Raw genomic sequence first — 216519 nt, forward strand, 5'->3', positions numbered from 1 at the left:
GGCATCATTTGCTGTACAGCCCAGTCTTTGAAGTCGTTGGTGTAACGTTTAGACATTGCTATGCACCTTCGCCCCCTTGAATGAATGAGTCAATCTACAAGGGCGACAGGTAGCCTGACACGGAGGGCGTTTGACAAAAGTGCCTCGCCGTTAGGGCGAAACCCTAAGTGGCCGATACCGCAGAAACGGATATGTACACGGTCAAGTCAGTCCTCGGCTTCGCCGAGGGGCGCTGCGCGTCTGCCCCCTTGTGAACTGCCGCAGGCTGCGATCTTTTGATTTTGCTTTGAGGCTCCGCGAATGCGGCAGGGCAGGACACCACACAAACAAACACGGCCTCTATAAAGAGGCCGTACTCGGTAGTACTAAGACGTTATCGCAAGACAAATCTTATTTGCGGTCTTCCAGATTGGGGATGTCACGCGACTCGTAGCCGGTGTACAACTGGCGTGGGCGGCCGATCTTGTACGGGCTGGAGAGCATTTCTTTCCAGTGGGAGATCCAGCCGACGGTCCGCGCCAGGGCGAAGATTACGGTGAACATGCTGGTTGGAATGCCGATCGCCTTGAGGATGATCCCCGAGTAGAAGTCGACGTTCGGGTACAGCGAGCGCTCTATGAAGTACGGGTCGGTCAGCGCGATCTCTTCCAGGCGCATGGCCAGCTCGAGTTGCGGATCGTTGGTGATGCCCAACTCTTTCAGTACTTCGTCGCAGGTCTGCTTCATCACGGTTGCGCGTGGGTCACGGTTTTTGTAAACCCGGTGACCGAAGCCCATCAACTTGAACGGATCGTTCTTGTCTTTGGCCTTGGCGATGTACTTGTCGATGTTCGACACATCGCCAATTTCGTCGAGCATGCTCAACACCGCTTCGTTGGCGCCGCCGTGAGCCGGGCCCCAGAGTGCAGCGATACCGGCAGCGATACAGGCGAACGGGTTGGCACCCGAAGAGCCCGCCAGGCGGACGGTAGAAGTCGATGCGTTCTGCTCGTGGTCGGCATGGAGGATGAAGATCCGATCCATGGCCTTGGCGAGGACCGGGCTGATCGGTTTGATCTCGCACGGGGTGTTGAACATCATGTGCAGGAAGTTTTCCGCGTACGACAGGTCGTTGCGCGGGTACATCATGGGTTGGCCCATGGAGTACTTGTAAACCATCGCTGCCAGGGTCGGCATCTTGGCAACCAGGCGGATCGCGGAGATTTCGCGATGCTGCGGGTTCTTGATGTCCAGGGAGTCGTGGTAGAAGGCCGAGAGGGCACCGACTACACCGCACATGACGGCCATCGGGTGGGCGTCGCGACGGAAGCCGTTGAAGAAGGTCTTCAGCTGCTCGTGGACCATGGTGTGGTTCTTCACGGTGCTGACGAACTGTGCCTTCTGATCTGCGGTCGGCAGTTCGCCGTTGAGCAGCAGGTAGCAGGTCTCCAGATAGTCCGACTTCTCGGCCAGCTGTTCGATCGGGTAGCCGCGGTGCAGCAGAATGCCGTTGTCGCCATCAATATAGGTAATCTTCGACTCGCACGAGGCGGTCGACATGAAACCCGGGTCAAAGGTGAAACGGCCCGTGACCGTCAGGCCCCGAACGTCGATTACATCGGGACCAACGGTGCCGGTTAAAATGGGCAGCTCGACGGGGGCTGCGCCCTCGATGATCAACTGCGCTTTTTTGTCAGCCATGTGGCCTCCTATTTATGCTTGAAATCATCAGACAGACCCCCCACGCAGGGCCCGCACCACTATAGTGAGATAAATTTGAATGTCAATTTGCCTAAAGTCTTGCCCCAGAAGGCTTTAACCGGACTTTTTCCTCGAAATTCCCTGCCATTTACGCCTTTTATTCCACTTGCGCAATCAGCTATTAGGGGAAGGTGATTGCGTTGTCATTAGTGTCCTAACTGTCTATACTCGGCCTCCGACCGCCGGGGGCTTTTGGGCCTGCGTTATTGGGGGTCGCACTCCCTGGGTGGTGGTACCTGACCAGTGCACTCCCCACAACTTTGCCCTGATTGTTAGGGGCTCTTCAGTGTGAAAAAAAAGCCGTGAATAGCCAACGACCTGTAAACCTAGACCTAAGGACCATCAAACTCCCAGTCACTGCTTACACGTCCATTCTTCACCGCATATCCGGTGTCATCCTCTTTGTCAGCCTGGCCATCATGCTTTATGCATTGGACAAATCGCTGAGCTCAGAAGAAGGCTTCGGTCAGGTGAAAGCGTGTCTGACCAGTCCGCTAGCCAAGCTAGTGATTTGGGGCATCCTGTCCGCCTTGCTGTATCACTTGGTTGCCGGTGTGCGCCACTTGATCATGGACATGGGCATCGGTGAGACGCTGGAAGGCGGCAAGCTGGGCTCGAAAATCGTTCTCGCCGTTTCCGTGGTGATGATCGTTCTGGCAGGAGTTTGGATATGGTAACTAACGTCACGAACCTGTCGCGTTCGGGCCTCTATGACTGGATGGCACAACGTGTGTCTGCGGTCGTTCTCGCGGCTTATTTCATTTTCCTGATCGGATACGTCATTGCGCACCCAGGCCTTGGCTACGCCCAATGGCATGAACTGTTCGCAAGCAACTGGATGCGTATCTTCAGTCTGTTGGCTCTCGTTGCTCTGGGCGCTCACGCCTGGGTCGGCATGTGGACCATCGCTACCGATTACCTGACGCCAATGGCGTTCGGCAAGTCGGCGACTGCAATACGTTTCCTCTTCCAGGCAGTATGCGGCGTTGCGATGTTCGCCTACTTCGTCTGGGGCGTGCAGATTCTTTGGGGTATCTGATTCATGGCTAACACAGTTAATACGCTTTCGTTCGACGCCATTATTATTGGCGGCGGCGGTGCTGGCATGCGCGCTGCGCTGCAGCTGGCACAAGGTGGTCACAAGACTGCCGTTATCACCAAAGTTTTCCCGACTCGCTCGCACACCGTATCCGCTCAGGGTGGCATTACCTGCGCCATCGCTTCGGCCGATCCGAACGATGACTGGCGCTGGCACATGTACGATACCGTCAAGGGTTCCGACTACATCGGTGACCAGGACGCTATCGAATACATGTGTTCCGTAGGCCCGGAAGCGGTCTTCGAGCTCGAGCACATGGGCTTGCCGTTCTCCCGTACCGAGCAGGGCCGCATCTACCAGCGTCCGTTCGGCGGTCAGTCGAAAGACTTCGGTAAAGGCGGTCAGGCTGCTCGTACCTGCGCTGCTGCCGACCGTACCGGCCACGCACTGTTGCACACCCTTTATCAGGCGAACCTGAAAGCGGGCACCGTATTCCTCAACGAATACTACGCAGTCGACCTCGTGAAGAACGAAGACGGCGCATTCGTCGGCATCATCGCGATCTGCATCGAAACCGGTGAAACCTCGTACATCCGCGCCAACGCTACTGTATTGGCGACCGGCGGTGCAGGCCGTATCTACTCGTCCACCACCAATGCCCTGATCAACACCGGTGACGGCGTCGGCATGGCTCTGCGTGCTGGCGTGCCGGTACAAGACATCGAAATGTGGCAGTTCCACCCAACCGGCATCGCCGGCGCCGGTGTACTGGTTACAGAAGGCTGCCGCGGTGAAGGCGGTTACCTGATCAACAAACACGGCGAGCGTTTCATGGAGCGTTATGCTCCGAACGCCAAAGACCTTGCCGGTCGTGACGTTGTAGCCCGCTCCATGGTTAAAGAGATCATCGCCGGCAACGGTTGTGGTCCGGATGGCGACCACGTACTGCTGAAACTCGATCACCTTGGTGAAGAAGTACTGCACAGCCGTCTGCCAGGCATCTGCGAACTGTCCAAGACTTTCGCCCACGTTGACCCGGTTGTTGCTCCGGTTCCAGTGGTTCCAACCTGCCACTACATGATGGGCGGCGTTGCCACCAACATTCATGGTCAGGCGATCACTCAGGACGCCAGCGGCGTCGACCAGATCATCCCAGGTCTGTTCGCGGTCGGTGAAGTGGCTTGCGTATCGGTTCACGGTGCCAACCGTCTGGGCGGTAACTCGTTGCTCGACCTTGTGGTGTTCGGCCGTGCAGCCGGCCTGTTCTTGGAACAGACCCTGAAAGAAGGCGTTGAGTACACTCGTGCTCGCCAGTCCGACATCGACGCTGCCCTGGCACGTCTTGATGGCCTGAACTCGCGTACCGAAGGCGAAGACGTAGCGACCCTGCGTAAAGAGCTGCAAAGCTGCATGCAGAACTATTTCGGTGTATTCCGTACCGGCGAATACATGCAGAAGGGTATTGCTCAGCTGGCCGATCTGCGTGGCCGTATTGCCAACGTCAAGATCAACGATAAGAGCCAGGCGTTCAACACCGCTCGTATCGAAGCCCTGGAGCTGCAAAACCTGCTGGAAGTGGCCGAAGCTACCGCCATCGCTGCAGAGATCCGTAAAGAGTCCCGCGGCGCTCACGCCCGTGAAGACTTCGAAGATCGCGACGACGTCAACTGGTTGTGCCACACCCTGTACTTCCCTGGTGAGAAACGCGTTGCCAAGCGTGCCGTGAACTTCTCGCCAAAAACAGTCCCGACCTTTGAACCAATGATTCGGACTTATTAAGGGTGGCCGCCATGTTGCAAGTCAGTGTTTATCGCTACAACCCTGATCAGGACGCTGCGCCGTTCATGCAGGAATTTTCGGTCGATACCAACGGTAAAGACCTGATGGTGCTGGACGTGCTGGCCCTGATCAAAGAGCAGGACGAAGGTTTCTCCTATCGTCGCTCTTGCCGTGAAGGCGTCTGCGGTTCCGACGGCATGAACATCAACGGCAAAAACGCTCTGGCGTGTGTCACGCCGCTGTCTGCCGTCGTAAAAGGCAATAAGTTGATCGTTCGTCCTCTGCCAGGTTTGCCGGTTATCCGTGACCTGGTCGTCGATATGAGCATCTTCTACAAGCAGTACGAGAAAGTGAAGCCATACCTGCAGAACGACACGCCGGCTCCGGCCATCGAGCGTCTGCAGTCCCCTGAAGAGCGTGAAAAGCTCGACGGTCTGTACGAGTGCATCCTGTGCGCTTGCTGCTCGACCTCTTGCCCGTCCTTCTGGTGGAACCCGGACAAGTTCCTGGGTCCAGCTGCACTGCTGCAAGCTTATCGCTTCCTGGCAGACAGCCGTGACACCAAGACAAGCGAGCGTCTGGCTTCGCTGGATGACCCGTTCAGCGTATTCCGCTGCCGCGGGATCATGAACTGCGTCAGCGTTTGTCCGAAAGGCCTGAACCCGACTAAGGCCATCGGTCACGTGCGTAACATGCTGCTGCAAAGCGGCATTTGATTCAGTAGCTGTACCGTAGAACCGTTGTACCCGTAGATGCTGCGGCGCAGGCTTCAACCGGCGCCGTAGTTTTAACCAGAACAGCAGCTCACAAAGCTGCGGTTCTTATTTTGAAGAAATGAGACAAGCAGGGGCATCCGGGCTGGTACCCGGACTATCAGCGTGATCCTAAGTGGCTTGTTTTGGTCGCTGCACTCGGACTTCTGCAAGTTTGCTCGGTGTCTTCGCCGATGGTGTCCCCTAACCGAGGGTGACCAAGCATGCAAGAAAGCGTGATGCAGCGCATGTGGAACAGTGCCCACCTTTCAGGTGGAAACGCTGCCTATGTGGAAGAGCTTTATGAGCTCTACCTGCACGACCCTAACGCTGTGCCAGAAGAGTGGCGCACCTACTTTCAGAAGTTGCCTGCCGACGGCAACTCTGCCACTGATGTTTCGCATTCGACAATTCGCGATCATTTCGTCTTGCTGGCAAAGAACCAGCGCCGCGCCCAACCGGTTTCCGCCGGCAGCGTGAGCAGTGAGCACGAGAAGAAGCAAGTTGAAGTGCTGCGATTGATCCAGGCCTACCGTATGCGTGGCCACCAGGCAGCCCAGCTTGACCCGCTGGGACTGTGGCAGCGTCCTGCACCTGCAGACCTGTCGATCAATCATTACGGCTTGACCAATGCCGATCTTGATACGACCTTCCGTGCCGGCGACCTGTTCATCGGCAAAGAGGAAGCGAGCCTACGCGAAATTCACGAAGCGTTGCAGCAGACATATTGCCGCACCATCGGCGCTGAATTTACGCATATCACCGATTCTGAGCAGCGCCATTGGTTCCAGCAGCGTCTGGAAAGCGTGCGCGGCCGTCCGACGTACTCCGCCGACATCAAGAGCCACCTGCTCGAGCGCGTGACCGCCGGCGAAGGCCTGGAAAAATACCTGGGTACCAAATACCCGGGCACCAAGCGTTTCGGTCTGGAAGGCGGCGAAAGCCTGATTCCGATGCTCGATGAACTGATCCAGCGTTCCGGCTCCTACGGCACCAAGGAAATCGTCATCGGCATGGCCCACCGTGGCCGTCTGAACGTGCTGGTCAATACCTTCGGCAAGAACCCGCGCGAGCTGTTCGACGAGTTCGAAGGCAAGAAGAAGGTCGAGCTGGGTTCCGGTGACGTTAAGTATCACCAGGGCTTCTCGTCCAACGTGATGACCGCCGGCGGTGAAGTTCACCTGGCCATGGCGTTCAACCCGTCCCACCTGGAAATCGTTTCCCCGGTGGTCGAGGGTTCGGTTCGCGCCCGTCAGGACCGTCGTAACGACCCGACCGGTGAGAAGGTTCTGCCGATCTCCATCCACGGTGATGCTGCATTCGCAGGTCAAGGCGTGGTCATGGAAACCTTCCAGATGTCGCAGACCCGCGGTTTCAAAACCGGCGGTACCGTGCACATCGTGATCAACAACCAGGTCGGTTTCACCATCAGCAACCCGCTGGACTCGCGTTCCACCGAGTACGCCACCGACGTCGCGAAAATGATCCAGGCGCCGATCCTCCATGTGAATGGTGATGATCCGGAAGCTGTATTGTTCGTGACCCAGTTGGCTATCGACTACCGCATGCAGTTCAAGCGTGACGTGGTGATCGATCTGGTCTGCTACCGTCGTCGCGGCCACAACGAGGCCGACGAGCCAAGCGGTACCCAGCCGATCATGTATCAGCAGATCACCAAGCAGCGCACCACCCGTGAGCTGTATGCCGATCGTCTGACCCAGAGCGGTGTGCTGGACGCAGAGCGTGTGCAGTCGAAAATCGACGAATACCGCAACGCGCTGGACAATGGTCTGCATGTTGTAAAAAGCCTGGTCAAAGAGCCGAACAAAGAGCTGTTCGTGGACTGGCGTCCGTATCTGGGCCATGCCTGGACTGCGCGTCACGACACTCGCTTCGACCTCAAGACCCTGCAGGAACTGTCCGCCAAGCTGCTGGAAATTCCAGAAGGCTTCGTGGTTCAGCGTCAGGTTGCGAAAATCTACGAAGACCGTCAGAAGATGCAAGCCGGCGGCCTGCCGATCAACTGGGGTTACGCCGAAACCATGGCGTACGCGACCCTGGCGTTCGAAGGTCACCCGATTCGCATGACGGGTCAGGACATCGGTCGCGGTACGTTCTCGCACCGTCACGCTGTCTTGCACAACCAGAAAGACGCGGGTACCTACATCCCGTTGCAGAACCTGTACAACGGCCAGCCACGTTTCGACCTGTACGATTCGTTCCTGTCCGAAGAAGCCGTACTGGCGTTCGAATACGGTTACTCGACCACCACGCCTGACGCGCTGGTGATCTGGGAAGCCCAGTTCGGCGACTTCGCCAACGGTGCCCAGGTGGTTATCGACCAGTTCATCACCAGTGGCGAACACAAGTGGGGCCGTCTCTGCGGTCTGACCATGCTGTTGCCGCACGGTTACGAAGGTCAGGGGCCTGAGCACTCCTCGGCACGTCTGGAGCGTTACCTGCAACTGTGCGCCGAGCACAACATTCAGGTAGCCGTACCGACTACGCCGGCTCAAATCTATCACTTGCTGCGTCGCCAGGTCATTCGCCCGCTGCGCAAGCCATTGATCGTTCTGACTCCGAAGTCGCTGCTGCGCCACAAGCTGGCCATCTCGACCCTGGAAGATCTGGCCGAAGGTTCGTTCCAGACCGTGATCCCGGAAATCGATGCTCAAGATCCGAAAAAGGTCGAGCGCATTGTTCTGTGTAGCGGCAAGGTCTATTACGACCTGCTGGAAAAACGCCGTGCCGAAGGTCGTGACGACATCGCTATCGTGCGTCTTGAGCAGCTGTACCCATTCCCTGAGGACGACTTGAACGAAGTCCTGGCTCCGTACACCAACCTCAAACACATCGTTTGGTGTCAGGAAGAGCCGATGAACCAGGGTGCCTGGTACTGCAGCCAGCATCACATGCGTCGCATCGTTGGCAATCACGACAAGTCTCTCGTACTCGAGTACGCGGGCCGTGAAGCTTCTGCTGCACCTGCTTGTGGTTATGCATCGATGCACGCCGAGCAGCAGGAACAACTGCTGCAAGATGCCTTTACCGTTTAACGCCTTCGCGCACCTGAAACCGAATTTAAGGAACCACAGATAATGGCTATCGAGATCAAAGCCCCCACTTTCCCGGAATCGGTTGCCGATGGCACCGTTGCCACCTGGCACAAAAAACCGGGCGACGCCGTCAAACGTGACGAACTGATCGTCGACATTGAAACCGACAAAGTCGTACTGGAAGTTCTGGCCACTGCAGACGGCGTGCTGGGCGCTATCGTCAAGAACGAAGGCGACACCGTTCTGTCCGACGAAGTTCTGGGCTCCATCGGTGAAGGCGGTGGCGCTGCTGCCGCAGCTGCTCCTGCCGCAGCTCAGGCTGCTGCACCGGCCGCAGTTGGCGAAGATGATCCTGTTGCTGCACCGGCTGCTCGCAAGCTGGCTGAAGAAAACGCCATCAACATCGCTTCCGTTGCCGGTACTGGCAAAGGCGGTCGTGTAACCAAGGAAGACGTGGTGGCTGCTGTTGCAGCCAAGGCCGCTGCACCGGCTGCCGCGCCTGCCAAGGCTGCTGCCCCGGCTGCCGCTGCTCCTGTGTTCGCCGCTGGCGACCGCGTCGAGAAGCGCGTACCGATGACCCGCGTTCGCGCTACCGTGGCCAAGCGTCTGGTAGAAGCTCAGTCGAACATGGCGATGCTGACCACGTTCAACGAAGTCGACATGACCGAAGTCATGGCGCTGCGTTCGAAGTACAAGGACCTGTTCGAGAAGTCCCACAACGGCGTACGCCTGGGCTTCATGTCGTTCTTCGTGAAAGCGGCTACCGAAGCGCTGAAACGCTTCCCGGCTGTCAACGCCTCGATCGACGGTGCCGACATCGTTTACCACGGCTACGCCGACGTCGGTGTTGCCGTGTCCAGCGACCGTGGTCTGGTGGTACCGGTTCTGCGTAACGCCGAACTGATGAGCCTGGCTGAAATCGAAGGCGGCATCGCCACCTTCGGCAAGAAAGCTCGTGATGGCAAGCTGTCGATGGACGAGATGACTGGTGGTACGTTCACTATCACCAACGGTGGTACTTTCGGCTCCATGATGTCGACCCCGATCGTCAACCCGCCGCAAGCGGCTATCCTGGGTATGCACAACATCCTGCAGCGCCCGATGGCGATCAACGGTCAGGTCGTCATCCGTCCGATGATGTACCTGGCTCTGTCCTACGATCACCGTTTGATCGATGGTAAAGAAGCTGTGACGTTCCTGGTTACCATCAAAAACCTGCTGGAAGACCCGGCTCGTCTGCTGCTGGATATCTGATTTCGTTGCACGGGCCGTTCAGTGATGATCGGCCCTTCTGTAATGACTAGCTTCGTCCCACGACGGTCCCCAAAAAGGGCCGTCCGGTTTGATTCGAGAAGGAATGACACATGACTCAGAAATTCGACCTGGTAGTGATTGGCGCGGGCCCTGGTGGCTATGTAGCTGCCATTAAAGCTGCGCAACTTGGCCTCAAGACTGCCTGCATCGAGAAATATACCGACAAAGAGGGCAAGCTGGCCCTTGGCGGTACTTGCCTGAACGTCGGCTGCATCCCTTCCAAGGCGCTGCTTGACAGCTCCTGGAAATTCCACGAAGCACAAGATGGCTTCGCGATCCACGGTATCAACCATGCTGGCGTGACCATGGATGTGTCTGCCATGGTCGGCCGCAAGGCCAACATCGTCAAAGGTCTGACCTCTGGCGTTGCTACCCTGTTCAAGGCTAACGGTGTGACCTCCCTGCAGGGCCACGGCAAATTGCTGGCCGGCAAGAAAGTCGAGCTGACCAAGCCTGACGGCACTGTTGAAGTGATCGAAGCCGAGAACGTGATCCTCGCTTCGGGTTCGCGTCCGATCGACATTCCACCTGCTCCTGTTGACCAGAAAGTCATCGTCGATTCGACCGGTGCTCTGGAATTCCAATCCGTACCAAAACGTCTGGGCGTGATCGGCGCTGGCGTGATCGGTCTGGAACTGGGTTCGGTATGGTCCCGCCTGGGCGCTGAAGTAACTGTCCTGGAAGCCCTGGACACGTTCCTGATGGCTGCTGACACCGCTGTGTCCAAAGAAGCCTACAAAACCCTGACCAAACAAGGTCTGGACATCAAACTGGGCGCTCGCGTGACCGGTTCGAAAGTCACTGGCGAAGAAGTCGTGGTGAACTACACCGACTCCAATGGCGAACAAACCATCACCTTCGACAAGCTGATCGTAGCCGTTGGTCGCCGTCCGGTGACCACTGATCTGCTGGCTGCCGATAGCGGCGTGACCATCGACGAGCGTGGTTTCATCTTCGTCAACGATCAGTGCGAGACCAGCGTACCGGGTGTTTTCGCCATCGGTGACGTGGTTCGCGGCATGATGCTGGCACACAAGGCCTCGGAAGAGGGCATCATGGTTGTCGAGCGCATCAAGGGCCACAAAGCCCAGATGAACTATGACCTGATCCCTTCGGTTATTTATACTCACCCGGAAATTGCATGGGTCGGTAAAACCGAGCAGGCCTTGAAAGCTGAAGGCGTTGAAGTTAACGTCGGCACCTTCCCGTTCGCAGCCAGTGGCCGTGCCATGGCAGCCAACGACACCGGCGGTTTTGTAAAAGTCATCGCTGATGCCAAGACTGACCGCGTATTGGGCGTCCACGTGATTGGCCCGAGCGCTGCAGAACTGGTTCAGCAAGGCGCAATCGGCATGGAATTCGGCACCAGTGCCGAGGACCTGGGCATGATGGTCTTCTCCCATCCGACCCTGTCCGAAGCGTTGCACGAAGCAGCGCTGGCAGTGAATGGCGGTGCCATTCACATCGCCAACCGCAAAAAGCGTTAAGACAATAAGAAACCACGGCGGAGGGCCCGTCGTGAGCCTTGCGAGCAAGACTCACCGCGGAATATCCGCTGGACGCAGCCTTGCGTAGTTTCACCGGGTAACCGGAAGACTGCGCAAGCAGCAGTCACAGGTGGTGCGGCACTTGAACGAGTGCAGCACCGAATGCGCAGTACCTAACGAAGACGGTAAAAAGCATGAATCTTCATGAGTATCAGGGTAAGCAGCTGTTCGCTGAATACGGCCTGCCAGTATCCCAGGGTTTCGCAGTAGACACTCCGGAAGCGGCAGCAGAAGCTTGCGACAAAATCGGCGGCACCGAGTGGGTTGTCAAAGCCCAGGTTCACGCTGGTGGTCGCGGTAAAGCGGGCGGCGTCAAGCTGGTTCGCAGCAAAGAAGACGCCAAAGCATTCGCTCAACAGTGGTTGGGCAAGCGTCTGGTGACTTACCAGACTGATGCCAATGGTCAGCCAGTCACCAAGATCCTGGTTGAATCGTGCACTGATATCGCTAAAGAGCTGTACCTGGGCGCTGTCGTTGACCGTTCGAGCCGTCGCATCGTGTTCATGGCTTCCACCGAAGGTGGCGTGGACATCGAGAAAATCGCTCACGACACCCCTGAGAAAATCCTCAAGGCCACTATCGATCCACTGGTTGGCGCTCAGCCATTCCAGGGTCGCGAGCTGGCATTCCAGCTGGGTCTGGAAGGCAAGCAAGTTGCTCAGTTCGCCAAGATCTTCGTAGGTCTGGCCAAACTGTTCAAGGATCACGACCTGGCTCTGCTGGAAGTGAACCCGCTGGTGATCAAGGCTGACGGCGACCTGCACTGCCTCGACGCCAAGATCAACATCGACGCCAACGCAATGTACCGTCAGCCTAAGCTGAAGACTTTCCACGATCCGTCGCAAGACGATCCGCGCGAAGCGCACGCTGCCAAGTTCGAACTGAACTACGTAGCACTGGAAGGCAACATCGGTTGCATGGTCAACGGTGCTGGCCTGGCCATGGGCACCATGGACATCGTCAATCTGCATGGCGGCAAACCAGCCAACTTCCTCGACGTGGGCGGCGGTGCTACCAAAGAACGCGTTACCGAAGCGTTCAAGATCATCCTGTCCGACACTAACGTCGCTGCAGTATTGGTCAACATCTTCGGCGGCATCGTTCGTTGCGACATGATTGCCGAAGGCATCATCGGTGCAGTGAAAGAAGTCGGCGTGAAAATCCCGGTTGTTGTTCGCCTTGAAGGCAACAACGCTGAGCTGGGCGCTAAAGTACTGGCAGAAAGCGGTTTGAACATCATCGCGGCTACCAGCCTGACCGACGCTGCTCAACAAGTTGTCAAAGCTGCGGAGGGCAAGTAATGAGCGTCCTGATCAATAAAGACACCAAAGTTATCTGCCAGGGTATTACCGGTTCGCAAGGTAGTTTCCACACCCAGCAAGCCCTCGAATACGGCACCAAGATGGTTGGCGGCGTAACTCCAGGCAAAGGCGGCACCACTCACCTGGACCTGCCTGTTTTCAACACTGTGAAAGACGCTGTAGCAGCTACTGGTGCAACCGCCAGTGTGATCTACGTTCCAGCTCCTTTCTGCAAGGACTCCATCCTTGAAGCAGCGTTCGGCGGCATCAAGCTGATCGTTTGCATCACCGAAGGCATTCCTACCCTCGACATGCTTGATGCCAAGGTCAAGTGCGACGAGCTGGGTGTGATCCTGATCGGCCCTAACTGCCCAGGCGTGATCACTCCAGGCGAATGCAAGATCGGCATCATGCCAGGTCACATTCACTTGCCAGGCAAAGTCGGTATCGTTTCCCGTTCCGGCACCCTGACTTACGAAGCTGTGAAGCAGACTACTGACGCCGGTTTCGGTCAGTCGACTTGCGTCGGCATCGGTGGTGACCCGATCCCGGGCTCCAACTTCATCGACATCCTGAAGCTGTTCCAGGAAGACCCGAAGACCGAAGCGATCGTCATGATCGGTGAGATCGGCGGTTCGGCTGAAGAAGAAGCGGCTGCCTACATCAAGGCACACGTGACCAAGCCGGTTGTTTCCTACATCGCTGGTGTGACTGCTCCTGCGGGCAAGCGCATGGGCCATGCTGGCGCAATTATCTCTGGCGGCAAAGGCACTGCGGACGAGAAGTTCGCTGCCCTGGAAGACGCAGGCGTTAAAACCGTGCGTTCGCTGGCAGACATCGGCAAGGCTCTGTCCGAGCTGACTGGCTGGGCGATGAAGTAAGCCTCGCGCTTACCTGACGCTACACCAGGCAAAGGCCACCTTCGGGTGGCCTTTGTGCATTCTGGTGTTTGTATCTTTTGGGGCGGGGGAGTCCGAAAAGATCGCAGCCTGCGGCAGCTCCTACAGGATTTGTGTACATCCCCGATGCCAAGGGTGTATTCGGTCGGCGTAGGAGCTGCCGCAGGCCGCGATCTTTTGATCTTTTTGATATGTAAACGCGACGCAGGAATGTCGCGTATCGGATAGTTCGCACCCTAACAGTGCGTTTGTCGCGCAAATTCGTTAGGCTAGCAGCCATTTTTGCGTCTGCTTCCCATAAGGAAGCGGCGCGCTAAACGGGTCAGTCTTATACGGACCGACAGCATTTCCCTCATCCATAGGGAAATCCCTCTCTAAATTCCGATTCAGTAGTGTGGTATTTCCTTAATGAAAGTGTTGAAAGGCCAGGACATCCTGGCACTTGGATTTATGACGTTTGCCCTGTTCGTTGGGGCCGGCAATATCATCTTCCCGCCTATCGTTGGTTTGCAGTCCGGGCCTCATGTCTGGATGGCGGCGCTGGGTTTTCTGATTACCGCGGTGGGTTTGCCGGTGATCACCGTCGTCGCGCTGGCCAAGGTCGGTGGTGCGATGGACGCCCTGAGCAGTCCGATCGGTAAAGTCGCCGGTGGCCTGTTGGCTGCCGTGTGCTATCTGGCAGTCGGCCCATTGTTCGCTACACCGCGCACAGCGACCGTGTCCTTTGAAGTGGGCCTGGCGCCGTTGACCGGTGAGAGTCCGCTGGGGTTATTCCTCTACAGCTCGGTGTATTTCCTGTTGGTATTCTTCATTTCGCTGTACCCGGGCCGTCTGCTGGATACCGTTGGGCGCTTCCTGGCGCCGTTGAAGATCATCGCACTCGCTGTACTGGGCATTGCAGCCTTTGCCTTGCCGGCGGGTGATATTGGTACCGCAACCCCTGAATACGTGGCGGCACCGTTCTCCCAAGGTTTCATCAATGGTTACCTGACCATGGATACCCTTGGCGCACTGGTGTTCGGTATCGTCATTGTGAACGCCATCCGCTCTCGTGGTGTCGAGTCGCCGGCGCTGATCACCCGTTACGCGATCATTGCCGGTCTGATTGCCGGTGTGGGTCTGGCGTTGGTGTATATCAGCCTGTTCCGCCTGGGGGCGGGCAGTCACGAAGTTGCCGCTGGCGCAACCAATGGCGCGGCGGTATTGCACGCTTATGTGCAACACACCTTTGGCTCCCTGGGCAGCGGCTTCCTTGCGGTGCTGATTTCCCTGGCGTGTCTGGTGACTGCGGTCGGTCTGACCTGCGCCTGTGCCGAGTACTTCAGCCGAGTGCTGCCACTGTCCTACAAGACTTTGGTGATTATCCTGGCGGCGTTCTCGTTGCTGGTGTCCAACCTGGGCCTGACCAAGCTGATCCAGTTCTCCATCCCGGTGCTGACGGCGATCTACCCGCCCTGCATTGCCCTGGTCGCTCTGAGCTTCTGCAAGGACTTCTGGCAGGAGCAGGGGCGCATCGTTGGCCCGGTGATGCTGGTGTCGTTCCTGTTCGGTCTGATCGACGCCTTGAAAGGCGCAGGTTTGGCTGAGTGGATGCCGTCTCAGCTATCGCACTTGCCGTTAAGTGAGCAAGGTCTGGCGTGGCTGGTACCTTCAGTGTTCACGCTGGTGGTTGCGGTGATTTGTGACCGCCTGCTGGGCAAGCGCAGCGAAGCCTTGGCTTAAAGCTTCCAGGGCCCGCCACAAGCGGGCCATGAGCAACAACAGAAATGCCCTGTATCAATCGATATGGGGCATTTTTTATGGGCGGGATGCAGTGTCTTTCTCCTTGCGCTAACGTCGAAGCATTGCAAATCCTATGTGGGAGCGAGCCTGCTCGCGATAGTGGCTTTACATTCAACAGAGATGTTGACTGATCCACCGCTATCGCGAGCGGGCTCGCTCCCACAAGGTTTTCGGTGTTCCGCTCATACTTCACAGGGAATTGCATGTCGTTCGTTCACACCAATTTTATCCACATCCTCGCCGCGCTTTGGTTCGTCATTTGCTGGGGCGGTTACACCCGTTACGCGACCTGGAAGGGCCGTGATACTGCGTGTCTGGCCAGCGTGTTGCACCTGTACCGCGAAGACTGGATGCGCCGCATGCTATTGCGCGACAACCGCATCGCCGACGCCAGTGTGGTGGGTAACCTGGAGCGCAACGCGTCGTTCTTTGCCTCGAGCACACTGATCATCCTGGCCGGTATTCTCACCGTTCTGGGCGCTTCCGAGCGTGCGGTGTCGCTGTTGGCGGACATTCCGATGGTGCAACAAGCCTCTCAGGGTATGTCGGAGATCAAGCTGCTGTGCCTGGCGTTAGTCTTTGTCTACGCCTTCTTTACGTTCAGCTGGTGCATGCGTCAGTACAACTTCGCGGCGATTCTGATTGGCTCGGCACCAATGATTGGCGAGCGACACGTCTCGGAGCAAGAGCGTAAAGCTTTTGCCATGCGTGCGGCGCGGGTGATCTCTATGGCCGCCAACCAGTTCAACTTCGGCCTGCGCTCTTATTATTTCGGAATGACCATGCTGGCCTGGTTCGTCAGTCCCTGGCTGTTCATGTTGATGAGTGCCGGTGTGGTGCTGGTGTTGTATCGCCGGGAGTTTCATTCCGATGTATTGGACGTCATGGTCTATACCCCTACAGAGGCACCGTTGCCTGATGTGAGCAAGGAGATGAGTTGATGAGTACTCCGTTCTGGTGTGTGTTTATCAGCGCACTGCTGATTTTCATCGCCAAAATTCCGGTAGCCAGGGAAATGCAAGCACAGGGCGGTTATGACAACCATCTGCCACGCCATCAGCAAGCACAGCTGACCGGTTTTGGGGCTCGCGCAGTTGCAGCGCATCAGAACAGTTTTGAAGCTTTCATATTATTTGCGGTGGGGGTGTTGATGGCCCATACCACGCAGACGGCAGGATGGTTGATCGACGGCTTGGCAATCATCTTTGTGATCGCACGGATCATTTACTTAGTGTGCTATTGGGCAGACCTGGCTTGGCAGCGCAGTCTGATCTGGTTTGTTGGATTAGTGTGTTCGTTGTTATTGATGATTAGTCCGACGTTTCGCACTGTGCTGGTCTGAACATTTTTCGGACAAAGTAAAGCCCGCATCAGGCGGGCTTTATTTTTGAAGCGCGCTAAAACCGGATCAGTATTTAGGCTTTTCTGCTGGCGCGGTTTCTTCGGTGGCTGCTTTGTTGGTATCAGCCTGATCTTTGGCAGCTTCGGCGTTTTCTTTCGCTGCCTCGTTCACTTTATCCTGAGCTTCGCTCATTTTCTGTTGGGCTTGCTCAGCAGGTTGGTTAGTAGCTTGAGCTTTGTCCTCGGCTTTTTTACCGCAAGCAGCGAGACCGAGGGTAGCGGTCAACATCAAGGCAATAGCTAAAGTTTTACGCATGGGTTGTTTCTCCTTAGTGAATGGCCTTTCGAGCACAGCCCAATGGGTTAAGTTCCTTGAAATCCACAGATATATAAACTGCCTTCGTTATGGAACTTTTACGCGGGTCATTAAATTCGCCGCGGTGAGACTAACAGGAGAGTAAATCGAATGGCGCAAAACCCCATTTTTGAGCGTGCGACGCGTTTTTTGTCAGCCCTGCGCCATTGCCAGGTGCTGGGGCTCAGCGTTCACAGCGCCTCGACGGACGGCATTACGGTGATATTGCCCTACAGTCCGCACATTGTTGGAAATCCGCAAACCGGAGTGATTCATGGCGGAGCGCTGACGTCGTTGATGGACACCGCCTGCGGCATGGCGACGCTTTGTGTGTTGCCTGAGTTCGAGGTCTGTCCGACCCTGGACCTGCGCATCGACTACATGCATCCCGCCGAGCCGCATAAGGATGTCTATGGTTTTGCCCAGTGCTATCGAGTGACCACCGACGTGATATTCGCTCGCGGTTTTGCCTATCAGGATGACCCCGAACATCCGATCGCCCATGTGGTGGGGACCTTTATGCGTATGGGCAAGGGCATCAAAGGAACAAAGGGCTTTGGCGGTGCAATCAGTGGCGGCGCGGTATGACGAACGACTTCAAGGAACAATTGCAGAAGGCTCATGCGCAGGGCGATTACGCCTCGCTGCTGGAGCTGATCCCCTATGCCAAACTGATCGGTGTCGAGTGCTCACGCCTGGGGGATGAGTTGCTGTTTCGCCTTCCGGCCAACAAGGACAACATCGGTAACCCTCTATTACCAGCCATTCACGGCGGGGTCATCGCCGGTTTCATGGAGTTGGCCGCTGCGTTGCACCTGTTGGTCTTCACCGGCTCTCCCGGTGTGCCGAAGATCATCGACTTTTCCCTCGATTACCTGCGAGCGGGGCAGTTTCGCGACACCTATGCCAAATGCCAGGTCTGCCGCCAGGGGCGACGGGTGGCGAACGTTGCGATTACGGCGTGGCAGAGCACTGAGGCAGAGCCCATCTCGACAGCTCGCGCACATTTCAAGATTGAGGAAAGCCCCAGCCCTTGAAATCTAACGCTTAGCCCCCAACTTTGATGACATCCCGCCGCCAACCCTCCTGGGCGCGGCCAATGCCATCCAATTGGAGTTTGATGACGATGACCATGAGCGTGGAAACTCAAAAGGAAACCCTGGGCTTCCAGACCGAGGTAAAGCAACTGTTGCACCTCATGATCCATTCGCTGTATTCCAACAAGGAAATTTTCCTTCGCGAATTGATTTCGAACGCCTCTGACGCTGTCGACAAATTACGTTTCGAAGCGCTGTCCAAGCCTGATTTGCTGGAAGGCGGCGCCGAGCTGAAAATCCGTGTGAGCTTCGACAAAGACGCGAAAACCGTCACCCTCGAAGACAACGGCATCGGCATGAGCCGCGAAGATGCGATCACCCACCTGGGGACCATCGCCAAGTCTGGCACTGCCGATTTCATGAAACATCTCTCGGGCGATCAGAAGAAAGACTCGCACCTGATCGGTCAGTTCGGCGTCGGTTTCTACTCTGCGTTCATTGTTGCCGAGAAAGTCGACGTGTTCAGTCGTCGTGCCGGCCTCGCTGCTAGCGAAGGCGTGCATTGGTCGTCCAAGGGTGAAGGCGAATTCGAAGTCGCTACCCTCGAGAAAGCCGACCGCGGTACCCGCATCGTGCTGCACCTGAAATCCGGTGAAAACGAATTCGCTGATGGCTGGCGTCTGCGCAACATCATCAAGAAGTACTCCGACCACATCGCCTTGCCGATTGAGCTGCCGAAAGAACAGGCTGCTGCAGAAGGCGAAGAGGCGCCTGCGCTTGAATGGGAAACCGTCAACCGCGCCAGCGCGCTGTGGACCCGTCCGCGCACCGAGGTTGCGGAGGCGGAGTACCAGGAGTTCTACAAGCACGTCGCCCACGATTTCGAAAACCCGCTGAGCTGGAGTCACAACAAGGTTGAAGGCAAGCTGGAATACAGCTCGTTGCTTTATGTACCTGCCCGTGCTCCGTTCGACCTGCATCAGCGTGAAGCGCCGCGCGGCTTGAAGCTGTATGTGCAGCGCGTATTTGTCATGGATCACACTGAGTCGTTCCTGCCGCTGTACCTGCGCTTCATCAAAGGTGTGGTTGATTCCAACGACCTGTCGCTGAACGTGTCGCGGGAAATCCTGCAGAAAGACCCGATCATCGACTCCATGAAGTCAGCGCTGACCAAGCGTGTTCTCGACATGCTGGATAAGCTGGCGAAGAACGAGCCTGAGCAATACAAAGGCTTCTGGAAGAATTTCGGTCAGGTCTTGAAAGAAGGCCCGGCAGAAGACTTCGCCAACAAAGAGAAAATAGCCGGTCTGCTGCGCTTCGCCTCGACTCACGAAGAGGGCGGCGAGCAAGTGGTTGCATTGGCCGATTACCTGGCTCGCGCCAAAGAAGGTCAAGACAAGATCTACTACCTGACCGGCGAAACCTACGCGCAGGTCAAGAACAGCCCGCACCTGGAAGTCTTCCGCAAGAAAGGCATCGAAGTGCTGCTGCTGACCGACCGTATCGACGAGTGGCTGATGAGCTACCTCAGCGACTTCGACGGCAAGAGCTTTGTCGACGTGGCGCGCGGTGACCTGGACCTGGGCAAGCTGGACTCGGAAGAGGACAAGAAGGCTGCCGAAGAGGTCGCCAAGACCAAAGAGGGTCTGGTCGGGCGCATCAAAACCGCTTTGGGCGAGGCTGTCAGCGAAGTGCGGGTTTCCCACCGTCTGACCGATTCCCCGGCGATCCTGGCCATCGGTGAGCAGGACCTGGGCATGCAAATGCGTCAGATCCTTGAAGCCAGTGGCCAGAAAGTCCCGGATTCCAAGCCAATCTTCGAATTCAACCCGGCTCACCCACTGATCGATAAACTCGACAACGAGCAGAGCGAAGAGCGCTTCGGCGACCTGTCGCACATCCTCTTCGATCAGGCTGCCCTGGCAGCCGGTGACAGCTTGAAAGACCCGGCCGCCTATGTGCGCCGGTTAAATAAGCTGCTGGTTGAGCTGTCGGTTTAACACAGTTGTAAAAAGACCCGCTTCGGCGGGTTTTTTCATTCTTGAGTCTTAGGAGTCTGAAATGAGCCAAGTCACTATTCGTTCCGTGGTCTATCAGGTCGATGGCCAAACCTATGAAAGCCGTCTGGCGTTCGATGCCAGCCAAAAGGGCGTACGCCCGGGCCTGTTGATGGCGCCTAACTGGATGGGCATCGGCGCGGGGGCTGAGAAGATTGCCGAGTCCGTGGCCGCCAAAGGTTATGTAGTACTGATTGCTGACCTCTATGGTCAGACAGTTCGCCCACAAAATGGCGACGAGGCGGGCGCGGCGATGATGCCGTTGAAGAATGACCGGCCCCTGCTGCGCAAGCGGATGCAGGCGGCGTTCGAGGCGCTGCAAAGCCAAGGCGAAGCAGCCGTTGATACCTCGAAACTGGCGACCTTCGGTTTCTGCTTCGGTGGTTGCTGCTCACTGGAGCTGGCCCGCACTGGCGCGCCATTGAAAGCTGCGGTGTCGTTCCACGGTACGCTGGATACACCGAATCCGGCGGATGCCAGGAACATCAAAGGCTCGGTGCTGGTTTTGCACGGTGCCTCTGATCCGTTGGTGGCCAAAGAACAACTGCCTGCTTTCGAAGACGAGATGAATGCGGCCGGTGTCGATTGGCAACTGCTCAGCTACGGCGGTGCAGTGCATTCCTTCACTGATCCGAACGCGAATGTGCCGGGCAAGATGATGTACGACGCCAAGACCGCGAGCCGGGCTTTTATGTCGATGCACAACTTGCTGGATGAAGTGTTCAAGGGCTGATCCCCACAACTGTCAAATCTGGTTGCCAGTTCTATCGCCATCGCGAGCTTGCTCGCGATGGCGATAGAACTGGCGCCAGAGAATAGCGGGACGATCTTCAGCTCTAGAGCAGGGTCGGTTCGCTTCGCTTTACGGGCAATTCAATCCGCTCACTCTCACCCGGTACTGTCGGCCAATCCCCGGCCGCCCAGCGTGCGCGGGCCTGGTCGATCAATGCGGGGTCGCTGGCAACGAAGTTCCAGTTGATCCGGCGCGGCCCGTCCATTGGGGCGCCGCCAAACAGCACCGCATGACAATCGCTTTCAGCGAACAGGGTCATGACTTCCCCGGGAGGCAAAACCACCAGCGAGTGCACTTCAACAGGCTCGCCGTTCAGTTGTGCGTCACCGTCGAGCACATACAGTGCACGTTCTTCATGTTCATCGGGGATCAGCAACGTTGTCGCCGTTTGCAGGTGCAGTTCGGCGTACAGCGTAGGGGAGAGCACCGGCACCGGTGACTTCAGGCAAAAACCTGAACCGGCAATCATCCGGATCTTCACCCCGAGGTTGTCGCTGACCGGCAGGGTGTCGGCGGGGTAGTGGCTGTAATGGCTTGGGCCTTGTTCGTGTTCTTTTGGCGAGGCCAGCCAGATTTGCAAGCCGTGCATGCTAAAGCCGCTGGCCTTGAGTGCTTCAGGGGTGCGCTCGACGTGGGCGATGGCGCTGCCGGCAGTCATCCAGCTGACGTCACCCGCTTTCACCAGCTGATTCGAGCCAAGGCTGTCCTTGTGCTGGATTTCTCCTTCGAACAGATAGGTCAGAGTGGACAGGCCGATATGTGGATGCTGACGGATATTCATGCCTTTGCCTGCCGGATAGCGGGTTTCGAGCATGTGGTCGAAAAACACGAAAGGTCCAACGCTACGGCACTTGGCCGACGGTAGCGGGCGCAGGATCGGTTGTCCTTCGACATCCTCTTCACGCGGGCGGATCACGGTCAGTGTGTTCATGATGCATTCCAGACTCAGCGGGTTATACGACAGAGCATAACCTGCTGAGACGGCAGCTGCCGCTACTGTCTTTGCAGCGCTCACAGGGGATTGTGTCGGGTCGAAAGACTGTCTGCGAGTCGCGAGCTTTTCGGTTGGTGGTTGACTTGAACACGATGGTGGTGCGGTTTTCGGGATGAGCCTCAGCTAGGTCTGGCGATACGGCACAGGCCCCGGTTGAGGCAACCGGGGTGAGAGCAGCAACAGATCGATTTCCTCTGCGCTGACGGCTTCGCTAAAAAGGTAGCCTTGCATTTCATCACAACCGTTTTCACGCAGGAAGGTTTGCTGCTGTTCGGTTTCGACACCTTCGGCAATGATCTTGAGGTTCAGTTTGTGTCCCAACGAAATCACTGCGGTGGCGATGGCCCTGTCATTCTCGTTATCGGGGAGGTCGCGCACGAAAGACTGGTCGATCTTCAGTCGAGCGATCGGGAAAGTTTTCAACGCGGCGAGACTGGAGTAGCCGGTACCGAAGTCGTCGATCGAGAGGCGGATCCCCATCGATTGCAGTTCCTTCATCTTGATGATGGCTTGCTGAAGGTCTTGCATGATCAGGCTTTCGGTCAATTCCAGTTCAAGGTACATCGGGTCCAGTCCGGTTTCTTGCAAGGCATGCCTGACCCGGCTGATCAGATCCCTTTCGATGAATTGGCGCGCTGAAATATTCACCGACATGGTGATCGGCGGCTTGCCCGCGTCCTGCCAGGCCTTGTTCTGCTGGCATGCGGTGTGAATCACCCAGTCGCCGATGGGCACGATCAAACCGGTTTCTTCGGCCTGCGGAATGAATTTGCTCGGAGACACAATGCCGAGCGTGGGGTGATGCCAGCGGATCAGTGCTTCTACACCGATAATCTGACCCGACTGTAGATCCACCTGTGGCTGGTACAGCAGCAGGAATTCGTTATGTTTGATTGCATTTCGAAGCCCGTCTTGCATGACGAGCTTGCCCTGAACTTTGTTATTCATCTCACTGGTATAGAACTGGTAACTGTTGCGACCCAGTTCCTTGGCTCGGTACATGGCGGCGTCAGCATTGCTGAGCAAGGTATCGGTATCGTCACCGTCGGCAGGGTAGGTGGCCAAGCCTATGCTGCAGGTGACGTGGAGTGTGTGCCCGCTGAGCTGAATCGGCTCCAGGATTGCTTCCTGGATCTTGTGCAGGGCCGGAGTAATGCCGTCGAGGTTGGAAGGCTGGTCGAACAGGATGATCACAAACTCGTCACCACCCAGGCGCACCACGGTGTCGGTACGACGGACGCACTCCAGCATGCGCTGGGCGACAGTTTTCAGCAGTTCGTCTCCGGCGCTGTGCCCCAGGCTGTCGTTCACCAGCTTGAATTTATCCAGATCGAGGAACACCACCGTCACCAGGCGGCTGTAGCGCTGAGCGTAAAGTATCGCCTGTTTGAGACGGTCTTCGAGCAGAGTGCGATTGGGCAGACCGGTCAGCGCATCATGGTCGCCCATGTAGCGGATACGCCGTTCGGTGTGTTGGCGTTCTATCGCGATGCCGGCAAGGTGCGTCGCCATGTCAATCAATTGCGTTTCGGTCGAACTCGGGCTGCGCACGGTGCTGGAATACAGGGCCAATGTGCCCAATACTTTTTGCTCATGGGACAGAATCGGCGTCGACCAACAGGCGCGAAATCCATAGGGCGCAGCGATTGAGCGGTACTCCTCCCAGAGCGGATCTTGCTCGATATCCGTGACGATGACCGGTTCTCGTCGATAGACAGCGGTGCCGCATGAGCCGACTTTCGGGCCGATCGCAATCCCGTCAATGAGCTGGGTATAGGCCTTCGGCAGGCTGGGGGCGGCCCCATGCAGCAGGTGCTTGCCATCTTCGTCCAACAGCAGGACGGACACCATCATCCCCTCCAGTTGTGACTCAACCAGGTGAGCAAGGCTGTCGAGGACTTCTTCAAGCTCGGTGCTCCTCGCGATCAGCTCGAGAACATGACCTTGTCCGGCACGGATGACGGCTTCTTGCTGTAATTGGGTGTTTTGTATTGCGAGCCGCTCTTTGGCGGTACTCAACTGGGTTGTTCTGCTTTCCAGCTGATGACGATTTTTGAGGAACTGATTCACCGCACGGGCCATGTTGCCAATCTCGTCCTTCCCATGCTCCACCATCATCAATTGCGCGTCGTCGACCTGCTCCTGGCGCAGTTGCCGGCTTATTTCATTCAGACGCGCGAGTACATGGCGCCCCATGAACACTCGGCTCACAAACCAGGCGAGGACCAGGCTGGCGCCCAACATAATCAGCACCCATTGCTGGCTGCGATTGGAGGCCTCGACCAGCCGCTGCACGGCTTCGCGATAGTCTTCGGTGTAAGCACTGGATTGTGCACGGGCCACGGCGACCAGCATGCCGGCCTGATTTCTCAGTTCCTCATGAAAGCGTTGTATTACATCGTGCTGGTTGATGAGCCTCAGGCGCTGGGAGAACAGATCGGGTGTATCGAGGTACGCGTCGGGAAACTTGCTTGCGGTACGTGGCATGTGCTCATACCGGGTACGCAGCTTTTGCACGGCGTTACTGTCATTGGCCTGCGGCAGATCGTAGAGTAAAACCGCCAGTTCCAGGCTGGCCCGGGTCTGGGCGCCGGTTAATTGGGCGATGCGATCCTGCAGGGTTTGCTCGAACGTGACTTCGGTTTGCAGCAAGCTTTCTCGCAGCTGTGCCACGATGTTGGTGGTATTGCGGAACAACTGACTCGACTGGTGCATGTCAAGTATGGCCACACCATTGTTCGCGGCCGTCAGCTGCAGCACCAGTCGATCAAGCGCTTCAAGCTGTTCGACTGTCGCCGCATAGCTTGAACGCAGGGTGTCGGAAGAGCGAGTTGTCAGTAGTTGATCGGTCTGGCGTTCGATCAGCAACGTGTTCAGCAATATGTCCTGTCCATATTGCATGCGGACCAGTCGTTCATCCGTCAGCTGCCGGGTGGCGCTGTTTGACGTTCGCAAGGCGTAGACTGCCGTCGCGCCACCCGCCAGGATCAGCAGGGCCAGCGCCAAAAAAGCCAGCGTGAACTGTGCGCGTAGCGATTGCGGTAATAGCTGGCGATACAGACTTGCGAGCCGGGAAGTCACGTCCAATGTCAGGGATTCCATAGGTGGCGATAGATGTCTCGGTAACCATTGTCAGGGTCGTACTGAAAATTTTTCCCGCCGTCGAAGGCGATATTGTCGGCATTGACCAGGTGAATCGGTGCCACGAAACCGCTCACCGGCTGCCCGGCAAACAGCCGGTTCAATTCATCCACCACTTGCCAGCCATGCAGGTTGAGCGGCTCGGCGACCGTAACGGTCTGGTAGGTCTTTGCGTGTATGCGTAAAAAGGCCGAAGCGCTGCCATCGCCGGCAGACAACAGACTGATTGCGTCACTGGGTATCCCGGCGCTGGTCAGTGTGGCAATCGAGTAGTCAAAATAGATATCGTTGATGGCCAGCGTATGGGTCCAGCGCTTGCCGTAGCGCCGAAGCAGCTCCTTGGTGATCACAGGCATTTTCTCGCCACTTTCCGAGATCGCTACATCGCGTACTTCCAACAACGTGCATTCCTGGCAGGCCAGGATGACGCTCTCCATGGCTTTGGCTTTCGCCGTAGCGATGCTGTATTTGGAGTCAGTCAGAATGACGACGCCGGCATGTCCGTTTGACTGTGCGACTGCCGCCATGGCCGTGAGGCGAGCCACCTCCAGCGGGTCCGTCGTGACGTTCATGGCCACCTGTGTGCCACGAATGGGGCCGGGCTGCGCCCCTGCATGCCAGCCAACCACCGGCACACTCTGGCGGGCGAAGAGCGTCAGCGCCGCATTGTTCTCAAGGGCATCGGAGCCGCACAGAACGAGGCCATCGGGTTTCGCTGCCAGGGCATCGGCAAAGGCCTTCGCACGCCCGACGACTGATCCACCACCATCGAATATCTTCAGTGTCCAGCCCATCGCCGAAGCCGCCTCGCGGGCACCCTGTGCGACACCGACAATCCCGCCGTTACGTAAATCTTCTGCGACAAAGGCAATGCTCTTGCCCCGCTGAGCAGACGGGCCGGAAGCTGGGCCGCTCCAGCGAACGGCTTCAAGGGTGGCTTTGGAAACGATTTGCTGCGCCTGAATCACCGTAACGTTTTCGACGTCCGCTGCGATTGGCGGATTCGGTAAATTCTGGCTATATCCGGGAGCTGCCGTAAGAAGACAGAAGGCTGCAATTGAAGAACCCTTGAATATCCAGAGGCTGCGCAAGCCCTTGGGTTTATCAGCGCATGTGGTGCCTGGCCAGGAGCCGACGGCGCGATCATATTCTGGCATGGCGTCCCTTTTCGCTGAGAGTGCAGCAGCGCTGACTGTCCGCGAGGACCGTCGAGTCTGCTGTCTTCAGGTCTTGTGTGGGTAAAGTGCGCGAACTTTAGTCCTGAACATTCAGGAAAAGGGGCAGGGTCCGTGGCACAAGACAAAGGACGAAGGCCAAATAACATCGTTGACTACATCAGGCGGTTTTACAAGGTTTCAAACCGATGGACGTGAAAGTGATGTTTGTCTCAGCGGGATATACGCCAGCGCATAACCCGCTGAGACGGCACCTGCTTCTACTGGCTGAAAGCGCCTTCAGACAGAAGGGTTTCGATAGTGACTTCAGTGGTAGTCATCAACTTGTGCACCGGGCAACGATCAGCCACGCGATGCAGTTCTTCACGCTGGGCGTCGGTGAGCACACCCTTCAGGGTGAGCTTGACCTGCAGACCGTATTTGCCTTTCTGCTCCTGGCTGTTGTCGTGCTTGACTTCGACGGTGACGCCAGTCAGCGGGATGCCTTTCTTTTGCGCATAGAGCTTGAGGGTCAGGGCTTTACAGGCACCCAGCGCAGCGTCGAAGTAATCATGGGGCTCTGGCGCAGAACCCTCGCCGCCCTGGGCCTTGGGCAGGTCGGTGAAGAGTTCATGGTCGTCGATCTGGATGCTGTGACGAAAACCTTCGCTGGATTCGGTATTGACGGTAATGGTCATGGGAAACCTCATAGGCAGTGAGAAAGGTCGCGCACCAAGAGCGGATCGCGCGGCAGGAAACCGCATTCAGTTATAGAGCATCTGCTCCTTGAGGCGTTCCACTTTTTTGCGCTGAACCTGTTCGCGCAGATGTTGAGCCCGCCATGTTCTATGCAAATTCATATTGAGGCAAAGCCGCTAACCTGACGCTAAATCGCTTTGGCAAACCTGCCAACGATATCGGCTTGGACTGCGTAATAGTATGCAAGCTGTTTCAATATGCAGCGCTGAAATATTAATGGGGTATTGCGGGTAAGAAATATTTTGAGAGTAACTTTGTCCGCTGTGTGATGCGCAGGTGCGGAAGTAATCATATATCGAAAAACGAAGCGGCAATAAAGAGCTTGATGTATCCAAAGGACGACTGGTTGGGTTAAGAAATCCTACAAGCGATAAAGGCTTATAAGCTCCGTAATGATCAGTTACGAGGCGGTTGGAAATATTTGGATGGACAGTGCGCAAGTCGGTGAGCTTTACAAGGGGATTTTGGATTACTAAGATTTAAGGGGTGGGCTAAATTTAATGATGTGGGGCGGGGTATTAAGTGAGCGGTTTATACGAATCTTGATATTAGCCATTTAGTGCAGGGTCTTGTATTGATGAGTAACAGCGATTTTGGCAACGCTCTCTTGAGCAAGTACGAGGATGTCAGTGTTCTATTTCCTGGTGACAGTACTTATGCGGAAGCCAGGCAGGTCTATAATCGAATGCACGATCTTTATCCCTTAATGATAATTCGGACAATGAATCGGTCGGCCTTGAGGGAACTCGTTAATTTTGTGGCGTTCAATGACATTGAACTCGCGATCAGAGGCGGTGGACATCATATTGCTGGGTTCGGCTCTACACAAGGAGGGATACTTCTTGATTTTTCACCTTACAAAGATGTTGTGATTGATGAGGTAAAGGGGATTGCGAGCATTTCCCCAGGTGCTCGTTTAAGTGATGTGGACCTTGCACTTTGCCAAAGAGGGTATGTCATACCTACCGGCACGGTAAGTGATACAGGCATTGCTGGATTGACATTAGGTGGCGGTATTGGATGGCTTCTGGGCACGTTAGGGTTTACGTGTGAAAATTTGGTGGGGGCCGATGTGCTATTGGCGACTGGTAATATCGTCAGAGCCGAAGATCCAGGCTATGAAGATCTACTGTGGGCGCTCCGGGGCGGGGGAGGGAATTTTGGTGTTGTACTTGAATTCAGATACACCTTGTCGAAACTGCCCACTGTCTATTGCGGAACAATAGAGGTGTTCGACAGCGATATCAAAGATGTTTTCAATAACCTGATTGTTTATCTAGACAAGCATTGTCCGCCGAATCTGGTTGTTGCACCTGTGCTTCAATACTTGGGAGACAAGGGAGGATGTAGACTTTCTATTGATTTTTGCCTATGTGATTCAACCGATCTTTTGGAAATAAAGACGTTTGAGGAGTATTTGGGGTCAACGATAAAGCATGTCTTTATGACGAATGATTATGTGTCATGGCAATCGTGGTCCGACGAACGATTTTCGCAGCCGATGAGAGGGTACTGGAAGTCAGTGTGTCCTGAAGTCATGGGGGCAGATATATCGCGTTTGTTATTGGAGTGGGGGGAGGGGATGCCAGGTTCAAATTGCAATATAACTATCGAGCATTTTAACCCGTCTCGAAGGCAGCAACGACCCGGAGAGTCGGCATTTCCGCTACTGGATAAAGAGTATGGCATTCTATTTTCTGCCCGATGGACGTCTTTAAGTGACGACTCGATGTACATAGGGTGGGTTAAAGAAGCGGCAGACTCCATAATGCATGGGAGGGGATATTCTTCATATTCGAACTATACATCTGGCGAAGAAAAAAATAGTAAGTTGGTTTTTGTAAGTGATGAGGGTAGGTTGCTCACAACAAAGAAAAAATATGACCCGGCCAATATGTTTAGGCGTAATCACAATATTGCAAGGCAGCAGGATGTGTCGTGAGATCTTGATTTTGCTCGAAGCGTCACGACGCTTCGTTTCACTCTTCACTCCACTCTAGACGAACACAACTCGATTCTACATGCGCACAACTCCTAGAGAAACCTTAAAAAGAGAAAATACTAATGTGTGGAATACTCGCTGTGTACTCTCCAGTCGCCGACATACAACTCGATTACATCGAAAAAGCAATTGCAGAGCTAAATCATCGAGGGCCAGACTTTAACAGTAGTTATATTTCTGGCGATAAAAAAATCGCCCTTGGGCATACACTATTAGCGATTGCTGATACTCCTCAAAAAAGCCAACAACCTATTAAGTTTGAGCATTTGAGGATGACCTATAATGGGGAGATATATAATGTATCAGAGATAAGGCAGGATTTAATTTCAAGAGGTGCGACCTTGGCGACCACTTCTGATAGTGAAGTGCTGATCAAGGCAATATATTATTTTGGTCTGAGTTATCTGAGTAAAATAACAGGTTGCTATGCATTCGTGATTTTCGACAGCAGACTGAGTACTCTGTTTTTTGGGCGTGACCCGTATGGAGAAAAGCAACTGGTCTGGACGCAGACTAGTAGCGGGGTGGTAGCCATCAGTTCAGAGTCCAAAGCGCTCTCGCACATCCCCGGTGTCAGTTTGAATACCAATATCAAACGTGTGTGGCAAGATTTTATCTTCGGTTTTTATGCTCCTCGCGATGAAACCTATTTTGAAAATATCCATAATTCTGAACCTGGTATGATTTATGTCGTAGATTCCTACGGAAAAGTAGTTGAACACTTGAAAATCAATTCTACTGCTCAGGTCTGCTATACCGACGAGGGCCTGGTTAACGCATTGTCTTGCGCGGTTAAAAGCCAGATCCCTGATAGATTTCCGTCTGCTGTGATTTTATCTGGTGGATTGGATAGCAGTATAATCACAACCTTGCTTGATAAGCAGACCGTTAATATCAAAGCGTTCACAGCCTATTATCAAGGTACTGAGAGCGAAGATTTTTCTAGTGCAAAAAAACTGGTAAGTACTCTAAAGAATACAACATTACAGCCAGTTTGCGTCTCTCATGATGATGGGAAGAATCTGCTGTCTAAAGTTACCTACTCTTTGGAAGAACCCCTTTTAGATCAGGTTTATATCTCTCAGTACTTACTCTACAAAGCGGTGTCAGAAAAGGGGCTGCGGGTTGCACTAAACGGTCAAGCGGCAGATGAGTTTTGGTGTGGATACAACCAGCACTACGATTTTCCTGCTCAATGCGACGCGATACTTAATCATCAATGGCAGGAATATTATTTCGAGAGAGCTATTAACTCGGGACTGGGTCTGATCCTTACTGATTCTGAAATAAAAACTCTTATTGAGGAGCACCTACCAGACACGACGGATGAAGACCCATTAGAAGTACTTACACAATTTTCAATAAAAAATCACCTCCGAGCGATGCTCTGTCATGAAGATCGACTGTCCATGGCCTCATCCGTTGAAGTTCGTCTTCCCTTTTTAGATAGAAGCGTCACAAGCTTGGCCTTGAGTTTGGCCGCAAAAGAAAAAATAATTAATGGGATTGAAAAAATGCCCTTGCGAAGAGCGTTTGCCAACACGCTACCTCGTGAAATAGCGCAGCGACGTAAACTGGCTTTTCCTGACGCTCCTGCAAAAAACTATAATGAAGTATTAACGTCCCAGAGTAACACCAACTGTTTCAACGGTGTTTTTTCTCACGATGATTTTGAGCAATTCAAACTGCACGGAAAAAGTCCATGGGTAATGTTTGGAGTGAATACGTTCAATAATTCGTTCAATAGTTGAAGGTACTTTGCCGATAATTTCATTTCATGTATATCTAGTCCTTGTAGGTTTGTGTTCAATCCGTCGAATAATTATTTGATAAGAAGAGCATTGCACAACTCAATCATAAATCGCCGAACGGAGCTATAATCTTAAATGAAAACTCTACCTGATCCTAAAAATAATAATTTGACCGAGCTTGAAGTTTTTGGCTTGTCTGCCCAATACAACCTTGCGGACGGCCATAGTTATATTTCGGCTAAGACGCATTTCAATTCTGTATTGTCAGGCTTACCTGAGTTGTGGGATAACGCAGTCGAGACAACCATTCCGGAAATGGAGATACTTTTTAAAAATAAATTTTCCGAGTATTTCAACCTGAACGGTTTGAGGAAACACGAGCATTTTTCGGTTTGTCCCACCGCGTCCAATAGTATAGATATTGTCGGTGCGTGGGCGCGCTCAATGAATTACAAGATCGGACTCGTCGAGCCGACATTTGATAACCTTGCTCAATTGTTGCGGCGCAGAGAAGTAACGCTCGAGGCCATTCCTGAAATGGTATTTGCTGATTTGGACTTGCTGGAAGAAGTTGCCCAGGATAAGCAGCTTGATGCGTTGTTTATGGTCAATCCCAATAATCCGACTGGGGTTGTTATTGACGCTGTCATGATGTCGAATATTATTGAAATGTGCTATCGACACGACATTGTCTTGATACTCGATACCTCCTTCCGGTTCTGCCACCAGACCCACATAGACGAATACGCGATCCTCATTGATAAGGGGTTGTCATTTATCATTTTAGAGGACACCGGTAAGCAATGGCCGACATTAGATACCAAGGCCAGCCTACTTTCGTATAGCGCAGATTTGGCGCGTGACATCCGGAATATTTATGAGGAAGTGTACCTGTGTTGCTCAAATTTTTCATTGAGAGTGATCATTGCATTTATCGATGCGACCCTAAAAAAGGGTGGGCTTTCTTATATGCATTCGATCGTCATTAAAAATATTGAGATTGCACATTCGGAACTCGCCAATTCTTTGGTCACCATTGAGACGGCGGAGCCAGACTCCACCATGACCGTCATGTGGCTCAACATTGAGAGAACAGGATTCTCTGACCTTGAATTGACTAATTATCTTGCCAAGTATGACGTTGCGGTCTTGCCAGGGAGATATTTTTATTGGAACAGCCATCATGTCGCGGGACATAATCGCATCAGGATTGCTCTCATGAAGCCGGATGAGCAATTCGGATTTTCGATGTCGCGTTTAAAACAAGCGTTAACAGATCTTGAGGCGTTCAAGGCTTCGAAAAATGAGTGTTTAGCGGAGATTCCAGAATGAGAAAAGTTCTGGTTACTGGAGATTTTGAGATCGGAGAAGACGTATTTCCAATCGGCTTCGAACTCGTTCATATTCGAGGCCCAGTTGATGAGCAGCAAATTCTAGATGTCTTACCTGATGTGCAAGACTATATCCTGGGTGGGCCGGAATTTTTGTCTGCTCGCCTGATTGACGTCGCCGCTCGGCTAGAGAACGTAGTCGTGATGGGAACCGGTATCGCCAGCTTCGTAGACATAGAGCACGCTACAAAAAAAGGCATTCGATTAGCCAATACACCCAACATGAACTTTCAGGCAGTGACAGAGTTTACACTGGCCATGATCACTGTCTGTTTGGCAAAAGTATTTGAAAGTGTCGAGAGTGTCAAAGAGGGAACCCGGTGGATTCAAACACCCAGGCCTTCATTATCGAACTTGAGCTTTGGCTTTGTTGGCATGGGTACCATCGGTAGTGATATGGCTCATCAGCTCCACCTGCGAGGGTGTAGAAGCATGCATTACTGGTCTAGAAGCCGGAAAGTCGAGCTGGAGGCGTCATTGGATTTACGATACAGCTCTCTGGTCGATATTGCTAACACTGTTGATGTCCTATGCATTCATCTTACAAGTTGTGCCGAAACTCGCTACCTTATTGATGAGGTTTTGTTAAAAAACGCATCACCAACGCTGATGATCTTCAATATGTCCAGTCCAAAAATAATTTGTCCGATCGCACTTAAAAATTATCTCCGGTGCAACACAGAGGCGTTCTGTTTTATTGATGGCTACTACAATGAATGGGTAGATAATAAAGGGCAGCATGATGATCCACATGGCTTGCTTTCTCTGCCCGTCAGGAGTCTGGTTGTGACCTCGCACCTAGCGGCTCAGGAACAAGAAACCCTCAATATTATATTTGCTCGGGCGGCGACGCGGGTTCTTGAGTTTGCCTATGACGATGTAAAATGATGAATCGATTGCATTAGTGTACTTGCTGCTAAAAACACAAATACGAGTGCCTATTTCCAATTAATACTAAAGTCAGGGTTGCTCGTCATAAAGTTTACTTGCTGTTACAGGCTGTATACCTAGCAATAAAGGTGTCTAAATATGGCCGAAATATTCATTATCTTATTTCAACTTCACTTGCATATCCACTTTCTGTAGATTTGTTTTCGCCATAAACCGTGTCAGAAAATACAATAAAAATAATTAATCCTATTGGGGGATGTGAGTGGAGAGCTATACAGTGTAAAACCGTTATTGCTAGATGATATTGAGCATCTAACCGAAATACTTGATACCGCCGCGAAGAATTCAGGAGCAACCTTTTGTGGGCGCGTCAATAAAATTTCCTCCTCAAGGTGCAACTATTTTTTGACAATTCATATTCCTTACTTCACTTCTAGGCTGAGCGTGGGTCTTATAAACGTCATCCCAAGGATGCTGGACGTAAGGCTATTCTGAAGCAATCTTGCGTCGAAATAGATGATCGAACACCATGAAGCATGAAGTTTAGTAATGTAAAAAAGCAGGCGTGGAAACTTTTAAATATGCTCAACACCCTATTGATATAGTAGTGCTGGCCACCACAGTCAATAGGATATCGTAACCTAAGTACAGGCAGGCTTTCCAATGGCCGATTTTTATACTTCAGAAAAAATCTATGGTTCGCAGCTGGAAAACGGCAACCTAATGCCAATAAAAAAACTGACAGAACAGGCATTTAGACCTCGAACCGACAATTACAAATTGCAAAGCGAAGCGCTCCAGTTCTGGTTTAAAAACTCGGAGTTGATGGACGATTTTTTACGCAAGTCAAAAGTAGAAATTCAGAAGTTCCAGTTGTCGAAAATTAAAAAACTGGTTGACAATGCGTACACAAAAGTTCCTTTTTATCGCGAGTTTTATGGGGCCGCTGGTTACGAAGTGGGAAATATCTCAAGCTTCTCCGACTTCGAACAACTCCCTATAGTCAACAAAGTACTCCTTAACAGTTTCGACGCAAGCGGCAGAGTAGACGATCCTGCGTTTCTTGAGCTCGCTAACACCTCTCGGACATCCGGCTCAAGCGGAAAACCGTTTACAGTTTATAGCGATAATGACGATATCATCCTGGACCATCTTCAAGTGCTGCGCTTCTATAATTCATGCTTGAAAACCCCGCTGCAGGAAAACGACTGGCTCTATATGCTTCATCACTCAGGTTTGGCATTTTCGTCGCTACACGGAAAATACAGAACCTTCCAATTACCCGATTTACTCCCACACACCCCATTGGGTGAGCACTTGCTTTTCCTGCGCCCCAAGCTACTCATAACATTACCCAGTTACCTCCCTCTGATACTTCAGCATAAGGTAGAGTTGAAAATGAGTGGGGTCGAGGCGATTTTAACCAACTCTGAGACAAGTACACAGCTTGAACGTTCGTATTATTCGAAAGCGTTAGATCTCCCTATATTTGACGAGTACAGCTCTGAGGAAATAGGGATGATTGCGACGCAATGTGCCTACGGTCAGTACCATGTCGTTGAAGATGGCGTATACCTTGAGATTGTAGATGCAGACGAACATGGTTTTGGTACTGTTGTCTGTACGGATCTTAATAATGAGTTCATGCCATTGATCAGGTTTGACCATGGGGATATCGCCAGGAAAACTGCAAATCATAAACGCTGCGAATGCGGTAGTGTCTGCACATCGCTTGATGAAGTCAACGGTAGAAGGGATGACGCTTTTCGTACTCGCGAACAAAGGCTTGTTCCCAGTGCGTCTATTCTTGCTGCAGTAGATGACATACTGGTTACGCCTGCTGACAAAGCGTTAGCGACATTTCGCTTAATACAAAAAGGCCCGGAAACAATAGAGTTGCTCACGCACTATGTTAACGCACCCTACAAAGCCATGGCAGAACTATTACAGCAGTTAAAAGAGCGGCTCTCTAGCTTGTTCGGTTACCCGATTATACTTTTACATCGAGAAGTTGACGTGCTGCCAGAACATAAGTCGTATAAGCGTAAAAGCCTTGTTCGAGAGTGGGGGGCAAATTAATCATGTCACTGGTCAAGCTGGAAAGTGTTTCTGTATCGTTTAATGGAGAAGCACTTTTTTCGAACCTGAACTTGTCCATCAATAGTGGGGACAGAATAGGGATTGTCGGTGATAACGGATCCGGAAAGAGTTCGTTGCTGCGCAGTATTGCAAAACATCTGGATGAATATGAAGGCAATATTACCCATTCCAGAGGTTTGCGCTATCAGTATGTAGAGCAGGGCTTTCCCGACCAATGGAATGAATCAACAGCCTTTGAGGTTTTGGCAAGCTGCTTATCTGACCCCGTTACTGACAGTTGGAAGGCGGAGTACATATTTGAACTGTTTAGCTTTCCTAAAGACTTTCGCTCTCTGCTTGTTGGTCACTTGAGCGGGGGCTGGAAAAAAATATTGATGATTGCCAAGGCAGTTCTTCTGGAACCTGATTTGCTGTTATTGGATGAACCGACGAATCATTTGGATCAATCCCATATTACCAATCTCATTCGTCTGCTTAGAGACAGTCATGTCATATCTACGTTTGCTGTGATCAGCCACAATCGGGATTTTTTAGACTCAGTAACAAAAAGTACTTTGTTTCTTCATGATAGGTCGTCTTCTTATTTCAATGCTTCTTTTACACAGGCTAGAAAGTTACTTATAGAGCAAGAACAGGCCTCTTCAAGCGCCAGAATTGAAGCAATAAGTGAAATTCACAGATTAAAAAAAAGCGCGCAGTTTCAACGCCAGTTAGGCGTGAATAACTATAGCGATAGGGCGTTGCAAAAGGCCAAGCAAATAGAGAAGCGGATTAAGGGACTCGAGGCTGTAGTGCCAGAGAAGCATATGTCACGTAAAAAAGAAATCACTTTGGCAGTTGAAGAGTTCACCGGCAAAAAACTTATACAGATCGATGATTTGACATTGCATTCATCTGAGGGTGCCTTACTGTTTTCTATCAAATTCTTGGCGGTTAACAGAGGTGATCGATTGGTAATTTCTGGAACCAACGGTTGTGGCAAAAGTACTTTACTCAGAGCTATTCTTTCTAATACGGAGTCCAGTATCAAACTTGGCCCTTCCGTCAAGGTTGGTGTTCTTGATCAAGAGTTCTCTTTATTACCACTAAAACTTCAAATTTTGGAATTTGTTACCACCTACTTTGAATCTGACCAACAGAAAGCTATTAATAGTCTCGCTTCCTCAGGCTTTTCTTACTTGGAGTCTCAAAAAAAAATTGGACAGCTTAGCTACGGTGAACGCGCACGCCTTGCCATGTTGACACTGCGCTTAAGTAATCCAAATTTTTTGATTTTAGATGAGCCGACCAATCATTTGGATATAAGCTCTCAAGAAATGCTGGAACGTGAAATACAGCGTCTTAATCCAGCGGCGATAGTTGTTTCTCATGATGTTAGATTTATAGAAAATATTGGAACTCGTTTTTATGAAATTTCAAACGGAATGTTTAGAGACGTCACTTCTCAGAGCAACAAAATCTCCAAAGCCATTCCTTGATATTTGACTAAGAAACTATAGGCGCCTATGGACAGTTTGATTAATATAAAGTCGGTCAACAAAAACTATTGTTTGGCCAGAGAGACAGAAGGTATTGCGGCATGGTGCAAGCAATTAATAAAGCCACAATATGAGACGTTCCAGGCACTGAACTCGATAGATTTTACTGTTCAAAAAGGTGCCGCGGTCGGGTTTATTGGTCCTAACGGGGCAGGTAAGTCTAGTCTGATAAAGATTTTGTGTGGAATACAAAAGCCTTCCTCAGGCTCTGTGAGGGTTCTTGGCTACGATCCAAGCCTCCGTGAAAAAGAGTTTCTCAATCAAATTGGTGTTGTGTTTGGTCATAAGACTTCGCTGTGGTGGGATCTGCCGGTCATAACGAGTTTCGACACTTATAGAGAGATTTACAGTATTAAGGATAATGACTACCGCGAACGTCTCGCCGAACTCACTGAAGCATTGAATCTTAGTAAAGTCCTTCATAAGCCGGTGCGTAATCTTAGTTTGGGGGAACGCGTAAAGTGCGAGCTGACGTTAAATCTCTTACATTCTCCAAAGCTTATTTTTTTGGACGAGCCAACTGTCGGGCTGGATGTTACATCCAAATACGAGATACGGAAGTATTTGAATTATAAAAGAAAGGTGGATGATCTTTCCGTATTTCTTACAAGTCATGATTTGGGAGACATTGAGTCCTGCTGCGACGATGCCATTATCATCGATAAAGGCAAAATACGGTTTGATGGCTCTATGAACGAATTAAGCGCAAATTTTAAAGCCAACGTAAAGTTAACCGTCAGTGCCCAGGATGCAACCCAGAGCGAAGCCCGTCTTCTAGTGTTCAAAAAGGCCATCAAAAAATTTCAGAACATAAGTATCCTTAACGATGGATCAAATCAAACGACCTACCTTATCCCAAAGAATTATTTAGGTTCAGTTTTCGATATGTTTCAGGGTGGTGTTTATGACCTAGAGGTCTCCCCCCTGGATTTTGAGAGCAATGTCGTGAATCTTTTCAAAACATGGTCTGGTGAGTGATTCGTGAATAGTGCAGCTTATTTTAAACTCGTGCAAACGGGTTTGCTCTCGGTGTATAGAGACAGGTCCATGTTGATTACGGACCTTGTGATCGCTACCGGCGTACCCTTTTTTATACAATTTGCCATTTGGCGATTTGTCTATGAGGGGGCTAGCGCCGATACGTTACCGCAATACAGTCTGGAGGAAACGTACCTCTATTATGTTGCTGTGTTGGCGCTCAATCGCTTAAATAATACCTACGATCTTATACTCAGGGTGTCCACACATGTGCATGAAGGACAGTTAGAAGGTATTTTCATAAAGCCGATCAGCTATTTTAAATACAATCTCTTTATTTTTCTCGGCGAAAGTATTCTCTATTATGTTCCCATCCTGATCATTGCTATTTTTGTGATGCTTTCTGAAACAGCGTGGTCCGGTGTCCTGGGATTCATAATGTTGAGTCTGGTAAATTTGTTCTTTTGTTTTTTATTGGGCTTTTTGATGTCGTTGTCTACATTTTGGTTGACTCGACCTGATATGACTCTCAGCTTTCAAGTCATTCTGGCAAGCGTAATTGGTGGCACCCTTTTACCCATCGCTTATTGGCCAGCCTACCTCCAACCTTTAATGCAATATAATCCCTTTCGACTGATAATCAGTGGCCCGGCAGAATTTTTGTTGCGTCCAAGTAGTGAATTGCTTATGGAGCTTTTGTGTCTCTATGTTGTTTGGTTTTTAATAATGCTGGTGGCCTGTAAAGTTACGTTTAAATTTGCCAGCAACAGGTATTCGGGAGCGGGTGGTTAAATGCACATACTCAATTTGATTAAAAATTCGGCAAAAGAAGAGGCGAGATACAAAGCTAATTTGTTGGGCGGAATTTTGGCGCTGGTCACGCTTTACAGCCTGCAGTTCATTTTTTTTGAAGTCATAAGCTCGTTTGTTGTCACTGAAGAAAAAAATGCCAACTGGCTGCTGATTTTTTTTATGTCGTATGCATTGGGAGGTTTGCTCGTAAAGTTTTTTAGCTCAGCAATCACGGGCTTCTTCCGGGAGCTAACCCGAGGAAGGATAGATACTCTATTGGTGCGACCTGTCAATTTACTTGTGTTGATCTTGTTCAGGTGGTGTCAAGTTTATTATCTATTGGTTGCGCTTCTGTTAATTATAATCTGTGTCATCTCGAATAAAATTGATTTTCATTTGTTTTTTGTCAGTGTGGTTAATACGGGACTCTATTTGTTTGCCCTTGTAGTTGGAGTGGTTGCCAGTGTTACTTTTCTTTTGGCACTCAACTCCTTCTCTTTCATTACCCAGCGTGACTTACCTGTTGATTATATTCACTCATCCATTTTTACATTTGCGCTACTGCCTTCAACTTTTTACTCAAAGACATTGTTGTATTTTCTTGTGGCGACCTTGCCAATGATTGTATTCGCTTCTGTTGCATTAGACGCGCTTTACAATGGCATGACCCCGTTCGTTTCGGTGTTTTTTTCTGTAGTGACGGTTGCATTCTTTTTTGTAGTCAGAATTGTTTATGGTTTTTTTAACCGTTTCGACAGTATAGGAGGATGAGACTATACGGTAAGGTTTGAATCATTCGTCGATAGTTGAGGTCTTCCCTCTTTGGGTTCCAGCGTCGGTGGCTTGGCTGTTAAATCAGGTCCTGAAAACTCTTGACTCTGACAGGGCGGCCTCATGGAGTTTCACTCTCTCAAAGCGCTTTTCGCGCAGTTAACTGATAGCCTTCCCCAAAATACTTTCAGTGTGACTTGGGGAAGGGTTGTCACCAGCATCTTTGAGGTCGCGCTCAATACCGCAGAGTTTATTAATTTGGTTTAGTGCGATTTCAGTCCTCACGTCTTGCCTTTTGGGCTGCACTTTTAGCGTCTCTACGAACTTGCACCGGGTATGGGCCCATTACTTACCGTTCCTACGGTCCGCTGGCTGGCATGCACATACCAGGATCGTCGGGGGCTATTGGGGAAAACTGGAAGCATTTGATACCCAATTCAACGAGGACAGACAAGTCGCCGGTAGGCTTTCGCAATCCCAAGGGTCTGGTAGAGGCATACTTTTTCGATTTTGGCATCGGGAAGTATCATGGCAGTGGGCCTCGGAAAGAGATCTTGCGCACAGCATCGAGCTTCATCTAACGGTTTTTATTGGTAAGTGATTAATTGGTTACAATGCACAGCCAGCCCGCTATGTCTGGAATGCAAAGGGGAAATATACTTTGAGCAAGATACGGCTAGCCCATGAGGCCCTAGCCTCACAGGTTGCCGGGTAAATGTTGCTCTGCGGTTGCGTCTGGTAATGCACTGTTGCCAGATAAGCCTCGAAGAGCTCAGCTATCAAAATCGCTTAAAAAACCACATAACGTGCTGACTACGATATCGACCAGACACTGCATCAAGTACGGATCTTCCTCGCCAATGGAGAACCGCAAATGAGCAGGCATGTCGTCAGCCATGGTATTAGCTGACACTCGAGTAGTTGAAAACCCATAGCTTGTCCCTTGGGTCATGGGAATGTGATTCTCACGACAACGCTGAAGCAACATGTGAATGAACTCTTCAAGACGTGTACGATTATTGAGCTTCGCTGCCTTCATTGTGATGGTTACCACACCTCCACCGTGTTGCCAGCCAAGCTCACGCCAATTCCATGGATAAGCCACATCAAGCCGGGTAGTAAGAAAGTTATTATCCAGAAGACCTTTTGTAAAGTGTCGAGCGTTTTTGCTCAACAGTTGCGCTCTACGCAAATACATTGATCGGTCGTATTCCGGAAATTTGGTCACACCAGACTGATACATGACGCCACCGGTACTCCTTCGACTGGTTGCTAACTGTGAGCTGTATTTTTTAGGCGCTACCACTATACCCGCCATTTGCATATCCAAGCCGAACTGCAAGTATTTACTTCCGCTCTCGTAATAAAGCACCGTTGGATGGTTCTCTGCCCCGAATATTTCAAATACATCAACACCGCCAGAGACCATAGTGCCGTCTATCACGAGCCATTTGTCTTTCCAGTCGTACGGCACGATTTTGCTAGCCAGAACCTTAAAGTCCAGAATGTTTAGGTTTCTGTCATTAGCCACTGGGTCTAGGAATATAACACTGGCATTCGTAGTCTGTACCAAGGCTACCAAGTCGTCGAGCTCCCATGAGCAGGAGCGAATTAACTCGACATGGTGAAGCCGCTCTAGCTGCTCAAATGCCTCGAAGTAGATGTAAGGAGAAGTAACTACTCTGGTACCCTTCAGAAAAACGCTACCTAACAGAAAACTTTCAATAATTGTGTAGGCTGCTTGCCCGGACGATGCCAGCAGCAAGTCATTTGTTTCATTATTAAAACCCAGGCTTTGTAAGAGGTTTATTTCCACCTCTCGTAACTGTATTGACCCGTAGCGATCATAGTTTACTGCGGAGCTGCTATTTTCTTGCGGATCAAAAAACATGATGCAGCCGCTTTGATTATTACTTGCACTGCACCAAGCGAGACTGTTTCGCAAGAATGCGTACTCTTGAATCATCAAGCGGTAAGCGTGACAAGCTGATGTGTGGGGTAGTTCTTGACTTGTCAGTCTGTTTAGTCGAGTCAGTGAGTTGGACGTCCTTTCCAGCACGTAGTCAATGCTACTTTGCTCAAGCGATAGTCCTTCTGTTATCGCAAACCTCTGGTGTCGTTCAGTTTCTGCTATTAGTTTTTCGAATTTTACTGTTAATTGCTGGAGCAGATCAGGCCAGATCTGATTTTTACCTGGAGGGAGAGCTTCAATTTGGTAAAGGCGTGTTGTTTCATTTTGTGCTGTTTTATTTTCTGAAGTCTCGGCTATCAATCGGGCGTCTTGTGCTACTTGATCGGCGAATGGTCGGTATTGTTTCCGCAAACTTGCGTTCCTTACACCCATCGTTACGTTTCCTAGGAGCTGTATGTTTAGATGCATTTATTGACCCCGAAACAATGTCATGCAAGGAATATACGTTCAATAGTTATTTAATTACTTGCTGTTCAAATAGTCAGGTTCGAATGTCTTCATGCGATGGGTTGCCCAGTGCCAGCCTTGGTGCGGCGCCCAAGTCGAGGTGATGAGCGGTACGCTCTACGGTGATATCTAGTTACACACTTCCATTTGATTGGCCTCTTCGCGGAGGTAGGTCTTTTGTCATGCCATCAATCGTAAAAATACAGCAGTTAAATTTTCGAAATAAAGAATCATCTAAAATTCAGATTGGACGTATTGCTGGATGTGAGTGATGCTGATTGTGTTTCGAGTGAAACTAATTATGTATCTTCAAGGATGAAGGGTTTTTTATGGTCGACTTCAATACGCTTTTGCCAGAGATGATCGTCTCTGATATTAAAAATAGTTTAAGATTTTATTGTAAGGTGATTGGTTTCAATGTTGAGTACGAAAGGCCGGAAGATGGCTTCGCATTCATTTCATATCACGGAAGCCAACTGATGCTGGAGCAAGACCGCTTCAAAGCGTCGCCTTGGCGAGTAGAGCCTCTGGAAAAGCCCTATGGGCGGGGGATGAATCTTTCAATCGAGTGCCCTGATGTTAATGCGTTGGTGAGGACCTTGGAGAAGTCTGGATACGCGCTGCGCAAGCCGGTAGAGGAGTTCTGGTATAGGGAGGGTAAACGGCTTCAAGGCGAGAGTAATTTCCTTGTGCTGGATCCGGATGGTTATTTGCTTCGATTTGCTCAGGATTTAGGTTCTAAACCTATAGGGCGGGACGAGCTCTAACGCCTGAGCAGGACTCATCGCTTTAGCAGGAGTTGGGAGGGGGCTTACCCGGTAATTACCCGGTAAAGTGATCTTTGATTCGCCACAGATTTTAATCTGATCGCTCAATTTGGGGCTGTCGTCAGCCTTTCACCCGGCGTCATGCCCTCGTGCTCCACATCATTCATCTCACACGTTTAGTCGCGCTGGTCGCGCTGATGATGCTCAGCCATCTGGCCAGTGCGTTTCATGGTGTTCCAGGGTCATCGCCTGCTGGCACGGCAGAATACGGCTGTGCGAGGGGCTTGGGCGGAGCACCGATGTTCTCGAATAGACCGCCAGGGTCCAGGTTAATAAATGCCCAATAAAAAACGCCCCGAACCAGTCGGGGCGTTTTTATGTGGCGAGACGGCGAGGGCTTATTTACCCTGCCAGCGCTGCAGTACCAAGGTGGCGTTGGTGCCACCGAAGCCGAAGCTGTTGCTCATCACGTTGTTGAGCGTGACATTCTCGCGGGTCTTGGTCAGGATCGGCATGTCAGCGACAGCTGGGTCCAGCTCGTCGATGTTGGCCGAGCCGGCCATGAAGTTGCCTTCCATCATCAGCATGCAGTAGATCGCTTCGTGAACGCCTGCGGCGCCCAGGGAGTGACCGGACAGGCTCTTGGTGGAGCTGATGGCCGGAGCCTTGTCGCCGAACACTTCACGTACACCTTCCATCTCTTTGGCGTCGCCGACCGGAGTCGAAGTGCCGTGAGTGTTGATGTAGTCGATCGGGCCGTCGACGGTGGACATGGCCATCTGCATGCAGCGGATGGCGCCTTCGCCGCTAGGAGCGACCATGTCGTAGCCATCGGAGGTCGCGCCGTAGCCAACGATTTCCGCGTAGATCTTCGCGCCGCGGGCCAGAGCGTGTTCCAGCTCTTCCACCACGACCATGCCGCCACCGCCGGCGATGACGAAACCGTCACGCTTGGCGTCGTAGGCACGGGAAGCTTTTTCCGGGGTTTCGTTGTATTGGCTGGACAGTGCGCCCATGGCGTCGAACAGGAACGACTGGCTCCAGTGTTCTTCTTCGCCGCCGCCGGCAAAAACGATGTCCTGCTTGCCCATCTGGATCTGTTCCATGGCAGTACCGATGCAGTGAGCACTGGTGGCACAGGCAGAAGCGATGGAGTAGTTCAGGCCCTTGATCTTGAATGGTGTCGCCAGACAAGCGGAAACCGTGCTGCTCATGGTCCGCGTGACGCGGTATGGGCCGACGCGTTTGACGCCTTTTTCACGCAGGATGTCCAGCGCTTCCATCTGGTTCAGGGTCGACGCGCCGCCGGAGCCGGCAATCAGGCCGGTACGCGGGTTGGAGACTTGCTCCTCGGTCAGACCGGAGTCCGCGATGGCGTCTTTCATGGCCAGGTATGCGTAAGCCGCTGCGTGGCCGACGAAGCGATAGATCTTGCGATCGATCAGTTCTTCGAGGTTAAGGTCAATGGAGCCGGAAACCTGGCTACGCAGACCCATTTCGGCATATTCCGGGTTGAAGCGGATGCCAGGGCGACTTGCACGCAGGTTAGCGGAGACGGTCTCTTTGTCATTGCCCAGGCACGAAACGATGCCCAGACCAGTGATAACGACGCGGCGCATGCGGATAACCCTTAGAAGTTGTCAGTGGAAGTAAATACGCCAACCCGAAGGCCTTCGGCGGTGTAGATCTCACGGCCGTCGACGCTGACAGAACCATCGGCGATGGCCATGTTCAGCTTGCCGCGCATGACGCGTTTGATCTGAATGTTGTACGTAACTTTTTTGGCAGTCGGCAAGACCTGGCCGAAGAATTTTACCTCTCCTGAACCCAATGCGCGACCACGGCCTGGCAGGTCTTGCCAGCCCAGGAAGAAACCGACCAGTTGCCACATGGCATCCAGGCCCAGGCAGCCAGGCATCACCGGGTCGCCTTCGAAGTGGCACGCGAAGAACCACAGGTCTGGATTGATATCCAGCTCAGCGACCAATTCACCTTTGCCGTACTTGCCACCCTCAGCGCTGATATGGGTGATGCGATCCACCATCAACATGTTAGGGGCGGGCAGTTGCGCGTTACCTGGGCCGAACAGCTCACCGCGACTGCAGCGCAGCAGATCTTCCCGGGTAAAGGCTTTTTGTTTGGTCATGCGAGCTCCTCAATAGTCCCATGCGGCAGGGTGGGGCAAATCTTCCCGACCGATCGAAGCGTTCATGCCTCGAATCGCAGCCTACCCATAGACTATTGCGTTGTAGTGAAAGTCACAGCACAAAGGGCATGAATGTACACTTGTGCACTGAAATTATTATTCAGGCTCGTTTCAGGGCCTGTTCGGGTGCCTAAGACTGCCGCACTTTCGCATTTCACGCCAGTCGCAGATCGTCGAAACCTCCGTACTAATGCACCCAGCGCTGCAGAATTTGCTGCAGATCAGTGCGTTTGAATGGCTTGGCCAGATAATCGTTCATTCCGGCATCAAGGCAGGCTTCGCGGTCTCCCTGTAAAGCATTGGCTGTCAGGGCGATGATTGGCAAGTCGGCGCAGCCGGGCAGTTGGCGGATCTGTCGGGTGGCTTCATAGCCATCGATAAGCGGCAGTCGGCAGTCCATCAGGATCGCTTCGAATATCAGGCTCTCAGCGCTGCGAATGGCTTGTGCGCCGTCGGTGGCGACGCTGACGGTGAAGCCCAGGCTGCGCAGCATTGCCTCGATCACTGTCCGGTTGACCGGATTGTCCTCCACCAGCAACACATTGCGACCTTCGCCATGGTCGTTTCCTGACGGTAAGCGTGGTGCAAGCACTGGCAAGCTTTGCTGATACAGCGCCAACGGTATCTCCAGGGTGAAGACCGAGCCGCGGCCTTCTTCACTCTGGGCACGAAGGGTGCCGCCCATCCGTTCGGCGAGGGTGCGGGCAATTGGCAGGCCAAGCCCGGTGCCGCCATAACGTCGGGAAATCGAGCTGTCGGCCTGCTGGAACGCATTGAACATCAGGTCCAGGCTTTGCGCCGAGATGCCGATGCCGCTGTCGCGCACACTGCAGGTGAACCACAGCACTTCGTGGTCCAGAGATTGCCACTGCGGCTCAATTGTGACGCTGCCTTGATCGGTGAATTTCAGTGCATTGCCGATCAGGTTGACCAGGATCTGCCGGATCCGCGTCGGATCACCCTGAACCTGCAGCGACTCCATGCCGGCCGGGATTTTCAGCTCGAGGCTAAGGCCGCGCTGCAGCGCGCTGTGCTGGAACGCCTGGGCGCAGCTGGTGATCAGGTCGGCGAGGTTGAACGGGATATGTTCCAGTTCCAGCGCCGAACGCTCGATGCGCGAGAAGTCGAGGATGTCGTTGATTACCTTGAGCAGGTGTTCGGTGGACTCTGAGGCAAGCGCCGCGTATTCGATCTGCTCTTCGGTCATTTCGGTGGTTTCGAGCAGTTGCAGCATACCCAACACACCATTCATCGGCGTGCGCAGCTCATGGCTCATCATCGCCAGGAAGTCAGATTTGGCATTGTTGGCTTTTTCTGCTTCTTCGCGGGTCTGGATCAATTGAGCCATCGCCTGATGCTGTTCGCGACTGGCTTGCGCAAGGCCTGCGGCCAGGTTGTTGATGTGTCGCGACAGGTTGCCAAGCTCTGCATCGTCGACGATCGGCAGTGGGGTGCTGTAGTCGCCCTGTTGAATCGCCTTGACCGCATTACCCATTGCACTGATCGGCTGCGAAAGGCTTGCGGCCAGGCGGCGAGCCAGTAGAAAGGTAAACAGCAGGGCAAACAGCGCAAGAATCCCGGCCTTGAACAGGATTTCCTGCTGGCGCTGACTGAAGGCGTCATTGGACATGCCGACAATTACCCGGCCCAAGTAATCCTCCTTTGGTGTGACAGCCGGCGAACTGCCGTTCTCAAGGAAATCATTATTGAGCTGGATGCGTTGCAGGCGTACCGGTGCTTGAAACGCTTCAACCTGCTGCGATCGACTGACGGTTTCCGAGGGTTGCTCGACATACACCAGAACATTGTTGGCGCTGTCCTGCACTTCCAGAAAGCGCACATGAGGGATCGCCAGCGTGGCTTGCAACAAACTTTCGAGCACCTCGTTGTTGCCGGAAATCACGCCGTATTCGGTAGCCGGTGCCAGTTGGTTGGCGATCAACTGACCGGTGTGGTTCAGCTCCTGGCGCAAATCCTGAATCCGCACGAAGGTAAAGAAGCTGATCAGCAGCAATGTCAGCAACAAGGCAGGGCCAAGGCTGATTATTTGGGTACGGGTATTGATGTCCCAACGGCGACGGAAGGTCATGGGTGGTTTTCTCCTTCGGCCAGCCGGGTCGCGACAGACTGTTCGTCAATCGGTTCGATGCCCAGTGAGCGCGCCACTTGCGGATTGCTCAGCACTTTGAACTGTTGCGGGTACAGGGCGCGCGGCCAGCTGGCGGTCGGGCGGTCGAGCAAGGTGTCGAGAATTGCCAGCCAGTCGTTTTGGTCGCTGTAGGTGCTGGCCAGGCTGCCGGCTTTGACGAAACCGGCATTGGGGCCAATCAAGGCCAATTGCCGGGCATAGCTGCTCAGCAGCAGATTTTTCACGGTTTTCGGGTTGTACAGGTCGTTATCGTCGAGACCCAAGAGCACGTCGCTGTTTTTCAGCAGTGCCTGGAGTGGGCGGCTGTCACTGGTGTTGTCCCAGCGCTCGGCGACGATTTGCAGGCCCAGCGGTTGCGCGGCCTGGCGCAGTTCTTTCAAGAGAAATTCGCTGTGGCTGTCATAGAGCACGCCAACCCGTCGGGCTTGCGGCAGTATGCTTTGGGCCAGACGCAATTGTCGGTCCAGTGGCGGATCGCTCCACAGCAGACTGAGTCTGGCGGGCAGGGTGTTGCCCAGACGTTGCCGGGCTTGCAGTCGACTGATGCGCAGCGCCAGGGTTGCCGGTCCTTGGGCGTCTTGCAGGCGCCAGTCCAGGCTCGGCAGGTCAAGCAAGATCAGTCGTGTGCCTGGAGGCAGTTTGCTCGGGGCAGGCAGGTCAGTCAGCGAACTGAAGCGCACCGTGTCTTCGGGCCGCCGTTGGCTCAGGGCTTGGGTAAAGGACTGTACGCCGGGGCTGTCTTCGGCGCCGGTCAGCACAATCTCTGCGGCCTGGACCGCAAGGCTGGCGAGCAGGCAGATAACGGCCAGGCACACTGACTTGATCAGGTGGCCAAGGGGTGGCGTCATCCGTGACTGACGTTCATCCATGCTAGAACTCCAGCTCCGCGCTGAAGTAGAGAACATGGCGCTGGTCATACGTGTTGTCGGCAAGCGTGGTGGGTTGGGCGTCGAGCCGTTGCTGGAGTATCCCGGCCAGCTCCAGACTGGTCTTGCCTAGGGCGATGCGCTTGGCGATCCGCGTGTCTACCCGTTCAAAGCGGTAGCCGTTGAGGGCATCGTCGCCATAGTAGAAGAGCGCGCTGGACCAACCCTGACCCCAATCGCGCAGCCAGCCTGCCGAGCCACTGTTGCGTGCGGTCAGTTGCTGATCGAGGAAATTGCTCGCCTCGGCGTCGACGTAGGCATAGGTCAGGCGCAGGCGGTCCGCGGCGCTCATGCGCCAGTCGAGCTGGATTTCGCTGCCGCTGAAACGTGAGGAGTTCGAGTTGCTGGCGATGTACTGATTGTTACGCAGAGGTTCGCTGATCATTCCGGTGATTTCGTCGTTAAACAGCTTCACGTCGACCGTCAGCCCGATATCGGCAAAGAACCCGTTGTAGCCCAGTTCCCGCGAGCGCATGTGTTCTTGCTCGAGATTGCCCGGGCCGCGGGTCTTGACGAAGTACTGGGCGCTGGACTGACCGTAGGCTCTGGGACTCAGGTTAGTGACCCGATAGCTCCAGTTGACGTTGTTCTCGAACATGTCCGGTGAGCGGATGGCCTCCGAATACACCGCGCGCAGGCCGTGGCGCGGGTTGATCAGGTAATTGACTGCCACCCGCGGAGTCAGCGAACTGCCAATCAACCGAGTGTCTTCGAACATGGCACCGCCCTGAAGCAACCAGTGCTCGCTTGCTCTCCACTCAAGCTGACCAAACAATCGCCAGATCGTGTCATCAAGGGTGCCATTGAAATAGGTCTCGGAGTCTGCGCGGTCGTAACGGTAGTTCATCCCACTCACTAGCCGCAGGCTATCGGACAGGCTCAGGGTGTCCTGCAGTTCGAGGTCGTAGCGCGATTCGCGGGCGCTTTGGTCGATATCGCCGCACAGGGTTTGCCTGGCGCCACCTTTCCATTGCTCCAGAACCTGATTGGCCAGCGCCTGTTCCGCGGGTGTCCCGGGCGGTGCTCCTGTGGCGGTGTAATTCTCCATGTGCCGGGCGAGTTGTTCGGTGTAGTTCGGGTCGAGCTGCCAGAGTCGGGTCAGTTCCGGGCTGAATGAGACCTCAGCGTCGCATGCCCGCCAGTTCTGCTGGCGATCCCATTGTTGCGCCGATCCCTGGATATAAAGGCTGTGGTCCGGGTTAATGTCCAGGTTCCATCGCAACGAACTGGCATAGTCCTTGGCGATGACGTCAGAATTGTTACCGGCCGTGGTGATTCCGGAGAACACTGGACGGTAGGTATAAGGCCGCTGGTTGGTGCCGTCTTTGGCGTTCAATTGCCAATCGATGCTTTGCTGTTCGTTAAGCATCTGACTAACGGCCAGGTTAAAGCGGTTCGAGCGGCGACTGTCACGATAATCCGCGCCATTACGATCTGAATCGAAACCGTCATCTTCCTGACCGGACAGCGATACGCGCAGATCGCCGGTGTCCCAGCCGCTGCCCTGGCTGGCGTACCAGTCATTGATGCCGCGCTGGCCATGGGTAACCTTCATACGTGTGCCGTGGCTGTCGGCCGGCGAGCGAGTGATGATATTGACCACCGCCATCAGTGCATTGGCGCCATAGCTCACGGTATTGGGCCCGCGAAAGACTTCGATGCGCTCGATATCCTCCATGGCCACCGGAATATCGCTCCAGTCCACGGTCGCCAGGCCCGCGCGATACACCGAGCGGCCGTCGATCAGCACCTGCATGCGCCGCGCTTCACTGGCATTGGTGCCGTGATAGTTCACCACCGCCTGATTGCCGCTGATATTGCCGACCATCATCCCCGGCACCAGACGCAGCAGTTCGCTGATATCCCGGGCGCCGCTGGCCTTGATCAGTTCACTGTCGATTACCGTCATGCTGCCGGGAACTGCCGCCGGCGACTGTTTCAGGCGGGTAGCGGTGAGCACCTGCGGCAGCGGCTGGTTATCGAGAAACAGGTCATCGGCCAGCAGCGGATTGCTGACAATCAGCGCGAGGGCCAGTGATGAGCGAGGATTGGGAGGGCCAAAATACACGGCACAGCCTTGAGAACAAATTATTGCCGCGCATGTTAACCGAGCTGATCGGGTTTTCCAGTCACGATGCTGGCATTTTCCGTGGCGAAATGGGTCTGATACCAACATTTACCGGTATTCATCGGTGGGGCTGGCCGACAGTGGACTGCCCCGTATAATGCCCTCATCGCCACTGGTATGGATTAACGGATTGCATATGACTGAACAGCGCCCAATTGCGGTCCTGGGAGGCGGAAGTTTTGGTACCGCCGTGGCCAATTTACTGGCTGAGAACGGCCATCGCGTGCGGCAGTGGATGCGTGATCCTGAACAGGCCGAGGCCATTCGGGTGAACCGCGAGAACCCGCGTTACCTCAAGGGCATCAAGGTTCATCCTGCGGTGGAGCCTGTCACTGACCTGCTGGCGACGCTGACCGACTGCGATCTGTGTTTCGTCGCGTTGCCGTCCAGCGCATTGCGCTCGGTGTTAGCTCCCCATGCCGAGCGCCTGAGCGGCAAACTACTGGTCAGCCTGACCAAAGGCATCGAGGCGCATACCTTCAAGCTGATGAGCGAGATTCTCGAAGAAATCGCTCCGCAAGCACGAATCGGCGTGTTGTCCGGGCCGAACCTGGCTCGGGAAGTGGCCGAGCACGCGTTGACCGCCACCGTGGTCGCCAGCGAAGACGAAGAGCTCTGCCAACGGGTTCAGGCGGCGCTGCATGGCCGTACCTTCCGTGTTTACGCCAGTGCCGACCGCTTTGGGGTGGAGCTGGGCGGGGCGCTGAAAAACGTCTACGCGATCATCGCCGGCATGGCCGTGGCATTGGGCATGGGTGAAAACACCAAGAGCATGTTGATTACTCGGGCTTTGGCGGAGATGACCCGTTTCGCCGTCAGTCAGGGTGCAAATCCCATGACCTTTCTTGGCCTGGCCGGAGTTGGCGATTTGATCGTCACCTGTTCGTCACCCAAGAGCCGCAACTACCAAGTCGGCTTTGCCCTGGGGCAGGGGTTGAGTCTGGAGGAGGCGGTGACCAGTCTTGGCGAAGTTGCCGAGGGGGTGAATACTCTTAAGGTACTCAAGGTCAAAGCTCAGGAAGTGGGTGTCTACATGCCGTTGGTCGCCGGCTTGCATGCGATTTTGTTCGAAGGGCGCACGCTCAACCAGGTCATCGAGTTGTTGATGCGCGCCGAGCCGAAAACCGATGTGGATTTTATCTCCACAAGTGGTTTCAACTAAGCACGACAAGGAGCGAAACATGAACGATTCCAAGAACGAGGCCAAATACGAATCCATTTTGCTGCGTGTACTGTGGATGCTGGTGTACGTGCTGGTCTGGCAAGTTGCGCAATTCATCCTCGGCGCTGTGGTGCTGGTGCAACTCATCTACCGGCTGATCTACGGTGCGCCGAATGCCAGCCTGATGAATTTTGGCGACAGCCTGAGCCAGTTCCTGGCGCAGATCGGTCGCTTCGGCAGTTTTCACAGTGACCAGAAACCCTGGCCATTCGCCGATTGGCCGACCCCGCGCACGCCCGAAGGCGAAGCGCCGCATGCCGTACCGCCTGCACCACACCCGGTACGGGATGAGGAGCCGAAGCTATGAAGCTCTGGGTGCTGCGTCACGGTGAAGCCGAGCCCCACGCCAATAGCGATGCTGAGCGTAACCTGACCGAGAATGGCCGCAAGGAAGTGCTGAGCAGCGCTGCGCAGCTGATCGGCCAACCGATCAGCGCGATCTACGCCAGCCCTTACACTCGGGCGCAGCAGACCGCGCAATTGGTGCGTGAAGCCCTGGGCTTCGAGCCTGAGGTCCGCACCGTGAAGTGGTTGACTCCCGACAATGATCCGCCGGCGGTGGTGGATGAGCTCGACTCGTTGGATAACGTACTGCTGGTCAGCCATAACCCGCTGGTCAGCAACCTGATTGCCTATCTGCAACATGGTCACTGGCGCGAACTGCAGCGGGTGGGCACCGCCGGCCTTGCCGAGCTGGAAGGCGAATGGCCGCTGGCGGGGTTGATGACCCTTAATAGCCTCAAACATCCGTAGCAGCAGGCCGAACACATACATGTGGCGAGGGAGCTTGCTCCCGCTGGGCTGCGAAGCGGCCCTAAATCCGGTGACCGCGGTGTTTCAGGTAGACCGCATTTGCCGATTTCACGACTGCTTCGCAGCCGAGCGGGAGCAAGCTCCCTCGCCACAGGGACATCACTTCCGCCCCCTGATTTATCTGTGAAATACTCAACCAAGCAACTGCTTGGTTGACTACGCTTGCCTCCATGTAAAACAAAAGGGAGGGGGGTCGTATGTCTCGCACTTTTCGTTTGCCGCTGGACGTGTTCTACGAGCGTGAAGCTCGTCATCCCCGTCAACGTTTTCTGGTCCAGCCGCTGGGTGGCGGGCAGGTCGAAACCCTGAGTTGGTCCGATGTTGGCCATCAGGCCCGCTGTGCAGCCCACTGGCTTCGCGCACGGGAGCTGCCGCAAGGCAGCCACATCGCAATCATTTCAAAAAACTGTGCGCACTGGATTATCGCTGACCTGGCGATCTGGATGGCCGGCCATGTCTCCGTGCCGCTGTATCCCAACCTGAGCGCTGACTCGGTGTCCCAGGTACTCGAGCATTCAGAGTCGGCTTTGGTGTTTATCGGCAAGCTGGATGACTGGCCGGGCATGGCACCCGGGATCCGCGCCGATTTGCCGACCATCAGTCTGCCGCTATGTCCTGAGGGTTCATTCGATTACAGCTGGGCCGATCTGCAACACAGTTCACCCATTCAGGACGACCCGCTGCCTGCGGCCTCGCAACTGGCGACGATTATTTACACCTCGGGTACTACCGGTTTGCCCAAGGGCGTAATGCATAGCTTCGGCAATCTCGGTTTCGCCACTACCCATGGCACGCAACTCTTTGGCCTGGGGGAGGCGGATCGGCTGCTGTCCTACCTGCCGTTGTGCCATGTCGCTGAACGTATGTTCGTTGAACTGGCCTCGATCTACACGGGGCAAACGGTGTTCTTTGCCGAGAGCCTGGACACATTCCTCACCGACCTGAAGCGCGCTCGGCCTACCGCGCTGTTTGGCGTGCCGCGGATATGGACCAGGTTCCAGATGGGGGTGTACAGCAAGATGTCCGCCAAACGCCTGGATTTCCTGCTGGGCTTGCCGATCATTGGCCGGTGGGTTGGGCATAAAGTGCTCGCCGGGTTGGGGTTGGACGCCTTGCGCATTGCCTTGTCTGGTGCCGCGCCAGTGCCGCAGACCTTGCTTGAGTGGTACCAGAAGCTTGGGCTGGATGTGCTGGAGGTCTATGGCATGACCGAGAATTGTGGTTATTCCCATGTCGGTCGTGCGGGCCAACACACACCAGGTTGGATCGGTGGACCCTGCCCGGACGTCGAGGTGCGTATCGAACCGTCGGGTGAAGTGCTGGTGCGTAGCGGGGCGACCATGCTCGGTTACTTCAAGGACCCGCAGAAAACCTTTGAGACCCTCACCGAAGATGGCTTCCTGCGCACCGGCGACAAAGGCGAGCAGGACGCCGAAGGCAATCTGCGCCTGACCGGGCGGATCAAGGAAATCTTCAAGACCAGCAAAGGCAAATATGTCGCGCCGGCACCGATCGAAAACCGTCTGGCGGTCCATTCACGGATCGAGCAAGTGTGTGTGGTCGGTGACGGTTTGAGTGCGCCGCTGGGCCTGTGTGTGTTGTCGGCGGTCGGCCTTCAGGATGCCGCCAGTGCCGCTCGAAACGGCTTGCAATCCAGCCTGGAAACCTTGCTTGAAGAGGTCAACGGCATGCTCGAAAAGCATGAGCGCTTGCATCGACTGGTGGTGGTGAAAGACAGTTGGGCGGTGGAAAACGGTTTCCTGACCCCAACCTTGAAAATCAAACGCAACGTGATCGAGACTGCCTATGGTGCACGTTTCCAGGAGTGGAGCGAGCATTCTGAAACGGTGTTGTGGCAGGATTGACGCGGTATAAAACCTATGAAGGATGCAGTGATGAGTCTATGGCGTACCACTCCCCATATTGAGCAACTGAACGCGATCCAGAAAAACACCATCGGCGAAGTGCTGGATATCCGCTTCGAATCCTTTGATGAAGAGTCCCTGACAGCGAGCATGGTGATCGACCACCGCACTCATCAGCCCTATGGCTTGTTGCATGGCGGCGCCTCGGTGGTGCTGGCCGAGACCGTCGGCTCCATGGCCAGCTACTTGTGCATCGATGCCAGCAAATTCTATTGCGTGGGGCTTGAGATCAACGCCAATCACCTGCGTGGGTTGCGTAGCGGACGGGTGACGGCGGTGGCGCGAGCGATTCACATTGGTCGCACCACCCATGTCTGGGACATTCGCCTGAGCAGCGACGAAGGCAAGGCCAGTTGCATCTCCCGCCTGACCATGGCGGTGGTGCCGCTGGGAGAAACGCCTCCTGGACGCTGAAAGCTTAATAGTTTTGACCTGACTGTCATCATTCCTGGCAGTTACGGTCATTGCTGTCGGGAAGCGTCTTACGGACAATCAACGCTTGATTTCGCTTATGGATTCGCCGGTATGTCGCAGCAGGTGTTTTTCGCTCACGCCAATGGTTTCCCTTCGGCCACCTACGGCAAGTTGTTTGCCGCGTTGGCACCGGAATATGAGGTTGCCCATCTGCAGCAACACGCCCATGACCCGCGTTTCCCGGTGGACGACAACTGGCTGAACCTGGTGGATGAGTTGATTCATCACCTCGACCAGCAGCCTATGCCGGTGTGGGGTGTCGGCCATTCCTTTGGCGGTGTCCTGCACCTGCATGCGGCGTTGCGTTGCCCACACCTCTATCGTGGCGTGGTGATGCTCGATTCGCCGGTGCTGACCCGTACTGATCAGTGGGTGATACGCGCCGCCAAACGCTTCGGTTTTATCGATCGGCTGACCCCGGCCGGGCGCACCTTGGGGCGGCGCGAAGAGTTCGCCGATCTGGAAGCTGCGCGCCACTATTTTTCCGGTAAAACCCTGTTCCGCGGCTTCGACCCGGAATGCTTTGACGCTTACCTGCAACATGGCTTGCACAAGGTCGGTGATCGTCTGCGCTTGAGTTTCGATCCAGCGACGGAAATCAGCATTTACCGCGGCGTCCCGCACACCAGCCCCGGTCGCGCACGGCAGTTGAAAGTGCCGCTGGCGGTGGTCCGTGGGCGTCAGAGCCGGGTAGTGATGCGCCATCACGCACGTTCGGTCGGGCGTTTGCCCCACGGTGAGTCGCTGACCATGCCCGGTGGGCACATGTTTCCCCTTGAGCGTCCACAGGACACCGCCACGCTGCTGAAGAATCTGTTCAGCCGCTGGGAAAGCCGCAGCGAGCGAAATTGCGCATGAAAACTCCGGTTGAAGAAGTTCGTCTGAGCCTGCCGCATATCGAACTGGCCGCGCATTTGTTTGGCCCCGAAGACGGCTTACCGGTAATCGCCCTGCATGGCTGGCTGGATAACGCCAATAGCTTCGCGCGCCTGGCGCCCAAGCTCACGGGTTTGCGCATTGTGGCGCTGGACATGGCTGGGCACGGTCATTCCGGGCATCGGCCGCTGGGTGCCGGTTACGCGCTGTGGGATTATGTCTACGACGTGCTGCAAGTTGCCGAGCAGCTTGGCTGGAAGCGCTTTGCCCTGCTCGGGCACTCATTGGGCGCGATCGTTTCGCTGGTGCTGGCGGGCGCTCTGCCTGCGCGTGTGACGCATCTGGCGCTGATCGACGGGGTCATTCCTCCTACTGCAAAAGGCGACAATGCTGCCGAACGTATGGGAATGGCCCTGCAAGCGCAGCTGAATTTGCAAGACAAGCGCAAACCGGTTTACAGCACGCTGGACCGCGCCATCGAAGCGCGAATGAAAGGCTTGGTGGCGGTCAGCCGCGAAGCCGCCGAGCTGTTGGCCCAGCGCGGGCTGATGCCGGTGCCGGGGGGCTATACCTGGCGCAGCGACAGCCGTCTGACCCTGGCGTCGCCGCTGCGTCTGACTGAAGAACAGGCGATGGCCTTCGTCCAGCGCATTGATTGCCCGACCCAACTGGTAGTCGCCGAAGACGGCATGCTCGCGCAACATCCAGAAATGCTGGAGCGTCTACCCTTTAGCCGTGAACAGCTGCCCGGCGGCCATCATTTGCACCTGAATGACGAGCCCGGCGCCGCCCTTGTTGCAGACTGTTTCAATCGGTTCTTCGCCGTTCCTTGACTTGCAGCGGGCAACTGTCGAGGCTGGGCGGGTTGAAATGGGAGACAACCATGATAGATCTCTACACCGCTGCGACTCCGAATGGCCACAAGGTCTCTATCGTGCTCGAGGAACTCGGCCTGCCCTATACGGTGCATGCCTTGAGTTTCGACAAAAAGGAACAAAAGGCTCCAGGCTTTCTCAAGATCAATCCCAATGGCCGGATTCCGGCGATTGTCGATCGCGCCAATGGCGACTTTGCTGTATTTGAGTCCGGTGCAATTCTTATCTATCTGGCCGAACTGACCGGGCAGCTCATGCCTAAAGACCCCAAGGGGCGTTCGCTGGTCATGCAGTGGCTGATGTTCCAAATGGGTGGCATCGGCCCGATGCAAGGTCAGGCCAATGTGTTTTTTCGCTATTTCCCGGAAAAACTCCAGGGCGCCATCGATCGCTATCAACATGAAACCCGCCGTTTGTATGAAGTGCTGAACACCCGCCTGGAAGCCGTCGAGTTTCTGGCGGGCGATTACAGCATTGCCGACATCGCAACCTATCCGTGGGTCCGTGGCTATGAATGGTCCGGCGTTTCGGTAGACGGTTTACCCGCGTTGCAGCGCTGGATGGCAACCATGGAGGCCCGCCCTGCTGTGCAGCGCGGCTTGCTGGTCCCGCCGCGTATCGACGACGCCAATGTCATCAAAGGCGCTCAGGCCATGCTGATCCGATGAGAGTACCCATGCGTTTAACCAGTATTCTCGGTCTGTGCTGTTTTAGTCCGTTGTTGTTTGCTGCCGATGTGCCGGGCAGTCACGATTTGCCACTGGTGCCGCGTCTGGCGGATGCAAAGATCGTCGACTACCGGCCGACTACAGAGCTGGAGCGCATCTATCCTCTGGGGTCGATCCGTAAAATCAGTGGCCAACTGCGTTTCGACGGTCAGATCACTGCCCGGGGGCAAGTGACCTCGGTGACCTACGAGTTGCCACCCGAACATTCCTCCACCGAAGCTTTCACCGTTGCGCGTGAAGCCTTGCAGAAGCAAGGCGCCGAATTGTTGTTCTGGTGCCAGGCTCGCGATTGCGGGGAAAGCAGCCTGTGGGCAAACGAAGTCTTCGGCAATGCCAAGCTGTATGGCGCCGACGATCAACAGGCCTATTTACTATTGCGCCTGGCTGCGCCGCAGGACAACTCGCTGGTGGCGTTGTACAGCATCACCCGCGGCAATCGCCGGGCTTATCTGCACGTCGAGCAATTTGAAGCCAGCGCCCCCCTCGGCGAGTTGATGCCGACTTCCGCAACCTTGTTGCGCCAGCTCAAAGACACCGGCGAACTCGACTTTCCGAAGCTGACCGGTGAGCCGTTACCTGTCTGGTTGACCTTGCTGTCGCGCGGGCTGAACCTCGATACGACGATGCGCGTCAATGTTTCCGGCCCTAACGCCGAGGCCTGGCGCCAGGCGCTGATCGGGCAGGGTGTGCGAGCGGCGCGAATGGAGACCGGTAGCGCGCAAGCGACGGGGCTGCACATCGAACTACTGCGATAAGTTTCCTCAAAGCGAACGAGCCCCAAGCCGTTCGCCTACTCTTGGTTCGTTCAACTTTCACGAGATTTTTCATGGTCAATAACGATCGCCTGTTGGTGCAGATCCTGCTCCTGGTGCTGTTCGGTGCCAGTTTCTGGGTGATGGCGCCGTTCTGGTCGGCGCTGTTCTGGGGCGCAGTACTGGCTTTTGCCAGTTGGCCGCTGATGCGCCTGCTGACCCGTTGGCTCAATGGCCGCGAGTCTTTGGCCGCCGCTCTTTTGACCCTGGGCTGGATGTTGCTGGTGGCGGTTCCGCTGGTCTGGCTCGGCTTCAATCTGGCTGATCATGTGCGCGACGCAGTGGCGTTTATCAAAGATGTGCAAGTCGATGGTTTTCCTGAAGCGCCCACTTGGTTGTCGGGTGTTCCCTTTGTCGGCGAGCGACTGGTAGGGGTCTGGAACAGTATCGATCAACAGGGCGCTGCCATGATGCTCGCGGTCAAACCGTATCTGGGGCAGGTCGGCAACTGGTTGCTGGCGCGCAGCGCGCAGATCGGCGGCGGGATTCTCGAGCTGACCTTGAGCATCGTCTTCGTGTTTTTCTTCTATCGCGACGGGCCGCGACTGGCGGTGTTTGTCCATGGCTTGCTGGAACGGCTGATCGGTGATCGTGCCGGTTACTACATCGAACTGGTGGCCGGCACGGTACAGCGGGTGGTCAACGGGGTCATTGGTACGGCCGCTGCACAGGCCATCCTGGCGTTGATCGGTTTCCTGATTGCGGGTGTACCGGGCGCGCTGGTGCTGGGCATCGTCACCTTCCTGCTCAGCCTGATCCCCATGGGACCGCCGTTGGTGTGGATTCCTGCGACTGCGTGGCTGGCCTGGAAAGGCGAGTACGGCATGGCGGTGTTCCTCGGCATCTGGGGCACGCTGGTCATCAGCGGAGTGGACAACGTACTCAAGCCGTACCTGATCAGCCGCGGTGGCACCTTGCCGCTGGTCATCGTGTTGCTCGGGGTGTTTGGCGGGTTGATTGCGTTTGGCTTTATCGGCCTGTTCATCGGCCCGACCCTGCTGGCTGTGGCTTATAGCCTGTTGACCGATTGGAGTGCCAGTCAGGGGCGGGTGGACGAGAAGCGTTGATACAGGGCATTAGGGCAAGCTCCCTCGCCACATTCTGATCGACCGAACCGTCGCTGTTGCTGTCGAGTTTGGCGAACAGTTCTTTCTGGAATTGCTGACTGCGGGCGCTGTTTGTCGCGCTGGTGCTGCTGGTACTGGTATAGGTCGAGTAATTGCTGACGCTACCAATCATAGAGCTCACTCCGTTCGGATGAATAAACCAGTGGGTGCACCGGCTTATGCAGCCTCAAGGGGTAAGTTGTCCTGGGTATGTGAGTTTTGTACCGAATGGTACACATGGCAGACCTAGACTCGAGGTAAGCGCACCAATGCCGTCAGGCCACCACCCGGAGTTTCTTCCAGACTCAACTGCCCGCCCAGCCGCTGCGCCGCCTCCCGAGCGATGGTCATGCCCAGGCCGACGCCGCCGGAGTTACGGTTGCGTGAGCCCTCAAGGCGATAGAACGGCTCGAACACGGCTTCACGTTTGTCCGCGGCAATGCCCGGACCGTGGTCGATTACCTTGATAAGCACTTCTTCACGGCTGTCCTGCAGCGTGATTGCCGCATGCCCGGCGTAGCGCAGGGCATTATCCAACAGGTTGTTCAGGCATGAGCGCAGGGCCATCGGCTGTACTTGCAGCGGCGCGCAATGGCCGCTGGCCTGGACGTCAGCGCCTTGGTCCTGGGCGTTTTCGCTGAGGGATTCGACCAATGCCTGCACATCCATCCATTGCGGGGCTTCGCTGGTGCGCTGCTCGTGCAGGTAGCTGAGGGTGGCGTCGAGCATGCTGATCATGTCATCGAGATCCTGGCGCATCTGCCCTTGCAACTTGCTGTCGTCGATCTGTTCCAGACGCAGCTTGAGTCGCGACAGCGGCGTGCGCAGATCGTGGGACACCGCGCCGAGCATCCTGCCCCGTTGCTGCACCTGTTCACGAATGCGCTTTTGCATCAGATTGAAGGTGTAGGCCGCCTGACGAGCTTCCTTTGGTCCGGATTCATCCAGCGGCGGGCTGTCGAGGTCTTCGCTGAGTTGCTCCGCCGCGGCGCTCAGTCGCTGGATCGGCCGGGTCAGCAACTTGGCGCCGTACCAGGCGGCAATGATCAGGGAGATGAACTGGAATGTCAGCGGCACGATCGGGCCCCCGAACCAGGGCCGTGGCGGCCTTGGTTCGAAGCGCTCCGGCATCGGCGGGCGCTTCCCGTCGAAGGCTGCCCCTGACTCTGGAGGTGGCGGTGGTGGAGGAGGGCCGTAATGGTGAAACCAGAAGAACGCTAGGAGGTGAGCGAGCACGATAGCGATCAGCAGCACGCCAAACAGGCGGCCGAATAGCGTATCGAAGCGCAAACGCATCAGCCGATGTCTCTCGCATCGAACAGATAACCTTCACCGCGAACGGTCTTGATCAACTGCGGGGCTTTCGGGTCATCGCCGAGTTTTTGCCGCAGGCGCGAGACCAGCAAGTCGATGCTGCGATCAAATGCCTCGATGGAGCGACCGCGGGCAGCATCCAGCAGTTGCTCGCGACTGAGTACGCGCCGTGGGCGCTCGATGAACACCCAGAGCAGGCGGAACTCGGCGTTGGACAGCGGCACCACCAGGCCATCGGCGGCAATCAACTGGCGCAGCACGCTGTTCAGGCGCCAGCTATCGAAACGGATATTGGCCCGCTGCTCGCTGCGATCATCGCGCACCCGGCGCAGGATGGTCTGTATCCGCGCTACCAGCTCCCGTGGTTCGAAGGGCTTGGCCATGTAGTCATCGGCGCCCAGCTCCAGGCCGATAATGCGGTCGGTAGGTTCGCAGCGGGCGGTGAGCATCAGAATTGGAATGTCTGACTCGGCACGCAACCAGCGGCACAGCGACAAGCCATCCTCGCCCGGCAGCATCAGATCGAGCACCACCACATCGAAATGTTCTGCTTGCAGTGTCAGACGCATCGCGGCGCCGTCGGTGACACCACTGGCGTGAATATTGAAGCGTGTCAGGTAGTCGATCATCAATTCCCGGATCGGTACATCATCGTCGACGATCAGCGCGCGAATGTTCCAGCGTTTGTCTTCGCCTGGCGCTGCGGCTTTTTGATCGTCGTTGAAAGGTGCTGGGGTATTCATGCGTACGTTTGTCTGCCAGGTAGGCTGCCAACCACAAAGATGGGCCGCGAGGTTGTGGCTTCAGCATAGGCGTCCGGCCTTGAGGCTGGAAGTGCTGTAGGGGATGTTGCGGCTGGCGAGGGTAGCGTTGGCGATTGTTGCAGGCATGTCTGGAATGTATCTGTTTCGACACAATAACCGCTCACGTCAGACTGCAAGGAGTTTATCCTGAAGCAAGCGCTGCCGTTGAGGATGATTTACGATCATCGGGTCCCGCAGTGGCGCTGGTTCCGCTACAATGCGCGCCGATTTCGACTTGCCTGAGAGCACACTCATGTCCGCCTGCCAGACTCCTATCATCGTCGCCCTGGATTTCCCCACCCGTGACGCCGCACTGAAGCTGGCCGATCAACTGGACCCGAAACTGTGCCGGGTCAAAGTCGGTAAGGAGCTGTTCACCAGCTGTGCGTCGGAGATCGTCGGGACCTTGCGTGACAAGGGTTTCGAAGTATTCCTGGACTTGAAATTCCACGACATCCCGAACACCACCGCCATGGCCGTCAAGGCCGCCGCAGAAATGGGTGTGTGGATGGTCAACGTCCATTGCTCGGGCGGTTTGCGCATGATGGCGGCTTGCCGTGAAGTGCTCGACCAGCGTACCGGTCCCAAGCCGCTGTTGATCGGAGTGACCGTGCTGACCAGCATGGAGCGCGAGGACCTGGCGGGGATTGGTCTGGACATCGAGCCTCAGGAGCAAGTGTTGCGCCTGGCGGCATTGGCGGAAAAGGCCGGGATGGACGGTCTGGTCTGCTCGGCACTGGAAGCTCAGGCCTTGAAAGCTGCGCATCCGTCCCTGCAATTGGTGACCCCGGGGATTCGTCCGGCAGGCAGTGCCCAGGACGATCAGCGTCGTATCCTCACGCCGCGTCAGGCGTTGGACGCCGGTTCCGACTACCTGGTGATTGGCCGTCCGATCAGTCAGGCGGCCGATCCGGCGAAGGCGCTGGCGGCGGTAGTGGCTGAGCTGGCTTAAAAGATCGCCGGAGATCAAGTGTGGGAAAGGCCGGGCGACGCTTCGCTTGCTCGCGATGCAGGCGGCGCGGTTTGTCTGAAACACCGCGGTGATGCCATCGCGAGCAAGCCCGCTCCCACATTAGATTGTTGTCACTGCAAGGTATCGCGTTAAACCTTCAACACCAACTTGCCAAAGTTCTCGCCGCTGAACAGTTTCATCAGCGTTTCCGGGAATGTCTCCAGTCCTTCGACGATATCTTCCTTGCTCTTGAGCTGTCCCTTGGCCATCCAGCCGGCCATTTCCTGCCCGGCGGCGGCGAACTGAGCGGCATAGTCCATCACCACAAAGCCTTCCATCCGCGCGCGGTTCACCAGCAGCGACAGGTAGTTTGCTGGTCCTTTCACCGCTTCTTTGTTGTTGTACTGACTGATGGCGCCGCAGATCACCACGCGAGCTTTCATGTTCAGGCGGCTGAGCACCGCATCAAGGATATCGCCGCCCACGTTATCGAAATACACGTCGACGCCTTTCGGACATTCGCGCTTGAGACCGGCAATAACGTCTTCGCTTTTGTAATCGATGGCGCCATCGAAGCCCAGTTCGTCGATCAGGAATGTGCATTTGTCCTGACCACCGGCGATGCCGACGACGCGGCAGCCCTTAATCTTGGCGATCTGCCCGGCAATGCTGCCCACTGCACCCGCCGCACCCGAAATCACTACGGTGTCGCCGGCCTTGGGGGCGCCGACGTCCAACAGGGCGAAGTACGCGGTCATCCCGGTCATGCCCAACGCTGACAAATAGCGCGGCAGCGGGGCCAGTTTCGGATCGACTTTGTAGAAACCCCGCGGCTCGCCCAGGAAATAATCCTGTACGCCCAAGGCACCGTTGACGTAGTCGCCCACAGCAAAGCCAGGGTTGTTCGAGGCCAGGACCTTGCCAACGCCCAGCGCGCGCATCACTTCGCCAATGCCCACTGGCGGTATGTAGGACTTGCCTTCATTCATCCAGCCACGCATGGCCGGGTCCAGTGACAGGTATTCGTTCTTGACCAGGATTTGACCTGCCGCCGGTTCGCCGACCGGAACTTGCTGATAGGTGAAGGTTTCGCGGGTCGCCGGGCCCACCGGGCGTTTGGCGAGCAGAAATTGGCGATTGGTCTGGGCAGTCATGACAGGCACTCAATGATGAATGGAGCATGATTGATAGACCCTCGCGGCTGATGTCGCAAGGTTTGCTGATGCGGCGAATACGCTTCAATCCAATCGAGTGATAGTCGGCAGGGCATGGATATCACTGCAACTCATAAGTGCTCAACCGGGCTTCTGATAGTGCTGCCGCGTCTCTAGGTGCTGTGGCTAGATTGCGATAACACGCGATCACCCGAACTTCATCGAGGACATAACAATGAGCATGACGTTTTCCGGCCAGGTAGCTTTGGTCACTGGCGCGGCGGCCGGTATTGGTCGCGCAACAGCCCAGGCGTTTGCCGCTGAAGGCTTGAAAGTGGTTGTTGCGGACCTGGATGTAGCGGGAGGCGAGGGCACGGTGGAACTGATTCGCGCAGCCGGTGGCGACGCAGTTTTCGTGCGCTGCAACGTCACTCAGGAAGCCGATGTGCAGAAGCTGATGGAGCAAGCAGTGAACGCTTACGGCCGAGTTGACTACGCCTTCAACAATGCCGGGATCGAGATCGAAAAGGGCAAGCTGGCCGACGGCACCCTCGATGAGTTCGACGCCATCATGGGGGTTAACGTCAAGGGTGTGTGGCTGTGCATGAAATACCAGTTGCCGTTGATGCTCGCTCAGGGCGGTGGTGCCATCGTCAATACCGCCTCGGTGGCCGGTCTGGGTGCAGCGCCGAAGATGAGCATTTACGCCGCGTCGAAACACGCAGTGATCGGCCTGACCAAATCGGCGGCCATCGAATATGCGAAGAAGAAAGTCCGCGTGAATGCCGTTTGCCCGGCAGTGATCGACACCGACATGTTCCGCCGAGCCTATGAGGCCGATCCAAAGAAAGCCGAATTCGCCGCCGCCATGCACCCGGTCGGTCGCATCGGCACCGTCGAAGAGATCGCCAGCGCTGTGCTCTATCTGTGCAGCGACGGTGCGGCTTTCACCACCGGTCACGCCTTGGCGGTGGACGGTGGGGCAACAGCTATCTGACGGTTGGGTTCATCAGGCATAAAAAATCCGGAATCCTTAACAGATTCCGGATTTTTTTTGCTGATCAGGGATCGGCTTCAAACAAGATCAGCTGCGATCACGTTTTGGCAGGACGTCCTTGAGCTTGGCATGCATGCTGCGCAAGGTCTTTTCGGTACTGGCCCAGTCGATGCAGGCGTCGGTAATGGAAACACCGTATTGCAGCTCGGTCAGGTCTTTTGGAATCGCCTGGCAGCCCCAGTTCAGATGGCTTTCGACCATCAAGCCGATGATCGACTGGTTGCCTTCGAGGATCTGGTTGGCGACGTTCTCCATCACCAGCGGTTGCAGTGCTGGATCCTTGTTGGAGTTGGCGTGGCTGCAATCGACCATGATGTTCGGCTTGATTTTGGCCTTGTTCAGCGCTTGCTCGCAGAGCGCAACGCTGACTGAATCGTAGTTTGGTTTGCCGTTGCCACCACGAAGCACCACGTGACCGTAGGCGTTGCCCTTGGTAGTGACGATCGACACGCCGCCTTCCTGGTTGATACCCAGGAAACGGTGAGGGCTGGAAACCGACTGCAGGGCATTGATCGCCACGGTCAGGCCACCGTCGGTGCCGTTTTTGAAGCCGACTGCCGAGGACAGGCCGGAAGCCATTTCACGGTGAGTCTGGGATTCGGTGGTCCGTGCGCCGATGGCCGACCAGCTGATCAGATCCTGCAAGTACTGCGGAGAGATCGGGTCCAGGGCTTCGGTTGCGGTAGGCAGGCCCATTTCAGCCAGATCCAGCAGCAACTGACGACCGATGTGCAGACCGTCCTGAATCTTGAACGAGTCATCCAGGTACGGATCGTTGATCAAGCCTTTCCAGCCGACGGTGGTACGCGGCTTCTCAAAATACACCCGCATCACCAGATAGAGAGTGTCGGACACTTCGGCGGCGAGCGCCTTGAGGCGTTCGGCATATTCGTGCGCGGCCTTGATGTCGTGGATCGAGCAAGGCCCGATAACGACGAACAGGCGGTGGTCTGTGCCATCGAGAATGTTGCGAATCACCTCGCGGCCTTTGGTCACGGTGCGCAGGGCAGCGTCGCTCAAAGGAATATCACGCTTGAGCTGATCAGGAGTGATCAGGGTCTCGTTGGAGGCGACGTTAAGGTCATTGATCGGTAAATCAGCCATCGTGTTACTCGTCAGGTCACGGGTGCCGGCCGCCAGCGATCCCCGCGCGGCGGAGCACAGCAGATTTAAGCGCGTCGGGGAGCCGAACCTTAGCGCGTTACGCTGCTGCTCGACAATGGGCAGGCGCGGGTTTAATCCAGTGCCGGCTGTATAAATGCCTGGCGGACGGTGTCATGGGAGAACTCGTCGGCGTGCTGCTGGACCCATTCAAGGGCTAGCGCTTCGACGCCCTGCTGCTCGATCTGCGGTTCGTGCAAGCGACAGTAACGCGCCATCTGGCAGACCTGCTCGCCCATGCGCGCGCAGAACAACGTCTGTTCGTCGATAAAAGCAATCCCGACCAAATACCCTTTTTTTCGTCTTAGGCACCAGGCCACGTAACCCAGATAACAGGCATTTTCGCCGAGGCTGGGCATGCGCACTTCCAGTGCTGTCCCGCGTCGCCAGGCACGGTGATAATTGCAAGCCATGCCGCCGAGACTGATAGTGTGCAGCTGTTGGCGAGAAATACACTCGCGTTTACGTAAGGTTAACTCGACCGGAACATCATCAGGATGAGGTAGAAAACGTCTCATGAACGCGGACTCCGAGTCTCGGTTATTTGACATTGTTTCCCCCAGTATAGTGGCCGAATCAGAGCTGACTGATTTCGACGCCGATCAACAGTTATTGGCGATGAACGGCGTATCGCTGGTGATATTCACCAGCGTCGGCTGCACCAGTTGCCGGTGGGCCCGGCAGCAACTGCCCGACCTGGATCTGGTGGTCGATCGGCTGTGCTGGATCGATGCGGGAAATAACGGCGGAGTAGTCGAGCGTTATCAGGTCTTTCACTTGCCAGCGCTGTTTGTGGTGCGCGACGGCGAGTTCTATGGGGCCTTACAGTCGCGGCTGACGCGCAATGAGCTCAATGAGGGGTTGCGTCAGGCGTTGAGTCGAATTCCAGAGGAGTTGCCATGATGGGTGCAGTTGTCCAGACGCCGCGAGTCGGCATTATCGGTACCGGGGCGATTGGCGGTTTTTACGGGGTGATGCTGGCGCGTGCAGGGTTTGATGTGCACTTTCTGTTGCGCAGCGAATTTCCCGCAGTCGCCGAGCATGGTCTACAACTCAACAGCGCCGTGCACGGCGCGCTGACACTGAATCCGGTCCAGGCCTATTCCTCGGCAGCGGACATGCCGCCCTGTGACTGGTTGCTGGTGGGCGCAAAAACCACCAGCAACGCCGAACTCGCGCCGGCGATCATTAAGGCCGCGGCTTCGGGTGCCAAAGTTCTGTTGCTGCAGAACGGTCTGGATGTCGAAGACAGTTTGCGCGAACTGCTGCCCGATTCGCTGCACCTGCTGGGTGGCCTGTGCTTTATCTGCGTCCACCGCGCCGCGCCTGGGGTCATCGAACATCAGGCATTGGGTGGCGTGAACATCGGTTATCACAGCGGGCCTGCACTGACTGAAGAGCGGGCTGACGAACAGGCGCGTCGGGCGATCGTCGAGGAGGGCGCCGGGCTGTTCCGCAAGGCCGGTCTGGATTCGCAAGCCATGGCCAATCTGCAGCAGGCGCGCTGGCAAAAACTGGTCTGGAATGTACCGTATAACGGTCTATCGGTGCTTTTGGGCGCGAGCACAACGCCGCTGATGGCTGATGCCAGCAGTCGCGAGCTGATTCAGGCGTTGATGGCCGAAGTGGTGCAGGGCGCTCTGGCCTGTGGTCATACCCTGCCACCCGGCTATGCAGAACAACTGTTCAACGTGACGCAAAAAATGCCGGATTACTGGCCGAGCATGTACCACGATTATCTGCATAAACGCCCGCTGGAATTGTCGGCGATCTATGCCAGGCCTTTGGCAGCTGCCAAGGCCGCGGGTTGTGATCTACCGAAAATCGAAGCCTTGTACCAGGCATTGAGTTTTGTCGATCGGCGTAACGGCTGAGTCTGTCAGTCAGGGGAAGCAATAATGGCGAAGGGAATGAGCGACAAGCTGGTAGTGGCGATTTCCTCACGGGCGCTGTTCGATTTAAGTGAGAGCCATAAGATTTACCTGGCGCACGGCGTCGAAGCCTATCGGCAGTATCAGATCGAGCATGAGGACGAGTTCCTCGAGCCGGGCGATGCGTTTCCACTGGTAAAAAAACTCCTTAGCCTCAATGCCAGTCTCGGCCGGGCGCGAGTCGAGGTGGTGCTGGTTTCACGCAACAGCGCCGACACCGGTTTGCGAGTGTTCAACTCGATTCAGCATTACGGCCTGGACATTTCCCGCGCGGCCTTTGTCGGCGGGCGTAGCCCGTATCCCTATCTGGCGGCTTTCGGCTGCGATCTGTTTCTGTCGACCCATGCCGAGGACGTGCGCAATGCACTGGACGCCGGTTTCGCGGCAGCGACCATTCTCTCCGGTGGCGCCCGTCGTGCGGCGAGTGCCGAATTGCGTATTGCGTTCGATGGCGATGCGGTGTTGTTTTCCGACGAGTCCGAGCGCGTCTATCAATCGGGCGGCCTGGAAGCGTTTCAGGCCAGCGAGCGTGAGTCGGCCCGTGAGCCATTGCGCGGTGGTCCGTTCAAAGGCTTCCTGGCGGCTCTCAATCTGTTACAGCGAGAGTTTCCCGACGACGCCTGCCCGATTCGCACAGCGTTGGTGACAGCGCGATCGGCACCGGCTCATGAACGGGTGATTCGCACGTTGCGCGAGTGGGACATTCGCCTGGATGAATCCTTGTTTCTGGGTGGTCTGGCGAAATCCGCGTTTCTCGAAGCCTTCGCCGCCGACGTGTTTTTCGACGATCAGGCCGGTCACTGCGAGTTGGCCCGTGAGGTTGTCGCCACCGGTCACGTTCCCCACGGCATCAGCAACGAACAGAAGGTTTAAGCCCAAAGTTCAGGGTTTTGCCCAAAATGTCGAACTCGCCAAGGCACTGCTAAGCTGAATCAAATCTCCGCCATATTTGGCATTCGAGGAGGTCTTATGATCCATTCGATGCTGTATGCCACTGACCTTGGTGTGTACGCCCCTTATGTGATGCAACATGCCTTGGCGCTGGCTCGAACATTCAGTGCTGACTTGCATGTCGTTCACGCCGTTGAACCCATGGGGCTGTTTGCCGAATCGGTGCTGCAGAGCTATCTGGATGAGCAGGCCCTGAGCGATTTTCACAGTGAAGGCTTGACCACCGTGATGGCCAACATCGAGCAACGCGTGCTCGACAGCTTTCGCGAAGAGCTGGGGGAGGGGCAGCAGGATCTGGCGCTGATTCAATCGGTCAGAGTGTTTCAGGGCGACCCGTCACAAGTCATTCTCGAACAGGCGAAGAAACTCTCGGTGGATTTGTTGATCGTAGGTAGTCACAGCCATGGCGCTGGAGGGGAAACCCCTTTGGGGAGGACGGCCGCACGGGTGCTGCAGCTGTCTCAGGTGCCGGTGTATCTGGTGCCATTGTTGCAGCGTCGGCGGCATGGCGACGTCTGAGGTTGGAATCGCAACTTTTGATAAAAAGTTCTAGATTTATTCTTCAAACCATTAATATAGTTATATACCGTCGCTGATGCCCGTGGCGTCTATCTGCTTTGAGGGATACATATGAAGCTTCAACAATTGCGCTACATCTGGGAAGTGGCGCACCACGACCTCAACGTTTCGGCTACAGCCCAAAGTCTTTACACCTCGCAACCTGGTATCAGCAAACAGATCCGCCTGCTCGAGGACGAGTTGGGCGTCGAGGTTTTCGCACGCAGCGGCAAGCACCTGACGCGAGTCACTCCGGCCGGTGAGCGAATCATCACCACGGCTGGCGAGATCCTGCGCAAGGTCGAGAGCATCAAGCAGATCGCCCAGGAGTTCTCCAACGAGAAGAAGGGCACCCTGTCGATTGCCACCACTCACACCCAGGCACGTTATGCGTTGCCGCCAGTCATCAGCAGCTTCATCAAGCAATACCCGGACGTCGCCTTGCACATGCATCAGGGCTCACCGATGCAGATCGCCGAAATGGCCGCCGACGGTACCGTGGATTTTGCCATCGCCACCGAAGCACTGGAGCTGTTCGGTGATCTGGTGATGATGCCGTGCTATCGCTGGAACCGTTGTGTGGTCGTTCCTCAAGGTCACCCGCTGACCAAGCTGCCGAAGCTGACCCTGGAAACCCTGGCTGAATACCCGATCGTAACCTACGTGTTCGGCTTCACCGGTCGTTCGAAGCTCGATGAAGCCTTCAGTCATCGCGGCCTGACCCCGAAAGTGGTGTTCACTGCCGCTGACGCCGACGTGATCAAGACCTATGTTCGCCTCGGTCTGGGCGTGGGCATCGTTGCCAAAATGGCGGTCGACACCAAGCTCGACAGCGACCTGGTAGTGCTCGATGCCAGCGAATTGTTCGAGTCCAGCGTCACCAAGATCGGTTTCCGTCGTGGCACGTTCCTGCGTGGTTTCATGTGCGACTTCATCGAAAAGTTCGCCCCGCACCTGACGCGCGAAGTCATGGCCAAGGCCATCCAGTGCCACAACAAGCAAGAACTGGAAGAGCTGTTCGACGGCGTCGAGTTACCGGTTCACTAAGACCCGAGCCAACTTACTTCACCTCGGTGACAGCAAACTGTTGCCGAGTGCCCGCCACATTGATTTCGACCTCATCACCTTCGAACTTGCCTAGCAGGCTTTTGCCCAGCGGCGAGCGTGGGGTGATGACGGTAATCAGTTGCCCCACCAGGTAAACCTTCAGCCCGGCCGCATCAGGCCCCAAAAACAGCCATTGCTGATTGCCGTTGTCGTCTGCAAGACCCAGCAGCGTGCCGATCTGAATGCCTTGCTGCTCGTCATACGGACGCAGAATCAGGTTTTGGCAAAGCACCAATGCCTGTCTGATTTCTTCCACCCGCTTGGCCTGACCAGCCGCCAGATAGGAGGCCTCCAGGCCCAGGGTGTCGTACTTGTTCTCGGCGATGTTTTCTTCGTGGGTCGCGGTTTCGTAGGCGGTCTGTGCAGCGCGTTGGGCGATATCGAGATCGATTTTGAGCTTTTCGAGAATCAGGTTGTGGACGGCGTGTTTATTCATGGTCAATCGCAAAATTGCAGGACATTGGCCCGGCTCTTGTCACTGGGAGCCGTCTGGTCTTGTTGCAGCCAGAACTGGCATTTGGGGTTGGACTGATTGCGCAGATTGCTGCGGGCATTGTCCAGGCTTTGCTGCTGATCGTTCTTGCGCAGGTTTTCCTGGTATTGCTCGAACATACGGTTGGGCGCGCCCGGTTCGGCAACGGGTGGTTTCGCGAGGTACTGAACCGCCTCGGCCACCGGCGCAAACTGTTGGCTGAACAGAAACCGTGACGCCAGCCAGCAGGTCAATGCGATCGCCATAAAGCCCAGCCACAGACCCAGAACGATACTGCCGGTCAGCTGTAACGGATTAATACTGATGTGTATTGAACGACGCGGGGGTGGACGATAGGGCACGGCGGCCTCCTGGCAGGCGGTCTTGATCGGGCAGGGGGGATTGTCGCACACCCCCCAGGAAGATTAATCGGCTTCGCCTCTTCTGCACGGGAGCATTTATGCGGACAATCGACGCCTTTGCCAAACGGAGCCCGGAATGAAAGCCAGCTGGGATATTTTCTGCACGGTTGTGGATAACTACGGCGACATCGGCGTGACGTGGCGCCTGGCCCGGCAGTTAGTGGCCGAGCATCAGTGCGTGGTGCGGCTGTGGGTTGATGACCTGCGGGCCTTCGAGCACCTGTGTCCGGAAGTCGACGTCAATGCCAGTCAGCAGTGGCAGCAGGGTGTCGAGGTGTGCCACTGGTCTGCCGAGTGGCAATCGACGGCCGCCGCCGATGTGGTGATCGCAGCGTTCGCTTGCCAATTACCGACGGCGTACATGGACGCAATGACTGCACGGGAGAAACCCCCGCTGTGGATCAACCTCGACTACTTGAGTGCCGAGGAGTGGATCGTCGGCTGCCATGGCCTGCCGTCGGTGAAGTACAAGCATGTGCAGAAATATTTCTTCTTTCCAGGATTCCAGGCAGGCACGGGCGGTTTGCTGCGTGAGGCCGGGTTGCTTGAGCGACGTCGCCAGTTTCAGCAAGACCCTCAGGCCCAGCGGGATTTCCTGCAGGGACTCGGTGTCGCTCCGGCAGCTGGGGCGCAGCTGATCTCATTGTTTGCCTATGAAAATGCGGGACTGGCCGGTTGGCTCGACGTCATGGCCGCTGATTCGACACCTACCCATTTGCTGGTGCCCGAGGGGCGAATCCTCGGCGACGTAGCGCGCTGGTTGGGTGTCGACGGGTTGTCGGCGGGTGCGGTGCTGGTTCGTGATGCCTTGACGGTGCAGGTGCTGCCGTTCGTCCGACAAGACGATTACGATCGCCTGCTGTGGTGCTGCGATTTCAATGCGGTCCGCGGCGAAGACTCTTTTGTGCGGGCGCAATGGGCGGGGCGACCGTTGCTTTGGCATATCTATCAGCAGGAAGAAGATGTTCACCTGGACAAGCTCGACGCGTTTCTGGCGCTTTATACCGAGGGCCTGTCACCGCCCGCCAAGGAGGCGCTCGAGGGGCTGTGGCGGGCCTGGAATGCCGGAGATAAAATGCCTGAGCATTGGCTCGCAACGCAAAAACACTGGCCTGAGCTGACCGCACACGCCGAAGCGTGGTGTCTGGAACAAGCCTTGCAAGCTGATCTTGCTGTGACGCTGGTACAGTTTTACCGAAATTGGATATGATACGCGGCCTAGATTTTTGTAAATCCCATCCAAATTTCGGATATTCGTAATGAAAACTGGTAAAGAGCTGAAACCCGGTACTGTCATCAAGCTCGAAAACGACCCTTGGTTGGTTCAGAAAGCTGAATTCACCAAGTCCGGTCGTAACAGCGCAATCATGAAGACCAAGCTGAAAAACCTGCTGACCGGTTACAAGACCGAGATCGTTTACAGCGCCGATGACAAACTGGACGACGTAATCCTCGACCGCAAAGAAGCGACCCTGTCCTTCATCAGCGGCGACACCTACACGTTCATGGACACCACCGACTACACCATGTACGAGCTGAACGCCGAAGACATCGAAGCTGTTCTGCCATTCGTCGAAGAAGGCATGACCGATGTTTGCGAAGCCATCTTCTTCGAAGAGCGTCTGGTTTCCGTTGAGCTGCCGACCACTATCGTGCGTCAGGTTGACTACACCGAAGGTTCCGCTCGCGGCGACACTTCGGGCAAGGTGATGAAGCCTGCCAAACTGAAAAACGGTACCGAGCTGAGCGTTGCAGATTTCGTTGAAATCGGCGACTGGATCGAGATCGACACCCGTGAAGGTGGCTCCTACAAGGGTCGCGCAAAGGTTTAAGCCAAGCTTAAATCGCGAGTGTAAACCGACCAGCGCAGACTGCCTGGCGGTTCAAGAAATGCCCATATCGCAAGGTGTGGGCATTTTTTTATGCGCCGTGTTTCCAGGGGGGCAGGCAAAAAAAATCCGGAATCCTTAGCGGATTCCGGATTTTCCTGCTGCACAAGGAAGGGAGCAGCATTGAGGCCAGGAGACTGGCCTCTTTAACGCGTCAAACAGCCGAGTTAGACCAGCTTCTCGAACTCAGGGATAGCTTCGAACAAGTCCGCCACCAGGCCGTAATCAGCCACCTGGAAGATCGGCGCTTCTTCGTCCTTGTTGATCGCAACGATCACTTTGGAGTCTTTCATGCCGGCCAGGTGCTGGATCGCGCCGGAGATACCGACCGCGATGTACAGCTGTGGAGCAACGATCTTGCCGGTCTGACCGACCTGCATGTCGTTGGGTACGAAACCTGCGTCGACCGCAGCGCGGGAAGCGCCAACAGCCGCGCCCAGCTTGTCCGCCAGGGCGTACAGGTGTTTGAAGTTGTCACCGTTCTGCATGCCGCGACCGCCGGAAACGACGATTTTGGCAGCGGTCAGTTCCGGACGATCGGACTTGGCCAGTTCTTCACCGACGAAGCTCGAAGTGCCAGCATCATGAGCAGCCGCAACGGCTTCAACAGCTGCTGAGCCGCCTTCAGCGGCAACCGGGTCGAAACCGGTGGCACGCACAGTGATCACTTTCACGGCAGCCGAAGATTGCACGGTAGCAATGGCGTTACCGGCATAGATCGGACGCTTGAAGGTGTCAGCGCTTTCGACCGAGATGATTTCGGAGATCTGGTCAACGTCCAGCTGCGCAGCAACGCGCGGCAGGATGTTTTTGCCGTTGGAAGTCGCGGCAGCCAGGATATGGCTGTAGCCAGCGCCCAGTTCGGCCACCAGCGGTGCTACGTTTTCCGGCAGTTGGTGAGCGTAGGCGGCGTTGTCGGCCACCAGCACTTTAGCCACGCCAGCGATTTTCGCAGCAGCTTCAGCAACCGCACCAACGTTTTGGCCGGCCACTAGAACGTGGATGTCGCCACCGATTTTCGCGGCAGCAGCCACGGTGTTCAGCGTGGCCGGGGCCACCGCTTTGTTGTCATGTTCAGCGATTACCAAGATAGTCATGATTAGATTACCTTCGCTTCGTTTTTCAGTTTCTCGACCAGTTCAGCCACCGACTTGACCTTGATACCCGCGCTGCGTGCAGCCGGCGCTTCGACTTTCAGGGTCTTGGTGGTGGAGGCGGTGGAAACGCCCAAAGCGTCCGGAGTCAGCACTTCGAGAGGCTTCTTCTTGGCTTTCATGATGTTTGGCAGGGACGCGTAGCGCGGCTCGTTCAAACGCAGGTCGGTGGTGACGATGGCCGGCAGTTTCAGGGAAACCGTCTGCGCGCCGCCGTCGACTTCGCGAGTCACGGCAACGGTGTCGCCACTGACTTCGACTTTCGAGGCGAAGGTGCCCTGACCGTAGCCGGTCAGTGCAGCCAGCATCTGGCCGGTCTGGTTGTTGTCGCTGTCGATGGCTTGTTTGCCAAGGATCACCAACTGCGGCTGTTCCTTGTCGACCACAGCCTTGAGCAACTTGGCCACGGCCAGGGAGTTCAATTCATCAGCAGATTCGACGAGGATGGCCCGATCGGCACCCAGCGCCAGGGCGGTACGCAGCTGCTCTTGAGCAGTGGTCGGACCGATGGAGACGACGACGATTTCAGTCGCAACACCTTTCTCTTTCAGGCGTACGGCTTCTTCCACTGCGATTTCGCAGAAAGGGTTCATCGACATCTTGACGTTAGCGAGGTCGACGCCGGAGTTGTCCGCTTTGACGCGAACCTTGACGTTATAGTCGACCACTCGTTTGACAGCTACAAGAACCTTCATGGATTCCTCGTTACTCTCCGGTGAAAAGAAAGTCGCCCAGGCGAACCTGGCGATTGATGCTCATGGGCGCAAGGGCACCTCTAAAAACGCCGACATTTGAACAGATGACCGTGCTTGCGAGAGTAATGACCGTTCGTCAGTAGTGACTGGCGAGTCATTCTTTGTCGCGGCGTGTAAACTTCGCGCCAACCTGGCGCAACGCGTCACCTTGTACTGCCTTCGCCCTGTTTTTAGAGGTGCTCTTGAAACCAACAGTCAGCCTACGGCGAGCGCAAAACCGCCCGTATCTTGACCGGAACGCCTATTCGGGTCAATACGGCAAAATGGTCAGTTATGAGCCGCGCTTCATTGATTTATCTGGCTTCCAGCAAATTCAAACAAACGTTTGTATTGGACGCTGAGAGTGGTGTAGATATAATGCGCCGCTTAGAGAGAAAGGTGGATCATCCATTGTCTCCTCCTCGCATGTGCGCAGGAAATAATGGATGCGACATCAAACCTCCAATTAGAAAAAACTGTTGAGCCTTGAGTAGGAGATAGCCTGTGGAACGCGAATACATGGAATTCGACGTGGTCATCGTCGGTGCCGGCCCCGCTGGCCTGTCTGCCGCCTGCCGACTGAAGCAAAAGGCCGCCGAAGCCGGTAAAGAAATCAGCGTCTGCGTGGTCGAGAAAGGCTCCGAAGTTGGCGCTCACATTCTGTCCGGTGCCGTGTTCGAACCACGCGCCCTGAACGAACTGTTCCCGGACTGGAAGGAACTCGGTGCTCCGCTGAATACTCCGGTCACGCGTGACGACATTTTCGTTCTCAAGAACGCAGACAGCGCGCAGAAAATTCCAGACCTCTTTGTGCCCAAGACCATGCACAACGAAGGCAACTACATCATCTCCCTGGGCAACCTGTGCCGCTGGCTGGCCCAGCAGGCCGAGAACCTGGGCGTGGAAATCTACCCAGGCTTCGCTGCTCAAGAGGCGCTGTTCGACGAGAACGGCGTGGTCCGCGGGATCATCACCGGTGATCTGGGCGTCGACCGCGAAGGCCAACCGAAAGAAGGCCTGTACACCCCGGGCATGGAACTGCGTGGCAAATACACGCTGTTCGCCGAAGGTTGCCGTGGCCACATCGGCAAGCAACTGATCAAGCGCTTCAACCTCGACACTGAAGCCGACGCCCAGCACTACGGCATCGGCCTGAAGGAAATCTGGGAAATCGACCCGGCCAAGCATCAGCCAGGGCTGGTGGTCCACACCGCGGGCTGGCCGCTGGATATCATGGGCACCGAGAACACCGGTGGTTCCTTCCTTTATCACCTGGAAAACAACCAGGTGGTTGTCGGTTTGATCGTCGACCTGTCCTACAGCAACACTTACCTGTCTCCGTTCGATGAGTTCCAGCGCCTCAAGCATCACCCGGTGCTCAAGCAGTACCTGGAAGGCGGCAAGCGCATCAGCTACGGTGCTCGCGCCATCTGTAAAGGCGGCCTGAACTCGCTGCCGAAAATGGTCTTCAAGGGCGGCGCGCTGATCGGTTGCGACCTCGGCACCCTGAATTTCGCCAAGATCAAGGGCAGCCACACTGCCATGAAGTCCGGCATGCTCGCTGCCGATTCTGTGGCTGACGCGCTGTTTGCAGGTTCCGAAGGCGGCGATGAACTGAACACTTACGTTGATTCGTTCAAAGCCAGCTGGCTCTACGACGAACTGTTCGCCAGCCGTAACTTCGGCCCGGCGATCCACAAGTTTGGCGCTATCGTTGGTGGCGGTTTCAACTGGGTCGATCAAAACATCTTCGGCGGCAAACTGCCGTTCACCCTGCACGACACCAAGCCAGATTACGCGTGCCTGAAGCTGGCGGCCGATTGCAAGAAGATCGACTACCCGAAACCTGACGGAAAAATCAGCTTCGACAAACTCAGCTCGGTGTTCATCTCTGGTACCAACCATGAAGAAGAGCAGCCGTGCCACCTGAAGCTGGCCGACGCGAGCATCCCGATCAGTAAAAACCTGCCACTGTACGATGAGCCCGCTCAGCGTTACTGCCCAGCCGGCGTGTATGAAGTGATCGCCAAGGAAGACGGCGAGAAGCGCTTCCAGATCAACGCCCAGAACTGCGTGCACTGCAAGACCTGTGACATCAAGGACCCTGCGCAGAACATCACCTGGGTTGCGCCGGAAGGCGCTGGCGGTCCGACTTATCCAAATATGTAAGTCGAGTAGTTGGACATTGAGCCTCCCTGACGGGGGGCTTTTTTATTGGGGGCTGTCCAAGTTCCGGGAATTGGGCGGGATATAAATCCCGTCTTCTCTCGATCCTGTGTGAAACTCTTTCCTTAAAGCGTGTTCAACCGTTAGAGCCGGCAGGGTCTATCGAATCCCGAGGCTGGACGTACTTACATCCAAAAACGTTACCCTCCCGATATTCAGCTTTTTTGAGGATTACATCATGCGTTTAACATTGCCCGCTTTGGTTGTTGGGCTTTTGATCGCACAAGGCGCGATGGCCGCCGGCGATGGCACCGCTGCGGTTGGCGGCGGTCTTGGTGGTGCACTAGGGAATGTGATCGGCGGGCAAATGGGCGGCAGCACCGGTGCGGCAGTTGGCGCGGGTGTGGGTGGTGCCGCGGGGAGTGCTGTCGGGGCTCGCAAGGGCAGCAAGACTGAAGCTGCCATTGGCGGTGGTCTAGGTTCGGCGGGCGGATCGATCGTTGGTAACAAACTGGGTGGTTCGACCGGTTCTACCATCGGTGCCGGCCTTGGCGGTGCAGCAGGTGGTGCGGTGGGCAGCAACCTGGCCAACGATGGTGGTAGCAGTCATTCAGGTGGCAAGCGGCACGGGCACAAGCATAATCACAAATACAAACACGACTGATTTCATCGGTTGGCGTGAAAAAGCCCGGCGAAGTGCCGGGTTTTTTCATTTAAGCAGTAAAGCGGGCGTGGATTCCTGACGTATTCCGATTCGATTGGGGCTTGCCCGCGAAGACTGAGGAGCATCCGCCACATCAATCAGGACTGTACCTGGCCCTCACGGCTGCCAAAAGGTCTTCGCACCACTCAATTTACGATCCAGAAAACTCGCTGCGCTGATCAGCGCCAAATGCGTCAGCGCTTGAGGTGTATTGCCCAGGTGTCGCGCATGGCTGTCGAATTCTTCGGCGTATAGCCCAAGCGGATTGGCGTAACGCAGCAGTTGTTCGAATTCCAGGTGGGCTTTTTCCACCTGACCGGCGCGGGCCAGGCATTCGACGTACCAGAAGGAGCAGGCAGCGAAGGCACCTTCGGTACCTTGCAGGCCATCGATCTGGCTGTCGTCGTTGCGGTAGCGGTAGACCATGCCGGCGCGCACCAGGTTTTTCTCGATGGCTTGCAGGGTTGATAACCAACGTGGGTCGGTGGCGGCGACGAAGCGCACCAATGGCATCAGCAGCATAGAGCCGTCGAGACTGGTGCTGCCGATGTGCTGCACAAAATGCCCGCGCTCTTCGTTCCAGAAGTTGCTCCAGATGTCTTCGTAGATGGCTTGGCGGGTCTGGTCCCAGCGGGCGAACGGGGCGGGCAGGGAGCGTTTTGACGCCAGGCGGATGGCACGGTCGACGGCGACCCAGCACATCAACCGTGAGTGCAGGAAGTGATGCTGTTCGCCGCGCATTTCCCAGATACCGACGTCTTCTTGCTGCCAGGTTTCGCAGACTTGATCGACCACCTCCCGAGTGTGTCGCCAGCCTTCGTGGGAGATGGCTTCGCCGTATTTGTTGACCAGGTACACGGCGTCCATTAGCTCGCCGAAAATATCCAGTTGAATCTGCTCGTACGCCTGATTGCCGATGCGCACCGGTGTCGCGTTGCCGTGGCCGGACAGATGCGTCAACTCTATTTCCGGTAACTCCTGGCGGCCGTCGATGGCGTACAGAATGTTCAGCTTCATCGATTTGCCGCTGCAATCGCTGACCCGCCCGCGCAGCCAGCGCATATAGGCGTTGGCTTCGTCGGCGAAGCCCAGGCGCATGAAGGCGTAGACGGTGAAAGAGGCGTCGCGGATCCAGGTGTAGCGGTAATCCCAATTGCGCTCGCCGCCGGGAGTTTCCGGCAGGCCGAAGGTGGCGGCGGCGAGGATCGCCCCGTGCTTGCGCGAGGTCAGCAGTTTCATGGCCAGCGCCGAGCGGTTGACCATTTCCCGCCAACGGCCGCGGTAGTTGGAGCGGCCGATCCAGTCGCGCCAAAACTTCAGGGTGCGCTCCAGGTACAGGTCGCTTTGCCCGATCTGCACCCGCGTGTCGCCGATCCCTCCGAGGATGAATTCGGCGCTCTGGTCCAGTTCGAGTACGAATTCGGCGATGGCGGCGTGCTCATCGATCTGCATGGGCTGGTTAGAAACCAGACGTAAACCGGGCTGATGGGGCGCCTCGAAGCAGACATCTGCACCTTTTGCTCGCGCCTTGGTGAGCGCGCGTGCGTAATCGTGACGCACCGCGCAATGCATGCGAATGCTTGCCGTGCCGCTCACCACCCGCACCCGGCGGATCAACAATGGCAAATCATCCTCGCTGTCACCAATGGGCAGCAGGTCGGTGATCTCGACCACGGCACGCTCACTCAGCCAGCGGGTCTGCAGCACGTTGGTGTCGGGCAGGTAAATCTGTTCTCGGCGGGCATCGGGCAGATCCGGCGCCAATTGAAATATTCCTGCGGCCGGAGAGTCGAGCAGGGAACAGAAAATCGACGGGCTATCGAATTCCGGCCAGCAGAAAAAGTCGATGCTGCCCTTGTCGTTGACCAGTGCCGCGCTGCGCATGTCGCCGATGATGCCGTGGGCATCGATGGGGCTTTGCCGTTCGGTGCTTTGTCGTTCTGCATGAGAGTCAGCCATTACCACGGAGCTCCGGATAGAGGGCCTAACTAACTAGCTGACTGGTGGGAGGGGGATAGAGTTCACGGTCAGGTGGATGATTTGACCGAAACATTCCCTGTAGGGCGTCATCGATACTTTTACCTCAACCCGGGTTTGTGGCAAGTTGCAGGCCCCTGTTGAGGCTGGAACGAGATGGCAAACCCCTATCGCGAGTTGTTCAACGCCCCCGGCGCCAGAGCCTTTGTGCTGGCGGGGATGATTGCGCGGATGCCGATCTCGATGACGGGCATCGGTCTGATCACCATGCTCTCGCAGTTGCAGGGCGGCTATGGCTTGGCCGGTGCGGTGGCGGCGACGTTTGCCTTGGCCACGGCAGTGTGTGCGCCGCAGGTTTCACGGATGGTCGATCGCTATGGCCAAGGGCGGGTGCTGCCGGTTTCTGCGCTGATCGGTGGCGGGGCGTTGTTGATGGTGTTGCTCTGCACCCGGTTGCAAGCGCCGCACTGGACATTGTTTGTTTTCGCCGCGCTGGCCGGTTGCATGCCGAGCATGTCGGCGATGACTCGGGCACGCTGGACCGAGTTGTATCGCGGCCAGCCACAGCTGCAAACGGCGTTTGCGCTGGAGTCGGTGCTCGATGAAGTGTGTTTCATCATCGGCCCGCCGTTGTCGGTGGGGTTGTGCGTCGTCGCGTTTCCCGAGGCCGGTCCGCTGGCAGCGTTGCTGATGCTGGCGGTCGGCGTGACGGCGTTTGTCTTGCAGCGTGGGACCGAGCCGCCGGTGCATCCTCATGAGGCCCACGAGCGTGGCTCGATCATTCGCTCGGGGGCGATTCGTCTGCTGATGCTGCTGATGGTCGCCTTGGGCACGATTGTGGGTGTGGTCGATGTGGTCAGCGTGGCCTTTGCTCAGCAAGAAGGCCAACCCGCGGCTGCAAGCATCGTGCTGTCGATGTATGCCATCGGTTCGTGTCTGGCGGGGCTGGCCTTTGGCGCGTTGAAACTGGATATCCCATTGCCGCGGCTGTTTCTGTATGGCGGGGTGGCTACAGCGGTGACCACGCTGCCGTTGCTGCTGGCCGGCGACATCTTCGGTCTGTCGATGGCGGTGTTTGTGGCGGGGTTGTTCTTTTCCCCGACCTTGATCGTCGCGATGGCGCTGGTGGAGAACATCGTGCCACCCGCCAAGCTCACCGAAGGCCTGACCTGGCTGGTCACGGGGTTGAGCATCGGTGTGGCGATTGGAGCGGCCAGTTCGGGTTGGCTGGTGGATGCGTTCGGTGCACGCAGCGGTTTCTGGGTGTCGATTGGCGCAGGTGTCGTGGTGCTGGCGGCGGCGGTACAGAGCTATCGACGTCTGGGCAGCTAAGCCATCCACGATCGCTAATTAGAGTGCACCTTCGTCCGTTCTCTTTACAGACAATCCATTGGTTATGTCCAATGTTTGGGGTGCAGACCAGGGCGTGGGAACGATCATGAACATCGATCGTTTCCCCAACCTGAACCCTTCCTGAAGAATTTTCTGATTCACCATACGGAAACTTTCATACGGTTTACTCTCCTTGAATCGGGGCGTAAGCTTCGCGCGTTTTCATCAATTGCGGAGACCCATAGTGGGTACTTGTTCGAGTGACAGTAGTCGGCCGGTTTCAATAACCGGCACATTCTCGGCAAGATAACGCGCAGTTTCCTGTGCCGTTGTCTCGCCGAAAAGCGAGAAGCGGCATCCCGATCGCGGCCAGTCCTGGCCGGCATCCCGACGTCCCTCTCATCGACGCTGAACAGTGCGTGATGGCCGACCTTTGCGTCGTCATCGCAGCGCTACGGACGCGCCTGTCATTTATGACTGGCGGGCCAGACCTGCTTTGCCGGTAATTCGGGCAAGGCCTCGGGTCGGTCGTACCTGCTTGAAGGTTTCCCCGCGCTGACCATTAGGGGGAACAGCCATGAAACTCACCCTGTTGAAAGAACTCTTCGCCGGCTTCCTGCGGACCCGGCACTTTGTCCGACACTTCCGCCGACTAGCCCTGCTCGATGGCCTGACCGGCGCCAGCGTCAGCCGTGAAGTACCGCCAACCCTGGCGCAAACCCTGGTCGCCGCGGCCAACAACGACACGCAGGTATTGCTGGAACAACTCGGCAGCCACAGCGATGGCTTGAGCGACCTAGAGGCCGATGCGCTGCGCGAGCAATATGGTCTCAACGAGGTCGAGCACGAGCAACCGCTGCCCTGGTGGACCCACCTGTGGCACTGCTACAAAAACCCCTTCAACCTGCTGCTGACCTTACTCGCGGTCATCTCCTGGCTGACCGAGGACATGAAAGCCGCCATCGTCATTTTCTCAATGGTGGTGCTCTCGACTCTGCTGCGCTTCTGGCAGGAAACCAAGTCCAACCAGGCTGCCGACGCGCTCAAGGAAATGGTCAGCAACACCGCGACTGTCATGCGGCACGCCCCTTCGGCCGCCGATGCGGTACCGATGTTCGACAGATTTTATAGCGCTGCGCTGGAGGTCAAAAGCGCGCAGCGCATCGAGCTGCCAATCAAGCAACTGGTGCCCGGTGATCTGATCGTGCTCTCGGCTGGCGACATGATCCCCGCCGACTGCCGCGTGCTCACCGCCAAGGATCTGTTCGTCAGCCAGGCGGCGATGACCGGTGAATCGATGCCGGTGGAGAAATTCCCTCGCCAGCAGGACGCCGAGACCCGCAACCCGCTGGACCTGGAAAACATCCTGTTCATGGGCACTAACGTGGTCTCCGGCGCGGCGACGGCGGTGATTCTGACCACCGGCAACAGCACCTATTTCGGCGCCCTGGCTCAGCGGGTCAGCGCCACCGACCGTGCGCCGACCTCGTTCCAGACCGGCGTCAACAAAGTCAGCTGGTTGCTGATCCGCTTCATGTTCGTGATGGCACCGCTGGTGTTGTTTATCAACGGTTTCACCAAGGGTGACTGGATGGAAGCGCTGTTGTTCGCGCTGTCCATCGCTGTGGGCCTGACCCCGGAAATGCTGCCGATGATCGTCACCTCGACCCTGGCCAAAGGGGCGGTGTTTCTGTCGCGTAAAAAAGTCATCGTCAAACGCCTCGACGCGATCCAGAACTTCGGCGCCATGGACGTGTTGTGCACCGACAAAACCGGCACCCTGACCCAGGACAAGATCTTCCTGGCGCGGCATGTCGATGTCTGGGGTGAAGAGTCCGACGATGTGCTGGAAATGGCTTACCTCAACAGCTACTACCAGACTGGCCTGAAAAACCTGCTGGATGTGGCGGTGCTTGAGCACGTCGAAGTCTACCGTGAGCTGAAAGTCGGCACGGCGTTCCAGAAGGTCGATGAGATTCCGTTCGATTTCACCCGGCGGCGCATGTCGGTGGTGGTGGCCGAGCAGGATCAACCGCATCTACTGATCTGCAAAGGCGCGGTGGAAGAAGTGTTGACCGTGTGCAAACGCGTACGCCATGGTGAGGTCGATGAAGCGTTGACCGATGAGTTGCTGGCGCGGATTCGTCAGGTCACCGCCGAGTTCAACGAAGAGGGCCTGCGGGTGGTGGCGGTTGCCGCGCGCCCCATGCAAACCGGGCGCGACACCTACAGCCTGGCGGATGAACAGGAATTGACGCTGATCGGCTACGTGGCGTTTCTCGATCCACCGAAGGAAAGCACCGCGCCGGCCCTCAAGGCATTGGCCGCCCATGGTGTGGCAGTGAAAGTGCTGACCGGCGACAACGAACTGGTGACCGCGAAGATCTGCCGTGAAGTCGGTCTGGAGCAACAAGGCCTGCTGATGGGCAATGACATCGAGCGCATGAGCGATGCTGAACTGGCGGTTGCGGTGGAGACCACCAACGTCTTCGCCAAACTGACGCCATCCCATAAGGAGCGAATCGTTCGCTTGCTCAAAGGCAACGGGCATGTGGTCGGCTTTATGGGCGACGGGATCAACGATGCGCCGGCGCTGCGTACCGCCGACATCGGTATTTCGGTGGACAGCGCGGTGGACATCGCCAAGGAAGCGGCTGACATCATCCTCCTGGAAAAGAGCCTGATGGTGCTGGAGGAGGGCGTGCTGGAAGGCCGTCGGACCTTCGCCAATATGCTCAAGTACATCAAAATGACCGCCAGCTCGAATTTCGGCAACGTGTTCTCGGTGCTGGTGGCCAGCGCGTTTATCCCGTTCCTGCCCATGCTGCCGATGCACCTGTTGGTGCAGAACCTGCTGTACGACATCTCGCAGATCGCCATTCCGTTCGATAACGTCGATGAAGAGATGCTGAAAAAACCACAACGCTGGCAGCCGGGCGATGTCGGGCGCTTCATGCTGTTCTTTGGACCGATCAGCTCGATCTTCGACATCCTGACCTTCGCCTTAATGTGGTACGTCTTTGATGCCAACACACCGGATCACCAAACCTTGTTCCAGTCGGGCTGGTTCGTGGTCGGGCTGCTGACCCAGACGCTGATCGTGCACATGATCCGCACGCCGAAAATTCCGTTCCTGCAAAGCCGCGCGGCCATGCCACTGCTGGTAATGACCGGACTCATCATGGCCGTCGGAATCTTCCTGCCGATGGGGCCGTTGGCGCATTACTTCAAACTGCAGGCGTTGCCGTCGCTTTACTTTGTGTTCCTGCCGGTGATTCTGCTGGCGTACATGGCACTGACCCAGGCGGTGAAAGGCTTCTACATCCGCCGGTTTGGCTGGCAATAAAAATCAGAAAAGGACGATCGTTCCCACGCAGAGCGCGCGGGAACGATCAATACCTGTGTCCGTCTGGGCGATTTTCGTCAACGATCAAAAGATTCCAGCCTTTGGCAGCTCCTTGCCTCGAGACTCAGTCTTGAGGTGAACGGACATGTGTAGGGAAATGCCCTGTCTATTTGAGAAAGGTCCTACATAAAACCGGCGGTGTCTCGCATAGCCTGCTGCCCTTATGGAAGTTGGCTGGTGCAAGCCTGCTGGAACGTCATTGTCATGGTTGCCAAAAATGTTGAATAAAACGTTACGTATCTTGATCGCCGATGAGCAGTATTTTCATCGAATGAAAATCGAAAGGATGTTGAATCAGTTGGGGTATTTCCGCATCGCCCCGGCGCAGTGTGTAGAAGAGCTGTTAACCCTGGTGGAGTACGGCAGCGAGCCGTTCGATCTGGTGATGATCAGTGCATCACTGACGGCGGGAGTCGACCTCGATTTGCTGGCGTTCTGTGGGGGCAATCAGCAGATACATCATGGGTTTATCTACGATGGCCAGCACGTGCAACTCACTGCGAGCAAGGTACGCCAACCTCAGAGGGTGCAGGTAATTCAGGCGCGAATGCCGGACCTTGAGATGGTCAGGCGTTTGATGGACATGGTCGATCCACAGACTAATGGCGCCCAGGCACCTATGTTGCCGTGGTTGCGTACAGCTTGTCAGAGCCATATGGGCTAAGGGCTCAGATAGAGAGACTGTTCGAACCTTTTGTTCTCGCATGGCTCCCCCGCCGGGTTTCGGTATCAATACCTGAGACCTTCAATCGATAGCCATAGGCCATGTGGCGCCAGCCATTTCGCGCCTGAAATTTGTTCATCTCAAGATTACCGCTCGTCTGAACTGTCATTTCTGACAGGTAGCGCAATCCGATCCAGTCGTGTAACGGTATTCGCGCAGGAGCGGCGGTTGGGTCGCAGATGCACAAGGGCAAATAGCCGTTCTCGCTACCGGCATAGCCCGGCTGTTTCTATAGGAGTTCACATTATTAAAATTCTGCTTGCGGATGATCACCCGGTCATTCGAGCCGCGATCAAGATGATGCTTAAAGGGAAGTTTCGAACGGTTCTGGAGGCCTCTAACGGTGTGGAAACCGTACAAATGGCCCGTGAACAAGGCCCCGATCTCATCGTGCTGGATATCACCATGCCCAAACTGGATGGGATGGAAGTCTTGAGCAGGCTTAAGGACCTGGAGCCACCCTGTCGGACGCTGGTGTATACCGCGCTTGATCCGGTTTTCTATTCCGCCCGCTGCATGAGGAGCGGCGCTCTTGGTTTCATTTCAAAAACCAATGATCTGGAAGAGTTGAGCAAAGCGATCAATGCAGTGATGTCCGGTTATACCTACTTCCCCCGTTTGCCTTCCAGCTCTGTGCATATGGACCACCTCCAGTGCACGGAAATGCAGTTGATCGATAAATTGTCCGACCGGGAGCTGACTATTTTTCAGGCGCTCGCTCGAGGTTCAAGTAATAAAGAAATCGCCGAGTCGATGCTCTTGAGCCATAAAACCGTCAGCACCTACAAAACCCGCTTGATCGAAAAACTCAATGTGAAGTCGGCAGTCCATTTGAGGGATTTGGCCAAGCGTAATCATGTGATCTGAATGAATATTTCCCTGCGCAGAGGGCTGACAACTCTGGTTCTTTTCTGGCCGTTGTTTCTTTCGTCTGGCGCTGGCGCCGAGATACAGACCTTGCATCTGCTGGGGCGCTCCACGGTTCAGGATTACCGCGTCGAGATGGATGAAACGGACTGGCGCTGGCTGAGGGAGAAGGGTGCTTTGCGGTTGGGGGCCTCGGCGCCGGACTATGCCCCGTTCGACCTGACGCTCAATAACTATGATTTCGAAGGGATTACCGCGGACTACGCGGATCTGCTGGCCCAGTTGCTGCACACCAAGATCGAGGTGCAGCGCTATGAGTCTCGTGAGTCTGTCATTGCCGCACTGAAACGTGGGGAGCTGGATCTGTTAGGCATGGCCAACGGCTTTGAAGCCGCCGACCCGCAGTTGGCCATGTCCCGGTCTTACGCCGACGACTCGCCGACCCTGGTTACCCGTAATGGTGACAGCAACGACTTGCCGAGCGACCTTGCGGGCAAGCGCGTGGCCATGCTCGATCACTACCTGCCGCCTGAGGCTGTCCGTGACTTCTATCCCGGCGCCAGCCTGCAACTGTATCCGTCAACGCTGAGCGCCATCGGCGCGGTGGCGTTTGGTCAGGCGGACGTGTATCTCGGTGACTCCATCAGCGCCAATTATCTGATCAACAATAACTACCTGAACAATGTCCAGCTGGCGGATTTCTCCCGGATGGAGATGAATCCTTTTGCCTTCGCCATGGCCCGCGACAACCAGCGCTTGCGGCGGATTGTCGACGCGGCCCTGGCGGCGATTCCGGTCGGTGAGCGCATGACCATTCTGCGTCGTTGGAGCGCCGGCAGCACAAGCTTTACCGGCCAGCAAGGCTTGCACTTCAGTGTCAAAGAACAACGCTGGCTGGAGCAACATCCGAGGCTGAGAGTAGCGATCATCGATGACTTTGTACCCCTTTCATTTTCTGATGAAAAAGGTGAGTTTCGCGGGCTCAGCGCACAAGTTTTGGCCAAGATCAGTCTGCGCACCGGGCTGAAATTCGACGTGCTACGAGGTAGCTCGTTGAACAAACAAATCGAGAAAGTGAAAGACGGCGCAGCCGATCTTTTGGCTGTTATTACGCCTAGTGCAGAGCGCGAGGCTGAGTTGCGTTTCACTCGACCGTATCTGGTCACCCCGTTTGTGTTAGTCACCAGAACTCGCGCCGAAAGCCCCAATACGCTGGACGATATGGGCGGCAAAAGTCTGGCGCTTGTTCGCGGCAACGGGTTGCGTCAGTTTGTTTTTGCAGCGGTTCCCGACATCCGTTTCATTGATGTGGAAAACCAGGCCCAGGCGATGGAAATGGTAGCCAATGGACAGGCCGATGCCGCGCTGAGCTCTCTGATCAGTGCGCGTTACATGATTTCCCGGCGATACCGCGACCGTTTGCACATCACCAGTACAGTCGGCACAGAGCCTGCACGCATAACCTTTGCCACTCACCGTGGCGCTCTTGAACTGTATTCGATTCTGAACAAAGCCTTGTTGAGCATCCCACCGGAAGAAATGGATGAGTTGACTAATCGCTGGCGCAATGAGGCGGCAGTGGAGGAAAGTTACTGGTTGCGCAATCGTGCAGCGATCATTCAGGGTTTTGCGTTCGCCGCGGGGCTGCTATTGCTTGCATTGGGATGGATCGCCTACCAGCGCAGCCTGATTCACAAGCGTCAGCAACTGCTGCTGCAACTGCAAGAAGCCAAGGACGCGGCGGACGACGCCAATCGAGCCAAGACCACGTTTCTGGCGACCATGAGTCATGAAATCCGTACGCCGATGAACGCGTTGATCGGCATGCTCGAACTGGCCATGAAAAGGGCTGAACAGGGCGTCACTGACCGCTTTGCGATTGAGGTCGCTTCCACCGCAGCGCGTGATTTGCTGGACTTGATCGGCGACATTCTGGACATCGCCCGGATTGAATCCGGGCATCTTTCGCTGACCCCGGAGCGGGTCAATCTGCGCACGCTGGTTGAGTCTGTCGCAAGAGTCTTCGAGGGCCTGGCGCGGGACAAGCACCTGCGGTTGGTTCTGGATCTGGACCTCAAGAGTGACCGAGAGGTGCTGATTGACCCGCTGCGCTTCAAGCAGATCATTTCCAATCTGCTGAGTAATGCCATCAAGTTCACTCAGGAGGGTGAAGTGCGCTTGAAGGTGCAGATCGGGCCCGGCGCTGACCCGGGGCATCTGGCCATTCGAGTGCGGGTCGAGGACACGGGGATCGGTATCAGCGTCCAGGATCAGCAGCGCTTGTTCAGCCCCTTCACTCAGGCCGGTAACCCCGCTCAGTCTGCGCGCAGTGGCTCGGGTCTGGGATTGGTCATCAGCCGTTCGCTGTGTGAAATGATGGGTGGCCAATTGCAGTTGAACAGCGTGTTGGGCCAAGGGACACAGATCGAGGTCACGCTGCAGGTGCTGGCTTTGCAGACGCTGGCCCAACCGACACCACCTGCCACCGCTGAGCTATTGCCCACAGAGCCACTGAATATTCTGGTGGTTGACGACTACCCGGCCAATCGTCTGTTGCTGTCCCGGCAATTGAGCTATTTGGGCCACTGTACGCTGGAGGCCGTGGACGGTGAGCAGGGCCTTGAGCGGTGGCGAAATCATTCGTTCGACGTGGTCATCACCGATTGCAATATGCCGACCATGAACGGCTACGAATTGGCTGGCGCCATTCGCGATGAAGAGCAGGCCAGGGGCCTTGAGGCCTGCTTGATCCTTGGCTTTACCGCTAATGCCCAGCCGGAAGAAAAGGATCGTTGCAGGGAGGCGGGGATGGATGACTGTCTGTTCAAACCCATCAGCCTGCAAGACCTGAGCGCCCGACTGGTATCCAGGACTCCAGGCACGACGTCGATAGCGCTTGAGGAGAACACGGGGCGAACCCGCGCTGAAATTGATCTGGGCAGTCTGGAGCAATGGGTCGGCGCAGACCGGACGCTGATCAACGATTTGCTGCGTGATCTGGCCTCCAGCACTGAAGAAGATCTGGACCACTTACAGAGGTTGTACGCCACTGACGACCACATTGGTCTCAGGGATCTGGCGCACCGGATCAAGGGCGGCGCTCGGGTCGTCAATGCGCACCGCTTGATTCTGTGTTGCGAACATCTTGAAACAGCCATAGGCGAGCGCGACGCCGCTTCACTGACGCACGCGGTCGCGGCCTTGCAACACGCCATGGAACGCCTGGCCCACTATCTGGGTCAGCACTGACCACGGCGCGCGGTTGAGTGGCTCAATCCCAAATCGGCGCGATGCCTTTGGGGCTGGTCAGACGGTGGCCACGTTCAAGGGTGGCGATCAATGCCATGTCGGCCGCACTGAGGGTGAGGGCGCAGGCCTTCAGGTTGCTTTGCAGATTGGCGCGCTGGGTGGAGGACGGAATCACTGCGTAACCCGATTGCATGGCCCAGGCGAGCGTGACTTGCGCCGGGGTGGCCTGACGTTGGTCGGCGATCTGCTGGATCACCGGATCTTTCAGGACTTCGCCGTAGGCCAGCGTCATGTAGGACGTGATCTGAATACCCTGGCGTTGAGCGAACTCGACGACGGTGCGGTTTTGCAAGTAAGGGTGCAGTTCGATCTGGTTGGTGGCGATGTTATCGGCACCGACGGCTGCGATGGCTTGTTTCATCAGGTCGACGGTGAAGTTGGAAATGCCGATCTGCCGGGTCAGGCCTTGCTGTTTGGCTTCCAGCAGCGCGCCCATGAATTCGGCAACCGGTACCTTGTCTTCCGGGGACGGCCAGTGAATCAGGGTCAGGTCCAGGTAGTCGGTCTGCAGTTTGCGCAGGCTTTCCTTGAGGCTGTCGATCAACGTGTCTTTGGCGAAGTTGGCCACCCAGATCTTGCTGGTGATGAACAGCTCTTCACGGGGGATACCGCTGCCGGCGATGGCTCGGCCGACTTCGGCTTCGTTCTCGTAGATCTGTGCGGTGTCGATCACTCGGTAGCCCAACTCAAGACCGGTGCTCACCGAGTCGATGACCACCTGGCCCTGTAGACGAAAAGTACCGAGGCCGAACGCGGGAATAGGCATGCATGACTCCAAAGGTTGCAGTGGGAATAGCCACGAGTATCCCTGTCTGTACCTTTGAGAAAAACCGCCGAACCGGCAAAGCAATGTTTACCGCAAGTCATGAATGGGACTCTTTTGATTGTGCGGATTAGGCAATGTCGCTCCGGCTGAACTCTTCGCCCAGGAAATCGATCAAGGTCCGCACGGACGGCAGCAAGCCACGACGGGAGGGGAAGATCGCGTGAACAATGCCGGATTTTGGCGCCCAGTCCGGCACCAACTGAACCAATCGACCGGCGGCCAGGTCCTCGCGCACCACTACGCTGGGCAAGTGGGCGATTCCGATACCGGCCAGCACCGCGTGGCGCAGGGCGATCAAGTCGTCGGTGACCATCCGTGGGTGATGGCGAATCACCGCGCTGGCGGCATCCGGGCCGAACAGCTCCCAGTGATATTCGCGCTGCGCCGTCCCCCAATGCAGGCTCGGCAGACCGCTGAGGTCAGCGGGCGTGGCCGGTGACGACAGGCGCGCAAGAAAACCTGGACTGCCCACCAGGCATTGGGTGCTGTTGCCCAACACTTTCATCACCAGATCGCTGCTTTCCAGTGGCGGAAAACGTACCCGCAGTGCGATATCGAATCCTTCGTGAATCAGGTCGACCCGGCGATTGGTGCTTTCGATAAACAGTTCCACCAGCGGGTATTTGAGCATGTAACGGGTCAGCATCGGCCCGACCCATGAATTGAGCAGCGCCGTCGGGCAACTGATGCGCACCAGACCTTGGGGCTCGGAACGGTTGCGCTCGATGACTTCGGCCGCGCTTTCCGCTTCCACCCGCATGGCTAGACAACGCTGGTAATACTCTTGGCCGATCTCGGTCAGCGAGCAATGCCGACTGGTGCGGTGAATCAGCCGCACGCCGAGGCGTTCTTCCAACTGCGAAATACGCCGACTGAGTTTCGACTTGGGCATGTCCAAGGCACGCCCGGCAGCGGCGAAACCACCGTGTTCCACCACTTGGGTGAAGTAGTAGAGCGTATTCAGGTCTTCCACTATCGTTCTCCAAATAGAACGCTAAGGGTGATTTTTACAGTCTACCGCAGCAAAGGTGTCGGATTTAAGGTGTGTCCATGGTTTCACTCACCCACTTTCGGAGGCACACCATGAAAAACATCATCGGTATCTACACCAGCCCAAGAGCGCATTGGGTGGGCGACGGTTTTCCGGTTCGCACACTGTTTTCCTACGACAGTCTGGGCAAACACATCAGCCCGTTCCTACTGCTCGATCACGCCGGCCCTGCTGAATTCACCCCAACCACGCAACGGCGTGGTGTGGGTCAGCATCCGCACCGCGGTTTCGAAACCGTGACTATCGTTTACAAGGGCGAACTGGAACACCGTGACTCCACCGGCAGTGGCGGCAAGATCGGTCCTGGCGATGTTCAGTGGATGACCGCGGCTTCGGGGATCCTGCATGAGGAGTTCCACTCCGAGGATTTCGCCCGCAGCGGCGGCACCCTGGAAATGGTCCAGTTGTGGGTCAACCTGCCGGCCAAAGACAAAATGGCCGACGCTGGCTACCAGACCATTCTCGATGGCGATATTCCGAACCTGCCGCTCAACGACAAGGCCGGCAGCCTGAGGCTGATCGCCGGTGAGTTTGACGGCCACAAAGGACCGGCGAGAACCTTCACGCCGATCGACGTCTGGGACATTCGATTGAACGCTGGCAAGGCGCTGACGCTGGACCTGCACGAAGGTCGCAACACGGCGTTGGTGGTGCTGCGCGGTACGGTTCAGGTCAATGGTCTGGAACTGGTTCGCGAAGGGCAGCTGGCCTTGTTCGAACGCAACGGTGATCAGCTCAGTCTGGAGGCTAATAACGATGCCGTTGTGCTGCTGCTCAGCGGCGAGCCGATCGACGAACCCATCGTCGGCCACGGACCGTTCGTGATGAACACCGAGGCGGAAATCCATCAGGCCTTTGCCGACTTCCAGTCCGGTCAATTCGGCCAGATGCATCGCTGATACACAACTCCGCTCTACGCAGGAACGTAGGTCGATTCACTGGCCAGGGATGGCTGTCGCCAAAAATAAAGAGGAAACGCTCATGAACATATCCAATGCGGCCAACTTCAATGGCCTGAAACCGACCATCGATCCTAACGACAGCGCGCTGCTGTTGATCGACCACCAGAGCGGGTTGTTCCAGATCGTCAAGGATATTGACGTCCCGCAACTGCGCGCCAACGCCATCGCCCTGGCCAAAGCCGCAACCTTGTTGAAAATGCCGGTGATCACTACCGCCTCTGTGCCCCAAGGGCCGAACGGGCCGTTGATCCCGGAGATTCACCAGGAGGCACCGCACGCTCAATACGTCGCCCGCAAAGGCGAAATCAATGCCTGGGACAACCCGCAGTTTCACGCGGCGGTGAAAGCCACCGGCAAGAAAACCCTGGTGATCGCCGGCACACTGACCAGCGTCTGCCTGGCCTTTCCATCCATCGCCGCGGTGCATGAAGGCTACAAGGTATTCGCGGTGGTCGATGCCTCGGGCAACCACTCCAAACTGGCCACTGATCTGACAATTGCCCGTTTGTCTCAGGCTGGAGTGGTGCCAATCGACATCATGGCTACGCTATCTGAGCTGCAAGGTTCGTGGAACCGCCCCGACGCCGAGCAGTGGGCCGCCGTCTACGCCCAGGCCATGCCGCATTATCAATTGCTGATCGAAAGCTACCTCAAGGCTCAGCAAGTGGCGAACGAACACGAAGTGCTGGATTCCCAGCGCTAACCGAGTGCCCCACGCCGACTTTTACTCGGCATCGATAAAAAGCGAGGACTACTGCAATGACTACCTCTTACAAACGTCTGGACAAAAACAACGCCGCCGTTCTGTTGGTTGATCATCAGGCTGGTCTGCTGTCGCTGGTTCGCGATATCGAACCGGACAAATTCAAGAACAACGTGCTGGCCCTGGCTGATCTGGCCAAGTACTTCAAGCTGCCGACCATCCTCACCACCAGTTTCGAGACCGGCCCCAATGGCCCGCTGATGCCGGAGTTGAAAGCGCTGTTCCCGGAGGCGCCGTACATCGCCCGCCCTGGGCAGATCAACGCCTGGGACAACGAAGACTTCGTCAAGGCGATCAAGGCCACGGGCAAGAAGCAACTGATCATCGCCGGTGTGGTAACCGAGGTTTGTGTGGCATTCCCGGCGCTTTCGGCACTGGCTGAAGGGTTTGAAGTGTTCGTGGTCACCGATGCTTCCGGCACCTTCAATGAACTCACCCGGCAGTCGGCCTGGGATCGCATGTCGGCGTCCGGTGCGCAGCTGATGACCTGGTTCGGCCTGGCGTGCGAACTGCACCGCGACTGGCGCAACGATGTGGAAGGGCTGGCCACCTTGTTCTCCAACCACATCCCTGACTACCGTAACCTGATGACCAGCTACAACGCCCTGACCAACGGCAAATAATCTCACCGCATCATCAATGGCGACCACCAATCGCCCTCGTTGGAGCTGCCGCAGGCTGCGATCTTTTGATCTCCGGTTAAAGGGATGATCGCCAAAAGATCGCAGGCTTCGCCAGCTCCTACAATGTGTGGCATCTTCACGTTATTCGCTTGCTGGAGATGCTTGATGCCGACACTGCTCACCGATCACCCGCTGCTCTGCGCGTTGGCCCTGATCCTTATCGACATCCTGCTGTGGCGGCTGATTTCGGCCAATAGCAGCAATTGGAAGCTGGCGCTGCGGCTAGTGATTTTTTCGTTGTTCAGCGTGTTGCTGTTCAACGAAGGAATGAACCCGATGGAGCCGGCGCCGTGGCCTGAGAATGTGCCATTGCACTTGGCCGCGACCGGCCTGCAGATCGGTTGGTGGCTGTTCGGCGCGCGGACCCTGACGGTGCTGCTCGGCACTGTGATGATGCAGCGGGTCGGGCATACCGGACGTTTATTACAGGATTTGATCGGCGCGGTGATTTTCCTGATCGCGATCATTGCGGCACTGGCCTACGTGCTCGATTTGCCGGTCAAGGGTGTGTTGGCGACTTCCGGGGCGGTGGCGATCATTGTCGGTCTGGCGCTGCAAAGCACCCTCAGCGATGTGTTCTCCGGCATCGTCCTGAACGCCACCAAACCCTATCAAATCGATGACTGGATCTCGATCGACGGTACCGAAGGCCGGGTGACCGATATTGACTGGCGGGCGACGCGACTGCAAACGACTCAAGGCAGCATGGCGGTAATCCCCAACTCCCTGGCGGCAAAAGCCAAGATCATCAATTTCAGCCGGCCCCGCGACCTGTTCGGTCTGTCCGTCAGCCTGCAGATCAGCCCCCATGCCCGGCCGCAAACGGTGATCGAAGCCTTGGAGCGTGCCATGCAGGGGTGTCGGCCATTGCTCGGCAAGCCAGCACCCAATGTTGCGCTGAAAAGCTCCAGCAGCAGCGGGGCGGAATATGAAATCAGCGGGTTTGTATCGTCCATGGCTCAGAAGCGTGAGGTGCGCAATCAGCTGTTCGATCTGGCGTATCGGCACTTGAAGGCCTCGGGTGTGAGCCTGCTGTCGACAGTGGAAACCGCGACGCCGGTCAACTACTCACGGCCCCGGGCGCTGCTGGAAGGTTCGAATATTTTCTCGACCTTGCGTCAGGAGGAGAAAGACACCTTCAGCCAGAACATGACCCTGCAAACGTTCCGTGCCGGCGAGATGATCCTGGCCACCGGCGAAGTCAGCGATCATTTGTTCATTATCGAATCCGGCGTGGTTTCGGTAGCCCTGAGCCGTGCCGGCACCAAGTTCGAAGCCGGCCGCATGGGGCCAGGGGAGGTGATCGGCGAGGCCGGGATCCTCGAAGGCCAGGCTGTGATCGCTGATTTCTCGGCCAAGACCTTTTGCACCTTGTATCGCATCGAGAAGGAATACCTGAAACCTTGCCTGGATGCCCGCCGCGATATCAGTGACGCAATGAAAAGCCTGCTGGATTTCCGCCTGCACACCGCACACACCCTGACTCAGGAAGTGCCAAAAGTGGTGGAGAAAAGAAAGGGCATTTTGCAGTGGCTGCGGAGTAGGGCGTAGAGAGGTGGGTTGTTTTATTGAGGGCGTCTGATCGGGCGCCGATCACTGCCCGATTGGCATCCTCAACTTCCCAACAATTGGCTATTTGTGCAATCCACAGGCGGGGCTAACGTAGCTGCACCCCCACTTGTTATGGAGCACACCATGCAACCTCGTATCGATTTCTACACCGCTTCGCCGGATGCCTTCAAAGCCATGTTGGCGCTGGAAACCGCGGTCTCGAAACTGCCACTGGAGAAAAAACTGGTCGAGCTGGTCAAGCTGCGCGCTTCGCAGATCAACGGCTGTGCATTCTGCGTCGATATGCACACCGCTGATGCCCGCAAGGGCGGTGAAACCGAACGTCGTCTCTATGCAGTTTCGGTCTGGCGTGAAACACCGTTTTTCACCCCGCGTGAACGTGCCGCACTGGCCTGGACCGAAGCTCTGACCCGACTCTCGGAAACCCACGCGCCGGATGAAGATTACGCACTGCTGAGCGCCGAGTTCAGTGCCAGCGAAATGGTCGACCTGACCATGGCGATTTCCACGATCAATAGCTGGAACCGGCTGGCCGTGGGCTTTCGCAAGTTTCCCCAGGAATAAACCTGGCCTCAATGAGCATCGGCAGACGGCGCGGCCGGTGGTTTGACCTTGCGCATCAAGGGCACCATCACGGTGGCGATGATGAAGCAGACCATGATCACCAAAAACGCGTCGCTATAGGTTTGCGTCTGGGCCTCGCGGTAGGTCAGCAGCCATAGCTGATGCAGGCTGGCGGTGACGCCCTGGTCGCCGCTTTGGCCGAGGGCGGCTAAGTTGCCGCCCACCTGCGTCAGCCACTGGTTCATGGCTTCGTTGCTGCTGTTGAGATGCTCGGCGAGCCGGGTGAAGTGCAGGTTGGTGCGGTCATTGAGGATGGTTGCGCAGGCGGCAATGCCGATGGCGCCGCCCAGATTACGCATCAGATTGAACAGTCCCGAAGCATGCTTGAGACGCGCTGGGGCCAGCCCGCCAAGGGTCAAGGTCACGGCCGGCGGCACGGCCAGTTGCTGGGCGATACCGCGCAAGGCTTGCGGCAGTATCAATTCTCTGGCCCCCCAATCGTGGGTGATCGGGCTGAAATCCCACATCGACAAGGCAAACAGCCCAAGGCCGGTCATCATGATCCAGCGCAGGTCGATGCGGTTGGCCAGAAAGGCATACAGCGGAATCGCCATAATCTGGAACACCCCGGTGGAGAACACCGCGAGGCCGATGTCCAGCGCGCTATAGCCGCGCACCCGTCCGAGAAACAGCGGTGTCAGGTAAATGGTCGCGAACAGGCCGATCCCGGTGACAAAGGAAAAGAAACAGCCCAAGGCAAAATTGCGGTCTTTCAAGGCGCGCAGATCAACAATCGGGTTGGCCACGTGCAAGCTGCGACCGATAAAGGCCAGGCCGGCCAGCCCGGAGATCCACGCGGTGGTGAGGATGGTGCTGTCGCTGAACCAGTTCCAGCGCGGGCCTTCTTCGAGGGTGTATTCCAGGCAGCCGAGAAACAGCGCCATGAAGACCATGCTCAGGTAGTCGGCGCCCTTGAGCAGCGACAGTTCGGGCTCGTCGATTTTCACCAGCATCGGTACCGCTACCGCGACGAAAACTCCTGGTACCAGGTTGATGTAAAACAGCCAGTGCCAGGATGATATGTCGGTGATCCAGCCGCCGATCACCGGGCCCAGAGTTGGTGCCAGCGAAGCCACGGCACCGATGGTCGCCGCGGCGATCACCCGTTGTTTACCGGTGAAGAAAAAGAACGCAGTGGTGAACACCAGCGGGATCATCGAACCGCCGAGAAACCCTTGCAGCGCGCGGAAGGCAATCATGCTCTGGATGTTCCAGGCCGCGCCGCACAGCAGGCTGGCCAGGGTGAAACCGACCGCCGAGGCGCAGAACAGCCAGCGCGTGGAAAACACCCGTGAAAGCCAACCCGAGAGCGGGATGACGATGATCTCGGCGATCAAGTAGCTGGTCTGCACCCAGGCGGTTTCGTCAGTGCCGGCCGAGAGCCCGCCACCAATGTCGCGCAACGAAGCCGAGACGATCTGGATATCCAGCAGCGCAATGAACATGCCGATGCACATGGTGGCAAAGGCGAACACTTTGGTCGCGGTCGCCATGGACGAGGCATCGAAGGGCTTGGCCGGAGCGGCGAGGGCGCGACTCATGGTGCGCTGGCCTGGGCGACGGCAGCCGACGGTTCTTGACGCTCGGCTTTGGTGTCGACCGAGGCGGTCACCGAGAGGCCCGGACGCAGGTGGCCCAACACCGCGTCATCCGGATCGAGGATGATGCGCACCGGCACGCGCTGGACGATTTTGGTGAAGTTGCCCGTAGCGTTTTCCGGTGGCAACACGCTGAACTGTGAGCCGGTTGCCGGCGCCAGGCTGTCCAGATGACCGTGGAATTCGCGCCCGGGCAATACGTCGGCGTGGATGCTTACCCGCTGGCCAGGCACCATCAGCCTGAGCTGATCTTCCTTGAAATTGGCATCGACCCACAGGCCGCTGGCCGGCACCACCGACAGCAGTTGAGAGCCGGCAACGGCATAGGCGCCAACCCGCGCCCGACGGTTGCCGATCACCCCATCAATCGGTGCGCGCAACTCGGTGTAACCCAGGTTCAATCGAGCGATATCCCGCTCCGCCTGGGCTTGCATCAATGCCGCTCGGGCCTGCTGTTTCTGGGTGGCGATCACGTTGAGTTGGCGCTGGGTGGCAAGCAATTCGGCCTGGGCCCTAGCGCCGAGGGCCTGCGCGGTTTTGAAGGTGGCGTCTGCCCGTTGCGCACTTTCCACTGAGACTGCGGAGCTGCCGACCAGGCGCTTGTAGCGCGCATTGTCATCGCGCGAACGAGACATCTCCGCGCCGGTGGCATCGACCCCGGCCCGTGCCTGACTGATCACCGCTTGTTGCAGTTGTTCGGTGGCGTCGAGGTTGGCCAACAGGGCTTCTTCGGCAGCCACCGCACCCTCGGCCTTGGCCAGGCTGGCGCGGTAGTCCCGTGAATCGAGCCGAACCAGCACGTCCCCGGCATGCACCTGTTGGTTGTCGGTCACCAGCACTTCTTCGATGTAACCGGCGACTTTTGGCCCGATCACGGTGACATCGCCGCCAATGTAGGCATCGTCGGTGTCTTCGATAAAACGACCGCTGGTCCACCAATGCAGGCTGTAGAACCCGATCAACACCAGCGCGGCAGTGGTCAGAATTATCAGCATCAGACGCTTGAGCAAGGCTGGCTTGGGCGGGTTCAGTGCGGCAGCGACGCCGGGCTCTTCAACTGCAGTCATGCTGGTCATGGCAGGGCACCTATTGGATGAGACTAATATTACGCGTGTAATATGACGTATGTAATATTTAGCCGCAAGTGCCTTTTTCGGTCATTCGTCTGGTGTACTGGCTGCTGTATTCAATCCTCGAGTTGTTCAGCAGAGACCACCAACACACTGCAAGGCATCTTGTAGAGCAGGTGCTCCGCCGTACTGCCGATGAGTTTATCCAGGCCATGGGGGCTCACTTTGCCCATGACGATGACATCGACGTCATGGGCATCGGCATAACTGGTCAGGACCTTGGCTGGATTGCCCATGACCATGTGGCACTGAGCGGCCTGTATGCCGTTGCGCTCGGCCAGCGCGTTGAAGGCTTCTTCCTGAATGTCATACATGGCCTTGGCCATACTCGAGGAGAAGAAGGACGAACCTTTGGAAAAGCCGAACTCCGCCGATGTGATCGATGACAGGTCATAGGCGTACAACACCTCGACTTCGGCGTTGCAGCGCATCGCCAGTTTCACCGCTTTGCTGATGATCCGGTCATTGAAGCCCTGGTTTTGCTTATGGTGATGGAGCGGGTCAACCGCGGCGACGATCTTGCGTGGCAGGGCGTGACGGGTATTGCTCACGAAATGCAACGGTACCGTGCACTGGCGCATCAAGTGCACGTCGAGGGGCGTGAACATGATCCGCGTCAACAGTGATTCGTGCTCCAGCGCCTTGATCATCATGTCCATGGGCTGTTCTTTGAGGTGGATCAGGATTTCTTCCAGTGGGCGTTCGACCCATACCGCCTCGGTGGTCACCTCAACGCCGATTTTGCGCAGGGGTCTGGCCTGTTCCTCCAGCCATTGGCGATGTCGCTCGACGTAGCCCAAACGCAGGTGCTCCAGCGCCTGCTCATTGACCAGGCCAGCTGTCGCCAGGCCCTCGAGATAGTCAAAAGCCACAATGTGCAGCGCCGCGCCCTCGGCCTTGGCCAGTGCGGCAGCCCTGTCGAAGGCCGCGCTGTGCTGCATCAATGGCGAAGCCACCAGCATGAAGCGTTTTTGTCTGGACATGACAAACCTCCCGAACGGTAAAGACAGCGGTTCTTGCGGGCCGCGACTGGACGTCAAGTGGTGAAACTATTATCTGATCATGCCGCCAGTACCGGCAAACGGGTTGATTTGCACCAACGTCAGCGGAGGCGTCCGACGTGTGGTCGCGCTAACGTTCAGGGCGTCAGTACCAGCGCCCCTTTGACCTGTCCTTGGCGCAGGCAGGCGAGGGCGGCATTAGCATCTATCAGAGCAAAGCGGGTGACATGGGGACGAATGGGCGTATGACGAATTTCGGCGAAGAACGCCTTGCCGTCTTCGCGGGTCAGATTGGCCACCGAACGCAGTATTCGTTCACCCCACAGCAGTTGATAGGGAAAGCCCGGAATATCGCTCATATGGATACCGGCGCAAATCACACTGCCGCCCTTGATCGTCGCTGCAAGGGCCAGTGGTATCAAGGCTCCGACAGGGGCGAATATCAGCGCGGCGTCCAGAGGCTGCGGTGGCGGCTGTTCTGAAGACCCGGCCCAGGCGGCGCCCAGTTTTCTGGCGTAATCCTGGCCTTGTGTGTCGCCGGGGCGGGTGAAGGCATACACCTGCTGGCCACGTGCTAATGCGATTTGTATGACCAGATGAGCGGCGGCGCCAAAACCATAGAGACCCAGTCGCGGCGCTGTTCCCGCCATCCGCAAGGCGCGATAACCAATCAGCCCGGCACACAGCAACGGAGCGGCCTCGACAGGCGACAGCGCGGCTGGAATGGTGAGGCAAAAGCGCGCATCGGCGAGGACGTAGTCGGCATAACCTCCATCGAGCTGACATCCCGTGAACAGTGCCTGATTACACAGGTTCTCCCGTCCTTCCAGGCAAAAAGCGCAGTGTCCGCAGGCCCAGCCCAGCCAGGGGACGCCGACCCGTCTGCCTATCCAGTAAGGTGCCACTTGCGAGCCGACGGCCACGACCTGACCGACAATTTCATGCCCCGGAACCCGTGGCAGCACCGCTTGAGGCAGCTCGCCGTCGAACAGGTGCAGATCAGTACGGCAGACACCGCAGGCCAGCACCTTGATCAGCAATTGATGGGTGTCAGGTGTCGGGACTGGACGCTCTTCCAATTGCAACGGCTGACCTGGGGAATGTAAAACCATGGCGCGCATGACCATTCTCCAGAATGAGTAATACTTATTACTGTAGTTCGTGGGGGCAGACCAAATGAGAACCTTGGCGCCCGGACGTCGTCATTACGCGAATGCTCGCGCCGCCGGGGGAACATGGGCTTCCACGCGTCAATCAAACGCTATGTGGACAGGCCGGCATTGGGGTATACCGCCTGGAGGAGGTATTGAATGACTTATTATTCCTCTCAGCAAACGACCTTGCGTGACAGGACCGCTGCCGGCCAAAGCCTGGTGGAGCCGCTGCTCAAATACGCTCGAAGAGCCGATGTGATTGTCCTGGCCTTGCCTCGCGGCGGCGTACCGGTCGCCTATCAAGTCGCCACCGCTCTGGAGGTTCGCCTGGACCTGATGCTGGTCCGCAAGCTCGGCGTGCCGTCCCACCAGGAGTTCGCTATGGGCGCCATTGCCAGCGGCGGTATTCAAATAGTGAATGAGGATGCGCTACGGGCTAACCACATTGATCAACGCACACTCGAGGCCGTGGTCGCACGGGAAGGCCAGGAGTTGCTGCGTCGTGAGCGCGCTTACCGGGCAACCCGTGCGCCCATGAAGTTGCAAGACCAGGTGGTGATTCTGGTCGATGACGGGCTGGCCACAGGGGCTTCGATGATGGCAGCGGTTCATGCTGTGCGTCTGCAAAAACCGGCACGCATCATCGTCGCGGTACCGGTGGCTCCGCTTGAGACCGCAGAGGCGCTGCGCAGTGAAGTGGATGAGCTGGTTTGTCCGCTCACCCCCGAGTGGCTGATGTCGATCGGCAGTTGGTACGCGGACTTTTCCCAGACCTCGGACGACGAGGTGATTGATCTGCTGCAACGCGCCTGGCAACGCGAATCGAAGCCGGCACAGGGAACGCCTTGAGGCACATCCAATGCTAAAGCCACAGCGTCGCAAGCTTGAACTGGCGGACGTCGAGTTAGCCGCTGATTTGCGTTTGCCTGCAGCCGCAGCCGGATTGGTGGTGTTCGTCCATGGCAGCGGCAGCAGTCGTTCGAGCCCCCGTAACCAGCGGGTTGCACAGTCGCTGGCCGAGCGAGGCCTGGGCACGTTGCTGTTCGATCTACTCACGGAGCAGGAACAACATGTGGACTACCTGACCGGGGAGTTGCGCTTTGATATCGGGCTGCTCTCCAGACGGCTGGTAGGTGTGATCGACTGGATTGGGCGCAGAGCTGAATTGCAATCGTTGCGCATCGGGCTGTTCGGCGCGAGCACTGGGGCCGCAGCGGCGTTGTTGGCAGCGGCGCTGCGCCCGGACGTGGTGCACGCGGTGGTCAGCCGAGGAGGGCGGACTGACCTTGCCGGGGCAGCGTTGGCCTTGGTGAAGGCACCCACCTTACAAATCGTCGGCGATCAGGACCCGACGGTGCTCGGCCTGAACCGCCAAAGCGCACAGACCCTGCAGTGTGAACAACGGCTGGAGGTCATAACCGGTGCCACCCACCTTTTTGAAGAGCCGGGGACCCTCGAGGAAGTCGCCAGACTGGCTGGCGACTGGTTTGAGGTGCATCTGTCAGTTATGCGAGCACGGGATTAATGCCAAGGAAATCTAATGTGGGAGCGGCGGTGCGGCGATCCGACTTGCTCGCGATGGCAGCGACGCGGTACATCCGAAAAACCTCGCTGCCTGCATCGCGAGCAAGCCCGCTCCCACACTAGACCTGTGAAGTTCTGCAGATTTTAGGTATCACACACCAAACGGAAAGGTTTCGTCTTCCGGTTCCTGCTCTTGGCTTTTCGGCAGGTGCAGTGCCGTCACCGCTTGCGTCTGTTCAATCCAGACCATGGCGTCGAATTGCTCGGCCAGCACCGCCTGGAAATAGTGGCTGCTGAGCTCGCTTTCAGGTCGATAAATCACACCGATGGCCCGTTCCAGCAGCGGCTCGGACAGGGCCTGGCGCAATGCTTCTCGCTGAGGATCGCGCCAGTCGGTCAAGGACGCGGCGATGCCCGCCTTAAGGAATTGATGCTCCCAACTGTCCGCACGAGATGGCCGGATGTCCTTGATGCGCATGTCGCCATCCCAGTCATCGGCTGCCGCCACCTGGCCACGGTCGGTGCTCATGCCGATCAGCACGACGTCGCGCCCATAGGCGCTGCGGCACAGCTGACCGATATTGAACTGGCCCTTCCAGCCCATTTCCGTGGCGGCGGCATTGCCGATATGGGAGTTGTGCGCCCACACCACCGCCCTGGCTTGAGGGCCTCGATGCTCGAGCAGTGCTTGCAAGGTGTCGAACATATGCGTGTCACGCAGGTTCCAGGAGGAGGTCGAGCCTCGATAAATGGCTCGGTAGTATTGTTCCGCAGCCCGAACCACCTGGGCGTTTTGCGTGGCATTGAAGAACGCTTCGTCGTCCTGAATAAGCCCTGCCAGTTGTTCGGCCAATATGGCATTGAGCTGCTCGACCACCGCGTGCTCGCAAGGCATGACGCCGCCGCGTTCGACAAAATGGCCGTATAGCGCAGGATCATCCTGCCAGGGTGTCAGACAGCTATAGCGCTGTCGCGCTTCGTGCGCAAGCTGAGGGTCGCCCTGGTCGAGGTAGTTCAAGACCTCGCGAATGGAATTGCGCAAACTGTAAACGTCCAGCCCGCGAAACTCGACACGCAGCTCGGGCGCTTTCTGGTGGTTGTGCTGATGAAGCCAGTGGGCGAAAGCTCTGACATCGGTATTGCGCCACATCCAGGTCGGGAATCGGCTGAAAATGTGACGTTTCCAGGCCGAAGGCGCCAGCCCGCGGACATAACGGTCAACGTGGCCCGCATCCGGCCAGTCCGCTTCGACGGCAACAATAGTGAACCCATGCTGCTCAATCAGCCGTTGAGTGATGGCCGCCCGGGTTCGGTAGAAGTCGCTGGTACCATGGCTGGCCTCACCGATCATCACCACACGAGCATCGGCGTAACGGTCGAACATCTCGCCGAAGGCCTCGCCATTCAACGGTGGCAGCGCCTCAGCATACTGGCGTAACAAGGGGGCAATGGAGGCCTGAGCACCGTTGGCTTGTGAGCCGGAAAGTTTCTTCAAGAAGTTCATGCGCGTCACTCCGATGAGAGTGGGTTGCCCGACGTGGAGGGCTCAGGCGTAAGGGGCATCAACGCGGGGAACTCTTCAGGCGTCAGGGTTTCCTTTTCCAGCAGCAGTTTGGCGCCGGCATCCAGATCGGCCCGGCGACTCGCAAGCAATGCCTTGGCGCGACTGTAGGCTTCATCGAGCAGGGCTCTGATGCCGAGGTCGATTTCCCGCGCGGTTTGTTCCGAGTAATCCTTATCCCCCCGATTCAACATGTGGTCGCCCAGATAAGTGGGGGTCTGGCGCTCCAGCACCGACTGCCCGAGCTCCGTGCTCATGCCGAAACGGGTAATCAGTTGCCGGGCGATATCGGTGGCCCGGGTCAAGTCGTCCGCCGCTCCCGTGGAAATCTGCCCATAGACGATGTACTCGGCGGCCCGACCGGCCATCAACACTACGATGCGATCCTTGAGCGTCTGGTAACTGATCAGAAAGTGATCTTCGGTCGGGCGTTGCAGGGTATAGCCCAATGACCCGATGGAGCGGGGAATGATCGAGACCTTGTGCACCGGGTCCATTCCCGGCAAGGTGCCGGCCGCCAGGGCATGACCCATTTCGTGATAGGCGACCACCAGGCGCTCCTCGGGCTGTAGCAGACTGCTCTTGCGTTCAACGCCGGCGATGATGCGCTCTACCGCAGCGGTGAAGTCATCGAGGCTGACCGCCGGGGCACCGCGACGGGTCGCAACGATCGCGGCTTCGTTGACCAGATTCGCCAGGTCTGCGCCAGTGAAACCGGTTGTGATCTGGGCAATGCGCTCGCAGTCGGCGCTGGGGGCCGCGGTGATGTGCTTGATATGCACCTTGAGAATCTCGCACCGACCCTTGCGGTCCGGGCGATCAATGACGATCTGACGATCGAAGCGGCCGGCCCGCAGCAGCGCCGGGTCGAGGACTTCCGGGCGATTGGTGGAGGCCAGCAGCACCACGCCTTCGCGAGGATCGAAGCCGTCCAGCTCCGACAACAGTTGGTTGAGTGTCTGCTCTTTTTCGTCGTTGCCGCCGAGCGCGCCGATACCCCGCATCTTTCCCAGGGCATCCAGTTCGTCAATGAAAATGATGCAGGGGGCCGCCTGGCGAGCCTGCTCGAACAAGTCGCGAACCCTGGCGGCGCCGACGCCGACGAACATCTCGACGAACTCGGAACCGGAGATGGAGAAAAACGGAACCCCGGCTTCACCGGCGATGGCCTTGGCGACCAGGGTTTTACCGGTTCCAGGAGGGCCGACCAGCAACGTCCCCTTGGGGATATGGGCACCCAAGCGGGTGTACCTGGCCTTGTCTTTCAAAAACGAAACGATTTCCACCAGCTCGGCCTTGGCTTCGTCAATGCCGGCCACATCGGCGAAGGTCACCCCCGTTTCGCTTTCGACGAATACTTTGGCCCGTGACTTGCCGACGTTCATCAGGCCGCCAATGCCCTGTTTCCCGGCAAGGCCGCGGAACACAAGACTCCAGACCACCATGATTATCAGAAAGGGCAGGAACCAACCGAGCAGATTGCCCAGCAAGGTGTTTTCGTTGACACCGGAAAAACTGATGTTTGATTGAGCGAGTTCTGTCGCCAGGTTGGAGTCGACCCGCACCGTGGTGAACAGGTTATGACCGTTGATGGGCTCTTGCAGCTTGCCGCTGATTTGGTCCTTGGCGATGCTTAATTCGCTGACCTTGTGCTCCTCCAGCAACTGCAGGAACTGGCTGTAAGGGATCGACTCGACGGCACTGCGTCCGACAAGGAAGAACTGCGCCAGTGTCAACGCAGCGAAGATGATGAGGAAGTATGAAATGTTCCACTGACCGGTCTTCTTCATGGTCTGGGCTCAAGAGTGAATGATGCCTGTGAGCAACGACCCGTTGCAGTGCCACGCAGAGTTGTTCTGCGCTCTACACTTGAGTATTGGTTAAAATTTTAGACCTGCTGTCAGTCGATCAGTTTTATGTATAGGGAACAAAGGAAGGGGCCACAAAAAGCCCCTTGCCAGGCTTTCCCGGCAAGGGGCCTATGGGTACAGGGTTTTAGTCGGCTTTGATTTTCACGACCTTTTCCGGCTTTATGGCCTCGGCTATTTTCGGTAGAGACACCGTCAGCACACCTTTGCTGAAATGCGCGTCGATCTTGTCGACATCGACCCCTTTGGGCAGGTTGAAGACCCGCTCGAATGAGCCATAGCTGCGTTCAGTGAGGTGGTAGCCCTTTCTCTGTTCTTCCCTGTCTGATTTCTTTTCCCCTTTGATGATCAGGCTGCCGTTGGACAGTTTGATCTCAATGTCCTTCTCATCCATACCGGGAAGTTCGGCGGTGATTTCGTAGCTTTTATCCTGCTCGCAAATGTCCACAGCGGGCATGCCACGACCGCTCAGCTCCCGACGCCAGATGGGTTCGACATCGAGGAGACTGCCGCTGAACGGCTCAACATCGAAGAGGCTACGGCTGAACGGCGAAAGCGGCGAGCCTCGACCGAAGTCTTCGAACAGGTGGTCGATCTGTTGGCGCAGCGATTCAAAGGGGCGCCAGAGATCCTTGCTGACGGGTGTCTGGCGGGGCTTCTGTTCCGTACTGACCGGCATTTTTTTAACGGAGCTAGACATGTCATTTCTCCTCTGGATTCGAGGTGGCTGCCAATATCCGTGTGCTCTGTCACCTCGGGTGGATCTATCAGGGAGTCACTGGAGCCTTACAACGCCCGTGAACTCAATGTCTGCCTAATAAGAATAGACCCTGTTTGGCCTGGATCAGTGGCGCTTCGACCAGTGGAATGGAGGATTCCTGGCTCAAATCAGCGGGAAATCAACCCGTGTTCAATCGCGTAGTTGAGCAAGGCGGCGGGCTTGTCGATGTTGAGTTTGCGGCGGATGCTCAAACGGTGGGTTTCTACGGTGCGCACACTGATGTCGAGTTCGCGGGCCATTTCCTTGTTGTTCAGTCCTTGGACCATCTTGCAAAGAACCTGGCTTTCACGTGGGGTCAGCTCGCTATCGGTGTGCCTGTCTGCAGCCAGTTTCTGCGCGATTTCCGCGCTGTAGAAGGTTCCGCCGCTGGCAATCGCCTCGATAGCCGCAATGATTTCACGTGACGGGGCGTTCTTCAGCACGTAGCCGCTGGCACCTGAGCGCACCGATTCACTCACGTACTCGTAGTTGTCGTACATGCTGAGTATCAGGATCTTGATTGATGGGTATTCGCGCCGCAGTAGGCGGGTCAACTCAAGGCCGTTCATGTCTTTAAGGCCAATATCGACCAGTAGCAAATCGGGTTTCGTCCGACTGACCATTTCGATAGCCTGCGCGCCACTTTCGGCCTCACCGACGACTTCCAAAGGCGCCATCACCGCGAGTAAGGCCCGGATACCGTCGCGAACCAGTGAATGGTCGTCGACCAAGGCAATACGGATCGGGAAAGACAGGCTCATCAGGGCATTTCTCTTATTTGTTTTCTGACAATGATCGGCATCAGAGGTCGGTCAGGGACATGGGGAGGAGGACGTTCAGTTCGCTCCTGCCGGGCACTGAGTGGAGATCGAATCGGCCACCAAAGTGCTCGACTCTTTCACGTATGTTGCGCAGTCCTATACCGCCGTGCAGGCGTTCGATTCGGGTGACATTAAAGCCGATGCCATCGTCGACGACGATCAGGCGCAAGGCCTCGGCAGAACCCTGCAGGGTGATCGACACCGTGCTGGCCTGAGCATGGCGCTCAATGTTGGTCAGCCCTTCTTGAGCGATACGGAACAAGGCAACAGCCGCACCGTCGACCAGATGACAGTCGAACAGGTTGCTTTCATAGTTCACCCGCAAACCGCTGCGTTTTTCAAATTCAGTCGCTAATTGTCCAATGGCCGCGGGTAGGCCCAACGTGTCGAGCAACGATGAACGCAGGTCGTGAGAAATGCTGCGGACCTCTCCGATAGCGCCGCCCAAACGCTCCGTCGCTTCTCGCAAAATACTCAAGCCATTATCCCGGCCAGCCTCGAGCATATGGGCGGCCAGCTCGAACTGAAACTTGATCGACACCAACAACTGGCTGATGCCGTCGTGCAGCTCGCGGGACACGCGCGAGCGTTCCTCTTCCTGCAAGCTGACGATTCGCTGATTGAGTCGCTGAAGTTTTTTGTCGGCCAAACGGTGTTCACTGACGTTTAAGGTCATGCCGCTGGCGAACACCAGCAGCACGGCGATCAGCGCTACGGCAGCGATCGCCAGCATGGTGGCATGTATGCCTTGCGCGACTTCATCGCGGGCTTGTTGCGTGGCCTGCTCGATGTCTTCGAGGTAGATACCGGTACCGAGCATCCAGCCCCAACGGTCAAGCATAACGACATACGCCAGTTTATCCGTGACCTCTCCCGTCGACGGTTTTTTCCAGGCGTAACGCTGGAAACCTTCTCCAGATTCCGCGCTTTTGAGTAACGCCTGAATGACGGGCAAACCGTGGGGGTCGGTCATCTCCCAGAGGTATTTTCCAACCAGTTCGGATTGCCGAGCGTGCATCAGGTTGCGACCCTGGCGATCGTAAACAAAGAAGTAGCCATCGATACCAAAGCTGAGTTTCCTCAACTCTTCGAGGACTCGCTGTTGCGCCAGTTCGTCGCCCTGACCATTTGCATACAGCGGCTCGATCAAGCTTTTAGCCATTTCTACGTAGTTTTTCAGTTCCGCGCGTTTGCTGGCCAGAATGCTGTCTTCGATCAACTGCGCCTGCTGTTCACCCAACTGCCGATTCTGAAAAATCACCAGCGCGCAAATGACAGCCACTGCCAGGATCAGCGGCAAAACCCCTAGGGCAACAATCTTGTGTTTGAGCTGCATCTCTACTCCTGTCCAGACCGGGCGACGGTGCGGAAGGGCTGCTGGCGGGTGTCATGGATTGGGCATGATAAGCGAAAAAGACTTCAGCCCTGCAAGCGCAGAGAGCGGACGGACTAACGGGTAGAAATGCTGAAAAGGTGGGTCTCAGTAGTACTACGTAGAAGGGGCTTACGTAGTACTGCGGATTCCGCCAATGGCGACATGCGCGGATATTAGGCGAGCCTCGTATAACGGGGCACTATTATAATAATTACCGCCGCAGGCCATCGGCTGTCGGCAGGAGACACACAATGCCCCGTCTGGTTAAACACCTCGCCTGGTTTGTCGTGGCTGTCATTGGTGCGTTCGCGCTGAGTGTCGTGGCCTTGCGCCGCGGCGAAGCCATCAACGCCCTTTGGATCGTAGTCGCCGCAGTCGCTATCTACCTCGTCGCATACCGCTACTACAGCCTGTTTATTGCCAAGCATGTGATGCAGATCGATCCACTGCGGGCCACCCCGGCAGTGCTCAACAACGACGGTCTGGACTATGTGCCGACCAACAAACATGTGCTTTTCGGTCACCACTTCGCGGCCATCGCTGGCGCGGGGCCGCTGGTCGGCCCGGTGCTGGCGGCGCAGATGGGCTACCTGCCCGGCACGCTCTGGTTGATTGCTGGCGTAGTGTTCGCCGGCGCCGTGCAGGACTTCATGGTCCTGTTCATGTCGACCCGCCGCAACGGCCGTTCCCTGGGTGACATGGTCCGTGAAGAAATGGGCCGTATCCCTGGCACCATCGCGCTATTTGGCTGCTTCCTGATCATGATCATCATCCTCGCGGTGCTGGCGCTGATCGTGGTCAAGGCCTTGGCCGAGAGCCCATGGGGCATCTTTACGGTGATGGCGACTATCCCGATCGCGATGTTCATGGGCATTTACATGCGCTACATCCGCCCGGGCCGCATCGGTGAAATCTCCGTGGTCGGGGTACTCCTGCTGCTGGGTTCGATCTGGTTGGGCGGGCAGATTGCCGCCGATCCGGTCTGGGCCAAGGCCTTCACCTTCACCGGACTCCAGATCACCTGGATGCTGATTGGCTACGGTTTCGTCGCCGCAGTACTGCCGGTGTGGCTGATTCTGGCGCCGCGGGACTACCTGTCGACCTTCCTCAAGATCGGCACCATCATGGCCCTGGCGATCGGCATTCTGATCACCATGCCCGAGCTGAAAATGCCGGCGTTGACCCAGTTCACCGACGGTACCGGTCCGGTGTGGAAGGGCGGGTTGTTCCCGTTCCTGTTCATCACTATTGCCTGCGGGGCGGTGTCCGGTTTCCACGCACTGATTGCCTCCGGGACTACCCCCAAGCTGCTGGCCAGCGAAGGCCATGCCCGTTACATCGGTTACGGCGGCATGTTGATGGAGTCCTTCGTGGCCATCATGGCGATGGTGGCTGCTTCGGTGATCGAACCGGGTGTCTACTTCGCGATGAACAGCCCGGCGGCCCTCGTCGGCGGCGACGTTGCTTCGGTTGCTCAGACGGTCAGCAGCTGGGGCTTTGCGATTACTCCGGAAGCCCTGCAAGCCGTGGCCAAAGACATCGGTGAAACCACCGTTCTGGCCCGCGCTGGCGGTGCGCCGACCCTGGCGGTCGGTATCGCGCAGATCCTGCACCATGTCCTGCCGGGTGAGAACACCATGGCATTCTGGTACCACTTCGCGATCCTGTTCGAGGCGCTGTTCATCCTGACTGCGGTCGATGCCGGTACCCGTGCCGGGCGTTTCATGCTGCAGGACTTGCTCGGTTCCTTCGTTCCGGCGCTAAGGCGTACGGAATCCTGGACCGCCAACCTGATTGCGACCGCCGGTTGCGTGGCGATGTGGGGTTACCTGCTGTATCAAGGGGTGATCGACCCGTTGGGTGGCATCAACACCTTGTGGCCGCTGTTCGGTATCTCCAACCAGATGCTGGCCGGTATTGCGCTGATGCTGGCGACCGTCGTGCTGATCAAAATGAAACGCCAGCGCTACGTCTGGGTCACCATGCTGCCTGCCGTGTGGCTGCTGATCTGCACCACCACCGCCGGCTTCATCAAACTGTTCGACGCCAACCCGGCGATCGGTTTCCTGTCCCTGGCCAGGAAGTACAGTGATGCGCTGGCCAACGGTCAGATCCTGGCCCCGGCCAAGGACATCACCCAGATGCAGCACGTGATCTACAACGCCTACACCAACGCGACCCTGACAGCGCTGTTCCTGTTCGTGGTGTTCAGCATCCTGTTCTATGCGCTCAAGGTCGGTATCGCCGCCTGGGGCACCAAAGAACGCACGGATAAAGAATCACCCTTCCAGGCTCTGCCGGACGCGTAATCGAGGAGTGCAGACATGTTCAATGACCTGAGTCGCCTCGGTAAATACCTCGGTCAGGCCGCACGCCTGATGGTCGGCATGCCCGACTACGACAACTACGTCGAGCATATGCACACCAAACACCCGGACAAGCCGGTCATGACCTACGAGGCGTTCTTTCGCGAACGCCAGGAGGCCCGTTACGGCGGCAAGGGTGGTCCCAAGTGCTGTTGATACACGGCGCTTAGACAGCACACCAATGTAGGAGCCCGGCTTGTGTGGGAGCCGGGCTTGCCCGCGAAGAACGATGACGCGTAATGCCTGAAAAACCGCGGCGTTCGCTTCGCGGGCAAGCCCGCTCCCACACAAGCCGGGCTCCTACAGGGTCAATGCGGTTCCTTGTAGGCGCGAGCTTTAAGCCTTCAACACTTTCCCACTGGCCGCAACGGCCAACAACAGCAGCGCAATCAAGCCAAAGGCAATGCTCAAACTGCTGCCGTGGGCGATAAAGCCAATCACCGCGGGACCGGCGAGGATGCCGGCGTAGCCCAGGGTGGTAATGGCCGGCACGGCGATGCTTTCGGGCATGACTTTTTGTTTGCCGACGGCGGTGTACAGCACCGGCACAATGTTCGAACAGCCCGCGCCCACCAACGCATAACCCACCAGCGCCGCTTCCCAGGCCGGGGCCAGGGTCGCGAGCAGTAGGCCAGCGGCGGCGGTGAGCCCGCCGATAATGATCACCCGTTTGGCACCGAGCCGGTGCACGATGGCATCGCCGGTCAGGCGACCGGCGGTCATGGTCAGGGCGAATGCCGCGTAACCCAGGCCGGCGTAGGCGGCGTCGAGATGGCGCTCAGACGTCAGGAACACCGCGCTCCAGTCGAGCACCGCGCCTTCTGCAAGAAACACGATAAAACACAGGCAGCCAATAAACAGCACCACGCCATGGGGCACGGCGAAGGCCGGGCCAGAGCTTTCGCTGCCATAGGGCAACATGTGCGGCGCGGCCTTGAGCAGCGCGAGCACCAGAAACACAATCACCACCAGCATCGCGCCCAACGGTGACATCCCCAAACCCAGCAGCGCACTGACCCCGGCCGCGCCGACAATCCCGCCGAGGCTGAACAAGCCGTGGAAGCCCGACATCATGGTTTTGCCACTGGCCCGTTCGACAATCACCGCTTGCAGATTCACCGTGGAGTCCACCGAACCGAGTCCGGCGCCGAACATGAACAACGCAGCGATCAACAACGGAATCGAGGACACCGTCGCCAATAACGGAAGTGCCAGACAGATCAGCATCGTCCCGCCGGTCATCACCCGACGGCAACCGAAGCGCGAGGCCAGGATCCCGGCCACTGGCATGGCTATGATCGAACCGACACCCAGACACAGCAGCAACAAACCGAGTGTCCCTTCATCGAGTCGGGCCCGTGCTTTGGCGTAAGGCACCAGCGGCGCCCAGGCGGCGATGCCGAAACCGGCAATAAAGAAGGCGATGCGCGTGGACATTTGCTCCAGACGCCCGGGGACCACGGGTGCTGGGGTACTGATGGCGGTCATGAAAAATCCTTGGCAATGCGGCCGATAACGATGTGCAGCGCAACATCCTTGCACATCAGGCTGCGTCGGGCGAGGCGCCGATAGTCGGTAATGTCAGCCGTCACTTAACCTCTCGGCCAGAAAGTCGACAAACACCCGGATTTTTTGCGAGAGATGGCGGTTGCTCGCGTACAGCGCATAGATGCTGCGTCGGGACATCGAATGTTCCGGCAAGACCCGTTGCAACTGACCGCTTTCCAGCAGCGGCAACGCAATGAACGAGGGCAGGGCGCCGATGCCCAGTCCGGCCAGCAGCATGTCGCCGAGCATCAGGCTATTGTCCACGGCAAAACGCACCGGCAGTTCAAGCCGCGTATGACCGTTCGGGCCTTCGAGTTGCCAACTGCCGGGGTGTTCGGCCAGTCGGTAGGCGAGGCAGGCGTGCTGACGCAGATCTTCGGCGGTGGTCGGTGTGCCGTGGGCGCTTAGATAACCCGGTGAAGCGCAGATAATCTGTTCGACCTCTCCCAGGCTCCGTGCAATCAATGAAGAGTCGGGCAGGCTGGTGCGGATCCGCAATGACACGTCGAAGCCTTCGCTGACCACGTCCAGTACGCGGTCATCCAGGGTTAACTCGACCTTTAACTGTGGATAGCGCTGCATGAATTTCACCAGCACCGGCGAGAGCACCTTGAGGCCGAACGACAACGGTGCATTGACCCGCAGGCGTCCACTCGGCTCGCTGGCTCCGGCCAACGTGGCCCGTTCAAGTGCATCGAGTTCGTCGAGCAGATGACAGCACTCGCTGAAGTAGGCCTGTCCGGCTTCGGACAGGCTCATACGGCGGGTGGTGCGCAGAATCAGCAAGGTGCCCAGACGCTGCTCGAGCTGACGAACCTGCTTGCTCACGGCCGCAGTGGATTGCTCAAGGTCAACGGCCGCTTTGCTGAAACTGGCCCGCTCCACCACCCGGCGGAAGGTGCGCATGGCCATCAGCAGGTCCATATAATTTCTTCCTGGTTGAATATGTATTAAGCAGAAGGGTGATTATCTATAAAAAACGATTCAATACCATGACGACTTCAATCTGCAAGGAGTGATGTCATGGCGGCTTTCCCCGCGATCAAAACCATTTCCCGACGTGCTGTATTGCCGTTGCTGGTCTCGCTGCTCGGTGGCGCGGCGCAGGCTGCAGCGGATGTCGGCGTCAGCCCTTGGGGGCCGAAGGATGAAATCGGTCGTCTGAACCTGATCACCCCCCAGTCCCGCGCCGCGATCATGGCCCGGGTGAGTGGTTCACACGTCTACGATCTGGCGGTCGAGTACTTTGTTGGCATGCCCAGTTGGCAGGCTGCCGGTGATCCGGCGTACCAGATGTGGATGACGCACACCCCCCATGGCAATGTGATCGCCGACCCGATGAAGGTCGGCGAACCGATGAACCAGCACGTCAGCTACAGCGGTTCAGCGGTGTCGATGTATGCGCACATGGGTACCCACATCGATGCTCTTAATCACTTTGGCTTGAACGGCAAAATCTGGAACGGCTTTCGCGCTGACGAGCATTTGGGGGATCGTGGCTGGAACGTCACCGGCGCGGAAAAACTTCCACCGATTGTCGCTCGCGGCGTGTTGATCGACGTCGCAGCGGCCAAGGGGCTGGAGATGTTGCCCGACAGCTACCGGGTCACCCGCGAAGACCTGCGCGAGGCCTTGAAAATCCAGGGTGTGGCGCTGCAAAAAGGTGACGTCGTGCTCATCCGGACCGGGCGCATGCGTGATTATGAAAACGCCCAGGTTTACATGGCCAACCCACCGGGTTTGAGCCTGGACGCCGCAAAATTCCTGATCGAGGACGGCGAAGCAATGGTGGTGGGCGTGGATAACCTGAGTTTCGAGACGTTCCCCTCGGAAGTGGAGGGTAACTATTTGCCATTGCATACCTATCTGCTGGCAATCAAAGGCGCGCCGATCATGGAGCTGGTCAATCTCGAAGGTTTGTCTCGCGACCGGGTTTATGAATTTGCCTTTATCGGTGCTTCACTGAAGTTTCGAGGTGCGGACGCGGCACCGATCCGGCCAGTGGCATTGCCGATCAAATAAGTGGAAAGTTGCAACCGTTCCGCTCACTCATCAATTAAGGAGAATTCGATGCAATCGGATAAACAACACGCGCCAACGCTGCAACTGTCGAACCCGCCAGGGCTTTACGATCCGACCGCCAATGGCTATTCCCATGTGGCCCAAGTGGCGGCTGGCGCACGGCTGGTGTTTATCGCAGGGCAAGGCGGCGAGAACGCGGACAGTCAGTTATCGAGTGATTTCGCCGAGCAGGTCCGGCAGGCGCTGGACAATCTGCAGATCGCTCTGGCAGCGGCCGGTGCCGAGGTGAGTGATGTTGCCAAGCTGACGGTATTGATCGTCGACCACAGCCTGGAGCGTCTGGAAATTTTCGGCGAGGAGCTGCATCGGGTCTGGGGTTCAGCCCCCAAGCCGGCCTGCACCCTGATCCCGGTGCCAAGGCTGGCGCTGGACGGCATGTTGTTCGAGATCGAGGCGATGGCGGCTGTTGCTGTATGACGCAGTTCTACGATGCCCGCGGCAATATCTACGCCGTTGTCTCACCCGAAGGGGTGCGTCAACGAGGAATCGAACTTCCAGAGCTGGCACCTCAAGCCGCTCAAACCCTCGTTGATTGGGCGTTGCCGGCGGTGGAAGCTTTTTGCGCCTGGGCACCGGATACCAGACCGGCAGGCGCCAAGGCCCATCGTTCGGATGGATTGCTCATCGGCCCGTTTCAGGCTGCGCCGCCCTACGACCTGCTGATCGTCAACACCGACGGCAGCCTGGCCGAACGCAGTGGTAATGGTTTGACCATCTTTGCTCAGGCGTTGACAGATCAAGGGTTAATGCCGGCGCAAGGGCCTTGTGTGCTCAAGGTTCATCATGACAAGCGTGATGCCGTGTCGCCGGTGGAAACCTCGGTAGAGCCTGCGCAGGTGGAAGGTGTCCACGGTTTTTGGCTGGACTTGGGCAAACCTGCATTTGGGCCGCAGGCCGTAGGTGCTTTGGGCGTTGAGGTCGCCGAATTGAACGGTCACGGTCTGAGCAAGGTAGCGCCGCTTTCCCGCTTGAACCCGGTGTGGGATCACAGCCAGTTCGTGCGCATCGGCAATCCCCATTGCGTGACGCTGGTGGCAGGAGCGGATGCGCTGCCGAGCAATGAGCAGATGTGCGAGCCTGGTTTGTCTTCAGGTCTGACCCGCATTGCGTTCGCGATGCCAACCGGTGCTGGCGAGCCTTGCCCGGTCGGGGTCAACCTGCAATGGGCGATGCTGGAGTCTGAAGCCCGGATCGTCGCCCGGGTGTTCGAACGCGGCGAAGGTCCGACCGCGTCCTCCGGCACCAGCGCCAGCGCGGTGGCCTGCGCGGCCTGGAGCGTGGGTTGGGTTTCGGCGGGGGAAGTTGCGGTGATCATGCCGGGCGGCACGGCGCCGGTTTTTCTAAAAGAAAAGGACGGCGAATTGAGTAGCGTCAGGTTGTTCGGGACGGCGCGGTTGATTTTATAAATCTGTGGAGACTGACGGATTGCCATCGCGAGCAAGCCCGCTCCCACACTTGATCTGCGTCAGCCCACGATGGTGTGATCAGCGCAGAACCAATGTGGGAGCGGGCTTGCTCGCGATGGCGTCAGTCCGGCGAGCGAGTCTCTAAAGCCGATCAGCTGTAGCCCGAATCCCCAACCCATTCCACCTGCGGCATCTGCCTCTTCATCAACACTTCCCCACCACGAATCGAATACAACGGCAGCCCTTGGCTGCGGATCACTTCGTAATCGCTGTCAGCCGACAGAATCAACAGATTGGCCGGGCGACCCGGTTCCAGTCCATAACGATCGCCCAGGGCCATGGCCTTGGCGCTGTTGTCGGTGACCAGGTCCAGGGCGCTTTGCAGATTGCGGTAGCCGAGCATGTGACAGATATGCAGACCGGCTTCGAGCACCCGCAGGATGTTGCCGTTACCCAGTGGATACCAGGGATCGACGATGGAGTCCTGACCAAAACAGACATTCATACCGGCCTCGAGCAACTCGTTGACCCGGGTCACACCACGGCGTTTCGGGAAGTTGTCGAAGCGTCCTTGCAGGTGAATGCTTTCAGTCGGGCAGGAGACGAAGCTGATCCCGGAATGTCCGAGAAGGCGGAACAATTTGGCGCAGTAGGCGTTGTCGTAGGAGCCCATGGCGGTGGTGTGGCTGGCCGTGACCCGGGCGCCCATGTCGCGGCTGCGGGCTTCTTCGGCGAGCACTTCGAGGAAGCGCGAATGTGGGTCGTCGGTTTCGTCGCAATGCACGTCCACCAGGCAGCCGGTGCGTTCGGCCAGGTCCATCAGGAATTTGATCGAGCTCACCCCTTGATCGCGGGTGTATTCAAAATGCGGAATGCCGCCAATTACATCGGCGCCCAGCAGAATGGCTTCCTCCATCAGCTCCCGGCCGTTGCGGTAGGACTCGATGCCTTCTTGCGGAAACGCGACGATCTGCAGATCGATCAGATGGCGACTTTCCTCGCGCACTTCGAGCATCGCCTTGAGGGCGGTCAGCGTGGGGTCGGTGACATCAATATGGGTTCGCACATGCTGGATGCCATGGGCGGCGAGGGTACGGATGGTTTTCCTGGCGCGGGTCTTGGTGTCCTCCAAAGTAATAGTCGCCTTGCGTTCGCCCCAGCATTCGATGCCTTCGAACAGCGTGCCGCTCATGTTCCAGCGCGGCTCGCCAGCAGTGAGGGTGGCGTCGAGGTGAATGTGCGGTTCGACGAAGGGTGGCACCACCAGATTGCCGCCGGCATCCAGATCTTCAGGACCGAGTGTCGGTGCTTCGGTTTGCCGGGCAATGTTGGCGATCAAGCCGTTTTCCAGGTGCAGTTCATGCAGACCTTCACGGTTGCGCAGGCGGGCGTTGATGATATGCATCGCGACAGTCCTTTTTATTCACTCTTGGGCACACACCGCGCAAGCAGTCAGGCGCGGATAACGATCACGATAGCGGAATCGCAGAACCTGTGGGAGCGGGCTTGCCCGCGTAGAACGAAGACACGCAATGTCTGATACACCGCGGGGTTCGCTTCGCGGGCAAGCCCGCTCCCACTAGGCCCTTCCGACCATACCCTTTCACCCCAACGACTTGCTCATATAGACCCGCCGCAAGCCGTTCTCTTCGACCATAAAAAAACCACCGGGCCGGTGGTTTTTTTGAATCGCCGGCTTATTCGCCGTGATAGATGCAGCCGCTGGTGCAGGTTTCGTGGATGCGGATTGCACTGAGCTCCGGCAGCAGGGGCTTCAACTCGTTCCAGATCCATTTGGCCAGGACTTCGCTGGTCGGATTTTCCAGACCAGGAATATCGTTCAAATAATTGTGATCGAGGCGTTCGTAGAGCGGCTTGAAGATCGCCTTGATTTCCGAGAAGTCGCGAATCCAGCCGGTGTGCGGATCGAGGTCGCCGCTCAGGTGAATCGCCACCTTGAACGAGTGGCCATGCAGGCGTCCGCACTTGTGGCCTTCTGGAACGTGAGGCAGGCGGTGGGCGGACTCGAAGGTAAACTCTTTGAAGATTTCCACAGTGGTTTGAGCTCTGTCAGGTGGCTATCGCCAGCGGCGATGAAGTCAGGTGGCGAGTTTAACAGCTTGGGTTTGTCGTTGCGGGAAAACACTGACTAAAGGGTCAGCAAGTTCTGCCCCAGTCGACCGTTCGCTGCCAACTCAAGGAACTCGTCACCGAGCCGGCGACTTTCATCCATGGCCGTGCGCCAGTATTTTTGCCGGCTCTGGTCATCGCCCATGAAACGCTTGAAGTCGTTACGATCTGGCAGTTTGCCGTAGGGCAGGCGGGACAGGTAATCCCTGGAGGGCGCCAGCAGCAAGACGTCCTGCAACCGCTGCAGGTTGCCGCGTCGCCACGGCAGGCTCTTGTCGAACCAACCGGGAATCACCCGGTCGGTGAAGTGTGGGTAGAGCACAATGTCGTCGCCGCTGTAGGGCAAGTCGAGGTGGTAATCCAGTAGGCCGCCGTCGCGATAGGTGCCGACACCCGCGCCGGGCAAGTCGCGCACGCCTTCCATGATCATCGGGATCGAGCCTGAGGCCAGCAAGGCCTGGCGCAGGTTGGCGGCGTCCAGCGTCACAAAGCGTGAAGGAAAGTCGTTGAGGGCGTGGAGCGGTGGTGCCAGGCGTGGGTCATGCAGAATCAGTCGTTCGAAATGCCGGGACAGCCGTGAGCGCCCGCGCAGGTTATCGGCGATCACCGACGACAAGCCCAACCCCAGGCGACCACGGTGATCGTCGGCCAGCAGACCGTGACTTTTCACCACCATGATGTTCAGTCGATAGTCCGGATTGTTGAGGATCGAAGCGTCGCGACCGTCAAGCAGGTCGTGCAGCATACGTTGCGAACTATGGCTGACTTGCGCCATGGTCACGCCTTTGGCGAAGCTTTGCTCGTTGTAGAGCTGGCCCAGACGCCTGATCCCCTGCACGGCATCCGGCAAGCAGGCGCTGGCAAAGCGCCAGGAACCAACCGACGCACCAATCAATGAGCGTTCCCGCGGGGCCGCCGGTAGCCACTCACCAAACAACGCCAGATCCAGTCCCTGAATGCCCAAGGCTTTCGGCCCACCGGCCGCGCCCGGCAGCGTACCGACATCGACGGCGCTCAAACCGTTTTCACGGATCCGCGTAAAAACGCGTTTTCCGGCTTTGAGGGTCAGGGCGGGGAATTTGATGTGGATAGCGGTCATACCGGCCTCAATACGTGCGAGCGGGGGATTGTAGAAGAGTCGGTAACGGTTTCCATGATGGCAATTCAGTTTCAGTTAAGTTGATGTGGCTATCGTGGGGCCTGTAGGTTTACATCTACTCAGGTGGAACTGCTTAGGGTGTTGAGTGGGACCTCGAATTGGACGCTGTCAGCGGGCAGTTTCTCAAGGATCATCAGGAAACGTAATGAAGGTAAATCTGCGCGCCTGCAGCCGGACTGCTCTGGCGCTTCTGGCTTTTTGCTCGATGGTCGTGGCCCGTGACCTGGATCAGGACAAAGCCCTGCACCTGCGTCAGCAGGGGGTGATCGCGCCGCTCGAGCAACTGCTGGGGGCGGTCATGCAACGCTACCCGGGTGCCAAGCTGTTGGACGCTGACCTCGAGGAACGTAAAGACCAACGCGTGCGCTATATCTACGACATAGAACTGCTGACCGTCGAGGGCGTGGTGCGTGACATCGAACTCGACGCCAACACTGGCGAGCTATTGAAAGACAAGGAAGACGACTGATGCGCCTGCTTCTGGTGGAAGACCACGTCCCGCTGGCTGACGAGTTGATGGCCGGGCTCAATCGCCAGGGCTACGCCGTCGATTGGCTGGCCGACGGCCGTGACGCGGTGTATCAGGGCAGCAGCGAGCCCTATGACTTGATCATTCTCGACCTTGGCTTGCCGGGGTTGTCGGGGCTTGAGGTATTGACCCAGTGGCGCGCCAGTGGTCTGGCCACGCCCGTATTGATCCTCACCGCCCGTGGTTCCTGGGCCGAGCGCATCGAAGGGCTCAAGGCCGGCGCCGACGACTACCTGACCAAGCCGTTCCATCCCGAGGAATTGCACTTGCGGGTTCAGGCGCTGCTGCGACGTTCCCACGGCCAGGCCAATCAGCCGACCCTCAAAGCCGCCGGCCTGCACCTGGATGAGGGGCGCCAATGCGTGACCCGCGATGGCGCCGATATACAGCTGACGGCCGCAGAGTTTCGGCTGTTGCGTTATTTCATGCTGCACCCTGAGCAAATCCTTTCCAAAGGCCATCTCGCCGAACACTTGTACGACGGTGAAACCGAGCGCGACTCCAATGTGCTGGAAGTCCACGTCAATCATCTGCGGCGCAAGCTCGGCCGCAGCGTGATCGAAACCCGTCGCGGTCAGGGCTATCTGTTCGGTGGGCAAACGCGGTGAGGTCGATTCAGCGCCGTTTGAGTCTGGGACTGATCAGCGTCATGGTGGTCGTCTGCCTGGTGCTGTTGCAGACCGGTCTCTGGCTGTTCGAAATGGGGTTGCAGCGCTATCTGGAAGCCGGTCTGCGCAACGACAGTGAAAACTTGTTGATGGCATTGGTGCGCGGCCCACAGGGGCTGCAACTGGATGAGCGACGTTTGTCACCGGTCTATCAGCGGCCGTTTTCCGGGCATTACTTTCACATCGATTTTGCCGACGTCCATTGGCGCTCGCGCTCCTTATGGGATCAAGAACTGCCAATACTGGAACAGGCGGGCCTGCAAAGTAATCTGCAATTGGGACCGGAAGGGCAGCAGTTGCTGGTCTTGCGCAGTGACTATCGACGGCTGGGCCAATCGATTTCCATCAGCGTGGCGCAGGATTACACACCGGTACGGGAAAGCTTTCAGCGCATGCAGCAGATTGGCCTTGGCCTCGGTCTGGCGGGTTTGCTGCTGATTTTGATTTTGCAGCGTGTCACGGTACGCCGAGCCTTGCGTCCGCTGGAAAGGGCCCGGGAACAGATCGCTCAACTGCAGCAGGGCAAGCGTTCACAACTGGATGCCCAAGTGCCGGTTGAGCTGGAGCCGCTGGTGGCGCAGATCAACCACTTGCTCGCGCATACCGAAGACAGCCTCAAGCGTTCACGCAATGCCTTGGGTAATCTGGGGCATGCCCTGAAAACTCCGCTGGCGGTGTTGTTGAGCCTGGCATCGAGCGAAAAGCTGGACGCCCACCCGGAGTTGCGCAAGATCTTGCAGGCGCAACTCGAACAGGTGCAGCAGCGACTCAATCGTGAACTCAATCGTGCTCGTCTGGCCGGGGATGCCTTGCCCGGTGCGCAGTTCGATTGCGATGCCGAACTGCCCGGTTTGCTGGCCACATTGAACATGATCCACGGCGAACACCTTGAACTCAGCCCTATTGTGCGTCCCGGCTTGCACCTGCCATGGGATCGGGAAGACTTGATCGAATTGCTCGGCAACCTGCTGGACAACGCCTGCAAATGGGCGGATGCCGAGGTGAAGTTGAGCATCGTCGAGACGGCTGAGGGTTTTCGTTTGCTGGTGGAGGATGACGGACCAGGGATTCCCGAAGAAAACCGCGATCAGGTGTTCAGCCGCGGTGCGCGGCTGGATGAGCAGACCGACGGCCATGGCCTGGGTCTGGGCATCGTGCGCGATATCGTCGAGGCGTGGGGCGGCGGGATGCAATTGCTGAGTAGTGAGCTGGGTGGGTTGAAGGTGGTGATTGAGTTGCCTGGGCGGCAGGTCTGAGAACCACCCCTCACCCCAGCCCTCTCCCCAAAGGGGAGAGGGGGAAAGGGAGCCGATCTTCATGGTTTCAGAGCCTGAGTTCGACTCGCAATCGCAGGTCACAGCACCTCGAAAAAATTTCGCGGTCAGTCCCCTCGCCCCTCTGGGGAGAGGGTTAGGGTGAGGGGTGGATTTCATCGACACTGGAGATTATGGATCTGTGCCCTCCAAGGCGGAGTGACTGACACACCGCCAACCCCCAATCAAACCCTGAACTGATCCATCAAACTCTGCTGCTGGTTAGCCAGGCTGTTCAGCGACTGGCTGACCCGTGCCGATTCATTGGCTTGCCCCGACAGCGATTCAGTCACGTCACGAATGGTCGCCACGTTGCTGTTGATCTCTTCGGCCACGGCGCTTTGCTCTTCGGCGGCGCTGGCAATCTGCAGGTTCATGTCGGTGATCACCGTCACCGCATCACCAATCTGACGCAGCGCGGTCACGGCCTGGCTGACCTGCTCGACGCTGCCTTGCGCTTGACGATGGCTGTTGCTCATTGAACCGACCACGTCCTGAGTACCGCTTTGCAGCTGTTCGATCACCTGGCGGGTTTCCTCCACGGACTCCTGAGTGCGCCGGGCCAGGTTGCGTACTTCGTCGGCGACCACCGCGAAACCACGTCCGGCTTCGCCTGCGCGAGCTGCTTCGATGGCGGCATTGAGTGCCAGCAGGTTGGTCTGCTCGGCGATGGCGCGAATCACCTCCAGCACCGAACCGATTTTCTCGCTGTTGGCGGCCAGGCCTTCGACCTGGGTCATCGCCGTGCTCATGTCGGCGGCGAGGTTGCCGATGCTGGCGGTCGTGCGGTCGATCACCGTCAAACCCTGGCGAGTGGCCTGATCGGCGTCGCGAGCAGCCTGCGCCGCTTGGGCCGCGCTACGGGCGACATCCTGCGCGGTGGCGCTCATTTCGTGGGAGGCGGTGGCCACCTGATCGACCTGACGGTACTGCTGCTCCATGCCGGCGCTGGTCTGGGTCGCGATGGCGGCGGATTGGTCGGCGGTGCTGCGGGCGTCCTGCACCGAGCGTTTCACTTCGGCGATGATCGGTTGCAGCTTATCGAGGAAACGGTTGAACCAGCCGGCCAGCTGACCGAGCTCGTCCTGTTTGTCGTAGGCCAGACGTCGGGTCAGATCACCTTCACCGCTGGCAATGTCTTCGAGCATGTGCGCCACGCCAAGGATTGGCTTGGTCACGCTACGCGCCATCAGCCAGACCAACAGCAGGCCAATGACCGCAGCCAGCAGGCCCAGGCTCAATTCGATCAGGGTGCCGGTGGTGCTGCGTTGGTCGAGCTCTTTTTTCAGGGTTTCAGCCGGGCCGACCAAGACCTTTTCCGGGACGTCGAGCAACACGCCCCACGGCTTGCCGCCGGGAATCGGCAGGAACGGCGAAAGCACTTTGAGTTCTTGATTGCTGCGCAGGCTTTGGGTCTGGCTGGTGCTGGACAGCATGCGAATCAGCTCGGCACCGCTGGCCTTGTCGACCACGTCCAGACGCTGGCTCAGCTTGCTGGCGTCTGCGCTGTAACCGGCCAGCAGGCCGACCGGGCTGATGATGCTGACGTTGGTCTGACCGTCATAGAGCTTCTTGCTTGCTTGCTGGCTGACCGCTTGCAGGCTGTTGAGGTTGATGTCGACCGACAGCGAGGCGATGACTTTACCGTTGACCATCAGCGGGAAGACGATGCTGGTCATCAGCACATTCTGGCCGTCGATCACATAGAAGTAGGGTTCGATCACGCAGGGCTTGAGCGTGGCGCGCGGGCAAGTGAACCAGGCATTCGCCGGTTCGCCGCTAGGGCCGGTGCTGGTGTCGGCCATGTCGCTTTCCGGTAACGACATCACGGTCAGCTTGCCCGGTGTCGGCTGCGACCAGTACAGGGCAAAACGGCCCTTGTCGTTGCTGCCGATCTCGTTCTGGCCGACAAACAACTCATCCTTGCCGTCCAGCGCATTGGCTTCGAATACCAGCGACAGACCCAGCAGTTCCGGGTTGGCTTGCAGTGCCGACTTGACCTGACGGGTCAGGTCTTCGCGCAGGTCGAAGGCATCCAGGAAACGCTTCTCGGCTTGTTCACGCAGGAACAGCACCTGGCGGGAGAAGCCGTGACCGTATTGATAGGCATCCATGAATTGTTGGCGAATAGCCAGCGCCTGGACTTCACCCTGGGCCTCGATCCGCGCCTGAGCGGCTTCGTTGAGCATCTCCATGCTCGATGCTTTGACCAGTTCGGAGTTGTGCTCCATGCGGTAGAGCGAAAGACCCACCAGCAGCGTGACAATGCCGAGCAGGCAAAGTCCGGCCAGAAGGGTGATTTTCCATTGAATGGAAAGCTGTCGAAGCGACATGGAGATGTCCTTGGTCGGATAAAGCGAGGGAGACTTTGAGCTGTAACGGCTGCACTTTTTGTTTCTTTATCCCCCTCATTTAAAGAAGGGGTGCTGAAACGTTTTAGATCAGTAAAAAGATTTAACTTTTTATTGCACTTAATAAATGCAAGCGATGAGTCGTCGTTAAAGGACAGCCATGCGACCTTCGGTCTGTGTTTACGGGACGACTCCTCAACTTTTGATCCGGCGTGCCGTTAAAGGCTCTAACCACGCCAAAAAAATCAAGAGTGAACGCCATGCGCCTAAGCCTGAAGGCCAAAGTTTTATCCCTCGCGATACTCCCGGTTTTACTGTTTGCGCTGGTGATCAGTCTGACCACGGTGTTCGTTCTGCAAGAACAGGCCGGCAAAGAAGTCGAAGAAACCCGTCAGCGCCTGCTGACCGATGCCAAGGCGACCCTGCAAAGTTACGTGGCGGTGGCGATGACGGCGATCAAGCCGCTGTACGACGCGGCGGCACCGGGTGATGACGCGGCCCGGGCGAATGTGGTCAAGCTGCTGTCGAGCATCAGCTACGGTAAAGATGGCTACTTCTTTGGTTACGACTCGCAAACCGTGCGTCTGTTCAAGAGTAACAGCCCGGAAGGCGTGGGTCAGAGCTTCAAGGACAACCGAGATCCGAATGGCGTGTACGTCAACCGTGACTTGGTGAATGTCGCCAAGGACGGTACTCATTACCTGCAATACAGCTCGCCGCTGCCGGGCAATTCGAAAGTCCTGGTGCCCAAGCTCGGTTACACCGAATACCTGCCCAAGTGGGACATGGTCATCGGCACTTCGGTCAATCTGGACGGGATCGAAGCACAAGTCGCGGTGGTCGAGGCCAAAGTTCATGAGCGCATGCAAGGTGTGGTACTGAGCATCATCGGCATCGCCGTGGTGGTGCTGTTGGTGATTGCGGTGGTTGGTTTGTTCGTCGCCAATACCATTTTGCGTCCCCTGCACCTAATGAAAGCCAATCTGGACGATATCGCGGCAGGCGAGGGCGACCTGACGCGTCGTCTGGCGATTACCAGCCAGGATGAGCTGGGCGAACTGGCCGGCTCGTTCAATCGCTTCGTCGACAAGATCCACGGTCTGGTACGGCAAATCACCGAAATGACCTCGCAGTTGACCGGGCTGGTGACGCAAGTGACCGATCAGGCTCATCGTTCCGAGCAAGCTATGGAACGCCAGCGCCACGAGACGGATCAGGTGGCGACGGCGATCAACGAGATGTCCTCGGCGGCCCAGGAAGTCGCGAGAAGCGCCCAGGGCGCAGCGGTTGCTGCGCAGCAGACCGACGAAGAAGGCCAGGCTGCCAAGCGCGTGGTGGATGGCAGCATCAAACAGATTCACGCGTTGGTCAGCGATATCCGCAACAGCGGTACGTCCCTTGATAGCCTGCAAAAAGACGTACTGTCGATTGTCAGTGTGTTGAGCGTCATTCGTTCGATTGCCGACCAAACCAACCTGCTGGCACTTAACGCCGCCATCGAAGCGGCCCGTGCCGGTGAGGCGGGGCGTGGCTTTGCGGTGGTGGCCGATGAGGTGCGGGCGCTGGCCAGCCGCACCCAGCAAAGCACCCAGGAAATCCAGGGCATGATTGACCGCTTGCAGAAGGGCACGCAATCGGCGGTCGAAGCCATGCGCCGTTCCAGCGATGCGGGTGACGGTACGTCGGCCCAGGCCAACGAAGCCGGTGCTTCGCTGGACACCATGGCCCAGTTGATCGGCACCATCAACTCGATGAACGCGCAGATCGCCAGCGCCGCCGAAGAGCAAACGGCAGTCGCCGAGGAGATCAACCGCAGCGTGCATCAGATTGCTGTGGCGGTAGACAGCGTTGCCGACGAAACACAACTCGGCGCGCAGACCTCCCGCAGCCTGGCTGATCTTGGTCAGCGACTGGGCAAGTTGGTGGGGCAGTTCCGTATCTGATCCAGAAGATTGGCTGCCTGACAGGCCTCATCGCGAGCAAGCCCGCTCCCACATTAGATCCCCGCTGTTCTCACCATTGTGAACTGACGCAGATCCAGTGTGGGAGCGGGCTTGCTCGCGATGAGGCCCGAACAGTCGACATCAATCTCTGCTTAGCACCCCCACATCCCGCATCAACAACCCAAAGCGCAAATCCACCTGATCCGGAATCGGCACATACACCGTGTGTCCGTCTCCCGGCGCGACTTCGATGGCTTCACCTTTGGCGTTATGCAGCTGATTCAGGTCGAAGTGAAAGTTGCCCTTGGGTGTCATCAATTCCAGATGGTCACCGAGCAGGAAGCGGTTTTTCACGCGAACTTCAGCGAGTCGATCACGCCGCTCGCCGGTCAACTCGCCGACGAACTGCTGGCGCTCCGACACCGAGCTGCCGTTCTGGTAATTCTGATACTCATCATGCACATGCCGGCGCAGGAAACCCTCGGTGTAACCCCGTTGGGCGAGGGATTCGAGATCGGTCATCAGGCTACGGTCGAATGCCCGGCCGGCCACGGCGTCATCGATCGCCTTGCGATAGACCTGGGTGGTCCGTGCGCAGTAGAAATGGGATTTGGTCCGGCCTTCGATTTTCAGCGAGTGCACGCCCATTTGGGTCAGGCGTTCGACGTGCTGTACGGCGCGCAGGTCCTTGGAGTTCATGATGTAAGTGCCGTGTTCGTCCTCGAACGCGGGCATCAACTCCTCGGGGCGATTGGCTTCTTGCAGCAAAAATACCTGGTCGGTCGGTGCACCCAGGCCCAGCGCGGGTTCAGGCTGAAACTCTTGAACGATATCGCCGAGCTGGTTTTGCGTGGCGGGTTGCGCGGTGTATTTCCAGCGGCAGGCATTGGTGCAACTGCCCTGATTGGCATCGCGCTTGTTCATGTAACCCGACAACAGGCAGCGACCGGAGTAGGCCATGCACAGCGCGCCATGGACGAAGACTTCCAGTTCCATGCCTGGAACCTGCTGGCGAATCTCGGCGATTTCTTCGAGGGACAGTTCGCGGGAAAGGATGATCCGGCTCAAGCCTTGTTGCTGCCAAAACTCGGCGCTGGCCCAGTTCACCGTGTTGGCCTGAACTGAAAGGTGAATCGGCATCTGCGGGAAATGCCGGCGCACCAGCATGATCAACCCGGGATCGGACATGATCAGCGCATCCGGCGCCATGGCGATCACTGGCTCCAGATCGTTGAGAAAGGTGCGCAGCTTGGCGTTATGAGGGGCGATATTCACCACCACATAGAAACGCTTGCCCTGGGACTGGGCTTCACGAATGCCGAGGGCCAGGTTGGCGTGGTCGAATTCGTTGTTGCGTACCCGCAAGCTGTAGCGCGGCTGCCCGGCGTATACGGCATCGGCACCATAGGCGAAGGCGTACCGCATGTTTTTCAGGGTGCCGGCAGGGGCAAGAAGTTCGGGAGTGGCGAGTGGCATGGTCGTGTCGATCACAAAAGGCCAGGAGGGTAATCGAGTCGTGTCCGGACTTTATTGATCTGGATCTATGCTCCATGAACAAAGAGGGCACTCGGCTGCGCCTTGGCTGACTAAACATCAGGACGCTGTCAATCCTGCGCCTTGCTGACATGGACCGGACATGAACGAAACAATGCTACAAAACAGATCACTGCTGGTGTTGCTGTTCCTGGTGACCCTCGCCTTCATCTGGATTCTGCTGCCGTTGTACGGCGCGGTGTTCTGGGCGGTGATCCTCGGTATCGTCTTCGCGCCCTTGCAGCGACGGCTGCAACTGAGGTTTGGTTGGCAACGCAACCTGACTGCCTTGCTCACCCTGAGTATCTGCCTGGTGATCGCGATTCTGCCGGTGATCATCACCAGCGTTTTGCTGGTTCAGGAAGGCGCGTCCTTGTACAAGGACATTGAAAGCGGTCAGTTGGACATTGCCGGTTATGTGACGCAGCTTAAACACAGCTTGCCGCCGTACTTCCAGCACTTACTGGACCGTTTTGGTATGGGTGAACTGAGCGGTTTGCGGGAGAAAATCATCAAGAGCGCCATGCAGGGCAATCAGTTTTTCGCCACCCAGGCATACAGTTTCGGTCAGGGCACCTTCGAGTTCGTGGTGAGCTTTTTCATCATGCTCTATCTGCTGTTCTTCTTTCTGCGCGACGGTGCCGAGTTGGCGCGCAAGGTCCGCGCCGCCGTACCGCTGGCCGAGCACCAGAAACGTCGCTTGCAACTGAAATTCAATCAGGTGGTGCGCGCCACAGTGAAGGGCAATCTGCTGATGGCGATCACTCAGGGCGCATTGGGCGGTTTGATTTTCTGGTTTCTCGACATTCCCAGTGCGTTGCTCTGGGCGGTGCTAATGGCATTTCTGTCGTTGTTGCCGGCGGTGGGAGCGGCGATCGTCTGGGCGCCGGCAGCGGCACTTTTCCTGCTCAGCGGGGCAATCTGGCAGGGCGTCGTGCTGGCGTTGTTCGGGGTATTTGTGATTGGTCTGGTGGACAACGTGCTGCGCCCGATCCTCGTGGGCAAGGACACGAAAATGCCGGATTATCTGATTCTGATCTCCACCCTGGGTGGCTTGGGGATCTTTGGCCTGAATGGCTTTGTCATCGGGCCATTGATCGCGGCACTGTTCATGTCGAGCTGGGCCTTGTTCATCGAGACCAAGCCGCGGGTGCAGTTGCCTTAGGCGCTCAAACTATGAGAACTCATGCTTTGCGACAGGGCCTGAGCGGCGGGGAGTGAAGTGAGCGGGCCGCTGATCGGCACACCGTCCTGCACCAGATACCAACAGGCCAGCAATCCCAGCTCTCTGAGCGATGCGGGAACGGCGCTGCCGATAACGGACATAATCTGAACCTTGGGCATAAGTACCTCCATCAATCTATGGAGCTACCTTACGGACCTGCGGGCTCAACGAAAAATCATCGCGCTCGATAGTGGACATCGACGCAGGCGAAACCAGTCTCGATAACAGCTGTCAGTCGACAACCTGATCGAGCATGTTCACCACTTCCTGATCATTCAGCAGACCTTTTCGCACCAGGTTTTCGGCCAGCAACGAGAGAAATTTGGCGCTGCGATGGCCTTCCAGGTGCTTGAGTTCGGTCAGCGCGCTGTAGACCTTGCTCGAGGTGCAGAGGCCGGCAGTGCGGTGGGGATTCTGAGTGGGCATTATGGGGCGTCCTTGTTTTTATGATTTTGTTTATACGGACACGTCAGATTTTGCTGACCAGTCATGACATAAATATGACGGCCGCCGCACCGATGCGACAGACGGGCCAATCATGTCAAATCTACCCACAGCCATTGTCTCAGCAGCGACCTTTGCAGGATTTATTCAGACGTTGTCCAGGCCCTGCTACGCATCAGGCCCCGTTTTTAAGGCGGGGCCTGATTCATTTATAACGTGATGGTTACCAGCGTGGCGGACCGTAATAACCGCGTGGTGGGCCGTAATAGCCACGTGGCGGGCCGTAGTAAACCGGTGCAGGCTGCACATAAACCGGCTGCGCCTGGTAATAGACCGGCGGCGGAGCCTGGACATAAACTGGTTGAGGTTGCACGTACACCGGTTGTTCAACGTAAACCGGGCGATCGTGACTGGTGATTACCGAGCCCACTACCGCAGCGCCGACAACAGCGCCAAACAGGGCCGGACCACCCCAACCCCAACCACCACCACCGTGTTCGTGGGCGGACGCCTGGCCGGTGACAGCGAGTGCCCCGATGAGCAAGGCTATTGCGGGGATTTTACGGATCATGGCTATTCCTCGGTTTCCTGCCCCAGCGCTTGTGGTCTGCAATAGACCCAAGGATTGTCGCGGGGATACTTCTAAGACAGCTTTTTTTTAAAAATCTGCGAAGCCGTTGAGTAAAGATTGTGTAAGGTCTGTACCGGTTTCTTTACCTTGATTTGATACAGAATCAGGTACTTTAACCTCACTGGACTATGATCGAACAGAAACGGTGGGCTGGCTAATCCCGTCCATCTGAAAGTTCTATTTGAAGGAGATAAACATGCTGATGAACCCGAACAAAGATACCCAACTGTGTATGTCATTGTCTGGGCGTCCCGGGAATTTCGGCCTGCGTTTTCATAATCACCTATATGAGCAACTGGACCTTAACTTCTATTACAAAGCTTTCAGCAGCAACGATCTCTCAGGTGCGGTCGGCGGAATTCGAGCGCTGGGCATTCGTGGCTGCGGGGTTTCCATGCCATTCAAGGAAGCCTGCATCCCATTGGTCGATGAACTGGATGATTCGGCCAAGGCAATCCAGTCCATTAACACCATCGTCAACACTGATGGCCATCTAAAAGCCTACAACACCGACTACATTGCCATCGCGCAATTGCTGAAGAAGCACGAAGTGCCACAGGGCTCGACCTTCGCATTGCGCGGCAGCGGTGGAATGGCCAAGGCAGTGGCCAGCGCCTTGCGCGATGGTGGTTACAAAAACGGTTTGATCGTGGCCCGTAACGAAGTGGCCGGCCGCGCCCTGGCGAGTTCCCTGGGCTACGAATGGCTGGCTGATCTGGGTGACCAACGGCCACAGATGCTGATCAATGTCACGCCGATTGGGATGACTGGCGGACCGGAAGTCGATCAGTTGGCATTCGAGGAGCAAGCTGTCGATGCCGCTGAAACAGTCTTTGATGTGGTGGCGATCCCGTCGGAAACACCGCTGATCCTGCGTGGCCGCGCCAAAGGCAAGCGCGTGATCACCGGGCTGGAGGTCATCGCTATTCAAGCGCTCGAGCAATTCGTGCTGTACACCGGCGTGCGCCCGACCGAGGAGCAGTTCCAGAAAGCAGTAGCCTTCGCGCGGGGCTGAGTCGACGAAGAACCTTGTGGCGAGGGAGCTTGCTCCCGCTGGGGCGCGAAGCGCCCCCAAAATCGGCGACAGCGTTTTTTCAAGTAAAACGCGTCTGCAGGTTTACGGCTGCTTCGCCCGAGCGCGGACCGACCGGCGGGAGCAAGCTCCCTCGCCACTTTACTCCAACCGTGCCAAACGCTCTTCCAGCGCCGCGATCCGCGCTTCCAGTTCTTCGATACGCTCCACCGACACACTGCTACCGGCGCCACGTTCCACCGGGTTCTGCCGTGTAGCCAGAATAGCTTCGATATCGGCCGGGTCGCCCAGTGCATGCATGTAACGGTCTTCCCGCTGTCCGGACTGACGCGGCAGCAGTAACGCCAAACCGCGGGCAATCAGTCGCTCAAGCTGGTGCACGACTTGTTCTGTGTCTTCGAAATCATGCATGCGACTGCTGCGGGTCAGTAGTTCATTGACGGTCTGCGGACCGCGCAGGAACAACAGGCCGGCCAGAATCACCTGGGCTGGAACAAGCTCCAGCGCCTTGTCCACCCGATGCTCCCAGCGGTCGGCGCGGCTGCCCATGACCAAGCGCGTAAAGCCTCGGCCTTCAAGGGCGCGCAGACTCTGGCCGACCTGGCCCGGGTTGAGATTCATCACCGGTTCGCGGCTGGTTTTTTGATTGCAGGCGATGACCAGTGCATTGAGGGTCAGCGGATAGGTTTCCGGGCTGGTGGCCTGTTTCTCGATCAAAGAGCCGAGAATGCGGATTTCCGTGCTACTCAGCCGTGGTTCATCGATGGAGGTATCGTGCTCGGTGGTCATCGCGCTTTCCCTATGCTGTCGAAGGCGACTAGCCTAATCCTTGCAGAATAAAAGACAAGCCGCCAGAGCGCCCAAGCATGTCTATAATCGCGCCACGTTTACCTCCCGCCACAACCTGCGAGATTGTCATGACTATTTCCCTGTATGCCGCATCCATCCCGGTTTTCAAGCAAATGCTCAACGCCCTGAGCGACGTCCTGAACAAGGCCGAAGCCCACGCCACGGCCAAAAACATCGAGCCAAACGCCTTCCTGCAAGCGCGCCTGTACCCGGACATGTTCCCGCTGGTGCGCCAAGTGCAAATCGCAGTGGATTTCGCCAAAGGCGTTTCCGCGCGTCTGGCCGAGGTTGAGCTGCCGAAATACGACGACACCGAAACCACCTTCGCTGAGCTGCAAGCGCTGATCAGCAAAGTCCTGAGCTTCATCGACGGCATCAAGCCTGAGCAAATCGACGGCAAGGAAGGGATCGAGATCATCACCCGTCAGGGCACGCCGAAAGAGAAGCGCTTCAGTGGCCAGGCTTACCTGCTGACCTACGGCCTGCCGCAGTTCTTCTTCCACGTCACCACCACTTACGCGATCTTGCGTCACAACGGTGTGGAAGTCGGCAAGCGCGATTACATGGGCGCGTTCTAAACCGCAGAGACAAAAAGCCCGGAAAGCTGAACCTTTCCGGGCTTTTTTTGCACACGCTTTTTTGCGCGATGGAAGTTCGCGTCACCCCTGCCAGACACACTCTGTTAAGATCCGCCATCCTCTTTTTTCATCTCCAGTGAGCCCTTGGGCTATCGCTGGCGTCGTCGTTTCCGGAGTTATGCATGTTGTTGCCCATCCTTCTGTTGTCAGCCGCCGGTTTTACTGTGCTGACCACGGAATTCATCATTGTCGGCCTGTTGCCCTCTATCGCCCGTGACCTGGACGTCAGTGTCTCCCAGGCCGGATTGCTGGTGACCTTGTTCGCGTTCACCGTGGCCGCGTTCGGGCCATTTCTGACCGCTTACTTTGCCCGCTTCGAGCGCAAACGACTGTTCATCACGGTGCTGGTGATGTTCGGTCTGGCCAATACTCTGGCGGCGCTGGCACCGAACATTGGTGTGATGGCGGTGGCACGGTTGATTCCAGCGCTCGGTTTGCCAGTGTTCTGGGCCTTGGCCAGTGAGACGGCGGTGGGCATCGTCGGACCGGATTACGCGGGACGCGCGATTGCGAAAATCGGTTTTGGGATTGTCTGCGCAACCGTGTTCGGAATTCCCGTGGGAACGTTGATCTCCGATGCCTTCGGCTGGCGCAGTGCTTTTGGCATTCTGGCGGTGATCGCTTTTGCCAAAGCGCTGCTGCTGTTTATCTATTTGCCGAAAACCAACTTGCATAAACAGCAGGTGAGCTTGCGCTCGCAGCTCAAGATCCTGCGCAGTCCGTTGATGCAGGGCCATGTTCTATTGTCGATCCTGGTCTTCAGCGGCATGTTCACCGCTTACACCTACCTGGCCGACATCCTGGAACGGCTTGCCGGTTTCGACGGCACCGTGGTCGGTTGGTGCCTGATGGGCTTTGGTGCGGTGGGGCTGATCGGCAACTCACTGGGTGGTCGTATGGTCGATCGCCATCCACTGATCGCCTCGATGGTGTTCTGCGCCTTCATGATCGGCGGCATGGTGGCGCTGGTGCCAAGCATTCATTCGCCGGTGGGGCTGGCGGCTGCCATGGGTGTATGGGGTGTCACTCAGGCGGCGCTGTTTTTGGTCAGCCATGTGCGCTTGATGAAGGTCGCACCGCAGGCGCCGGCTTTTGCCGCTTCGCTGAATATCGCCGGGGCCAACCTAGGCATCGGGTTAGGAGCGATGGTTGGCGGTCGGGTGATCGACACGCTGGGACTGGGCAGCCTTGGCTTTGCGGCAGCGGGCTTCATTGTGCTGTCGATCCTGCTGGCGCTGTTATTGATGACTGCCAAATCCCGGGCGGTCTGCGCCTGAATCTTCACCTGTTGATCGCGGTAAACAGCTCGCGTCGGGCACCTTCGGTAATGGCGACAATGCCGGGGTGCTTGACTTTGCGCTCCACCGAAATGGCGTAGAACGACTCGGTTACTGCATCGGTCTGGCCAATCAACTCAACGCCATACTGGCGTTTCACTTCGTCGGCAATCACGCTCGGACCGATGAATATCCCGCTGCCCGATTGACCGAAGGCCTGCATCAGGGCGCTGTCATCAAATTCACCGACAATGCGTGGCTGAATCTGCTGTTCTGCAAACCAGCGCAGCAATCGACTGCGTACCACAGTTTCCTGCCCGGGAATCAGCAGTGGTGCACCGTGTAAACCGTGCGGAAAATCTTTGCCATAACGTTCAGCCAGCGCGCCAGTGGCAAAAAAACTGATGCCGCATTCACCGAGCTTCTGGCTGTAGCCCTTGATATCCAGATGCGACGGCATCGGGCTGTCGGAAATCACCAGGTCCAGGCGCTGGATAGCCAGGTCGGCAAGCAGCCGTTCGAGTTTGTCCTCGCGGCAGGTGATGCGCAGTGGTTCACTCAATTCCATGGTGGGGGCAATAAGACGATAGACAATCGACTTGGGCACCACATCAGCAACCCCGACCCGAAACAGAATCTGTTGCTCATTGGGTTGCGCCCGTAGCATTGCCTCCAACTCACCCCCTAACTGAAACATCTGTTCGGCATAGGGCAGCGTCTGGCGTCCGGCTTCGGTCAGCTCCAGCTGTCGGCCGACCCGGCGAAACAGTTCGATCCCGTAGGTTTGTTCAAGCAGGCTGATTTGCCCGCTGATGGTCTGCGGCGTCAGGTTCAGTTGCTCGCAGGCCCGAACGATGCTGCCAGTCTTGGCCACCACCCAGAAGTAATGCAGTTGCCGATAATTGAGCATAAGTACCTACAGTTCGTAAAAACCGAAGTGTAGCTGCTAAAAATACGAATTTTCCTGAAGTGTTTGCTTCCCTAGAATGCAGCGCTATCGACGGGCCATCACGTTAGGTCCGTATGTTCTAGCGAGGAATGCAAGATGAAACTCAACTCCATAGGCGCCGCTTCGCTGCTGGCGCTCTCAGTGTTTGCACTCAGCGGCTGCGATCAGGTCGAGAAAAGCGCCCAGCAATTGATGGGCAAAGCGGCCGAAACCGCCAAGCAAGCCATTGACGATACCCACAAGGCAGCGGAGCAGGCATTGAACGACGCGACACAGGACATTATCGGCAACAAGAAACAACCCACTGACGACAACAAGCAAAGCGAAAAATCGTCGCAGGCCATCTAACCCGTCGTACACAGAGTCAGGACTGACCTATGGATTACCTTTTACAACTCGCCGCCAGCCCCACCGCCTGGGTCGCCTTGGCCACCCTGATCGTCATGGAAATCGTGCTCGGCATCGATAACCTGATTTTCATCTCGATCCTGACCAACAAACTGCCTGCGCAGCACCGGGCCAAAGCACGGCGCATCGGCATCAGCATGGCGTTGGTTTTACGCCTGGGCCTGCTCAGCACCATTGCCTTCATCGTGCAGTTGACCGAACCTGTCATCGAGGTATTTGGCCAGGTGTTCTCCTGGAAAGACATGATCCTGATTGCCGGTGGTCTGTTCCTGCTCTGGAAAGCGACCACCGAGATCCATCACAGCATGGACCCGGATTCGCAGGAGACGGCGTCCGCGACCTCGGGTGTATCGATTGGCTTTGCCGCGGCGATCGGTCAGATCCTGCTGCTGGACATGGTGTTCTCGATCGATAGCATCATTACTGCCGTTGGCATGACCGAGCACTTGCCGATCATGATCATCGCGGTGGTGGTCTCGGTACTGGTGATGTTGCTGGCGGCCGAGCCTCTGGCGAAGTTCATCAACGACAACCCGACTATAGTGATGCTGGCCTTGGGCTTCTTGATCATGATCGGTATGACCTTGATCGCCGAAGGCTTCGGCGTCCATGTACCCAAAGGCTACGTCTACGCAGCCATGGCGTTCTCGGCGACGATCGAAGGCTTGAACATGCTGTCGCGCCGCGCTCGGCAGAAGCGGGTTGCTGCTGAAGCCTAAATAGATAGCGCAAACAGCAAGCGGCCGTCTGTGCTCGAAAGGCGCAGGCGGCCGTTTTCTTCTATGGGGGACTGAAAAATTCCAGTCAGTGCGCGGTAACGGTGCGGCCGCTCGGTTTCTCGGTCTTCACAGGTTTTGCTGGCTGGATGCTTGGGTGATGGTGTCTGCGAGTAATGCGCAGTACGCCCCAAAGCATCGCGGCGGCAACGGCCAGCCAGCCACAGACCAGCATGATGATTGTCGTTGTCAGGCTCATAAGTGCCTCCTCTTGGCCCTGCTGCGGGCACACACTCTGTGCAATGGACAGTCTAGTCGCTGATGTGTTTCAAGCTATTGACCAAAGGTCGAGAGCCTCCACCCAGTTCGCTCTATCGGGCACAACAAACTGCCGTTTAAGGCTATACCGTCGCTCAAGACAGTCCTATGATCGTGGGCCAAGCCGGGAGCGTGTTTGCCTGGCGTCTTAACAAGAGAGTGATGATGTTGCGGGTACTTCCTCGATTTCGATTTGCACTGCTGGCCGGTGCTTGTGTTCTGAGCCTGGCCGGTTGCGCCGGCAGCGTGCAGCCAGAGATCCAGCGCCTGCCGGAACGTGTCGAACTCAACGGTGTGCCATTTTTCCGCGGCGAGATCTATCAGAGTGGGCCCGGAGCGTTGGCCAGCATGCTGTCCCAACAAGGTGTCGTGATCACTCCAGGGTTGCTGGACAAGCCGCTGCATTTACCGGGCGCCGAAGACCGGTTGCAGCAGAACATGCAGACCCTGGCCCGTGAGTACGGCATGGTGGTCTATCCGCTTGATAGTAATCTTCCCGCGTTGTTGACCCAGGTTGCAGCCGGTTATCCGGTGCTTGTGCGCTTTACTGAAGGCTCGGCGTTCTGGTCTGGGCCGAGGTACGCCGTGCTCGCGGGCTACAACCGTCACAAGCAGACCGTCTTGCTCCGTGCGGGAATGAACCGCCGTTTGCTGATGAGCTTCTCATCGTTTGAATCTTCTTGGGAAAACGCTGGCAGCTGGGCCGTATTGATCCAGGGCCCGACGCAAGTACCCGCCAAGGTTGATCAGCAGCGCTGGCTGAAAGCCGCCAATGAGCTGGCTCAGGCCGGCCAGGAGCAGGCTGCGGTGAGAGCGACCAAAGCATTGAGTGCGCACTGATTCAACCCAAAAAAAACGGCGCTCTTGAGCGCCGTTGATGGTGAAGGCCCTGACATAGCGTTCAGGGCTTTTTTATTGCGTTTCTTTAGCGTTACTCCGACGTTTGCACCACACCACTTTGACGGTTCTTGAGGTTCTTTTCGGCCTTGTAGTGCAAAGCGACACTGGGTGCTGAGCCGCTTTTTCCGGTTTCAACCCAGTTGCGGATACGGCTGGCGTCGGCGAAATGCGTGTATTTGCCGAAAGCATCAAGGATCACCAGGGCGACCGGGCGATTACCCATGCTGGTCACCAGGACCAGGCAATGGCCCGCTTGGTTGGTGAAGCCGGTCTTGGTCAACTTGATGTCCCAGTTGGCCTTGTTGATCAAATGATCGGTGTTGTGAAAGCCCAGGCTGTAGTTGGGCTTACGGAAAGTCACGGTCTTTTCCTTGGTGGTGCTCAGTTCGCTCAACATCGGGTACTTGCGGGCGGCCTGCAGAAGTTTGCTCAAATCGCGGGCGGTGGAAACGTTGTGGATGGACAGACCGGTGGGCTCGACGTAGTGGGTGCTGGTCATGCCCAGAGCTTTCGCTTTGGCGTTCATTGCGGCGATAAACGCGACGTAACCGCCCGGATAGTGGTGGGCCAGACTGGCGGCTGCACGGTTTTCCGAGGACATCAACGCGATCTGCAGCATTTCCTTGCGGCTCAGTTCGCTGTTGAGTTTGACGCGGGAGAACACGCCTTTCATTTCCGGGGTATCGCTGATCGATACGGAAATGTATTCGTCCATCGATTGCTTGGCTTCCAGAACGATCAAGCCAGTCATCAGTTTGGTGACGGAGGCGATCGGCACGATGACGTCCGGATTGCTCGAGTAGATGACTTTATTGGTCTGCAAATCGATCAGCAGTGCGCTGCCGGAAGCGATTTGTAGCTGGGAAGTGCTTCGGGGCGGTGCGATGGTCTCACCAGCGTTAACGCTCTGCGCGATAAAAGTGCCTGTAAGTGCAAAAAATAGGCTGAAGATAGAGATACGGATATTCACGCGGATGGACTCGTTAAAAGATGGATATGCCGTTGTGCAACGGGCTTCTCTCGGTAAAACGTTACATTTTATGAGTATGTGCTAGGAAAGCGCTACACGCCTGCGGTGCCGGGGCTTTAAATGAAATATTTTTAATGCTGTACCAGTTTTGTATCAGTTGAACGGTGTTATGCGGCGCTAAACAAAGAACCCCACCAAATGGCAGGGTTCTTTGTTCAAGTCTTTGAGTAAAGCCTGAACTCAGCTGTGCAGCGTTTCTGCCGCGTACAGCGTGTTTTCCAACAGGCAAGCACGAGTCATCGGGCCAACACCGCCTGGAACCGGGGTGATCCAGCCGGCGCGGGGTAGGGCGGTTTCATAAACCACATCGCCCACCAGCTTGCCGTCTTCCTGGCGGTTGATGCCAACGTCGATGACGATCGCACCTTCCTTGATCCACTCACCTTTGACCAGGCCCGGCTTGCCAGCGGCCACAACCACCAGATCGGCGCGGCCGACGTGGCCGGCCAGATCCTTGGTGAAGCGGTGGGTGACGGTGACGGTGCACCCGGCCAGCAGCAATTCCATCGCCATCGGACGACCGACGATGTTAGATGCGCCAACTACGACTGCATCCATTCCATAAAGGTCGGCACCGGTGCTTTCCAGCAAGGTGATGATGCCCTTTGGAGTGCAGGGACGAAGTAAGGGGATGCGTTGCGCCAGACGGCCGACGTTATAAGGATGGAAACCATCCACGTCTTTGTCCGGGCGAATGCGTTCCAGTAGCTTGGAAGCATCCAGCTGTTCAGGAAGCGGTAGCTGAAGCAGGACGCCGTCGATGTTCGGGTCATCGTTCAGGCGATCGATCAGATCTGTCAGTGCTTCTTGGGTGGTGTCGGAGGGCAAGTCATAGGCTTGCGAAAGGAAGCCGACCTCTTCGCAGTCTTTACGCTTGTGCGAGACATAAACTTGAGAGGCGGGGTCGCTGCCGACCAGGATCACCGCGAGGCCGGGAGTACGCAGGCCTTGCTGGCGACGCTCGGCGACACGTTTGGCGATCTGCTGGCGCAGGCTAGCGGCGATCGCTTTGCCGTCGATTAGTTGTGCAGTCATGACGCGTGATTAACCATCGAGAGGGGGAAGAAAAGAGAACGCATTCTCGCATGTCGCGACGTGAGGGCAAAGGCGCTTGGTCTGCAAATTCCCCTAACCCCTTTAATTAAATGAATTTTTTTCAAAAAAGAGTTGACGACCTAACCGGTCACCTATAACATTCGTCGCACTTGTCGGGCACAGCCTAGCACTGGTTAAGAAGGTTGAGCGGGGTTGATGTTTAACTCGGTGAGACTGAAAGCACTTAGTTTGTAATCGTCCAAGAATACAGATTAATAAGGCGCCCGTAGCTCAGCTGGATAGAGCATCCGCCTTCTAAGCGGATGGTCGCAGGTTCGAGTCCTGCCGGGTGCGCCATTAGGCAGCTTTGGCACAAGTAACGCAACATGGCAATATGGTGGGCGTAGCTCAGTTGGTAGAGCACGGGATTGTGACTCCCGTTGTCGAGGGTTCGATCCCCTTCGTCCACCCCATATTTAGAAAGGCGCCAGATTAATAATCTGGCGCCTTTGCTTTAAAAGCTTGATACGCGGACGTGGTGGAATTGGTAGACACACTGGATTTAGGTTCCAGCGCCGCAAGGTGTAAGAGTTCGAGTCTCTTCGTCCGCACCAATTAAGTAGCTATTTTTAATAGCAGATATCGGCGCAGCACCTGAAAAGGGCTGCGCCGTTTTCGTTTCAGAAGCATGCGTTTTCAGTGCGGCCGCAGGCATTGGGCTGGAAGAGTGGCGATTCATCGCTATTTTGTTGCTGGATGGTGCTGTGTTTTTCTGTCAGTCCGCTCGCCGGTCTGGCTGTCAGGGGCGCGGCTGCTGGCTCCTTCTATATATAGAAGGGTTGGTGTAGAGGCTCTGGCTCGATTTGCTGTATTTGCTCTCTGGGTGAGGCATAACCGTTTGTCCCCGCCTATAAATTGCCTGCTGCTTTTTTACCCGTTTTCAGTAGGGTGACTTCTTGAGTTTGACCCACTAGAATGCATGCCCTTGATTCTGGGGTCGGAAACGGCCGGCTAACGTCTGTGCAACGAGGAATATCCATGCAAGTTTCTGTTGAAAATACTTCTGCTCTTGAGCGCCGCATGAGCATCACCGTGCCAGCTGAGCGTATCGAGACCCAAGTCAACAAGCGTCTGCAGCAGACTGCCCAAAAGGCCAAGATTGCAGGCTTCCGTCCTGGCAAGGTGCCAATGAGCGTGATTCGTCAGCGTTACGAGGCTGATGCACGTCAAGAAGCTGTGGGCGATGTGATCCAGGCTTCCTTCTACGAAGCTGTTGTTGAGCAGAAGCTGAACCCGGCTGGCGCTCCTTCCGTAGAGCCTAAAGTCCTGGAAAAGGGCAAGGACCTGGAATACGTCGCTACTTTCGAAGTGTTCCCTGAGTTCACCGTTGCCGGCTTCGAGTCCATCGCTGTTGAGCGTCTGAGTGCTGACGTGGCGGACGCCGATCTCGACAAAATGCTGGAAGTGCTGCGCAAGCAGAACACCCGTTTTGAGCAAGCCGATCGCGCTGCCCAGAACGAAGATCAGCTGAACATCGATTTCGTTGGCAAGGTCGACGGTGAAGTGTTCGCTGGTGGTTCTGCCAAAGGTACTCAGCTGGTTCTGGGTTCCGGCCGCATGATCCCGGGCTTTGAAGAGGGTCTGGTTGGCGCTAAAGCTGGCGAAGAGCGTGTTCTGAACCTGACCTTCCCTGAGGACTATCAGAACCTGGACCTGGCTAACAAGGCAGCAGAGTTCACCGTTACCGTGAACACTGTCTCCGAGCCGAAATTGCCAGAATTGACCGAAGAATTCTTCGCTCAGTTCGGCATCAAGGAAACAGGTATTGAAGGTTTCCGCGCCGAAGTTCGTAAGAACATGGAGCGTGAGCTGCGTCAGGCGATCAAATCCAAGGTCAAGAATCAGGTAATGGACGGTCTGCTGGCCACCAATCCGATCGAAGTGCCGAAGTCCCTGCTCGAAAACGAAGTCAACCGCCTGCGCGTTCAAGCTGTTCAGCAGTTCGGTGGCAACATCAAGCCTGATCAACTGCCGGCGGAGCTGTTCGAAGAGCAAGCCAAGCGCCGCGTTGTGCTGGGTCTGATCGTTGCTGAAGTGGTCAAGCAGTTCGACCTCAAGCCTGACGAAGCCCGCGTTCGCGAGATGATCCAGGAAATGGCTTCCGCTTACCAGGAGCCTGAGCAGGTTGTGTCTTGGTACTACAAGAACGACCAGCAACTGAACGAAGTTCGTTCTGTTGTGCTGGAAGAACAAGTTGTGGATACTGTTCTGCAGAAAGCTAGCGTGACCGACAAATCGGTCTCTTACGAAGAAGCGGTCAAGCCGGTAGAAGCTCCACAAGCCGACTGATTTTTCTTTGTTGGAAAAATACACACATAAGCCAGCCTTCGCGCTGGCTTATGCGTATTCAAGACATAACTATTTGGGAGTGACTGCCGGACATGTCCCGCAATTCTTATTATCAGCAGAGCTCTGACATCCAGGCCGCAGGCGGCCTGGTCCCGATGGTTATCGAGCAATCCGCTCGTGGCGAACGTGCCTACGACATCTACTCGCGTCTCCTCAAGGAGCGAGTGATCTTCCTGATTGGCCCGGTGGAAGACTACATGGCCAACCTGGTCGCGGCGCAGTTGCTGTTCCTTGAAGCGGAAAACCCGGACAAGGACATCCATCTTTACATCAACTCACCAGGCGGTTCGGTGACTGCAGGCATGTCGATCTACGACACCATGCAATTCATCAAACCTGACGTTTCGACCATCTGCATCGGCCAGGCCTGCAGCATGGGTGCTTTCCTGCTCGCCGGTGGCGCTGCGGGCAAGCGTCACTGCTTGCCTAACTCGCGCATGATGATTCACCAGCCGTTGGGCGGGTTCCAGGGGCAAGCGTCGGATATCGACATCCATGCCAAGGAAATCCTCGCTATTCGTCATCGCTTGAACTCGTTGCTGGCCCATCACACCGGGCAAAGCCTCGAAACCGTCGAGCGTGATACCGAGCGTGATAACTTCATGAGCGCAGAGCGTGCAGCCGAATATGGCCTGATCGACACTGTGATTACGAAGCGTCAAATGCCTGCCTAAGCAGCTCAAATGTAGGTGGTTGGTTTAACTGGCCACCTGCGGGCTTGAAAAAGCCCGCAATTGCCTTCATCTTGTGTTGCAAGCCTATCGGATTTGGATCGATCGAATGACTGACACCCGCAACGGCGAGGACAACGGCAAATTGCTCTATTGCTCCTTCTGTGGCAAAAGCCAGCATGAAGTACGCAAATTGATTGCCGGCCCCTCGGTCTTTATCTGCGACGAGTGCGTCGACCTGTGCAATGACATCATCCGTGAGGAGGTGCAGGAAGCTCAGGCCGAAAGCAGCGCGCATAAATTGCCTTCGCCTAAAGAAATCAGCGGCATCCTTGATCAGTACGTGATTGGTCAGGAACGTGCGAAAAAGGTTTTGGCCGTAGCGGTGTACAACCACTACAAACGCCTGAACCAGCGCGACAAAAAGAATGACGATGTCGAACTCGGCAAAAGCAACATCTTGCTGATCGGCCCTACAGGCTCGGGTAAAACCCTGCTTGCTGAAACACTGGCTCGCTTGCTGAATGTGCCTTTCACCATCGCTGACGCCACCACACTCACCGAGGCGGGTTATGTCGGTGAAGATGTTGAGAACATCATTCAGAAACTGCTGCAGAAGTGCGATTACGACGTAGAGAAAGCTCAAATGGGCATTGTCTATATCGATGAGATCGACAAGATCTCGCGTAAATCTGATAACCCTTCGATTACCCGGGACGTTTCCGGCGAAGGCGTGCAGCAGGCACTGCTTAAATTGATCGAAGGCACTGTCGCTTCCGTTCCGCCGCAAGGTGGTCGCAAGCATCCGCAGCAAGAGTTCCTTCAGGTCGATACGCGTAACATCCTGTTCATTTGCGGTGGTGCGTTCTCCGGGCTGGAAAAGGTGATTCAAAGCCGTTCTACCCGTGGTGGCATCGGCTTCAACGCTGAAGTGCGCAGCAAGGAAGAGGGCAAGAAGGTTGGTGAATCCCTGCGTGAAGTCGAACCTGACGATCTGGTCAAGTTTGGTCTGATCCCTGAGTTCGTCGGTCGTTTGCCGGTTCTTGCAACGCTGGATGAGCTTGACGAAGCTGCGTTGATGCAGATTCTCACCGAGCCGAAAAATGCTCTGACCAAGCAATACGCCAAGCTGTTCGAGATGGAAGGCGTCGATCTGGAATTCCGTGCCGACGCTCTCAAGTCGGTGGCCAAGCGTGCGCTTGAGCGCAAGACCGGTGCTCGTGGATTGCGTTCGATCCTCGAAGGTGTATTGCTCGACACTATGTACGAAATCCCCTCGCAGTCCGAGGTGAGTAAAGTAGTGATCGATGAAAGCGTTATAGAAGGCAAGTCCAAGCCACTGTATATCTACGAAAACAGTGAGCCGGCTGCCAAGGCAGCGCCAGACGCATAAGCGTCGCGCTGCTGGTTTAAAGAAGGGGCCTTCGGGCCCCTTTGCTGTTTCAGGAGCTGCCGACGGTTCGGGCCGCGTTCGGACGATCTTTTAAGCTTGTTTTTTTCGAAGACAGCCCCCATCTTGGTTTCAAGCTTACTTCCATCTAATTACGGCCTTATGGCCGCCGTAGAGGCGAAATCATGAAGACAACCATCGAATTGCCTCTCCTGCCATTGCGTGATGTTGTGGTTTATCCGCACATGGTTATCCCGCTGTTCGTGGGGCGCGAGAAGTCTATCGAAGCCCTCGAGGCCGCGATGACGGGCGACAAGCAGATTCTCCTGGTGGCTCAGAGAAACCCTGCTGACGACGATCCCGGCGAAGACGCACTTTATCGCGTAGGTACTATCGCAACGGTTCTGCAGCTGCTCAAGCTGCCTGACGGCACTGTCAAAGTGCTGGTCGAGGGTGAGCAGCGTGGTGCGATCGAGCGTTTCAGCGAAGTGGACGGCCACTGCCGCGCCGAAGTCTCGCTGATTGACGAAGTTGACGCTCCTGAGCGCGAATCGGAAGTATTTGTCCGCAGCTTGCTGGCTCAGTTCGAGCAATATGTGCAATTGGGCAAGAAGGTTCCTGCCGAGGTATTGTCGTCGCTCAACAGCATCGACGAGCCAAGTCGCCTGGTCGACACCATGGCGGCGCACATGGCGCTGAAGATCGAACAGAAGCAGGAAATTCTCGAAATCATCGATTTGTCGGCCCGGGTCGAGCATGTTCTGGCGTTGCTGGATGCCGAGATCGACCTGCTGCAAGTCGAAAAACGTATTCGTGGTCGCGTCAAAAAGCAAATGGAGCGCAGCCAGCGCGAGTACTACCTGAATGAGCAAATGAAGGCCATTCAGAAAGAGCTGGGTGATAGCGACGAAGGCCACAACGAAATCGAAGAGCTGAAAAAGCGCATCGATGCCGCTGGCTTGCCAAAAGACGCGCTGACTAAAGCTCAAGCCGAGCTGAACAAACTTAAACAAATGTCGCCAATGTCTGCGGAAGCGACCGTGGTGCGTTCTTATATCGACTGGCTGGTTCAGGTGCCGTGGAAGGCCCAGAGCAAGGTGCGTCTGGACCTGGCACGGGCTGAAGATATTCTCGATGCCGACCATTATGGTCTGGAAGAAGTCAAAGAACGGATCCTCGAATACCTCGCCGTGCAAAAGCGCGTGAAGAAAATTCGTGGGCCAGTGCTGTGCCTGGTCGGTCCTCCTGGTGTGGGTAAAACCTCGCTGGCCGAATCGATTGCGCATGCAACCAACCGCAAATTTGTTCGCATGGCGCTCGGCGGCGTGCGTGACGAGGCGGAAATTCGTGGTCATCGGCGGACTTATATCGGTTCGATGCCAGGAAGATTGATTCAAAAGATGACAAAGGTTGGCGTGCGCAACCCGCTGTTCCTGCTCGATGAAATCGACAAGATGGGTAGCGACATGCGCGGTGACCCTGCGTCGGCTTTGCTCGAAGTGCTCGATCCCGAGCAGAATCACAATTTCAACGATCACTATCTGGAAGTCGATTACGACCTTTCCGATGTGATGTTCCTCTGCACCGCCAACTCGATGAACATCCCTGCGGCGCTGCTCGACCGGATGGAAGTGATTCGTCTACCGGGTTACACCGAAGACGAGAAGATCAACATCGCCGTTAAATACCTTTCGCCCAAGCAGATTCAGGCCAACGGCTTGAAAAAAGGCGAGCTGGAATTCGACGCTGAAGCGATCCGCGACATCATTCGCTACTACACCCGCGAAGCCGGTGTGCGTGGGCTTGAGCGCCAGATTGCCAAGGTTTGCCGCAAGGCGGTCAAAGAGCACTCCCTGGAAAAACGCTTCTCGGTGAAAGTGACTGCCGAGCTGTTGGAGCACTTCCTGGGTGTGCGCAAATTCCGCTATGGCCTGGCTGAACAGCAGGATCAGATTGGGCAAGTGACAGGCCTGGCCTGGACTCAGGTGGGCGGTGAGTTGCTGACCATTGAAGCGGCTGTGGTTCCTGGCAAGGGTCAGTTGATCAAGACCGGCTCCTTGGGTGACGTGATGGTTGAATCCATCACCGCGGCGCTGACGGTTGTTCGCAGTCGTGCGAAGAGCCTCGGGATCCCTCTGGATTTCCACGAGAAGCGCGATACCCACATTCACATGCCGGAAGGGGCAACACCTAAAGACGGTCCTAGTGCTGGTGTAGGTATGTGTACGGCCCTGGTGTCGGCACTGACCGGGATTCCGGTGCGTGCAGATGTCGCCATGACCGGCGAAATCACCTTGCGCGGCCAGGTTCTGGCGATTGGCGGTTTGAAAGAAAAACTGCTGGCGGCGCATCGTGGCGGGATCAAAACCGTGATCATTCCTGAAGAGAATGTCCGCGACTTGAAGGAAATTCCTGACAATATCAAGCAAGATCTTCAGATTAAACCAGTTAAATGGATTGACGAGGTCCTGCAAATTGCGCTGCAATACGCGCCGGAGCCCTTGCCGGATGTGGCTCCCGAGATAGTTGCAAAGGATGAAAAACGCGAGTCTGACTCTAAGGAAAGAATTAGCACGCATTAGCACGCATTTGCCTGGGTGGCTTCCTTGACAGCTTTTTAGAGCCCTTGTTATAAAGCGGCTCTTAAGTGTCTGTAGGCCATTCAGCACTCGTTTTTGCTTTCACCAAAAAACTTAGAATCATACTCAAATAGATATAAGGGGACTTAGAGTGAACAAGTCGGAACTGATTGATGCTATCGCTGCATCCGCTGATATCCCGAAAGCTGCTGCTGGCCGTGCGCTGGACGCTGTAATCGAATCCGTCACTGGCGCTCTCAAGGCTGGCGACTCTGTTGTACTGGTTGGTTTCGGCACCTTCTCCGTTACTGATCGTCCAGCTCGCATTGGTCGTAACCCGCAGACCGGTAAGACACTGGAAATCGCAGCAGCTAAAAAACCAGGTTTCAAAGCCGGTAAAGCACTGAAAGAAGCTGTTAACTAAGCGTCCTTCAAGTCTTTACCCATCCGGGTCGGGGTCATTCCTGACTTGGCAGCGGAGCGGTAGTTCAGTCGGTTAGAATACCGCTGTTACGCCGGGGGTCGCGGGTTCGAGCCCCGTCCGCTCCGCCAGTTACGAGAAGGCGCATCCTCGGATGCGCCTTTCTTCTATCCGGATTCTACCCACGCTCCACGGTTGCTTAATTTGAAGTACAACCGTTTCTGGGGGACGCATGCTGCAGAATATCAGGGACAATTCACAAGGCTGGATTGCCAAGACCATTATTGGAGTCGTCGTTGCACTGATGGCTTTGACCGGTTTCGACGCCATCTTCAAGGCCACCACCCACCGCAACGATGCGGCCAAGGTGAACGGCGAAGAAATCAGCCAGAACGAGCTGAGCCAGGCGGTCGATATGCAACGCCGTCAGCTCATGCAACAGCTGGGCAAGGATTTCGACGCTTCCTTGCTCGACGAAAAAATGCTGCGTGAAGCCGCTCTGAAAGGGCTGATCGATCGCAAACTGTTGCTGCAAGGCGCAGAAAACTCGAAATTCGCTTTCTCCGAAGCGGCGTTGGATCAAGTGATCCTGCAAACGCCTGAATTTTCGGTCGACGGCAAGTTCAGCCCTGAGCGTTTCGATCAGGTGATCCGTCAATTGGGTTACGGCCGTCTGCAATTCCGTCAGATGCTGGCGCAGGAAATGCTGATTGGTCAGCTGCGTGCCGGTCTGGCAGGTAGCGGTTTTGTGACCGATGCACAGGTTCTGGCTTTTGCCCGTCTGGAAAAACAGACCCGCGATTTCGCCTCTCTGAACGTCAAGGTTGATCCGGCGGCGGTCAAGTTGACCGATGATGAGGTCAAGGCCTACTACGACGAACACGCCAAGGAGTTCATGACTCCTGATCAGGTGGTGATCGATTACCTCGAGTTGAAGAAAGCTTCTTTCTTTGATCAAGTCAGTGTCAAGGACGAAGACCTGCAGGCTCAGTATCAGAAGGAAACCGCGAACCTCTCCGAGCAACGTCGGGCGGCGCACATTCTGATCGAAGTGAATGACAAGGTGAACGAGGCGCAAGCCAAGGCCAAAATCGACGAAGTTCAACAACGTCTGGCCAAAGGTGAAAGCTTCGAAGCGTTGGCCAAGGAGTTCTCGCAGGATCCAGGTTCTGCGGCTAACGGTGGTGACCTTGGTTACGCCGGTCCAGGTGTCTATGACCCAGCCTTTGAAAAGGCCTTGTACGCCTTGAACAAGGATCAGGTTTCGGCACCGGTTCGCACTGACTTCGGCTGGCATTTGATCAAGCTGCTGGGCGTCGAGGCACCTCAAGTACCAAGCTTCGCCAGCCTGAAAGACAAGCTGACCAAAGAGCTGAAAACCCAACAGGTTGAGCAGCGTTTTGTCGAGGCAACCAAGCAATTGGAAGACTCGTCGTTTGAAGCTTCCGATCTGGTTCAGCCGGCTCAAGAGCTGAAACTGACTGTTCACACCTCCGCGCCGTTTGGTCGTGAAGGCGGTGAAGGTGTGGCTGCCAACCGAGCTGTCGTGACGGCAGCGTTCAGTCCTGAAGTGCTGGATGAGGGTGCCAACAGCACCGCCATCGAGCTGGACCCGGAAACGGTAGTGGTCTTGCGCGCTAAAGAGCATCGCAAGCCAGAACAGCTGCCGCTGGAAAGCGTTGCCAGCAGCATCCGTGTGCAATTGGCCAAGGAGCATGCAAGTGCTGACGCCAAGACCAAGGCTGAGGCGTTGATCGCCAGTCTGCGTGATGGCAAGACGCCGCTGAACAAAGCGGTAGACGGTCAGAACTGGAAAGTGGTTGCAGCAGCGACCCGTGGCCAGGAAGGGGTCGACCCTGCCGTGCTGCAAGCGCTGTTCCGTATGCCTAAACCTGAAGCCAAGGACAAACCGACCTTCAGCAGCGTGACCCTGGCCGATGGTAGCCTGGTGATCGTGCGTCTGGACGGCGTAAACGAAGCGGCTGCCCCTTCCGAGGAAGAGAAAGCTCAGTATCGTCGCTTCCTTGCTTCGCGGGTGGGTCAGCAGGACTTTGCGGCCTATCGCAAGCAACTGGAAAGCCAGGCCGACATCAAGCGTTTCTGATGTTGAGTCCCAGCCAGTAAAGCTGCAAAAAAAGACCCCGGCCGAAAGGCTGGGGTTTTTTTTGAGGGTTCTTCACGGATTGCCGGGAAAGACACGCCTGATCTCATGAAAAAGAATTCACTGTCCAGGCAGCATCCCGCCCTCAGGTGGGTACGCGGCCACCAGGCTGGGTTTCATCGATCATTTATGTACGCAACTTTTTCCTGAAAATAACACTCAGTAAGGTTGTAAGGCTTTTAAGACACTAAACGGTACGCCCTTGAGCGTCGATCTGTTGCACAATACGTCCCGAACCGTTTTGCTCAGGATTTTCAATGTTTAAATCATTCCACTTGCGTGCCGCTGTACTGGCGCTTGTGATGGCCGGCGCGACAGGTTGCTCGTCGAATAAACCCGCCATTTATGAGCATGAAAATTTCTCTGATTCCGGGACCTTCTCGCGCGACTACCCGGTTAGCGATGCCGCGACCTGCGAAGCCGCGCGGCGAGCCTTGCTCAGTCAGGGTTATATCATCACCAGCTCTGACCCGAAGGTGATCAGCGGGCACAAAAGTTTTCAGCAGACCGGTGATACCCATATGGAGATCAGCTTCAGCGTTGTTTGTGCTGACGATGGCAGTGCCAGTCACCACGCGACGATGTTCGCCAATGCCTTGCAGGATCGCTATGCGCTGAAGAAGACCAATAACTCCGCCAGCCTTGGGGTCGGTGTGCTGGGTTCGGTATCGATGCCAATTGGCTCGTCCGACGACTCGATGGTCAAGGTCGCCAGCGAAACGGTGTCTTCGGCCAAGTTTTATGAGCGTTTCTTTACTCTGGTTGAACTGTTCCTGCCGCCTGAGGCCAAGAAAGCCGCGCATATCACCGAGAAGCCGAAGACCGATCTGGGGGTGCCTGAACCCAAGGTTGAGCCTGCCGCGGTAGCGCCGACACCGACGCCAGCTGCTGCGCCCGAACCTGCCGCCGCACCGGCTGCAGAGCCCGCTCACGTTGCTCCAGCCGCCTCAGAGCCGGTGACGGTTCCAGCTGAAAGCGCGCCAATTGCCCCTCATGAAACCGCGGAGCCGACTTCATCGTCTGAAACCGTAACACCACCAGCGAATTCAGATTCGCTGCCGCCGCCGACAGAGCCTATTCCTGCACTGCCAGCTGCGAACTCGTAGAACTGGCTCAGACCGCCACAGGATTGGCCTTGCCGATATCAATCCTGTAGCGGCTGATCATTGCGATAAATGACTTCGGGCAGTCTGCCCGTCATCTCCTGGCGCCTTCAGCGCATCAGCACAATCATGCCAATACAATTGTTGCATTGCCGATGGCGGTAAATTCGCCAGGATCTGCTACGTTTTATTTTTAAGTGTCTGAACGGATTATTTTTTCCGTCATGAAGGCACTTTATGCTGAGAACGAAGGTCATTTAAGCAATCGGTTTTTCACCGCAACCATAAGGATTTTGCAATGGACGATTATCAAGAAGAGCTTCTCGAATATCAGGCGTTTGAACTGGATCCGCTGGAGCCTGCTGAAGACGCTACCGAGCTGTGATGCGGTAGCGTGCTTCAGGCGGAGTGGCGATGGCTGCGGCGAAACTCGCCGGGGGTCTGGCCGTTCCAGCGTTTGAAGGCGCGTTGAAAAGCTTCAGCTGAGGCAAAGCCCAGCAAGTAAGCGATCTCCCCGAACGCCAGTTCGGTGTCGCGAATGTAGGTCATGGCCAGATCACGGCGGGTGTCGTTGAGAATGGCGCGAAATTGCGTACCTTCTTCGGCGAGCTTACGACGCAAGGTCCAGGTTGGCAGCTTCAGGCGTGCCGCCACTTCTTCCAGGTCGGGTTCCCGGCCACCATTGAGCAATGGCCCCAGCAACTGAGTGATGCGTTCACGCAGGCTGCGGGTTCGGGTCAATTGTTCCAATTCCCTTTCGCACAGCTTGAGCAGAAGGCGCCAGGTACTGGGGCAATGCTCGGGGTTGCGCAGTGCCAGACTGGCCTGGCTCAGACGTAGCTGATTGTGCTCGGCACCAAAATGGATCGGGCAATCACCCAGCACCCCATAGCGCTCGCGGTAATCCGGTTCGGCGAACTCAATGTCGATGTGCTCGGCGTACAGCGGTTCCGGGCTCAAGCTGGATAATTGCTGTAGCCATCCCGCAATGATCGAATCCACCACAAACCGGTTGTAGGCGTTATAGGGGCTGATGGAATAGAACCGTAGCCAGGCGCCTTGGGTGTCTTCGTGGAAACTCGATTGGCCGCGATAGTTCGAGCCATACAAAGCCTCGAAGCGGATCAGGCAGCGCGCAGCTTCGCGCACGGTCGGTGCCTGGGCGGCCGTGACACCGGCCAGGCCGACCTGACTGAGGCGACTGAGCTGGCCCATGCGCAAACCCAGTGCCGGGTCGCCGGTCAGTTGAATGGCAGCATGGCCCAGGCGCATGTAGCGCGGAATCGACAGCCTGGCACCTGCCTCGGCCAGACGCGCCGGGTCGAGACCGTATTGGTCGAGCAAATCCTGTGGATCAAGGCCGTGGCTGCGCACCGCATCGGCAAGGCTATGGACAAAACCTACCGACAGATCCCCGAGACGCATCGGCAGCGGCTTCATTGGTTACAACCAGATATTCAGCAGGCGGGCGCCGCGGGCATTGCCATCGGCGATGGTTTGGCCATTGCTGCTGATAAAGCTCTGGCCGGCGCTGCCTTGGTCCCAGAACTGGCCGCGCAAAAACACGCTCATGCCAGTCACGGCCTGGCTGCCGGGAAGCTGGCCAATCAACGTCAGGCGATGCCAGGCGTCGCCTTCACTGAGGTCTCCGGGTTTGAGGCTGATTTCGCTGGGCGTCGACAGGTTTTTGTATCCGTGCCAGGGTTTGTCCCACGAGCCGTGGCCGACGACGAAGGCCGGAACCGCGATCAACTGCGCCCCCTGAGCGTTGAGTTTGCGGTAGTTGTCGGGGTACCAGCTGTCGATACCGATCAACACCCCAAGGCGCCCGGCCGGCGTATCGATGACGTTGATTGCCTGATCGAGACTGGGCTGGATAAAACCACGCTCATGGACGGTTGGCGACAGCTGGCGCTGGGGTTGGCCAATCGGCAAACCATCGCTGCCGAACACCAGGGTGCTGTTGTATAGCGCACCACGACCGATTTCCAGATGACCGTCGCTGACGGTGGGCTCAGGCAGCACAATGGAGCCGGCCACCAGCGTCACGCCAAATTCCTTGGCCAGGCCGCCGAAAAGCGCCTGGTAATCCCGGGCCATGGTTTTGGCTTTCATGCGCAGGTGCGCATCGTCCAGACGACTCTCACCTTTGGCGCTGATCAAGGCTCGGACAAACTTCAGTGGGTTGCTGACAGCCAGCCAGTTCATGGCTTCTTCAAGGCTGGTGGCCTGGTACAACTCATCCTTTTCGCCACTGACCATCAGCCAGGTGCCGACATGCTCTGGCAGCACAACGATGGTCTTGTCATTCAGCAAGCCTTGATCCCGGGCTTGCTGCAAATAGGCCGCGAGCTTGCGATGCAACTGCTGGGGGCTTTGGTAATCGGTGGGGAACAGTTCGGGCTGGATGCCCAGAAGGTTGCCACGATCGGCGCGAATGCCTTGATTCACGGCGAGCGTGATTCGCAGGTCCGATAAGTAATGGCCGACGGGGCGGTCGACGGTCCACATCGCATAGCCCGCGATGCTGGCAATCAGGGCCATGGAAAAGGTCAGGCAGAGAAGTTTGCGCATGGGGAAACAGTAAGCGGCCGCGAGCAGGGTTCGCTGACTAGGGTAGGGCCCATGCGCAGGATTGCCAAGCGCCGCTGCGCATTTGGATCAATAAGTTGTCAGTTACGGTCATTGAGCGGCGAGGGGAGTGCTCTTAGTCTGTCGAACATAACGGATGGGAGCCAAAGAGCTCCTGCACTTTTTCGTGATTGCTCGTTGTGGAGTTACCGATGGCCGCCGCTCATTACCCGCACCTATTAGCCCCGTTGGATCTGGGTTTTACCACGCTGCGCAACCGTACCCTGATGGGTTCGATGCACACCGGCCTTGAAGAAAAGCCCGGTGGTTTTGAGCGCATGGCGGCTTACTTCGCCGAGCGCGCCCGTGGCGGGGTTGGCCTGATGGTCACCGGCGGCATTGGTCCGAACGACGAAGGTGGGGTGTACTCGGGTGCGGCCAAGCTGACCACTGAAGAAGAGGCGTTGAAGCACCAGATCGTGACCCGTGCGGTACACGAAGCGGGCGGCAAGATCTGCATGCAGATCCTCCACGCCGGGCGTTATGCCTACAGCCCGAAACAGGTAGCGCCAAGCGCCATCCAGGCGCCGATCAACCCGTTCAAGCCTAAAGAACTGGATGAGGAAGGCATCGAGAAGCAAATCAACGACTTCGTCACCTGTTCGACCCTCGCGCAAAAAGCCGAGTACGACGGCGTCGAAATCATGGGCTCTGAAGGTTACTTCATTAACCAGTTCCTGGCGGCGCACACCAACCATCGCACCGACCGTTGGGGTGGCAGCTACGAGAACCGCATGCGTCTGCCGGTGGAAATCGTCCGCCGCGTGCGCGAGGCCGTAGGGCCAAACTTCATCATCATTTATCGCCTGTCGATGCTCGATCTGGTGGAAGGCGGCAGCACCTGGGAAGAAATCGTCCAGTTGGCCAAGGCTATCGAGCAGGCCGGCGCGACCATTATCAACACCGGGATCGGCTGGCACGAAGCGCGGATTCCGACCATCGCCACCAAAGTCCCGCGCGCTGCATTCAGCAAGGTCACCGCCAAGTTGCGTGGTTCGGTGAAGATCCCGCTGATCACCACCAACCGCATCAACACCCCGGAAGTCGCCGAGCAGATCCTCGCTGAAGGCGACGCTGACATGGTTTCGATGGCGCGGCCGTTCCTCGCCGACCCGGACTTCGTCAACAAGGCCGCTGCCGGACGTGGCGATGAGATCAACACTTGCATCGGTTGCAACCAGGCCTGTCTGGATCACACCTTCGGCGGCAAGTTGACCAGTTGCCTGGTGAACCCACGGGCCTGCCATGAAACCGAACTCAATTACCTGCCGGTGCAGCAGATCAAGAAAATTGCAGTGGTCGGTGCCGGGCCTGCGGGTTTGTCGGCCGCTACCGTCGCGGCCGAGCGTGGCCATCAAGTGACGTTGTTCGATTCTGCCGGCGAGATTGGTGGCCAATTCAACGTCGCCAAGCGCGTGCCGGGCAAAGAAGAGTTTTTCGAAACCCTGCGCTACTTCAAACGCAAACTGCAAACCACTCATGTCGAGCTGTGCCTGAACACTCGGGTCGACGTTGGGCAGTTGGTAGCCGGTGGCTTCGACGAAATCATTCTGGCCACGGGTATCGCACCGCGCGTACCGGCGATTCCTGGCGTCGAAAATGCCAAGGTCCTGAGCTACCTGGATGTGATCCTTGAGCGCAAACCGGTCGGCCAAAGCGTGGCGGTGATCGGTGCGGGCGGTATCGGGTTCGACGTGTCGGAGTTTCTCGTTCATCAAGGCGTGTCCACTAGCCAGGACCGCGAGGCGTTCTGGAAGGAGTGGGGCATCGATACTCACCTTGAGGCGCGAGGCGGTGTCGCTGGTATCAAGGCTGAGCCCCATGCACCGGCGCGTCAGGTGTTCCTGTTGCAACGCAAGAAGTCCAAGGTCGGTGATGGCCTGGGCAAAACCACGGGCTGGATTCATCGCACGGGCCTGAAGAACAAGCAGGTGCAGATGCTCAACAGCGTCGAATACCTGAAGATCGACGATGCCGGTTTGCATATCCGCATGGGTGAGGCTGGCGAGCCGCAGGTATTGGCGGTGGACAACATCGTGATCTGCGCCGGGCAAGACCCGCTGCGCGAATTGCAGGAAGGCCTGCTCGCTGCCGGGCAGAACGTGCATTTGATTGGTGGCGCGGACGTTGCGGCGGAGCTGGATGCCAAGCGGGCGATCAACCAAGGTTCGCGGTTGGCTGCACAGTTGTAATCAACGCAACATTGCGACGAACACAAAGCCTTGTGGCGAGGGGGCAAGCCCCTCGCCACAAGCGCTACCGCTCTGCTGCTAAAATGCCGGCTCTTTCCGCCTAGAGTTCGGCGCCAATGCTTTCTCTTCCCTCCGACTGGCAGCCCCATGCCCCCCTTGAACACCTTCATCTGGACTGGCTCACTCAAGCCCATATCCAGGTTGCCGTGCTGCGCCTGGACCTCATCGACCCACTGATTTCCGGCAATAAGTGGTTCAAGCTGATTGAGCATTTGGCAGCGGCCGATCAGGTCGGGGCCAAGGGCATCATCAGCCTGGGCGGTGCTCACTCCAATCATTTGCACGCGCTGGCAGCGGCGGGCAAACGTTTCGGTTTTCCTACCGTCGGCCTGTTGCGCGGTCACCCACAAGAAACCCCGACCGTACTGGATTTGCAGGCCTTCGGCATGCAGTTGCATTGGTTGGGTTATGGCGGCTATCGAGCGCGGCATGAGCCGGGTTTCTGGCTGCCGTGGCAGGCGCAATACCCGCAGTTGCAACCGATGCCCGAAGGCGGTGGCGGTTTACGCGGCGCGCGCGGCTGCGCTGGATTGCTGAAGATGGCGCGCGACCAACTGAGTGCAGTGGGCTGGAATGACTATAACGGGTGGTGGCTGGCCGCCGGGACCGGTACCACGCTGGCCGGCCTGGTGCTGGCAGAGGCTGGCGCGCATCCGGTCTATGGCGCATTGGCGGTACCCGATGATCACGGGGTCGCTCAGCAGGTCGAGGTGATTGTCCGGGAGGCGGGATTGTGCGATCCCGCGTATGAGCTGTTCGACGCCAGTCGCGGTGGTTTCGCCAAGGTCGATCCGGCGTTGCTGGCGTTCATGGAAATGACCGAGAAGCACAGCGGCATTGCGCTTGAACCGCTGTACACCGGCAAAGCGCTATTGGCGCTCAAACAACAGGTCGATGCGGGGCGTTTCGCCCCAGACACACGATTGATCTTTGTGCACACCGGCGGGTTGCAGGGCCGACGGGGATTCGCGGTAATGGGTAAGGATTAGCCGCGTTTTGGCATCATCCGCAGCAGCGTGTTATCGCGCACCACGTAGTGGTGATACAAGCCGGCCACGGCGTGCAGGCCGATCAGCCAATAACCGATGGTACCGCCCAGTTGGTGCCAGCCTTGGAACTGCTTGGCCAATTGTTTGTTTTCGTTAATCAGCAACGGTAAGTCCACCCCGTAAAACATGACCTGCTGGCCCTTGGCACTGGTAATCAGCCAGCCAAGAATGGGCATGGCGATCATGAATACGTACAGCGCCCAATGCATCAGTGTGGACGCCAGCATCTGCCAGCCGGGTGGTGTTGGCAGGATTTTTGGCGCGACACCGAGACTTCGTGCGAACAGGCGCAGCCAGACCAGCAGGAACACCGTCAGGCCGAGCATGAAGTGCGCTTCGGTAATCAAGGTCCGGCCACCACTGCCCTTGGGGAATATGCCGCGAAATTCGATACAGGCGTACACCACCGCCAACAACACCAGCATCAACCAATGCAACGCAATCGACACCGTGCTGTAACGCGCGTCGGTATTTTTCCAGGGCATTCGGTTTTCCTCACTGATCCGGTCTGAAGTCTCCGTTCTTGTTTGACGGAGTCCTTTAACTGTAATCCTGTTTCAGTGGAATTGCCTGAGACAGATCAGGCTTTTGTCCGGTCTGGAATGCTTTGGAGTGGTCATCTGACACAAAAAAAAGCGGCAACCCCGATCAAGGGCTGCCGCTTTTTTTTGTCGCGTGACGGGGATCAGTTGGTTTGTGGCATTTCACCGTTGGCCAGGCGCTTGTTGATATCGGCGATCACCTCCGGCAAATCGCTGATGGTGTCGATCATGTAGTGCGGGCGGGAACCTTCGAACATCGCGTGAATGCGCTTGCGTTCGCTGGCCAATTCTTCACTGCCCAACGCGCGGTAGCCCTCATAGGTCAGACCCAATGCATTACCCGAGCAGATCAGCGCCACGGTCCACATGCCGGCGCGGCGGCCTTCAAGAATACCTGGGACAGTGTCGTCGATCTTGACGCAGGCGCCGACGTCGTCGATGCCCAGCGCGATCACGTTAGCCAACGCCTGGGCTGGCCATGGGCGACCGTTCGGGACTTCATCGGTGGCGACCACATGGTCGGCGATGTAGCCGTTGGTGGCTGCCAGTTCGACGACTTTGTCCATGACCTGCTTCGGATAACCGGAGCAGGAGCCGATCTTGATGCCTTGCTGACGCAGGTTGGCGATGGTGTCCAGGGCGCCGGGGATCAGCGCCGAGTGCTCGGCGATTTTCTCGATCTGCAGCGGCATGAAGCGCTTATAGATGGCGGTGACGTCGTCGTCGGTCGGTGCGCGACCGAACACCTTGCGATAACGCTCGGCGACTTGCGGTTGGTCGCACAGGGTGCGGATGTGGTCCCACTTGCCCATGCCCATCGGGCCACGAGCCTCTTCGATGGAGACCTGAACGTCGAACTCGGCGAAGGCTTCGACGAAGATCTGGGTAGGCGCGAAGGAGCCGAAGTCGACGACAGTGCCGGCCCAGTCAAGGATGGCGGCTTGAAGCTTGGTTGGGTTGCTGTAGTTCATGTTGTAGATCTCGTGGGAGCGGGCTTGCCCGCGAAGAACGATGACTAGGTTTGCCTGAAGGAACGCGTCGCCTGTTTCGCGGGCAAGCCCGGCTCCCACAGAGGACGGTGTCCGTCAGGTGATAACAATCAGATTTCCAGCACTTCCATTTCCTGCAGCACTTCAGCTACGGCTGCCACCGCCGCGTGCATCTCGGCTTCATTGACGTGGCCGATGCAGCCGACACGGAAGGTTTCGACCTGGGTCAGCTTGCCGGGATACAGGATGAAACCCTTGGCCTTGACCCGTTCGTAGAACTCCTTGAACTGGTAGCGGGGATCTTTCGGTGCATGGAAGGTGATGATGATCGGCGCCTGGATCGCTGCCGGCAGGAAGCTGCGCAAGCCCAGTTTGGCCATGTCATCGAGCAAGACGTTGCAGTTATTGGCGTAACGCTGATGCCGCGCCGGCAGACCGCCTTCTTCGTTGTATTGCAGCAGGGCTTCGTGCAGCGCCGCGACTACGTGGGTTGGCGGGGTGAAGCGCCATTGGCCGGTCTTGACCATATAGCTGTGCTGATCAAACAGGTCCATCGCCAGTGAGTGGGAATTGCCTGCCGATGCCGCCAGTGCTTCTTTGCGCGCAAAGACAAAGCCCATCCCCGGCACGCCTTCCAGACATTTCCCGGACGCGGCGATCAGCGCATCGAACGGTATGTGCTGCGCATCGATCGGCAGTGCGCCGAAGGAACTCATGGCGTCGATGATCAGCCGTTTGCCGTGCCGGGCAATTACATGGGCGATTTCCGGCAGTGGATTAAGGATGCCGGTGCTGGTTTCGCAGTGAATCAGTGCGACATGGGTAATGCTGGCATCGGCCTGCAGCAGGCGGTCGACGTCGGCAGCGGTGGTCGGTTCGTCTTCGGCGGTTTCGAAGGTGCTGAACGAACGGCCGAGCACTTCGCAGATTTTCGCCAGGCGTTTGCCATAGGCGCCGTTGATCAGCACCAGCACTTTACCGTCGCGCGGCACCAGAGTGCCGATGGCGGCTTCCACCGAGAACGTACCGCTGCCCTGCAAGGGCACGCAGTGGTGGCTGTCGGCACCGTTGATGATCGCCAGCAGTTGTTCGCACAGGCTGGCGGTCAGTTGATTGAAGCGGTCATCCCACGAACCCCAGTCGACCATCATGGCCTGACGGGTGCGGCGCGACGTGGTCAACGGGCCGGGGGTGAGCAGGATGGGCTCGGCAGTACTCATGCTGGTGTCCTCGCAAAAACGCTTAGGGATGAAGGTACGGGACATAAATTGCGGTTTGGCTTGCCATCAATCAAATTGTTTGTTGTTATGCCAGCCATCAGTGAGGCCGATAGATATGAACCTGTTTCAACTCAGAGCGTTTGATGCCGTGGCCCGTGAAGGCAGCTTCACCCGGGCCGCCGCGCGTTTGTTCATCAGCCAGCCAGCTGTCACCGGGCATATCAAGGCGTTGGAGGAGCACTATCAAATCACCTTGTTACGGCGCACCGCGCGACGGGTGGAGCTGACGGAGGAGGGGATCAAGCTGGCGGCGATCACCCGGGCCATGTTCGGCCTGGCCGAAGAAGCCCAGGCGATGCTTGAGGCCAACCGGCAATTGCTCACCGGGCGTCTGGAGGTGGCGGCGGATGGTCCGCACATGGTGATGCCGATGCTTGCCAGCCTGAGGGCGACGTACCCAGGGATCACCGTGAATTTACGCCTGGGTAATGCACAGGAAACCCTCGCGGCGTTGCTGTCCGAGCATGCGGATGTGGCGGTGCTGACGGAAGTGGAACCGCGCAAAGGGCTGCATTTACAACGCTTGAGCGAGTCGAGGATCTGCGCGTTGGTGCCTGCCAATCATCCGTGGGGGGCGACACCGGCGGGGATCGGCATCGAACAGTTGGATCAGGTGATCATGGTGTTGCGAGAACCGAGTTCGATTACCCGCCGCACCTTTGACGACGCCTGTGGCCTGGCCAACGTCAATCCGCGGGTGCTGCTGGAACTGGACAGTCGCGAAGCGGTGACCGAGGCCGTGGCCGCCGAATTGGGTGTGGGCATCGTGTCGTCGGTGGAGGTCAGCCACGATCCGCGGGTTGCTGCGGTGCCGATCATTGGCGAGGGACTGCTCAATCGACACATGATTGGCTGCATGGAGCGGCGCCGGGATTTGCGCTTGATTCAGGCGTTTTTGGGGTTGGCGCCTAGTCTCGGGTGAGTCTGGAAGACCGAGGCGGCCCAATCGCGAGCAGGCTCGCTCCCACATTTGATCTTCAGTGCACACAGTATTTGTATTCGACGACGATCCACTGTGGGAGCGGGCTTGCTCGCGATGAGGCCAGTATGGCCTACACCAGACTCTCTCGAACCATCTCCAGAAAGGTCGCCACTACCCGCCGTGAGCTCTGCTCACGCAGGCACACCAGCGTCTCGGTCAATCGCCGTTTGCAATCGGTAATCGGCAACGCACAGACCCGTGAATCCGAGCCGAATTCTGCGGCCGACACCACACCCACGCCAATTCCCACCACCACCGCTTCGCGCGCCGCTTCACGGCCCTCGACCTGAATCGCCGGGCGAATGCGAAAGCCTGCCTGATTCATTTCCTCCTCCAGCGTCTGCCGCGTCACCGAGCCGAGTTCACGCAATACCAGCGGCGTGTCATCCAGATCCGCCAGGCAGATCGACTCGCGATTGGCCCACGGATGATTGCGCGAAACGAACGCCACCATTGGGTCATTGCGCAGTGGCAGCGACAGCAGGCGTTCATCACTGACATCGCGGCCGAGCAGGGCCAGATCGGCCTGGTAGTTGAACAGGCGAAACAGCGATTCATCGGTATTGCCGGTCTCGATCTTCACGCTGATACCGGGGTAGCGCTCGCAGAAGCGGGCAATCTGCGGCAGCACGTGCACCGGCGCATCCACCGCGAGGATCAGGCTGCCGGTCTGCAAGGCTTGAGAGTCGTGCAGCAGCTCCTGGGCTTCGGCTTCGATGACGAACAGACGCTGGGTGATGCTCAGCAAGCGTTCGCCAAGGTCGGTCAAGCGCACCGAGCGTTTGTTGCGATGGAACAGCAGCACGCCGAAACGCTCCTCCAACTTGCGCACTTGGTCGGAAATCGCCGGCTGCGTTAGAAACAACCGTTCGGCGGCGCGCGTAAAGCTGCCATGCACGGCAACCGCATGGAAGGCTTTGAGCTGGGCGTGAGAAACAGACATCGGATCACCAGTAACAAGCTGAGCTTATATTTGAAATACGATAAATCGATTTCACTTATTAATCAGTAATTGTTTTTATCGCCCCAACCCCGGTGGCTGGTCGTTCAACAGTCCCCGGTGGCCATGAGCCTGTGCGTGCGGGGAAACTCCCGACAACAGGGAAGCAACAGGACTCATCTGACCGGTATCGCTCCTCCTGAAGGGCGATATCGCGGTGCTCAACAATAAAAAAACAGGCGTTTTTTCCTAATTCTGCCGGCACACTCACCCTGAGGTCAGACTCACAATGAATAAACACATCGGTACCATCAAGCGTTGGCGCGTGCAGATTTTCGCCATCACCTGGCTGGCCTACGCGGCCTTCTATTTCACTCGCAAAGCCTTTTCCGTGGCCAAGCTGGGGATCGGCGAAGACCCCACCTTTCATCTCGACAAGATGATGATGGCCAACCTCGACGGCGTCTATCTGACGGCTTATGCGGTCGGTCAATTCACCTGGGGTATTCTCGCCGACCGTTTCGGGCCGCGAGTCGTGGTGTTGGGCGGCTTGTTGATTTCCGCCGTGGCGGCGTTGGTCATGGGCAGCTTCGCGACGCTGCCCATTTTCTTCACCTGCATGTTAATCCAGGGGTTGGCGCAGTCTACCGGCTGGTCGGGGCTGTGCAAAAACATCGGCAGTTTCTTTCCCGCCGAGCAGCGCGGGCGGGTCTTGGGCTTGTGGAGTTCTTGCTACGCCTTCGGTGGTCTGGTGGCGTCGCCGTTTGCCGGCTGGTGGGCATACACGCTGATCGGCACCTGGCACGCAGCGTTTATATCCAGCGCGGCGGTGGTCGGTCTGGTCGCGGTGTTGTTCTTCATCTTTCAGCGCAACAAACCTGAAGACGTTGGCTTGCCTGCCGTGGAGCCAGAGCCTGTATTGACCGCTGAGGAAACCGAGGCCCAGAGAAAAATCAGCGTCTGGGAACCGCTGCGCGAAATCCTGCGCAACCGCACGGTGCTGACCCTCGGCTTCGCCTACTTTCTGTTGAAACCGGCGCGTTACGCGATTTTGCTCTGGGGACCGGTGATTGTCTTCGAGCAAATGCCCTCGGTGGGCAAGGTCGGCGCGGCGATTGTGCCGACGGCGTTTGAACTGGCCGGCTTGCTCGGGCCGATCATGATTGGCCTGGCCTCGGACAAGATCTTTGGCGCTCGACGGATGCCGGCCTGTGTCTTGAGTCTGTTGGCGCTGACCGTATCGCTGGCATTGTTCATGGGAGCGTTGCACACCGGTAGCGTGCTGCTGGTGGTGGCCTTACTGTTTTTCATGGGGCTGACCCTTTACGGGCCGGACTCGATGATCAGCGGCGCGGCAGCGATTGACTTCGGCACCGCGAAGGCCGGTGCGACGGCGGCCGGTTTCGTCAATGGTTGCGGTTCGGTCGGGGCGATTCTGGGTGGGTTACTGCCGGGTTACTTCGACACGGTCACGGTGTTTATCGTTTTCGCCGGTTGCGCGATGTTCTCCTCACTGGTCTTGATCCCGCACTGGAACAGCCGCCCGGCAGGTCTCAAACCGTCTTGCGCCTTCGTGCCCAACGGGGCCATGCCCATCAAACCGCTGCGTAGCTGAAACCCTATCGGCAAACAAACCCTGCTTGCCGTCGTGTCGTGGCGGCAGGTCGGGGTGTGGCCAACTGAACTGGAGATGTGCCCCATGAGACCTTTCTGGCTGGAACAGGCCTTGAAGTCTGACGCGTCAGAACCCTGCGAGCCATTGCAGGGCAATACCAGCACTGAAGTTTGTATCATCGGAGGTGGCTACACCGGATTGTGGACCGCGATCATGCTCAAGGAGCAGAACCCCGAGCTTGATGTGGTGTTGATCGAGGCCGATATCTGCGGCGCGGGTGCCAGCGGACGCAACGGTGGCTGCGCGCTGTCCTGGTCGGCCAAGTACTTCACGCTGGAGCGATTGTTCGGTGTCGAGGAAGCAGTGCGGCTGGTCAAGGAATCGGAGCAAAGCATTTATGCCATTGGTGCCTTCTGCGAAAAATACGCGGTGGACGCCGATTACCGCCTCGATGGCACGCTATACACCGCGACCAACCGGGCGCAGTGCGGCTCCACTGACGGGGTGATTGCCGCCCTTGAGCGCAATGGCATCAACTCTTTCGTAAAGCGCCCGGTGACCGATGTGCAGCGGATGTCGGGCTCCAGCAAGCATCTGGAAGGCTGGTATTCCCCGGCGGCGGCCAGTGTGCAACCGGGCAAACTGGTGCGTGGCTTACGGCGGGTCGCCTTGCAGCTGGGTGTCCGGATGTATGAAAACACCGCGATGATCGGTCTGGAGGAGGGCAAGCCCGCGGTGATTAAAACGCCGTCCGGAAGCATCCAGGCCAACCGTGTAGTGTTGGCGATGAACGCCTGGATGGCCCGCGCGTTTCCACAGTTCGAGCGCAGTGTGGCGATCGTCTCCAGTGACATGATCATCACCGAACCGCGCCCGGAGCTGCTTAAGGAGATCGGTTTGACCAGCGGTGTGACGGTGCTCGATTCACGGATTTTCGTGCACTACTACCACAACACCCCGGACGGTCGAATCATGCTCGGCAAGGGCGGCAACACCTTCGCTTATGGCGGGCGGATGCTGCCAGTGTTCGATCAGCCTTCACCTTACGAGGGTCTGTTGCGTCATAGTCTGGCGGAGTTTTTCCCGGCGTTTGCCAACGTACCGGTGGAGGCGACCTGGAACGGCCCCTCGGATCGCTCGGTCACCGGGCTGCCGTTCTTCGGCCAGATGAGCGCCAGTGGCAACGTGTTCTATGGGTTTGGCTATTCCGGCAGTGGTGTCGGGCCTTGCCATATGGGCGGACAGATCCTCGCATCAATGGTGCAAGAACTGGACAATCTCTGGACCCGCTCGCCACTGGTCAACGGCCCGTTGGGCTATTTTCCGCCGGAGCCGATCCGCTATCTGGGCTCATTGATGGTCCGCAATGCAATCCGGCGCAAGGAACGCGCCGAAGACCACGGGCAGCGGCCGCGACATCTGGATGTGCGTCTGGCCAGGTTTGCTGCGGCAGCGGGCAAGGCCGACAAAGGCTGATCGGTGTTTTAACGCCGGAGCCCCTACGACATGTTATGGAGAAGTCGATCAGTCACTCTACTTTTTGGTCGATTGGTAACTTTAGGCCGTATAAACTTGCACAAAGCGTCGGCCAATAGATGTCTCGGCGCCACAGATCAAGAGAGTGAGTAATGGGCGCACAGTGGAAGGTTAAACACAAAGAAGCGGCATCCAACGCCAAGGGCAAGATCTTCGGCAAACTGGTGAAAGAGATCACCATTGCCGCGCGCAACGGCGCGGATACAGCCACTAACGCCCATCTGCGGCTGGTGGTAGAGCAGGCGAAAAAAGCCTCGATGCCACGCGAAACCCTGGAGCGTGCGATCAAGAAAGGCTCGGGCCAGCTTGGCGAAACCGTTCAGTATCATCGCGTCACTTATGAAGGGTTCGCGCCTCATCAGGTTCCGCTCATCGTTGAATGCGTCACCGACAATATCAACCGCACCGTCGCTGAAATTCGCGTGGCGTTCCGCAAAGGCCAATTGGGTGCTTCGGGTTCGGTTTCCTGGGATTTCAACCATGTCGGCATGATCGAAGCGTCCCCAGACAGCCCGGACGCTGATCCGGAGCTGGCGGCTATCGAGGCCGGTGCTCAGGACTTCGAGCCAGGTGAAGATGAGGGTACGACGCTGTTCCTGACCGAACCTGCCGATCTGGACGCGGTACAAAAAGCATTGCCTGAACAGGGCTTTACCGTGTTGTCGGCGAAACTGGGCTACCAGCCTAAAAACCCGGTCAGCGGCTTGAGCGACGCGCAAATGGAAGAAGTCGAAGCCTTCCTCGAAGGGCTCGACAACCACGATGACGTGCAAGACATGTTTGTCGGTTTGGCGGGTTAAGGGTTTCTGTCTTTGACGGCCGTGTTGTCAGGCCGGCCGTCTTCGCGGGCAAGCCCGCTCCCACAAAAACAACGCAATACCTGTGGGAGCGTGGCTTGCCCGCGAATGACTGCGAAGCGGTCACACAATCTCAGATGCGCTGAATGCCTGACGGTCAGATGACTGGCAACGACTCCATCCCCTGCAATTCCCGCCCGATTTCGGCAAACCCCGGCCGTGCCAGCACCTCTGGTTGACAGCAGCGGGTCTGCAAGTCCTCCAACAGCTCCCGGCCCTCGGCGCTCAGCCCCGATTCAATCCGCTCCAGCAATTCCCCCAACAAAATCCCGAACGCCCGGACCTCTATGCGTTGCAGCGCACGTGTCTCGAAGCTGTCTGACGTGGCGTGAAATGAAGCCGCGCCGAAATCGCCCAACAGGCAGTCGCCTTGCGCATTCCACAGAATATTGTGGCCGTAGAGATCGCCATGGGTGATGCCCTGTTGGTGCAAATGCGCGGCGGCCGAAGCGATACCGCTGGCGATCCGCAGGGCGACCACAGCGCTGAATTTTGTGCTGTCTTCGTAGATATCCCGAGTGCAGGAAGCGAGGCTCGGCAACGCGGCCAGATTGCGGTAGCTGGGGGCGATAAAGTGCATCACCAGTCCGGCTTGCGCCTGCGGATGGTCGACGATCCTGCCTTCGACCTTGATCAGGTTGGCATGTTGGCCAGCAGTGATGCAGGCGTTCATTTCATGCAGTGGTGAGCCGTCGCTGGTCATGCTGCCCTTGTAGAGCTTCACCGCAACGTTTTGCGCAGCCTGCGAGGGTTGTTCCCATAGCGCCTGATGAATCACCCCGGAAGCGCCTTCGCCCAGTCGCTGCTGTAGATACAACTGCGACCATGGAATGTTCGGGGTGGCGTCCAGAGCTGAAGCATCGGCCTCGGATTCCAGTGGATTGCCCGCGTAAGCCAGCCAAGCCAATCGAGGTAGCGATAACAACCACTGCGGCAACTCGGTCAGGCGGTTGGCGGCGATCCTGATCAGCTCCAGCTGATGGCATTGGCTCAGGCTCGCCGGTAGCTGTAGCAAGCGATTGCCCGCCAGCATCAGCTTTTGCAAATGTGGCCTTTCGCCAAGCTCGGCAGGCAGCTCGCTGATGCAATTGTCGGTCAGGATCAGCCAGCGCAACAGAGGTGGCAGCGCGGTACCGGGGACGTGTTCAATGCGGTTGGCCTTGAAGCCGATCATGCTCAGTTGAGCGCATTGGCCGAGGCACGCCGGGAGTTCGGTGAATGCATTGTCTGAGCAGAACAGCACCCGTAACCGGGTCAGCCGATGCAGGTCGTCCGGCAGACGACTCAAGGCATTACCAGTCAGGTTCAGCACCTCGAGGGAGTCCGCCAGATCAAAGATCTCCTGCGGGAATTCGCTCAGCCCACAGGACAGGTCCAGACGTTTGATGCCCGCCAGTTGGCCGGCCCGCAATTGTGCAAGGGTATCCATGAACAGTTTCAACACTCGAAAAGAGAAGGGCGCACGGCCCAGGAACTGGGCGCCATGATAGCGATAAAGGACTGGGAACTGGATGGTTTATGACGGTGGCCCGACCTCAATCAACTGCCCCAATCGACTGCGGGTTCGCGCAAGGTCGATGGCATCGCCGCCAAGGTGCTCGCGCAAAGGCCATTCCCCCAGCAATAACAGGCGTTTGTCCTGGTCATACAGCACGTCGATCAGATTGATAAAGCGCTGCTGGGCGGCAGTCGAACAGCCCGCGAGGTTGGGCAGCCCATCGATGATCCAAGTATCGAAACGTCGGCACAGTTCCAGATAATCCATGACGGCGCTGGGTTGTTCGCAGAGGTCGCTGAAGTCGAAGCCGATGCTCCGTCCTTCGCACAGTCGCGCCTGGAATTGGCGTGCACCTACCGACAGCGTAATCGTTGGAGCGTTGCGATCAGGCAGCTGCAAGGCCTCACGCTGGGCCGGGCTGGTGGGCCAGACGTATTGCCCATGGGTGAAGAGCTGCTGCGAGTGAGTTCGCGCCTGATTGCGGTAGTCATGAGGGTCGCCGACCTCCTAACGTGCATGCGCGCATTGATCAGATCGATCACCGGCTTGAAGCGGGCATGGTAAAGGGGATTGGGCAACAAGCCGGCCGGCGGGTAGTTGGACGTGACCAGCAGCAGGATTCCACGCTGGAACAGCGCCTTGAACAGCCGGGTAATCAGCATCGCATCGCCGATGTCGTGGACATGAAACTCGTCGAAGCACAGCACGCGGCAATGCTTGAGCAATTCATCCAGTGTGGTTGCTAGCGCATCGGGTTGCTGGCGATGGCGGAACATACCCTGGTGCAATTGGGCGAAGAAGTCATGGAAATGCAGACGCTGCTTCTCGGCCATCGGGAGTGCCTGGAAAAAGCCATCCAGTAACCAGCTCTTGCCACGACCGACGGCGCCATAGAGGTACAAGCTGCGCGGCGCATGAACGTTGAGGCCGGTTTGCAACAATTCATTGGCTTGCTGCGCCATGCAGTCAATCACCTGCTGCTGGCTGTGGCTTAGGGTATAACCTTGGTCATGGGCCTTTTGGCGAAAGTACTCGTGGATCCTCCGCCCGCCCGCAGTGGTCTGCGCCGGTCTGGCGAAGGCCTTGCCGAGAAATCTCCTCAGCGTTGGCCAGCGAGATGTGAGTCGCGAGCGGTTTGGTGGTAAAGCGCCCAATTGAAGTCACCCCCATGGTCCCGAAGCCGGCTCACTTTAGAGCGGGCGGGTCATTTAACCAAAGGTGTGGGTCACCGGCCAGCGATCTCGAACGGGCAGCCTCTTGAAATCGGGCGCACGCGAGTCGGCCTCTAATCGGTTGATTAGAGGCCGTTGAAAATTTGAGTGTTTTTTAGGAGAGACCTGATCCGCAGCGAGAGCAGGGCGCTCTCTGGGGTGTTGCGGGCGAATCAGTAAAAGAAAATGGCTCCACGACCTGGACTCGAACCAGGGACCCAGTGATTAACAGTCACTTGCTCTACCAACTGAGCTATCGCGGAATGCGGCGTATGTTACTGATTGAAAAGGATAAGTCAAGCAAAAAATAGATTCTTGGCTGTTCCATAAGCGTAGTCCAGTAACGCAACATGGGGAATGCACGGTTTATCGATGCCTGCCGGTTACCAGAACCTCGGTACAGGTCTACCATGGCCCCCCGGAAGTGGTTTCACGCGCTGCCGGCCTTCAGCCGCAAAGGTAGGTGTTATGACCACGTTCGTTTTTTCAACCGTACAACCCCTCGCTACCCCACGCCAGTCGAAGGTGGCCGCATGAGCATTGATCAGATCAGTCTGCCCAAAGGCGTAGGCCCGCATGCTTCCAAGCTGTGGGATGCAATCACCCAGGCGAGTTCGGCCGATGAGCTGAACCGGGCGGGCGGTAAGGCCGAAGGGTTTGTGTTGGGATTGGAAAGCGCCAAGGCGATCAAGAGTCAGGTGGCCGAATCGCTTTATGTGGCCTACGACGACGCCGCCAGCCAGCGTTCGACCGAACTGGCAGGCTAAAAGCTTTAACCGCCGAACGTCAGCGTGCCGAGCATGAACTTCGCCGCTAACGCGGTGGCGGCAAGCTGCACCAGCCACAGCGCCATGCCGCCCAGGAACACGCCCAAGGCAATCTGCCAGACCAGTCCGCTGCTGCGTTTGGTCTGATTGCGGGGGATGAAGCTGTCCAGCTCGTCGCGGTCAGCGCGCAAATCATCGTTTTTCATGGGGTCTCTCGATAGGGAAGGGCGCTTGGCGTTCACTCGACAATTTGCGGGTGTACGCGATCGGCGGAGCTGCCGTAGGTTCGGGCCGCGTTCGGACGATCTTTTTACGAACACACCGGCTTGTCGGTCTGGAGCGCGATTCTCTCCCGGACAAACAAAAAGGGGAAGCCGGCCGGCTTCCCCTTTTGTTTTTTCGCGTGTGGCTTAGATCACCTGAACGATGGCCTTGGTCACGACGTCGATATTGCTCTGGTTCAGTGCGGCGACGCAGATGCGACCGGTGTCCAGGGCGTAGATGCCGAACTCGGTGCGCAGGCGGGTGACTTGTTCAACGGTCAGGCCGGAGTAGGAGAACATCCCACGTTGGCGACCGACGAAGCTGAAGTCACGGCCAGGCGCTTTTTTCGCCAGCAGTTCGACCATCTGCGTGCGCATACCGCGAATGCGCAGGCGCATTTCGGCCAGTTCCTGCTCCCACTGGGCGCGCAGTTCCGGACTGTTCAGCACGGCGGCAACGATGGTTGCACCGTGAGTTGGCGGGTTGGAGTAGTTGGTGCGGATTACGCGTTTGACTTGCGACAGCACGCGCGCGCTTTCTTCTTTCGATTCGCTGACGATCGACAGAGCGCCAACGCGCTCGCCGTACAGCGAGAAGGATTTGGAGAACGAGCTGGAGACGAAGAAGGTCAGGCCCGATTCGGCAAACAGACGCACCGCGGCAGCGTCTTCATCGATACCGTCGCCAAAGCCCTGATAGGCCATGTCGAGGAACGGCACGTGGTTTTTCGCCTTGACCACTTCCAGAACGTTTTTCCAGTCAGCCGGGCTCAAGTCGACGCCGGTCGGGTTGTGGCAGCAAGCGTGCAGCACAACGATGGAGCGCTCAGGCAACGCGTTCAGGTCTTCGAGCAGGCCGGCACGGTTTACGTCGTGGGTGGCTGCGTCGTAGTAGCGGTAGTTCTGCACTGGGAAACCGGCGGTTTCGAACAGCGCGCGGTGGTTTTCCCAGCTTGGGTCGCTGATGGCGACGACGGCGCCTGGCAGCAGTTGCTTGAGGAAGTCAGCACCGATTTTCAGTGCACCGGTGCCGCCGACAGCCTGGGTGGTGATGACCCGGCCGGCGGCGATCAGCGGCGAATCAGCGCCGAACAGCAGCTTTTGCACAGCCTGATCGTAGGCGGCAATGCCGTCGATCGGCAGGTAACCGCGGGAAGCGTGTTGAGCTACGCGAATCGTCTCGGCTTCGGCAACGGCACGCAAGAGTGGAATTTTCCCCTCCTCGTTGCAGTAAACACCGACCCCCAGGTTGACCTTGTTGGTACGGGTATCGGCATTGAATGCTTCGTTGAGGCCCAGGATTGGATCGCGTGGTGCCATTTCGACAGCGGAGAACAGGCTCATTATTGCGCGGCTCTGAATGGAGTGTGGAGGGACGTGTAGCGCTCCAGCCGAATGCACTAGAGCGGTGCACAAACGGGGAGCTAGTATAGAGACCATCACAGATCGCTGCGACATACAATTGGGCTGTTCAGGTAACTTTTTCGGCTTATTTCTCGACCGCTAGTCATATTGCAACGTCAAAGGCGTTAGGGGGATGTAGGACGTTTACCTTGAAACCCGTGGCATTTGGCTCCACATCTAGGACAATCTAGTTTTTTCCCGGCGACATCGGTCGTTTGCGGTCTTTCTCGTTGCTGTTCGGTACTGCCGCGCAGGAATGAACCAGAGGTACGTTATGTCTGACTTCCAGCTAGTCACCCGCTTCGAGCCCGCTGGCGATCAGCCAGAAGCCATCCGTTTGATGGTCGAGGGCATCGAGGCCGGGCTGGCGCACCAGACGTTGCTCGGTGTGACGGGCTCGGGCAAGACCTTCAGCATCGCCAACGTGATCGCACAGATTAACCGTCCGACGCTGGTGCTGGCACCGAACAAGACCCTGGCGGCCCAGTTGTATGGGGAGTTCAAGGGGTTCTTCCCGAATAATGCGGTGGAGTACTTCGTTTCCTACTACGACTACTACCAGCCTGAAGCCTACGTGCCGTCTTCCGACACCTTTATCGAGAAAGACGCCTCGATTAACGATCACATCGAACAGATGCGGTTGTCCGCGACCAAGGCCTTGCTGGAGCGCAAGGACGCGATCATCGTCACCACCGTTTCATGCATCTACGGCTTGGGCAGCCCGGAAACCTATTTGAAGATGGTTCTGCACGTGGATCGCGGTGACAAGCTCGATCAGCGTGCCTTGCTGCGCCGGCTCGCTGACTTGCAATACACCCGCAATGACATGGACTTCGCCCGTGCGACCTTTCGTGTGCGCGGCGATGTGATTGATATCCACCCGGCGGAATCTGATTTTGAAGCGATCCGTATCGAACTCTTCGATGATGAAGTGGAGAAGATTTCCGCCTTTGATCCGTTGACCGGCGAAGTGATCCGCCAGTTGCCGCGTTTTACCTTCTATCCGAAAAGCCACTACGTGACGCCGCGAGAAACCCTGTTGGGGGCCATCGAAGGGATCAAGGTCGAGCTTCAGGAGCGTCTGGAATATCTGCGCTCCAATAACAAATTGGTGGAAGCGCAACGTCTGGAGCAACGCACCCGTTTTGATCTGGAGATGATTCTCGAGCTGGGCTACTGCAACGGCATCGAAAACTACTCGCGCTACCTGTCGGGCCGAGAATCCGGTGAGGCGCCGCCCACCCTGTTTGACTACCTGCCAGCTGATGCCTTGCTGGTGATCGACGAGTCCCACGTCAGCGTGCCGCAGGTCGGTGCCATGTACAAAGGCGACCGTTCGCGCAAGGAAACCCTGGTGGAATACGGTTTCCGCCTGCCGTCGGCGCTGGACAACCGGCCGATGCGTTTCGACGAGTTTGAAAACATCAGTCCGCAGACGATTTTCGTTTCGGCAACGCCTGGTAACTATGAGGCCGAGCATGCCGGTCGAGTGGTTGAGCAGGTAGTGCGACCGACCGGTTTGGTAGACCCGCAGATCGAGATCCGTCCGGCGCTGACTCAGGTTGATGATTTGCTGTCGGAAATCGCTAAGCGCGTGGCGCTGGAAGAGCGGGTGCTGGTGACCACGCTGACCAAACGTATGTCCGAAGACCTCACCGATTACCTGGCCGACCACGGCGTGCGGGTGCGTTATCTGCACTCGGACATCGATACCGTGGAGCGGGTGGAGATCATCCGTGACTTGCGCCTGGGCACCTTTGACGTACTGGTGGGGATCAACCTGCTGCGTGAAGGTCTGGACATGCCCGAGGTGTCGCTCGTGGCGATTCTCGATGCGGACAAGGAAGGCTTCTTGCGTTCCGAGCGCTCACTGATTCAGACCATTGGCCGTGCGGCGCGTAACCTCAATGGGCGGGCGATTCTCTACGCTGACCGGATCACCGGTTCGATGGAGCGGGCGATTGGCGAGACCGATCGTCGTCGCGAGAAGCAAATTGCCTTCAACCTGGCCAACGGGATTACCCCTAAAGGCGTGTTCAAGGACGTTGCCGACATCATGGAAGGCGCTGTCGTGCCGGGTTCGCGTAGCAAAAAGCGCAAAGGCATGGCCAAGGCCGCCGAGGAAAACGCCCGGTACGAAAACGAGTTGCGCTCGCCGAGCGAGATCTCCAAGCGCATTCGTCAGCTCGAAGAGAAGATGTACCAGTTGGCGCGGGATCTGGAGTTCGAAGCCGCAGCGCAAATGCGCGACGAAATCGGCAAACTGCGCGAGCGGTTGTTGGTGGTTTGATCTGTCTGGAGTTTGCGGTGACTGTGATGCCCTCATCGCGAGCAAGCCCGCTCCCACACTTGATCTGTGTCAGCCCGCGATGGTGTGCTCAGCGCAGATCTAATGTGGGAGCGGGCTTGCTCGCGATAGACGCGACGCGGTCTCAGTGTGCTTCCCCAGCCTTGATCCCCGCTGGCAATGCCTTGGTCAGCAGTATCGCCAACATGCTGATCCCCAACGCAATCCCGACAAAATGAAACGCATCGTTGTAAGCCATGATCGACGCCTGCTGGTGGGTGATCTCGCTGAGCTTGCCTAACGCTGCGGCCTCATTGCCGAATTTTTCGGTCAGCATCGCCATGCGCTCGGCCACCTGCGGGTTGCTCGGGACGATGGATTCGCGCAAATAGTCGAAATAGATCTTGGTCCGGGCGTCGAGCAACGTGGCGAGGAGGGCGATGCCGATCGCGCCGCCGAGGTTTCGCAGGATGTTGAACAGACTCGAAGCCGACCCCGCATCCTTAGGCAAAATGTAGGAAGTGGCGATCAACGAGATGGTCACCATGATCAGCGGCTGACCGAGGGCGCGGATAATCTGGATCTGATTGAATTGCGGCCCGGCAAAGTCCGGGTTGAGTGCCCCGGAGGAAAAACTCGCGAGTCCGAATAACCCGAACCCCACTGTGCAGAGCAATTTGGGCGAGATGAACTTCATCAGCTTGGGCACCAGCGGGATCAGAAACAGCTGCGGCACACCCATCCACATGATCACTTCACCGATCTGCAAGGCGTTGTAGTTCTGGATCTGCGCCAGATACAGCGGCAACAGATAGATCGATCCATACAGCCCGACGCCCATCCCCAGGCTGGAAATACTCGACAACCCGAAGTTACGGTTGCGCAGGATGCCAAGGTTGATCAGCGGATTGGGCTTTGAGATTTGCACGATCACAAAGGTAATCAGGCTGAGCAGCGCAATGCTGCCGAGGGCGACGATCAGGTTCGACTCCAGCCAGTCCTTGCGATGACCTTCCTCAAGAAACACCTGCAAACAGCCCAGGCCCACACCGAGGGTGAGAATGCCGAGGTAGTCGGTGCTCTTGAGCAATTCCCAGTGAGCTTCCTTTTTCTCCAGACCGTAGAGCAGCCCGGCGATCATGAGCAGTCCGGGCGGGACGTTGATGTAGAAGATGTATTGCCAGCCCCAGTTTTCGGTGAGCCAGCCGCCAATGGTCGGGCCGATGGAGGGCGCGAAGGTGGCGGTCATCGCGAACATGGCCATGCCTTTGGCACGGTGATGTTCGGGGAGTTTGATCAGGGTCAGGGTGAACGCCAGTGGAATCAGCGCGCCACCGGTGAAGCCTTGCAAGGCACGAAAGACGATCATGCTCTCCAGGCTCCAGGCCATGGAGCACAGCAAGGAGGCCGCCAAAAAGCCCAGCGAAACCCAGACCGCCAGTCGCCGTGCAGACAACAGCTGCACCAGCCAGGCAGTCAGGGGGATCATGATGATCTCCGCCACCAGGTACGAGGTGGAAATCCACGAGCCTTCTTCCAGAGTGGCCGACAGCGCGCCCTGAATGTCCTTGAGCGAGGAATTGGTGATCTGGATATCCAGCACCGCCATAAACGCGCCGAGCATCACGCTCATCACCGCAATCCAGTCGCGCCGGGTCGGTTCGCCGGCCGGGCGGATCAGCTGATCACCGGCCATTTTCGGCGTCGGCTTTGATGTTGACTTTGACGGTGGCCGACATGCCCGGGCGGATTTTGCCGTGCAGCGGGTTATCAGCGGCAAAGGTCAGCTTGACCGGGATGCGCTGAACCACTTTGGTGAAGTTGCCGGTGGCGTTGTCCGGCGGCAACAGGCTGAATTGCGCACCAGAGGCGGCGAACAGGCTGTCGACCCGGGCCTCGATCGGTGTGTCGCTATAAGCATCGAAGGTCAGCTCGGCTTTTTGCCCCGGCTGCATATGGCCGATCTGGGTTTCCTTGAAGTTGGCCTGAATCCAGATGTCCTGATCCGGCACGATCGACAGCAAGTAGGCGCCGGCTTGCACGTATTGGCCGTTGCGGGCCGCGCGTTGACCGATCAGACCGCTGATCGGCGCATGGATTTCGCTGCGGGTCAGGTTCAGCTCGGCCTGAGCCAGGTCAGTGCGGGCGTTGGCGATCTGCGCGTCGAGGCGTTTTATCTCGGCGCTGAGGGCGTTGACCTGCTGGCGCTGACCTTGCGCGTCAGCCTGAGCCTTGGCGACTTGCGAGCGTGCGATGTGGTTGTCGGCGGAGAGGGTGGTGACCCGTTCTTCCGAGACATAACCCGGTTTGCGCAGGGTTTGCGCACGGGACAAGTCGATCTGTGAGCGACCGAGGCTGGCCTGGCTGGAGGCGACCTGGGCGTCACTGGCGGCGATCAGGCTGGCCTGTTGGGTCAGCTTGCTCTGGGCTTGCAGGCGCTCGGCCGCACGGGTGGCCAGCGTGGCGTTGGCGCGGTCGACGGCGAGGTGAAAGTCATCGTCTTCGAGTTTGATCAGCAACTCGCCTTTTTCCACGTGCTGGTTGTCGCGCACCCGTACTTCGTCGATGCGTGCGGCCAGTTGGCTGGACACACGGGTGATTTCGCCCTGGACATAGGCGTTATCGGTGCTTTCATAAAATCGTCCCTTGAAGAACCACTGGGCGAAGAAACCCAGTGCGATCAGCAGGACGATAAACAGAAAAATAAACAGGCGACGCTGAAGTTGGGCAGGCATGGGCAGGCTGTAGTCGAAAGGTGTAAAGAAATTTAACAGGGGGCGAATCTGGCATATAGCCAGTTATGGGTAAATGCCATTGGGTGATAATTGGCCATTCAGCGGCGTTAGAGCGGTTTGTAGCCTCAACCTTGGCTTAAATGCCCTGTTCGCTGGAGCCGGGTCGGTTTCGCCTGTTACCATTCGCCCCTTGTTTCATCTCCGCTTTTTATATTCTTTCCGAGACATGCCATGACCATCGTCCGCACTCGCATCGCGCCATCGCCTACCGGCGATCCCCACGTCGGCACCGCTTACATCGCTTTGTTCAATTACTGCTTTGCCAAGCAGCATGGCGGTGAGTTCATCCTGCGGATCGAAGACACCGATCAATTGCGCTCGACTCGCGAATCCGAACAGCAGATTTTCGATGCCTTGCGCTGGTTGGGCATCAACTGGAGCGAAGGCCCGGATGTTGGCGGCCCGCACGGCCCGTATCGCCAGAGCGAGCGCGGCGATATCTATCAGAAGTATTGCCAGCAGCTTGTAGAGTTGGGTCATGCCTTCCCGTGCTTCTGCACTGCGGAAGAGCTGGACCAGATGCGCGCCGAGCAAATGGCTCGCGGTGAAACCCCGCGTTACGACGGCCGCGCGCTGTTGCTATCGCCAGAGGAAGTGCAGCGTCGCCTGGCAGCCGGTGAGCCGCATGTGATCCGCATGAAGGTGCCGACCGAAGGCGTCTGCGTAGTGCCGGACATGCTCCGTGGCGACGTGGAGATCCCGTGGGATCGCATGGACATGCAAGTGCTGATGAAGACCGACGGCTTGCCGACTTACTTCCTCGCCAACGTGGTCGACGATCACCTGATGGGCATCACTCATGTGCTGCGCGGTGAAGAATGGCTGCCGTCGGCGCCGAAACTGATCCTGCTCTACGAATACTTCGGCTGGGAACAACCGGAGCTGTGCTACATGCCGCTGCTGCGTAATCCGGACAAGAGCAAGCTGTCCAAGCGCAAGAACCCGACCTCGGTGACCTTCTACGAGCGTATGGGCTTCATGCCGGAAGCGATGCTCAACTACCTGGGCCGCATGGGCTGGTCCATGCCCGACGAGCGTGAGAAGTTCTCGCTGCAGGAAATGGTCGATAACTTCGATTTGTCGCGGGTTTCCCTGGGCGGGCCGATTTTCGATGTCGAGAAGCTCTCCTGGCTCAACGGCCAATGGCTGCGCGACCTGCCGGTGGAAGAGTTCGCCAGCCGCGTGCAGGAGTGGGCGCTGAACCCTGAATACCTGATGAAAATCGCGCCGCACGTGCAAGGCCGGGTCGAGACGTTCAGTCAGATCGCGCCGCTGGCCGGGTTCTTCTTTGCCGGTGGCGTGACGCCGGACGTCAAGCTGTTCGAGTCCAAGAAGCTCTCGGGTGACCAGGTTCGTCAGTTGATGCAGTTGATTCTGTGGAAGCTGGAAAGTCTGCGTCAGTGGGAGAAGGACAGCATCACCGCGACCATTCAAGCGGTGGTCGAATCCCTGGAGCTGAAGCTGCGTGACGCCATGCCGCTGATGTTTGCAGCGATTACCGGTCAGGCCAGCTCGGTGTCGGTGCTCGATGCGATGGAAATCCTCGGCCCGGACCTGACGCGTTTCCGTCTGCGCCAGGCCATCGACTTGCTCGGTGGCGTGTCGAAGAAGGAAAACAAGGAGTGGGAAAAACTCTTGGGCGCCATCGCCTAAAAGGGCTGATTCAGCTCATTTCCCCGTAGGAGCTGCCGCAGGCTGCGATCTTTTGATCTTTTGGTATTCTCTGCTGGCGCCAAAAGATCGCAGGCTGCGCCAGCGCCTACGCGGTATGTGCAAGAACACCGTTACGTAGGAGCTGCCGAAGGCTGCAATCTTTGCCAAAGCACCCCGTTTTCTGGGGGATGGACGGTAAGTGATTGTTATGCCGACGAAAAATTTTGAAATTTGTTGAAAAATTATTTGACAGGTTTGCGCCTCACGCTTAACATGCGCCCCGTCCACAACGTGGGGCTATAGCTCAGCTGGGAGAGCGCTTGCATGGCATGCAAGAGGTCAACGGTTCGATCCCGTTTAGCTCCACCAAATTGTACAGTTCAAGGTCTGGCCACACCGGCCTTGAATTGATCGGGTTCAGCCTGATCATGTTGTATAGAAGGGTTTTGCGTCCCCTTCGTCTAGTGGCCTAGGACACCGCCCTTTCACGGCGGTAACAGGGGTTCGAGTCCCCTAGGGGACGCCAGTTTTACAGAAGCAGTGTTGAAAAATGCTGCTCCGCCGCGAGGCGAAAAATCTGGGGCTATAGCTCAGCTGGGAGAGCGCTTGCATGGCATGCAAGAGGTCGACGGTTCGATCCCGTCTAGCTCCACCAATTTTACAGTTCAAGGTCTGGCCACACTGGCCTTGAATCGATCAGACTCAGCCTGATCACGTTGTATAGAAGGTTTTGCGTCCCCTTCGTCTAGTGGCCTAGGACACCGCCCTTTCACGGCGGTAACAGGGGTTCGAGTCCCCTAGGGGACGCCACGATTACCCGCTCTGCGGGATTTATAGGGGTCATTCAATTATTGAATGGCCCTTTTGTTTGTCTGGCATTCGCCAATTCTCCCTTTCTTCAACACTCTGTTCTCAAGCGCTCTGTCACTCAAAAAGTGGCTCTTCTGACCAGCGGTCACTGCAATGACTTGCGAAAATTTATTATGAGAATAATATTTCAATCGTAATATTCGGAGGCAACGATGAACGATAAAAAAGCTCAAACCCGCGAACGCATCCTGAAGGCCGCAAGTGCAGCGCTGATTCAGCGCGGTCCGGCCGAACCTAGCGTGGGAGAGATGATGGGCGCCGCCGGGCTTACAGTGGGTGGCTTTTATGCACACTTTGAAAGCAAGGATGCGCTGATGCTGGAGGCGTTCAAGCAACTGCTTACTCAGCGCCGTGACTTGATCGCGCAAATGGATGCCGAGTTGACTGGCGAGGAGCGTCGCGCGTTGGTCGCCGCGTTCTACCTGTCGCGAAAACACCGTGATTCAACTGACCATGCCTGCCCGATCCCGGCCTCGATCGGGGAGTTGGGTCGCCTGCCCGACGACTTTCGACAGGCACTCAACGAGCACGTGGAACTGATGGTCGCGCAACTGGCGGCCAGCCCGGAAGACACCGACAAGGCCTTGGCCGATATCGCCCTTATGGTGGGCGGCCTGGCACTGGCTCGGGCCTTGGGCCCGGGTGAGTTATCCGATCGATTACTGCGTGCCGCCAAGTCGGCGGTGCTGTGACCTGAAGCGAAAGCCTGAGGAGATGAGCGATGAGCACTTTAAGTTGGGTTCGTGGCGTTAATGGCACCTTGGGTTGGTTTGCGCCACGGTTGGTAGCGAAAAAGATGCGGTTGGCGTTCATGACGCCGCGCGAGCTACCGCCGCGGGATTGGGAATTGCCGTTGCTGGCAAAATCCGAGCGGATCACCTTGCGTTTTGGACTTTCGGCGTTGCGCTGGGGGCAGGGGCCAACCGTTCTGTTGATGCATGGCTGGGAAGGCCGGCCGACGCAATTCGCCAGCCTGATCTCAGCGCTGGTCGACGCCGGCTACACCGTGGTCGCGCTGGACGGCCCGGCCCACGGTCGATCTCCTGGTAGTGAGGCAAATGTCGTGTTGTTCGCCCGCGCCATGCTCGAGGCTGCAGCGGAATTGCCACCGCTGCAGGCTGTCATCGGTCACTCCATGGGAGGTGCCAGCGCCATGCTGGCGGTCCAGTTGGGCTTGAAAACCGAAACCCTGGTCAGCATCGCCGCACCTGCCCGCATATTGGGTGTGCTGCGCGGTTTTGCCCGCTATGTGCGCTTGCCGCCGAAAGCGCGTTCAGCCTTTATCCGGCAAGTTGAGCAGGAGGTTGGCATGCAAGCGTCCCGGCTCGATGTGGCCCACTATCAATTGGATATGCCAGGTCTGATCGTGCATGCCGAGGATGATCGCTTTGTCCTGGTCAATGAGTCGCAGTTGATTCACGAGGCCTGGTTTGACAGCCGTCTGTTGCGCCTGGAAGAGGGCGGCCATCAGCGTGTACTGGCTGACCCTCGCCTGATTGAGGGCGTGCTGGCCTTGCTTGCCGGGCGCAGTCTGCAATCGCGCCAATCCGCCTGAGCATCCGTTACACTGCCCCGGTCGAATTTATCTGACCGGGGAGTTGGGGCATGGGCTGGGATCTGGCAACGCCATTTATCATTGATCTGCAGGTGGGTGCTGAGGACATTGACGGGCTTGGGCATGCCAATAACGCGGTGTATGTCACCTGGCTCGAGCGCTGCGCCTGGCGTCATTCGCAGCGCCTGGGGCTGGACCTGACCGAGTACCGGCGGCTGGACCGGGCGATGGCCGTGGTGCGCCACGAGATTGATTACCTGGCCGCTGCCTACGAAGATGATGAGCTGCAGTTGGCGACCTGGATCGTCGACTGGGATGAACGCCTGAAAATGACCCGGCGCTTTCAATTGGTCCGCCCAAGCGATAACACTACCTTGCTCCGCGCCCAGACCACGTTCGTGTGTATCGAGCTGTCCAGTGGTAAGCCCAAACGTATGCCTGCAGAATTTATCGAGGGCTATGGCCCGGCATTAATCTAATGTGAGAGCGGGCTTGCTCGCGATGAAGGCACCGCGGTTGTTCAGAAGCACCGCGTCATCGTTCATCGCGAGCAAGCCCGCTCCCACACTCAATCAGCGATGTTCTGCAAATTTCGTCTGAGAATCCAGTAAACTGCCGCACGTTTTTCGTTGAGTGTTATCCATGCAAATTGCTTTGGCGCCCATGGAGGGGTTGGTCGACAACATCCTGCGGGACGTGTTGACCCAGGTCGGCGGTATCGATTGGTGCGTGACCGAATTCATCCGCATCAACGATCGCCTGCTGACCCCTGCTTACTTCCACAAGCTGGCCCCTGAGTTGCTCCACGGTGCGAAGACCGCTGCCGGCGTGCCGTTGCGCGTGCAATTGCTCGGCTCCGACCCCGTATGCCTGGCGGAAAACGCCGCACTGGCCTGCGAGTTGGGCTCGCAAGTCATCGACCTGAACTTCGGCTGCCCGGCCAAGACCGTCAACAAGTCTCGCGGCGGGGCAGTGCTGCTCAAAGAGCCGGAACTGCTGAACGCTATCGTCGCCGAAGTCCGTCGCGCGGTGCCGGCGCATATCCCGGTGACGGCCAAGATGCGCCTGGGCTTCGATAGTCCGGACGGCGCGCTGGTGTGCGCCACAGCCCTGGCCGAGGGCGGCGCCGCGCACATCGTCGTACATGCACGGACCAAGACCGACGGCTACAAGCCCCCAGCCCATTGGGAGTGGATTCCACGGGTCCAGGAAGTGGTCAAAGTGCCAGTATTTGCCAATGGCGATATCTGGAGTGTCGAAGACTGGCGCCGCTGCCGCGAGATCAGCGGTGTCGAAGACATCATGCTCGGTCGCGGTCTGGTGTCGCGTCCGGATCTGGCGCGGCAGATTGCGGCGGCGCGAGCCGGCGAAGAAATTGTCGAAATGTCCTGGGTCGATCTGCAGCCGATGCTTCAGGAATTCTGGGCACAAGCCGTCGCACAACTGACTCCGCGTTCGGCGCCGGGCCGTTTGAAGCAGTGGCTGGCGATGCTGACACGTAATTACCCTGAAGCGGTTGAGCTGTTCACGGCGATGCGCCGGGAAACCGATCTGGATCAGGTCGGGCGTTTGCTGGGCGTTCAGCGCACCGAAGCAGCCTGAAATTTCCCCAATCAACGGGACGGAAAAGCCGGCCTTGCAACACTAAAACCGCTGCAAAAAAGGGCGTCACATCGACGCCCTTTTTTTGTGCCCGCTATTTCAGCAGCTTCTTGAACTCTTCCAGTGGTAGCGGCCGGCTATACAGGTAGCCCTGATACAAATGGCAGCCCAGACCTTGCAAGAACTCAAGCTGCTCCGAGGTTTCCACCCCTTCGGCGATCACCGCCAGATCGAGGCTGAGGGCCATGGCGACGATGGCGCGGATGATTTCCGCGTCGTTCGGGTCAGTGGTGGAATCGCGGACGAAGGATTGATCGATCTTTAGGGCATCCACAGGCAGGCGCTTGAGGTAGGTCAGCGAGGAGTAGCCGGTACCGAAATCGTCCATGGCAAAGCTCACGCCGAGCTTTTTCAAACGACGCATCTTGTTGACGGTGTCGTCGAGATTCTGAATCACAATCCCTTCGGTGATCTCCAGTTTCAATAGCGAACAGGGCAGTTGTTGGTTGCTCAGGCTGCGTTCGATTCGTTCGACGAAGTCGTTCTGGCGAAACTGCCGTGGACTGATGTTTACGCAGAGGCTGAAGTCGAGCGGGTCGACCCGGCCTTCGTCTATCAGTTGGCGGAAAGCCTGGCAGGCCTCATCGAGAATCCAGGTGCCGACCTCCAGGATCAGTCCGCTTTCTTCCAATACTTTGATGAACTCCGTGGGGGGTTGTGCACCCAACTCGGGGTGTTGCCATCGAACCAGTGCTTCGGCGCCCACAATGCGGTCGTTGCGGGCATCGATTTGCGGCTGGAAGTGCACGCTGAACTCGCCTCGTGAGAGGGCAAGGCGCAGGTCGGTTTCCATGCGCAGTCGCTCGCTGGCAGCTTTTTGCATGGTGCTGTGGAACATCTGCGTGGTATTGCGCCCTGAATCTTTGGCGCGGTACAGGGCGATGTCCGCGCGCTTGAGCAGGTCGGCCGGGGTCGAGCCGTGATCGGGAATCAAGGCAATGCCGATGCTTGGCGTGACTTGTAGCCGTTGACCGTCGAGGAACATCGGTTCGGACAGTAACTCGCGCAAGGTGTCGGCCAGCTCCCGGACTTGATCGCTGACTTCGTTGCGGGTGCCTTCCAGTCCGCTGAGCAAGACCACGAACTCGTCGCCCCCAAGGCGCGCAACGGTGTCCTCCATGCGCACGCTGGCCTCAAGCCGGGCGGTGATGATTTTCAGCACCGTATCGCCCACCGGGTGGCCGAGGGAGTCGTTGATGTGCTTGAAGTGATCGAGGTCGAGGAACAGCAGGGCGCCACGCAGGTTGTGCCGTTTGAGCAGCGCGATCTGCTGGCTCAGTCGGTCCATCAGCAATGCGCGGTTGGGCAGGTTGGTCAGTGGGTCGTGGTAAGCCAGATGGCGGATCTGCGCCTCGGCATTCTTCAGCAGGCTGACGTCGCGCGCCGTCAGTAGCAGGCACGGAGTTTCATTCAGGGTGATGGGCTCGACGGAAACCTCGACCGTGAGAATGTCCCCGCGTTTGTTGCGGCCGAGCATTTCCAGGTGATGAACCCGGCCTTTTATCTTCAATTCGGCGAGCAAGGTCGAGCGCTGTTTCTCTTCGGCCCAAATACCGACTTGATACACGGTGCACCCGATCACCTCGTCCGCGCGGTAGCCGGTCAGTCGACAGAAGCCGTCATTGACTTCCAGGTAGCGTCCGGAGTCGCGTTCGGTGATGGTGATGGCGTCGGGGCTGGAGTGAAAGGCCTTGGCGAACTTCTCTTCGCTGGCCTTGAGCGCGGCCTCGGAGCGTTGCTGTTGGGTGATGTCGCGCAATGTGGTGACGATGCAAGGCTGGTCGCCGACGCTGATCTGGCGACTCGAGATCACGCAGGTCAAGGCTTGTCCGTCTTTGTGATGAACAACCACCGCGACATTGTTCAGCGCCTGCTCTCGGATGACTTGCTCGATGCGTTGCCGGCGCTTCACCGAGTCGTCCCAAAGCCCGATCTCATCAGCGCTGCGGTCCATGACATCGGCGGCGGTCCAGCCAAATGTCTGGGTAAAGCTGGAGTTGATCTCGATGAACTGGCCGGTGTCCTGGCGTGTCACGCAAATCGGGTCCGGGCTGACCTGGAACAGGCTGGCGAATTTCTCTTCGGAGGCGATCAGACGTTGCTCGCGCTCAACCTGGTCGGTGATGTCCAGCAAGGTGCCGGCCATGCGCAACGGATTGCCATCTTCGTCGCGGTAGAGCCGGGCACGGCTTTCCAGGTAGCGCGAGCTGCCGTCTGCCAGCTGCACGCGATAGGTCAACTGATAGTTGCCGGCCGGTCCCTCCCGCAGGCTGCGGTAGGCATTGCGCATGCCGTCGCGCTCTTCACCGGGGACGCCTTCAAAAAAATCATCGAAGGGCTCGTGAAAAGGCTTGGGATCCAGGCCATGAAGCTGTGCGGCGCGTGCCGAGCCATACAGCATGCCGCTGGGAATGTGCCAGTCCCAAGTGCCCAACTGGGCGGAGTCCAGTGCCAGGTCAAGGCGCTCCTGGCTGTCTTTCAGGGCTTGTTCGGCGTTTTTGCGTTCGCTGGTGTCCAGGAAGGTGCTGAGCAGGTAAGGCTGACCCTCCAGCTCGACCTTTTGCGCGCTGAGAATGCCGTCGTGGATTTGCCCGCTGCTGGCACGAAACTGCACCTCCATGTTGATCAGTTCGCCTTTGGCTTTAGTCGCTTTGATCAGTTGGGCTCGCTGTTCAGGATCGACCCAGAGGCCCAGTTCAAGTGTCGTGCGGCCGATTGCATCTTGTACCGGCCAGCCAAACAGGCTTTCGAAATATTGATTGGCCTCACTGATCAGACCGTCTTCCTGGCGGGTCAGCAGCACCATGTTAGGGCACAGATGAAACAGCGTGGCGAAGCGTTTTTCCGAGCTGCTCAAGGCTTGTTCGCGCTGGCGTTGATGGGTGATTTCGCGAATCACGCCGATCATTCGCGGTTTGCCGTTCTTGTCCGGCAGCAGGCTGCCGTTGATCTCCAGCCAATGCAGGCTGCCGTCCGGCCAGCGGATTCGGTGATGCATCGCCTGCTCCAATGGCGCTCCAGCGACCACGGCCTGAAAGGCGCGCATGGCTTTGGCCCGATCCTCGACGGGCAGCAGATCCAGATATTCCAGGTCGGCTGGCAGTGGTTGCCGCGGGTCGAAGCCAAACAATGCCTGCGTGCCGCGTGACCAACTGATTTGCCCGCGTTCTATGTCCCAATACCAGGCACCCAGGCGCGCGCCGTTCAGCGCGGCGAGCAATTGTGGGGCACTTTCCCAGCTCTGTTCCGACGTTTTCGGGTCGAGTGCCCGAATACGCGGCATAGGGGGGGGGCGAGAGCGATCAGCGGGTTTGTGCATTGGCAGCAGGCCTTAGGCTGAATAGGGCGTTTAGCACGAGGGTTCCAAACAATAACGGGCAGCACAACTTATGCCTAGGTCCGTGGCAAATCGATTTGTGCATCCAGTAAGGCCATGAAAGCCCGCGCAGCATTCGACAGTGTCCGTTCGGTGTGCAGGATATAGCCTAGCTGGCGAGTGAGTTGTATGCCCGGTAAAGGAATGCGCGCCACCTGATCGTCGAGCATAGTGCGCGGTAAAACACTCCAGGCCAGACCGATGGAGACCATCATCTTGATGGTTTCCAGATAGTTGGTACTCATGGCGATATTCGGCGTCAATCCCTGAGCTTCGAACAGGCGCTGGACAATGTGGTGGGTAAAAGTGTTACCACCAGGAAATACTGCCGGATGCAGGGCAATGTCGGCCAGGCTGACCGCGCCATTGCTGACCAGCGGATGTTCGGGGGCGGCAACGAAGTCCAGCGGGTCGTCCCAGACCGGCGTCGCCCTCACCAGTGCGTGCGGCTCTGGTGCAAGCGTGATCACCGCCAGTTCGGCGCGGCCATGGAGGATTTCTTCGTAAGCTACTTCCGAATCGAGGAACTGAATATCGAGCGCTACCTCTGGATAGCGCCGGGTAAAGGCCCGCAACAACGGCGGCAGGCGGTGCAGGCCAATGTGGTGACTGGTGGCCAGGGTCAGCCGACCGGTGACCTCGCCGGTGAGGTTGGTGAGGGCTCGGCGGGTGTCATCCAGCACGTTGAGGATCTGATAGGCCCGGGGCAACAGGGCGCGCCCGGCTTCAGTCAGGCTGACTTCCCGACCCAGACGGTCGAACAATCGCACCTTGAGTTGCTGCTCCAGCCCGGCGATGCGTTTGCTGATCGCAGGCTGCGTCAGGTGCAGGCGTTCGCCGGCACCGGAGAAGCTACCGGTCTCGGCGATCGCGATAAAAGCATTAAGGTTGGCCAGGTCCATGGTTGTATTCCAAATGGTTATCCAAAGCATGAAAAATATGAATTTGAGTTATTTAATGTAACGCCATAGGATCGACCTCACAAGCCAAGGGGTTATTGAGATGCATCAAAACCCACGGCATAGAAACAAGCTGATGAGGACCGTCTGATGGCCGGCAAAACGCTGTACGACAAGCTCTGGGATTCGCATTTGGTTAAACAGCGCGACGATGGCTCGGCGCTGATTTATATCGATCGTCACATCATTCATGAAGTGACCTCGCCACAAGCCTTTGAAGGCCTGCGTCTGGCCGGGCGCAAGCCTTGGCGTATCGATGCCAACATCGCGACCCCGGACCACAACGTACCGACCACCCCGGAGCGTAAAGGCGGTATCGAAGCCATCGTCGACCAGGTCTCGCGTTTGCAGGTTCAGACCCTTGACGACAACTGTGACGAATACGGCATCGTCGAATTCAAGATGAACGACATCCGTCAGGGCATCGTCCACGTGATCGGCCCGGAGCAGGGCGCAACCTTGCCGGGCATGACCGTCGTCTGTGGCGATTCCCATACCTCGACCCACGGCGCATTTGGTGCGTTGGCTCACGGGATCGGCACTTCCGAGGTCGAGCATGTGCTCGCCACTCAGTGCCTGGTCGCGAAAAAAATGAAGAACATGCAGGTTGTAGTCGAAGGGCAATTGCCGTTCGGTGTGACCGCCAAAGACATCGTGCTTGCGGTGATCGGCAAGATTGGCACTGCCGGCGGCAACGGCCACGCCATCGAGTTCGCCGGTAGCGCGATTCGCGATCTGTCGGTCGAAGGCCGTATGACCATCTGCAACATGGCCATCGAAGCCGGTGCACGGGTGGGTCTGGTTGCTGCGGACGAAAAGACTGTCGCTTACGTCAAGGGCCGTCCGTTTGCTCCGAAAGGCGCGGAATGGGACTTGGCGGTCGAAGCCTGGAAAGATCTGGTGTCCGACGCCGATGCGAAGTTCGACACCATCGTTGAGCTCGACGCCACTCAGATCAAGCCGCAAGTCAGCTGGGGCACGTCCCCGGAAATGGTGCTCGCGGTTGATCAGAACGTGCCGGACCCGGCTAAAGAGCCCGATCTGGTGAAGCGTGGCTCTATTGAACGCGCCTTGAAGTACATGGGTTTGAGCGCCAATCAGGCGATTACCGATATTCAGTTGGACCGTGTGTTCATCGGTTCCTGCACCAATTCGCGGATCGAAGACTTGCGCGCTGCGGCGGTGATCGCCAAGGGCCGTAAAGTGGCCTCGACCATCAAGCAGGCGATTGTGGTCCCGGGCTCGGGTCTGGTGAAGGCGCAGGCTGAACTGGAAGGTCTGGACAAGATTTTCCTCGAGGCTGGTTTTGAGTGGCGTGAACCAGGTTGCTCGATGTGTCTGGCGATGAACCCGGATCGTTTGGAATCGGGCGAGCATTGTGCGTCGACCTCCAACCGCAACTTCGAAGGCCGTCAGGGTGCCGGTGGTCGTACGCACCTGGTCAGCCCGGCCATGGCCGCAGCGGCCGCCGTCAACGGTCGTTTCATCGACGTCCGTGAATTGATCTGAGGAGCGCAGCATGAAAGCTTTTACCCAGCACACTGGTCTTGTCGCGCCTTTGGATCGTGCCAACGTCGACACCGATCAGATCATTCCCAAGCAGTTTCTCAAGTCGATCAAACGCACTGGCTTCGGCCCGAACCTGTTCGATGAATGGCGTTATCTGGACGTGGGGCAGCCTTATCAGGACAACTCCAAGCGCCCGTTGAACAAGGATTTCGTGCTCAACGCCGAGCGTTATCAAGGCGCCAGCGTGTTGCTTGCCCGGGAGAACTTCGGGTGTGGCTCGAGCCGTGAGCATGCGCCGTGGGCGCTGGAAGAATACGGTTTCCGCAGCATCATCGCGCCGAGCTACGCCGATATTTTCTTCAACAACAGCTTCAAGAACGGCTTGCTGCCGATCATCTTGAGCGATGCCGAAGTCGATGAGCTGTTCCAGCAGGTCGAAGCGAATCCTGGCTATCAATTGCAGGTTGATCTGCAAGCGCAGACGGTCACCCGTCCGGACGGCAAGGTCTTGAGCTTTGAAATCGACGCGTTCCGTAAACATTGCCTGCTCAACGGTCTCGACGATATTGGTCTGACCCTGCAGGACGGCGATGCGATTGCCACCTTCGAAGCCAAGCATCGCGCGAGCCAGCCGTGGTTGTTTCGCGACGCGTGATTGATCCGAAGTTGTTGTAGGCAGTTCCGGCCTCATCGCGAGCAAGCCCGCTCCCACACTAAATTTGTGTCGGGCGGGATATTGAAGCCATACCCAATCTAATGTGGGAGCGGGCTTGCTCGCGATGACGGTCGCACAAACAACACAAGACTCACCCTAAAAGGAAGTCACCATGACCAGCAGTCCCCAGCACAGCCAAGTGGTACAAAAGCAATTCGGTGAACAGGCCGCGGCCTATCTGAGCAGCGCCGTGCATGCTCAAGGCACCGAATTCGCGCTGCTACAGGCCGAGCTGGCTGGTCACTCCGATGCAAAAGTCCTGGATTTGGGTTGTGGGGCCGGCCATGTCAGCTTCCATGTCGCTTCGTTGGTGAAAGAGGTAGTGGCTTACGACCTGTCCCAGCAGATGCTCGACGTGGTGGCGGGTGCGGCGGTCGATCGTGGTTTGAACAACGTAACGACAGTGCTGGGCGCCGCCGAGCGTTTACCGTTCGCCGATGGCGAATTCGATTTCGTCTTCAGCCGATATTCGGCGCACCATTGGAGCGATCTCGGTCTGGCCCTGCGCGAAGTGCGGCGGGTGCTCAAGCCGGGTGGAGTGGCGGCGTTTATCGATGTAATGTCGCCGGGCAGTCCATTGTTCGACACGTACCTGCAAAGCGTCGAAGTGCTGCGCGACACCAGTCATGTGCGCGATTATTCTGCCGGTGAGTGGTTGCGTCAGGTCAGCGAAGCGGGTTTGCATACCCGCAGCACCACGCGTCAGCGTCTGCGACTGGAGTACACCTCCTGGGTCGAGCGTATGCGTACGCCTCAGGCGTTGCGGGTGGCGATTCGTGAGTTGCAGCAGGCCATGGGCAACGAAGTGCGCGAGTATTTTGAGATTGAGGCCGATGGTTCGTTCAGTACTGATGTGCTGGTGTTGATGGCTGAACGATAAGCGCCGAACGATAGAATTTTTCCGGGCATGCCTACGGGCATGCCGACTGATGACATGAGGAAAGCATGAGCAAGCAGATTCTGATTCTCCCAGGTGACGGTATTGGCCCGGAAATCATGGCCGAAGCAGTCAAGGTGCTGGAGCTGGCGAACGACAAGTACAGCCTGGGCTTCGAGCTGAGTCATGACGTGATCGGTGGCGCGGCCATCGAGAAGCACGGCGTGCCTTTGGCTGATGAAACCCTGGCCCGCGCTCGCGCTGCCGATGCGGTGCTGCTCGGCGCTGTAGGCGGCCCGAAGTGGGACGCCATCGAACGTGACATCCGCCCAGAACGCGGTTTGCTGAAAATTCGTGCGCAACTGGGGCTGTTCGGCAATTTGCGTCCAGCGATTCTCTACCCGCAACTGGCCGACGCATCGAGCCTCAAGCCGGAAATCGTTGCCGGTCTGGATATCCTGATCGTCCGCGAACTGACCGGCGGCATCTATTTCGGCGCGCCTCGTGGCACCCGCACACTTGAGAGTGGCGAGCGTCAGGCCTACGACACACTGCCTTACAGCGAAAGCGAGATCCGTCGTATCGCCCGAGTCGGTTTCGACATGGCGCGAGTGCGCGGCAAAAAGCTTTGCTCGGTGGACAAAGCCAACGTTCTGGCCTCCAGCCAGCTGTGGCGTGAAGTCGTCGAGCAAGTGGCCAAGGACTACCCGGACGTCGAACTGAGCCACATGTACGTCGACAATGCCGCCATGCAGCTGGTGCGCGCGCCGAAGCAATTCGACGTCATCGTCACCGATAACCTGTTTGGTGACATTCTTTCCGACGAAGCGTCGATGCTCACCGGTTCCATCGGCATGCTGCCGTCGGCGTCGCTGGATGCCAACAACAAGGGCATGTACGAGCCGTGCCACGGTTCGGCACCGGACATCGCCGGGAAAGGCATTGCCAACCCGTTGGCGACCATTTTGTCGGTATCGATGATGCTGCGTTACAGCTTCAATCTGCAGGATGCCGCTGATGCCATCGAGAAAGCCGTAAGCCTGGTGCTGGATCAAGGTTTGCGTACCGGTGATATCTGGTCGGTGGGTTGTGCCAAAGTCGGTACGCAGGAAATGGGCGATGCAGTAGTCGCCGCGCTGCGGAATCTGTAATCTCTTGGGCCCCGCTTGTCGCTGATGTTGGCAAGCGCGCCCACTTTTTGTAAAAGGTGTAGTTGCGATGAAACGTGTAGGTCTGATCGGTTGGCGCGGTATGGTCGGTTCCGTGCTCATGCAGCGGATGCTGGAAGAGCAGGATTTCGATCTTATTGAGCCGGTGTTTTTCACCACTTCCAATGTCGGTGGCCAAGGCCCGTCCGTGGGCAAGGACATTGCCCCGCTGAAGGACGCTTACAGCATTGAAGAGCTGAAAACCCTCGACGTGATTCTGACCTGCCAGGGTGGCGACTACACCAGCGAAGTCTTCCCGAAATTGCGCGAAGCCGGCTGGCAGGGTTACTGGATCGACGCCGCTTCCAGCTTGCGCATGCAGGATGACGCGGTGATCGTGCTTGATCCGGTGAACCGCAAGGTCATCGACCAGCAGCTCGACGCCGGCACCAAGAACTACATCGGCGGCAACTGCACCGTCAGCCTGATGCTGATGGGCCTGGGCGGACTGTTCGAAGCCGGTCTGGTGGAGTGGATGAGCGCCATGACCTATCAGGCGGCCTCCGGTGCCGGCGCGCAGAACATGCGTGAACTGATCAAGCAAATGGGCGCGACCCACACCGCTGTCGCCGATGAACTGGCCAACCCGGCCAGCGCCATCCTCGAAATCGACCGTAAAGTGGCCGAAGCCATGCGCAGCGACGCGTTCCCGACCGAGAATTTCGGTGTGCCATTGGCCGGCAGCCTGATCCCGTGGATCGACAAGGAACTGCCGAACGGTCAGAGCCGTGAAGAGTGGAAAGCTCAGGCCGAGACCAACAAGATCCTCGGCCGCTTCAAGAGCCCGATCCCGGTCGACGGCATCTGCGTGCGGATCGGCGCCATGCGCTGCCACAGCCAGGCGCTGACCATCAAGCTGAACAAAGACGTGCCGATCGCCGATATCGAAGGGCTGATCAGCCAGCACAATCCATGGGTCAAACTGGTGCCGAACCAGCGTGAAATCAGCATGCAGGAGCTGAGCCCAACCAAGGTCACCGGCACCCTGAATGTCCCGGTGGGCCGTCTGCGCAAGCTGAACATGGGGTCGCAGTTCCTCGGTGCCTTCACCGTTGGCGACCAACTGCTGTGGGGCGCGGCCGAACCGCTGCGTCGCATGTTGCGGATTCTGCTTGAGCGTTGATGGTTTGATGTTTTAAAAAAGCCCGTGTCTTGAAAGAGATGCGGGTTTTTTTTATGTTGCCGGTCTGAGGTTTCCTTAGTGTCTGCCAGGCCGTCATCGCGAGCAGGCTCGCTCCCACAGTAGATCTTCAGTGAACACAGATTCTGTGTACAACAAAGATCCAGTGTGGGAGCGAGCTTGCTCGCGATAGGGCCGGCACAGACACCACAAAACCTCCCGTGAATTGCCTGCCCCTCAAACCCCCGGTAAAGTGCCGCTCCCCCGTTTCGCCTGAGGTAGCAACATGAGCCAGTCCTTTGATATTGCCGTGATCGGCGCCACCGGTACTGTCGGCGAAACCCTCGTCCAGATTCTCGAAGAGCGTGATTTTCCGGTTGCCAACTTGCACCTGCTGGCCAGCAGCGAGTCGGCGGGGCATTCGGTGCCGTTTCGCGGCAAGAACATAAGGGTGCGTGAAGTCGACGAATTCGACTTCAGCAAGGTTCAACTGGTGTTTTTCGCTGCCGGCCCTGCGGCTACGCTGAGTTTTGCGCCGCGCGCTACAGCTGCCGGTTGTGCAGTGATTGATTTGTCCGGTGCCTTGCCTGCTGACCAGGCGCCGCACGTCGTTCCGGAAGCCAATGGCCATGTGTTGGCGGGGCTGAAGAAGCCAGTGCAACTGAGCAGCCCAAGCGCATCAGCTACGGCGTTGGCAGTGGTGTTGGCACCGTTGCGTGGTTTGCTCGAGATTCAGCGCGTCAACGTGACGGCCAGCCTGGCAGTCTCCTCCCAGGGTCGCGAAGCTGTTAAAGAGCTGGCCCGGCAAACTGCCGAATTGCTCAACGTCCGCCCGTTGGAACCGCGATTCTTTGATCGGCAGATGGCCTTTAACCTGTTGGCTCAGGTCGGCACCCCTGATGCTCAAGGCCACACGATGTTGGAAAAACGCCTCGTCAGAGAGCTGCGCGACGTACTGACAGAGCCTTTGTTAAAGATTTCTGTCACTTGTATTCAAGCCCCGGTGTTTTTTGGCGATAGCTTTACCGTGACCTTGCAGTCAGCGACCGATATCGACCTCGCAAAGGTCAATGCCGCACTGGATGCTGCTCCAGGTGTCGAGCTGGTCGAAGCGGGTGATTACCCGACCGCAGTAGGTGATGCGGTGGGGCAGGATGTGGTTTATGTCGGGCGGGTTCGGACCGGTGTCGATGACCCGGCGGAACTTAATCTGTGGCTGACGTCAGATAACGTACGCAAAGGCGCGGCGCTCAACGCTGTGCAGTTGGCTGAATTGTTGATAAAAGACCTCCTGTAAAAGATACTTGGCAACAATTTGCAGAATGATTCTGGCTGGGCAGTATGCTTGGCCGATTGCTTGGGGGTGAGCCGCCGTCTGGGGCTTCCAAGGGCATGAATGAAATAATCGCGTGCAGTTTACGCTCGACATTGCGCGCAATGCCTTATGGCAGCGGCTACTACACCTTCTCGCCTGGCCGGGGAGTGTTCAAACAAAGGATGAGGCTATGGTTCAAGTTCGCAAACTGGTGTTAGCAATTGCGGCCGCCTCGGCGCTGTCCTCCGGTATGGCGCAGGCCCTTGGTCTTGGGGAATTGACCCTGAAGTCGACTCCGAACCAGCCGTTTGTGGCGGAAATCGAACTGCTTGATGTCAAGGATCTCACTGCTGGCGAAGTGGTGCCGAGCCTGGCCTCGCCAGAAGAGTTCGCCAAGGCGGGTGTCGATCGTCAGGCATTCCTCAAGGACCTAACCTTCATCACGGTGCTCAATCCCAGCGGTAAAAGTGTCTTGCGCGTGATGTCGAGCAAGCCGCTTTCCGAACCGATGGTCAAATTCCTGGTTCAGGTGATGTGGCCTAATGGCCGTCTGCTGCGCGACTACAGTGTGCTGCTTGATCCCTCGAAGTTCTCTCCACAGACCGCTGATGCTGCTGCTCAACCGGCGCCAGCTCAAGCTGCTGCTGTTAATGCTCCGTTCACCGGGGCAAGCAAGACTGCGCAATACACGACTACACCACACGACACCCTTTGGGAGATCGCCGCGAAAGCCCGTAAAGGTGCTTCGGTCCAGCAGACCATGCTGGCCATTCAGGCGCTGAACCCGGATGCCTTTATCGACGGCAATATCAATCGGCTGAAAACCGGTCAGGTACTGCGTTTGCCGGACCCTGAGCAAAGCACCAGCCTGCCGCAGCCTAAGGCCATTGCTGAAGTCGCCGCGCAGAACACTGCCTGGCGTCACGGCCGCCGCCTGGCCTCGCGACCGCAGCAACTGGATGCCACCAGGCGTGCGCGTGGCGATGCCGCGCCATCGCAGGCGGCAGCCAAAGATAAATTGAGTCTGGTTTCCGCTGATTCTGGCAAAGCTCGCGGCAAAGGCGCTGCTGGCGACAGCAAGGTGCTGAGCAACAAGCTCGCTGTCACTCAGGAAAGTCTCGACACGACCCGGCGCGACAATGCCGAGTTGAAAAGCCGCATGACGGATTTGCAAAGCCAGCTGGACAAGCTCCAGCGCTTGATCGAGTTGAAGAACAATCAGTTGGCCAAGTTGCAAGCCGAAGGTGCGGGCGCTGCTCAGCCTTCGACGGCGATGCCGGCTGAGTTGGTCGCTAATGCTCAGACTGCGGTGACGCCACCGGCAGACGCAGCGCCAGCACCGGCACCTGATGCAGCTACACCTGCAGCTGTACCTGCCGAGGCACCGATTCAAGCGGCGACCCCACCCGCAGAAGAGTCGAAATACAATGACTTGCTGACCAATCCCGTCCTGATGGGGTTGGTCGGTGGCGGCGCGATAGTGCTTCTGTTGCTGCTGCTGTTGCTGGCGCGTCGTCGTAAAGCTCAGCAAGAGGCCGAGAAGCATCTGCGCATGGCGCGTGCCTTGTCAGAGGAAACAGAATTTTCTTCCGATCTGGATTTGCCGGAAAGCAGCTTCGAAGGTCTTGAAGTTCCACCGCCGAGCGTCACGCTCGCTCCAACTCCAGCTCCCATTGCTCCCGTTGTGGTTGTGGCGCCTATTGCCGCACCATTGATAGCGCCTGCAGCTGAGCGTTCGGACGACGTTTTGGCACAAGCGCAATCGCACATCGAGCGCGGTGCGCTGAATCAGGCTGCTGACATTCTGGAAGTGGCCATCAAGCACGAGCCACAGCGCAGCGATCTGCGCTTGAAGCTGATGGAAGTCTATGGCGCGCAGGGCGACCGTGACGCATTTGTCGCTCAAGAGCGTCAGCTGGTTGCTAATGGCAAAAATTACGCTGAAGTCGAACAGCTGAAAAGCCGTTTCCCGACGATGGTTGCAGTGGGGGCGGTCGCAGGTCTCGGCGCAGCGGCAGTGGCTGCTGAGCTGGATGCCCAATACGTCAAGGACCTGCTGCTTGATGAGCCTGAGGCACCCTCCGTGGCTCCGGTTGCAGCGGATGATGAGTTTGATACGGATTTTGATCTGAGTCTGGATGATCTGGAGACGGCTTCTGCGGTGGTGGCAGCGCCAGAGCCTCAGCCTCAGCCTCAGCCCGAGCTTGACGCCTTTCCGTTGGATGACGATTTGAGTTTTGAGTCGGTGTTGCAGCAGCAGACCGAAGCGAAGGGCAGTCTGGACGACCTGTCGGATTTCGACCTTGATCTGGGCGGCGACATGTCAGATTCAATGCTGGCCGATGACGAGTTCCTGCTGAGTCTTGATGATGATCTGAAGGACCTGCCAGCAACTGAGGCGCCAACGGTTGCCAAGGCGTCGATCGATGATCTGGAGCTGCCGGCGGATTTCGATCTGTCTCTGTCTGACGAAATGGATGCGCACGTCGAGCCGGATGCATTCGCCTCCGAGCTGGATGACGTCAATGCCGAGCTTGATCGTCTATCGCAAAGCCTGGAACAACCGCCTATTGCAGAACCGTTCGCCGAGCACCGTTTCACGGCTGAGGACGCAGCAGCGGCCACTGACGAGCCTGAGTTCGATTTCCTCTCGGGTACCGATGAGGTCGCGACCAAGCTGGACCTGGCCCAGGCTTACATCGACATGGGCGACAACGATGGTGCACGGGACATCCTCGGTGAAGTGATCACTGAGGGCGATGAAGGCCAGAAAAGCGAAGCCAAGGAAATGCTGGCACGTATAGCTTGATAAAATACACCCCGTATAACGACCACGGCAGCCATTGAGGCTGCCGTTGTTGTTTCTGGCATAGAGCGCCGTGCGTCCCAAAAGATCACAGCCTGCGGCAGTTCCTTGGTTTTGCGTACGCTTGATAATGTATGGCGTCCGTGGGGCGCGGCCTTATAATGGGCGTCTTTGCGACAATCAGCAGGCTGTAAGTCCTTGGCAAATATAGATAACGCGGCCGCCGAAAGGGCGGCCGCAGGCTTTTCCAGAATCGCTTTGGGTGTTGAATACAAGGGTTCGCGTTATTGCGGCTGGCAGCGTCAGGCTTCCGGTGTTTTGACGGTGCAGGAAACCCTTGAAAATGCCTTGTCCAAAGTCGCCGATTCTCCGGTGTCGCTGATGTGTGCCGGGCGCACGGACGCCGGTGTGCATGCCTGCGGGCAAGTGGTGCATTTCGATACCCAGGCCGAACGCTCGATGAAGGCCTGGGTCATGGGCGCCAACATCAATCTGCCCCATGACATCAGCGTGAGCTGGGCCAAGGTCATGCCAGCCGATTTCCATGCGCGCTTCAAGGCGATCGCTCGGCGCTACCGTTATGTGATTTATAACGATCAGATTCGTCCGGCGCATTTGAACCAGGAAATTACCTGGAACCATCGCCCGCTGGACGTACAGCGCATGGCCGAAGCCGCCGAGCATCTGGTCGGGACTCACGATTTCAGTGCTTTTCGCGCTGGTCAGTGTCAGGCCAAGTCACCGATCAAGAAGCTCCACCATCTACGGGTGACCCAGCACGGCAAGATGATTGTGCTGGATATCCGTGCCGGTTCATTTCTGCATCATATGGTGCGCAACATCGCCGGGGTCCTTATGACCATCGGCGCAGGTGAGCGGCCGGTGGAGTGGGCCAAAGAAGTACTCGAAAGCCGTGTTCGCCGAACCGGCGGTGTGACTGCTCATCCGTACGGGCTGTATCTGGTGCAGGTCGAGTACCACGACGAGTTCGAACTGCCCGAGCGTTTCATCGGTCCACATTTCCTGACCGGTTTCTCGGAACTTGACGGCTGACGCCCGGAAAAGCATTTGCTACCATCCGGGACTTTCTCGGATAAGTCCTGAGGTTCAAACGATATGTCAGCCGTTCGCAGCAAAATTTGTGGGATTACCTGCATAGAAGATGCGTTGGCGGCGGTTGATGCCGGGGCGGATGCGATTGGTTTTGTGTTCTATGCCAAAAGCCCTCGAGCGGTGAGCGTGCAGCAAGCGCGGGCGATCATCGCTGCGTTACCGCCGTTTGTGACCACCGTTGGCCTGTTCGTCAACGCCAGCCGCTGCGAGCTGGGTGAAATTCTCGATGCGGTACCGCTGGATCTGTTGCAGTTCCATGGCGACGAAACCCCGGCTGATTGCGAAGGCTATCACCGGCCCTACATCAAGGCGCTGCGGGTCAAGGCCGGCGATGACATCGCCGCCAGTTGCAAGGCTTATGCGGGTGCCAGCGGTATTTTGCTCGATACCTATGTCGAAGGTGTTCCTGGTGGTACCGGTGAAGCCTTCGATTGGTCATTGATACCGGAGGGCCTGAGCAAGCCGATCATCCTCGCGGGAGGTCTGACTGCAACGAACGTGGCTGAGGCCATTGCGCAGGTCCACCCGTATGCGGTGGACGTCAGTGGCGGGGTGGAGCAGAGCAAAGGCATCAAGGATCACGCGAAGATTCGTGCGTTTATTCAAGCCGTACATAGCAGCAAGTAGTCGATGTGACGGCTGGCAGTCTGCCGCCGTCCATAACACCACTGTACAAAACAGGCTGGTACCCGTCGCTGGACGGGCCGAAATCGAAGTGGCAACCGCTCTGAAGTGGTGGCCGGGATGGCTGAGGGTTTGTTGGGTTGCACGCAGGTCAAGCCTCGCGCTGACCGCGGTAACCAACTGATCATCGCCGCACACGTGAATTTAGCTCAAGGGCATACTCGGGGCTTCGAACGTTAGGCGTTCGGGCTGCCGGTACTGGAGAAAGAAAGCATGAGCAACTGGTTAGTAGACAAACTGATCCCTTCGATCATGCGTTCCGAGGTGAAGAAAAGCTCGGTGCCTGAAGGTCTATGGCACAAATGCCCGTCCTGCGACGCTGTGCTGTATCGCCCGGAGCTGGAAAAGACTCTGGATGTTTGCCCCAAGTGCAACCATCACATGCGTATCGGCGCGCGCGCGCGCATCAATTTGTTCCTCGACGTAGATGGCCGTGCCGAACTGGGTGCTGACCTGGAACCAGTGGATCGCCTGAAATTTCGTGACGGCAAAAAGTACAAAGACCGTCTGACCGCTGCCCAAAAGCAGACCGGTGAGAAGGACGCACTGATTTCCATGAGCGGTACCCTGCTGGGTATGCCAGTGGTGGTGTCCGCGTTCGAGTTCTCCTTCATGGGCGGCTCGATGGGTGCCATCGTTGGTGAGCGTTTTGTTCGTGCCGCCAACTACGCACTGGAAAACCGCTGCCCGATGATCTGTTTCGCCGCTTCTGGTGGTGCGCGGATGCAGGAAGCGCTGATCTCGCTGATGCAAATGGCCAAGACCTCGGCGGTTCTGGCGCGTCTGCGTGAGGAAGGCCTTCCGTTCATCTCCGTGCTGACTGACCCGGTTTACGGTGGTGTTTCCGCCAGTCTGGCGATGCTTGGCGACGTGATCGTCGCTGAGCCTAAAGCCCTGATCGGCTTCGCCGGCCCGCGCGTGATCGAGCAGACCGTGCGTGAAAAACTGCCGGAAGGCTTCCAGCGCAGTGAGTTCCTGCTGGAGCACGGTGCTATCGACATGATCATCGCCCGTCAGGAACTGCGTCCGCGTCTGGGTAACCTACTGGCGCAAATGATGGGCCTGCCGACGCCGGTATTTATTGCCGCCCCGATCGAGACGATCGTAATCCCACCGGTGCCTGCAAACCTATGACCGAACGTACCCTTGGCGACTGGCTCGCTTACCTTGAGCAGTTGCATCCGTCGGCCATCGACATGGGGCTGGAGCGCTCGCAAGAGGTAGCGTCCCGGATGGGGTTGGGCAAACCGGCGCCTCGGGTGATCACGGTTACGGGTACCAACGGCAAAGGTTCTACTTGTGCATTCGTGGCTTCCTTGTTGCGAGCGCAGGGGCTCAAGGTCGGTGTCTACAATTCGCCGCATCTGCTGCGTTACAACGAGCGGGTGCAGGTCAATGGCGTCGAAGCCACTGACGCTGAGTTGTGCGAAGCCTTCGTGGCAGTCGAAGCCGGTCGCGGCGCCATTTCCCTGACTTATTTCGAGATGGGCACCCTGGCGGCGTTTTGGCTGTTTCAGCGTGCAGGTCTCGATGCTGTGGTGCTGGAAGTCGGTCTGGGCGGTCGTCTGGATGCGGTCAACCTGATCGATGCCGATCTTGCGCTGGTGACCAGCATCGGTGTCGATCACTCCGACTGGCTGGGTGATACCCGTGAGTCGGTGGCTTTCGAAAAGGCCGGCATCTTCCGCCAGGGCGCGCCTGCGCTCTGTGGCGATCTCAATCCTCCTCAACCCTTGCTGGACAAGGCGCGCGAGCTCAATTGCCCGTTTTTCCTGCGTGGCCGCGATTTCGATCTGGGTATCACCGAGCGCAACTGGCAATGGCGTGGTCTTGATGCGCAGGGTCATGCTGTTGAGCTGCATGATTTGCCTCTGCTTGATCTGCCGATGGAAAACGCTGCGCTGGCATTGCAGGCTTACCTGTTGCTCGGTTTGCCCTGGCAGGCGGAGCAAATCGTCGAAGCGTTGAAAAAAACTCAGGTAGTCGGTCGTCTTGATCGGCGTCAGTTTGACTGGCACGGCAAGCGTCTGAATCTGCTGCTGGATGTGGGTCATAACCCGCACGCGGCGGAATATCTGGCTCATCGCCTGGCTCGCCGCCCTTTGGTGGGCAAGCGTCTGGCGGTGTTTGGCTTGCTGGCCGACAAGGATCTTGATGGGGTTCTCGCCGAGTTGAATGGTAGTGTCCAGCAGTGGGCTGTTGCCCCGCTGAATTCTGCGCGCAGTCGCCCGGTCGCGGATCTGCAAGCGGCCTTGCAGAACCTTGGTGCGTCAGTGACGTCCTATGAGAGTGTCTCTGCCGCGTTGGAAGGGCAGTGTGCCCAAGCGACGGCCGAGGATGAAATCCTGCTGTTCGGATCATTTTATTGTGTTGCCGAGGCTCTCGAATGGTTAGCCCGGCGCTCCACGGAGGAGGCTGCAAATGGCTTTGCTGGATAACGCTTACAAGCAGCGTATGGTCGGAGCTCTGGTTCTGGTGGCGTTGGCGGTGATCTTTTTGCCGATGCTGTTTTCCCGTCAGGATGAGCAGCGCCAGGTCCGCGTTGAAGCGCCGGCCGCACCTCAAGCGCCTGCTGTTCCGCAGGTGCAGGTTGAGCCGGTGGTCGTGCCTGAGCCGCAAAGCTTGCCGCAAGAGCCGGTTCCGAGTGACGAAGAGATTGCTCAACAGCAAGCGCCGTCGATGCCTATTGCGCCGAGCGTGCCGGTCACCCCGAAAGCTCCTCCGGTCGTTGCCAGCAAACCTGCGACAGTGCCTGCGGCACCCAAGCCGGCTGCTGCACCGCCGGTCGCGCCAGCAATGGCAAAGCCTGATGTGGGTCAAAGCCGAGTCGATGCCAATGGTCTGTCGGTCAGTTGGTCGGTGCAATTGGCCAGCCTGACCAGTCGGGAAAGTGCCGAGAGCTTGCAGAAAACCCTGCGCAGTCAGGGCTATAACGCATACATCCGTTCCGCCGACGGAAAAAATCGAGTATTTGTCGGGCCGCTGATCGAGCGTGCTGAAGCCGATCGTCTGCGGGACTTGCTGAGTCGTCAGCAGAATCTCAAGGGTTTTGTGGTGCGTTTTCAGCCTGAACGTGGTTGAGGCTATCGGCCTCATTTGAAATGCACTGACAATCGCAGCTTACCGACAGGCATGCGCTCTGCTAAAATGCGCCGCCTTATCCGTCTGTAGGCTGCACTGTGCCATTTACCTGGGTTGACTGGGCGATCGTTGCAATAATCGCCATCTCCGCTTTGATCAGTTTGAGTCGCGGCTTCGTCAAAGAAGCACTGTCGCTGCTCACATGGATCATCGCAGGAGTCGTAGCCTGGATGTTCGGTGGCTCATTGTCCCAGTACCTCGCCGGATACATCGAAACACCTTCGGCTCGCGTGATCGCGGGCTGTGCCATCATGTTTGTCGCCACCTTACTGGTAGGCGCAATGATCAATTATCTTATCAGCGAACTGGTTCGCGTCACCGGCCTGTCCGGGACCGATCGGTTTCTCGGCACAGCCTTCGGCGCTGCGCGTGGCGGGTTGCTGGTGGTCGTGGCGGTCGGGCTATTAAGCCTGGGGCCGGTACAGCAGGACGCGTGGTGGCAGGAGTCACGACTCGTGCCAAAATTTCTATTGGTTGCAGACTGGTCCAAAAACCTGATCCTTGGGTGGAGCAGTCAGTGGCTTGCCAGCGGTATCAGCGTACCCGCTGAAATACCGTTCAAGGAATACCTCTTGCCGACGGCCAAAACGCCTCAGTGAGTTGTGTTCAGTTCAGATCCATTAAGTAGGGGTTGCGTCGCATGTGTGGCATCGTCGGTATCGTCGGTAAGTCGAACGTCAATCAGGCGCTGTATGACGCGCTAACCGTCCTCCAGCACCGCGGCCAGGACGCTGCCGGTATCGTGACCAGCCATGACGGCCGGTTATTCCTGCGCAAGGACAACGGCCTGGTCCGTGATGTATTCCATCAGCGGCATATGCAGCGCCTGGTCGGGCATATGGGTATTGGCCATGTGCGTTATCCGACCGCGGGTAGCTCGACTTCGGCCGAAGCTCAACCGTTTTACGTCAACTCGCCGTATGGCATCACCCTGGCGCACAACGGCAATCTGACCAACGTTGAACAGCTGGCCAAGGAGATTTACGAATCTGACCTGCGCCACGTCAACACCAACTCCGATTCGGAAGTCCTGCTCAACGTGTTCGCTCACGAGCTGGCCCAGCGCGGCAAGTTGCAGCCAACCGAAGAAGACGTTTTCGCCGCCGTAACTGACGTACACAATCGTTGTGTGGGTGGTTACGCCGTGGTTGCGATGATCACCGGTTATGGCATCGTCGGTTTCCGTGATCCGCACGGCATCCGTCCGATCGTCTTCGGCCAGCGTCATACCGATGAAGGCGTCGAGTACATGATCGCCTCGGAAAGCGTTTCCCTGGACGTGCTTGGCTTCACCCTGATTCGCGACCTGGCTCCAGGCGAAGCGGTCTACATCACTGAAGACGGCAAGCTGCACACCCGTCAGTGTGCGACCAACCCAAAACTCACGCCTTGCATCTTCGAGCATGTCTATCTGGCCCGTCCGGATTCGATCATCGACGGCGTTTCGGTCTACAAGGCTCGCCTGCGCATGGGTGAGAAGCTTGCAGACAAGATCCTGCGTGAGCGTCCAGAACACGATATCGACGTGGTTATCCCGATTCCGGACACCAGCCGCACCGCGGCACTGGAGCTGGCGAACCATTTGGGCGTCAAGTTCCGTGAAGGCTTCGTGAAGAACCGCTACATCGGCCGGACCTTCATCATGCCGGGTCAGGCTGCACGGAAAAAATCCGTACGCCAGAAGCTCAACGCCATCGAACTCGAATTCCGCGGCAAGAACGTGATGCTGGTGGATGACTCCATCGTTCGCGGTACTACTTGCAAGCAGATCATTCAGATGGCCCGTGAAGCGGGTGCGAAGAATGTTTACTTCTGCTCGGCGGCTCCGGCTGTTCGCTACCCGAACGTCTACGGCATCGACATGCCGAGCGCTCACGAACTGATCGCGCACAATCGCACCACCCAGGACGTCGCAGATTTGATCGGCGCTGACTGGCTGGTGTATCAAGACCTGCCGGACCTGATCGAGGCGGTCGGTGGTGGCAAGGTCAAGATCGAGAGCTTTGACTGTGCGGTGTTCGATGGCAAGTACGTGACCGGTGACATCGACGAGGCCTATTTGAACAAGATCGAGCAGGCGCGTAACGACGCCTCCAAGGTCAAGACTCAGGCAGTCAGCGCGATCATCGACCTGTACAACAACTGATTTAGACATCAAGACTAAGGAGTAGGCAGCATGAGTCAGGATTGGGATGCCGGTCGGCTGGACAGCGACCTCGACGGCGTAGCTTTCGATACCCTGGCCGTGCGCGCCGGTCAGCACCGTACGCCGGAAGGCGAGCACGGTGATCCGATGTTCTTCACCTCCAGCTACGTGTTCCGCACGGCCGCCGATGCGGCCGCACGGTTCTCTGGTGAAGTGCCGGGCAATGTCTACTCGCGTTATACCAACCCGACGGTGCGGGCGTTCGAAGAGCGTATCGCAGCCCTCGAGGGAGCCGAACAAGCGGTTGCCACGGCAACCGGTATGGCGGCGATCCTTGCGGTGGTCATGAGCTTGTGCAGCGCCGGTGATCATGTGCTGGTGTCGCGCAGCGTGTTTGGCTCGACCATCAGTCTGTTCGAAAAGTATTTCAAACGTTTTGGTATTGAAGTCGATTACGTGCCCCTAGCGGAGTTGTCCGGCTGGGATGCGGCCATCAAGGCCAATACCAAATTGTTGTTCGTTGAATCACCGTCTAATCCGTTGGCCGAATTGGTGGATATCGCGGCATTGTCCGAGATTGCCCATGCCAAAGGCGCGATGCTGGTCGTCGACAACTGCTTCTGCACGCCGGCATTGCAACAGCCGTTGAAGCTGGGTGCGGATGTGGTGGTGCATTCGGCCACCAAGTTCATCGATGGCCAGGGCCGTTGCATGGGCGGCGTGGTTGCCGGTCGCGGCGAGCAGATGAAAGAAGTGGTCGGCTTTCTGCGTACCGCCGGGCCGACCCTGAGCCCGTTCAATGCCTGGATCTTCCTCAAGGGGCTGGAAACCTTGAGTCTGCGTATGCGTGCTCACTGCGCCAACGCTCAGATCCTTGCAGAGTGGCTGGAGCAGCAGGACGGTATCGAGAAGGTGCATTACGCCGGTCTGAAGAGCCATCCGCAGCATGAGTTGGCCCAGCGTCAGCAGCGTGGCTTCGGTGCGGTGGTGAGTTTCGAGGTCAAGGGTGGCAAAGAGGGCGCCTGGCGCTTCATTGATGCAACCCGACTGATTTCGATCACCGCGAACCTGGGTGACAGCAAAACCACCATTACCCATCCGAGCACCACCTCTCACGGCCGTCTGGCTCCGCAAGAGCGTGAAGCGGCAGGCATTCGTGACAGCTTGATCCGTATTGCGGTCGGTCTGGAAGATGTCGCTGACCTGCAGGCGGATCTGGCGCGCGGACTGGCTGCTTTGTGATCGAGATGTCCGTGGAGGCGGCTAGCACCAATGGTCGTGTCGCGCTGGTTACTGGCGCGGCGCGTGGCATTGGTCTGGGAATTGCGGCCTGGCTGATCAGCGAAGGCTGGCAGGTGGTGTTGACAGACCTTGATCGCGTGCGCGGTTCAAAGGTTGCCAAGGTTCTCGGTGAAACCGCCTGGTTCATTACCATGGATGTGGCGGACGAGCGGCAGGTCGCCTTGGGCGTTGCCGAGGTGCTCGGTCAGTTCGGGCGTCTTGATGCGCTGGTCTGCAATGCAGCGGTGGCCGATCCGCACAATATCACTCTGGAAAGTCTTGATCTGGCTTACTGGAATCGTGTTCTGGCGGTGAATCTGAGCGGGCCGATGCTGCTGGCCAAGCACTGTGCACCTTACCTGCGTGCTCACTCGGGTGCGATCGTCAATCTGGCCTCGACCCGGGCTGGACAGTCGGAGCCGGATACCGAGGCTTACGCGGCGAGCAAGGGCGGGCTGCTGGCGCTGACCCATGCGCTGGCGATCAGTCTTGGGCCGGAGATTCGGGTCAATGCGGTCAGCCCTGGGTGGATCGATGCTCGAGACCCGGCTGTACGCCGTGCAGAGCCGCTCACGGAAGCTGATCATGCTCAGCACCCGGCGGGCAGGGTGGGGACAGTGGAGGACGTGGCGGCGATGGTGGCCTGGCTGCTGTCGAGGAATGCAGGTTTTGTTACTGGCCAGGAGTTTGTGGTCGACGGTGGCATGACCAAGAAGATGGTTTATCAGTAGGAGCGCAGCGTGCATCGCGATGAGGCTTGCGCGATCGAGCTGTTCGAATGAAAGGCTGTGCGGGAAAGATGAACCAATTTTGTCTTTTTCAGAAAAACTTCAAGCAGGGTATTGACTTAGCTTCGGTATCTGCGTAAATTTCGCGGCCTCAACGAAGCAAAGGGTGATTAGCTCAGCTGGGAGAGCATCTGCCTTACAAGCAGAGGGTCGGCGGTTCGATCCCGTCATCACCCACCACTTCTTGAGAGTTTTGCGAAAGCAAGACGGAAGCTGTTAAAAGCCTCCACCGACGCGCAGCGGTAGTTCAGTCGGTTAGAATACCGGCCTGTCACGCCGGGGGTCGCGGGTTCGAGTCCCGTCCGCTGCGCCATATTTTCCAGACCCGGTTTACCGGGTTTGAGATTGAAAAGCCTCGAAGCTTTCCAGTCAGACGATTTCAAAGGTTCAAATGGACGCAAGTCCAAGCGATACGCAGCGGTAGTTCAGTCGGTTAGAATACCGGCCTGTCACGCCGGGGGTCGCGGGTTCGAGTCCCGTCCGCTGCGCCATATCTGCCTCAAGGCCCACTGAACGCCTTGAAGCTACGAAGAGAGCCACTGGCTTCTTCTGATTGATAGCAAAGACCCTGGTCGAAAGACCGGGGTTTTTTGTGTCCAAAATTTGTGCTTTTCCTCTCCTGCTTCTTTAAGCAAATTCTTTAAACAAAAAAGCCCGTGAAATCGACGTAAGGCGCGCCGTCTGTCAGCTCAAGCGCCTCGCTCGGTTTTCTTGCGACCGATGGCTGGGCATCTGCTGTACTCAAAGCACTTCTACTATTTCCCTTTGCATCGTCAGCAAGGGTTTCTGCATGACCTGAAGTTCTCCAGTACATAAAGACAAGGACGCAATGCATACCGTCCTGAGGATGCTCCATGTCCAACCGTGAGATATCCCGGCGCTCGTTCCTTCAGGGCGGGTTGATTGCGGGCGTCAGCGTTACGCTGACACCGCTCAGTAGCCAGGCTTTAGCTGCCTTGATGGAAAACAGCGTGACTGTCCCGTCTGAGCAATGGCTCGGCACTGACGGCAAGGCGCGCTTTCGTAACGATGCCTTGTCCAAGGTGTGCGGCAGCAAAGTGTTTGCCCGCGACATCCGCTCCAGGGATATGCCCGGCTGGCCGCAACAGCAGGGCCACGCCATGTTGCTGAAAACCATCCGTGCAGATCGTATTTACGATGGCTATGACCTGTCGTTGCTGGGCGCCGAGTTGCAGCCAGACCGTATCGTCACCGCCGAAGACCTGGACAAGGACGGCATCGTTTTTCCGCAAGATCACGCGCCCGATCCGCTGCTGCCTGCTGGCAAGGTGCCAATGTTCATCGGTCATCCGGTGGCGATCCTGATTTGGAACGACTTCGAACGCTTTCGTCAGGCCAAGGCCAAACTTAAATTCAATGACAAGGCCATTCGCTACGGCGCCAAGGTGCCCTATTACGAAGGTGATCCCTACGGCAGCTTCCGTTATGTGCGAGTGGGCGGCGCGACGTCAGCTGATGAAGACGAGTTCGCTAGCCTCAAGGACTCGATCCTGTTCCCGATGATTCGCAACCGTCGTCCGGTGTGGAATTCCCAGCCCGACCTGCGCGGCAACTTGACCGAGCGCGGGTTGTTTTATGCCGATCGTATGAAGCAGCAACTGGAAACCCCGCCAGAGGGGTGGCTGGTCTTTGACGAGCGTTACAAAACGCCTTCCATCGAGCCCGCCGCCATGGAGCCGGATAACGGTAATGGTTGGTACGACCCGGTAAGCAAGACCCTGCACTTTGTCGTTGCGACCCAATGCCCACTCGAAGCGGCGACTGAAACGGCGAAAATGATCGCGCCTTCACGTTTTGGTTTGAGCGCACTCAATATGCATCCTGGCTATACCGTCGGTTACGGTTCCAAGGATCACAACATATTCGTTTACTACGCGGCGTTGGCGGCGTTGTATGGCGCAGGTGTGCCGGTACGGCTGGCCAATGACCGCTATGAGCAGTTCCAGAGCGGCATCAAGCGTCATTCCTTCGATATCCGCTACCAGCTGGCAGTGGACAAGCAGGATTACAGCTTCAAGATCTTTCGGGCCGAAATGAGCGTCGACGGTGGCGGGCGCGCCAACTACAGCTCTTCCGTAGCCGCGGTCGGCGCTACGGCGGCTCAGTCGATTTACTACATGCCGCAGAATGACTTGCAGGTTACCGCCTATCACTCGCGGGGTGTCGAAGCGGGTTCTATGCGCGGTTACGGCACCCTTCAAAGCATGGCGTCTACTGAAATGATGGTGGATGAGATTGCCGGTCGCCTGGGTATCGACGCCATCGATTTGCGCAAGAAGAACGCGCTGCTGTCCGGGATGAAGAACACTCAGGGCGCTGTGCCGGCGGGCGCCTTGCGGCTGCACGAAATACTTGAGAAGGCGGCCGTTCACGACGTCTGGAAAAACCGGAACGAGCGCAAGAAGCAGTTCGACGCGCAAGATCCCGACAATTGGTATGGGGTTGGTTTTGCTATCTGCCAGAAAGATTTCGGTACCGGCTCGGAAGCACCAATGGCCAGCGTTGAGTTTACGGCCGAGGGGCACATTACCTTGCGCCACATTGGTATCGAAATTGGCACGGGCATGTCGACCTCTCAGGCCTTGGTGGTTGCCGATTTCCTCGGTAGTCCGGCAAGCGAAGTGAAAACCGGTGAAACCGACTGGAGTGAACTTCAGCTGACCAGTGGCGGTAACCCGTACACCATGAGCCAGGCCGAGCAAGATGCGGCTTTGAGCAACCCACGTTGGGTCGGCAAGTTGGCTTCGGCGTCGTCCGCGACCAACTCGGCGTACTACTTCAGTCATGCCACCCGTGAAGCTGCGCGGGTGCTTTTCAATCATGGGTTGTGGCCGGTAGCGCTGGAGATCTGGCGACAAGGTCCGTTCGGTGGCCAGGCCAACCCCTATGTCGTGCGTCGTGAGGATGCTCATTGGGTGGACGGCAAACTGACGGCCAACGGTATGGAGCCATTGCCATTTGCGGTGTTGGCCAAACGTGCCCATGAACGGGGGCTGGTGACAGGGGCAACCGTGCATGGTTTCAATCGCTGGAGCTGGGCCGAGGCTGAGTACAGCATCGACGGTGTGCGTGAGCGTCTACCGCTTGATGGTCTGGCGGTCAGATATGGCGACGGCGCGCCGAGTGTGAAGAAGGCACAAATGAACAGCGCCGGCTTCCATCTGCTGGATCGACAGAGCATCGCCTATCCGGCCACTCAGTTAAACAATGCGGCGGTGACCTACTACAGCCCTGTGGCGACGTTGGTCGAGTTGAAAGTGAATAAAGGTTCGGGTGAGGTGCAAGTCCTCAACCATCACTCCTGGCTCGAATGTGGTCGGGTTCTGGTGCCTGAATTGGTCAAAGGTCAGCTCGAAGGCGGTATCGCCATGGGGATCGGCCACGCGTTGCTGGAAGAAATGCCGTTGTACGAAGGCGGACCGGGGGAGGGTGACTGGAACTTCAACCGCTACCGCTTGCCGCGGGCCAAGGATGTTGCCGTCTGGAAACAGACCTCGGAAATCCTTCCTCCATTGTCGCCAAGTGATCCGTCCAAGGGCATTGCCGAGGTAGTGATGATTCCAGTGGTTGGCGCCATCGGCAATGCCGTGGCCCACGCTATCGGCAAACGCGTTCGCGACTTGCCTATCACTCCAGCGCGCATCAAGGAGGCTCTCAATGGCTAACCGTCCGCTTCGACTGACCCTCAATGGTCAATCCGTCGGTCCAGTGGAAGTCCCTGATGATCTGCCGATGATCGATTACCTTCACGAATACCGAAACCTCACCGGCTCACGCCTGGGCTGCGGCCAGGGCATCTGCCACGCCTGCGTGGTGATAGTCGACAATCCCGACGGCACCAGCGAAGAAGTGCGCACCTGCATCACGGGGGCACATTACTTCGAAGGCAAGAAAGTGCGCACGATCGAAGGTCACGCCAGCCGTGACGAAAGCGGCAAGGTTACTGAGCTGAACCCGATCCAGCAGCGCTTCGTTGATGAGTTCGCCTTTCAGTGCAGTTACTGCGCGCCCGGCTTCGTCAACGCCGCCACCGTGCTGGTGGAGAAACTCCAGCGTCAGCCGATCAAGAAGAGCGAGCTGGAACAGGTGATCGAAGACAGCCTCGGTCATCACATCTGCCGCTGCACCGGTTACGTGCGCTATTACAGTGCCACGCGCAATGTGCTGACCGATCTCGGCCTGGTCAAGGAGGGTTGAGCATGGCGCGACTACTTTCCGGCATGGCTGCAGTGGTCGGCCTGAGCGTTTCGCTGATGTCCTTCCAGCGGGTCCAGGCGGCAGATCAGCAGCAGATCAATCGCGGCGAATACCTGGCGCGGGCGGCCGACTGCATGGCCTGCCATACCGCGCCCGGCGGTGCACCCTACGCCGGTGGCCTGCCTATCGTTTCACCGTTTGGCACCCTCTATGGCACCAACATCACCCCGGATAAGGAGCACGGCATTGGCCTGTATAGCGATGATGAATTTTTCGCCGCGCTGACCGAAGGCAAGCGTCGTGATGGCGCCAACCTTTATCCGGCGATGCCCTACACTTCGTATCACCTGATGCCCCGTGAAGATGCCGATGCGATCCACGCTTACCTGATGACGGTTGAACCCATCAATCGCGCAGCGCCGGTGACCAGCCTGAGCTTTCCGTTCAACGTGCGCTTGGGGCTGATGGGTTGGAACATGCTTTATGGCAAAGACGTCAAGCTCGCGCCAGCCGACGGCAAAAGCGAAGCGTGGAAGCGCGGGCAGTACATGGTCGATGTGCTCGGCCATTGCGGCGAATGCCACACACCTCGCGGCTTGCCCGGTGCCATGCAACAGGGCAAGCGCCTGACTGGCGGCCTGCTCAATGGTTACTTGGCGCCAAGTCTGCTCGCCAATGATCTGGCTGCACGGGGCTGGACGCATCAAGACCTGCGCTCATTCCTCAAGCACGGCATGAGCGCGCAGGGCACGATGTTCAATGAAATGTTCCCGGTGTTCCACAACAGCACCCAGAATCTCAATGACCCGGACCTGGCGGCCATGGCGACTTACCTGTTGGGCGATCAGCCTCCGCAGGCCAAGGTGCTGGCCGAAGTGCCGCTGGCAAAAATGACTGAGAGTGCGCAACGCGGTCGCCAGGATTACCTGAACGTGTGTGCCGGATGTCATGGCGTTGCCGGCGAAGGCAAACCGCATATTGCAGTCGCGATGCAAGGCAATACCACTTTGCGCCTGGAAGACCCGCGCAATCTGTCGCGGGTGATCGAGGAGGGTATTGGCGAGCAGCAGTTCGCCGGTTTCGAGCGCATGCAGCCGATGCCGGGTTTCTCCGGCAAGTTGGACAATCAGCAATTGGCCGATCTGCTCAACTACTTGCGTCAGGCCTGGGGCGGGCAGCCGGCCGATTTGGTACTCAGTCAGATCGAGCAGTTGACGGCGGATGCTGCGACTGAGCACAAGGCGCGCTGACATGCAGCAGCTTGCGACAGGTTTTGTCGTTCCGGCGACGACGCTACCGGCTGGCTGTCGACGGTTGCGGGTGGCGCAATCCCGGCCTATGTTCCAAGCGAGGTATTGTCGGCGACTGGCGCGCAATGACTCGCCGCAGGTTGCTGTCCATCCAGTGTGGATTCCCGTAGCGAGGTGATGACATGCCGAACGACTCCCGTCCCGCCGTGCTCGAACTAATCGGCAATACGCCACTGGTGCGCGTCAGCCGCTTCGATACCGGCCCGTGTACGCTGTTTCTCAAGCTCGAATCGCAGAACCCCGGCGGTTCGATCAAGGATCGCATCGGGTTGGCGATGATCGACGCCGCCGAGCGCGATGGTCGTCTGCGACCCGGCGGCACCATCGTCGAGGCCACCGCCGGTAACACCGGCCTCGGCCTGGCCCTGGTCGGCCGTGCCAAGGGTTACCGGGTGGTGTTGGTGGTGCCGGACAAGATGTCCACCGAGAAGGTCCTGCACCTCAAGGCGATGGGCGCCGAGGTGCACATCACTCGCTCCGACGTCGGCAAGGGCCATCCCGAGTACTACCAGGACGTTGCTGCGCGGCTGGCGCGGGAGATTCCCGACGCCTTCTTCGCCGATCAGTTCAACAACCCGGCCAACCCGCTGGCCCACGAGTGCAGCACCGCTCCGGAGATCTGGGCGCAGACTCAGCATGATCTGGATGCCATCGTCGTCGGTGTCGGTTCGGCCGGCACGCTGACCGGGCTGACCCGCTTCTTTCGCCGTGTGCAGCCGAACCTGGTCATGGTGCTGGCCGATCCGCTCGGCTCGGTGGTCGCCGAATACAGCCGCAGCGGTACCCTCGGTACGCCGGGTTCCTGGGCGGTGGAGGGCATCGGCGAAGACTTCATTCCGTCTATTGCCGACCTTTCCAGCGTGCGCCAGGCCTATTCGATCAGCGACGAGGAAAGCTTCGATCACGCCCGCCAACTGCTGCGCGCCGAAGGCATTCTCGGCGGCTCTTCAACCGGCACATTGCTGGCAGCGGCCCTGCGCTACTGCCGCGAGCAAACCGAACCGAAGCGGGTGGTCAGTTTCGTCTGCGACACCGGCACCCGCTACCTGTCGAAGGTCTACAACGACCAGTGGATGACTGATCAGGGCCTGCTTGCGCGCAAGCGCTACGGCGATCTGCGCGACCTGATCGCGCGGCGCTTCGAGGATGGTCGGGTGATCAGTGTGGGCCCGGACGATACGCTGCTCACCGCCTTCCAGCGCATGCGCCTGGCTGATGTGTCGCAACTGCCGGTGCTGGTGGACGGACAGCGGCTGGTCGGCGTGATCGACGAGTCCGATATTCTGCTTGGCGTCCACGAAGACGCTTCGCACTTCCGTATGGCCGTGGCCAGCGCGATGACCGACAAGCTGGAAACCCTGCTTCCCGGCGCCAGTCTGGCTGAACTGGAGGTGGTGCTCGACCGTGGGCTGGTGGCGATCATCGCCGACACCTCGGGCTTCCACGGCCTGATTACCCGCGTCGACATGCTCAATCATTTACGGAGATCCCTCTCATGAGTCAGCACGATGAAACCGCCGCGCCACGCGCCTTCGCCACCCGTGTGATCCATGCCGGACAGGTGCCGGACCCTTCCACCGGGGCGCTGATGGCGCCGATTTACGCCAACTCCACCTACTTGCAGCAGAGCCCCGGTGTGCACAAGGGCCTCGACTACGGGCGCTCGCACAACCCCACGCGCTGGGCGCTGGAGCGTTGCGTGGCAGACCTCGAGGGCGGTACCCAGGCCTTCGCCTTCGCCTCCGGGCTGGCGACGATCTCCACCGTGCTCGAACTGCTCGACACTGGCGCGCACATCGTCTCCGGCAATGACCTGTACGGCGGTACTTTCCGGCTGTTCGACAAGGTGCGCCGGCGCAGCGCCGGGCATCGCTTCAGTTTCGTCGACCTGGCAGACCTGGCGGCATTCGAAGCGGCGCTGCAGGACGACACGCGCATGGTCATGGTCGAGACGCCAAGCAATCCCTTGCTGCGCCTCACTGACCTCGCCGCCGTCGCACGCACCTGCCGCGAGCGAGGAATCATCTGTGTGGCCGACAACACCTTTGCCAGCCCGTGGATACAGCGCCCGCTGGAGCTGGGCTTCGATATCGTGCTGCACTCGACGACCAAGTACCTGAACGGCCACTCCGACGTGATCGGCGGCATCGCGGTGGTCGGGCAGAACTTCGAGCTGGCCGAGCGCCTGGGCTTCCTGCAGAACGCGGTGGGGGCTATCGCTGGGCCGTTCGACGCTTTTCTCACCCTGCGCGGAGTGAAGACCCTGGCGCTGCGCATGGAACGCCACTGCAGCAACGCGCTGGAGCTGGCGCAATGGCTTGCGCATCAACCGCAGGTGGCGCGCGTCTATTATCCGGGCCTGCCGTCGCACCCGCAGCACGAACTGGCGCTGCGGCAGATGCGCGGATTCGGCGGGATGATTTCCCTCGACCTGAACAGCGACCTGGCCGGCACCAAGCGCTTCCTCGAGAGTGTGCGAATCTTCGCCTTGGCCGAGAGTTTGGGCGGGGTGGAAAGCCTGATCGAGCACCCGGCGATCATGACCCACGCCAGCATCCCCGCAGGCACCCGCGCGCAGCTCGGCATCGGCGATGCGCTGGTGCGTTTGTCAGTGGGTGTCGAGGATGTCGAAGACCTGCGCGCCGACCTGGCCCAGGCGCTGGCGCGGATTTGAATAGATATACTTAGCCGAAAAGACGGGACTTTTTTGCAGAGCCTGACAGGGCTTCTATCAGAAGTCGTACTTGTCCCGCAGGCCGTAATACCAGGCGCCTAGTGCGGCGAATGGTGTGCGCAGTAATTGTCCGCCAGGGAAAGGGTAGTGTGGCAGGTCGGCAAAGGCGTCAAAGCGCTCTGCCTGACCACGCAACGCTTCGGCCAGGACTTTGCCTGCCAGGTGGGTGTAGGTCACGCCATGGCCGCTACAGCCCTGCGAGTAATAGATGTTGTCGCCCAAGCGGCCGACTTGCGGAAGGCGCGATAAGGTCAGCAGGAAGTTACCGGTCCACGCATAGTCGATCTTCACATCCTTGAGTTGTGGGAAGGCCTTGAGCATCTTCGGTCGAATGGTCGCTTCGATATTCGCAGGATTCCGCGCACCATAGACCACGCCGCCGCCGAAGATCAGGCGCTTGTCGCCCGAGAGTCGGTAGTAGTCGAGCAGGTAGTTGCAGTCTTCGACACAGTAATCCTGTGGCAACAGGCTTTTTGCCAATTCATCACTCAGGGGTTCGGTGGTAATGACCTGGGTGCCGCAGGGCATCGACTTGGCTGCCAGCTCAGGCACCAGGTTGCCCAGGTAGGCGTTGCCGGCGACGATGATGAACTTGGCCCTGACGTTGCCTTGCGGCGTATGCACGACCGGATTGGCGCCGCGCTCGATGCGCACCGCCGGTGACTGTTCATGGATGGTTCCGCCCAGCGATTCCACGGCAGCGGCTTCGCCAAGGACGAGGTTGAGCGGGTGGACATGCCCGCCACTCATGTCGAGCATACCGCCCACGTACTGATCGCAGGCCACCACTTCGCGTATACGGCGCTGGTCCAGCAGTTCCAGTTGGGTGTGGCCATAACGCTCCCAGAGGCGCTTCTGCGACTCCAAGTGCCCCATCTGTTTGCTGGTGATTGCGGCGAACACGCCGCCGTCCTTCAGGTCGCACTGGATCTGGTATTTGGCTACGCGCTCACGAATGATCTTGCCACCCTCGAACGCCATTTGACCGAGCAACTGAGCCTGTTTGGGGCCGACGCTGCGCTCGATCACATCGATATCACGGCTGTAGCTGTTGACGATCTGGCCGCCATTGCGGCCCGAAGCGCCGAAGCCGACCTTGGCCGCTTCCAGGACCGTCACCCGAAAACCGTTCTCCAGCAAAAACAGTGCACTGGAGAGGCCGGTGTAGCCAGCACCGATCACACAGACATCAGTCTCTACGTCATCCTGCAACGAAGGGCGCGGCGGAACCGCGTTAGCCGATGCCGCATAATAGGAATCCGGGTAGGGGGTGTTCGCCATCCTGCAGCCTCTGTTTAATATTTTTTACGAGTGCATTGATCCTACCTGAGTTAAAAAACGGCTGCCAGCCAGCTAAAAATCTTCTTTGCAGACTTGAAAATAAAAAATTCGCATATTCATAGGCTTAGCTGCAAAAAAGGTGTTGACACCCCTTCGGAATTCCGTAGAATGCCGCCTCACAGCAGGCACGTAGCTCAGTTGGTTAGAGCACCACCTTGACATGGTGGGGGTCGTTGGTTCGAGTCCAATCGCGCCTACCAAACAAAATCCGCTCTGCTGGGCGGTCTAGAAGGGCTCACCGAAAGGTGGGCCCTTTTTTGTTGTCTGCGATTTGCAAAGCTTTTGCAACTCCCCTGAGTCAGGCGATCAGTTCTACTTTGCCACTTGCAAGGCGGTAGACGCCGCCCACTATTTTCAACGTTCCCTTGCTGAGCGCATCTGTTAGAAGTGGCGAGGCATTCTTGAGGCTGTTAACCGAGTCTTTAACATTTTGTGCTACAGCGTTGTCGAGAAGACTCCCCGGCTTATCAAGCACTTTCTCGATAGAAGGCTTAAGTGCGTCAGCCAATTTTTGGATTTGGCCAGGGAAAACGGTGTGATCTTTTACTGCCTTTATGCCTGCGGTGATGGCGCCGCAGTCTTCATGTCCCAGCACGAGGATCAGTGGTGCGCCAAGCACCACGACAGAGTATTCAAGGCTTGCTAAACCTTCATCTGAGACGAAATTGCCAGCGACGCGTATGGCGAAAAGGTCTCCTCGAGCAGTGTCAAAGGCGTACTCAGGGGCGATACGGGAGTCGGAGCAACTCAGTACTGACACGAATGGGTTCTGGCCTGAGACCAAGGCTTCTCGCTCGGACTTGAAATCATGTGTCTTGGAGGTCCCCTTAACATATCGTTCATTCCCCTTCATAAGCCTTTGAAGAGCCATGTCAGGACTGATTGAGTTTTGTGGTTTTGGGGGAGGGGCGGCTTTCTCGGCGGCCTGGACGATCTTGTCGGGCAGCGCACCGGCAAATAGGAGAGCGCCTGCTCCTAGTCCGGCAAGCCGAAGAAATCGACGGCGATCATTTGCATTCGGTATGGGGTTTGAATCACATGATTCACACATGGTTTTGTGTACTCAGGTCATAGGGGTGGGAATGACTCGCTATTGAGGGCTAGTACTTCCAGGAACCTTTAGCGCTTCTGTGTTGGAGTCTAGAAGGGCGATCTGAAAGGGGGGCTCTTTTTTGTGGTCGATTCTGTTTCGTTTCTGTTCAAGCCTTCCTCCTGGACATCAGATCGACGTCCGCCCCTACACCTTTGATGCCTCTTCAAGTCTGGTTTTTTCTCTAATAAGCAACGCCGTGTTTTATGCGCTACTACTCTGAGGCCGATATTCTTTTTTTCATGGTTTGGAGATCACCTTGATGCTTGCACACTGGTTTCTTGCGGCCATTCATCTTCTGGCATTTGCAACGGGTTTCGCGGCAGTGCTCGCGCGCGGGGCGGCTTTGCGTCGCGTTGCTGTGAGTCCCACAGAGACCCGGAATGTATTGCTCGCGGATAACGGGTGGGGAATCTCGGCGGCGATACTTTTGGTCACTGGTGGGATTCGCGCTTTTGGCGGCTACGAAAAGGGCGCGGACTATTACCTGCACCAGCCCCTGTTTCATCTCAAGATGACACTGTTCGTCATCATCCTGCTTCTTGAGATCGCCCCGATGGTCGCTTTAATCAAATGGCGGATCGCCTTGAGTCGAGGGCGCTCGATTGATGTTCGGCGCGCGACGCTGTTTGCCCGGATCAGCCACATTGAAGCATTGCTGCTTATCGGCATGGTGGTGGCGGCGACGGGAATGGCGCGTGGGGTGGTGTTTGGTTAGCAGGTTGTAGTGACGGTGGCGGCGTGGACCTGTGCCGCTGCCAAAGAGGGGGCGGAGAGCTGAAATTAAGGAATGGCGAATCGAGAGCGCGCTCATGTTTTTCGCCAGCCATTGCTATGAAAGGCAGGGCTGGCTACTGATGAGGTTCAGGGAGTTTCGCGTTTGTCCGGCGCAGTCAGTCCTGCCTGGATACGCTGATAAATTTCCTCGCGATGTACGGCGACGTCTTTCGGAGCGTTGATGCCAATCCTGACCTGTTGGCCGCTAACGCCCAGAATGGTGATCGTAATATCGTCACCGATGTTTATGCTTTCACCGACTTTGCGGGTGAGTATCAGCATGATCTTCTCCTTGATTGCTTGGTAGGGCACCTGATTCAGATAATGCAGATGTCGGTAGTATGTATAGATTACTGCGAAGTGCCACTGTGGGTGCCTCTTTCAGACGCGTAGCCGCTGTATTAATTCCAGGCTGCAACTATACAGAGGCTATTAACATCATTCTCGTTGTTTTAAGGCTGGTTTGGGGGCGGTCATGGGGCGGCCGTGAGTGATAAAATTGTCGACTTGAATTTTCGAGGGGAAAGCTGTGCGTAAACTGGCGATGGTAATGGCGGTGTTGGTGCTGGCGGGATGTGGTGAAGGAGCCAGCGTCGAGCACAAGACAGCGTCTACGGCTGCTCCGGCTTCACAAGCCCCAGCGACTGCGGTAGCACCACAGTGGGATGTCGAAGTTAAAGGAGGCACCGTGCAGGCGGTGAGCGATCTCACTGGCTGGTTGATCGAACACGGCTTCGTTTCCAATGTGAGCACGGGCGGCGGTAAAGAGCGGATTCTGATTGGCCCTTTCAGTTCGAAAGCCGAAGCCGAAGCCAAACAAGTGCAACTGACGGCCAGCCTGGATCGAGCCAAAAAGCTCAATGTCGAGTCAGTGGTGGTTGAGCATAGCGCGGCTCAGTAATCGATCATCCTGGCGATTCAGAAAACAAAAAAAGGCCTCGGACACAATGTATCGAGGCCTTTGCGTTTGTGCAGTGCTTCAGCCGCAGGCTTTCATATCCACCGGCCCGACGAACGCGTTGCCGCGGCCCATCACACACGCCACGCTTTGATTGCGCTGGCGCTCCCACTTCTGCACAGGATAGGTTTTATTCCAGGCTTCGTAGAGTTGGCGGTCCTGCTTCGACAGGCTCAAACCGTACTGTTTGCTCATGTAGAAGTAGGTGCGCGCGATCATCCCGCGAATGGAGGGGCGGGGCATGACTTTCTTGGCTTTGAAGTCGACTTGAGTCAGGCATGAACCGTACTGCCCGGATTGCACCGGCAGCCAGCCAAAACTGAAGTTGCTCCTATCACCATTCACCTCGCCGATACTTGGGACCAGATTGTGCAAATCCGCTTCGGCGCGTTGGTAGGTCGGGTCATTGTGCGTGCAGTTTTTGCGCCCACCTTGCTGCCAGCATTGGCGCTGATGACCGATCTGCCAGGCCGGGACAATGTGTTCCCATTCGATGCGCGTGGCACGGTTGGCGTTTTTTCGCGGTACATAGCCACAGGCCGCAAGGTTCACACGATTACCGGTGTATTTGCAGCCGCAGTAAAACTCGGTGGATTGCGGGGCATACAGCTTCCAGGCGACTTTTTTGGCTTCATTGAACGTACGCGGGGCGTCGGCCTGGGCGCTTACTGCAATAAAGAGACAGAGCAATGCAAACAAACGAACAATCATTGACTCAGTCTTCCTGCGGCACGACCCAAAAAATGTGCACGCCGCCATCGTCGCGATAGGCGAGGGTGACGTTATCGTTCTCGGCAATCTCTTCGAGCAGCCGCTCCCATTCATCCACGGGCTCGTCCGGGAGACGGAAGATCAGTGCGGCTTTGGCTTTCTGTGCGTTCGGGGAGTTGATGATTTTCTGCACACGTAATCCCAGTCTCTCGTAGGAGCTTGGGGGTGTAGTTGCTGCTGCGGAGGGTTTGGCCACGGAACAATCCTTATTAAGCTGTACGTGCATACAGTATTTAACTGTGGGCATTTTCGCAACTGCTTAAAATTCAAGAAAATCCTCTGACAGCGATTTATCCCGTTTGGTATAGGCCGGTTGATATCTTTTTTGAGAATCTGGGTGAAGTGGCGTAGGGCGGATCAGAGGCATCGAACCACTCACCAGAGCAGGTGAGTGGTAGCAGCAGATGCCCGACCTGATCAGGTCGGGCGAGGTGAATCAGTATTCCCAGAACATCCGTTGCAGCTCTTTGCTGTCTTGAGTCTTGGTCAGCGCGACCATCGCCAGGATCCGGGCTTTTTGCGGGTTCAGGTCA

The 216519-nt window shown here is 57.3% G+C and carries 184 protein-coding genes, 12 tRNA genes and 5 pseudogenes; 130 read left to right on the forward strand and 71 right to left on the reverse strand.

Annotated features, from left to right (window positions below; genetic code table 11):
- Positions 1–390: 390 nt before the first annotated feature.
- Positions 391–1680, reverse strand: coding sequence for a citrate synthase (gene gltA / locus ACN1C3_RS18140; RefSeq protein WP_419117154.1), 1290 nt, complete (start codon positions 1678–1680; stop codon positions 391–393).
- Between the two features lie 362 nt (positions 1681–2042).
- On the opposite strand from gltA, the gene sdhC reads away from it, so the two are divergent.
- The 12 genes from sdhC to ACN1C3_RS18200 all read left to right on the forward strand — a co-directional run bounded on the left by sdhC (position 2043) and on the right by ACN1C3_RS18200 (position 16551).
- The gene (gene sdhC / locus ACN1C3_RS18145) at positions 2043–2417 is read left to right on the forward strand and encodes a succinate dehydrogenase, cytochrome b556 subunit (protein WP_419117155.1); all 375 of its coding nucleotides are present in this window, start codon (positions 2043–2045) and stop codon (positions 2415–2417) included.
- Positions 2411–2779: a succinate dehydrogenase, hydrophobic membrane anchor protein gene (sdhD, locus tag ACN1C3_RS18150; protein ID WP_419117156.1), complete on the forward strand. Its 369-nt coding sequence runs from the start codon at positions 2411–2413 to the stop codon at positions 2777–2779. The genes sdhC and sdhD overlap by 7 nt, the downstream gene beginning before the upstream one ends.
- A gap of 3 nt (positions 2780–2782) precedes the next feature.
- Positions 2783–4558 carry a succinate dehydrogenase flavoprotein subunit gene (sdhA, locus tag ACN1C3_RS18155; protein WP_419117157.1) on the forward strand — a complete coding sequence of 592 codons (1776 nt, stop codon included), beginning with the start codon at positions 2783–2785 and terminating at the stop codon, positions 4556–4558.
- Positions 4559–4569: 11 nt separating this feature from the next.
- Positions 4570–5274 (forward strand): succinate dehydrogenase iron-sulfur subunit, encoded by a 705-nt coding sequence (locus tag ACN1C3_RS18160; protein ID WP_419117158.1) that lies wholly within the window; start codon positions 4570–4572, stop codon positions 5272–5274.
- A gap of 260 nt (positions 5275–5534) precedes the next feature.
- Positions 5535–8366, forward strand: a complete 2832-nt coding sequence (locus ACN1C3_RS18165) for a 2-oxoglutarate dehydrogenase E1 component (RefSeq protein WP_419117159.1) — start codon at positions 5535–5537, stop codon at positions 8364–8366.
- Positions 8367–8408: 42 nt separating this feature from the next.
- Positions 8409–9620: a 2-oxoglutarate dehydrogenase complex dihydrolipoyllysine-residue succinyltransferase gene (odhB, locus tag ACN1C3_RS18170; protein ID WP_419117160.1), complete on the forward strand. Its 1212-nt coding sequence runs from the start codon at positions 8409–8411 to the stop codon at positions 9618–9620.
- Between the two features lie 110 nt (positions 9621–9730).
- Positions 9731–11167 (forward strand): dihydrolipoyl dehydrogenase, encoded by a 1437-nt coding sequence (gene lpdA, locus ACN1C3_RS18175; protein ID WP_419117161.1) that lies wholly within the window; start codon positions 9731–9733, stop codon positions 11165–11167.
- A gap of 194 nt (positions 11168–11361) precedes the next feature.
- Entirely contained in the window at positions 11362–12528 is a 1167-nt protein-coding gene (gene sucC / locus ACN1C3_RS18180; RefSeq protein WP_008148602.1) for an ADP-forming succinate--CoA ligase subunit beta, read from the forward strand.
- Positions 12528–13409 carry a succinate--CoA ligase subunit alpha gene (gene sucD, locus ACN1C3_RS18185; protein WP_419117162.1) on the forward strand — a complete coding sequence of 294 codons (882 nt, stop codon included), beginning with the start codon at positions 12528–12530 and terminating at the stop codon, positions 13407–13409. The genes sucC and sucD overlap by 1 nt, the downstream gene beginning before the upstream one ends.
- A gap of 426 nt (positions 13410–13835) precedes the next feature.
- On the forward strand, positions 13836–15149 hold the full coding sequence (gene brnQ / locus ACN1C3_RS18190) for a branched-chain amino acid transport system II carrier protein (protein WP_419117163.1): 1314 nt from the start codon (positions 13836–13838) through the stop codon (positions 15147–15149).
- Positions 15150–15412: 263 nt separating this feature from the next.
- Positions 15413–16150 carry a DUF599 domain-containing protein gene (locus tag ACN1C3_RS18195; RefSeq protein WP_419117164.1) on the forward strand — a complete coding sequence of 246 codons (738 nt, stop codon included), beginning with the start codon at positions 15413–15415 and terminating at the stop codon, positions 16148–16150.
- Complete coding sequence (locus ACN1C3_RS18200; RefSeq protein WP_419117165.1) at positions 16150–16551, forward strand: MAPEG family protein; 402 nt, start codon at positions 16150–16152, stop codon at positions 16549–16551. The genes ACN1C3_RS18195 and ACN1C3_RS18200 overlap by 1 nt, the downstream gene beginning before the upstream one ends.
- 66 nt (positions 16552–16617) lie before the next feature.
- Here ACN1C3_RS18200 and ACN1C3_RS18205 read toward each other — a convergent pair whose 3' ends face one another.
- Positions 16618–16866, reverse strand: a complete 249-nt coding sequence (locus ACN1C3_RS18205; protein ID WP_419117166.1) for a hypothetical protein — start codon at positions 16864–16866, stop codon at positions 16618–16620.
- Positions 16867–17016: 150 nt separating this feature from the next.
- On the opposite strand from ACN1C3_RS18205, the gene ACN1C3_RS18210 reads away from it, so the two are divergent.
- From ACN1C3_RS18210 to ACN1C3_RS18225, 4 genes are all read left to right on the forward strand, one after another.
- Complete coding sequence (locus ACN1C3_RS18210) at positions 17017–17493, forward strand: PaaI family thioesterase (RefSeq protein WP_419117167.1); 477 nt, start codon at positions 17017–17019, stop codon at positions 17491–17493.
- Complete coding sequence (locus ACN1C3_RS18215) at positions 17490–17942, forward strand: PaaI family thioesterase (protein WP_419117168.1); 453 nt, start codon at positions 17490–17492, stop codon at positions 17940–17942. Before ACN1C3_RS18210 ends, ACN1C3_RS18215 begins: the two co-directional genes overlap by 4 nt.
- 95 nt (positions 17943–18037) lie before the next feature.
- Positions 18038–19942 carry a molecular chaperone HtpG gene (htpG, locus tag ACN1C3_RS18220; protein ID WP_419117169.1) on the forward strand — a complete coding sequence of 635 codons (1905 nt, stop codon included), beginning with the start codon at positions 18038–18040 and terminating at the stop codon, positions 19940–19942.
- A 61-nt stretch (positions 19943–20003) separates the two neighbouring features.
- Positions 20004–20732, forward strand: coding sequence for a dienelactone hydrolase family protein (locus ACN1C3_RS18225; protein ID WP_419117170.1), 729 nt, complete (start codon positions 20004–20006; stop codon positions 20730–20732).
- A 103-nt stretch (positions 20733–20835) separates the two neighbouring features.
- Here the strand turns inward: ACN1C3_RS18225 and ACN1C3_RS18230 are convergent, their stop codons facing one another.
- The 4 genes from ACN1C3_RS18230 to ACN1C3_RS18245 form a co-directional block, all read right to left on the reverse strand.
- On the reverse strand, positions 20836–21723 hold the full coding sequence (locus ACN1C3_RS18230; RefSeq protein ID WP_419117171.1) for a pirin family protein: 888 nt from the start codon (positions 21721–21723) through the stop codon (positions 20836–20838).
- Positions 21724–21909: 186 nt separating this feature from the next.
- Positions 21910–24888 carry an EAL domain-containing protein gene (locus ACN1C3_RS18235; protein ID WP_419117172.1) on the reverse strand — a complete coding sequence of 993 codons (2979 nt, stop codon included), beginning with the start codon at positions 24886–24888 and terminating at the stop codon, positions 21910–21912.
- Positions 24876–25895: a substrate-binding domain-containing protein gene (locus tag ACN1C3_RS18240; protein ID WP_419117323.1), complete on the reverse strand. Its 1020-nt coding sequence runs from the start codon at positions 25893–25895 to the stop codon at positions 24876–24878. The genes ACN1C3_RS18235 and ACN1C3_RS18240 overlap by 13 nt, the downstream gene beginning before the upstream one ends.
- Before the next feature lie 467 nt (positions 25896–26362).
- Entirely contained in the window at positions 26363–26779 is a 417-nt protein-coding gene (locus ACN1C3_RS18245; RefSeq protein ID WP_419117173.1) for an OsmC family protein, read from the reverse strand.
- A 638-nt stretch (positions 26780–27417) separates the two neighbouring features.
- On the opposite strand from ACN1C3_RS18245, the gene ACN1C3_RS18250 reads away from it, so the two are divergent.
- The 9 genes from ACN1C3_RS18250 (at position 27418) to ACN1C3_RS18290 (ending at position 39054) form a co-directional block, all read left to right on the forward strand.
- Positions 27418–28782 carry an FAD-binding protein gene (locus ACN1C3_RS18250; RefSeq protein WP_419117174.1) on the forward strand — a complete coding sequence of 455 codons (1365 nt, stop codon included), beginning with the start codon at positions 27418–27420 and terminating at the stop codon, positions 28780–28782.
- Positions 28783–28904: 122 nt separating this feature from the next.
- Positions 28905–30593: an asparagine synthase (glutamine-hydrolyzing) gene (asnB, locus tag ACN1C3_RS18255; RefSeq protein ID WP_419117175.1), complete on the forward strand. Its 1689-nt coding sequence runs from the start codon at positions 28905–28907 to the stop codon at positions 30591–30593.
- Positions 30594–30728: 135 nt separating this feature from the next.
- Entirely contained in the window at positions 30729–31925 is a 1197-nt protein-coding gene (locus ACN1C3_RS18260) for an aminotransferase class I/II-fold pyridoxal phosphate-dependent enzyme (RefSeq protein WP_419117176.1), read from the forward strand.
- Entirely contained in the window at positions 31922–32872 is a 951-nt protein-coding gene (locus ACN1C3_RS18265; RefSeq protein ID WP_419117177.1) for a 2-hydroxyacid dehydrogenase, read from the forward strand. The genes ACN1C3_RS18260 and ACN1C3_RS18265 overlap by 4 nt, the downstream gene beginning before the upstream one ends.
- 666 nt (positions 32873–33538) lie before the next feature.
- Positions 33539–34954, forward strand: coding sequence for a phenylacetate--CoA ligase family protein (locus ACN1C3_RS18270; protein ID WP_419117178.1), 1416 nt, complete (start codon positions 33539–33541; stop codon positions 34952–34954).
- A 2-nt stretch (positions 34955–34956) separates the two neighbouring features.
- Positions 34957–36453 (forward strand): ATP-binding cassette domain-containing protein, encoded by a 1497-nt coding sequence (locus tag ACN1C3_RS18275; RefSeq protein ID WP_419117179.1) that lies wholly within the window; start codon positions 34957–34959, stop codon positions 36451–36453.
- Positions 36454–36480: 27 nt separating this feature from the next.
- Positions 36481–37491, forward strand: coding sequence for an ABC transporter ATP-binding protein (locus ACN1C3_RS18280; RefSeq protein WP_419117180.1), 1011 nt, complete (start codon positions 36481–36483; stop codon positions 37489–37491).
- A 69-nt stretch (positions 37492–37560) separates the two neighbouring features.
- Positions 37561–38283 carry an ABC-2 family transporter protein gene (locus tag ACN1C3_RS18285; protein ID WP_419117181.1) on the forward strand — a complete coding sequence of 241 codons (723 nt, stop codon included), beginning with the start codon at positions 37561–37563 and terminating at the stop codon, positions 38281–38283.
- Positions 38284–39054 carry an ABC-2 family transporter protein gene (locus tag ACN1C3_RS18290; RefSeq protein WP_419117182.1) on the forward strand — a complete coding sequence of 257 codons (771 nt, stop codon included), beginning with the start codon at positions 38284–38286 and terminating at the stop codon, positions 39052–39054. It abuts the gene before it with no gap.
- Positions 39055–39826: 772 nt separating this feature from the next.
- On the opposite strand, the gene ACN1C3_RS18295 is transcribed toward ACN1C3_RS18290, so the two are convergent.
- Positions 39827–41377, reverse strand: coding sequence for a PLP-dependent transferase (locus ACN1C3_RS18295; protein WP_419117183.1), 1551 nt, complete (start codon positions 41375–41377; stop codon positions 39827–39829).
- A 425-nt stretch (positions 41378–41802) separates the two neighbouring features.
- Here ACN1C3_RS18295 and ACN1C3_RS18300 point away from each other — a divergent pair, with 425 nt between their 5' ends.
- Entirely contained in the window at positions 41803–42240 is a 438-nt protein-coding gene (locus ACN1C3_RS18300) for a bleomycin resistance protein (RefSeq protein ID WP_419117184.1), read from the forward strand.
- Between the two features lie 398 nt (positions 42241–42638).
- Here ACN1C3_RS18300 and fabB read toward each other — a convergent pair whose 3' ends face one another.
- The 5 genes from fabB to ACN1C3_RS18325 form a co-directional block, all read right to left on the reverse strand.
- Positions 42639–43859 (reverse strand): beta-ketoacyl-ACP synthase I, encoded by a 1221-nt coding sequence (gene fabB, locus ACN1C3_RS18305; RefSeq protein WP_419117185.1) that lies wholly within the window; start codon positions 43857–43859, stop codon positions 42639–42641.
- An 11-nt stretch (positions 43860–43870) separates the two neighbouring features.
- On the reverse strand, positions 43871–44386 hold the full coding sequence (gene fabA / locus ACN1C3_RS18310; RefSeq protein ID WP_419117186.1) for a 3-hydroxyacyl-[acyl-carrier-protein] dehydratase FabA: 516 nt from the start codon (positions 44384–44386) through the stop codon (positions 43871–43873).
- 247 nt (positions 44387–44633) lie between these two features.
- Complete coding sequence (locus tag ACN1C3_RS18315) at positions 44634–46535, reverse strand: ATP-binding protein (RefSeq protein ID WP_419117187.1); 1902 nt, start codon at positions 46533–46535, stop codon at positions 44634–44636.
- On the reverse strand, positions 46532–47464 hold the full coding sequence (locus ACN1C3_RS18320; RefSeq protein WP_419117188.1) for an ABC transporter substrate-binding protein: 933 nt from the start codon (positions 47462–47464) through the stop codon (positions 46532–46534). The genes ACN1C3_RS18315 and ACN1C3_RS18320 overlap by 4 nt, the downstream gene beginning before the upstream one ends.
- Before the next feature lies 1 nt (position 47465).
- A complete protein-coding gene (locus tag ACN1C3_RS18325; RefSeq protein ID WP_419117189.1) occupies positions 47466–49589 on the reverse strand; it encodes a TonB-dependent receptor plug domain-containing protein in 2124 nt (707 codons plus the stop codon).
- Between the two features lie 196 nt (positions 49590–49785).
- Here ACN1C3_RS18325 and ACN1C3_RS18330 point away from each other — a divergent pair, with 196 nt between their 5' ends.
- The 10 genes from ACN1C3_RS18330 (at position 49786) to ACN1C3_RS18375 (ending at position 58441) form a co-directional block, all read left to right on the forward strand.
- Positions 49786–50811, forward strand: a complete 1026-nt coding sequence (locus ACN1C3_RS18330) for an NAD(P)H-dependent glycerol-3-phosphate dehydrogenase (RefSeq protein WP_419117190.1) — start codon at positions 49786–49788, stop codon at positions 50809–50811.
- Positions 50812–50830: 19 nt separating this feature from the next.
- Positions 50831–51178 carry a DUF4389 domain-containing protein gene (locus tag ACN1C3_RS18335; protein WP_419117191.1) on the forward strand — a complete coding sequence of 116 codons (348 nt, stop codon included), beginning with the start codon at positions 50831–50833 and terminating at the stop codon, positions 51176–51178.
- A complete protein-coding gene (gene sixA / locus ACN1C3_RS18340) occupies positions 51175–51624 on the forward strand; it encodes a phosphohistidine phosphatase SixA (protein ID WP_419117192.1) in 450 nt (149 codons plus the stop codon). The genes ACN1C3_RS18335 and sixA overlap by 4 nt, the downstream gene beginning before the upstream one ends.
- 257 nt (positions 51625–51881) lie before the next feature.
- Entirely contained in the window at positions 51882–53549 is a 1668-nt protein-coding gene (locus tag ACN1C3_RS18345; RefSeq protein WP_419117193.1) for an AMP-binding protein, read from the forward strand.
- Between the two features lie 30 nt (positions 53550–53579).
- Complete coding sequence (locus ACN1C3_RS18350) at positions 53580–54023, forward strand: hotdog fold thioesterase (RefSeq protein ID WP_419117194.1); 444 nt, start codon at positions 53580–53582, stop codon at positions 54021–54023.
- A gap of 111 nt (positions 54024–54134) precedes the next feature.
- Complete coding sequence (locus tag ACN1C3_RS18355) at positions 54135–54941, forward strand: alpha/beta fold hydrolase (protein WP_419117195.1); 807 nt, start codon at positions 54135–54137, stop codon at positions 54939–54941.
- Positions 54938–55792 carry an alpha/beta hydrolase gene (locus ACN1C3_RS18360; protein ID WP_419117196.1) on the forward strand — a complete coding sequence of 285 codons (855 nt, stop codon included), beginning with the start codon at positions 54938–54940 and terminating at the stop codon, positions 55790–55792. The genes ACN1C3_RS18355 and ACN1C3_RS18360 overlap by 4 nt, the downstream gene beginning before the upstream one ends.
- A gap of 50 nt (positions 55793–55842) precedes the next feature.
- Positions 55843–56502 (forward strand): glutathione S-transferase family protein, encoded by a 660-nt coding sequence (locus tag ACN1C3_RS18365; RefSeq protein ID WP_419117197.1) that lies wholly within the window; start codon positions 55843–55845, stop codon positions 56500–56502.
- Between the two features lie 8 nt (positions 56503–56510).
- Entirely contained in the window at positions 56511–57317 is an 807-nt protein-coding gene (locus ACN1C3_RS18370) for a DUF4892 domain-containing protein (protein WP_419117198.1), read from the forward strand.
- Between the two features lie 71 nt (positions 57318–57388).
- Positions 57389–58441: an AI-2E family transporter gene (locus tag ACN1C3_RS18375; RefSeq protein ID WP_419117199.1), complete on the forward strand. Its 1053-nt coding sequence runs from the start codon at positions 57389–57391 to the stop codon at positions 58439–58441.
- 31 nt (positions 58442–58472) lie between these two features.
- Here ACN1C3_RS18375 and ACN1C3_RS18380 read toward each other — a convergent pair.
- The 3 genes and pseudogenes from ACN1C3_RS18380 to ACN1C3_RS18390 form a co-directional block, all read right to left on the reverse strand.
- Positions 58473–58613, reverse strand: a pseudogene (locus ACN1C3_RS18380) (histidine kinase); the annotation flags it as partial.
- A 113-nt stretch (positions 58614–58726) separates the two neighbouring features.
- Positions 58727–59776, reverse strand: a complete 1050-nt coding sequence (locus tag ACN1C3_RS18385) for a sensor histidine kinase (RefSeq protein ID WP_419117200.1) — start codon at positions 59774–59776, stop codon at positions 58727–58729.
- Complete coding sequence (locus ACN1C3_RS18390) at positions 59776–60537, reverse strand: response regulator (RefSeq protein ID WP_419117201.1); 762 nt, start codon at positions 60535–60537, stop codon at positions 59776–59778. Before ACN1C3_RS18390 ends, ACN1C3_RS18385 begins: the two co-directional genes overlap by 1 nt.
- A 313-nt stretch (positions 60538–60850) precedes the next feature.
- Between ACN1C3_RS18390 and pyrF the strand changes: the two genes are divergently transcribed.
- Entirely contained in the window at positions 60851–61549 is a 699-nt protein-coding gene (pyrF, locus tag ACN1C3_RS18395; RefSeq protein ID WP_305502938.1) for an orotidine-5'-phosphate decarboxylase, read from the forward strand.
- A 149-nt stretch (positions 61550–61698) separates the two neighbouring features.
- Here pyrF and ACN1C3_RS18400 read toward each other — a convergent pair whose 3' ends face one another.
- Positions 61699–62703, reverse strand: a complete 1005-nt coding sequence (locus tag ACN1C3_RS18400) for an NADP-dependent oxidoreductase (RefSeq protein WP_419117202.1) — start codon at positions 62701–62703, stop codon at positions 61699–61701.
- 235 nt (positions 62704–62938) lie between these two features.
- On the opposite strand from ACN1C3_RS18400, the gene ACN1C3_RS18405 reads away from it, so the two are divergent.
- A complete protein-coding gene (locus ACN1C3_RS18405; RefSeq protein WP_419117203.1) occupies positions 62939–63700 on the forward strand; it encodes an SDR family oxidoreductase in 762 nt (253 codons plus the stop codon).
- An 87-nt stretch (positions 63701–63787) separates the two neighbouring features.
- On the opposite strand, the gene ACN1C3_RS18410 is transcribed toward ACN1C3_RS18405, so the two are convergent.
- Together ACN1C3_RS18410 and ACN1C3_RS18415 are read right to left on the reverse strand one after the other, a co-directional pair.
- A complete protein-coding gene (locus ACN1C3_RS18410; protein ID WP_419117204.1) occupies positions 63788–64864 on the reverse strand; it encodes a 3-deoxy-7-phosphoheptulonate synthase in 1077 nt (358 codons plus the stop codon).
- A gap of 131 nt (positions 64865–64995) precedes the next feature.
- Positions 64996–65439, reverse strand: coding sequence for a PilZ domain-containing protein (locus ACN1C3_RS18415; protein WP_419117205.1), 444 nt, complete (start codon positions 65437–65439; stop codon positions 64996–64998).
- Between ACN1C3_RS18415 and ACN1C3_RS18420 the strand changes: the two genes are divergently transcribed.
- From ACN1C3_RS18420 to cysB, 5 genes are all read left to right on the forward strand, one after another.
- Positions 65438–65824 (forward strand): thioredoxin family protein, encoded by a 387-nt coding sequence (locus ACN1C3_RS18420; protein WP_419117206.1) that lies wholly within the window; start codon positions 65438–65440, stop codon positions 65822–65824. The two genes, ACN1C3_RS18415 and ACN1C3_RS18420, sit on opposite strands and share 2 nt — an antisense overlap.
- On the forward strand, positions 65821–66795 hold the full coding sequence (locus ACN1C3_RS18425; RefSeq protein WP_419117207.1) for a putative 2-dehydropantoate 2-reductase: 975 nt from the start codon (positions 65821–65823) through the stop codon (positions 66793–66795). Before ACN1C3_RS18420 ends, ACN1C3_RS18425 begins: the two co-directional genes overlap by 4 nt.
- Positions 66796–66819: 24 nt before the next feature.
- The gene (locus ACN1C3_RS18430; RefSeq protein ID WP_419117208.1) at positions 66820–67725 is read left to right on the forward strand and encodes a 5'-nucleotidase; all 906 of its coding nucleotides are present in this window, start codon (positions 66820–66822) and stop codon (positions 67723–67725) included.
- 96 nt (positions 67726–67821) lie between these two features.
- Positions 67822–68322 carry a universal stress protein gene (locus tag ACN1C3_RS18435; protein ID WP_419117209.1) on the forward strand — a complete coding sequence of 167 codons (501 nt, stop codon included), beginning with the start codon at positions 67822–67824 and terminating at the stop codon, positions 68320–68322.
- 111 nt (positions 68323–68433) lie between these two features.
- Positions 68434–69408: an HTH-type transcriptional regulator CysB gene (cysB, locus tag ACN1C3_RS18440; RefSeq protein ID WP_419117210.1), complete on the forward strand. Its 975-nt coding sequence runs from the start codon at positions 68434–68436 to the stop codon at positions 69406–69408.
- A 13-nt stretch (positions 69409–69421) separates the two neighbouring features.
- Here cysB and ACN1C3_RS18445 read toward each other — a convergent pair whose 3' ends face one another.
- Together ACN1C3_RS18445 and ACN1C3_RS18450 are read right to left on the reverse strand one after the other, a co-directional pair.
- A complete protein-coding gene (locus ACN1C3_RS18445) occupies positions 69422–69904 on the reverse strand; it encodes a GreA/GreB family elongation factor (protein WP_419117211.1) in 483 nt (160 codons plus the stop codon).
- A 2-nt stretch (positions 69905–69906) separates the two neighbouring features.
- Positions 69907–70302, reverse strand: coding sequence for a hypothetical protein (locus tag ACN1C3_RS18450; RefSeq protein WP_419117212.1), 396 nt, complete (start codon positions 70300–70302; stop codon positions 69907–69909).
- Between the two features lie 136 nt (positions 70303–70438).
- On the opposite strand from ACN1C3_RS18450, the gene earP reads away from it, so the two are divergent.
- The gene (gene earP / locus ACN1C3_RS18455; RefSeq protein WP_419117213.1) at positions 70439–71572 is read left to right on the forward strand and encodes an elongation factor P maturation arginine rhamnosyltransferase EarP; all 1134 of its coding nucleotides are present in this window, start codon (positions 70439–70441) and stop codon (positions 71570–71572) included.
- A 49-nt stretch (positions 71573–71621) separates the two neighbouring features.
- Entirely contained in the window at positions 71622–72194 is a 573-nt protein-coding gene (locus tag ACN1C3_RS18460; protein ID WP_419117214.1) for an elongation factor P, read from the forward strand.
- A 224-nt stretch (positions 72195–72418) separates the two neighbouring features.
- Here the strand turns inward: ACN1C3_RS18460 and ACN1C3_RS18465 are convergent, their stop codons facing one another.
- Both ACN1C3_RS18465 and ACN1C3_RS18470 read right to left on the reverse strand, forming a co-directional pair.
- On the reverse strand, positions 72419–73348 hold the full coding sequence (locus tag ACN1C3_RS18465) for an electron transfer flavoprotein subunit alpha/FixB family protein (protein WP_419117215.1): 930 nt from the start codon (positions 73346–73348) through the stop codon (positions 72419–72421).
- 2 nt (positions 73349–73350) lie between these two features.
- Entirely contained in the window at positions 73351–74100 is a 750-nt protein-coding gene (locus ACN1C3_RS18470) for an electron transfer flavoprotein subunit beta/FixA family protein (protein ID WP_419117216.1), read from the reverse strand.
- Positions 74101–74643: 543 nt separating this feature from the next.
- Here ACN1C3_RS18470 and ACN1C3_RS18475 point away from each other — a divergent pair.
- Both ACN1C3_RS18475 and ACN1C3_RS18480 read left to right on the forward strand, forming a co-directional pair.
- Positions 74644–76308: an electron transfer flavoprotein-ubiquinone oxidoreductase gene (locus tag ACN1C3_RS18475; protein WP_419117217.1), complete on the forward strand. Its 1665-nt coding sequence runs from the start codon at positions 74644–74646 to the stop codon at positions 76306–76308.
- 235 nt (positions 76309–76543) lie between these two features.
- Complete coding sequence (locus ACN1C3_RS18480) at positions 76544–76969, forward strand: hypothetical protein (RefSeq protein WP_419117218.1); 426 nt, start codon at positions 76544–76546, stop codon at positions 76967–76969.
- 156 nt (positions 76970–77125) lie between these two features.
- Here the strand turns inward: ACN1C3_RS18480 and ACN1C3_RS18485 are convergent, their stop codons facing one another.
- Positions 77126–78967, reverse strand: a complete 1842-nt coding sequence (locus ACN1C3_RS18485) for a glycoside hydrolase family 15 protein (protein ID WP_419117219.1) — start codon at positions 78965–78967, stop codon at positions 77126–77128.
- 174 nt (positions 78968–79141) lie between these two features.
- Between ACN1C3_RS18485 and ACN1C3_RS18490 the strand changes: the two genes are divergently transcribed.
- From ACN1C3_RS18490 to ACN1C3_RS18510, 5 genes are all read left to right on the forward strand, one after another.
- Positions 79142–80317 carry an MFS transporter gene (locus ACN1C3_RS18490; protein ID WP_419117220.1) on the forward strand — a complete coding sequence of 392 codons (1176 nt, stop codon included), beginning with the start codon at positions 79142–79144 and terminating at the stop codon, positions 80315–80317.
- 577 nt (positions 80318–80894) lie between these two features.
- Entirely contained in the window at positions 80895–83663 is a 2769-nt protein-coding gene (mgtA, locus tag ACN1C3_RS18495) for a magnesium-translocating P-type ATPase (protein ID WP_419117221.1), read from the forward strand.
- Between the two features lie 277 nt (positions 83664–83940).
- Complete coding sequence (locus tag ACN1C3_RS18500) at positions 83941–84387, forward strand: response regulator (RefSeq protein ID WP_419117222.1); 447 nt, start codon at positions 83941–83943, stop codon at positions 84385–84387.
- A 303-nt stretch (positions 84388–84690) separates the two neighbouring features.
- Positions 84691–85314: a response regulator gene (locus tag ACN1C3_RS18505; RefSeq protein ID WP_419117324.1), complete on the forward strand. Its 624-nt coding sequence runs from the start codon at positions 84691–84693 to the stop codon at positions 85312–85314.
- Positions 85315–88563 carry a transporter substrate-binding domain-containing protein gene (locus ACN1C3_RS18510; RefSeq protein ID WP_419117223.1) on the forward strand — a complete coding sequence of 1083 codons (3249 nt, stop codon included), beginning with the start codon at positions 85315–85317 and terminating at the stop codon, positions 88561–88563.
- A 22-nt stretch (positions 88564–88585) separates the two neighbouring features.
- Here the strand turns inward: ACN1C3_RS18510 and dkgB are convergent, their stop codons facing one another.
- The gene (gene dkgB / locus ACN1C3_RS18515) at positions 88586–89389 is read right to left on the reverse strand and encodes a 2,5-didehydrogluconate reductase DkgB (protein WP_419117224.1); all 804 of its coding nucleotides are present in this window, start codon (positions 89387–89389) and stop codon (positions 88586–88588) included.
- Positions 89390–89516: 127 nt separating this feature from the next.
- A complete protein-coding gene (locus ACN1C3_RS18520) occupies positions 89517–90425 on the reverse strand; it encodes a LysR family transcriptional regulator (protein ID WP_419117325.1) in 909 nt (302 codons plus the stop codon).
- 107 nt (positions 90426–90532) lie between these two features.
- On the opposite strand from ACN1C3_RS18520, the gene ACN1C3_RS18525 reads away from it, so the two are divergent.
- The 5 genes from ACN1C3_RS18525 (at position 90533) to ACN1C3_RS18545 (ending at position 95044) form a co-directional block, all read left to right on the forward strand.
- On the forward strand, positions 90533–91399 hold the full coding sequence (locus ACN1C3_RS18525) for a pirin family protein (RefSeq protein WP_419117225.1): 867 nt from the start codon (positions 90533–90535) through the stop codon (positions 91397–91399).
- A gap of 82 nt (positions 91400–91481) precedes the next feature.
- Positions 91482–92165: an isochorismatase family protein gene (locus ACN1C3_RS18530; RefSeq protein ID WP_419117226.1), complete on the forward strand. Its 684-nt coding sequence runs from the start codon at positions 91482–91484 to the stop codon at positions 92163–92165.
- Positions 92166–92221: 56 nt separating this feature from the next.
- A complete protein-coding gene (gene ycaC, locus ACN1C3_RS18535; RefSeq protein ID WP_419117227.1) occupies positions 92222–92848 on the forward strand; it encodes an isochorismate family cysteine hydrolase YcaC in 627 nt (208 codons plus the stop codon).
- A gap of 165 nt (positions 92849–93013) precedes the next feature.
- Positions 93014–94459, forward strand: coding sequence for a mechanosensitive ion channel domain-containing protein (locus tag ACN1C3_RS18540; RefSeq protein WP_419117228.1), 1446 nt, complete (start codon positions 93014–93016; stop codon positions 94457–94459).
- A gap of 144 nt (positions 94460–94603) precedes the next feature.
- The gene (locus ACN1C3_RS18545; protein ID WP_419117229.1) at positions 94604–95044 is read left to right on the forward strand and encodes a carboxymuconolactone decarboxylase family protein; all 441 of its coding nucleotides are present in this window, start codon (positions 94604–94606) and stop codon (positions 95042–95044) included.
- Between the two features lie 8 nt (positions 95045–95052).
- Here the strand turns inward: ACN1C3_RS18545 and ACN1C3_RS18550 are convergent, their stop codons facing one another.
- The 4 genes from ACN1C3_RS18550 to ACN1C3_RS18565 all read right to left on the reverse strand — a co-directional run bounded on the left by ACN1C3_RS18550 (position 95053) and on the right by ACN1C3_RS18565 (position 99954).
- Positions 95053–96645 carry a DHA2 family efflux MFS transporter permease subunit gene (locus tag ACN1C3_RS18550; protein WP_419117230.1) on the reverse strand — a complete coding sequence of 531 codons (1593 nt, stop codon included), beginning with the start codon at positions 96643–96645 and terminating at the stop codon, positions 95053–95055.
- Positions 96642–97778, reverse strand: coding sequence for an HlyD family secretion protein (locus ACN1C3_RS18555; RefSeq protein WP_419117231.1), 1137 nt, complete (start codon positions 97776–97778; stop codon positions 96642–96644). Before ACN1C3_RS18555 ends, ACN1C3_RS18550 begins: the two co-directional genes overlap by 4 nt.
- A 110-nt stretch (positions 97779–97888) precedes the next feature.
- A complete protein-coding gene (locus ACN1C3_RS18560) occupies positions 97889–98815 on the reverse strand; it encodes a universal stress protein (RefSeq protein ID WP_419117232.1) in 927 nt (308 codons plus the stop codon).
- Positions 98816–98970: 155 nt separating this feature from the next.
- Positions 98971–99954: a zinc-dependent alcohol dehydrogenase family protein gene (locus tag ACN1C3_RS18565; RefSeq protein WP_419117233.1), complete on the reverse strand. Its 984-nt coding sequence runs from the start codon at positions 99952–99954 to the stop codon at positions 98971–98973.
- Positions 99955–100143: 189 nt separating this feature from the next.
- Here ACN1C3_RS18565 and ACN1C3_RS18570 point away from each other — a divergent pair, with 189 nt between their 5' ends.
- Both ACN1C3_RS18570 and ACN1C3_RS18575 read left to right on the forward strand, forming a co-directional pair.
- Positions 100144–100836, forward strand: coding sequence for a phosphoribosyltransferase (locus ACN1C3_RS18570; RefSeq protein WP_419117234.1), 693 nt, complete (start codon positions 100144–100146; stop codon positions 100834–100836).
- A gap of 10 nt (positions 100837–100846) precedes the next feature.
- Positions 100847–101512, forward strand: coding sequence for a dienelactone hydrolase family protein (locus tag ACN1C3_RS18575; protein WP_419117235.1), 666 nt, complete (start codon positions 100847–100849; stop codon positions 101510–101512).
- Positions 101513–101662: 150 nt separating this feature from the next.
- Here ACN1C3_RS18575 and ACN1C3_RS18580 read toward each other — a convergent pair whose 3' ends face one another.
- The 5 genes from ACN1C3_RS18580 to ACN1C3_RS18600 form a co-directional block, all read right to left on the reverse strand.
- A complete protein-coding gene (locus ACN1C3_RS18580) occupies positions 101663–103015 on the reverse strand; it encodes an erythromycin esterase family protein (protein ID WP_419117236.1) in 1353 nt (450 codons plus the stop codon).
- 5 nt (positions 103016–103020) lie between these two features.
- On the reverse strand, positions 103021–104862 hold the full coding sequence (gene ftsH, locus ACN1C3_RS18585) for an ATP-dependent zinc metalloprotease FtsH (protein ID WP_419117237.1): 1842 nt from the start codon (positions 104860–104862) through the stop codon (positions 103021–103023).
- Positions 104863–105067: 205 nt separating this feature from the next.
- A complete protein-coding gene (locus ACN1C3_RS18590; RefSeq protein WP_419117238.1) occupies positions 105068–105640 on the reverse strand; it encodes an Hsp20/alpha crystallin family protein in 573 nt (190 codons plus the stop codon).
- Between the two features lie 188 nt (positions 105641–105828).
- Positions 105829–106461: a response regulator gene (locus tag ACN1C3_RS18595; protein WP_419117239.1), complete on the reverse strand. Its 633-nt coding sequence runs from the start codon at positions 106459–106461 to the stop codon at positions 105829–105831.
- Positions 106462–106501: 40 nt separating this feature from the next.
- Entirely contained in the window at positions 106502–107857 is a 1356-nt protein-coding gene (locus tag ACN1C3_RS18600; RefSeq protein ID WP_419117240.1) for a cache domain-containing protein, read from the reverse strand.
- A gap of 290 nt (positions 107858–108147) precedes the next feature.
- Here ACN1C3_RS18600 and ACN1C3_RS18605 point away from each other — a divergent pair, with 290 nt between their 5' ends.
- Together ACN1C3_RS18605 and ACN1C3_RS18610 are read left to right on the forward strand one after the other, a co-directional pair.
- Positions 108148–110205: a carbon starvation CstA family protein gene (locus ACN1C3_RS18605; protein WP_419117241.1), complete on the forward strand. Its 2058-nt coding sequence runs from the start codon at positions 108148–108150 to the stop codon at positions 110203–110205.
- 15 nt (positions 110206–110220) lie between these two features.
- Positions 110221–110418 carry a YbdD/YjiX family protein gene (locus tag ACN1C3_RS18610; protein ID WP_419116328.1) on the forward strand — a complete coding sequence of 66 codons (198 nt, stop codon included), beginning with the start codon at positions 110221–110223 and terminating at the stop codon, positions 110416–110418.
- 180 nt (positions 110419–110598) lie between these two features.
- Here ACN1C3_RS18610 and ACN1C3_RS18615 read toward each other — a convergent pair whose 3' ends face one another.
- Positions 110599–111750 carry an MFS transporter gene (locus ACN1C3_RS18615; protein ID WP_419117242.1) on the reverse strand — a complete coding sequence of 384 codons (1152 nt, stop codon included), beginning with the start codon at positions 111748–111750 and terminating at the stop codon, positions 110599–110601.
- A gap of 93 nt (positions 111751–111843) precedes the next feature.
- The gene (locus tag ACN1C3_RS18620) at positions 111844–112734 is read right to left on the reverse strand and encodes a LysR substrate-binding domain-containing protein (protein WP_419117243.1); all 891 of its coding nucleotides are present in this window, start codon (positions 112732–112734) and stop codon (positions 111844–111846) included.
- Between the two features lie 99 nt (positions 112735–112833).
- On the opposite strand from ACN1C3_RS18620, the gene ACN1C3_RS18625 reads away from it, so the two are divergent.
- Genes ACN1C3_RS18625 through ACN1C3_RS18635 form a run of 3 tightly spaced genes read left to right on the forward strand, consistent with a single transcriptional unit; the run spans position 112834 to position 115298 of the window.
- A complete protein-coding gene (locus ACN1C3_RS18625) occupies positions 112834–113832 on the forward strand; it encodes a cyclase family protein (RefSeq protein ID WP_419117244.1) in 999 nt (332 codons plus the stop codon).
- 48 nt (positions 113833–113880) lie between these two features.
- Positions 113881–114309, forward strand: coding sequence for a RidA family protein (locus ACN1C3_RS18630; RefSeq protein ID WP_419117245.1), 429 nt, complete (start codon positions 113881–113883; stop codon positions 114307–114309).
- Positions 114306–115298, forward strand: coding sequence for a diaminopimelate epimerase (locus ACN1C3_RS18635; RefSeq protein ID WP_419117246.1), 993 nt, complete (start codon positions 114306–114308; stop codon positions 115296–115298). The genes ACN1C3_RS18630 and ACN1C3_RS18635 overlap by 4 nt, the downstream gene beginning before the upstream one ends.
- 151 nt (positions 115299–115449) lie before the next feature.
- Here the strand turns inward: ACN1C3_RS18635 and codA are convergent, their stop codons facing one another.
- The 3 genes from codA to ACN1C3_RS18650 all read right to left on the reverse strand — a co-directional run bounded on the left by codA (position 115450) and on the right by ACN1C3_RS18650 (position 118527).
- Complete coding sequence (gene codA / locus ACN1C3_RS18640) at positions 115450–116703, reverse strand: cytosine deaminase (protein ID WP_419117247.1); 1254 nt, start codon at positions 116701–116703, stop codon at positions 115450–115452.
- A 292-nt stretch (positions 116704–116995) separates the two neighbouring features.
- Positions 116996–117352 (reverse strand): 6-carboxytetrahydropterin synthase QueD, encoded by a 357-nt coding sequence (gene queD, locus ACN1C3_RS18645; protein WP_019692825.1) that lies wholly within the window; start codon positions 117350–117352, stop codon positions 116996–116998.
- A 95-nt stretch (positions 117353–117447) separates the two neighbouring features.
- Positions 117448–118527 carry a patatin-like phospholipase family protein gene (locus tag ACN1C3_RS18650; protein ID WP_419117248.1) on the reverse strand — a complete coding sequence of 360 codons (1080 nt, stop codon included), beginning with the start codon at positions 118525–118527 and terminating at the stop codon, positions 117448–117450.
- Between the two features lie 205 nt (positions 118528–118732).
- Between ACN1C3_RS18650 and ACN1C3_RS18655 the strand changes: the two genes are divergently transcribed.
- From ACN1C3_RS18655 to ACN1C3_RS18665, 3 genes are read left to right on the forward strand one after another with little or no spacing between them, the layout of a single operon-like run.
- A complete protein-coding gene (locus ACN1C3_RS18655; protein WP_419117249.1) occupies positions 118733–119056 on the forward strand; it encodes a PepSY domain-containing protein in 324 nt (107 codons plus the stop codon).
- Positions 119056–119724 (forward strand): response regulator transcription factor, encoded by a 669-nt coding sequence (locus tag ACN1C3_RS18660; RefSeq protein ID WP_419117250.1) that lies wholly within the window; start codon positions 119056–119058, stop codon positions 119722–119724. The genes ACN1C3_RS18655 and ACN1C3_RS18660 overlap by 1 nt, the downstream gene beginning before the upstream one ends.
- Positions 119721–121040 carry a sensor histidine kinase gene (locus ACN1C3_RS18665; RefSeq protein ID WP_419117251.1) on the forward strand — a complete coding sequence of 440 codons (1320 nt, stop codon included), beginning with the start codon at positions 119721–119723 and terminating at the stop codon, positions 121038–121040. Before ACN1C3_RS18660 ends, ACN1C3_RS18665 begins: the two co-directional genes overlap by 4 nt.
- A gap of 242 nt (positions 121041–121282) precedes the next feature.
- On the opposite strand, the gene ACN1C3_RS18670 is transcribed toward ACN1C3_RS18665, so the two are convergent.
- Positions 121283–122038, reverse strand: coding sequence for a methyl-accepting chemotaxis protein (locus ACN1C3_RS18670; protein ID WP_419117326.1), 756 nt, complete (start codon positions 122036–122038; stop codon positions 121283–121285).
- Positions 122039–122140: 102 nt separating this feature from the next.
- Positions 122141–123430 (reverse strand): annotated as a pseudogene (locus ACN1C3_RS18675) (HAMP domain-containing protein); the annotation flags it as partial.
- A 278-nt stretch (positions 123431–123708) separates the two neighbouring features.
- Between ACN1C3_RS18675 and ACN1C3_RS18680 the strand changes: the two are divergent.
- Positions 123709–124485: pseudogene (locus ACN1C3_RS18680) on the forward strand (cache domain-containing protein); the annotation flags it as partial.
- A 315-nt stretch (positions 124486–124800) separates the two neighbouring features.
- A pseudogene (locus ACN1C3_RS18685) lies at positions 124801–125391 on the forward strand (methyl-accepting chemotaxis protein); the annotation flags it as partial.
- Positions 125392–125532: 141 nt separating this feature from the next.
- Here ACN1C3_RS18685 and yegQ read toward each other — a convergent pair.
- Entirely contained in the window at positions 125533–126867 is a 1335-nt protein-coding gene (gene yegQ, locus ACN1C3_RS18690) for a tRNA 5-hydroxyuridine modification protein YegQ (RefSeq protein WP_419117252.1), read from the reverse strand.
- A 160-nt stretch (positions 126868–127027) separates the two neighbouring features.
- On the opposite strand from yegQ, the gene ACN1C3_RS18695 reads away from it, so the two are divergent.
- Positions 127028–128089 carry an AI-2E family transporter gene (locus ACN1C3_RS18695; RefSeq protein WP_419117253.1) on the forward strand — a complete coding sequence of 354 codons (1062 nt, stop codon included), beginning with the start codon at positions 127028–127030 and terminating at the stop codon, positions 128087–128089.
- On the opposite strand, the gene ACN1C3_RS18700 is transcribed toward ACN1C3_RS18695, so the two are convergent.
- The 3 genes from ACN1C3_RS18700 to ACN1C3_RS18710 form a co-directional block, all read right to left on the reverse strand.
- A complete protein-coding gene (locus ACN1C3_RS18700; RefSeq protein ID WP_419117254.1) occupies positions 128086–128268 on the reverse strand; it encodes a hypothetical protein in 183 nt (60 codons plus the stop codon). The genes ACN1C3_RS18695 and ACN1C3_RS18700 overlap by 4 nt on opposite strands.
- Before the next feature lie 112 nt (positions 128269–128380).
- On the reverse strand, positions 128381–128575 hold the full coding sequence (locus tag ACN1C3_RS18705) for a hypothetical protein (protein ID WP_419117255.1): 195 nt from the start codon (positions 128573–128575) through the stop codon (positions 128381–128383).
- Between the two features lie 241 nt (positions 128576–128816).
- Positions 128817–129164: a hypothetical protein gene (locus ACN1C3_RS18710; protein ID WP_419117256.1), complete on the reverse strand. Its 348-nt coding sequence runs from the start codon at positions 129162–129164 to the stop codon at positions 128817–128819.
- 256 nt (positions 129165–129420) lie between these two features.
- Here ACN1C3_RS18710 and ACN1C3_RS18715 point away from each other — a divergent pair, with 256 nt between their 5' ends.
- On the forward strand, positions 129421–130239 hold the full coding sequence (locus tag ACN1C3_RS18715) for a shikimate 5-dehydrogenase (protein ID WP_419117257.1): 819 nt from the start codon (positions 129421–129423) through the stop codon (positions 130237–130239).
- 159 nt (positions 130240–130398) lie between these two features.
- On the opposite strand, the gene ACN1C3_RS18720 is transcribed toward ACN1C3_RS18715, so the two are convergent.
- Entirely contained in the window at positions 130399–131046 is a 648-nt protein-coding gene (locus ACN1C3_RS18720; RefSeq protein WP_419117258.1) for a YceH family protein, read from the reverse strand.
- Between the two features lie 128 nt (positions 131047–131174).
- On the opposite strand from ACN1C3_RS18720, the gene ACN1C3_RS18725 reads away from it, so the two are divergent.
- Positions 131175–131684 (forward strand): DUF1993 domain-containing protein, encoded by a 510-nt coding sequence (locus ACN1C3_RS18725; RefSeq protein ID WP_419117259.1) that lies wholly within the window; start codon positions 131175–131177, stop codon positions 131682–131684.
- 182 nt (positions 131685–131866) lie between these two features.
- Positions 131867–133021: an MFS transporter gene (locus ACN1C3_RS18730; RefSeq protein ID WP_419117260.1), complete on the forward strand. Its 1155-nt coding sequence runs from the start codon at positions 131867–131869 to the stop codon at positions 133019–133021.
- 4 nt (positions 133022–133025) lie between these two features.
- Here ACN1C3_RS18730 and nhaR read toward each other — a convergent pair whose 3' ends face one another.
- A complete protein-coding gene (gene nhaR / locus ACN1C3_RS18735) occupies positions 133026–133931 on the reverse strand; it encodes a transcriptional activator NhaR (RefSeq protein ID WP_419117261.1) in 906 nt (301 codons plus the stop codon).
- A 135-nt stretch (positions 133932–134066) separates the two neighbouring features.
- On the opposite strand from nhaR, the gene ACN1C3_RS18740 reads away from it, so the two are divergent.
- Complete coding sequence (locus ACN1C3_RS18740) at positions 134067–134318, forward strand: hypothetical protein (protein WP_419117262.1); 252 nt, start codon at positions 134067–134069, stop codon at positions 134316–134318.
- 29 nt (positions 134319–134347) lie between these two features.
- Positions 134348–135097, forward strand: coding sequence for a TerC family protein (locus ACN1C3_RS18745; RefSeq protein ID WP_419117263.1), 750 nt, complete (start codon positions 134348–134350; stop codon positions 135095–135097).
- Positions 135098–135182: 85 nt separating this feature from the next.
- Here the strand turns inward: ACN1C3_RS18745 and ACN1C3_RS18750 are convergent, their stop codons facing one another.
- Positions 135183–135353 (reverse strand): hypothetical protein, encoded by a 171-nt coding sequence (locus ACN1C3_RS18750; protein ID WP_419117264.1) that lies wholly within the window; start codon positions 135351–135353, stop codon positions 135183–135185.
- A gap of 167 nt (positions 135354–135520) precedes the next feature.
- Here ACN1C3_RS18750 and ACN1C3_RS18755 point away from each other — a divergent pair, with 167 nt between their 5' ends.
- Entirely contained in the window at positions 135521–136252 is a 732-nt protein-coding gene (locus tag ACN1C3_RS18755) for a PA2778 family cysteine peptidase (protein ID WP_419117265.1), read from the forward strand.
- A 91-nt stretch (positions 136253–136343) separates the two neighbouring features.
- On the opposite strand, the gene pbpG is transcribed toward ACN1C3_RS18755, so the two are convergent.
- Both pbpG and folD read right to left on the reverse strand, forming a co-directional pair.
- Positions 136344–137282 (reverse strand): D-alanyl-D-alanine endopeptidase, encoded by a 939-nt coding sequence (pbpG, locus tag ACN1C3_RS18760; RefSeq protein ID WP_419117266.1) that lies wholly within the window; start codon positions 137280–137282, stop codon positions 136344–136346.
- Positions 137283–137522: 240 nt separating this feature from the next.
- Positions 137523–138377: a bifunctional methylenetetrahydrofolate dehydrogenase/methenyltetrahydrofolate cyclohydrolase FolD gene (gene folD / locus ACN1C3_RS18765; RefSeq protein ID WP_419117267.1), complete on the reverse strand. Its 855-nt coding sequence runs from the start codon at positions 138375–138377 to the stop codon at positions 137523–137525.
- Positions 138378–138657: 280 nt separating this feature from the next.
- Between folD and ACN1C3_RS18770 the strand changes: the two genes are divergently transcribed.
- The 10 genes from ACN1C3_RS18770 (at position 138658) to ACN1C3_RS18815 (ending at position 149114) form a co-directional block, all read left to right on the forward strand.
- Positions 138658–138734: transfer RNA gene (locus tag ACN1C3_RS18770), tRNA-Arg, on the forward strand.
- A gap of 40 nt (positions 138735–138774) precedes the next feature.
- Positions 138775–138850 (forward strand) — tRNA-His (locus ACN1C3_RS18775).
- 56 nt (positions 138851–138906) lie between these two features.
- Positions 138907–138991, forward strand: a tRNA-Leu gene (locus tag ACN1C3_RS18780).
- 424 nt (positions 138992–139415) lie between these two features.
- The gene (gene tig, locus ACN1C3_RS18785) at positions 139416–140726 is read left to right on the forward strand and encodes a trigger factor (RefSeq protein ID WP_419117268.1); all 1311 of its coding nucleotides are present in this window, start codon (positions 139416–139418) and stop codon (positions 140724–140726) included.
- A 92-nt stretch (positions 140727–140818) separates the two neighbouring features.
- On the forward strand, positions 140819–141460 hold the full coding sequence (clpP, locus tag ACN1C3_RS18790) for an ATP-dependent Clp endopeptidase proteolytic subunit ClpP (protein WP_419117269.1): 642 nt from the start codon (positions 140819–140821) through the stop codon (positions 141458–141460).
- A gap of 106 nt (positions 141461–141566) precedes the next feature.
- A complete protein-coding gene (gene clpX, locus ACN1C3_RS18795) occupies positions 141567–142850 on the forward strand; it encodes an ATP-dependent Clp protease ATP-binding subunit ClpX (protein ID WP_282376468.1) in 1284 nt (427 codons plus the stop codon).
- A 182-nt stretch (positions 142851–143032) separates the two neighbouring features.
- Positions 143033–145429, forward strand: coding sequence for an endopeptidase La (gene lon / locus ACN1C3_RS18800; RefSeq protein WP_419117270.1), 2397 nt, complete (start codon positions 143033–143035; stop codon positions 145427–145429).
- Positions 145430–145577: 148 nt separating this feature from the next.
- The gene (locus tag ACN1C3_RS18805) at positions 145578–145850 is read left to right on the forward strand and encodes an HU family DNA-binding protein (RefSeq protein WP_002552737.1); all 273 of its coding nucleotides are present in this window, start codon (positions 145578–145580) and stop codon (positions 145848–145850) included.
- 229 nt (positions 145851–146079) lie between these two features.
- Positions 146080–147951 (forward strand): SurA N-terminal domain-containing protein, encoded by a 1872-nt coding sequence (locus ACN1C3_RS18810; protein WP_419117271.1) that lies wholly within the window; start codon positions 146080–146082, stop codon positions 147949–147951.
- A 314-nt stretch (positions 147952–148265) separates the two neighbouring features.
- Positions 148266–149114: a DUF2242 domain-containing protein gene (locus ACN1C3_RS18815; RefSeq protein WP_419117272.1), complete on the forward strand. Its 849-nt coding sequence runs from the start codon at positions 148266–148268 to the stop codon at positions 149112–149114.
- Positions 149115–149510: 396 nt separating this feature from the next.
- Here the strand turns inward: ACN1C3_RS18815 and ACN1C3_RS18820 are convergent, their stop codons facing one another.
- Positions 149511–150551, reverse strand: coding sequence for an AraC family transcriptional regulator (locus tag ACN1C3_RS18820; RefSeq protein WP_419117273.1), 1041 nt, complete (start codon positions 150549–150551; stop codon positions 149511–149513).
- Positions 150552–150554: 3 nt separating this feature from the next.
- The gene (locus ACN1C3_RS18825) at positions 150555–151685 is read right to left on the reverse strand and encodes a nitrilase-related carbon-nitrogen hydrolase (protein WP_419117274.1); all 1131 of its coding nucleotides are present in this window, start codon (positions 151683–151685) and stop codon (positions 150555–150557) included.
- A 209-nt stretch (positions 151686–151894) separates the two neighbouring features.
- Between ACN1C3_RS18825 and ACN1C3_RS18830 the strand changes: the two genes are divergently transcribed.
- Together ACN1C3_RS18830 and ACN1C3_RS18835 are read left to right on the forward strand one after the other, a co-directional pair.
- Positions 151895–153934: an FAD-dependent oxidoreductase gene (locus tag ACN1C3_RS18830; RefSeq protein WP_419117275.1), complete on the forward strand. Its 2040-nt coding sequence runs from the start codon at positions 151895–151897 to the stop codon at positions 153932–153934.
- Positions 153935–154050: 116 nt separating this feature from the next.
- Positions 154051–154983, forward strand: coding sequence for a 1-aminocyclopropane-1-carboxylate deaminase/D-cysteine desulfhydrase (locus tag ACN1C3_RS18835; RefSeq protein ID WP_419117276.1), 933 nt, complete (start codon positions 154051–154053; stop codon positions 154981–154983).
- Here ACN1C3_RS18835 and ACN1C3_RS18840 read toward each other — a convergent pair.
- The 3 genes from ACN1C3_RS18840 to ACN1C3_RS18850 form a co-directional block, all read right to left on the reverse strand.
- Positions 154980–155528, reverse strand: coding sequence for a cytochrome b (locus ACN1C3_RS18840; RefSeq protein ID WP_419117277.1), 549 nt, complete (start codon positions 155526–155528; stop codon positions 154980–154982). The two genes, ACN1C3_RS18835 and ACN1C3_RS18840, sit on opposite strands and share 4 nt — an antisense overlap.
- Positions 155529–155728: 200 nt before the next feature.
- The gene (gene phnX, locus ACN1C3_RS18845) at positions 155729–156556 is read right to left on the reverse strand and encodes a phosphonoacetaldehyde hydrolase (protein ID WP_419117278.1); all 828 of its coding nucleotides are present in this window, start codon (positions 156554–156556) and stop codon (positions 155729–155731) included.
- 128 nt (positions 156557–156684) lie between these two features.
- Positions 156685–157794, reverse strand: a complete 1110-nt coding sequence (locus ACN1C3_RS18850; protein WP_419117279.1) for a 2-aminoethylphosphonate--pyruvate transaminase — start codon at positions 157792–157794, stop codon at positions 156685–156687.
- A 115-nt stretch (positions 157795–157909) separates the two neighbouring features.
- Between ACN1C3_RS18850 and ACN1C3_RS18855 the strand changes: the two genes are divergently transcribed.
- The gene (locus tag ACN1C3_RS18855; protein ID WP_419117280.1) at positions 157910–158776 is read left to right on the forward strand and encodes a LysR substrate-binding domain-containing protein; all 867 of its coding nucleotides are present in this window, start codon (positions 157910–157912) and stop codon (positions 158774–158776) included.
- A 130-nt stretch (positions 158777–158906) separates the two neighbouring features.
- On the opposite strand, the gene ACN1C3_RS18860 is transcribed toward ACN1C3_RS18855, so the two are convergent.
- Positions 158907–159779 (reverse strand): LysR family transcriptional regulator, encoded by an 873-nt coding sequence (locus ACN1C3_RS18860; protein ID WP_419117281.1) that lies wholly within the window; start codon positions 159777–159779, stop codon positions 158907–158909.
- Positions 159780–160065: 286 nt separating this feature from the next.
- Here ACN1C3_RS18860 and ACN1C3_RS18865 point away from each other — a divergent pair, with 286 nt between their 5' ends.
- The 3 genes from ACN1C3_RS18865 to ACN1C3_RS18875 all read left to right on the forward strand — a co-directional run bounded on the left by ACN1C3_RS18865 (position 160066) and on the right by ACN1C3_RS18875 (position 163727).
- A complete protein-coding gene (locus ACN1C3_RS18865; protein ID WP_419117282.1) occupies positions 160066–161391 on the forward strand; it encodes an MFS transporter in 1326 nt (441 codons plus the stop codon).
- A gap of 84 nt (positions 161392–161475) precedes the next feature.
- Positions 161476–162867, forward strand: coding sequence for an FAD-dependent oxidoreductase (locus tag ACN1C3_RS18870; protein ID WP_419117283.1), 1392 nt, complete (start codon positions 161476–161478; stop codon positions 162865–162867).
- A 152-nt stretch (positions 162868–163019) separates the two neighbouring features.
- Positions 163020–163727, forward strand: a complete 708-nt coding sequence (locus tag ACN1C3_RS18875) for a YebC/PmpR family DNA-binding transcriptional regulator (RefSeq protein WP_419117284.1) — start codon at positions 163020–163022, stop codon at positions 163725–163727.
- Between the two features lie 154 nt (positions 163728–163881).
- On the opposite strand, the gene ACN1C3_RS18880 is transcribed toward ACN1C3_RS18875, so the two are convergent.
- The 3 genes and pseudogenes from ACN1C3_RS18880 to ACN1C3_RS18890 form a co-directional block, all read right to left on the reverse strand.
- On the reverse strand, positions 163882–165213 hold the full coding sequence (locus ACN1C3_RS18880; RefSeq protein WP_419117285.1) for a leucine-rich repeat-containing protein kinase family protein: 1332 nt from the start codon (positions 165211–165213) through the stop codon (positions 163882–163884).
- 87 nt (positions 165214–165300) lie between these two features.
- A pseudogene (gene zapE, locus ACN1C3_RS18885) lies at positions 165301–166436 on the reverse strand (cell division protein ZapE).
- A gap of 244 nt (positions 166437–166680) precedes the next feature.
- Positions 166681–166756 (reverse strand) — tRNA-Asn (locus ACN1C3_RS18890).
- Positions 166757–167026: 270 nt separating this feature from the next.
- Between ACN1C3_RS18890 and ACN1C3_RS18895 the strand changes: the two genes are divergently transcribed.
- The gene (locus ACN1C3_RS18895; RefSeq protein WP_419117286.1) at positions 167027–167260 is read left to right on the forward strand and encodes a hypothetical protein; all 234 of its coding nucleotides are present in this window, start codon (positions 167027–167029) and stop codon (positions 167258–167260) included.
- 5 nt (positions 167261–167265) lie between these two features.
- Here ACN1C3_RS18895 and ACN1C3_RS18900 read toward each other — a convergent pair whose 3' ends face one another.
- Both ACN1C3_RS18900 and ACN1C3_RS18905 read right to left on the reverse strand, forming a co-directional pair.
- Positions 167266–167466 carry a hypothetical protein gene (locus tag ACN1C3_RS18900; protein WP_419117287.1) on the reverse strand — a complete coding sequence of 67 codons (201 nt, stop codon included), beginning with the start codon at positions 167464–167466 and terminating at the stop codon, positions 167266–167268.
- Positions 167467–167670: 204 nt separating this feature from the next.
- Positions 167671–168867, reverse strand: a complete 1197-nt coding sequence (locus ACN1C3_RS18905; protein WP_419117288.1) for an amino acid aminotransferase — start codon at positions 168865–168867, stop codon at positions 167671–167673.
- A gap of 334 nt (positions 168868–169201) precedes the next feature.
- Between ACN1C3_RS18905 and uvrB the strand changes: the two genes are divergently transcribed.
- Positions 169202–171217, forward strand: a complete 2016-nt coding sequence (gene uvrB / locus ACN1C3_RS18910; protein ID WP_419117289.1) for an excinuclease ABC subunit UvrB — start codon at positions 169202–169204, stop codon at positions 171215–171217.
- A 142-nt stretch (positions 171218–171359) separates the two neighbouring features.
- Here uvrB and ACN1C3_RS18915 read toward each other — a convergent pair whose 3' ends face one another.
- Together ACN1C3_RS18915 and ACN1C3_RS18920 are read right to left on the reverse strand one after the other, a co-directional pair.
- Complete coding sequence (locus tag ACN1C3_RS18915) at positions 171360–172850, reverse strand: MDR family MFS transporter (protein ID WP_419117327.1); 1491 nt, start codon at positions 172848–172850, stop codon at positions 171360–171362.
- 49 nt (positions 172851–172899) lie between these two features.
- Complete coding sequence (locus tag ACN1C3_RS18920; RefSeq protein ID WP_419117290.1) at positions 172900–173949, reverse strand: HlyD family secretion protein; 1050 nt, start codon at positions 173947–173949, stop codon at positions 172900–172902.
- A gap of 231 nt (positions 173950–174180) precedes the next feature.
- On the opposite strand from ACN1C3_RS18920, the gene gltX reads away from it, so the two are divergent.
- The 9 genes from gltX to ACN1C3_RS18965 all read left to right on the forward strand — a co-directional run bounded on the left by gltX (position 174181) and on the right by ACN1C3_RS18965 (position 179689).
- Entirely contained in the window at positions 174181–175662 is a 1482-nt protein-coding gene (gene gltX / locus ACN1C3_RS18925) for a glutamate--tRNA ligase (protein ID WP_419117291.1), read from the forward strand.
- A gap of 293 nt (positions 175663–175955) precedes the next feature.
- Positions 175956–176031 (forward strand) — tRNA-Ala (locus ACN1C3_RS18930).
- Between the two features lie 81 nt (positions 176032–176112).
- Positions 176113–176188, forward strand: a tRNA-Glu gene (locus tag ACN1C3_RS18935).
- A gap of 53 nt (positions 176189–176241) precedes the next feature.
- Positions 176242–176317, forward strand: a tRNA-Ala gene (locus ACN1C3_RS18940).
- A gap of 79 nt (positions 176318–176396) precedes the next feature.
- Positions 176397–176472: transfer RNA gene (locus ACN1C3_RS18945), tRNA-Glu, on the forward strand.
- Positions 176473–176684: 212 nt separating this feature from the next.
- Positions 176685–177224, forward strand: a complete 540-nt coding sequence (locus ACN1C3_RS18950; protein ID WP_419117292.1) for a TetR/AcrR family transcriptional regulator — start codon at positions 176685–176687, stop codon at positions 177222–177224.
- A 29-nt stretch (positions 177225–177253) separates the two neighbouring features.
- Complete coding sequence (locus tag ACN1C3_RS18955; protein WP_419117293.1) at positions 177254–178087, forward strand: alpha/beta fold hydrolase; 834 nt, start codon at positions 177254–177256, stop codon at positions 178085–178087.
- 50 nt (positions 178088–178137) lie between these two features.
- On the forward strand, positions 178138–178566 hold the full coding sequence (locus ACN1C3_RS18960; RefSeq protein ID WP_419117294.1) for an acyl-CoA thioesterase: 429 nt from the start codon (positions 178138–178140) through the stop codon (positions 178564–178566).
- 163 nt (positions 178567–178729) lie between these two features.
- A complete protein-coding gene (locus tag ACN1C3_RS18965; RefSeq protein ID WP_419117295.1) occupies positions 178730–179689 on the forward strand; it encodes a tRNA dihydrouridine synthase in 960 nt (319 codons plus the stop codon).
- Between the two features lie 94 nt (positions 179690–179783).
- Here the strand turns inward: ACN1C3_RS18965 and ACN1C3_RS18970 are convergent, their stop codons facing one another.
- The gene (locus ACN1C3_RS18970; protein ID WP_419117296.1) at positions 179784–183068 is read right to left on the reverse strand and encodes a PAS domain S-box protein; all 3285 of its coding nucleotides are present in this window, start codon (positions 183066–183068) and stop codon (positions 179784–179786) included.
- Positions 183069–183142: 74 nt separating this feature from the next.
- Positions 183143–184027 (reverse strand): LysR family transcriptional regulator, encoded by an 885-nt coding sequence (locus tag ACN1C3_RS18975; protein ID WP_419117297.1) that lies wholly within the window; start codon positions 184025–184027, stop codon positions 183143–183145.
- Positions 184028–184174: 147 nt separating this feature from the next.
- Here ACN1C3_RS18975 and leuC point away from each other — a divergent pair, with 147 nt between their 5' ends.
- The 24 genes from leuC to ACN1C3_RS19095 all read left to right on the forward strand — a co-directional run bounded on the left by leuC (position 184175) and on the right by ACN1C3_RS19095 (position 210989).
- Entirely contained in the window at positions 184175–185593 is a 1419-nt protein-coding gene (leuC, locus tag ACN1C3_RS18980) for a 3-isopropylmalate dehydratase large subunit (protein WP_419117298.1), read from the forward strand.
- A 10-nt stretch (positions 185594–185603) separates the two neighbouring features.
- Positions 185604–186248 (forward strand): 3-isopropylmalate dehydratase small subunit, encoded by a 645-nt coding sequence (gene leuD, locus ACN1C3_RS18985; RefSeq protein ID WP_103395076.1) that lies wholly within the window; start codon positions 185604–185606, stop codon positions 186246–186248.
- 172 nt (positions 186249–186420) lie between these two features.
- Complete coding sequence (locus ACN1C3_RS18990) at positions 186421–187188, forward strand: class I SAM-dependent methyltransferase (RefSeq protein ID WP_419117299.1); 768 nt, start codon at positions 186421–186423, stop codon at positions 187186–187188.
- 65 nt (positions 187189–187253) lie between these two features.
- Entirely contained in the window at positions 187254–188336 is a 1083-nt protein-coding gene (gene leuB / locus ACN1C3_RS18995) for a 3-isopropylmalate dehydrogenase (protein ID WP_419117300.1), read from the forward strand.
- A gap of 67 nt (positions 188337–188403) precedes the next feature.
- Positions 188404–189516 carry an aspartate-semialdehyde dehydrogenase gene (gene asd, locus ACN1C3_RS19000; protein WP_419117301.1) on the forward strand — a complete coding sequence of 371 codons (1113 nt, stop codon included), beginning with the start codon at positions 188404–188406 and terminating at the stop codon, positions 189514–189516.
- Between the two features lie 283 nt (positions 189517–189799).
- Positions 189800–190810 carry an aspartate-semialdehyde dehydrogenase gene (locus ACN1C3_RS19005; protein ID WP_419117302.1) on the forward strand — a complete coding sequence of 337 codons (1011 nt, stop codon included), beginning with the start codon at positions 189800–189802 and terminating at the stop codon, positions 190808–190810.
- A 208-nt stretch (positions 190811–191018) separates the two neighbouring features.
- On the forward strand, positions 191019–193637 hold the full coding sequence (locus ACN1C3_RS19010) for a FimV/HubP family polar landmark protein (RefSeq protein WP_419117303.1): 2619 nt from the start codon (positions 191019–191021) through the stop codon (positions 193635–193637).
- Positions 193638–193832: 195 nt separating this feature from the next.
- Positions 193833–194687: a tRNA pseudouridine(38-40) synthase TruA gene (truA, locus tag ACN1C3_RS19015; protein WP_419117304.1), complete on the forward strand. Its 855-nt coding sequence runs from the start codon at positions 193833–193835 to the stop codon at positions 194685–194687.
- Between the two features lie 63 nt (positions 194688–194750).
- A complete protein-coding gene (locus tag ACN1C3_RS19020) occupies positions 194751–195374 on the forward strand; it encodes a phosphoribosylanthranilate isomerase (RefSeq protein WP_419117305.1) in 624 nt (207 codons plus the stop codon).
- A gap of 270 nt (positions 195375–195644) precedes the next feature.
- A complete protein-coding gene (accD, locus tag ACN1C3_RS19025; RefSeq protein WP_419117306.1) occupies positions 195645–196565 on the forward strand; it encodes an acetyl-CoA carboxylase, carboxyltransferase subunit beta in 921 nt (306 codons plus the stop codon).
- The gene (gene folC / locus ACN1C3_RS19030) at positions 196562–197869 is read left to right on the forward strand and encodes a bifunctional tetrahydrofolate synthase/dihydrofolate synthase (protein ID WP_419117307.1); all 1308 of its coding nucleotides are present in this window, start codon (positions 196562–196564) and stop codon (positions 197867–197869) included. The genes accD and folC overlap by 4 nt, the downstream gene beginning before the upstream one ends.
- Entirely contained in the window at positions 197853–198512 is a 660-nt protein-coding gene (locus ACN1C3_RS19035) for an SPOR domain-containing protein (RefSeq protein WP_419117308.1), read from the forward strand. Before folC ends, ACN1C3_RS19035 begins: the two co-directional genes overlap by 17 nt.
- A gap of 98 nt (positions 198513–198610) precedes the next feature.
- Positions 198611–199171, forward strand: coding sequence for a CvpA family protein (locus ACN1C3_RS19040; protein WP_419117309.1), 561 nt, complete (start codon positions 198611–198613; stop codon positions 199169–199171).
- Between the two features lie 41 nt (positions 199172–199212).
- Positions 199213–200718, forward strand: a complete 1506-nt coding sequence (gene purF / locus ACN1C3_RS19045) for an amidophosphoribosyltransferase (RefSeq protein WP_419117310.1) — start codon at positions 199213–199215, stop codon at positions 200716–200718.
- A 30-nt stretch (positions 200719–200748) separates the two neighbouring features.
- On the forward strand, positions 200749–201960 hold the full coding sequence (locus tag ACN1C3_RS19050) for an O-succinylhomoserine sulfhydrylase (RefSeq protein ID WP_419117311.1): 1212 nt from the start codon (positions 200749–200751) through the stop codon (positions 201958–201960).
- Positions 201961–201965: 5 nt separating this feature from the next.
- Positions 201966–202730, forward strand: coding sequence for an SDR family oxidoreductase (locus ACN1C3_RS19055; protein ID WP_419117328.1), 765 nt, complete (start codon positions 201966–201968; stop codon positions 202728–202730).
- A 161-nt stretch (positions 202731–202891) separates the two neighbouring features.
- A tRNA-Val gene (locus ACN1C3_RS19060) sits at positions 202892–202967 on the forward strand.
- A 56-nt stretch (positions 202968–203023) separates the two neighbouring features.
- A tRNA-Asp gene (locus ACN1C3_RS19065) sits at positions 203024–203100 on the forward strand.
- Between the two features lie 101 nt (positions 203101–203201).
- Positions 203202–203278 (forward strand) — tRNA-Asp (locus tag ACN1C3_RS19070).
- Positions 203279–203641: 363 nt separating this feature from the next.
- Positions 203642–206473, forward strand: coding sequence for a xanthine dehydrogenase family protein molybdopterin-binding subunit (locus tag ACN1C3_RS19075; RefSeq protein ID WP_419117312.1), 2832 nt, complete (start codon positions 203642–203644; stop codon positions 206471–206473).
- Positions 206466–207005: a (2Fe-2S)-binding protein gene (locus ACN1C3_RS19080; protein ID WP_419117313.1), complete on the forward strand. Its 540-nt coding sequence runs from the start codon at positions 206466–206468 to the stop codon at positions 207003–207005. The genes ACN1C3_RS19075 and ACN1C3_RS19080 overlap by 8 nt, the downstream gene beginning before the upstream one ends.
- 2 nt (positions 207006–207007) lie before the next feature.
- Positions 207008–208255, forward strand: a complete 1248-nt coding sequence (locus tag ACN1C3_RS19085; RefSeq protein WP_419117314.1) for a c-type cytochrome — start codon at positions 207008–207010, stop codon at positions 208253–208255.
- Between the two features lie 182 nt (positions 208256–208437).
- On the forward strand, positions 208438–209814 hold the full coding sequence (locus ACN1C3_RS19090; RefSeq protein ID WP_419117315.1) for a pyridoxal-phosphate dependent enzyme: 1377 nt from the start codon (positions 208438–208440) through the stop codon (positions 209812–209814).
- Positions 209811–210989, forward strand: coding sequence for a trans-sulfuration enzyme family protein (locus tag ACN1C3_RS19095; RefSeq protein WP_419117316.1), 1179 nt, complete (start codon positions 209811–209813; stop codon positions 210987–210989). Before ACN1C3_RS19090 ends, ACN1C3_RS19095 begins: the two co-directional genes overlap by 4 nt.
- A gap of 57 nt (positions 210990–211046) precedes the next feature.
- On the opposite strand, the gene ACN1C3_RS19100 is transcribed toward ACN1C3_RS19095, so the two are convergent.
- Positions 211047–212330, reverse strand: a complete 1284-nt coding sequence (locus ACN1C3_RS19100) for an NAD(P)/FAD-dependent oxidoreductase (RefSeq protein WP_419117317.1) — start codon at positions 212328–212330, stop codon at positions 211047–211049.
- A gap of 183 nt (positions 212331–212513) precedes the next feature.
- On the opposite strand from ACN1C3_RS19100, the gene ACN1C3_RS19105 reads away from it, so the two are divergent.
- A tRNA-Val gene (locus ACN1C3_RS19105) sits at positions 212514–212590 on the forward strand.
- A gap of 98 nt (positions 212591–212688) precedes the next feature.
- Here the strand turns inward: ACN1C3_RS19105 and ACN1C3_RS19110 are convergent.
- On the reverse strand, positions 212689–213441 hold the full coding sequence (locus ACN1C3_RS19110; protein WP_419117318.1) for a carbonic anhydrase: 753 nt from the start codon (positions 213439–213441) through the stop codon (positions 212689–212691).
- 301 nt (positions 213442–213742) lie between these two features.
- Between ACN1C3_RS19110 and ACN1C3_RS19115 the strand changes: the two genes are divergently transcribed.
- Entirely contained in the window at positions 213743–214198 is a 456-nt protein-coding gene (locus ACN1C3_RS19115; protein WP_419117319.1) for a DUF2214 family protein, read from the forward strand.
- Between the two features lie 146 nt (positions 214199–214344).
- Here the strand turns inward: ACN1C3_RS19115 and csrA are convergent, their stop codons facing one another.
- Positions 214345–214539 (reverse strand): carbon storage regulator CsrA, encoded by a 195-nt coding sequence (gene csrA, locus ACN1C3_RS19120; protein WP_007920550.1) that lies wholly within the window; start codon positions 214537–214539, stop codon positions 214345–214347.
- 247 nt (positions 214540–214786) lie between these two features.
- On the opposite strand from csrA, the gene ACN1C3_RS19125 reads away from it, so the two are divergent.
- Complete coding sequence (locus ACN1C3_RS19125; RefSeq protein WP_419117320.1) at positions 214787–215158, forward strand: SPOR domain-containing protein; 372 nt, start codon at positions 214787–214789, stop codon at positions 215156–215158.
- A gap of 78 nt (positions 215159–215236) precedes the next feature.
- Here ACN1C3_RS19125 and ACN1C3_RS19130 read toward each other — a convergent pair whose 3' ends face one another.
- The 3 genes from ACN1C3_RS19130 to ACN1C3_RS19140 all read right to left on the reverse strand — a co-directional run.
- Complete coding sequence (locus ACN1C3_RS19130) at positions 215237–215926, reverse strand: endonuclease (RefSeq protein ID WP_419117321.1); 690 nt, start codon at positions 215924–215926, stop codon at positions 215237–215239.
- Between the two features lie 4 nt (positions 215927–215930).
- Positions 215931–216233: a DUF1654 domain-containing protein gene (locus ACN1C3_RS19135; RefSeq protein ID WP_419117322.1), complete on the reverse strand. Its 303-nt coding sequence runs from the start codon at positions 216231–216233 to the stop codon at positions 215931–215933.
- Between the two features lie 189 nt (positions 216234–216422).
- On the reverse strand, positions 216423–216519 hold a 97-nt coding region (locus ACN1C3_RS19140; protein WP_419117329.1), incomplete at its 5' end, for a hypothetical protein.

It is taken from the genome of Pseudomonas sp. H11T01 (assembly GCF_048515765.1).
Taxonomy (GTDB): domain Bacteria; phylum Pseudomonadota; class Gammaproteobacteria; order Pseudomonadales; family Pseudomonadaceae; genus Aquipseudomonas.

Coding starts and splice junctions, on each gene's coding strand:
- gltA (WP_419117154.1), bottom strand. CDS start 1,680: ATGGCTGACAAAAAAGCGCAGTTGATCATCGAGGGCGCAGCCCCCGTC.
- sdhD (WP_419117156.1), top strand. CDS start 2,411: ATGGTAACTAACGTCACGAACCTGTCGCGTTCGGGCCTCTATGACTGG.
- sdhA (WP_419117157.1), top strand. CDS start 2,783: ATGGCTAACACAGTTAATACGCTTTCGTTCGACGCCATTATTATTGGC.
- ACN1C3_RS18160 (WP_419117158.1), top strand. CDS start 4,570: ATGTTGCAAGTCAGTGTTTATCGCTACAACCCTGATCAGGACGCTGCG.
- ACN1C3_RS18165 (WP_419117159.1), top strand. CDS start 5,535: ATGCAAGAAAGCGTGATGCAGCGCATGTGGAACAGTGCCCACCTTTCA.
- odhB (WP_419117160.1), top strand. CDS start 8,409: ATGGCTATCGAGATCAAAGCCCCCACTTTCCCGGAATCGGTTGCCGAT.
- lpdA (WP_419117161.1), top strand. CDS start 9,731: ATGACTCAGAAATTCGACCTGGTAGTGATTGGCGCGGGCCCTGGTGGC.
- sucC (WP_008148602.1), top strand. CDS start 11,362: ATGAATCTTCATGAGTATCAGGGTAAGCAGCTGTTCGCTGAATACGGC.
- sucD (WP_419117162.1), top strand. CDS start 12,528: ATGAGCGTCCTGATCAATAAAGACACCAAAGTTATCTGCCAGGGTATT.
- brnQ (WP_419117163.1), top strand. CDS start 13,836: ATGAAAGTGTTGAAAGGCCAGGACATCCTGGCACTTGGATTTATGACG.
- ACN1C3_RS18195 (WP_419117164.1), top strand. CDS start 15,413: ATGTCGTTCGTTCACACCAATTTTATCCACATCCTCGCCGCGCTTTGG.
- ACN1C3_RS18200 (WP_419117165.1), top strand. CDS start 16,150: ATGAGTACTCCGTTCTGGTGTGTGTTTATCAGCGCACTGCTGATTTTC.
- ACN1C3_RS18205 (WP_419117166.1), bottom strand. CDS start 16,866: ATGCGTAAAACTTTAGCTATTGCCTTGATGTTGACCGCTACCCTCGGT.
- ACN1C3_RS18210 (WP_419117167.1), top strand. CDS start 17,017: ATGGCGCAAAACCCCATTTTTGAGCGTGCGACGCGTTTTTTGTCAGCC.
- ACN1C3_RS18215 (WP_419117168.1), top strand. CDS start 17,490: ATGACGAACGACTTCAAGGAACAATTGCAGAAGGCTCATGCGCAGGGC.
- htpG (WP_419117169.1), top strand. CDS start 18,038: ATGAGCGTGGAAACTCAAAAGGAAACCCTGGGCTTCCAGACCGAGGTA.
- ACN1C3_RS18225 (WP_419117170.1), top strand. CDS start 20,004: ATGAGCCAAGTCACTATTCGTTCCGTGGTCTATCAGGTCGATGGCCAA.
- ACN1C3_RS18230 (WP_419117171.1), bottom strand. CDS start 21,723: ATGAACACACTGACCGTGATCCGCCCGCGTGAAGAGGATGTCGAAGGA.
- ACN1C3_RS18235 (WP_419117172.1), bottom strand. CDS start 24,888: ATGGAATCCCTGACATTGGACGTGACTTCCCGGCTCGCAAGTCTGTAT.
- ACN1C3_RS18245 (WP_419117173.1), bottom strand. CDS start 26,779: ATGACCATTACCGTCAATACCGAATCCAGCGAAGGTTTTCGTCACAGC.
- ACN1C3_RS18250 (WP_419117174.1), top strand. CDS start 27,418: ATGAGTAACAGCGATTTTGGCAACGCTCTCTTGAGCAAGTACGAGGAT.
- asnB (WP_419117175.1), top strand. CDS start 28,905: ATGTGTGGAATACTCGCTGTGTACTCTCCAGTCGCCGACATACAACTC.
- ACN1C3_RS18260 (WP_419117176.1), top strand. CDS start 30,729: ATGAAAACTCTACCTGATCCTAAAAATAATAATTTGACCGAGCTTGAA.
- ACN1C3_RS18265 (WP_419117177.1), top strand. CDS start 31,922: ATGAGAAAAGTTCTGGTTACTGGAGATTTTGAGATCGGAGAAGACGTA.
- ACN1C3_RS18270 (WP_419117178.1), top strand. CDS start 33,539: ATGGCCGATTTTTATACTTCAGAAAAAATCTATGGTTCGCAGCTGGAA.
- ACN1C3_RS18275 (WP_419117179.1), top strand. CDS start 34,957: ATGTCACTGGTCAAGCTGGAAAGTGTTTCTGTATCGTTTAATGGAGAA.
- ACN1C3_RS18280 (WP_419117180.1), top strand. CDS start 36,481: ATGGACAGTTTGATTAATATAAAGTCGGTCAACAAAAACTATTGTTTG.
- ACN1C3_RS18285 (WP_419117181.1), top strand. CDS start 37,561: ATGTTGATTACGGACCTTGTGATCGCTACCGGCGTACCCTTTTTTATA.
- ACN1C3_RS18290 (WP_419117182.1), top strand. CDS start 38,284: ATGCACATACTCAATTTGATTAAAAATTCGGCAAAAGAAGAGGCGAGA.
- ACN1C3_RS18300 (WP_419117184.1), top strand. CDS start 41,803: ATGGTCGACTTCAATACGCTTTTGCCAGAGATGATCGTCTCTGATATT.
- fabB (WP_419117185.1), bottom strand. CDS start 43,859: ATGCGCCGCGTCGTTATCACTGGTCTGGGCATCGTTTCGTGCCTGGGC.
- fabA (WP_419117186.1), bottom strand. CDS start 44,386: ATGACCAAACAAAAAGCCTTTACCCGGGAAGATCTGCTGCGCTGCAGT.
- ACN1C3_RS18315 (WP_419117187.1), bottom strand. CDS start 46,535: ATGACCTTCCGTCGCCGTTGGGACATCAATACCCGTACCCAAATAATC.
- ACN1C3_RS18320 (WP_419117188.1), bottom strand. CDS start 47,464: ATGGATGAACGTCAGTCACGGATGACGCCACCCCTTGGCCACCTGATC.
- ACN1C3_RS18330 (WP_419117190.1), top strand. CDS start 49,786: ATGACTGAACAGCGCCCAATTGCGGTCCTGGGAGGCGGAAGTTTTGGT.
- ACN1C3_RS18335 (WP_419117191.1), top strand. CDS start 50,831: ATGAACGATTCCAAGAACGAGGCCAAATACGAATCCATTTTGCTGCGT.
- sixA (WP_419117192.1), top strand. CDS start 51,175: ATGAAGCTCTGGGTGCTGCGTCACGGTGAAGCCGAGCCCCACGCCAAT.
- ACN1C3_RS18345 (WP_419117193.1), top strand. CDS start 51,882: ATGTCTCGCACTTTTCGTTTGCCGCTGGACGTGTTCTACGAGCGTGAA.
- ACN1C3_RS18350 (WP_419117194.1), top strand. CDS start 53,580: ATGAGTCTATGGCGTACCACTCCCCATATTGAGCAACTGAACGCGATC.
- ACN1C3_RS18355 (WP_419117195.1), top strand. CDS start 54,135: ATGTCGCAGCAGGTGTTTTTCGCTCACGCCAATGGTTTCCCTTCGGCC.
- ACN1C3_RS18360 (WP_419117196.1), top strand. CDS start 54,938: ATGAAAACTCCGGTTGAAGAAGTTCGTCTGAGCCTGCCGCATATCGAA.
- ACN1C3_RS18365 (WP_419117197.1), top strand. CDS start 55,843: ATGATAGATCTCTACACCGCTGCGACTCCGAATGGCCACAAGGTCTCT.
- ACN1C3_RS18370 (WP_419117198.1), top strand. CDS start 56,511: ATGCGTTTAACCAGTATTCTCGGTCTGTGCTGTTTTAGTCCGTTGTTG.
- ACN1C3_RS18375 (WP_419117199.1), top strand. CDS start 57,389: ATGGTCAATAACGATCGCCTGTTGGTGCAGATCCTGCTCCTGGTGCTG.
- ACN1C3_RS18385 (WP_419117200.1), bottom strand. CDS start 59,776: ATGCGTTTGCGCTTCGATACGCTATTCGGCCGCCTGTTTGGCGTGCTG.
- ACN1C3_RS18390 (WP_419117201.1), bottom strand. CDS start 60,537: ATGAATACCCCAGCACCTTTCAACGACGATCAAAAAGCCGCAGCGCCA.
- pyrF (WP_305502938.1), top strand. CDS start 60,851: ATGTCCGCCTGCCAGACTCCTATCATCGTCGCCCTGGATTTCCCCACC.
- ACN1C3_RS18400 (WP_419117202.1), bottom strand. CDS start 62,703: ATGACTGCCCAGACCAATCGCCAATTTCTGCTCGCCAAACGCCCGGTG.
- ACN1C3_RS18405 (WP_419117203.1), top strand. CDS start 62,939: ATGAGCATGACGTTTTCCGGCCAGGTAGCTTTGGTCACTGGCGCGGCG.
- ACN1C3_RS18410 (WP_419117204.1), bottom strand. CDS start 64,864: ATGGCTGATTTACCGATCAATGACCTTAACGTCGCCTCCAACGAGACC.
- ACN1C3_RS18420 (WP_419117206.1), top strand. CDS start 65,438: ATGAACGCGGACTCCGAGTCTCGGTTATTTGACATTGTTTCCCCCAGT.
- ACN1C3_RS18415 (WP_419117205.1), bottom strand. CDS start 65,439: ATGAGACGTTTTCTACCTCATCCTGATGATGTTCCGGTCGAGTTAACC.
- ACN1C3_RS18425 (WP_419117207.1), top strand. CDS start 65,821: ATGATGGGTGCAGTTGTCCAGACGCCGCGAGTCGGCATTATCGGTACC.
- ACN1C3_RS18430 (WP_419117208.1), top strand. CDS start 66,820: ATGGCGAAGGGAATGAGCGACAAGCTGGTAGTGGCGATTTCCTCACGG.
- ACN1C3_RS18435 (WP_419117209.1), top strand. CDS start 67,822: ATGATCCATTCGATGCTGTATGCCACTGACCTTGGTGTGTACGCCCCT.
- cysB (WP_419117210.1), top strand. CDS start 68,434: ATGAAGCTTCAACAATTGCGCTACATCTGGGAAGTGGCGCACCACGAC.
- ACN1C3_RS18445 (WP_419117211.1), bottom strand. CDS start 69,904: ATGAATAAACACGCCGTCCACAACCTGATTCTCGAAAAGCTCAAAATC.
- earP (WP_419117213.1), top strand. CDS start 70,439: ATGAAAGCCAGCTGGGATATTTTCTGCACGGTTGTGGATAACTACGGC.
- ACN1C3_RS18460 (WP_419117214.1), top strand. CDS start 71,622: ATGAAAACTGGTAAAGAGCTGAAACCCGGTACTGTCATCAAGCTCGAA.
- ACN1C3_RS18465 (WP_419117215.1), bottom strand. CDS start 73,348: ATGACTATCTTGGTAATCGCTGAACATGACAACAAAGCGGTGGCCCCG.
- ACN1C3_RS18470 (WP_419117216.1), bottom strand. CDS start 74,100: ATGAAGGTTCTTGTAGCTGTCAAACGAGTGGTCGACTATAACGTCAAG.
- ACN1C3_RS18480 (WP_419117218.1), top strand. CDS start 76,544: ATGCGTTTAACATTGCCCGCTTTGGTTGTTGGGCTTTTGATCGCACAA.
- ACN1C3_RS18485 (WP_419117219.1), bottom strand. CDS start 78,967: ATGGCTGACTCTCATGCAGAACGACAAAGCACCGAACGGCAAAGCCCC.
- ACN1C3_RS18490 (WP_419117220.1), top strand. CDS start 79,142: ATGGCAAACCCCTATCGCGAGTTGTTCAACGCCCCCGGCGCCAGAGCC.
- mgtA (WP_419117221.1), top strand. CDS start 80,895: ATGAAACTCACCCTGTTGAAAGAACTCTTCGCCGGCTTCCTGCGGACC.
- ACN1C3_RS18500 (WP_419117222.1), top strand. CDS start 83,941: ATGTTGAATAAAACGTTACGTATCTTGATCGCCGATGAGCAGTATTTT.
- ACN1C3_RS18510 (WP_419117223.1), top strand. CDS start 85,315: ATGAATATTTCCCTGCGCAGAGGGCTGACAACTCTGGTTCTTTTCTGG.
- dkgB (WP_419117224.1), bottom strand. CDS start 89,389: ATGCCTATTCCCGCGTTCGGCCTCGGTACTTTTCGTCTACAGGGCCAG.
- ACN1C3_RS18525 (WP_419117225.1), top strand. CDS start 90,533: ATGAAAAACATCATCGGTATCTACACCAGCCCAAGAGCGCATTGGGTG.
- ACN1C3_RS18530 (WP_419117226.1), top strand. CDS start 91,482: ATGAACATATCCAATGCGGCCAACTTCAATGGCCTGAAACCGACCATC.
- ycaC (WP_419117227.1), top strand. CDS start 92,222: ATGACTACCTCTTACAAACGTCTGGACAAAAACAACGCCGCCGTTCTG.
- ACN1C3_RS18540 (WP_419117228.1), top strand. CDS start 93,014: ATGCCGACACTGCTCACCGATCACCCGCTGCTCTGCGCGTTGGCCCTG.
- ACN1C3_RS18545 (WP_419117229.1), top strand. CDS start 94,604: ATGCAACCTCGTATCGATTTCTACACCGCTTCGCCGGATGCCTTCAAA.
- ACN1C3_RS18550 (WP_419117230.1), bottom strand. CDS start 96,645: ATGAGTCGCGCCCTCGCCGCTCCGGCCAAGCCCTTCGATGCCTCGTCC.
- ACN1C3_RS18555 (WP_419117231.1), bottom strand. CDS start 97,778: ATGACCAGCATGACTGCAGTTGAAGAGCCCGGCGTCGCTGCCGCACTG.
- ACN1C3_RS18560 (WP_419117232.1), bottom strand. CDS start 98,815: ATGTCCAGACAAAAACGCTTCATGCTGGTGGCTTCGCCATTGATGCAG.
- ACN1C3_RS18565 (WP_419117233.1), bottom strand. CDS start 99,954: ATGCGCGCCATGGTTTTACATTCCCCAGGTCAGCCGTTGCAATTGGAA.
- ACN1C3_RS18570 (WP_419117234.1), top strand. CDS start 100,144: ATGACTTATTATTCCTCTCAGCAAACGACCTTGCGTGACAGGACCGCT.
- ACN1C3_RS18575 (WP_419117235.1), top strand. CDS start 100,847: ATGCTAAAGCCACAGCGTCGCAAGCTTGAACTGGCGGACGTCGAGTTA.
- ACN1C3_RS18580 (WP_419117236.1), bottom strand. CDS start 103,015: ATGAACTTCTTGAAGAAACTTTCCGGCTCACAAGCCAACGGTGCTCAG.
- ftsH (WP_419117237.1), bottom strand. CDS start 104,862: ATGAAGAAGACCGGTCAGTGGAACATTTCATACTTCCTCATCATCTTC.
- ACN1C3_RS18590 (WP_419117238.1), bottom strand. CDS start 105,640: ATGTCTAGCTCCGTTAAAAAAATGCCGGTCAGTACGGAACAGAAGCCC.
- ACN1C3_RS18595 (WP_419117239.1), bottom strand. CDS start 106,461: ATGAGCCTGTCTTTCCCGATCCGTATTGCCTTGGTCGACGACCATTCA.
- ACN1C3_RS18600 (WP_419117240.1), bottom strand. CDS start 107,857: ATGCAGCTCAAACACAAGATTGTTGCCCTAGGGGTTTTGCCGCTGATC.
- ACN1C3_RS18605 (WP_419117241.1), top strand. CDS start 108,148: ATGCCCCGTCTGGTTAAACACCTCGCCTGGTTTGTCGTGGCTGTCATT.
- ACN1C3_RS18610 (WP_419116328.1), top strand. CDS start 110,221: ATGTTCAATGACCTGAGTCGCCTCGGTAAATACCTCGGTCAGGCCGCA.
- ACN1C3_RS18615 (WP_419117242.1), bottom strand. CDS start 111,750: ATGACCGCCATCAGTACCCCAGCACCCGTGGTCCCCGGGCGTCTGGAG.
- ACN1C3_RS18620 (WP_419117243.1), bottom strand. CDS start 112,734: ATGGACCTGCTGATGGCCATGCGCACCTTCCGCCGGGTGGTGGAGCGG.
- ACN1C3_RS18625 (WP_419117244.1), top strand. CDS start 112,834: ATGGCGGCTTTCCCCGCGATCAAAACCATTTCCCGACGTGCTGTATTG.
- ACN1C3_RS18630 (WP_419117245.1), top strand. CDS start 113,881: ATGCAATCGGATAAACAACACGCGCCAACGCTGCAACTGTCGAACCCG.
- ACN1C3_RS18635 (WP_419117246.1), top strand. CDS start 114,306: ATGACGCAGTTCTACGATGCCCGCGGCAATATCTACGCCGTTGTCTCA.
- codA (WP_419117247.1), bottom strand. CDS start 116,703: ATGCATATCATCAACGCCCGCCTGCGCAACCGTGAAGGTCTGCATGAA.
- ACN1C3_RS18650 (WP_419117248.1), bottom strand. CDS start 118,527: ATGACCGCTATCCACATCAAATTCCCCGCCCTGACCCTCAAAGCCGGA.
- ACN1C3_RS18655 (WP_419117249.1), top strand. CDS start 118,733: ATGAAGGTAAATCTGCGCGCCTGCAGCCGGACTGCTCTGGCGCTTCTG.
- ACN1C3_RS18660 (WP_419117250.1), top strand. CDS start 119,056: ATGCGCCTGCTTCTGGTGGAAGACCACGTCCCGCTGGCTGACGAGTTG.
- ACN1C3_RS18670 (WP_419117326.1), bottom strand. CDS start 122,038: ATGGAGCAGCAGTACCGTCAGGTCGATCAGGTGGCCACCGCCTCCCAC.
- yegQ (WP_419117252.1), bottom strand. CDS start 126,867: ATGCCACTCGCCACTCCCGAACTTCTTGCCCCTGCCGGCACCCTGAAA.
- ACN1C3_RS18695 (WP_419117253.1), top strand. CDS start 127,028: ATGAACGAAACAATGCTACAAAACAGATCACTGCTGGTGTTGCTGTTC.
- ACN1C3_RS18700 (WP_419117254.1), bottom strand. CDS start 128,268: ATGCCCAAGGTTCAGATTATGTCCGTTATCGGCAGCGCCGTTCCCGCA.
- ACN1C3_RS18705 (WP_419117255.1), bottom strand. CDS start 128,575: ATGCCCACTCAGAATCCCCACCGCACTGCCGGCCTCTGCACCTCGAGC.
- ACN1C3_RS18710 (WP_419117256.1), bottom strand. CDS start 129,164: ATGATCCGTAAAATCCCCGCAATAGCCTTGCTCATCGGGGCACTCGCT.
- ACN1C3_RS18715 (WP_419117257.1), top strand. CDS start 129,421: ATGCTGATGAACCCGAACAAAGATACCCAACTGTGTATGTCATTGTCT.
- ACN1C3_RS18720 (WP_419117258.1), bottom strand. CDS start 131,046: ATGACCACCGAGCACGATACCTCCATCGATGAACCACGGCTGAGTAGC.
- ACN1C3_RS18725 (WP_419117259.1), top strand. CDS start 131,175: ATGACTATTTCCCTGTATGCCGCATCCATCCCGGTTTTCAAGCAAATG.
- ACN1C3_RS18730 (WP_419117260.1), top strand. CDS start 131,867: ATGTTGTTGCCCATCCTTCTGTTGTCAGCCGCCGGTTTTACTGTGCTG.
- nhaR (WP_419117261.1), bottom strand. CDS start 133,931: ATGCTCAATTATCGGCAACTGCATTACTTCTGGGTGGTGGCCAAGACT.
- ACN1C3_RS18740 (WP_419117262.1), top strand. CDS start 134,067: ATGAAACTCAACTCCATAGGCGCCGCTTCGCTGCTGGCGCTCTCAGTG.
- ACN1C3_RS18745 (WP_419117263.1), top strand. CDS start 134,348: ATGGATTACCTTTTACAACTCGCCGCCAGCCCCACCGCCTGGGTCGCC.
- ACN1C3_RS18750 (WP_419117264.1), bottom strand. CDS start 135,353: ATGAGCCTGACAACGACAATCATCATGCTGGTCTGTGGCTGGCTGGCC.
- ACN1C3_RS18755 (WP_419117265.1), top strand. CDS start 135,521: ATGATCGTGGGCCAAGCCGGGAGCGTGTTTGCCTGGCGTCTTAACAAG.
- folD (WP_419117267.1), bottom strand. CDS start 138,377: ATGACTGCACAACTAATCGACGGCAAAGCGATCGCCGCTAGCCTGCGC.
- tig (WP_419117268.1), top strand. CDS start 139,416: ATGCAAGTTTCTGTTGAAAATACTTCTGCTCTTGAGCGCCGCATGAGC.
- clpP (WP_419117269.1), top strand. CDS start 140,819: ATGTCCCGCAATTCTTATTATCAGCAGAGCTCTGACATCCAGGCCGCA.
- clpX (WP_282376468.1), top strand. CDS start 141,567: ATGACTGACACCCGCAACGGCGAGGACAACGGCAAATTGCTCTATTGC.
- lon (WP_419117270.1), top strand. CDS start 143,033: ATGAAGACAACCATCGAATTGCCTCTCCTGCCATTGCGTGATGTTGTG.
- ACN1C3_RS18810 (WP_419117271.1), top strand. CDS start 146,080: ATGCTGCAGAATATCAGGGACAATTCACAAGGCTGGATTGCCAAGACC.
- ACN1C3_RS18815 (WP_419117272.1), top strand. CDS start 148,266: ATGTTTAAATCATTCCACTTGCGTGCCGCTGTACTGGCGCTTGTGATG.
- ACN1C3_RS18820 (WP_419117273.1), bottom strand. CDS start 150,551: ATGAAGCCGCTGCCGATGCGTCTCGGGGATCTGTCGGTAGGTTTTGTC.
- ACN1C3_RS18825 (WP_419117274.1), bottom strand. CDS start 151,685: ATGCGCAAACTTCTCTGCCTGACCTTTTCCATGGCCCTGATTGCCAGC.
- ACN1C3_RS18830 (WP_419117275.1), top strand. CDS start 151,895: ATGGCCGCCGCTCATTACCCGCACCTATTAGCCCCGTTGGATCTGGGT.
- ACN1C3_RS18835 (WP_419117276.1), top strand. CDS start 154,051: ATGCTTTCTCTTCCCTCCGACTGGCAGCCCCATGCCCCCCTTGAACAC.
- ACN1C3_RS18840 (WP_419117277.1), bottom strand. CDS start 155,528: ATGCCCTGGAAAAATACCGACGCGCGTTACAGCACGGTGTCGATTGCG.
- phnX (WP_419117278.1), bottom strand. CDS start 156,556: ATGAACTACAGCAACCCAACCAAGCTTCAAGCCGCCATCCTTGACTGG.
- ACN1C3_RS18850 (WP_419117279.1), bottom strand. CDS start 157,794: ATGAGTACTGCCGAGCCCATCCTGCTCACCCCCGGCCCGTTGACCACG.
- ACN1C3_RS18855 (WP_419117280.1), top strand. CDS start 157,910: ATGAACCTGTTTCAACTCAGAGCGTTTGATGCCGTGGCCCGTGAAGGC.
- ACN1C3_RS18860 (WP_419117281.1), bottom strand. CDS start 159,779: ATGTCTGTTTCTCACGCCCAGCTCAAAGCCTTCCATGCGGTTGCCGTG.
- ACN1C3_RS18865 (WP_419117282.1), top strand. CDS start 160,066: ATGAATAAACACATCGGTACCATCAAGCGTTGGCGCGTGCAGATTTTC.
- ACN1C3_RS18870 (WP_419117283.1), top strand. CDS start 161,476: ATGAGACCTTTCTGGCTGGAACAGGCCTTGAAGTCTGACGCGTCAGAA.
- ACN1C3_RS18875 (WP_419117284.1), top strand. CDS start 163,020: ATGGGCGCACAGTGGAAGGTTAAACACAAAGAAGCGGCATCCAACGCC.
- ACN1C3_RS18880 (WP_419117285.1), bottom strand. CDS start 165,213: ATGGATACCCTTGCACAATTGCGGGCCGGCCAACTGGCGGGCATCAAA.
- ACN1C3_RS18895 (WP_419117286.1), top strand. CDS start 167,027: ATGAGCATTGATCAGATCAGTCTGCCCAAAGGCGTAGGCCCGCATGCT.
- ACN1C3_RS18900 (WP_419117287.1), bottom strand. CDS start 167,466: ATGAAAAACGATGATTTGCGCGCTGACCGCGACGAGCTGGACAGCTTC.
- ACN1C3_RS18905 (WP_419117288.1), bottom strand. CDS start 168,867: ATGAGCCTGTTCTCCGCTGTCGAAATGGCACCACGCGATCCAATCCTG.
- uvrB (WP_419117289.1), top strand. CDS start 169,202: ATGTCTGACTTCCAGCTAGTCACCCGCTTCGAGCCCGCTGGCGATCAG.
- ACN1C3_RS18920 (WP_419117290.1), bottom strand. CDS start 173,949: ATGCCTGCCCAACTTCAGCGTCGCCTGTTTATTTTTCTGTTTATCGTC.
- gltX (WP_419117291.1), top strand. CDS start 174,181: ATGACCATCGTCCGCACTCGCATCGCGCCATCGCCTACCGGCGATCCC.
- ACN1C3_RS18950 (WP_419117292.1), top strand. CDS start 176,685: ATGAACGATAAAAAAGCTCAAACCCGCGAACGCATCCTGAAGGCCGCA.
- ACN1C3_RS18955 (WP_419117293.1), top strand. CDS start 177,254: ATGAGCACTTTAAGTTGGGTTCGTGGCGTTAATGGCACCTTGGGTTGG.
- ACN1C3_RS18960 (WP_419117294.1), top strand. CDS start 178,138: ATGGGCTGGGATCTGGCAACGCCATTTATCATTGATCTGCAGGTGGGT.
- ACN1C3_RS18965 (WP_419117295.1), top strand. CDS start 178,730: ATGCAAATTGCTTTGGCGCCCATGGAGGGGTTGGTCGACAACATCCTG.
- ACN1C3_RS18970 (WP_419117296.1), bottom strand. CDS start 183,068: ATGCACAAACCCGCTGATCGCTCTCGCCCCCCCCCTATGCCGCGTATT.
- ACN1C3_RS18975 (WP_419117297.1), bottom strand. CDS start 184,027: ATGGACCTGGCCAACCTTAATGCTTTTATCGCGATCGCCGAGACCGGT.
- leuC (WP_419117298.1), top strand. CDS start 184,175: ATGGCCGGCAAAACGCTGTACGACAAGCTCTGGGATTCGCATTTGGTT.
- leuD (WP_103395076.1), top strand. CDS start 185,604: ATGAAAGCTTTTACCCAGCACACTGGTCTTGTCGCGCCTTTGGATCGT.
- ACN1C3_RS18990 (WP_419117299.1), top strand. CDS start 186,421: ATGACCAGCAGTCCCCAGCACAGCCAAGTGGTACAAAAGCAATTCGGT.
- leuB (WP_419117300.1), top strand. CDS start 187,254: ATGAGCAAGCAGATTCTGATTCTCCCAGGTGACGGTATTGGCCCGGAA.
- asd (WP_419117301.1), top strand. CDS start 188,404: ATGAAACGTGTAGGTCTGATCGGTTGGCGCGGTATGGTCGGTTCCGTG.
- ACN1C3_RS19005 (WP_419117302.1), top strand. CDS start 189,800: ATGAGCCAGTCCTTTGATATTGCCGTGATCGGCGCCACCGGTACTGTC.
- ACN1C3_RS19010 (WP_419117303.1), top strand. CDS start 191,019: ATGGTTCAAGTTCGCAAACTGGTGTTAGCAATTGCGGCCGCCTCGGCG.
- ACN1C3_RS19020 (WP_419117305.1), top strand. CDS start 194,751: ATGTCAGCCGTTCGCAGCAAAATTTGTGGGATTACCTGCATAGAAGAT.
- accD (WP_419117306.1), top strand. CDS start 195,645: ATGAGCAACTGGTTAGTAGACAAACTGATCCCTTCGATCATGCGTTCC.
- folC (WP_419117307.1), top strand. CDS start 196,562: ATGACCGAACGTACCCTTGGCGACTGGCTCGCTTACCTTGAGCAGTTG.
- ACN1C3_RS19035 (WP_419117308.1), top strand. CDS start 197,853: ATGGCTTTGCTGGATAACGCTTACAAGCAGCGTATGGTCGGAGCTCTG.
- purF (WP_419117310.1), top strand. CDS start 199,213: ATGTGTGGCATCGTCGGTATCGTCGGTAAGTCGAACGTCAATCAGGCG.
- ACN1C3_RS19050 (WP_419117311.1), top strand. CDS start 200,749: ATGAGTCAGGATTGGGATGCCGGTCGGCTGGACAGCGACCTCGACGGC.
- ACN1C3_RS19055 (WP_419117328.1), top strand. CDS start 201,966: ATGTCCGTGGAGGCGGCTAGCACCAATGGTCGTGTCGCGCTGGTTACT.
- ACN1C3_RS19075 (WP_419117312.1), top strand. CDS start 203,642: ATGTCCAACCGTGAGATATCCCGGCGCTCGTTCCTTCAGGGCGGGTTG.
- ACN1C3_RS19080 (WP_419117313.1), top strand. CDS start 206,466: ATGGCTAACCGTCCGCTTCGACTGACCCTCAATGGTCAATCCGTCGGT.
- ACN1C3_RS19085 (WP_419117314.1), top strand. CDS start 207,008: ATGGCGCGACTACTTTCCGGCATGGCTGCAGTGGTCGGCCTGAGCGTT.
- ACN1C3_RS19090 (WP_419117315.1), top strand. CDS start 208,438: ATGCCGAACGACTCCCGTCCCGCCGTGCTCGAACTAATCGGCAATACG.
- ACN1C3_RS19095 (WP_419117316.1), top strand. CDS start 209,811: ATGAGTCAGCACGATGAAACCGCCGCGCCACGCGCCTTCGCCACCCGT.
- ACN1C3_RS19100 (WP_419117317.1), bottom strand. CDS start 212,330: ATGGCGAACACCCCCTACCCGGATTCCTATTATGCGGCATCGGCTAAC.
- ACN1C3_RS19110 (WP_419117318.1), bottom strand. CDS start 213,441: ATGTGTGAATCATGTGATTCAAACCCCATACCGAATGCAAATGATCGC.
- ACN1C3_RS19115 (WP_419117319.1), top strand. CDS start 213,743: ATGCTTGCACACTGGTTTCTTGCGGCCATTCATCTTCTGGCATTTGCA.
- csrA (WP_007920550.1), bottom strand. CDS start 214,539: ATGCTGATACTCACCCGCAAAGTCGGTGAAAGCATAAACATCGGTGAC.
- ACN1C3_RS19130 (WP_419117321.1), bottom strand. CDS start 215,926: ATGATTGTTCGTTTGTTTGCATTGCTCTGTCTCTTTATTGCAGTAAGC.
- ACN1C3_RS19135 (WP_419117322.1), bottom strand. CDS start 216,233: ATGCCCACAGTTAAATACTGTATGCACGTACAGCTTAATAAGGATTGT.